This is a genomic window from Allomuricauda sp. XS_ASV26 (genome assembly GCF_041224615.1).
Classification (GTDB): Bacteria; Bacteroidota; Bacteroidia; order Flavobacteriales; family Flavobacteriaceae; genus Flagellimonas; species Flagellimonas alginolytica.
In genome coordinates this window covers 1-230686 of the sequence record NZ_JBGFGK010000026.1, presented here as the reverse complement: position 1 = coordinate 230686, position 230686 = coordinate 1, and the positions used below count along the sequence as shown (strand labels likewise).

The following is a 230686-nucleotide window of genomic DNA, read 5'->3' as shown; positions in this document are numbered from 1 at the left end:
CACTGGGCAAAAACCGATACGACTTCATTTATTGACCATAAGCGGTAACCACCAATTGCCGGCCCGAAGCTTGGTTACGATGTTCGCACAGGTAAATACCTTGCCATATACCCATATTCAATCTACCCTGGGTTATAGGAATCTGTACTGAAGTCCCCATTAGGGAGGCCTTGATGTGAGCAGGCATGTCGTCCGGTCCTTCGTAAGTATGCACGTAATACGGTGCATTTTCAGGTACCATGGTATTCATGTGGCTTTCAAAATCTGTTCGAACCGTGGGATCCGCATTCTCGTTGATCGTTAAACTGGCAGAAGTATGCTTGATGAAGACCTGCAAAAACCCAGTGTTTATCTTTCGGAGTTCAGGCAAGGCATCAAGAATTATATCCGTAATCAAATGGAATCCTCTAGAATAAGACCGTAGTTGTATTTCTTTCTGATAAAAATTCATGCCAAAAAATTCTCTAGCCCGAAATTAATATAAAGTTTACCAAAACTACCGGTGCTATCTGTGAATATAAAATACCTTTGTGGCTTAACTATTTTACATGGATTTATCACAAATTAAGATGGTGGTCACCGATATGGATGGGACTTTATTAAATTCCAATCATGAGGTAAGTCCCCGTTTTTTTGAAATATATCAAGAACTCAAAAAGAAAAATATTGCTTTTGTAGCAGCGAGTGGCAGACAGTACCATAGCATGGTCGATAAATTGGATTCCATCAAGAACGAAATTTTGATAATTGCCGAAAACGGGGCCCTGATCAAAAAACAGGAACAAACCTTGCTCTCGACCCCAATTAGCACATCCGAAGTACACCGCATCCTGGACACTGTTCTTCCTTTGGAGCATGTACATCCTGTGCTATGCTGTCAAAACAATGCCTTTGTAGGGGATACTTCCAATGAGTTTATAGACATGCTTCGTGAATACTATTCGGAGTTTGAAATAGTAGATCACCAAAAACAAGTGGATGAAGAGGTCTTAAAAATTGCCATTTACCATTTTGAGAGCTCCGAAAAGCACATTTTTCCTCATGTAAAACATCTGGAACGCGACTTAAAAGTCAAGGTCTCAGGTGCCAACTGGGTCGATATTTCCGACTTAAACGCACATAAGGGCTATGCCCTGCAAAAGGTAATGGATCAATACAATATCTCTTCCAACGAAATAATGGTATTTGGGGACTACAACAACGACTTAGAAATGCTTCAATTGTCGGATTATAGTTTTGCCATGGCCAATGCACACCCCAATGTGCTAAAAACAGCGAAATACACAACCAGTAGCAACGACGATTATGGTGTGGAGCGCATTTTGGAAAAACTCCTCTAAGATTTTCTGACCGAATTGTATTTTTTATATATCTTTATGATTAGCAGTTGATTACGCCGATTGCAACTTCCCCCGTTTTTTTAAAAAATCAATCGTATGAAAAATATAGCATACGCAGTGGTCCTTGTATTTCTTCTTGCCGGTTGTGACAACAAAATCGTCGAATCCCAAATCGATCATGCCAAAGACGCTGCCCAAATTATTAAAAGTATTGATGCTTGGGATAAAGCCTGGGAATCGAAAGATCTTCAACTTGCAATAAAATATTATGCCGATGAAATAGACTGGACCAATGCCTTTGGTGATAGGGCACGATCCAAGGAAGATTTACAAAAACTCTTGGAATCGATTTTTGGATTGAATTTTGTTATGTCCGGAGAAAACAATTATGGAGCGAACGATATCCGTTTTCCAAATGATTCCATTGCCACGGTACGAACACAAAACATCCGTACAAATCAAAAATGGCCCAATGGAACACACATGGACGACAGGATAATCAACCACTTGAGGGTGTATCAAAATATGCAGGGAAAATGGTTGATCACCCATCACATGATCAGTCAGGCATGGCCAAAAAATAAACCGGTGGATAGTCTCACCATAAAAAAGTAATCAAAACTATTTCCGGCTTGGCACTGCAGAAGCACTTTCCAATTAATTTTATGATTCAGCAATAGGATAATTTGTACCTTAAGGTCATTGTTAACCAAACACCAACACTATGGCATCACTAAAAAAAGAAGACATTAAACAAGAGGTTTTTGACCTATACGACAAATATGCCCACAATCAGTTAGATCGTAGAGAGTTTATGGAGAAGCTTTCCGTTTATGCCGTAGGTGGCATCACGCTGGCATCCCTGCTCAGTTTTGTGATGCCCAATTATAAGGACACCTTGACCGTATCTCCCAATGACCCGGAATTGGATTCCAAGTTCATTACTTATAATTCCCCAAAAGGCGGTGGAGAAATCAAAGGGTTGTTGTCCAAGCCAAAAAACAGCTCCGGTAAAATGGGCGGTATGGTTGTGGTGCACGAAAACCGAGGCCTTAATCCTTATATTGAAGATGTGGGAAGAAGAGCTGCCAAGGCAGGCTTTATTTCGTTGGCTCCGGATGCCCTCACCCCACTTGGAGGCTATCCCGGAAATGATGACGAGGGAAGGGCGATGCAACGGGAACGGGACCGTAACGAGATGTTGGAGGATTTTATCTCCGCTTACGAATATCTCAAAAACCATGAAAACTGCAACGGTAAAGTGGGGGTAGTCGGCTTTTGTTTTGGCGGATGGATTTCGAACATGATGGCCGTAAAAGTACCGGAATTGGCCGCTGCTGTTCCTTTTTATGGCAGTCAGCCCAAGGAGGAGAAGGAAGTGGCCCAAATAAAAGCCCCCCTATTAATTCATTTTGCAGGATTGGATGAACGGGTAAATGCTGGTTGGGAAGACTACGAGGCCAAATTAAAAAAATTCGACAAAGCATACGAAGCGCATTTTTACCCCGATGTCAACCACGGTTTCCATAACAATACAACACCGCGCTTTGATGAAGCATCAGCCAATTTAGCGTGGGAAAGGACCATAGATTTCTTCAAAAAGCACTTGAGCTAGGTCTTTTGCTTCTTTTTGCGGGCAGCAGGGAACAAAACGTTGTTCAAAATCAAACGATAACCGGGCGAAGTAGGATGCAGTTCCAGCTCCGTTTTCGGGTCTCCTACCCTATGCTGATAATCTTCCGGATCGTGACCACCATAAAAAGTAAAGAAACCCTTTCCTTTAATACCATGGATATACCTGGCCTCTCCATTGATTTTGTTCTCGCCCAAAACCATAACGGTCGGTTTGATCTGCGCTCTGGTGTAGGCTGTTGTTTGCCCCATAAACCCTTTTACCAAACTTGTATGGTTTTGTGTTAACATAGTGGGCACCGGATCCCATTTAGCGGAAAATTCCATCAACGAAAAGTAATCTGATTCCTTGGGGACATTGGCTCGCTTATTTGTCATATCGATGGATGAAAACTCGTAGCGGATGGGGTTTCGTTCTAAAGTAAAATTGGTGAAGGCGAACGTATTGTTGAAATTAAGTTTGGCCTGATAATTCGCATCCGAGGGATCCCCATCGAACATAGGTTCGCAAATATCCACATCTTCTGCCGCAAGGGCAATATCAAAACTATCGGTCGCGGAACACATGGCAAACATAAACCCACCTCCGATAACATAATTTCTTATTTTTAGGGCCACTGCCAATTTCTGATCGGAGACCTTGGCATAGCCGAGACTTTTGGCCAACTCTTCTGCCTTCTCCTTATCTCTGATGTACCATGGTGCTGCACGGTAATGTCCGTAAAATCGGCCGTATTGACCTGTAAAATCTTCATGGTGGAGGTGCAGCCAATCGTACAAGGCCAGTTTATCTCCTAAAACCTCGGTATCATAAATGGTTGTATAGGGAATCTCGGCATAGGTAAGCACCATGGTAACGGCATCGTCCCAAGGTTGGTTTCCCTTTGGGGAATACACGGCAATCTTTGGTGCTTTTTCTAGGATTACCGCATCTTGATTTTGGGAAGGACTGGAAATGTCATCCAAGATTTGCTCGGCCTGTGCGTCGGACAAGACCTCAAAGGAAACACCTCGAATTTGGCATTCCTTTCGAATGGCATCTCCATCGGGCAAAATAAAGGAACCGCCCCGATAATTGAGCAACCATTGCACTTTTTGTTGTTTGGAGAGTACCCAATAGGTTATTCCGTAAGCTTTTAAATGATTTTTCTGCCCTTCGGCATCCATTGGAATCAGAATAACGGAGGCTGAAGCTTTAAAGAAAAAAAACAAAACAAACATGTAGGTGAGATTTCTCGCATACGCTCGAAATGACACTTTGGAAAGTAATTTTTTAAAACGGCACGTCGTTATCATCTGGGTCATTACTGTTCATTGCGCTACCGAAAGCATCGTCCGCACTCGGAAGATTTGGTGTCGCAAAGGGATTTTCTTCGTCCGCATTCATCTTCGATTGGAATTCGAATGGGGAATCAAAGTCATCCAAGTTATCAAATTTACCCAGAGCACCCACAAATTTTAACCTAATATTTTCTAAACCACCATTACGGTGTTTGGCCACAATAAATTCTGCTTGACCTTGGGTCGGGGTGCGTTCCTCATCGTCCCACTCGTCAATTTTATAATATTCCGGTCTATAGATAAAGGATACAATATCCGCATCCTGTTCAATGGCCCCGGATTCCCTCAAATCGGAAAGAATAGGTCTTTTACTACCTCCACGGGTCTCCACCGCCCGCGATAACTGGGACAGCGCTATTACAGGAACATTAAGTTCCTTGGCCAATGCCTTTAGGTTACGGGATATGGTAGAAATCTCCTGTTCACGGTTTCCTCCTTTTTGGCTACCCCCTGCGGTCATCAACTGCAAATAATCTATTATTATAAGTCTAATTCCGTGTTGGGATGCCAATCGCCTGGCCTTGGCACGAAGGTCAAATATGGACAACGAAGGGGTGTCGTCTATAAACAAAGGCGCCTTTTCCAGGGTCTTTACCTTAACGTTCAATTGTTCCCACTCGTGTTTTTCCAATTTACCGGTCCTCAATTTTTCGGAGGACAATCCTGTTTCGGAAGATATTAAACGGGTAATCAACTGTACGGAGGACATCTCCAAGGAGAAGAACGCCACTGGAATTTCGGAATTCACGGCAATATTACGTGCCATGGAAAGCGTTAATGCCGTTTTACCCATACCAGGTCTTGCCGCAACAATGATCAAATCACTGGGTTGCCACCCGGATGTAAGCTTGTCCAATTTATCGAATCCTGATGGGATACCGCTAAGCCCTTCCTTATTGGAAATTTCCTCAATTCGTTTTTTGGCCTGTATTACCAAATTCTGTGCAGTTTCCGCAGAACGCTTTAAGTTGCCCTGCGTTACCTCGTACAATTTTGCTTCGGCACTGTCCAACAGATCAAAAACATCGGTTGCATCGCTATATGCCTCTTCAATAATGTCGTTGGATATTTTAATCAGGCTTCGTTGGATATATTTTTGAAGGATGATCCGCGCGTGAAACTCGATATGTGCGGATGAAGCGACCTTTTGGGTCAGTTTTATCAAATAAAAGTCCCCGCCTACCGCTTCTAGTTTCCCATCTTTCTTTAACTGTCCGGAGACCGTTAATAAATCCACTGGTTCAGAAGATTCGAACAACTTGAAGATGGCTTCATAAACATATTTATGGGAATCCTTGTAGAATACGTCTGGGTGCAGAATATCGATTACTTCATCAACACCTTTTTTATCGATCATCATAGCCCCCAATACAACCTCCTCTAAATCAACAGCTTGAGGCGGTATTTTACCTCTTTCAAGATTGATTAGGGCAGATTTGTCCACTCGATGTCCTACGATAGGGCTAGGTTTTTCCATGAATGCGAAAGTAGCTAATTAACCTTAAGTTAACTTTAAATTAGATGAATACGATTTCCACAGGTACTCAACAATTGGATTGTTGATAACTTAAAATACCTGTTAATAACATAAAAAAAATTGAGGATAAAACCTAAAGAAAAAGGTGAACCCCCGAAAAACAAGATTTATTCACTAAAGACACCCATATTCGCATATTTATCCATGCGAGCTTTCACCAATTCTTTTGGTGATAACTTTTTGAGCTCTTCGAAATGTGACGAAATTTTGTTCGCGACGGTTTCAAATGTTTTTTCTCTATTGGCATGTGCTCCGCCCAATGGTTCTTTCACTATCTCATCGACCAGCTTTTGTTTTTTCATATCGGTTGCGGTCAACTTCAGTGCATCGGCGGCCTGCTCTTTAAATTCCCAACTCCTCCAAAGTATGGATGAACAGGATTCTGGGGATATAACGGAGTACCATGTGTTCTCCAACATAAGTACTTTGTCTCCTACTCCAATGCCCAGTGCGCCTCCCGATGCTCCTTCACCAATAATAATAACGATGATCGGTACTTTAAGTCGGGTCATCTCGAGAATGTTGCGGGCTATGGCCTCACCTTGCCCCCTCTCCTCTGCCTCGATACCTGGGTAGGCTCCCGGAGTATCTACAAAACATACTACTGGGATTTTGAACTTTTCTGCGGATTTCATCAATCTGAGCGCCTTTCGGTACCCTTCCGGATTGGCCATTCCAAAGTTTCGGTACTGGCGCGTTTTTGTATTGTACCCTTTTTGCTGACCAATGAACATGTAACTCTGGTCCCCTATTTTTCCAAGTCCGCCTACCATCGCCTTATCGTCCTTTACATTTCTGTCTCCATGGAGCTCCAAAAAGGTATCTCCACAAATGGCTTTAATGTAATCCATTGTATAAGGTCTACTGGGGTGTCTTGACAATTGTACTTTTTGCCAAGCAGTTAGGTTTTTATAGATGTCCTTTCGGGTCTGATCAAGTTTCTGTTCGATCTGTGTGCACGTTTCGGACACGTCCACATCACTTTCCTCCCCTATGATCATACACTTTTGAAGTTGCTCTTCAAGTTCTTTGATGGGGAGTTCAAAATCTAGATATTCCATGGGAAGTCATTTATTTTCACAAAAAACAATGGGGACAAATATATAACATTATGGCTTACTCGCATGAAATATGCAAATGTTTTAACTTCAGCCCTATAGATCAAATTTGATGGTTTATCGCTTAGCTTTCATGAGCATATAAACGGCAAAAACACCAAAAAGTAAGTTGGGAATTACCACAGCGAGCAATGGTGAAAAACCAGATTGTTCCGCCAGGGTCCCAAATACTTTATCAAAGAAAATATATACGAAGGCCACTCCTATACCAAAGGCCAGATTAAGCCCCATGCCCCCTCTTCGCTTTACCGAGGAAACGGCAACGGCTATTACGGTAAGAATAAAAGCAGCAATGGGCAAAGCCCATCGTTTATATTTTACCAGGACATAGGCATTAATATTGGACGCTCCCTTTCTGCGTTGATCTTCAATAAATTTGTTCAGTTCAAAAAGGTTTTTGGTCTCGGCCACGTAAGAAACTGGCGTTAAATCGTCTATTTTGAAGGAGAAAACAGTATCGAGTCGCCTTTTGGCATCTATAAACTCCCTTTCGTTCAATATGGTTCGTTTTTCGTAATTGGTAAGTCTGTAGATACTATCGTCCTCGACCCATCTAATGTTACTTGCGAAAATTTTGTAGTCCAACTTTCCAATGGAATCAAAATGCTCGTAGGTAAAATTGTAACCGATCTGACGATTGGGATCAAAACTGCTAACGTAGATATAATCGTTCTCGTTCAACTGGTTAAAGATGTTCTCCGTTACCCGGTCTCGTTTTCCCTTTTTAAAATATTTATATTCAAATTCGTTGAACCCGATACTGGCATGGGGCACAATGAACATACCCATCATAAAAATAAGAATGGCCACCAAAGTAGCACCCACAAAATAAGGGCGCAAAAACCTCCAAAAAGATACGCCCGAACTTAAAATGGCCACAATTTCGGTGTTGCTTGCCAGTTTGGATGTAAAAAATATTATGGACAGGAAAAGGAATATGGGCAACAGAAGGTTGCCGATCACTAAAGTGAAATTACCGTAGAATACGATGACCTCGGCCAATGGTGCCTCATTATCTATGATCTTACCAATCTTTTCGGCCAAGTTGGCCATGATCCCGATAGGCACAAACAACAAGAGCATCCCCATAAAGGTGATCAAGTAGCGCTTTAAGATGTATCTATCGAGTATGGTAAACATTACAATCTTTTATCCATTTGACGGACCATTTTGGTTTTCCACTCCAAAAAATCTCCGGCTAAAATACGTTCTCTAGCGGTACGCACCAACCATAAATAAAATCCAAGGTTGTGAACCGTGGCAATTTGTTTGCCCAAATATTCGTTGGCAGCAAATAAATGGCGCAAATACGCCTTGGAATATTCGGTGTCCACATAGGTAATTCCCATTTCATCAATAGGCGAAAAATCGTTTTCCCATTTTTTGTTCTTGATGTTGATGGTACCATGCGCCGTGAACAACATTCCGTTCCTTGCATTTCGGGTGGGCATAACACAATCGAACATGTCCACTCCTAACGCAATATTCTCCAATATATTGATCGGTGTACCAACTCCCATCAAATATCTTGGTTTATCTTCTGGTAAAATATCGCAGACCAATTCAGCCATTTCGTACATTTCCTCTGCAGGCTCTCCCACGGATAAACCACCGATCGCATTTCCTTCCGCTCCTACGGAAGCAATGTATTCTGCCGATTGTTTTCTTAGGTCTTTATACGTGGAACCCTGCACAATGGGGAAAAAACTTTGGGTATAATCATAACTGTACGGCAGCTTTTCCAGATGATTGATGCATCTGTCCAACCACCGGTGCGTCATGTGCATAGATCGCTTCGCGTATTGGTAGTCGCAAGGATAGGGTGTGCATTCATCAAAAGCCATGATGATGTCGGCTCCTATTGTACGCTGTATCTCCATTACATTTTCAGGTGTAAAAAAGTGGTTGGATCCATCTATATGGGATTTAAATTTTACGCCTTCCTCTTTTATTTTTCTGTTGCCCGATAGTGAGTATACTTGGTAGCCACCACTATCCGTCAATATAGGCCTGTCCCATCCCATAAATTTATGGAGTCCCCCTGCCTCTTCCAATATTGTGGTTTTGGGTCTTAAATAAAGGTGATACGTATTCCCCAGGATAATATCAGGGTTTATCTCGTCCCTTAATTCTCGCTGGTGCACGCCCTTTACGGTGGCAACCGTTCCAACGGGCATAAAAATAGGGGTCTGTATAGTTCCATGGTCAGTTTCCAGTTTACCTGCCCTGGCCTTGGTCTTGCTATCCGTTTGTAATAGGGTAAAATCCAATTGTTTGTTTTAAAACCGCAAATATAACCAACTCAGTTTCGCCAATCCTTAACAAAAAAATAAAGTTTCCAACCGCTTATATGCCGACCATTGTGTTTTAGGCACTTGTTTTCCACAAATAATGCCAGTACATTTGATGCTTAAATTAGAGACACCATGCCGAATACGCAAGAATTACAGGACCTGGTAGTACAGGTAAGAAGGGATATTTTAAGAATGGTGCACAAGGTAAATTCCGGACACCCCGGGGGATCTTTGGGCTGTACCGAATTTCTTGTTGCCCTCTACAACGACATTATGGATTTAAATGATGGTTTTGATATGGATGGAATCGGAGAAGACCTTTTCTTCTTGTCCAATGGCCATATTTCACCGGTCTTTTATAGTATTTTAGCTCGGAGAGGATACTTCCCTGTTGAAGAATTGAACACATTTAGATTAATCGATTCAAGATTACAGGGCCACCCCACCACACACGAAGGATTGCCCGGGGTCCGTGTGGCGTCCGGATCTTTGGGTCAAGGCATGTCGGTAGCCATCGGTGCCGCACTTGCAAAAAAATTAAATGGTGATGATCATTTGGTATTCAGCCTTCATGGCGATGGAGAACTACAGGAAGGACAGAACTGGGAAGCGATCATGTATGCGGCCGGAAATAAGGTCGACAATTTGATCGCTACCGTTGACCGCAATGGCAAACAAATAGATGGTGAAACGGAAAACGTACTTCCGTTGGGCGATGTCGCAGAAAAATTCAGGGTATTTGGATGGGACGTTCTCGAACTGGAAAACGGCAACGACCTTGATGCCGTAATTGCCACCTTGAACCAAGCTAAGAGCAGAACTGGAAAAGGAAAGCCTGTTTGTATTGTGATGACAACCGAAATGGGCAACGGAGTAGACTTTATGATGCACACCCATGCATGGCACGGGAAAGCTCCGAACGATGAGCAATTGGCAAATGCATTGGAACAAAACCCAGAAACTTTAGGCGATTACTAATTTTAGAAACAGAAACAATGACTAAATATACAGATCAAGGAAAACAAGATACGAGAAGCGGATATGGCGCTGGTATGACGGAATTGGGGAGAACCAATCCAAATGTAGTAGCCCTCTGTGCCGACCTTGTAGGCTCCCTTAAAATAGAAACTTTTATTAAGGAAAACCCTGAGCGTTTCTTTCAAGTAGGTATTGCCGAAGCCAATATGATGGGAATTGCTGCAGGTCTGACCATCGGCGGTAAGATTCCTTTTGCATCCACGTTCGCAAATTTTGCAACAGGGCGGGTCTACGATCAAATTAGACAATCCATCGCATATTCGGACAAAAATGTAAAAATATGTGCCTCTCACGCCGGACTAACCCTAGGTGAAGATGGTGCAACACACCAAATTTTGGAAGACATAGGCCTTATGAAGATGCTACCGGGAATGACGGTCATCAACCCGTGCGATTTTAACCAAACAAAAGCTGCCACCATTGCCATTGCCGAGCACCATGGTCCGGTTTATCTCCGTTTTGGAAGGCCCAAAGTGGCCAATTTTACTCCAGTGGACCAAAAATTTGAAATTGGAAAAGCTCTAATGCTCAACCAAGGGTCCGATGTCACCATAATCGCAACGGGACATTTGGTTTGGGAGGCCCTAATAGCTGCCGAAGCATTGGAAAACCAAGGTATATCGGCAGAAGTGATCAATATCCATACCATAAAACCTTTGGATGAAAAGGCAATTTTGGATTCCGTTAAAAAAACCGGATGTGTGGTAACGGCCGAGGAACACAATTATTTGGGAGGGCTTGGAGAAAGTGTTTCCAGAGTTCTGGCATCGCATAATCCTGCCCCACAAGAGTTTGTGGCAACTCAAGATACTTTTGGGGAAAGTGGCACTCCAGATCAGCTTATGGAGAAATACGGATTGAACAATAAAGCCATTGAAGCAGCCGTTTTAAAAGTGTTGAAGCGAAAATAGTTTCGATACGATATTCCTTTGGAATATTTTTTCAACCTTTTAAAAAACAACACTTATGAAAAAAACTTTTTTAGTAGCAGTTTTTGCTCTAATCGGAACAACGGTAATGGCCCAAAGTGGCTCTGGTTTTGGTATCAAGGCCGGTTTATCTTACAACAAGAACGGTGATTTGATCAGTTCGGTCGGAGAAGGTGGTTCCGATATTGTGGAAGGAGCCGAAGGTAAGGCCGGTTATCATTTTGGATTTTGGGGCAAATTGGATTTTCCTAAAATCTATTTGAGACCTGAATTGGTGTATTCCAAAACCAAGAGTTCGTACGAGGTCGCAGGTGATTCTCAGGATTATGATGTCTCCAAATTGGATATGCCCGTTCTTTTAGGATATAAATTGATAGGCCCACTACATATTTTTGCCGGTCCTGCTTTCCAATATACGTTGAACAACGATTTGGGCGATCTTGAAATTGAAGATGTAAAAAATGATTTTACCGTAGGTTTAAATGCCGGTGTCGGCGTTAATTTGGGAAAATTGGGACTCGATGTTAGATATGAAAGAGGCTTCTCCGAAAACGAAGCTGAATTTATTGATGCAAATGTTGCCAATGTCGAAGGAAGGGTAGACTCCAGGCCTTCCCAAGTTATCTTTGCACTATCGCTCAAATTATAGGAATTGTTTTGACCATATAAAAAAAGCCCTGTTGGTATCAACAGGGCTTTTTTATATTCTATTTACATCTACTACCGATCAATTGATATCGGGATCTAAATAATCCGGTGTACCATCACCATTCGAATCGGGATAGGGCAGTATAATATTGCCGTTCTCATCAGAAATTTCCTTTCTGGTCGAAACTCCGTCGCCATCATCGTCCGGGTCACGGAAGTTGGCAACCGGACTAAATCTTTCTTCATCGGCATTGGTATTATCATCCAGCAAATAACCATTTCCGTTCACATCTTCCAAAATAGACGGAATGCCATCATTATCGCTGTCGGTATCTTCCACATAAAGGCCTAGTTCTATTTTAAAAAGCACCGGCGCATAGGTTCCAGCGGTTCCTACTGTACCATTGAACGCGGCCAAACCAGATGGCATAACAATAATGCCCAAACCACTATTGTTGATTTGATAGGTACCATCGGGATTATCCACCACTTGGTCGGTAGTCCCTGCTTTCATATTGGAAATGCCATTAGCGTAGCCCCTGTATGTCGAAGGCAACTCCTGCCACGTAAAATCTTGATTTTCATCGAACAGCTCACCATCCAAGGCAGAACCTTGATATCTCACCAATGTTGAATCTGCATAGGTGGGGCTCCCCCCCTCGCCTTCACGAACCTCAATATAGTAATAGGTGTGCTCTACATCCGTTTCTTCTTCGCTCAAACCAAATTGGTTGGACGACACCTTTATGGTCAACGGAACCGCATCTTCCATTAATGGTCTCTTGCCCGCATTTTCCCCAGCAATGGTATCGATAACAATTTTATAATCGAAACCTGAAGGTGGGGTATCAAAATCCTCGTAGTTGTAAAAGTGGGTGTTCAAAAACTCTTTGATGGTTTCGTGATCTTCGGTCGCTACTTCGGCCAATAACCTAGGTGGCACCTCAACTACACCGTCATCGTCATCATTGTTACAGGATACGAGAGCGATCGCAAAACATAAGAAAATTGTAATTCCGTACCTCATCAAGTCAATTATTTAGGCGCGCAAGATACAATTTTCCGTTATTTTTGCTTTGTCCATTAACAAAGATTTGCGAAGACATGCGGATAGACAAGTTCCTTTGGTGCGTTAGATACTTTAAAACCCGGAGCATTGCATCCAATGCGGTAAAAAAAGGTCATGTAAAGGTAAACGGAAATGCTGTGAAGCCTTCCCGAGAGGTTTATCCCATGGATAAAATATTGGTCCGAAAAAACCAGATAGATTACCAACTTACCGTTTTGGACCTTCCGGATAGCCGCGTTGGCGCAAAACTGGTGGATATTTACCGAAAGGACACCACTCCCAAAGATGCTTTTGAACACAGCGAACTACTTCAATATGCAAAAAAACATTACCGTAAAAAGGGATTGGGAAGACCTACAAAAAAGGACCGTCGCGATTTGGACGACTTTATGGACGAACCGGAATAAACCGTTTTTATATCTTTGAACCAAGCATAATTTACCATGATAAACCGCATTCTTACCCACGACCAAATTCAGCATATTGCCAAACGAATCGCCTACCAGATCTATGAGACCAATGTGAACGAAAAGGAAATTGTTATCGCGGGCATAAATGGAAGTGGTTTAAGTTTTGCGAAAAAAATAATCGCCGTACTCAAAAAGATTACAGATTCGGAAATTGTGTTGTGCAAAGTGGATATGAACAAAAAAAATCCGTTGGAAAGTGGCGTGAGCACTTCACTTCCCGAAGCGGATTATCTTAACAAATCCATTGTATTGGTGGACGATGTACTTAATTCTGGAACAACGTTGATATATGGAACCCATCATTTTCTTAAAACGCCCATAAAACAGCTTAAAACAGCTGTATTGGTGAACAGAAATCATAAAAAATACCCTATTAAGGCCGATTTTAAGGGCATTTCCCTATCTACCTCTTTGAACGAGCACATTAAGGTGGATTTTGAACCCAAAAACAACGCGGTCTATTTAGAGTAGCGAGCGTATTTTATTTACCGTAGTATCCGGGTCGTCCCCATTGCAATCCAAAATATGTTTGGCCTTGGCGTAATAGGGTCGGCGCTCGAACAAATGTTTTCCCACAAACTCCGGAAGTTCCGCATCTTCTATATTTTTGACCAGCGGACGCTTGTCCTTGCCCTTTACAATTCTTTCCACTAAATTGGGAATGCCCAGGTTTAGGTAGATGGAATGATCGGATTTATTTAGGATCGTTTCCATATTATTTCCATAGCAAGGTGTTCCTCCTCCGGTAGAAAGTATGATGGATTCATCTTTATCCAATACTTCGGAGAGTAGTTGATGTTCCAGTTTTCTAAAAAATATCTCTCCGTGTTCAGAAAAAATATTTTTTATCGATTTTTTTTGATGTGCCTCGATATACTCGTCCAAGTCGATAAACTTAACATCTAAATGCCTGGCCAACAATCTTCCAACGGTCGACTTTCCACTTGCCATATATCCTAGTAAAACCAATTTCATGTTTAAGAATTTTATCTGATTTTAAAAAAACACAAATTTATCATTAATTCACCTTGGAAAATAGATTATTGATGTTATATTTGCACCCGCTTAGCCAAACAGCTGGGCACTTAATGAAGACCTGATAGCTCAGTTGGTAGAGCATCTCCCTTTTAAGGAGAGGGTCCTGGGTTCGAGCCCCAGTCAGGTCACTTTAAAAACATATCGCTTTATAAAAGTCTGCTTACCATGAGCAGACTTTTTTATTTGGAATGGTTTTCAACTGAAATTTGGATTTTCTGTACCAAAACTTGCAATAGATTAAACAATCAGACAACCGACCACAAACCATTCATTGGAAAAAAAGAGTACAACTTCGCTACATCCTCGATCAAATCCTTAATTTTAAAGAACGTACACAAAACTATCTTCACCTTGGAGCATCCACATCAACTAATTATTGATAACGTATGTAGGTTCATTGATTTGACCGAGCTCGAAAAACAGAAATATACTTCTTTGCTTACAAAAATAAGGGTCAGAAAAAAAGCCTTTTTATTGCAAGCGGGGGAAATTGCCCGGTACGAATATTTTATAACCAAAGGTTGCCTAAAGGTCTATACTTTGGATAAAGAAGGTACTCCACATATTTCTATGTTCGCCGTTGAGGATCATTGGACGGGCGACATGGCCAGTTTTATGACCAAGGCCCCATCGCATTATTTTATAAAAGCTACCGAGGATTCTGAGTTATTGGGCATTTCAAGGACCAATTACGACCTTCTGTTTAAAGAGGTTCCAAAATTCGAACGTTTCTACCGAATACTCTATCAAAAATCACTCATAAGCTATATAAAACGTTCCAACCAGGGTATATCCTTGACCGCAGAGGAGCGTTATATCGAGTTCAAACGGAAATATCCCAACATTGTACATCGAATCACCCAAAAGGACCTCGCAGGCTATATTGGCATTACCCCAGAGTTTATGAGCAAGATCATCTCCAAGGTCAACCGGATGTAAAAGTCTTAAACTAGTTTATTTTTTTTCGTGCGATCCTCTCGGAATTTTGAAGCATGAAAAAAATAGTCACACTTACTTCGTTGATATTCATTGTATTTGCAGGAGTCTTGAATGCGCAATTTACCCAAGTAGAGCTGTTTTCAGGTTTGGACAAGACAGACTTCACACTCTATTCAAGTTATCCCATCAATAACAAAAATACGCTCAGTATCGCTACCCTTGCTTTCTTTCAAAAATTCAGAAAAAACGAGAACTCAGTTTTTGATGAAGTAGGCGTGCAGCCCACGTTATTTTGGAACATCAATAAGCATATAGGAGTTGGCCCTTCAATTTATTACAACAGTTTTGCCGGTTATGCGGAACGCCTTTCCGCAAGGCTCATTCTAAAAAATTCACGGACACTATTTGTACTTATTCCAACGGTTGCCCATTCCGAACAAAAGAAAGCCGGCTATGCCGAGGTGTTTGCACATTTTCAGTTCAACTCACCTATAAACGACAAAGCTTCCCTTTGGTTAAACGGACAATTTTTAACTATCTGGGACAAATTTAAAACGCACTCAAGAAGTTTTCAACAGTTGCGTGCAGGAGTATCGTTTACGGGGCACCAAATTGGTATTGGCGTTGACTATGACCAATATGGTCCCGACCCTATTGAAAAAACATCTTTCGGTCTGTATTACCGAAAAACTTTATAAATCATTTAAATCTTAAACATTATGAAAAATTTAGTGCGAGTTTCACATTGGGTAGCCTACGGATATTTGATCTATGCCTTTGGCTATGCAAGTCTTTTTAAAGTTTTCCAAAAACAAAGTATGATGGATAATATGAGCAATTTTGGTTTCGGAAAAATCTGGACATTATTTATTGGCTACGGCGAATTATTGGGTGTAATTGGTTTGGTTGTTGGACTTTCGAGACATCAAGTTAAAAACCTGTCGACCTTATGGTTGTTTCCATTTGCCATTGGTGCATTGATTACGCATTTCGCACATCATGACTACAAATACTTTTACACAGCGTTGTATTGTTGTGTTGCTAGTATGGTTCTGCTCGTCACAGATAAAAATTTCAAAGTAATACTCTAGTTATCAAACCTCCTAAATTTTAAGCCCTCCATGGTTTTTAAACGAACTGGTGACAGTCCCTGCCCTGACCATATTGGTCAATGGCCGCGGAAAATGGTCAATGGAAAAAATTAATCTCTAAAAACAATAATCATGAAAAAAATCATCACAATTGCGGGAAGCAACAGTCAAAACTCCATTAACAAAACCCTGTTGACCTACACGGTCAGCTTTCTTGAAAACGTAGAAATTATCCCAATCGACCTCAACAATTATGTTTTGCCCATTTATGGCGTTGATTTTGAAACTGAGAACGGTATTCCTCCTGCGGTCAAGAAACTGGACAGAATATTTGATACTGCGGATGGTTTTCTGATATCACTCGCCGAACATAATGGCTCATATGCAGCAGTGTTTAAAAATACCATAGACTGGCTATCCAGGTCAAATATGAAGGTATGGAGAGAAAAACCCATGCTCTTGATGGCCACCTCACCTGGCGCTCGAGGTGGAGCGACCGTATTAGAATCCGCAAGGGGCTACTTTCCGTTTATGGGTGCCAAGGTTACGGATACTTTTTCGTTGCCTTCATTTTATGAACACTTTATGGATGGAAAAATCACTGACGAAAATTTGAAAGAAGATATTCGTTCGAAACTTAACAGGTTTAAAGTAACGATTCAATCATAAAAGGAATCTCTTATTTGCGGTTACCTCAATGTATTGTGTAACAAAAGAGTCATCCGATCGTGTTCTTTATCTACAATCAAAAATCAAAAAATGAAGAAAACTATTTTAATCATTGCATTTATTTTACCTGTAATCCTTTTTTCCCAATCCAAAGACACCCACAAAAAAGTTTTGATGGTGGTCAGTAGTTATGGAAAGGATATGGGGTCGACACGACCGGGTTACGAATTTGACGAATTCTCCCAAGCCTATTTAATTTTTAAAAATAATGGGCTATCCATAGATGTCGCCAGTCCAAAGGGAGGACCGGTAGAATCGGACGAATACAACAAGGACAAGTCTTACAACAAAATATTCCTAGAGGACAAATCAGCTCTCAGTTTACTGGACGATACCAAAGCTACCTCCGATGTTAGTGCCGAAGATTATGATGCCATCTATATTGTTGGCGGTAAAGGAGCGATGTTTGATCTGCCCTACGACCCTGCCCTTCAAGATATCATTTCAAATTTGTACCTTAAGCAAGGAGCTGTAATATCATCGGTTTGTCATGGTCCAGCGGCCTTTGTTAATGTCAAAAACGGTGATGACTACATTATCAAAGATGTTGAGTTAACCAGTTTTTGTAATATAGAAGAGGTGCTTTTTGGAAAAAAATGGGTAAAGGAGTTCCCGTTTAGCTTGGAAACCAAATTAGAGTCAAGGGGCGCCATTTTTAAGCAAACTGATTTTATGTTGTCCAAAGTTGTTGTGTCGGGAAAGTTTGTTACCGGTCAAAACCCGTTCTCTACAACAGGTACGGCCGAAGCTGTTGTGGCATCTATGGGCCTTACTCCTGTTAAAAGAGCATTGTACAATGATGAGAGGAGTGCATATCTAATACAGGACCTATTGGATAACACAAAAACCATGGCATGGGTTGAAACAGAACTTACCAAAAACAAAGCCAACTACGACATACCATTGATAGCAGCCTACGGCTATTATAAAATTCTGGCCTCTACCGAGAACAATGAGGGATTATTAAAAGGAGCTGAATTGATCGAGTTGGCCTCACCATACTTTTTTAATGAGAATCTACAATTGTTATTGGCCAAAACCTATATTTCGTTGGATGAAAAAGAAAAAGCACGGGATATAGCCAACGAATTGATTTCTAAAAACCTGCTAAAAGAACAAGCTGAAAAACTGCTTAAATCCACCAGCTGAAACTGATAATGTCTATCTCTGGTGTTCGAATAGGTGTGTTTTGAGCTAAAGACCAATAATCCTAGGAAACTTAGATGCAGATGAAAAGGACGAAGCCGTTGCAATCTAACTGCTAGGGATTGTCAGTTTCAACAAAGTGCACGCAGGGACAATAGGATGATCTATCACATGAGGTGAATAGGTTGAGACAAAAAAAATTAAAAAATGAAATTATGCCACATTTTGTAATAGACTGTTCAACACCAATTCTAGAGCAGGAGTTGCCAGAAGATATCATGCAGAAAGTCTATGACACGGTAAAATCAACCGGATTATTTGTGCCGGAAGAAATAAAAGTACGTATTCGTCCTTTTCAACATTACAATACGGGAAATACGGATGATGATTTCATCCACGTTTTTGCGAACATCATGGAAGGAAGAAATACTATTCAAAAAGTGAACCTGTCAAAACAAATTGTAACAGCATTAAAAGCAATGTTTCCAAAGGTTCCCATTATTTCAATGAATGTAAGGGATTTCGAGAAAGCTACCTATTGTAACAAAGAAATGGTTTAAATTTTAATAAAGTAAAAAATGAAAAAAGTAGTCTTAGTCTTTTTGATAGTCTCATTTATCCTTGCTTGCAATAAGGATGAGAAGGGGAAAATCCTAATTGTAGTTTCAAATACAGAAGACATGGGAGACCCAGAAAAACACTTCGCAGGCAACAATCTTTGGGAGGTAGCACCTCCATACCACATTTTTGTCTCTCATGGATACGATGTAGATTTTGTTTCACCCACGGGAGAAAAGGTGCCTTTCTCCATGGATCCTATGGGCATAAGCAGTTATGCCATTAAATATGAAGATTTCAATGGTAAGGTTGAAACCTCATTAACACCAGATCAGGTAGATTATAAAAACTATAAGGCTGTTTTTATTGGAGGGGGTTATGGGCCACTATTTGATGTTGCAGATAACGAAGATATGCTTGAAATAATTGCCAATATATATGAAGCTGGCGGAGTCGTCGGGGGATGCGGACATGGTCCTGGCGCTTTTGCCAATGTCAAACTGAGTAATGGCGAATATATGGTGAAAGATAAAAAAGTGACCGGATTTCCAAATTCAACGGAGATTACCAAAAGCTGGGCTAAACAAGGAACTTTGTTGCCTATAATGCTAGAGGATCAATTACGTGCTAATGGAGCTAAGTTTCAAAACAAAAGTGACCTGAACGACAAACATGATGTGTTGGTTGACGAGCGAATTGTAACAACGATGTTTCTTCCCTCTTCCGCCATTGTTGCCAAAGAAATGATACATGAAATGAAAAAAACACATAATTAGAATTTTTGCATGAGAATTTTGGTGCTTGCCAAAATGAAAATCGGAAACGAAAACCAATTATTATTCAATACCGGGAAGAAAATCATCTTTTGTTCGACCAAAGTTCACCTGTAAAAACCAGCCCATGTCATTATCATCTTTGAATACTAATCGATTTTATGAACACTTATGAAAAATTAAGGCCAACCCCATTAAATTTCAAGTAAACGATTACTTATCATTTAAATGCCAATCATGTCCAACTGTTTTATTATATCTGAAATTAAGAAAGTAATTCGTCAATAACAGATGTGAACCTTCTCAGGATATTGATAAATACTGGGCTAATGAAGGGAGATTCGAGCCCAGTCAGGTTACTTTTACGGAAACCGACGAACACCGTTCATTGGTTTTTGTTTTAAGATCAACCCATAAAAAAAGCCGGTCGCTTTGCACAACCAAAGCGACCAGCCTATATTTCAGAATACCTACCCCTAGCATATTAAATTTCGTGGAGAAGAGGTATTCCCTAATGTTTATTTACTCAACAAAATCCTTTTTTAGTCGAATAGGCGTATCTGGAATGCGATTGATCAATTGTTTCTTCTCCCCCTTTTTGATCAAATCGAAGGCATCGTACAAAGTTCCGATCGGTGTGTAGGCCTCATAGCTCAACTTATCCCCTTTTATGGTTATGATCTGGAACAATTGGGTAAATTCCCCTCTTCTTTCTATCCAGTCCTTATTGGTGGATTCGTACATTTTAGGGCCACTAACGGATACTGCGTAGATTGTTCCTGCGTCGGACATGGTGGTTACACCAGAGTTTTCGTTACTGATCTGTCCTCTTGCATAAGTATGATCGTGCCCCTGCAAAACAAGATCTACCTTATATTTATCTATCAATGGTTTAAGGTTTTCTATCAAGGCGGCATTATCTTCTCTTCTTTGGGCAGGGGTGTACAGGGGAAAGTGCATGGTCAGAGCTGTCCATTTCTTGGTGTTGCTGGCCAAAACAGAATCCAGCCATTTAACTTGTGGCTCCCTGGATTCTTCATTCCTATCAAAAAGTACTGCGTCTATGGAAACTATTTTCAAATCTTGATAATCCAAAACATATGTGGTCTCTGAAACCGATTCCAAACCTTTAGGACCATTTTTGGGCAGATTAAATTGGGGCTTCCATAAAGTTGTGAGCTCTTCACCCCTATATTCATGGTTGCCCGGAGTCATCATGCTTGGAACAGTGGCATGGATAAAACTTCCGGCATGGAACCACTCGCCCCACTCCAAATTGGAATCTTGACTGTTGATCAAGTCCCCGGCATGTAACATAAAATCCACAGACGGGAATTTCTTATACGAATTTCGGATTACACGACTCCACATGGATTTAACATCGTTCTGTGCATCACCAAAATATATGAAACTAAATTCCTCCCCTTCTTTATCGGAAGCTGTAGTATACTGGAACCATTCACTCCAAAGTTTATCACCATCTGTTCCGAACATATCGGTTCCCACCCGGTATACATAAGTGGTATTGGGCTGTAAATCCGTTATACTGGCCGAGTGAAAATTGGCCTTCACCAAAGGTTCATTGTGCCTTTCATGCTTATTTTCAAATTTTTGGGTAGATGCGTTTATACGTTGAACATCTCCCAATTTAAATTCGGGGCCATCGGTAGCCACCGCAACCTCTAGATAAGCGGTATCTATCTGTTGATTGGTACGCCAGTTCACCGCTAGTGTTGTGGCGGCATTCTCTGGCAAATTGGCAATTACCCTATCCGGGACTTTACTTGGAAATATCAGTTTATGGGAAAGCACCGTATCCAACTCCACGTAGTGTGTGTGGTGGTGGCCATCATTTCCATGTCCTTGGTTATGATGGTCGTTTGATCTGGTATTGGTCTGTTTGCACGAAATCGCAAAAATGGACAACATGACCATCAACGAAAATCTACGTGCCGAAAATCTTTGTTTGGCTACCATACTTCTAGTTTAATTTATAAAATTGAATATTACGCACTTCTTTAAATTTATCGATATTATTCTACTTTATCTGTTTGTTAAATAATCGTCTCATTAAAAACAATAATGGAATTGTTCCATTTAGACCAAATGGAATCAACATGGAATTAACTAAAATGGAGAGCGAAACAAACCCCTAAATCATGTGGACGACCTACATTTATTGAGCAATGTCATAAAAAATAAGTAGTATTGGTTCTACATTTATGAAAACTAAAAAATGAGGGTATGCTGAATTCTGAGAAAATAGGAAACGAATTTTACCAAAACCTTGGAAAATTATTTTACGCCGTGGCCATGGCAGACAACAATGTTAGGCCCAAAGAAGTCGAACGCTTGCGAAAATATGTTAGGCAGTTCTGGTTGGATGTGGACGATATTGAGGACGAATTCCATACCGATGCGGCCTATCAAATCGAGATTGTGTTTGATTGGCTGGAAGGTGAAGAAAAGGAGGGTGATGAATATTTTAACGAGTTTAAGGATTTTTATAAAGATCACCCCGAAAAGTTTTCCGAAAGTCTTAAAAAACTGATTGTGGAAACTGCCGATTCCATTGCAAATTCGTTTGCAGGAAAAAACAGGTCGGAAATGCTGACGATCTTTAAACTTAAGCAACTCTTTAACCATTAATATGGAATTAGCCGATTTTATAGACCATACCAATTTAAAACCGACGGCCACCGTTTCGGATATCCAAAAATTATGTGATGAGGCCATAAAACATCATTTTTATGCCGTTTGTGTAAATGGCTGTAATGTTGCGGTTGCCAAGAAAGCAATAAAGGAATCACCAGTAAAACTTGCTGCGGTAATCGGATTTCCACTTGGCGCCATGTCCACCAAAGCCAAAATATTTGAAGCAATGGACTGCATAGACCATGGTGCGGACGAAATTGATATGGTGATCAATATTGGTTGGTTAAAATCGGGCATGTTCGATGCAGTCCGTGAAGAAATCAAGGTCATAAAAGAAACCATAGGGAAAACCGTATTGAAAGTGATTATAGAAACTTGCTACCTTACCAATGCCGAAAAGGAGGAAGCTTGCTCATTAGCCAAGGATGCCAGAGCCGATTTTGTAAAGACTTCCACTGGTTTTGGAACGGGAGGAGCTACCTATGATGATGTTGTACTGATGAAAGGGATAGTCGGCGACGAACTAAAAATAAAAGCATCTGGCGGAGTAAAAGATCAAGCAACCGCAAAAAAATATATTGAGCTAGGAGTTTCCAGAATTGGCACATCCTCTGGGCCCGATTTACTAAAATAAGTATTCCATGAGCACTCACATAGAAGCCAAACCTGGTGAAATTGCCGAAACCGTTTTAATGCCCGGTGATCCATTACGAGCCAAATGGATTGCAGAGACCTTTCTGGAAAATCCCGTTTGCTATAACAAGATTCGGGGCATGTTGGGCTACACCGGAACTTATAAAGGAAATCGGGTTTCGGTACAAGGCAGTGGAATGGGAATGCCCTCGGCAATGATCTATTTTCACGAACTCATCAATGATTATGGCGTAAAAAATATAATCCGTGTAGGTTCGGCAGGATCGTATCAAAAAGATGTAAAACTAAACGACGTGGTCCTCGCGATGGCCGCATCCACCACTTCTGGCATGAACAATTCTAGGTTTATAAATTCGGATTATTCGCCCACCGCCGATTTTGACCTTTTTATAAAGGCCGTGAACTACGCCAGGGAAAACAATATCAACATAAAAGCAGGAAATGTGCTATCGTCGGACGAGTTCTACGGTGATGATCCTGAGGAATACAAGCTATGGGCCCAATATGGTGTACTTTGCGTGGAAATGGAAACGGCAGGTTTGTACACCATCGCCGCCAAATACAATATTAAGGCGCTAACAGTCCTTACCATTTCCGACTCCTTGGTAACAGGTGAACGTCTTCCGGCCAAGGATCGCGAAACCACATTCGGGGACATGGTCCAAATTGCCCTTGCAGCCGCAATAACGTAAAGCTAGGCATTCAAAGTGTCATCGCTAAAATCGACCACATTTTTGGAAACGGGATATTCAAAAAGTTCCAAAGAAAAATAGGGCAATGCCGCCAATAAATGGTCAAAAATATCGGCTAGCACGTATTCATAGTTTTCCCATCTTTTATCAGAACTAAATGCATAGATTTCCAGAGGGATTCCCTGCGGGGTCGGCTGCAATTGTCTTACCATCAATGTCATTTTCTTGTTGATGGCGGAATGATTTTCCAAATAATTGGAAACATATTTTCTGAAAAGACCAAAATTGGTCATGTTCCTGCCGTTCACCAACAGATCTTTATTGATCTGATTGGCTTCGTTATAAGAATTGATCTGATCGTTCCTTGAGGTGATATATGCCTCGACCAAGTGTATTTTCTTAAGTGATTCTATTTCCGCGGGTGTTAAAAAACGGATACTTTTCTGTCGGATCAACAAAGATCTTTTTATTCTTCTTCCGCCCGAGACCTGCATGCCCCGCCAATTTTTAAATGAATCGGAGATCAATGCATATGTTGGAATGGTGGTAATGGTCATATCAAAATTCTGGACCTTTACCGTGGCCAAGCTTATCTCGATCACATCACCATCGGCACCATATTTTTCAAAAGTGATCCAATCCCCAATACGGACCATATCGTTTATGGTAACCTGAATACTGGCCACAAAGCCAAGAATTGAATCTTTGAATATGAGAAGGATAACCGCCGAAGCTGCTCCGAGGGCAGTAAAGAAAGCCCAAACGGTGGTATCTGTAATAACAGCAAAAATGGTCAATAAACCCACCGTCCATGCAAAGATCATAAAAACCTGAATGTAGCTATCTATAGGCTTGTCCTTGAAATTAGACCGTGTTTTCAGATACCCGTTGACACTCCTAAAAAATTTACGGAAAATCATCAAAATCAAAAGGACAAACAATATTTTGATAATCTTTATTGCGATACTCTCCGCATAATCAAAATCTGCAAAGACCACTGGGACAAATTCGAGCAATATGGTCAATGGGACCACATGGGCCACATAACGGGGGACTTGGTTGGCCACCAGGAAATTATCAAAATTGTTTTTGGACTTTCGGGCCAGCCTTACCGACAAGGCCCGTAACACTTTCCAAATGAACAGATCTAATATAAAAACTATAACGAGCACACCTATCAAAAGAATAAATAAATTGAGATAAGTGGCCAAACCTTCTGCCATGCCAGTTTTTAGAAGATAGTTGTACAGTAAACGACCATATTCCTTGTCCATAGTGAGTTATTAAGCCAAACAATCCACAAAATTACAGGAATTTATCCACCCTTCAATAAAAGCAAAACAATAAGATTAGGGTAAATTATAAACAAATCTATGCTCTATTCAATAAAACTCTATTAAAACCCATAAAAAGATATTTATACCCCCACCTTTTAGACAAAAAAATTATATTTGCACACTTAAAATTTCAAAGGCCCACGTGGTGGAATTGGTAGACACGCTACCTTGAGGGGGTAGTGTTCGTAAGGACGTGCTGGTTCGACTCCAGTCGTGGGCACAGAAAAAAACCGCAAGTTATTGCGGTTTTTTTGTTTATCAACCTTTCCTGAAAAATCCTCAAACTTTTTCCCAAAAGCCTGATATTACCGAAGTGGATTCTAAAATTTATGATAAAAAACTAGGACAACATTTTTTTAATCGTAAATTTGTTTAACGTTTAAACTCAAACAATGAACAATGTAAAAACATCTTTCAGCATTCGGGATATGGAAAACCTATCCGGAATCAAGGCCCACACTATAAGGATTTGGGAAAAAAGATACAATTTGTTCAGTCCGGAAAGAACAGATACAAATATTCGCACCTACAACTTGGAAAGCTTACAAAAGCTCTTGAATGTAACCTTACTGTACAATAATGGGTACAAAATTTCCAAAATCGCCAAGTTAGGGGACCAAAACATACCATCTTTGGTCAACGAAATCATAGCTAAAAATAGCGAGAAAAGCCACTCCATAAATTCTTTTAAGTTGGCTATGCTCAATTTTGATCAGTCACTCTTCCTAAAAACCTACAACGGTCTAATGGAAGAAAAGTCTTTTACCCAAATTTTCAACGAGGTTTTTATACCACTGCTCAACGAGCTCGGGTTGTTATGGCAGACCAATACGATCAGTCCGGCCCACGAACATTTTATCTCGAACCTGATCAAACAGAAAATATACATCCACACCGAGATGCTCCAGTTTGAGACACCTTCCAGAAAAGACGAAGTGTATGTCCTGTTTTTGCCAGAAAACGAAATTCATGAATTAGGTCTTTTGTACATTAATTATCAATTGGCTTTAAAAAAGTATAAAACCATATACTTGGGACAGACCATGCCCATCGAAAGCTTGGGAGATCTGTTAAAATATTATACCAACATACGCTTTGTTTCTTATTTTACCGTTGCTCCTACAAAAGATGATATGGGGGATTATTTTAATAAATTCCTAAAGGTCCTGAAAAAATCCCCAACCTCCCAATTGTTTGTCCTCGGACATCAGATCCAAGAAATAGGAGAATTAAAACCTAAGGAACCCATAAAAATTTTCAAGTCCATAGATCAACTTATTGAATCACTTTAAAGACAAATGAAAAAGGTAATAGTAATCGGTTCTGGTTTTTCCTCGCTCTCTGCCTCCTGTTATTTGGCAAACGCCGGTTATTCCGTTGAAATTTTTGAAAAAAACGACACTGTGGGCGGCAGGGCAAGGCAGCTGACCAAGGAAGGATTTACTTTTGACATAGGTCCAAGTTGGTATTGGATGCCCGATATTTTTGATAAATTCTTTGCCGATTTCGGTAAAAAAACTTCCGATTACTACCAATTGGACAAACTCAACCCCGCCTACAAGATCTTCTTCCAAGACGATACCATGACCATTGGGGACTGTATGGATGCCATTTGTGATGAATTTGAACGTATTGAGTCCGGTAGCAGTCAGCACCTAAAACAGTTTATAGGCCAAGCCCAGGAAAACTATAACATTGCCATTAACAAAGTTGTTCTCAGACCTGGTCTTTCACCGTTGGAACTGGTAACCAAAGAAACCGTTCTAAAAGTCGACCAATTTTTTAAAACCATAAGCCAGCAGGTTAGAAAGCGATTCAAAAACCCAAAATTGGTATCCACGCTAGAGTTTCCCGTTTTGTTTTTGGGCGCAAAACCCAGTAATACGCCTTCTTTCTACAATTTTATGAATTTTGCCGATTTTGGACTGGGCACTTGGCATCCAAAAGGAGGAATGTACGAAATTATAAAGGCCATGAAGAGTTTGGCCGAATCCTTGGGCGTAACCATACACACCAACAGTCCAGCCAGCCATATTTTGGTATCCGAGGGCAAAGTGCTCGGTATCCGAAGCAAGGGCACAAACCAAATAGCCGATTTTGTGGTAAGTGGAGCGGATTACCACCATTCCGAAACCCTGTTGGACAAAAAATATAGACAGTACTCCGAGGAGTATTGGGATAAAAAAACCTACGCCCCTTCATCTCTTCTTTTTTATGTAGGATTCGATAAAAAGTTGGAAAACATTGAGCATCACAATCTTTTTTTTGACACTGATTTTGAACAGCATGCCGAGGAAATTTATGATCGCCCACAATGGCCGAGCAAACCTTTGTTCTATGCTAATTTTCCGTCCGTAACGGATGCCTCCATGGCTCCCAATGGCAAAGAAAACGGATTTTTCTTGATACCGATTGCTCCAGACCTTGAAGATACGCCCGAACTGCGAGACCAATATTTTGATATAATTATGGACAGATTCGAAAATCTGACCCAACAATCTGTAAAAAATTCCGTAATTTTTAGAGATAGTTTTTGTGTAAACGATTTTGTGGAACAATACAATTCATACAAAGGAAACGCCTATGGTATGGCCAACACTCTGCGCCAGACCGCTTTTTTGCGACCTAACCTTAAAAGTAGTAAGGTCCAAAACTTGTTCTTTACTGGTCAGTTGACCGTTCCCGGACCAGGGGTCCCACCTTCCCTGATATCCGGTAAACTGGTGGCCGATTTAATCATTAAAGAAGAAAAGAGATGAAAACTATTTTTGACGACGTTTCGTATAGTTGCAGTAAGATTGTAACCCAGTCCTACAGTACTTCATTTTCCATGGCGACCAAAATGTTGGCTCCCTCCATCCGAGCGGACATTTACAACATTTATGGTTTTGTTCGATTTGCGGATGAAATTGTGGACACCTTTCATGAGTACGACAAAAAGCAGCTTTTTGATGCTTTTGAGAATGAGATGGATCGCGCTATCGAGCAAAAAATTAGCCTCAACCCAATATTGAACTCTTTTCAGCACACCTATCACAAGTACGATATACCTTACCATTTGGTTGCCTCTTTTATGAAAAGTATGCGAATGGACCTTACCAAAAAGAGGTACGAGACATTTGATGAATATCGCGAATACATTTATGGTTCTGCCGATGTTGTGGGATTGATGTGCCTATGCGTTTTTGTTCAAGGAGATAAAGATAAATACGAAAAATTAAAAGAATCTGCGATGGCACTGGGTTCTGCCTTCCAAAAAGTAAATTTTCTCCGAGACCTAAAAGCCGATTATGAAGAACTTAACAGAACTTATTTCCCAAATACAGATTTAATGGAACTCGACGAAGCATCCAAAAAACGTATCGTGGACGAAATTAAAGCTGATTTCGCATTAGGGTATTCGGGTATTGTTCAATTACCGGAACAAGCTAAATTTGGAGTCTACACTGCGTATCGCTACTACAAAAAATTGCTTCAAAAATTACAGAGCACCCCTCCGTTGGAAATCAAAAATACCCGGATTCGAGTACCCAATTATCAAAAATTTGGGCTCTTGGCCCAATCCTATGTAAACTATAAATTGCAACTGGTACAATGAAAGTAGCACTTTGGATACTAATATTTTTATCGACCTTCTGCTTTATGGAATTTATGGCGTGGTTCACCCATAAATATGTCATGCACGGCTTTTTGTGGAGTCTTCATAAGGACCACCATAAAAAGGACCACGACTCGTGGTTTGAGCGGAACGATGCTTTCTTTATTTTTTATGCCGTGGTGAGCATGGTACTATTTTATCTGGGCAGCTATACGTCCTTCTGGTACGGCTGGCCATTGGGTTTTGGAATACTTGCCTATGGCATCGCTTATTTTATGGTCCACGATATTTTTATACACCAACGCTTCAAAATATTTAGAAACGCCAATAATTGGTATGCGCGAGGTGTTCGCCGAGCGCACAAAATTCACCACAAGCATCTGGGAAAAGAAGATGGCGAGTGTTTTGGCATGTTGCTGGTTCCCTTTAAATATTTTAAGAAAAACTGATTTTATTCGGCAAGTAGATTATCCAAAAGTGCTCTGGTCTTGTCCGAGTTCCAATTGGCAGCACCTGTTTTATTGACCACAATGTTGCCTTCTTTATCTAAAATATAAGTAACAGGAATTGAGTTGCTTGCCAAAACTTTGGGCGTATAGGAAGCTTGAAAATAAACGGGAAGATTATACTCCTTTTTATCTAAAAAGGCCGAAACTTTGTCTTCGTCATCATTGGCGACAAAAGCAAAAACAACTTTATCGCCATAATCCTTGTACAAATCGGCGAAACCTGGTAATTCTGCTACACAAGGCGGGCACCATGTAGCCCAAACATTGATCAATACAACTTTGCCTTTGTGAGAGATAAGGTTCATTTTATTCCCCTCCCTATCCACAAGTTCCCAATGGTAATCTTCCAGTACCGCCTGCTCGTTTTTGTTTACCGTGCCCGGACTAACTACAACAGCAACCACTTTATTGACCCAAACCCTTACATGAAAACCAATAGGTGTAAAAAGTATGAGCAAGATGGCCAATATCCATATACCATTACTGATCTGTTCTTTGGTAATTTTCATTCCGCAATTAATTCATCCAGTAATTTGTAGACCTTTGTAGTGCTCCAGTCAGCGATTCCTTCGTTATGGATTACAATATTTCCCGCTTTATCGATTACATAAGAGGATGGCACTTTACTGGTATCCACTGCGGTTTTTTCCCCAATGATCAAATAGGTAACCGGGAATGTAAAATTGTTTTCTTCCATGAAAGCCTTAACAGGCTCTTGCTCTTCGTTGGTAATGATGTAAAAATCCACCTTCCCTTTATATTTGTCGTATAACTCTTGAATACTTGCAAGTTCAGCCTCGGAGGGCAATCGCCAGGATGCCCATAGATTGATAAGGATTACGTTTCCTTTAGATCTTTTAAAGTTAAAAAAGTTCCAATCTTCATCTTTTAGCTGCCAATCGTAATTGGTTATTTGTTGACGTTCCGACTTTTCTATTACCGATGGTGAAAATGAAAAAGCACGGTTCAACCAAATTTTCCCATAATACCCAATCGGAGTAACAAAAAAAGATAGGATGAAAAGAATCAATATAACATTGAGGATGGTCTTTCTACTGATCTTCATTAAAATGTGTTTCTCAAAAAATAAAAACTCCTGACATCAGTATAACGTCAGGAGTTTTGACAAATTATTTAGATACAATTAAGCATTCTGTTTTTTGATCAAGTTCAAGGCCGAACCTTCGTTGAACCACTTTATCTGGGCATCGTTATACGAATGGTTGGCAATTATGGTATCCTTGCTTCCATCCGCATGGACAACCTCAATGGTCAATGGCTTGTCCGGCGCAAATTCTGCAGCATCCACAATATTGAATGTATCGTCTTCTTGAATCAAATCGTAATCGTTCTCATTGGCAAAGGTCAAGGCCAACATCCCTTGTTTTTTAAGGTTTGTTTCATGGATCCTTGCAAAGGATTTTACCAAAACGACCGCAACGCCCAAATGACGTGGCTGCATGGCAGCATGCTCTCTGGAAGATCCCTCTCCATAGTTATGATCACCCACAACTATCGTCATAATTCCATTCTTTTTGTACTCACGTTGCGTATCTGGCACACCGCCGTACTCTCCAGTCAATTGATTCTTGACAAAATTGGTTTTTTGGTTAAATGCATTTACTGCACCAATTAGCGTATTGTTGGCAATATTGTCCAAATGACCTCTAAAACGCAACCAAGGTCCTGCCATGGAAATGTGGTCCGTGGTACATTTTCCGAAGGCTTTGATCAATAGCCTCATACCCTGTAGGTTATCCACGGTAATAGGTGTAAAAGGTTCCAAAAGTTGTAGACGCTCAGAATCCGGAGAAACTTTTACAACCACACCACTTCCATCTTTTTGGGGCTCTTCGTATCCGTTTTCCTTTACTTCGAATCCTTTTGGTGGCAACTCCCATCCTGTTGGCTCGTCCAACATTACTTCTTCGCCATCTTCGTTGATCAACTTGTCCGTTAACGGGTTAAAATCCAAACGGCCTGCAATGGCTATTGCAGCGGTCATTTCCGGTGAAGCTACGAAGGCGTGGGTATTTGGGTTACCGTCCGCACGTTTTGCAAAGTTTCGGTTAAAGGAGTGTACAATACTGTTCTTTGGTGCATTTTTTGGGTCCTTGTAACGTGCCCATTGACCAATACAAGGTCCACAGGCATTGGTAAATATCTTGGCATCCAATTTTTCGAATATTTCCAAGATACCGTCACGTTCCGTGGTATACCTAACTTGCTCAGAACCTGGGTTAATTCCAAATTCCGCTTTTGTTTTTAGTTTTTTGTCCAATGCTTGTTGCGCAATGGACGATGCTCTTGAAAGGTCTTCATAAGAAGAATTGGTACAAGAGCCTATTAATCCCCACTCCACTGCCAAAGGCCAATCATTGGCTTCGGCTTTTTCTTTCATAGTTCCAACTTCCGTTGCCAAGTCCGGGGTAAAAGGACCGTTCAACAAGGGCTTCAACTCGGATAGGTTAATTTCGATCACTTGATCAAAATATTGCTCTGGGTCGGCATATACTTCTGGATCTGCTGTTAAGTGCTCTTTTACCTTATTGGCCTCGTCGGCTACATCAGATCTATCGGTCGCCCTTAGGTAACGCTCCATGGATTCGTCGTATCCAAAGGTAGAAGTGGTTGCACCTATCTCGGCCCCCATATTACAAATAGTTCCTTTTCCTGTGCAGGACATTGCGGTTGCGCCAGGGCCAAAATATTCAACAATGGCTCCCGTTCCCCCTTTTACGGTCAAGATTTCGGCCACTTTTAGAATTACGTCCTTGGGTGCTGTCCAACCAGAAAGTTTACCGGTAAGTTTTACACCGATCAACTTTGGGAATTTAAGTTCCCATGCCATACCGGCCATTACATCTACAGCGTCGGCTCCACCAACTCCGATAGCTACCATACCCAGACCACCTGCATTTACGGTGTGGGAATCTGTTCCGATCATCATTCCGCCCGGGAATGCATAATTTTCCAATACTACTTGGTGGATGATACCTGCTCCCGGTTTCCAAAATCCTATTCCATACTTATTTGATACAGAACCCAAGAAATCAAATACCTCGCTACTGGTCTCGTTGGCATGCTTTAAATCTGCCGCAGCACCATCTTTGGCTTGAATCAAGTGATCACAGTGAACTGTGGTCGGCACCGCCACTTTATCTTTTCCTGCTTGCATAAACTGTAGCAAGGCCATTTGGGCTGTTGCATCCTGACAAGCTATTCTATCGGGAGCGAAATCAACGTAATCCTTTCCTCTTACATATGCCTTTTCTGGATCGCCGTCCCACAAGTGGGAGTATAAAATCTTTTCCGAAAGCGTTAGGGGCTTACCAACCAGTTCTCGGGCTTTTTCCACGCGTTCCCCCATGGAAGCGTAAACGCCCTTAATCATGTCTATATCAAATGCCATTATACAATTGAGTTTTTAGATTTTCGTAATTCGGTAAATTTACTAAATCGTAAAGTAATTTGGAATTAGAATCGTACTAAATAAGTACGAGGAAAATTATTTTATAATAATTCCCCAATAATTTTATCCTCTGTGATACCTTCTGCTTCCGCTTTGTAGTTTTTAAGTATCCTGTGGCGCAATATTCCCAGGGCCACTGCTTTTACATCTTCGATGTCCGGAGAGAATTTTCCATGGATTGCGGCATGTGCCTTAGCTGCGAGTACCAGATTTTGTGATGCCCGTGGGCCTGCGCCCCAATCGATATAATTATTTACATAATCCGATGCACCGTCTTGATTTGGCCGGGTTCTGTTAACCAGTCTTACGGCATAATCCACCACATTGTCCGGAACAGGTATTCGCCTGATCAAGTGCTGAACCTCAATGATTTCGTCGGCATTAAACAGGGTATTTATCTGGATTTCATTATCCGAAGTGGTAGATTTCACCACTTGTATTTCTTCTTCAATGGAGGGGTATTTTAGTTCTATGGCAAACATAAAACGGTCCAATTGGGCTTCGGGCAACGGATAGGTTCCCTCCTGTTCTATCGGGTTTTGTGTGGCCAAAACAAAATAAGGCCGATTTAATTTGTATTGTTTGCCCGCAATGGTAACGGCTCTTTCTTGCATTGCTTCCAGCAGAGCTGCCTGGGTCTTGGGCGGGGTACGGTTAATTTCGTCCGCCAAAATAATGTTACCGAAAACCGGCCCCATTATAAATTTAAAATTGCGGTTTTGATCAAGCACCTCGCTACCTAAGATATCGCTCGGCATTAGATCTGGTGTAAATTGTATTCTTTTAAAGTCCAGCCCCAATGTCTGGGCAATGGTGTTGACCATCAAGGTTTTTGCCAGACCGGGAACACCGATCAACAGTGAATGCCCCCCTGTGTATATGGATAGCAGTATTTGCTCGATAACCTCTTCTTGGCCAACAATGACCTTGGCGATCTCTTTTTTTAAATCTTGGTGCTTTTTTACCAGGTTTTCAACCGCTGTTACATCCGACATACAATTATTGCTTTACCCAGTTGTTCGCAAAATTGCAGCTTTTACTCTCATCGTCCACATGGATATAAGTGTCTTCGATATGCTCGTCCATCCATTCTTTTATGGCCTTAAACTGTTTTTCCCTTAGGGCGAGCTCTTGGATTTTTAGATAATCCTTGGCAAAATCCGCTTCATGTTCATCGTAACGGTTAGAGATTTTCATGATTTTGAATTTTGGAGGTCCTCCTCTTGGATCATCTTCACGGATGGGCCTTGATATTTCCCCATCCTTTAGGTCCCTAACTTGATTGTAAAGTGTTGGATCCATTTTGGTAAGCTCAAAACGAGAATCAAAATTGATAGGGTTACGCAATAATCCGCCATCAAACTTGGTTTCTTTTTCATCGGAAAAGTTCAATGCTGCTTCTGCAAAAGTGTATTTGCCATCCAATATATGCTGACGAATCGTGTCCAATTCGCTTACTGCTTTATCTATTGCGCTTTGTGGTATATCCGGAATCATGAGAATGTGACGAATATCCCGCTCTTGCCCTCTTACTTTCTCCACGAAAATGATATGGTAGCCAAAAATAGTCTCAAATGGTTCGGAAACTTCGCCTTCATTTAGACTAAAGGCCACATCCTTAAATTCCCTAACAAATTGAGTTTCTTTGGTAATGCTGTAAAAACCGCCATTTGGTCTAGAACCGGGGTCCTCTGAATGTAGAATGGCTTTTACCCTAAAATTTCCGTCGTTTTCCAGAACATCTTGCCTGATCTTGTTCAGCTCATTGATCACCTTTTGTTTTTCTTCTTCTGGTGCCTCGGGCTGTTTTACAATTTGTCCTATTTCCAGTTCCGCACCAAATACCGGGCGTTCATCTTCGGGTATCTTGTAAAAAAACTGACGTACTTCCTCGGGAGTAACTTCGATTTCCTCTACGATCTTGCTTTGCATTTTTTCGGAAAGCATTCGAAGTTTGTTTATTTCAAAAAGCTCTTCACGAAAACTTTCCATATCCGGCTTTTTATAATAGCTGAGCATTTTTTCCACACTACCGATCTGTTGGGTAAGCTGTTGTATCTGTCGGTCACTTTGTGCATTTACCATATCGTCCGATACCAACAAGCTATCCTGTACCGCTTGGTGCGCATAAAGTCTATCTTCCATTAATTTTCCCAAGAGGCTACAGCGTGTAATATCTTCGGTGGAGGCGCCTTGGTTCTTTAAATCGATAAGTGTTTTGTCTATGTCGGATTCCAAGATTACGTAATCTCCTACCACTGCGGCAATTCCATCCAGTTTTATTTTATTTCCACTAGCCGTGGAGTCTGTTCCAAGTGCTTGGTCCATTTCCTGTGCTTGCACCAATCCTACCATGGCAAAAAATGCGATGGAAAGTCCTTTAATTCTCATTGTCATAAACCTCAAATTCTTTCTTCTTAATGGCTTCATCAATAATATCGGTTTCAAGTTTTTTTACGTAGCTCAATCGTCTTCTGTTCAAGATCAGTTGTTTAATATCGGGCTCAACATAATCAAAAGGAGCTGTTTCATTGACTTCCAATACATTGGTCACCAAGCCCAAATATACTTCTAACGAATCTTGTAACTCAAAAAATTGTGATTTTTTTAAGTGCGTCTCTTCATTGGCACGGTTCAACGGCGGGATTTCTGCAATTACCCTCGAAGCGCTTACCCAAATGGAGTCGTTAAAATGTATTTTTTTAAACTGTACCGCGATAGAATCCAGATATCGCTTATCGGCCTTGTCCCATTTTTTTAATTTGTCCTCTACACCTTTCCTATCCAAAAACTGACTGGACATGCCCACAAACCTCAACTGCACCAACTTTTCGTTAAGTTTAAAGTTTTCTTTTTCCTGTTCGTAAAATTCCAACAATTGGCCTTGGGTAACAGCAGTATCCTGGGACTGGTTCACCAATGCTTCTATATAGGCCCTTGTGTAGAGATCAGCACGATAATCGGACACCAAACGATCGAATTCTGCCAACTTTTCTCCAGGCAAGTTGATTTTTGACTTGGTCAACAATAATTGTTTGGATGCCCAAGTATTAATATAGTTGGTAACGAAAATTGTACTATCCTCGGCTGTCATGTCATCATCTACCAACGATGCAACATCCTCTTTGTACAGATAGACATCCCCCACACGTGCCAAAGGTTCCTTTTCTTCATCTTTATTGAACATACCTTCGCACGAAGAAAAAAGTATGACCAACAATGCACAAAAAAGGAAAAGCGTATTTTTTTGGTGCTTAAGCATTTCGCAAAAATAACAATTACTAAATCCCTTACAAGAAGGTTCTCATATCATTAACAGATTTTTTAATCGGGATAGATGTACAGAAATTGCTACTTTAGTGCAAAACCAAACTAAAAATGAAGTACACTACCGAAATTGTTGTGGATATTCCACGGGACGAGTTCATTAAAAAAATGGACGACCCCGAAAATATGAAACATTGGCAACGAGGATTGATCAAGTATGAACAACTGTCCAAGACCCCCGGACAAGAAGGTGCCCAAATGAGCCTCAGCTATAAAATGGGGAAAAGGGAAATGGACATGGTAGAGACCATCATCAAAAGAAAACTGCCCGAAGAAATGCACATGACCTACGACACCAAGGGAGTGCACAACATCCAAAAAAACTACTTTAAGGATGAAGGAGACAAAACCCGTTGGGTTTCGGAAACCGAGTTTCAATTTTCTGGATTTGGAATGAAGTTAATGGGTTTTCTAATGCCCGGAGCGTTCAAAAAACAATCGTTCAAATATATGCAAGACTTTAAAGCCTTTGCCGAAACCGGTAAATCTGTAACCGAATCTTAAAAACAATGGAAAAACTTTTGGATAGAAAAATAAAAATTATTTGGGATTTTAGAGGACCAAGCGCAGCCCATACCGCAGAACACTATTTAAAACACCTAAAAGAGTTTGTTGAAGTCGAGGAATTAAAATACGACCTGGGCGGTATCGAACATTACAGTCCCACGCACAGTATTGCCTTTTTGGTCGTCGCAGAATTTGAGCTAAAGGAAGTGAGAAGCATCCTTAAACCACACAGGGGCCAGGTGTATAACGGTGAAATTTAAGTATATGTTACGTAAAATTTCAATTCTCTGTATGCTGGGTTTAATAACGTCCTGTGCAGAGAATGGCCCCAGCGACCCTTTGCAAAAAGCGCTTTCCTCTACCGATCCAAAGATTGCCAATGTTATGCAAAATCTGGATGCCCACGAAGTGCAGATCAGATATACTCAAATTGACCGTAGGAACGACAGCATTATTTTTACCGATTATGATTTTCAGGTAGAAAAAAACAATTATTTCTATCCAGCGAGCACAGTCAAGTTCCCAGCTGCAGTGGCTGCCTTGGAAAAGTTGAACGAAATCGATACACTGAACGCCCATTCCACCTTTTTTGTGGAAGGCGATTCTGTACAAACCACATTCGCAAAGGCCGTATCGGAGATTTTTGCGGTTTCGGACAATGCCGCCAACAACAGGTTAATTGAATTCTTGGGTCAGGACGACTTAAATAAAAGAATGTTGGACCGTGGCATTTCCCCCATTAGGATTTCCCACCGTTTATCCACTAGCAATGCCGACGAGGTCACCACAAAGTCTTTGGTTTTTTACCTAAACGACTCCACGACCACCATGAGCGCTCCTATAGTAAACGATCCGATACTCCCATTGGATTTGCAAAACATTAAAAAGGGAATCGGTTTTATGGGCGATGATAAACTCCAAAAGACCCCGTTCGATTTTAGTTTAAAGAATTACTACCCTATCCAAGCCCAGAGCAACTTATTAAAAAGGGTGATGTTTCCTGAAGCATTTCCTGCAGAAGAGCGTTTTAATTTAAATGAAAAACAATACGAGCTTCTCCACACCGCCATGCACACCTTACCCGCTAAGGTGGGTTATGACCCGGATGAGTATTACGATAGTTATGTTAAGTTTTTTATGTTTGGCGACCACACGGACCCCATGCCAAATCACATAAAAATTTACAACAAAGTAGGGTATGCCTATGGCACCTTAACGGATTGCGCCTACATTAAAGACGCAGAAAACGATGTGGATTTTATACTTACCGCAACCATTTTGGTAAACAGCAATGGCATATTTAACGATAACACTTATGAGTATGACGAAATAGGAATCCCGTTTCTGGCACAGTTAGGAAGAGAGATTTATGAAATCGAGTTGGAGCGTAAAAAATAGTCCATCCCTAAAATATACCATTATAAAAAAGCGGGACATTGCCTCGTAATCTTATCTTACTCGGCAACATCCCACTTCCGGATTAAAATCCTAAAAGTCAAGAAACCTCATCAACCATTTCTGGCTGGATATTCCAATTATCGTTGGCCAACAGTACTTGGTCAAAATCGACACCCTCAATGGGCTTTAATGTTTGACTGGCCGCATCCCACTCTATTTTTCTGCCCAATTTCCAGGACAAGCCGGCCATGTGTGCCGAAATGGCCTCATCAAAACCTTCTTTAATGCCACAGCTTACATTACCACCATTCTTAATTACACTCAGCCACTCCCGCATATGTAAGAAAGTAGAATCTACACGAACACCATCTATATAGGTCCACATAAGACCCTTATCGGCAAAATATTGCGATGTGGCCGATGAAACCGCATCGGTCGACCCTGCAGCTGGATCATATTGGTAAATGGGCACATTGGGTTTCATTTTCTCAGCCTCCAACATGTCGGCATATCGGGTGGATGCGCTATCGGGCCAAACAGTTAATCTATTGCCCAGTTCCATGGTAGCATCGTGCCCCATTAAAATTGTAGGTCGATTAAAACCGTTGCCCAATGTGGCACTGTAACAAAAGGTCATTCCCCTTTCTTTGCCCTTGGTTTGACTGCTTCCGGTACTGAACTCGGGAAATTCCATATTCACCTGGATCACATCCGGAACATTTCTACCATCGTTATGGGTGTAAATTCCGCCCGAAGCGCTGACCGCAGTCGGAATACCCATGTTCAGCACACAATTTAACCTGTCGTAATCGTGGGTCAACAAATCGCCCGAAAGACCCGAACCATAGGCCCACCACTTACGCCACCTAAAAAAATGGTTCTTATTGAACGGTACTTTTGGTGCAGTGCCTAAAAACTGTTCCCAATCAATGGTTTCGGGGCTGGCTTTCTCATGGAGATCATAATTCCAAGCGCCATTGTCATCGTTACGGTTTGTGTTGGTCTGGATCAACGACACATGTCCCAAAGTCCCTTTTTCCACAATATCGCGGGCGGTACTAAAACTTAGGGTTTGCCTGTGCTGGTGTCCCACAGCGAACACTGCTTCGGATTTTTCGGCAGCATCGCGCAAAGTGTAGGTTTCTTCAACCGTATGTGTCATAGGTTTTTCCACATAGACATGTACATTATGGTTCAAAGCCTCAATGGACATGGGGGCATGCCAATGATCTGGTGTTGCGATCACCACGGCATCCACTTCACCACTTTTGATCATATCCTTATAATTCAAATATCTTTTGATCTTATTGTCCTCCGTGGAGAAAGAGTTGATGAATTTCTCTGCCCGCACATCAAATACATCACAAATGCCCACCAATTTCACGTTGAGACGTTCTTGGGCCTCAAAATCCTCCAATCTTTTGTTATTAAGGTCTTCTTCGGCAGCCAAGCGCATTTCTTCTTTCCACTCGTCGGTAGCAAAGCCCAAGGCCCTTGTCAATTGCTCTCCACGGATACCAAATCCAATTACCCCTATGCGAACTGGGTCGCCTCCTATCCCGGGAACCGCAGGTGGCAATGATGGTTTTATATTGAGCTGCTCCAATATTTCTGAACGCTTCTTGCGCGAGTTGACCGAGGTTGCCGCTCCTGCCCACCATACAGCTCCAAGTATGGGAAGGCCGCCCAACCCTATCAATAGGTCTCTTCTAGTCCATTTCATTGTTCCTGTGTTTTAAGTTTGTTCTTTCTGAGATAATCCAAGCCAAAGTAACTTCCCGTGGGCAATTGATATATTACAATACAGGCCACCAGCTCAATCAAGTTTTTATTGATGATCCAGTAGTTTCCCTCGACGTTCATTTGGGTGAGTCCCGGGAATGGCGGATGTGCCAAGAAATAAAGTGCCAATAGCCCTACCCCGACAAAGGCACCGATTCGTTCAAAAACCCCCAAGGTAAAGGTTACACCTACCACCATAAGGGCAATAATATTCATGGTATCTACCCAACCTATGGTTGCATCACCAATCAACATGGTAAAAAACCATTCAAATGGTCCTTGTGCGGTGGCCAAATACCCAAAAGATGTCCATTCCGGATTATACATCTTCACCACACCTTCAAACAAAAAGTGCCACCCGATAAAGATGCGAAGCAAGGCAACACTGGCTTTCAGTTTATTTTGATTTTGGTTCATAGTTGTTGGTATTAATTCTACAAAAAAGGTATTCCGTACATGCTATGGAAGCTAGTAGCCCAACTTCTATAGTCCCGGATTTTGAAGTATTAAAATTACCCAACAACCACGCTAATTAACATGATCATTGTCAGTTTTATGTATGGTGGACAAGAAAAATGTAAAGCAACCCATTCCATTCGGCAAAGGTTGGATGTTATAATTACCGGTCGGTAATATTTATCGGAGATTCATGATCTAAGACAAAAACAGGGGCACTTTCAAGATTACACCGGAGCCCCTTTTTTAAGCTGGCTCCCCAAACAAATCGTAATCCGATGCATCTGTAATCTTGATATTTACAAAGTCACCGATTTTCACATAATGTTTGGTGGCATCGATCAGCACTTCGTTATCCACATCGGGCGAATCGAACTCGGTGCGGCCCACAAAATGGTTGCCTTCTTTCCTGTCGATGATACAGCGGAAAGTCTCCCCTATTTTCTCTTGGTTCAATTCCCAGGAAATCTGTGATTGGATCTCCATAATAATGTTTGCGCGTTCTTGCTTTACTTCTTCGGGAACATCGTCCTCCAAATTAAAGGCATGTGTATTTTCCTCGTGGCTGTAAGTAAAACAGCCCAAACGTTCAAAGCGCATTTCTTGTACCCATTGTTTCAAGGTCTCAAAATCTTGTTCGGTTTCTCCAGGGTAGCCAACGATCAAAGTGGTTCGAATGGCCATATTAGGTACGGTTTCCCTAAAATCGTTCAACAGTTTTGTAGTTTTCGCCTGTGTAGTCCCACGCCGCATACTTTTAAGTATGGAATCGGATATATGTTGAAGGGGAATATCTATATAATTGCACACTTTTGGCTCGTTGCGCATTACTTCCAGAACATCCATTGGGAAGCCTGTTGGGAAGGCATAATGCAAACGGATCCATTCTATCCCCTCAACTTTCACCAACGCTTGGAGCAATTCTGCCAAATTTCTTTTCTTGTACAGATCAAGGCCATAATAGGTTAGGTCTTGCGCAATCAAAATAAGCTCTTTTACCCCGTTCGCAGCCAGTTTAGCTGCTTCGGAGACCAAATCCTCAATGGGGGTGCTTCGGTGCTTTCCTCGCATCAAAGGTATGGCACAGAAAGAACATGGACGATCACATCCTTCCGCAATTTTTAGATAGGCATAATTCTTAGGGGTTGTGGTAAGTCGTTCCCCGATGAGCTCATGCTTGTAATCGGCTCCAAGAGCTTTTAATAAATTGGGAAGATCACTAGTTCCAAAATATTCATCAACATTGGGAATTTCTTTTTCCAAATCCGGTTTGTACCGCTCGCTCAAACATCCCGTTACGAACACTTTGTCCACTTTCCCTGCTTCTTTTCGCTGTACGTAGTCCAAAATAGTATTGACACTTTCTTCCTTTGCATTGGCAATAAATCCGCAGGTATTGATTACCACGACATTGCCCTCTTCCTCGTGGGCCACTTCTTTGTTATTGGCGCGCAATTGTCCCATTAACACTTCCGAGTCGTAGACATTTTTGCTACAACCTAAGGTCACCACGTTGATTTTATTCTTTTTGAGCGATTTTGTGCGCATATTTTCTTTAAATGGAGTGCAAAAATACAACAACAAGGAGCATTACGATCAATTTGGGATATATTTTTGGAAATGAAGGTTTCTACCGATACAATATCCCAAAAACGATTACACTAATCTTGATAGCCTTCTGGTATTTTTCGAGCGTTGGTAATATCCTCAAATGCTTTTCCAATTCGTAATAGCAGGGCCTCGGAAAACGGTTGACCTATAAAGGTTAAATTTTCGGGCTCACCATCTGCTTTATAGCCCATGGGAACGGTAAGGGCAGGATATTCAGCAGCAGCTGCGTAACCTGCATGGTAATTGTTGATGCTTAACAAAACATCCAAATCATTCTGGATCATTGGCTCAAAATAGCCTCTTCCCGTAAGCAATACATCCTCTTTTATTCTTTTTAATCTTTCTTCTGATGTTGAATCACGCAGAATGGATTCAAAACGTAATTGTCCGTATGGAATCCTAACCAACGAATCTTTACCATTAAAACTTACCACGTCTAACACCGAACTTATTTTAACAGCATCTTTATTTTTAACCTGAGTCTCTAAATAAGTCTTCAAGTCGTTCTTCATATCTGCCTCCAATAAGGTGAGAAATGTAGAGGGCAGGTGATAATTTTGGTTTTCAAATGTTACAATCTCTGCTCCAACTTCTTTTAATCTGGCTACTGCGGCAGCATACAGGGAATCATCTTCCATTAAACTTTGTATCGCCCCAAAACGGATTGACTTTAAAGGCTCCGGATTATTCCACGCAGATAAAATGCCCGGTTCCGCTTTTACCGATTTGTAATCTGTTTCATCCTTACCCAACATGGCATCCAATAAAATGGCATTGTCGGTCACATTTTTTGTCATGGGCCCAGGCGTGTCCAAAGTGCTGGATATAGGAACAATCCCGGTTCGGCTCAAGAGGCCTATAGTTGGTTTTAGTCCGACCACTGAGTTTTGACCGGACGGGGACAAAATGGAACCCGAAGTCTCCGTGCCCACTGTTGCTACGGCATAATTTGCAGCAGCAGATGTGCCACTGCCAGCACTGGAACCTCCTGTATCAAAAATTCTTCTTCCGTAGGGGTTCAAGGTCTGTCCGCCGACCGCACTCTGCCCGTTCGGACATCCGTCACAAATAAAATTGGCCCACTCGCTAAGGTTCACTTTGCCCAATATTAAGGCTCCATTTGCCTTCAAACGTTCCACAATAAATGCATCATCGGTTTCATTTTCCATTAAAGCAATGGCGCCTGCAGTCGTTTTCATTCCCGTGGCCCCGATATTGTCCTTTAATAGAATGGGCATACCATAAATAGGATGATGGATTTCCAGTGATTCGTCTAACTGGCGTGCCTCATGCAACACATTCGGATTTAAGGCGATTATGGAATTTAATGTGGTACTGTTGGGCAATTCGTATTTGTAGATTCTATGCAGATAAAAAAGCACCAACTCTTCATAAGTGAATTTTCCTAGGTCGATATGGCTTTGGATAGTTGGTATGTCCTGCTCCAAAACCAATGGTCTCATGGCTTCATAACGTTCTTCATAAAATTTTGAGACTTCATCATACAAAGGAAGAAACACCTCATTTTTATCCAAGACCTTACTTTGGATAAATTTGTAGCGCATTCTCTTATTTTCGTGCTCTGCATTGGCAGCCACTTCGGTGGAATCGTTGTAGGGAGTCCAGAGTACAATGTTTTCGTTGGTCTTGGCCTTGTGATCTTTACAAGAAATGAATCCGATCAACAGTAAAACAAACCAAAGGTACCGGCACATAGCTATATTTTAAAGAATGAATCCACAAACTCATATTTATTGAACACCTGAAGATCCTCAATGCCCTCGCCCACACCGATGTATTTCACTGGAATCTGGAATTGGTCGGAAATACCGATGACGACCCCACCTTTTGCAGTACCATCCAATTTGGTCACGGCCAAACTGGTGACTTCGGTGGCTTTGGTAAATTGCTTTGCCTGTTCAAATGCATTTTGCCCGGTAGAGCCATCCAATACCAAAAGTACCTCGTGCGGGGCATCTGGAACCACTTTTTGCATGACGCGCTTTACCTTGGAAAGTTCGTTCATTAAATTGACTTTGTTATGCAATCGGCCTGCTGTGTCCACCAGAACAACATCTGCCTGTTCCGCGACTGCGGAATTTAGGGTATCGAAGGCAACGGATGCGGGGTCGCTACCCATTTTTTGTTTCACAATAGGGACATCCACACGTTTGGCCCAGACCTCCAATTGGTCAATGGCCGCTGCACGGAAGGTATCGGCCGCTCCCAGCACCACTTTAAGGCCCATATTCTTAAATTTATGGGAGAGTTTTCCTATCGTGGTCGTTTTGCCCACACCGTTTACGCCCACAACCATGATCACGTAAGGCTTTTTATCTTTTGGAACCGTGACTTCACTATCTTCACCGGTTTCCGTTTCCGAGAGCAGCCCGGCTATTTCTTCCCGTAAAATTGTATTGAGTTCTTCTGTTCCCAAATATTTATCTCGGGATACCCGCTCTTCGATTCGGTCGATAATTTTAAGTGTGGTGTTCACACCTACATCAGAAGTGACCAAAATCTCCTCGAGACTATCGAGTACCTCATCATCAACTTTGGACTTACCGGCCACAGCCTTGCCCAACTTGCCAAAAAAACTGGTCTTTGATTTTTCGAGGCCTTTGTCCAAGGTCTCCTTTTTGTCTTTTGAAAATATATTTTTGAATAAGCTCATCCTGTATTCTTTGAGAATGGTCAAAGATAGGAAAGTAAGGGGAGTTTTATCAACTCAATATCCAAGTAAAACCCAAAGAAATTTCAATATGAGCTAAAACACAAACCTCAATTAATCAAAGTTTTACAATTGCTTATCATCTCTTTGCAACATTTTTTCGAATGCTTGGCGGACCCTTGCTATCTTTAGGCCGGAGATTAACCGATTATATATGAAAAATCCGTTGCAAGGGATATTGTTCATAATGGTTACGTTCTTTTCTTTAACCATTTTTGCTCAGGATACATTTTCCGATACTTTTAGCAATGTGTCCTATGCCAACAATGATGGTACCCAAAGTTGGACTACGGATTGGCTGGAGTTTAACGATAACAACAATCCTGCAAACGGATATATCAGCATAAACAACAACGAGTTAAGGTTTAGATACATTTGGACAGAAAACTTGAGGCGTACTGCCGACCTAAGTGCTTATTCTACTGCCAATCTTACTTTTGATTGGAGAACATCGAGCCTTGAACCTGGCGAGACACTGGCCGTTGAGATATCTTCCGATGGTATTAGTTTTACAACCTTGGATATCTTTTCCGGGACCCAGAGCGGAACATTTGATCAAGACATTACTGCCTTTATATCCAATCTTACAACTATACGGTTCAGCAAGGGAGGAATTGATTGGTCCAACAACAACGATAGAGCTTATATAGATAACATAACCATTTCAACCACCTCTGTTCCTCAAACGGATACTGACGGGGACGGCATAATTGATGCGGTTGACCTGGACGATGACAACGACGGAATAACAGATGAGGAAGAGTATTGTTCTACCATAAACACGTCATTCTTGACCTCGTCCAATGTAGGTGAACGTTCTGTTGTTATCAATCATACCGATACAGAATATTTACGGCTTGATTTTTCTTCCATGGACAATTCCTTTCAATTGGACATTAATGGCAGTGTAATCCACCCTTCTGTTTTGGAGTTTGAAAATGGTGCGTTGGATGCCGGGGACGAATATTTTGTATTCCAATCCGATGGTAGTTTTATCAGTCAGCCTTGGGTAGCCAACTCAAATGGAATACCCCGACTGCGTTTAATTGTAAATGAATTGGGGGAAATCCAATTATATGGCACCAGAAATACCGGCTCTACGACATTGGAACCCATGGAGGCCCAAGGGGGCACTCCGTTCAACACCATTCCATGGATTCCCGCAAACAACAATACCTTTACAATCACTAATCAAGCAGGCCCCGGACCTGAAGGGTTTACAGGCAATCTATTCGCCAGTGCAATTTGTGATACCGATGGAGATGGCATTAGCAATGAGCTAGACCTGGATTCCGACAACGACGGTATTTTTGATATTGTAGAATCTGGTGTTTTGAGTGAAATAGGTGTTACAGATCTAAACAACGACGGCAGAATTGATGGAGCCGTAGCTGGATCTGGAACTAATGGGCTTTATAACACTATTGAGGATACAGACACCGAATACGCCCTCTTGTCCTACTCAATTTTTGATTCTGATTCCGATGGCAGCTACGACGCCTATGTTTTGGATGCAGATGGTGATGGATGCAACGATGTTCGCGAAGCTGGGTTTACCGACAATAACGATGATGGCTACTTAGGCCCTAACCCGGTTACGGTAAATATCGAGGGATTGGTTACCAGTGGATCGGACGGATATACAACTCCGGCCGACAACAATGCGAACACCACATACGATTACAGGGAAATAGGTTCTGCCCCAAACATAACTGCACAGCCTACAAATACAGTTACATGCCCTGGGTGTACCACTGCTTTATCCGCAACCGTAACAGCCGACCAGTTACAATGGCAATACTATAATGGCACTATTTGGACAAATCTTACGGACGGAGGCATTTACTCTGGGACTACCACTACAACGCTGACCATTACTGGACCAACTACCACCGAAAACAACACCCAGTATCGTTTGGTTACGAGCAATAACGGATACATATGTGGCATCACAACCTCCGATGTTGCTACACTTACACTCCAAGTGGGCTCGGTAATTACCAACAGACGGATTACATATAGGGTAAATAAAAATTAACCCGTTAATTTTATGCCATAAAAAAAGCCGCTAATCAGCGGCTTCTATAATTTGAATAAGGAAACGTTCCTTATTTATTGCTTGTTCAACCAGTCGTTAACCAATTCTGGTGCCATTACAGACTCTACAAATGTGTAAGCACCGGTTTTGGGTGACTTAACCATTTTAATGGCCTTTGTCAATCTTTTGGATGATGACTGAAGTGTTGCTACTGTTTTCTTTGCCATGGCTTATCTTTTTCTGCTCTTTACTTTGTAAAAAAGCGATTACTTAATTTCTTTATGAACGGTCATACGCTTAAGAATAGGATTGTATTTTTTGATTTCCATCCTATCTGGCGTGTTCTTCTTGTTCTTTGTGGTAATATACCTAGAAGTACCTGGCATACCAGATTCCTTGTGCTCTGTACACTCTAAAATTACCTGAACCCTATTTCCTTTCTTTGCCATTGTATTGTACTTAAAATGCTTTTACAACTTACTTTTTGGAATTGATTTCCTTTAAGACAGCAGAGATTCCTTTTTTGTTGATGATTTTCAACCCACGGGCAGAAACGTTCAAGGTTACCCAACGATCTTCTTCTGGGATATAAAATCTCTTCTTGGAGATATTTGCATCGAATCTCCTTTTGGTCTTATTGATAGAAAAGGAAACGTTGTTTCCAAACATCACCTTTTTTCCTGTTACTTCACAAACTTTAGACATCTCCCTAACTATTTGAGTGATTTTATTGAGGCTGCAAATTTATACCATTTTAATGGGACGTACAAAATTCTTTTTCAGAAATTTAAAATTTCTTTGTACAACAACTCAAAAGCCTTGTTTACAGACTTTTTTACCACCCGTTCCCTATGCTGTCCCATCACGAATTTATGGGCAAACGTACCGGACGGTGTTCCAATTGCTATATAAACGGTACCAACATCGGCATTGGAGTCGCCTTTTGTAGGACCGGCATTACCTGTTGTGGCTATAGAAAAGTCTGTTGCCATTTTGCTTTTCACATTCTCGGCCATGGCAATGGCCACTTCTTCACTCACTACGGAATGCTTATCTATAAGTTCTTGTGGAACGCCCAATAACCGAACCTTCATTTCTGTGGCATAGCATACCAAACTACCCTTAAAATAACTGGAAGCACCAGGAATTGCGGTTATCCGTTCGGCAATACTACCTCCCGTAAAACTTTCTGCAGTTGACAAGGTCATCCTTTTATCGTTCAAAAATGCACCTATCTGCTTTTCTACATTCCCGATCTCTTCTTCTTCCCCATAAATTATATCGCCGATCAGGGGGTATAATTTTTGTATTTGTTCATCTATAGCCGATATCAACGCTTCTTTATCGTATCCTTTTGCGGATAAGCGCAATCTAACCCTGCCCAGATTGGGTAGGTAGGCAAATTTGATAAAGGAGGGCAAATTATTCTCCCAGTCCTCGATCTTCTCTGCAATCGCACTCTCTCCCAGACCATAGGTCATAAGGGTTTTATGTACAATATGGGGTCGGTTGTATTCTTCGATTATTTTGGGAAGAACGGCTTTGACCAACAGGTTTTTCATTTCGTATGGGACACCGGGCAACGAAATATAGGCCGTCTCTCCCTTTTTCATCCAAATACCGGGTGCTGTTCCAAACTCGTTGTGGAGCACCGTCGCTTTTGATGGCACCAAGGCCTGTTCCCTGTTCAAATCGGAAATGGGCGTAGTGATGTATTTTTTGAAAAGTTCTTCGATATGCTTGAGTACAGCATCGTTACGAACCAGCTCATCCCCAAAAAAGTCACAAAGGGTCCGCTTGGTAACGTCGTCCTTTGTTGGCCCAAGTCCTCCTGTAAGTATAACTACAGAGGAACGTTCTCCAGCCTCTTTAAGGGATGTTAGTATATGCTCCTTATCATCTTGAATCGAAGTAATCTGATAGACAGAAACTCCTATTTTGTTCAATTCTTTGGAAATAAAGGCAGAATTGGAATCTACTATTTGGCCAATGAGAATCTCATCTCCAATGGTGATGATTTCGGCTTGCATCTATAAATTAAAGTCGTTTTTTAATTCCGTGACCACTTGGAGCACATCTTTTTTTAGAATAGGGAAGGTTGCCTCTATTTCTTGCATGCTCCCGGTCGTTTTTCCCAAGGTTTCTATTTCCAGCGCCTTGGCTCTGGTCTGCTCCATGCCCAAAATATCCACATTGGGCTTGATTTTGTGTGCGAGCTTATATATGTTTTCGTAGTCCTTGGAATGAATAGCTTTTTCCAGACTGTCCAAATCCTCCGGCACTTCTTCCAAAAACACAGAAATTACAGAGGTGATAAATTCCTCATCACCTTCCGCCATTTCATTTATCTTATCGAGGTTGTAAATCATTATCTTACATTAATATCAAACATTTTTTCTCCTTCCAATAAACCTACAAGGTAATCATTTGGGCTTACTTTACCAACACCGGCCGGCGTACCTGTAAAGATGATATCTCCTTTTTTCAACATAAAATACTGGGATACATGGGCTATGATCTCATCTATCTTCCACAACATTAAAGAGGTATTTCCTGCTTGTACCGTTTGGTCGTTCTTTTGTAATGAAAAATTAAGGTTGTCCATATCCTTGAACCTTTCCTTGGACAGCCACTTTCCAACTATGGCGGCACCATCAAAACCTTTGGCTTTTTCCCAAGGGAGGCCTTTGGCCTTTAACTTGCCCTGTAGATCTCGCGCTGTAAAATCGATGCCCAGCCCTACTTCGTCAAAATATTTATGGGCAAACTCGCGCGAAATATGTTTTCCCACTTTTTTGATCTTGATCAAAACTTCTACTTCGTAATGGACATCGTTGGAAAATTCCGGGATATAAAAATCCTGCTCTTTGGGCAAAATTGCAGAATCCGGCTTTATGAACACCACGGGCTCTTCCGGACGTTCGTTGCTCAACTCTTTGATGTGGTCCACATAATTACGTCCAATACAAATCAGCTTCATAATTTGTTCTTCGGGGTTACGAGTATGTATCCTAAAATTTATTGTTGAGCTTGCTCAACTTTATTTGGGTAAGCACTTTCTTAGTGTACAAGGGGAAATCCGCGTTTAGGAGCCATCCAAAGTAACCGGGTTCTTTTTCCATTACCTCGTCCACGGTTTTTCCTTTGTGTTTTCCAAACGAAAATATAGGGTTATCGTTTTCATCAAGCCCTATAAAACCTGCAAAATCCAGATTCTGTCTTCTTGTGGTGAACTCCGATAGTTTTTTTATGTCGTTTTCGAGTTCCGGATAACGCTCCAATTGCGCCAATAACACCTCGTATGTTGCCAGGGTATCCGCTTCCGCACTGTGGGCATCGTCCAGGTTTTTATCGCAATAGAACTTATAGGCGGCTTCCAAGGTTCTTTTTTCCATTTTATGGAAAATGGTCTGTACATCTACGGAAACCATGCTCTTCATATCAAAATCCACCCCAGCACGCAACATTTCCTCCGCCAATAACGGTATATCGAACCTATCGGAATTAAACCCCGCTAAATCACTATCGCGGATCATTGCGTAAATTTCTTTGGACAATTGTTTAAAAGTAGGCTCATTGGCCACCTTCTCGTCGGATATTCCGTGAATGGCCTCCGATTCTGCCGGTATTGGCATTTCCGGGTTCACCAACCAGGTTTTACTTTCTTTATTTCCATTGGGATATACTTTTAAAATCGAAATTTCTACTATTCTATCTTTTGCGACGTTGGTACCGGTGGTCTCCAAATCGAAAAAACAGATAGGTTTGGTCAATTGTAATTGCATGTGAGGATTATTAAATAAAATTCACGTGACTTCTAAATTAAGCATAGTGACAGGAATATGATCGGTTTTCCGTTATATTTCCCTGTTTATGTCCCAAGCTTCCAAATAATCTGCCACCGATTTTACGAACATTCCTCCCAGAGCACCATTTACCACTCTGTGGTCGTAGCTATGGGAAAGATACATTTTACTGCGTATTCCAATATACTCACCTTGGTCCGTCTCTATAACCGCTGGTATTTTTCTAATTGCCCCCAATGCAAGGATTCCAACTTGTGGCTGATTTATGATCGGCGTTCCAAAAACACTACCAAAAGAACCTACGTTGGTTACCGTGTAGGTCCCATCCTTGATCTCATCCGGTTTTAACTGATTATTCCTTGCCCTGTTGGCCAAATCGTTGACTGTTTTGGCCATACCCACCAAGTTTAGTTGATCGGCATTTTTAATTACGGGAACGATCAAATTTCCATCGGGCAGGGCAGCTGCCATACCTAGGTTGATATTTTTCTTTTTGATAACATTGTCCCCATCCAAGGAAATGTTCATCATCGGAAACTTTTTAAGGGCCATGGCCACAGCTTCCATAAATATTGGAGTAAAGGTCAATTTCTCTCCTTCGCGCTGTTGGAAGGCATTTTTCACCTTGTTTCTCCAGTTGACCACATTGGTTACGTCCACCTCGACAAAACTTTGAACGTGAGCCGATGTGGAGATACTTTCCACCATATGATGGGCGATCAATTTACCCATTCGGGAAAGAGGGATTACCTCATCACCTGCTTTAACAGGTACTTTGGCGGCCATCGGCTTATCCACCGACTTAGTTTGTACTGGTTGTTGAGCGGAAACCCTTTCCTCTTTAGCCTCTGTTTGCTGTGTTGTGGGCTGGTTCACCTTATTGCCATTGGATCGGTTTTCCAAATAGGCCATTATATCATTCTTGGTTACCCGGCCTTCTTTTCCTGTGCCCACAATAGCTTCCAATTCATCCATGGAAACTTTTTCTTCTTTAGCTATGTTTTTTACCAAGGGCGAATAAAACCTTTCGGAGCTGGAAAAATCGGGAGCGGATGCAGATACGGATTCCTTTACCCCTGCCATTTGTGCTTCCAGTTCCATTGCTGGGGTCTCGGCAGATTCTTCCGCCTGGGCTTCTTGGACACCGGCATCGTCTGCAACGTTGTCCACCTCTCCCTCCACTTGGATCACAGCAACAACTTCTCCTACTTTAATTACATCGTCTACATCGAACCGCTTTTCCAACAACACCCCCTCTACTTCACTGGGAACTTCGGAGTCCACTTTGTCCGTAGCAATTTCAAAGACGGCTTCGTCCATCTCTATGGTATCGCCCACTTCCTTAAGCCAAGTAGTCAGTGTAGCTTCTGCAACACTCTCACCCATTTGCGGTAATTTCAATTCAAATTTTGACATATTCGTATTTATCGAAGAGATTTTGATTTATATTTTTCAAAAATACTAAAGAAATCGACTTATTTTTGGTTTATGTTCATTAATTTGCTTTAATAGAGGTTTCAAAAGGCACCCTGTTAATGATACTTCTTCCCAAAGTAACCTCATCTGCATATTCCAATTCATCACCTACCGAAATACCCCGTGCAATTGTGGAGGTGGCAACTTCCAGTCCTTCCAATTGCTTATATATGTAGAAATTGGTGGTATCACCTTCCATGGTGGAGCTCAGGGCCAAAATTAATTCTTTCACGGTTCCGTCCTTCACTTTTTTTATTAGGGACGGTATATTCAAATCTTGGGGACCTACGCCCTCCATTGGCGAAATCTTCCCTCCGAGAACATGGTACAATCCATTGTACTGCGAGGTATTTTCTATGGCCATAACATCCCTGATATCCTCTACAACACATACCATGGTTTCGTCTCGTTTGGGGTTGGCACAGATTTCGCACACTTCGGTATCGGAAATATTATGGCAGTTCCTGCAAAAGTTTACTTCGGTTCTCAACTTAAGTAAGGCATGGGCCATAAGCTCGGTTCTTTCTTCGGGCTGTTTTAGAAGGTGCAGCACCAATCGCAATGCCGTCCGCTTCCCGATTCCGGGCAATTGGGACATCTCGTAAACCGCATTTTCCAATAGCTTAGATGAAAATTCCATACTAGTATTTCTTTTGCAAAATTACGATTTTACTATTATCAATTTACTTTCTTACTTTGCAAATCAAATTTCAACTATGTCAGCCACCCAAATTCTATTGTTGATAGGCGCGTATTTTTTGGTGCTTATCCTTATCTCTTACTTTACTGGTAAAAACGACTCCAACGCCGATTTTTTTAAGGCGGGCAAACAATCTCCTTGGTACGTGGTCGCCTTTGGAATGGTGGGCGCATCACTGTCCGGGGTTACGTTTATATCGGTTCCCGGTTGGGTCGGTGACAGCCAATTGACCTACATGCAAGTAGTTTTGGGATATCTGGTCGGCTATTTTGTGGTCGCTTATGTGCTTTTGCCACTGTACTACAAGCTGAACCTCACCTCTATTTATGAGTATTTATTGGAGCGATTTGGCAAAGTAAGCCACAAGACCGGCGCATTTTTCTTTTTTATCTCGAGGGTTTTGGGCGCAGCTTTCAGATTGTACCTTGTAGCCATTGTTCTGCAACAATTCGTTTTTGATGACCTTGGGGTACGTTTTGAATTTACGGTGGTAATTTCCATTTTACTGATTTGGATCTATACCAATAAAGGCGGCATAAAGACCATAGTTTGGACAGACACTCTGCAAACGCTTTTTATGATCTTGGCCGTAATCCTATCCATAATTATGATCAACCAAGAATTGGGATGGAGCTTTGGTGAGTTTTTAGCCTCTGAAGAATTAAAAAATTATAATGATTTTTGGGTGACCGATAGTTTTCTCGATAGAAGTTATTTTATCAAATCTTTTGTTGGAGGTATGTTCGTTACCATTTGCATGACAGGCCTTGACCAAGATATGATGCAAAAGAACCTTACCTGCAAATCACTGAAAGATGCACAAAAAAACATGGTATCCTTTAGTTTTGTTCTGGTCGGGGTAACATTTTTGTTTATGCTTTTGGGTGCATTGCTCTATATTTTTGCACAGCGAGAAGGTATTGGCATTCCATTGATGGATGGTTCGCCCAAAACAGATTTACTCTTCCCGGAAATTGCTTTGAACGGGGGGCTCGGCCTGGCCTTGTCCGTTACTTTTATGTTGGGACTTATAGCAGCGGCATACAGTAGCGCGGACAGCGCCCTTACTTCCTTGACCACATCTTTCTGTGTGGACTTCTTAAATGTTCAGCAAATGGGGGATCAAGAGCAAAAAAAGATCAGAAAACGAACCCACATTGTAATGAGCCTGATGCTTATTTTGGTGATCATAGCCTTTAAATATATATTGAGCAGCAACGTAATAGATAGCCTGTTGACCGTTGCAGGGTATACTTACGGCCCTCTATTGGGACTTTTTGCATTCGGCATCTTCACCAAGCACAAGATCAAGGACAATTATGTATGGATCGTGGCCCTCGTGTCCGTTGTATCCATAGTTTGTATCGCCAATATTCCCGCCTCTTACCTAGGAGGATACCAAGTTGGCTACGAACTTTTGCCGCTAAATGGCTTGTTGACCTTTATTGGTTTATGGTTAATACGAAAAAAAGAACCGTTGCCCAACACTAGTACTGCCCAGTAGCAAGCAGCACCAAAGTACAGGCGACCTCCACCTCAACACCCTTATTTTGAAGGATTTGATAAAACTCAGGGTTCTCGGTCCCGGGATTAAAAATGACCCTTTTGGGGTTAAGGTCCAGTATATTTTTATAATATTCCTTTTGGTTTTTTGGGTTAAGATATAAAGTTACCGTCTCAATATTTTGAAAATCACTCCAGTTATCCTTAACTTGCACCCCTGATACAGTTCCCCCACGTATCCCAAATGCGGTTGTTTCAATTTTGTTATCGACCAGCCTACGAATTGCTGTGTTACTGTATCTTCTCGGGTTTGTAGAAGCCCCTACAACAAGTGTTTTTTGCATTTGTTAATTTTTGTGTTAAACTTTAATGTAGACTGTAACTTTTAATAAAGATACTCGTCTATTTTTTATATCTTAAACTTCATTGGTAAGACTGTATTTTTATAGTTAATGGTTAGTGTTTAGTATAGCTTATCAATGTACAACCCCGGTAAATTTACCGGGGTTTCTTCTTTTAAGGACCTACCTAATGGTCTTGCGAAGACCCAACTCCTTACAAGACCCAAGTTACCTCCATACTTGTTAAAGATTGTTAAAAATGATTTAACGTGTAACAAACCTCGGGCCTCGGCGTCTTAAGTATATCATCAATCAATCTAATCATCAATCAAAAAACGAACTACTCATGAAAAATGTGAGCTTTCTTTTTGCACTTTTTCTGTGCATGGCACTCCCTAAAACTTTATCTGCAAACGACCCTGGCAGCGCCTTGGGTTCCATTAATGGAACCGTTGTCGATGAACTATCCAAACAACCTGTCGCTTATGCGGCCGTGGTAATCAAATCCGAAGATGGCAGCCAGACCATAACCGGTAGCATCACCACCGAAAACGGAACTTTTGAAATAGATAAACTCCCCGATGGCACTTTCCTTTTCGAAGTTCAATTTATTGGATATAAAACCTATTCCCAAAAACTGGTAATTGCGAAAGGAAAACGAAACCTCAATATAGGCACTGTAATCCTTATTGAAGAAACCAAAGAGCTGGAAGGCGTGGAACTGGTGGCCGAACGGACCACCATAGAACAGCGCGTAGACCGAAAAGTTATTAATGTTGGTAAAGATCTGACAACTGCAGGTGCAACCGCTTCCGATATTATGAACAACATACCCTCTGTGAACGTGGATTCCCAAACTGGTGACATTAGCCTAAGGGGAAATTCCAATGTACGGGTAATGGTAGATGGTAAATTGTCCAACATACCAGTGGCGCAATTGCTAAGACAGATTCCCTCCACTGCCATTAAATCCATAGAATTGATCACCAATCCGTCCGCCAAATACAATCCTGAGGGCATGAGCGGTATCATTAATATTGTACTGCACAAAAATGCAAATATCGGTTTTAACGGTAATGTAAATTTAGGTCTTACCAAGGGTATCGAAGCCAAGTTCAATAGCTCCATAGATATGAACTATCGCAACGGAAAATTCAATTTGTACGGAAACTACGGAAATAACATTGGCAAATGGGTAAACGATGGAAGCATTCTTCGTACCGAGGAAAACTCACTACAAGAGTTTGATTTTTTCAACAACAACAAATCACACCTTTACAAATTGGGAGTGGATTTTTACCTGAATGATAAAAACACCATCTCCTTTTTCACCAACCAAAATATTTTTGAGGGCGAAGGAACCGGAAGTACGGAGGTATCCTATTTTAACGACCCATCTCGCAACGTGAACCAATTGTTCCTGGACGATTCCAATAACCGAAGTGAACAGTACAATTTTGATTACAAACTTGATTTTAACAAAGAGGGGCACAACATTGAACTGGAAATAGACCACAACCAGTTCGAAAGCGAACAAGATGCGGATTTTAGCTCAACCGGCGCATCTACCTATCCAAATTATATGGATTTTGTGGATACGGAGAGAACGCAGACTACGGCAAACTTGGATTACGTTAATCCTTTGGACAGCATTTCCAAGCTCGAACTTGGCCTCGAATCCAGAAACTTTGAGACCGAAGTGGACTACTCCTCTACCGGGCAATCGTTCAATAGCAATGGTAATTTGGTACCCACCCCCTCCACAAAGTTTATTTACGACATGGATATTTATTCCGCATATGCCACTTTTGGCCAATCTTACGAGCGTTGGTCCTATCAAGTGGGTGTTCGCCTAGAAGATGTTCAGGTAAAAGCGGATACCAATACGGTACGAGCCTTTACCGATAAGTACACGGAAATCTATCCCTCGGCATTTGTTACGTACAAGACCAACGAAAAAGACCAGCTCCAAGTAAGCTATAGCAGAAGGGTAGATCGTCCAGGCCTACAACAAGTTAATCCGATCAGGGAATTTGCCACGCCCCTGATATCTTCCTTCGGAAATCCAAATTTGGAACCGCAGTTCACCAGTTCCTACGAAGCCAATTATACCAAAAGAATAAAGAACGGTAGTGTTACAGGCGGAGTCTTTTATCGAAGTATTACCGACGAAATCAACAGAGCCGTGTACATAGATCGCTTGGATTTGAACAAAACCATTCTGACTTTCGATAATTTTGATAAAACCTCGGCCTACGGAATTGAACTTTCCACCAATTATCGCCCCACTAAATGGTGGAATATAAATGGTAGTTTCGACCTTTTTTCGCAAACGCAAAGAGGAATAACAGAAACCTTGAACGCTACCGGGCCAACACCTAGCGAGCAGGACATCGTGGAACAACGGGTGGAGGTTGACAATACGGCATGGAACCTACGGATGAACAATAGCTTTACGGTAACAAAAAAGCTAACGCTACAAGCCTTTGGTTTCTACCGTGGAAGAAACAAAAGTATACAGTTCGATGCAGAACCCATGTACTTTGTGAACTTGGGAGCTCGCTACAGCTTTGCCGAGGGCAAAGGCACCCTTAGCTTTAATTACAACGACATTTTCAATACCATGCGGTTTGCTTTTGATGGAGATTTTCCATATGCCCAAGAAGGCGGTTTTAACTGGGAAAGCAATAATGTTTACGTTGGACTCTCCTATCGTTTTGGAAGTGGAAAGTATCGTGCCAAGCAACGTAAAAGAAGAGACGACAACACTAAGCAAGGTAGCGGTGGAATCCTATAAACATATTGATGCTCCATATTCGAGTGTTGGTTGGTTATCTATCTTGTGAGAGCATCAATAAAAAACCCCGATCCTGGTGATCGGGGTTTTAACTTTTAGTTTAAAAAGGGGTTACCACCGAATTATGGCACTCCCCCACGTAAAACCACTGCCAAAAGCGGCCAACACCACTACATCTCCTTCTTTGATTTTTCCTTCCTCCCAAGCCTCTGTCAAGGCAATGGGAATGGATGCTGCGGTAGTATTTCCATATTTCATGATGTTGTTGAACACCTGATCATCTTTTAGACCAAATTTCTTTTGTATGAATTGTGAGATGCGCAAATTGGCCTGATGCGGAATCAGCATATCGATATCCTCTGGTTTTAAATCATTCGTTTGTAATCCTTCCATGATCACTTCACTGAATCGAACCACGGCATTTTTAAACACAAACTGGCCGTTCATATAAGGAAAATATGAAGTATCCTCGGAATCGGCATCTTCGATAATATCGGTAACCCAACGTTTGCCCATGCCAGGGGCGATCAAGGAAAGCTCTTCGGCATGTTGACCTTCGGAATGTAAGTGGGTGGATAAGATACCTTTGGAGGTATCCTCTTCCCGGGTAAGCACGGCAGCACCGGCACCATCTCCAAAAATTACGGACACTCCCCTGCCCCTTGTGGTCATATCCAACCCATGCGAATGCAGTTCGGAACCAATTACAAGTACATTTTTGTACATGCCACTTTTAATATATTGGTCTGCCACGGAGATTCCGTAAACAAAACCCGAACATTGGTTGCGTACATCCAAAGCGCCCACTGTTTTTAGCCCCAGGTCTCGCTGAACCAACACTCCAGGTCCGGGAAAATAATAATCAGGACTCAATGTGGCAAATACAATAAAATCAATATCGTTCTTGTCTATACCGGCACGCTCAATCGCCTTTTCGGCTGCTTTGACCCCCATAGAAGTAGTGGTATCGGTACCTTTGATCACGTGGCGTCTTTCCTTTATCCCGGTACGCTCTTGGATCCATTCATCATTCGTGTCCATTACTTTGGACAGATCATCGTTGGTGACCACATTTTCAGGGACGTAAAAACCTAGTCCAGCAATCTTGGAATTGTACATGTATACTGTTTTGAATAAAAAGATAGTTAGAATTTGAAAATTAGCAAATATACATGCCAAATTTTCAAGAAGTCGGCAAAATAAAACTTTTTAAAAGTTGTACTTTTAAAAATCGCTAAAAATTCACTCATAAAACTTAAAACAAGATAATGAAAAATTACGTTTGGTTATTCTTGGCTGCTTTCGCCATAAGTTTGGCCCAAGCTCAGGAAAAACTCACTTATCAGAAACCGTCAGAAGAAATTTTAGAACTTGTAAACGCCCCATTGGCTCCCAGTGTACTCATCTCGGACAATGGCAAGTATATGGTATTGCTCTACAGGGATTATTACAAAACAATTGCAGAATTATCGGAAACCGAACTAAGACTTGCGGGTCTACGGATCAATCCTAAGACCAATATCGGAAGCCGCACCAATTATTATAATAATATCTTGGTAAAAGAAATTGGTGATAAAGATGGCGTGCAAGTAACCGGTCTGTCGGAAAATCCGCGATTGGCCAATTTTAATTGGTCTCCAGATCAATCTAAAATAGCATTTACAAACACTACCCCAGAAGGAGTGGAGGTTATGGTACTGGATTTAAAATCAGCCTCTGCCAAATCGATAACGGATACCAACGTGAATGCCAATATGCGGGATATCATCAATTGGTTCAAGGATGGAGAGTCCATTTTGGTAAAAATGTTGCCCTCCGACAGAAAACCATTGATCAATGTGGACGAAGCCGTTCCGGAAGGACCAACCATTTCCACCAATGATGGAAAAAAGGCACAGAACAGAACCTATCAAGACCTTTTAAAAAACCCGAACGACGAGTTCAATTTTGAACAATTGGCCCGTTCAGAACTTTATAAGGTGAACATGGACGGCAGTAAGACCAAGTGGAAAGATGCCAATCTATATACAAGTATCAGTTTTTCGCCCGATGGGGAATATGTGATGACGGTAACCTTGGACAAGCCCTTCTCCTATTTAGTGCCCTATTATAGATTTCCGAACACGACCACTGTTTATACGAACGATGGCGGTATGGTTAAAACTTTGTTGCAAGTTCCACTTATAGAAGATCTTCCCAAAGGTTTTATGGCAACCAGAACCGGCATGCGAAACATAAGATGGAGAAACGACAAACCGGCAACCATTACCTATGTAGAGGCCTTGGATGGCGGTGATCCTGAAAACGAAGTACCCTTCCGCGATGAAGTCTTTGAACTCGAAGCACCATTTAATGGTGAGGGCAGGTCCATTTTAAAAACCAAAAACAGGTTTAGCTACATACAATGGGGCAACGACAATTTGGCAATCGCTCACGACCGTTGGTGGAACAACAGAAACACAAAAACCTATGTTTTTGACCCCTCCAACCCAGAAAAAGGAGCTCAAATTATTGAAGATAGAAACTATCAAGATGTATATAGCGACCCCGGAAGTTTTGTTACCAAAAGAAACGAAAACGGCAGTTGGGTACTGTCCTTGGACAAAAACAACAATGCCTTTCTGATCGGAGATGGGTATACCGAAGAGGGCCAGTTCCCCTTTGTAGAAAAAATGGATTTAAAAACCCTTAAAAAAACCAGACTGTACACCTCAAAGCTAGAAGGCAAACTTGAGAACTTGATTGAGTATGACCCTAAAAAAGACCAACTTTTAGTGCGTATTGAATCTGCCAGCGAGTACCCGAATTACTATTACAAAAGTTTGATAAAAAGAAAAGGACCCGTGCAGTTGACAGATTTTGATAATCCGTACAAAAGCATTCAAAACGTACACAAAGAGGTAATAACCTATAAGAGAGATGACGGATTGGAACTTTCCGGAACCCTATACCTTCCTGTTGGATACGACATGGAGAAAAAAGAAAAAATGCCAATGATCTTATGGGCATATCCAAGGGAATACAAGGACAAGAACAGTGCTTCACAAAATACCTCGAACCCCAACGAGTTTACATACCCATTTTGGGGATCACCCATTTATTGGGTAACCAAAGGTTACGTTGTATTGGATGGAGCGGCCTTTCCCATTATCGGTGAGGGTGACGAACAGCCCAACGACAGCTTTAGAAGCCAACTAGTGGCCAACGCCAAAGCGGCCATTGATGCGGTAGATAATTTGGGGTACATTGATCGCGAACGTATTGCAGTGGGCGGGCACAGTTATGGAGCCTTTATGGTGGCCAACTTACTATCCCATTCGGACCTATTTGCTGCAGGTATCGCCCGAAGCGGCGCCTACAATAGAACTTTGACACCGTTTGGTTTTCAAAGTGAGGAAAGAAATTATTGGGAAGCACCGGAGGTCTATTACACCATGTCTCCATTTATGCATGCAGAAAAAATGAAAACCCCTTTACTTTTGATCCACGGGCAGGCGGACAATAATTCCGGTACATACCCTATGCAAAGTGAGCGCTATTTCAACGCTCTTAAAGGTTTGGGCGCCACCGTTAGATTGGTGATGTTGCCAAAAGAGAGTCATGGATACCGGGGCAAGGAAAGTATTTTGCACATGCTTTGGGAACAAGACCAATGGTTGGAAAAATATGTGAAGCAAAAAAAGTAATCTATTACGTATTTAGGCATAAAAAAAATCCCGTTCCAAAAAAATTGGAACGGGATTTTTCTTTCCTAACCAAGAAATCAACCCAAGAACTCTCTGTAAGCATTTACCTCAACCTTGGCTTTTAGGTCGTGCAAGAGGTTATAAAGGCCAAAAAATGTACGGTTGATGTACAAAAAGTGTTTGGAACCTCTGTTTCCGTTCATTTTGCGAATCTGTTCGTCTTTGGAATAACGCTCGCTCAAATTTGCAATTTTGGTCCAGAAATCTTCATCACCAAAATCAAAGGTTTCCTTATGGAAAGGTGATGTAAAAATCGTCAACATTTCTTTGAACAAGGCCGTAAAAAACCGGAGCTCCTCTTCCGAATCGGTAGGTGTCAGGATTTCGAGCTCATAGAGTTTCTCCATAAAAACCTCATCGTTATTTATATTTTCGGGTTTGGCCAATTCGAAATAAGGCACATAAAATTCATCCGGGATTTGTTTAATGCAACCAAAGTCGATTGCGATCAATTTACCTTCATCACTCACCAAAAAATTTCCCGGATGGGGATCAGCGTGTACCCGCTTTAATTTGTGAATCTGGAACATATAAAAATCCCATAGTGCCTGACCCAAAGTATTGCCCAGTTCGGCATTGAAATCCTTTTGGGTAAACTCTCCCAAATGCACGCCCTCCATCCAATCCATGGTCAAGATACGTTCACTGGAAAGATTTCGGTAGTACTTTGGAAACTGCATATTCGGGATCACGGCACATTCGGAAGTAATTTCACGACTTTGCTCGAGTTCCAATATATAATCGGTTTCTTCCTTTAGTTTATGCTCTACTTCTTTAAAATATTTTTCAGAATCCTTTCCTTTTAAGTTGAACATTTTAATGGCCACCGGTTTTACCAATGCCAAATCGCTGCTGATACTTTCGGCCACGCCCGGGTATTGGATCTTAACGGCCAATTGTTTTCCATCTTTTTTGGCACGGTGCACCTGACCAATACTTGCTGCGTTTACGGAATCCTTTTCAAATTCGTCAAAAATCTGTTCCGGATATTTATCCAAATATTTTTTGAATGTCTTTCGCACCAAAGGAGCGGACAAAGGTGGTACGGAAAATTGTGACAGGGAAAACTTTTCCACATAGGCCCTTGGCAATAGGTTTTTTTCCATGCTCAACATTTGCGCCACTTTTAGGGCACTCCCCTTTAAGCTTTTTAGGCCATCGTAAATATCTTCGGCATTATCTTGGTTCAAAGTATCCCGTGAGGTTTGGGGATCCACCAGTTTTTTGCCGTAATACTTTACGTAGTTGCCCCCTATTTTTACGCCCGTTTTTACGAGTTTCCCGGCACGTTCTATTTTCCCGGTCGGGATGGTATCGAGTGTTTTCATAGGCGTTACACGAATTTTTCTTTATAAAGAAATTTTCCTAGATCTACGATTTTTTCCAGTGATGTGTTCTCGAAAATCTGAAAAATAGTGGTCACCGACTTTTCAATGGCAATATCTGTTTTCTCCAGTCCGGGAGAACCATCTTCCGCCCAAAATTTTAAAATGAACAAAAATTGCAGCCAAGCACCCTCCGAAAACAATGGCGCATTAAATTTTAAGATTTTTAGATTTTTCTCCTCATTTCTTTCTTCGATCAAAGTAGATGCAAAATCCTTAAAACGTTTACGAAGCCCCTTTAACTGACTTAATCCCTCCATGGAATGCTTGTGCTCCTTCATCATAAAGAGAACATAACTTCTATTAAGTGTCAAATTCTCGAAAAAGGTGTAGAAGAAAGTAAGCATCTTTTCCTCGTTCGTCATTCCCGGATATTCCTTATTTTTTTGGATCAATTCAAAACTATTGTCGAAAAACTTGTTCCATATGGTTTTTTGCAGGGTATCCAAAGAACCAAAAAAGCCATAGAACTCATCCTCCTTAATTTTGTTCTCCTTACAGAATTTATAAACCGAGCCAGGTATTTTTTCCTGCTCCAATACGGACTCCATGAACAAGCCGATTATCTTATCCTCGGTTATTTTGGATTTTGATGTATTTGCCATTTTGGTATGTTTTTAAAAGGTTCTGTATAAAATGTTATTGGCAGGTGATAAAATTGAATTTTTAAAGAAAATGCACTTTCGAGCGAAAGTGCATTTTCACAACCTAACCAATAAATAAACAAACTTGTTATAGTAGTGCTTTTTCATAGCAATTTTCCCATAACAATGTAAAGATACATTTTTTGTTTAATGATTTTTATAATTAAATAAACAAAATTTTGTTAAAAATGATATCAGGTCATTTTTTTCGTCCAAATGTCAGTTTGTCATATTTATGATTCTGGTATTTTTTTTGACCAGTCAGCAATAAAAAGACTAAAACAACAAAACGATGGCAACAGGTAAAATCAATGTTTCAGTAGAGAACATTTTTCCCTTGATCAAAAAATTCCTATACAGTGATCACGAGATTTTCTTAAGGGAACTTATTTCCAACGCTACAGATGCGACCTTAAAACTAAAGCACCTCACATCCATTGGAGAGGCCAAGGTGGAATACGGCAACCCTATGATCGAGGTAAAAGTCGACAAGGACAATAAACGAATCCATATTATAGACCAAGGTATCGGGATGACGGAGGATGAAGTGAAAAAGTACATTAACGAAGTAGCTTTTTCCGGTGCAGAAGAGTTTTTGGACAAGTATAAAGATGCGAGCAAGGATGCCGGGATCATTGGGCACTTTGGCCTTGGATTTTACTCCGCTTTTATGGTTGCGGAAAAAGTGGAAATCCTTACCAAGAGCCATAAGGATGAGCCAGCGGTGCATTGGAGCTGCGACGGCTCTCCCGAATTCTCCCTTGAACCTAGCGACAAAACAGAGCGAGGAACAGAGATCATACTGCATATCGCCGAAGATTCCACCGAATTTTTGGAGGATACCAGAATAAGGGAGCTTTTGGTAAAGTATAATAAGTTTATGCCCATTCCGATCAAATTCGGAACAAAAACCGAGACGCTTCCCAAACCTGAAGATGCAAAAGAAGAAGATCCAGCTCCAACCCAAGAGGTGGACAACATCATCAACAACCCAAATCCGGCCTGGACCAAGCAACCTTCGGATTTAAAGGACGAGGATTACAAAAACTTTTACAGGGAGCTATACCCGATGCAGTTCGAGGAACCTTTGTTCCACATCCACCTCAACGTGGATTATCCGTTCAACTTAACAGGTATTTTATGTTTCCCAAAGTTGACCAACGACCTCAGTATCCAAAAGGATAAAATCCAACTGTACCAGAACCAAGTGTTCGTAACGGATAACGTAGAAGGTATTGTTCCTGAGTTTCTGACCATGTTGAAAGGTGTCATCGACTCCCCGGATATTCCATTGAACGTGTCTAGGTCCTACTTACAGGCGGATGGTGCGGTTAAAAAGATATCCTCTTACATCACCAGAAAAGTTGCGGATAAATTAAGCTCGCTCTTTAAGAATAATCGAGAGGACTTCGAGCAAAAATGGAACGACATTAAAGTAGTGATAGAATACGGTATGCTTTCGGAAGACAAGTTTTTTGAGAAAGCGGACAAATTTGCGCTCTATCCAACCATTGATGGGGATTACCATACTTTTGAAGAGCTGGAAGCCAAAATCAAGGACAACCAGACCGACAAGGACGATAAATTGGTGGTACTCTACACTTCCGATAAAGAAGCGCAGCACAGTTATATAGAAGCCGCCAAGGCAAAAGGTTACGAAGTGCTCCTACTGGATTCGCCCATTGTCCCCCATTTGATGCAGAAATTGGAGACCTCCAAAGAGAATCTATCCTTTGTGCGAGTGGATTCGGATCATATAGACAACCTCATCAAAAAAGAAGATACGACCATATCCAAATTGTCCGATGAGGAAAAAGACAGCCTAAAGGCTGATTTGGAAAAAGTAATTTCCGATAAGGGCTATACAATTCAATTGGAGGCCATGGAAAGCAGTGCTTCACCTTTTATTATTACCGAGCCAGAATTTATGCGCCGAATGAAGGAGATGCAGCAAACCGGGGGCGGAGGAATGTTCGGTATGGGCAACATGCCGGATATGTACAACCTGATCGTAAACACCAACCACGAATTGGTGGGCGAAATACTGAATACCAAAACAGCAAAAAAGCGGGAAAGATTGATCAATCAGTCCCTGGACTTGGCAAAATTGTCCAAAGGACTCTTAAAGGGAGAGGAACTTACCAAGTTTATTTCCCGTAGCTACGATATGATCAAATAGACATAAAAATCCTATTGATCGTGAAAACCGCTCTAAATGAGCGGTTTTTGTATTTTATGACTATCTTGAGAGGGCAAACCAATTACACCGTGGGCAACAACGATTACAACAGTCCAACTTTTAGAAAATTATTGGATTCCCTTCAACAACAGAGTTGGGAATTGGAACTCATCATTTCCGGTTTTGCCATTTTTGGGCTCTTTACCGCCTACGAACCGCTTCGTATAGAAATGATTAATGCACAAAACGAAGACCAGATCTACCGTTTCGTGGTTTACTTTATCCTTAACATTGCCTGTTCCATTCTGCTGTTCAACCTATTGCTCCACGTTGTTTTAAGAGGTTTATGGATCGGTGCGCTCGGTCTTCGTTATGTTTCTGGAGATATTGAGTTCGAGCGGCTCCGCTATTCCGAACGCTTTACCAAATATTTAAAAAAGCGCATAATTTCTTTTGATCGCTACATCGCCAATCTGGAAAATTACTGTAGTGTATTGTTCGCCATTTCGTTTCTGTTGATTTTTTATGTGCTCGCCATGACCATGATCATCCTGTCGATCATATTGGTGGCCAACTATATTCTCGAGAGCGATGTTTTGCCCGAAGCCGCCGCCAGTATAATAGGGGGTATATTGATTTTGTTCATCATTTTTGGAATGTTCCTGACCTTTATCGACTTTATTACACAAGGTTGGTTAAAAAAAAGGAAATGGGTCTCTCGTATATATTTCCCTATATATTGGGTTTTTAGTTTTCTCACCCTTTCGTTTCTTTATCGGCCATTGGTCTATAATTTTTTGGATAACCGCTTTGGAAAAAAACTGACCTTGCTCCTGACCCCGATCTATATTGCCATTTTGATGCTGACCAGTTTGGAATACCGTCAATCCAACTATCTGGACAAAGAACAGCGATCATCCAGCATGTTTGCCAAAAAAGATAATTATTGGGACATGATGACAGAGGAAGGAGATTTCCCCGGACGCATGGTGATTCCTTCAAAAGTAATTTCCCAACCCTATCTCCAAGTTTTTGTTCCTTTTTCGGAAAATTTGGAAAATCGTGTATTTGCCTTCAACGATTCTTTGACTCCCAAAGAAGACCGCAGAGGACTTTCCAGTAGTATAAAAGTCAATTCAAACTGGAGCGACGAGATCACGAGCCTCCGTCAAAAGGACAGTATTCGAAAAAAATATTTAAAAACCTTTAACGAGATGTATTCCTTCCGAATCGACACCCTTGATATGGACGAGGATTTTATAATAACTACTGCAATGAACGATATCCTGGGTTTTGAAACCTACCTCAAAATCTCTCAACTGAAAGAAGGGAAACATCTTATTCGTTTGAGGCGAAAACGGAAGGAAAAAGATTCTATTGTAACGGTATCGGATGCTATCTTACCGTTTTGGTACTTTAAAAACTAAATGTTATGATTCCTTGGCACCTCTATGCAATGGCCGGAATGTATGTTTTTGCAGGCGCAATGCATTTTATAAAACCCAAAATCTATATGCGGATAATGCCCATGTATTTGCCAAAACATAAGCTTTTGGTGTACTTGAGCGGGTTGGTGGAAATTTTATTGGGCATTGGCGTTTGTTTTGATGCCACCCGAAAACTGAGTTCCTTTGGTATTATTTTAATGTTGGGCGTTTTTCTATCCGTACACTTTTATATGCTCTCGGGCGAAAAAGCATCGGCGGGCATTCCAAAATGGATATTGATCCTTAGAATACCGCTACAGTTCTTTTTAATGTACTGGGCGTATTTTTATGCGTATCTCTAATAACTATTACCGCCCAAGTGTTTTTTTAGCCAAGGTACCTGAGCAAAGAACAATAATCCTAGGAACAAAAATGCATACACCATGGTTTTGGGAAAAGAATAACCGCTCATCCATTGCCAGTCCATATGGAACCAAGCATCCATATTGATGTTTTTGAACCAGCCTTGGCCACCGCTCGGTCCTAACTGTGTGCCTAAATAAGCCAAAAGTGCAACAAATGCAATAAACCCGAAGGATAAAACTCTTCCGGATAAAATCGGTTGGTACTTAAAAACCTCTTTTGGGGATTCCGCCTCTATTTGCCGCAGTACATTTTTGGTAAAATCCGCAGAAGGCGATTCGATTGGTGCCTCTGCCATGAATTTATCCATTAAAGCTTCCAGTTTTTTATTTTCTTCCTTATCCATTGCTCTGCAAAATTTCTTTGTTCATACTTTTTTCCATGATCGCAGCCAGTCTTTTCCGGGCCCTGAACAACCTTACTTTTAGTGTATTTGAGGGAAGATTTGTAGTTTTTTCCATTTCTTGTAGATTCTTCTCCTCAAGATAGAACAAAGTAAGGACTCCAGCATCTTCCGAGGATAGCTGTAACAGGCATTGATCTATAAATCTCTTTTTTTCCTCCCTTATCATACTATCTAGGGCCGTATCGATTTCTGCATAGGCAATTTGATCCAATTGTTCTAAATCGTCGTGCAGTCTTGCCTTTTTATTTTGTTTCATCTTATCCAGGCATGAGTTATATGCAATCCTATACACCCATGTGGAAAGTTTAGACCCCCCTTTAAAATTGGGCAAAGATCGGTACACCTTGATAAATACGTCTTGCGAAACCTCTTCGGCCTCCTCCCTATTGGTCAACATTCTTATGCACAATGTAAACACCAAATCCTTATAACTATCCACAAAATCCGAGAATGCACGGGAATTTCCCATGCAAATTTTCGAGATCAGTTCTTTTTCCTTGTTGGTCAGCATTGCTCATTGGACGATTAAACCATTGTTAAGGTTACACAGAAAATAAAATTTATAAAAAAATGTAACCTTACTCAGAAAACCGTCGTCATAGGTTATGAACAAACAAATTATGAATAATCATTAAAACGAATAGTTATGGGATCTGAAGTAATCATTTTACCAATCATTTTTGGAGTAATTTTTGCCATTGCCTACCTCTTTTTTTCAACAAGGAACAAAGAACGCTTGGCCTTAATCGAAAAAGGTGCCGACGCCAGTATTTTTATGAAAGGAAGACGGGAAGGCGCCGCTCCGTTCTGGAAAATCATCATTCTAAACCTTTCTTTATTATTAATGGGTATCGGGGTTGCCATTTTTGTTGCTTCCATTCTTCACTATAATTTAGGGGTGGAAGATGAGGTCGCTTATCCGGGAACCATATTCCTTTTGGCGGGCGTTGGCCTTATGGTAGGTTTTAACATGACCAAAAAATTGGAAAAGAAGGACTAAAACCATCTCTTTTAAAAAGAGGTAAAAGACCACCGCCACAAGCGGTGGTTTTTTATAACTTGCCCTTATGAAAATAATATCCACCAATCTCGGAAACCCTACCAAAATAGTTTGGAACGGTAAAGAAACCACCACTGGCATTTACAAATTTCCCGTGGACCAACCCATTTTATTGGAGAGCACAGATGTAAAGGGCGATTCGGTGATAGACCGAAAGCACCATGGCGGCATCTACAAGGCTGCCTACCTTTTTTCTGCTGACCATTACGCATACTGGAAGGAGAAATATCCCGATTTAGAATGGAATTGGGGTATGTTCGGAGAAAATTTGACCATTCAAGGTTTGAATGAATCCCAAATTAGAATCGGAAGCATATACCGGCTCGGTACTGCATTGGTTCAAATTACACAACCTAGGGAGCCCTGTTATAAACTAGGCATACGTTTTAAGGACCAGAACATGATCAAACAATTTATAGATCACGGATTTCCTGGGACCTATGTGCGTGTTCTGGAGAATGGAACTGTAAAAACAGGTGATTCCATGGAGTTGTCAAATGCATCCGAAACTCCATTGACCGTGCAGGAATTTTATAAACTTCTATATGCCAAAACCAAGGATAGCCATGTATTGCGATTAGCCTTGCAGAATGAAGCTATCCCAAAGAGCAAGAGGGAAAAACTAAAAAAGTGGGCATAAAAAAAGGGGGTCTCCCGACCCCCCATGCACATAAAAATTAACTAAACAAACTATCTTACTTCCATAGTTTCCTTGTAGGTTCCAAATTTGTCCACTACAACTATGGTATATTCACCTTCGAATGCCTGCTCGAAGTTGAAAGCTTTTTCCACTACTACTTTTCCGTCGATAGCCTCGTCAAAGACCAATCTATTCTTGCTATCGTATACTTTAAGAAGTACTTTACCCTGAGATATGTTCAAAAGGTTCATCATTACCTTTTGACCTTTTTTGATGAATACTGGGTCCAAGTTGACTTTTACCAAGTTTTTCTCTACCTCGTATCTTTTTACTACTTTTTTACCGAAATCGGCTGTTGCTGTGTTGGCCATCCCGATTGCACTGATCAACAAGGCCGTTGCTACTATTAGGTTCTTTACTGTTTTCATAACACATCGCTTTTTTAAGATTACAGTACAAATGTATGTCGGATTGGAACAGTGGAATACCACCATTTTTTCCACTTTCTATGCTATATTAACATGGCAACACACTTAACATAGCATTAATGATAAAATAGCATAACTTTGCGTTAACATTGTAGATATTTGCACTTTACACACAAGTTATTGTTTGTAGAAAAAAGAAAATAGTTGAGTATGATTCAGAAACCGGCATTTGAAGCTATAGCACCAAGTTTTGGCCATTCGTTTACCTTTCAAAAGTTTAACGAAAACCACGAGAACAAGAACTTAGGTTGGCACTACCATCCAGAATTGGAGTTGGTATATGTAAACGGAGGCTCGGGCAAAAGACAAATTGGAAGCCATGTATCCTATTATAGGAACGGGGACTTAATTTTAATAGGGTCCAATTTACCACATTGTGGCTTTACGGACAGACTTACGGGCAATAAAAGTGAGACTTTGGTCCAAATGAAAGCCGACTTTTTGGGAAGTGATTTCTTTAATATTCCCGAGATGAAGAATATCCAAAAGTTGTTCGAAGTTGCCAAAGGCGGAATTGCCTTTTCCGGTAAAACCAAAATGAAGGTTGGCGAAAAAATGGAAATCTTGGAGTATCAGACAGATTTTCAGCGATTATTGTCCATACTTAATATATTGAACATCTTGGCCACGTCCAGCGAAATGAACGTGCTGAACGCAGAAGGTTTCTCACTGGAAACCGAAGTAAAGGACAACGATCGTATCAATGTTGTTTTTAATTATGTGAAGACCAATTTCAAAGAGGACGTAAAACTTGAGCAAATTGCAGATATGGTAAGCATGACGGTCCCTTCTTTTTGCAGGTACTTTAAAAAAATAACCAATAAAACATTTACTCAGTTCGTGAACGAATATAGATTGGTACATGCATCCAAGCTATTGGCAGAACAACCCATGAGCATAACCCAAGTTTGTTACGAAAGTGGTTTCAACAACTTTTCACATTTCAATAAATCGTTCAAAGCATTTACCGGACAGAATCCTTCGGAATACCGAAACCAGTTAAAAACGGTCCTGCACTAGTAAAAAACTACCCAAAAATATCGTTCAGTACCTTGGCGAGCCTAAGCCCCCCCTTCTGTAGCTGTGCGAATAAAAGATCGTTATGGTCGTAGGAATAACGATAGCCCAGTTTTTCACCAATTTCAACGGAATCATATAAATCCGCACATAGTTCGTGCGATTCGTCCACCCAATCGTACACAGTTCCCAACTGGATCTCCTTTCGCTTTTTTCTACTGACGTTTTGTAGTTCCATGGCAAGCTCGGTATACGTCATACCATAAGATTCTATCAAGTTTTTGTCCCAAACCCGATGTAGATTACTGCCTTGTCCAAACCATTGGACCTGTATGGTATTTCCCCCTTTGTCCTCGGCCCTGCTCACATGCATGGGCTGATGCAGGTCGCCGATTAAATGAATCAGCATTTTTAAATGAAAAATACGATCTTTCCTTGAGCCATTTTTATCCTTTATAGCGGATTTACATGTCTCTATTGCTGTAATAATATCGCCATACTCGCTTTTATCGGAATCCGCATAGGACATCCCCAATGGGTAGTTGACATAGTGCCATGCCGAGTATTTGGAATAGGCCCGGTCAGCCTTTATATCATCAGCAAATGTAGATACAAAGGCCAAGCTATGTCCATCCAACAGATCGTTTATGGCCCGCTTGGCTTTTCCGGACAAATGGTTTTCTGCAATTTCACCGGTTACCCTGTGCCCCGTTTTGCCCCAAAAAGCGTTACCAAAAACAATTACAGGAAAAAATAAGAATAGGAATAAGGTTTTTTTCATTTTTTAACGTCCCTTAATTAGAAAAAGGCTTAGAAAATTCTTGCCACTAATTTTCGCAATGATTTACCAAACAGCAACATATTTTAAAATTTTAGTAAATTTTTAACTATGTATCTGTTAAATTTGAACCACCAACTAAACTCGACCAATGTTAAAAAAATGTATTGTACTTGCTGCAATTCTTCTGCCTTTCGCCTTACTTTCTCAAACAGACCATAAAAGTTTTACCGTAAAATATGTCGACGACATAGTCAAAGTAGATGGTATCTTAGATGAAAGTGTATGGGAGATTGCAGAAAATGCAGACGATTTCCATCAATATTTTCCATCCGACACCACCCTCGCCTTCCAGCAGACCCAGATCAAAATGGTCTACAACAACACTACACTATTTATTGGTATTAAATTATATACAGAGGGCGACAATTATGTGATACCCTCACTACAAAGAGATTACAGGGCAGGGGGGAATGACAACATTAGTTTAATGTTCGATACTTTTAACGACGGTACCAATGCATTCCTGTTTGGAATGAATCCTTATGGAGTCCGAAGGGAAGCTTTGATATCCAACGGCGGGTCTGGTCCAAATGGGTTCACCACCTCTTGGGACGTAAAATGGCAAGGCGAAGCCAAATTGTACGATGGCTACTACATCTGCGAACTTGCCATTCCATTAACTTCCTTCAAATTTAAACAGGGTGAGACCAAATGGCGGTTCAACAGCTACCGCTTTGATATGCAGACCAACGAAACCAGTACCTGGATGAAAATTCCACAAAACCAACTTGTGTACAGTTTGGCATTTATGGGAGATATGGTGTTTGAAAAACCATTGGGAAAATCCAGGACTCCAATGGCATTGATACCTTATGCAAATGGGATAATTGCCAAAGACTACGAAAACAATGAAGATCTAAACAGAATGGGCTTTGGTGGAGATGCAAAAATCTCCATAGGAAACGGCATGAATCTCGATGTAACCCTAAACCCGGATTTCTCCAATGTGGAAGTCGATAATTTTGTTACCAACTTAACCCGATTTGAGGTTTCTTTACCAGAGAGAAGACAATTTTTTATAGATAACAGTGACCTTTTTGGTTCCTTCGGGAACGAAAGGGATTCCAATCCATTTTTCTCCAGAAGAATTGGAATTGCAGAGGACAAAGATGGTGAAACCATAGAAAATGGGATTATAGGCGGGGTTAGATTAAGTGGGAAGTTGAACAACAACTGGAGGTTGGGCCTACTCAATATCCAAACGGAAGAAGACGAGATCAACGAGATACCCAGTAACAACAACACCGTACTCGCGTTGCAAAAGAAAATGTTTTCAAGATCCAATTTAAGCTTCCTTTTTGTTAACCGACAAACTTTTGGGGATTACGACTTTGTGGACCCCATGGACCGGTACAACCGTGTGGTGGGACTGGACTACAACCTTGCATCAAAAAACAATATTTGGACAGGCAAGTTTTTTTACCATAAGGCCTTTGCCCACGATATTGGGGACCGTAACGACTCAGGCGGCATGGACCTCCAATACAACTCCAGATACTTCAACTTTGGGTTACGCGGAAATTTTGTCGGGAATGATTTTAGGTCGGACCTCGGCTTTATCCGAAGAGAGGACATTGTTGCTGCAAGGCCTTTTGTGGAATTTAATTTTTGGCCCAGCAAAGGAAAGGTGAATACCCATGGTTTCCGGTTTAGCCCCAACTTTATATGGAGACCTACCTTGGACTACCAAAATACAGATTATACTATTTTTACCCAGTGGCAAGCAGAGTTTACCTCACAAGAAAAATTGGCCTTTCGTTTGTTCAATCGGTACACTTACCTCACCGACACCTTTGATCCAACCGGCACCGATGGCGGAGTAGAACTTTTAGGGGACAATGGATACCATTATACCAGTTTTGAAGCATCTTTTGAAAGTGACCGTAGAAAAGTCTTTTCGTACAATCTTGAACCCGGATACGGCGAATTTTACAATGGAACGCGATATGTCTTCGAAGGGGACATGAGCCTGAGACTTCAACCGACGGTATTCCTTTCTTTAGGGGTTATATATAACAGTATAAAATTGCCAGAACCTTATGAGAGCGAGGACATCTTATTGTTAAGTCCAAGAATAAACATTACGTTCAACAAATCCATTTTTTGGTCCACTTTGATCCAATATGGAAACCAATTGGATAATCTTGGATTCAATTCGAGGCTACAATGGAGATTTGCACCGCTTTCCGACCTGTTTCTGGTCTATAACGACAATTACTTTGTAAACTCGTTTATGCCCCGAAGCCGGTCCATTAATCTTAAGTTGACCTATTGGCTCAACATTTAATCAGTTTAAATAATTATTTATTTCTGGCTCCAATGTTTAAATTGCATCGTACAGTTTTTAAATTGTGAATTTGGATAAAAAATGTCGAAGCAAAAGATCGTAGTACTTACCGGAGCGGGAATGAGCGCCGAAAGCGGCCTAAAAACCTTTCGTGATGAAAACGGACTATGGGAAGGACACGATGTAATGCAGGTTGCATCTCCGGAGGGTTTTGCCAAAAATCCGGATTTAGTGTTGGAATTTTACAACCAACGTAGGCGACAATTGTTGGATGTGGCACCGAACCAAGGTCATTTGGCATTGGCACGGTTGGAGCAAACTTTCGATGTTAGTATTGTTACGCAAAATATTGATAATTTACACGAGCAGGCCGGCAGCTCACACGTGGTCCATTTGCACGGAGAATTGTTCAAAGCAAGAAGTACAAGGAACGAAAATTATATTTTGGATTGGACAGGAGACTTGGTACTAGGGGATTCCGATGAAAACGGACATCAACTACGACCACATATTGTTTGGTTCGGCGAAATGGTCCCAATGCTGGAAACTGCGGCTCAAATTACGCAACAGGCCGAAATTTTAATCATCGTAGGCACCTCCATGCAAGTGTATCCTGCGGCAAGTTTAATACACTACGCCCCCAGCAATACCCCAATTTATTTTATAGACCCAAGGCCCAATATCCGTGCATCGGATTTTGAGAACCTCACTATAATCCCAAAAACCGCTGCCGAAGGAGTTCCCACTTTAGTGGAACATCTTTTTAATAGGTAGCCCTGGTCTTTTCTGCCCAACTTACCAATGCACTGATCTGCTCCTCGGACAATTTGGCATCGGCATGTGTCCAAGTGTACTCGTTCAACGGCATACTGCCCCCTTTTACTTCCTCTATAAGCTCTTCCAATTTGTGGTCTTTTTTCTTCTCGTCATAATTCTGCCAATCGGAAAAATCCAAATGTTTTTTACCATCTTCAATATGGTCGGCCAGCCAATACGAGACCGGAGCAATAGTATTGTACCAAGGGTACTCGGTATTCGCACTGTGACAATCGTAGCAAGCTGTTTTCAGAATTTGCTTCACCTCCCGGGAGGGCTTTGTTTCAGCTTCAAAGGCGGCAACATAGTCCCCTTCGGAGATATTTTTTTCAGGACGATAAAATTGCATTCCTATCAAAACCACCAATAGGGCAATTGCTATTTTTTTTACTATTTTCATCATACAGGATTTTAGTAAATATATCGATTTTTTTGTGACCGAAACCGAGCTCCATATCGCACTTAATTCCGGTAGGATATCAAAATCACAAATAGATGATTTGGTATTGCAATTACAGCAAGCGCCCCAATTGGCCAAAACGCTTTATAAAGAAATAATAGCGGAAGACAAGGAAGGTACCTTTAATGCCAGCTGGACCTTTGATCATTTAATGCGCAAAAAACTGACCTATCTCCTCCCTTTTTTTGATGATTTTGTAAACGGCCTTGCCCAATTAAAGACCGAATCGTGCATTAGGCCCGTTGCCCATGTTTGCGAAATGGTCTGTGAAGCTTATTTTAAGAAAAAAGACCCTGTTTTTATTGAAAATATTACCCATGATCAACTGGAAAAAATATTGACCGCTTGTTTTGATTGGTTAATAGGCCCAATGAACATGGCACCCAAGGTATTTTCCATGACCAGTCTGTATTATTTGGGGCTACGCTTTGATTGGGTACACCCCGAGCTCAAACTAGTTCTGGAAGATAGTTACGCGACCGGAACCACTGGGTACAAAAACAGAGCAAAAAAAACTCTGGATAAGTTGGCCAAATTAGGTGTCTAAACCGCAGCGTTTAAGTATCTTTGATGCTTTCAAAATTTTCCTGACCATGTCATTGACACCACTAAACGCCATTTCGCCGATCGACGGTAGATATAGAAATAAAACCGAAAGTTTAAAAGATTACTTTTCCGAAGAAGCCTTGATCAAATATCGCGTCCAGGTAGAAATCGAATACTTTATTGCGCTTTGTGAAATTCCATTGCCACAACTGGCTGATTTCAACACCGCTTTGTTTCCCCAACTACAGAAGATCTATCAAGAGTTTTCTTCGGACGATGCCCAATCGATCAAGGATATTGAAAAGACCACCAACCACGACGTAAAGGCCGTGGAATACTTCATCAAACAAAAATTTGATGGATTAGATCTCCAAAAATACAAGGAGTTTATCCACTTTGGGTTGACCTCGCAAGACATTAACAATACGGCTGTTCCCCTCTCCATAAAAGAAGCCATGAACAATGTGTACGTGCCATCATATTTAGAGGTTTTTGATAAATTGAAGGAGCTGGCCAAGGAATGGGAAAACATCCCTATGTTGGCACGCACGCACGGACAACCTGCCTCCCCTACGCGTTTAGGCAAGGAAATCGATGTTTTTGTAGAGCGTTTTAAAGAGCAGTTCAATTTATTGAACGATATTCCAAGTGCAGCCAAGTTTGGTGGTGCTACAGGAAACTATAACGCTCACAAAGTTGCTTATCCAAACAACGATTGGAGGGCATTCGGAAAACAGTTCGTGCAGGAAAAACTGGGGTTGCACCACTCCTTTCCCACCACCCAAATTGAACATTACGACCATATGGCCGCCCTGTTCGACTGTCTTAAACGAATCAACACTATCTTGATTGATCTAGACAGAGATATCTGGACCTATATTTCCATGGATTACTTTAAACAGAAAATCAAAAAAGGAGAGGTTGGCTCATCGGCCATGCCGCACAAGGTAAACCCTATTGATTTTGAGAATTCCGAAGGTAACTTGGGCTTGGCCAATGCCATTTTTGAGCATTTATCTGCTAAATTGCCAATTTCACGCCTACAACGCGACCTTACGGATAGTACGGTTTTAAGAAATGTGGGAGTCCCTTTCGCACATACCATTGTTGGTTTTCAATCCACTTTAAAAGGATTGAACAAATTGGTGCTAAATCAAGCTAAGTTTGAGCAGGATTTAGAGGATAACTGGGCCGTGGTCGCAGAGGCCATTCAGACTATTTTACGAAGGGAGGGCTACCCGAACCCCTACGAAGCTTTAAAAGGTCTGACCCGTACCAACGAGAAAATCAACCAGAAATCCATTGCCGATTTTATAGAAACCTTAGAGGTATCGGATACCATTAAAACTGAACTGAAACAAATAACCCCAGCAAATTATACCGGGGTTTAGGTTGGTTCCTTAAAGGGAATTTTATTCAACTCGTTGTCAAGCTTATCTACCATAACCTAGGTTCCTTGAAAATGTAAGGAAAATTGCTGTTTATGTTTGGTACAATAAAAAATATATAGCGTCCAGCAATCTCCCCAATTATATTTTACAATTTGGGAAGGTGAAATTTGTAACAACAGATCCATTGGGGATTCGCATATGGGACAATTGGGTGTTTCATCAGGTCCATTACACCAATTAGGGTACCCTCCGAGCATTACGCCTTTATTTCTCAAATATGGTTTTTGCTCAATACCAACTAGCTTGCCAGCAGCTTTTTCAATTTGCTCTACCTTGTCCCAATAATCCTTTGAAACCCTATTTGTCTCAGGGTCAATCAATTTGTCTATATTATTCCAAATAAGGGGTATATACAATTTTAATCCTACAAAATCAGGAAAACTGTCTTCCAAAATCGACTCTACCTGTTGCTCTTTGATCATCAACTCTTTAGGGTCACCATAATCCGGTAATGGAATTAAACAAGCATCTTCCGTCCTTAATTCTTCATATGCAAAGATTTTCCAGCCTAACGCCCCATCTGCTGCGTCATTGTCCGATGCCGATATTCGAGAATTCGCAGTATTACAAGAATGACAATAAAAAAAAGAAAAAAAATGGAACGGAGAAGTGTGTAAATATGAGGATGAATATACTTGTCCAATAAATGTCATAGGCTTGTCGCATACTTCACAAATTGGCCATTGCACACCTATTTTCCCTGTTGGTTGCCCTCCAAAATGAGTGGCCAATATATTCTTGGACCAACCTACTTGGTCCTTAGGTATTAATTTCGTTCGTTTTTTAATTAAATAATAATATTTATTTAAAAGCTCCGGCCCATCCATACTATAGGTTTATTTCTAAGCGGCAACTAACACAAGATCTTCCAGCCATATTAATTTTAGAAATTAATTTACTTTATGAAGAGATAATGATATGCAACTATAGAACTTGATTTATTTGCGCTACTATTATAATAAAATAGGTACCTCTATGCTGGCAGGTATTAGTAAAGTTAGAATTTTACTTTATATAATCCAACCAAAGCCTATAGATCAACCCATGATCATTGCTTAAGTAAAAAAAAAACATTGTCGGTATTATAGAAACCTTGGAGGTACCAATACGATCAAAACCAAATTGAAACAAATAACCCCAGCGAATTACACTGGGGTTTAAGTTTGTGTCCGCTCGAGCGCAGTCGAGAACCAACTAAGACAGCTCGACTGTGCTCGATGTGACAAAAATTCTTATGCTTCTTTGTGGATTTCCACCTGGTGTGGATAAGGAATTTCGATTCCGGCTTCATCCAAGGCAATTTTGCAATTTTCATAGGTTCCAAAGTACACATCCCAATAATCTTCGGGCTTACAAAAGGGCCGTACTGCAAAGTTCACTGAACTATCGGCCAGTTCCATCACATTAACCGACGGTGCAGGTTCTTTAAGTACTTTTGGGTTGGAAGTGAGCACGTTCAACAGCACTTCTTTGGTTTTTTTGATGTCTTCGCCATAACCTACGCCAATAACGGTATCCACCCGCATTTTACCTTCGGCCGTGTAATTGATTATGTTGCCGTTGGCCATAGCTCCGTTCGGGACAATAGCCAGTTTGTTTTGTGGTGTTACCATTTTTGTTGTAAAAATTTCTATCTCCTTTACAACTCCAAGAACGCCTTGGGCCTCGATAAGGTCTCCAATACGGTAAGGTTTAAATATCATGAGAAGTACACCGCCGGCAAAATTGGACAGCGAGCCTTGCAGCGCCAAACCTACGGCAAGACCAGCAGCTGCGATTACTGCAGCAAATGTGGTAACATCTACCCCTAGTCGAGAGATAACGATAATGATCAAAAATATTTTGAGCGACCAAGACAGTAGGTTCAACAAAAATTTTTGCAGGGATTCATCATATTTACTCTTTGACATTACCTTTCGGGTTCCACCGATGATTTTCTTTACCACCCACATCCCCACAATGTAGATAAGAAGTGCTGTAATTAGTTTAGGTCCGAATTCTTTGGCCAGTTCAATACCATAGTCGAACCATTCTTGTGCTTTTTCCATGATGCTATAGTTTTGTTAGTGTTCTTGTTGTTAGACACTAAGATACTAAACTAGGTCACTTTTTTATGCATCGAATCTTTATCGTAAAAAGAAAAAGGGCGACAATTGTCGCCCTCCTTGGATTATATAATGATTGGTCTTAGCCTTTCAGAAAATCACCAATTTCACCCAGCCCTTCGCCTTTGTAATCGGATTTTTGAATGGCCTGCATTAATTGTATGATATGTGCCGGGTTCATATCCTTGCCGAGCACACGGACCAGGGCAAAGCCTTTGTCCTTACTATCTCCGTAAATAATCACTTCATCAATGGCATCCTCATCTCCCAAATATTTGATAACCCCCTTGCCATACTTGGAGTTTATCTTCATGAGTTCAACAAAGTCGTCCCCTTTTAAGATTTGGCTCACTTTCTTTTTTTCGATCTCGTATTCGGCAACATTGTCCTCATTCTTTTTAAAGGCCAATAAATTGAACTTTCGCAATGATTCTATGGCCTCTTTTTGGGTCGGAGTCAGCTCCACCTCATCCATTTTGAGAATGCTTGCCGGTACATCGATGGACAAAAAATTCGGATTTTCCGAATTGTCCACATAATACTCCTGCAAAGTGGGCTGCGACGCGCACGAAGCCAAGAACAATACTCCGATTGCCATTATGGATTTAATTAAATGTTTCATTTTTCTATTCTTTTTTTGATTGATAGTGTCAACTGATTACCGGTTGACAATAATTAGTTGGAGGGTTTTGTATTTTGTTACAATTTCCAACCGATTATTGCCAACCGATATTCTTATCTAGTTTTTCTTTCCTGCTTCGTTAAGCTCTTCTGGCAAGTTCATTTTTTTGGTCAAAGAACTTATGTTGTTCAAATCTATATCGCCAGTTAAGGATAGGATTACCGTTTCAAACTTTTGACCATTGGCCTCCACATTTTTCATTCCGGTAATGAACATCAGCAGCTCGCTTACATGATCGGCATCTTTACCTTCTTTAATGTAGAATTTTACATTGGCATCCTTGTCTTTGATTCGCATCAACTCCTCCATTTTTGAAGACCTTAGGTAGCTATCGACAGAAGATTTCATATCGTCGCCAATTTTCTTGTTCTCGGTGGTAAACACCTTTAAACTTTTAAGACTGCTGGCAATTTCCATAAAATCGCGTGCCTCTGGATCATCCACTTCAACATCTATTTTTGCCAATAAATTGAACATACTCTTGTTCACGATCACTGTGGTCACATCGTCCAGATCTTCAAACTTGTCAAAAACGGACTGAGAGAATCCTGCCAAAGGCAACAATGCCATTACTGTTATTAAAATATACTTTTTCATTTTTGTTACGTTTTTTAATTGTTATTGTAAATTTTTTGTTTTGCATCTTCAAACTCTTTTAAGTAGGCCACTTTTTCCGTACCTCGGTTAAAGTTCACTGCTAAGAGTTCGAGTGCTTTTTTGGTTTCCTCGTAGGCAAACTCTGCCTTTTCTTGCTCCAAACGCTTTGTTTCTTGGTACTGATTACCAAAATAGATGCCAAAGGTCAAAACTACTGCCGCTGCAACGGATAGCCACTTGTAATAGTTTACTCTAGGTTTTAATGGTACCTGCTTGGTGTACTTTTCTTCCTTGGCCATGGAAAAGTAGTTGAACATGGGCTTGTACTGCTCCAAGTGAGGTGCGACCTCCTCTTGTGAAAAATAGGCCCTAAGTGTTCTTTCTTCGTTCACTGTAGCAGTGGCCTCGAAATACTTTTCCAATATTTTTTCTATGTTACCCAATTCCATAGTTATGTTTTTTTATCAATTCTTCTCTTACTGTTTTTCTTGCCCTCGACAATGCTACGCGCACTGCTGTCGGTTTCATGTCCATGAGCTCGCATATTTCGTCGAACTCGTATTGCTCCACATCGCGTAGTTGCAATATCATTTTTTGTTGTTCTGGCAGGTCTTTTATAATTCGTTCCATCCAGTTTACACTGTCTTCGGCCTCCAATTGTTTTTGTAAGGAGGTGTTTTCATCACTGTAATTACTGTGAACCAATTTTAGGTTCCCTGCTTGCTTGGACTTTAAGCGGTCCAAACAAAAGTTTTTGGTCATGGTCATGGCAAAAGCCTCTACATTTTTGTACTTCCCCATCGACTCGTTCTTAGACCAAAGCTTCAACAAAATTTCTTGAGTGGCGTCTTCCGCTTCTTCTCGGGAGACCAATAGGCGCTTGGCGAGCCTAAAAAGTTTATCCTGAAAAGGCAAAACCACGTTTAAAAATTCTGCTTGTTTCATTTGGTTGTCTTAGTTATTTTAAGGCCTTTCTTATCGACCTACACTATCACGACGATACATATCGAATATTGTTACAAAAAATTTGCGATTTCCTCAGATAAGCCTATTTTGCAAGGTAAATTTATTTGATATAACGTTTGGTTTTACTCTTACCCACCCCAGTTTCTTAGAGTTTGGAACAAAATTTGAGTAAATTCAAAAAAAATTAAACTATGAAAAAGTACCTCTATCTATTTTTTGGAGCAACACTCCTCTTCACCTCTTGTAGTAGTGACGACAATGAAATTAATAATGGCCCTACCCCCGACCCAGAACCCGGTGCGGATGTTACAGCACAAAATTTTATGTGGCAGGCCATGAACCTTTGGTATTTTTGGCAAGGGGATGTAGAGGATTTGGCTGATGACCGATTTTCCACAAATGCCGAGTACACTGCTTTTTTAGAGGCCAATGCAAATGCCGAAAACTTTTTTTATAGCATTTGTAACAGACATGAGGAGATTTTTGGGGATGACAACGCCATAGATCGATTTAGTTTTGCCAATGATGACTATTCGGAACTGGTAAGTGGCCTATCTGGAATATCCCAAAGTAATGGGGTCGAATTTAGATTGAGCCTGATTAGCGGCACGGAAAATGTTTTTGGCTATGTACTTTACATATGGCCGGATTCCGATGCCTCGACCAAAGATATACAACGTGGCGAGTTTTTCACCAGGGTCGATGGCACCCAACTTACCATTAACAACTACAGGAATCTTTTGTTCGGTGATAACAGCACTTACACGCTTGGAATGGCGACCGTTACCGACAATACCATCTCTGATAGCGCCAAAGAAGTAGAACTTACCAAAATAGAAAACCAAGTCGAGGACCCCATCTTGATTGCCGAAACACTGGATGTAAACGGGACCAAAGTTGCCTATTTAATGTACAACCGTTTTTTAAGCAGTTTCGATGAAGATTTGAACGCTGCCTTTGCCAAATTTGTAGCCGACGGAGCAACAGAACTTGTTTTGGACATGCGCTACAATCCGGGAGGTTCCGTAAACACATCCCGTTTACTGGCCAGTATGGTCTATGGGACCAACACAGGTGAGGTATACATAAAACAAAGGTGGAACGATAAAATACAAGTACAGTTCAGCGAAGAATTTTTAACCGATTATTTTGCAAATTCCACAGGCACCAGCGCCATTAACTCCTTAAATTTAGACCGTGTTTTTGTTATTGCCACAGGTGATTCTGCCTCGGCAAGCGAATTGGTAATGAACGGACTTGACCCTTATATCGATGTAATCCATATTGGAGAAACAACTCGTGGTAAAAATGAATTTTCAATTACCTTGGTAGATGACCCAGAAAACTCTTTTATTTATAATAGTGACCGTGAGGGCAATATCAATGCTGAAAATTCTTGGGGATTACAACCTTTGGTTGGAAGGAACGAGAATGCCGATGGGTTTTATGATTACACCAATGGTTTGGCGCCAGACATTGCCCTAGAAGAAGATTTAACCAATTTTGGAGTCTTAGGCGATGTAAACGAGCCTCTCCTGGCCCGTGCTCTACAAGAAATTACAGGTAGCTCTGCCAAAATAGACTTTACCGTGGAAATGCCCGCAGAATCTTTTACGTCATCTAGATTGGAAACTCCTATAAAGGACAATATGTATTTGGAAAAACCACTACAGTTAAACAACTAATATAAAAGCGGCCGATCGGCCGCTTTTCTTTTTTTAAAGGTTCAGGCTGAGGCCGACCCTAAAGTTTCGTCCTCTGGTGGTGAACCCAAGCAGCTCCCTATAATCCTCGTTCAACAAATTATCCGCGTTCACAAAAACATTTAATTTGTTTTTGATCAACTCATGCTGAACAGAAAGATTCAATATTGAAAACGGGTCAAGGGCTACATCGGTAAAAGTAGAAAAATCAGTATCAAAACGCTCACCGGTATAAGCATAGCTCAAAGATGCATTGGTACTTTCACAAAACTGATACCATACAGAAACATTGGCCTTGTGCTTGGGAATACGTATGGCATTGTCGCCTTTCCGTTCCGTAAAGGTATAATTGGCATTTACGCTAAAATTGCTCAAAGGCAACCAAGTTGCTTCCACTTCCACCCCGTTGGCATCAATCTCATCGGCAACATTTATCGTTGTAAAGTTAGCATCGTAACCAATGGCATTTGTTTCGTTTCTATCAAAATAAACCGTACTGATTCTTAATGTATTGTTCAATTTAAACTCCACGCCCGCCTCAATAGTGGTATTTTCTTCTGGCTCCAAGTCTGGGTTTCCACCAAAAGCACCGAACAACTGGGTCAAGTTCGGTGTAATATAAGAGGTTGCATACGATCCCATCAATTTTATATACCCTTTATTCGTATCAAATACATAAGATGGGTTCAGGTTGTACACAAAATGGTTTCCATATTCGGAGTGATTGTTCAAGCGGGCACCTGCATTCAAATTCAATCCAAAATCCGAAACATAGACCACATTGACATAAGGATCTACAATGGTAAAATCAACCTCCTCCGCAAAAATAGCCTCGTCCTTAATATAGTTTACTCCAAGTATCGTATGGAACTGCTCTCCAAAAACATATTTATGGTACACATCCAATACCCAATTGTTGCCTTCGGTAGTGCTTTCACCAAAAGTATCGTTGGCCATGGACTCGTAATCTGTATAGGCCGCATTTAAGTGAACCGATCCTTTGCCATACTCAAATTCAGAGGAAACCCCAACCCTTTGCTGCTCGTTCTCCCCTACATTTGGAGCTTCGGCCAAAGAAGCATCATATTCATTCCTAAATTTGGTTTGATTGCCATATAGCTGAACGCCGAACCTTTCCGTAAATTGATGGCCAAACCTTACATTGGTGCTGTAATTTGAAAAAACATCCTCTTCATTTTCAGGTGTCACAGCAGCAGACAATCCACTTTTGTACCGATTGGAAAAATCCACCCCATAATTGAACTTGCCCAATGTGCCATTTACATTTGCGGAATTTTGAATGCTACCTATATTATAATTCTGGTCCTCCGCAGTTTGATTGGTCCCGACACTGGTTTCAAAATTACCGGCCATCTTCTTTTTGGAACTCTTTTTTGTTGTAATGTTGATCACCGCAGTAACTGCATTGGTTCCGTAAAGTGTGCTGGCCGCTCCTTTAATGATCTCAATGGACTGAATTGTACTGGGAGACAGCAGACGTAGATCATATTCGGCAGAAAATGTGGATGGGTCGGCCACACGAACGCCATCGATAATGATCAAGACCTGTCTGCCACGGCCACCCCGGGCGTAAACCCCTAGCACATCGCCATCCCTGCCCCGGCTACCGGCAATTTCGATACCACTTTTTGTGTTGATGATCTCGGCAACCGTTCTGCCTTGGTTTCGCTGCATTTCCTCAGCTGTGATCTTGATTACCGTTTTTCCTGAGTTTTCACGCTTCAATTCAAATTTTGAGTCGCTAACAACAACCTCGTCCAGTTGTTGAACTTTAAGTGAATCTTGCTGTATCTGTTGTGCAAAGATCCCCTGTCCCGCCAATAAAGCGGTAATTAACCATAAATGATTTTTTTTCATTTCGTTTAATTGAATAAACGGGAGAATAGTATGTGTTGCATACGTAAACCTTTATCCCGAAAGTTTAACAATGTTTGTTTGAATGTGGCAGGTCTCCTGGCTTGTGTTTTGCCTCCTACCTTCCCGCCCATTGGGCAGTGGTTTTAGAAGATGAGACAAACGCCCAATACTTACTTTTAAAAAAACAGTAATTCTTGGGCACAACTTACAGTTGCGGGAACAGCTCCGGATTTGCACCGGATTCCCTTTTAATCCCACGGAAAACCGTGAGAACCAAAATTCGAGGCCAAAGCTAATCAATCTGTTTAATCTTTTTCCTCAAAAATTAAATAATCTTACTTTTGGACCATGGCAAAACAACAATGGTCAATTCTAGTTTTAGGATTTCTTTTGATGACTTTGGTAGGTTGCAAACTGGAAAAAAAACAGCAACCTTCCCAAAATCAAGAATTAGATTCCAAAGTAAAATATGCAACCGGATTTAAAGTAACCAAAGAGACCGATCTTACAATAATAGAGGTCACCGGGGCTTGGCCCGGGGCAAAAAGCTTTAAATATGCGTTGGTTCCCAAGGAAAAATTACCGTCCATTACTCTACCAAAAGATGCATACGATGCCATTATCGCCACCCCAATAGAAAAGGTGGTGCTTACTTCCACTACCCACATAGAACCCTTACAAAAACTTGGGGCGTTAAATACCGTAATCGGCTTTCCAAATACGGACTACATTTCAACACCCGAGGCCAGAGAGCGAATTTCGGCAGGGCACATAAAGGATTTGGGAATGAATGATGTTCTCAACACAGAAATGGTACTGGCCCTAGACCCCGAACTTATTTTTGGATTTAGCATTAATGAGGAGAACAAGGCCTACGATATTTTAAAACAGGCAGGAATTCCAGTAGCCTACAATGGTGATTGGGTGGAGCATACCCCGCTCGGTAAAGCCGAATGGATCAAGTTTTTTGCTCCATTTTTCAATAAGGAAGCCCTGGGCGATAGTATTTTCACAGAAGTAGAATCATCTTACAAACAAGCAAAAGAGATTGCAAAAAAAGCAAAATCCAAACCTACCGTGCTAACCGGGGGACTTTACAAGGATGTGTGGTATGTGGCTGGGGGCCAAAGTTGGATGGCCCGCTTTATAAAAGATGCAAATGCCGATTATGCGTGGGCTTCCACACCCGAGACCGGAAGCATTGGGCTAAGTCTCGAATCGGTTTTGGAAAAAGCCCAAGATGCCGAATTTTGGTTTAACCCATCAGCACAAACCACTTACGAACAAATAAAAGCCGCAAATACACATTACGGCCGGTTTTCTGCTTTTACGAACCAAAAAGTATATTCCAATGCCATTGAAAAAGGCGAAACCGGTGGACTTATTTTTTACGAATCGGCACCTCACCGACCCGATGTGGTCTTAAAGGATTTTATTAAGATATTGCATCCGGAACTATTACCGGAACACCAGCTGCAATTTATCAAACCCATAAAATAAATGCCATTCACAAGAACATATCGCATTTCCTTTTTGCTATTGTTGGTTGCATTATTATGTTCTTCGTTGTTGAATATTAGTTCAGGATCGGTTTCCATCCCCTTTGCCGACGTGCTATCTATTTTGCTTGGAAAATTGCCAAAGACAGACTCTTGGGAATATATTATATGGAACTATCGGATTCCAAAAGCATTTACCTCCATATTGGTTGGCGCAGGATTATCCTTGAGCGGTCTTTTAATGCAAACATTGTTTAGAAATCCATTGGCCGGACCTTTTGTTTTGGGAATAAGTTCCGGGGCTAGTTTGGGTGCCGCACTACTGTTAATGGGGTCAACATTTTTGACCGGTTATGCTTCCTTTTCTTTTTTGAGCGATGTTTCCCTTGCCATCGCGGCCAGCATTGGAAGCTTTTTGGTTCTCTTTGTTGTCATGCTTGTCGCACAACGGGTAAAGGACACCATGGCTTTACTGATCATTGGTTTGATGTTCGGTAGTATTACTTCGGCCATAGTCAGTGTGCTCGCTTATTTTTCGAGCGCAGAAAATTTACAACGCTTCATTTTTTGGTCCTTTGGAAGTGTGGGCAATCTCTCCACTAACCAACTGCTTTTATTGGGAAGCATTGTAGCTTTGGGCGTTTTACTGAGTATTATCTCCATAAAATCCTTGAATGCTTTTCTTTTGGGAGAAAACTATGCGCAAAGCTTAGGGGTTTCCTTGAAAAAATCACGATTGACCATCATTATCTCCACTGGATTATTGGCTGGGGGCATCACAGCTTTTGCCGGCCCAATAGCCTTTGTTGGCCTGGCCGTTCCGCACCTTACCCGTCAAATTTTTGATACCATGGAGCACAAAGTATTGATCCCGGCCGTAATGCTGTACGGGGCCATTTTAATGTTGTTGTGCGATACCTTGGCCCAATTGCCCAACTCCGCTAGTGTATTGCCCATAAACGCCATCACCTCTTTGGTCGGTGCACCGGTTGTTATTTGGATTTTGGTCCGTAAACGCAAAATGATGTTCTAATGGCTAAAGTTGACGAAAACATACTATCCATAAAGGATTTGGCCATTGGATACGATTCAAGAGTCGTAGCTGAACATATCAATTTTGACTTAAAAGCTGGAATGCTCTGCGGAATTGTGGGCATAAACGGTATTGGAAAATCTACTCTACTTCGCACTTTGGGCGGGTTTCAACCCAAAATATCCGGTGATATAATTTTGAACCATAAAAACTTGAAAGATTACACCGCTTCCAATTTATCCAAAGAACTTAGTGTGGTATTGACGGAGCAACCTGCTTCTAAAAATCTGACCGTTCAAGAATTGATTGCATTGGGCCGCCAACCGTACACCAATTGGTTGGGCTCACTTACCGAACTGGACAAGGAGCAGATACGATCAAGTGTGGCCGCTTTTTTGCTGGAAGACCTTAAACACCGAAAATGCCACGAGCTCAGCGATGGCCAAATGCAGAGGGTACTGGTGGCCCGCGCCATGGCACAGGACACCTCCATAATTTTGCTGGACGAACCTACCACCCACTTAGACCTGTACCACAAAGTACAGATTCTTAAAATGCTCCAGGAATTGGCCCACAACAAACATAAAACCATCCTTTTTACAACCCATGAAATAGAATTGGCCATCCAACTGTGCGATCGAATATTAATTTTGGACGGTAAGGACCAACCCTTTGGCGACCCCTGCAAATTGATAGAAAAGCAGCACTTTGACCGTCTTTTTCCATCGGAAATGGTAAAGTTTGATGCTAAAACCGGTACGTATAAGGTTTCAAAATAGGAACAACATTCCTGATGCACAAAACTGCTTTTTTAAATCAAAAACAGTCAATATTTATATTGTGGATTTCCTACAAAGCCCGAATGACATTTTATCTTTGTAATCCATTATCTTTATCTTCAATAAACAATTTAATGAGCACAGTATTTATCTATTTGATTATTGGCTTAATAGCAATGGCCCTAGGCCTTTTTGTCGGTATTTATATCCAAAAACTGAAAACCAAATCGAACGAAAGTGTTTGGGTGGAGCGGGAACAACAACTAAACGCCACTATCACATCCCTAAAAGATAGAATACAGCTAAACGAGGAGGACCAAAAACAGTTGCAACGGGAAAAAGAACAGCAAAGCAATCAAATTGTTCGGTACCAAGCAGATTTGGAGAACCTTCAAATAAAGAACAAAGAGCAGAAAGAAGAAGTTGAAAAGCTACAGGAAAAATTCACAAAGGAATTCGAAAATTTGGCCAACAAAATTTTGGACGAAAAAAGTGAAAAATTCACCAAGAGCAATAAGGAGAACATAGAAAACATCCTCAGCCCTCTCAATAAAAAGATTAAAGAGTTCGAGGAAAAAGTTGAAAAATCCCAAAAGGAAAACATTAGCATTAACTCTTCCCTAAAACAACAGTTGGAAAGTCTTCAACAACAAAACTTAAAAATTACCCAAGAAGCCGAAAACTTGACCAAGGCCCTAAAAGGCGACAGCAAAATGCAAGGTAACTGGGGCGAATTGGTATTGGAGCGCGTTTTAGAAAAATCCGGCTTGGAAAAAGATCGGGAATACAGTGTGCAACAAAGTTTTAAGCGTGAAGATGGCAGCAGGGTTATGCCCGATGTGATCATCCACTTACCTGACGGCAAAAAAATGGTGGTAGATTCCAAGGTATCGCTTACCGATTACGAACGTTTTACCAATGCGGAAGAAGAGGATAAAGCTAAATTTTTAAAAGACCACATTAATTCACTGCGCAGGCATGTGGAACAACTCTCCTCCAAAAAATACGAGGATCTCTACGAAATGGAAAGCCCTGATTTTGTTTTAATGTTCGTTCCGATAGAACCTGCATTTGCCATCGCCATTAATGAGGACAATTCTCTCTACAATAAAGCCTTTGAACAAAATATTGTTATTGTTACCCCATCTACCCTATTGGCTACCCTTAGAACCATAGATTCGATGTGGAGCAATGAGAAACAACAACGAAACGCTATTGAAATTGCACGCCAAGCAGGTGCACTTTATGATAAATTCGAAGGTTTTGTATCGGATTTGACCAAGGTGGGAAAAAAAATGGACGAGGCGAAGACCGAATACCGTGGTGCAATGAATAAACTGGTAGAAGGCCGTGGGAATATTGTCACAACTATTGAAAAATTGAAAAAGATGGGCGCGAAGGCAAAAAAATCACTTCCCGAACCCATACTAAAACGCGCCCACGAAGACGATTTTGAAGAACTAAACTAGAGAACGAACCATGAAAAAATTCCTTACCATTTTTATTGCTGTCATTGTAATTGGCATATTGGGATATTTTGCATTTGTATATTACGTTCCCTATAGCGAGGGATACCGTTCCGGGGAACTGATCAAGTTCAGTAGAAAAGGTGTATTGGTAAAAACATGGGAAGGACAGATAAGCCAAGGATTATCCGGGACCAATGTATTCTCCTTTTCGGTGGAAGATGGAGAAAAAGAAATCATTGAAAAAATGAAGGAATACCAAGGACAGTATATTAAAATGACCTACAAGGAGCGCTACGCCACCTTTTTCTGGTTGGGCGACACCAAATACTTTATCACCGAGGTAAAATCCGAAAAATCACCCATTTTTAGAAATTAAAGCTATCTTTTTACGACCGCAATACAAAGGAAACCAACTTTTCTCTTTGAAAAAACGAGATAATTATAAACTATGAAAAAGTTCAAATCATCCAGAGAAAGTAGAGTGTCCATAACCGAACTTATGTTGCCCTCCCACTCCAACTTTGGTGGAAAAGTTCACGGTGGGCACATCCTAAACCTTATGGATCAAATTGCATTTGCCTGTGCGTCCAAGCATTCACAAAGCTATTGCGTTACAGCATCGGTAAACCGGGTGGATTTTCTTAACCCGATCGAAGTTGGCGAACTGGCCACGCTAAAAGCGTCCATCAACTATACCGGTAAAACTTCTATGGTGGTGGGAGTACGTGTTGAGTCCGAAAATGTAACTACGGGAGAAGTAAAACATTGCAATTCCTCTTATTTTACCATGGTCGCCAAAGGAAAAGATGGCAAAAACAAGGCAGTGCCCGGACTTATCCTAAAAACAAAGCAGGATATACGCCGCTTTGCCCGCAGCAAGGAACGTAAACAATCAGCGTACAAACGCGATAGCAAATACGAATCCAACAACTTTAAAGTAAACGAATATTTAGAGTTTTTGGAAGGTGAAAATGTTAAGATGGATCTTGATTGAGCTTGGCCGCTGCTTCCTCGTCCAAAAACCAAACTAAATTTCCTGATGCAGGATTCACCAAAGAGGCAGGGTAAACTTCGGAGCCTTCGGTTTTTTCCACTACCACTTTCACTTTTTCGGCTTTTGATGCCCCTGTGACCAAAAAGGCCACCTCTTTGGCCGCATTGATCACCTTGCCATTTATGGATACCCGTTTTTGACCGGACTCTGGATGATTGGCAACTACACAATGGTCATCGGAATCCCAAAGTTCTATCTCGTGCGGAAATATTGATGCTGTATGCCCATCATCGCCCATGCCCAATATTACCAAATCAAATTGGGGAACCCCTTGCACCCTATCGAGATCAATTTCCAATAGATTGGCATATCGCATTGCTTCGTTTACGGGATCCTTTTCGCCCAAAATACGATTGATGTTCTCCTTGGGCACCTCTATTTTAGAGAAAAGATGCTCAACCGTCATTTTATAATTGCTCTGATCATCGGTCGGCGGCACACAACGCTCATCGCCCCAATAAAAATTTACTTTGTTCCAATCCACTGTACCTGCATATTTCCGGGCCAATAGATCAAAAACTATTTTTGGCGTACTACCGCCGGACAAGGCCACATGAAAAGCACCTGCCTCTTTCACTTTATTTACAAAATAGTCCGAAAAATTTTCGGCTACTTCCTGCTTGTCCCTATATATTTTTAACTCCATCTTAATATAGTTTTCGTTTCTCGACTTTTAGTTCGGCTACGCCCAGTATTACAATTATAACAGAGAAGTATTGACCATTGCCGATTGCTTTCTGCTTATTGCTTACTGTATTTAACAAATCACACAATATCCCGGGTCGTCGGCTAAATTCTCGCTAGGATTGCGCCAGTATCCTTCTTCTTCAATTAGGTCATCGGCATTTTCAGGTCCCCAGGCCCCTGCACCATATCCGTACATACGAACATCCTTGCCATTTTTCCAATAATTTAGAATCGGATCTACAAACTCCCATGCTGCTTCCACCTCATCCGCTCTGGCATACAAGGTTGCATCACCTTGCATACAATCCAGCAATAGGCGCTCATAGGCTTCCATTACATAGGTTTCGACCAAGCTGGAATAGTAAAAATCGAGATTGGCCCTTTCCACCTTGAAGCCTTGACCCGGTACCTTGACCCCGAACTTGATCAGTATTCCCTCATCTGGTTGTATCCTAACAATGAGTTTATTGTCCATTTCCTGCATTTCGGAACCTTTAAATATTTGGTGGTGCGGTTTTTTGAAATGAATAACGATTTCGGTCACCTTTGTGGGCATACGTTTGGCCGTACGCACATAAAATGGAACACCGTGCCAACGCCAGTTATCCACGTAGAATTTTACTGCGGCATAGGTTTCTGTGGTCGAATTTGGGTCCACCCCATCCTCATCACGGTACCCTTTCACGGTTTCGCCTTTAATGGTAGACCCGACATACTGGGCGCGAATGGTGTTTTCTGCCAATTCTTTTTCGTCGGTCATTATGCGCAAAGACTTTAAGGCCTTTACCTTTTCGTTTCTGATCTCTTCGGCCTCAGATCCAATTGGAGGTTCCATAACCACCAAGGATACAATTTGTAGAAGATGGTTCTGGAACATATCGCGGAGCGCACCGGACTTGTCATAATATCCACCGCGTTTTTCAACGCCAACGCTTTCCGCATTGGTTATTTCGACATGTTGTATGTAGTTACGGTTCCATAAAGGTTCAAAAATACTATTGGAAAACCGTGTCACAAGTAAGTTTTGTACCGTCTCCTTGCCCAGATAATGATCTATTCTATAGATCTGATTTTCCTTAAAGTACTGGTGCAACCCTTTGTTCAGTTTTTTTGCGGTTTCCAGACTGTAGCCAAATGGTTTTTCCACGATCAATCGTTTCCAACCATTGTTTTGGGTATTCATCCTTACTTCCGAAAGTCTATTTGCAATAGTCTCGTACAAGGTTGGCGGGGTCGAGAGGTAATATATGATGTTTCCCGAGGTATTGTGTTTTTCTTTAAGTGATTCGACACGTTTTCGCAGGTTGGAGTAGTCCGTGTCATAATCATCCCCTATATCCTCATAGTAGAGTTTATCGGCAAAGCCCTTGAGTTTAGCCTCATCGATATTCTTGGTCTTTTCGGTCAAAAAAGAACTGTTGTAAACAACCCGTTCACGATAGGCTCCGTCCGAAAGATTGCTCCGGCTTACACCAAGTACCACATAGTTTTTTGGCAACTGGTCGGCCATGTATAGATTAAATAGCGATGGAATAAGTTTTCTAGCGGTCAAATCACCTGATGCCCCAAAAATCACGAGCATTTGATTCTCTGTCTTTTTCATATATTTTTTTGTTTTCTGGCGAGTATTGCATCAAAGGTTCTTACCCTTTTTCAAGTTGGTATCATTATCTTTGAGCATCACGAAGATAAGGTTTATTTTAGGTTCATAATTCAATAAACATCAACCTTAGTGTTGTCTTAACAATAAAAAAGAGCAGAAAAATACATCATGGCAAATACATATGATTTTGGTCTTGTTGGCCTGGGAGTAATGGGACGTAATTTTATTCTTAATGTGGCGGATAACGGATTTACCGCATTCGGAAACGATTTAGATGAAGAAAAGGTGAACGCCCTGATAGATGAAGGTGGAGATGCGGCCAAGGTCAATGCTACCTCCGATATTAAAACTTTTGTACAATCCCTGACCATGCCTCGCAAAATTATGTTGTTGGTACCGGCAGGTAAAATTGTGGACAGTGTAATCGATGGGCTTTTGCCCCACTTGGACAAAGGTGATATTATCATTGATGGTGGAAACTCGTTCTACACCGATACGGATCGCCGAGAAGCTTATTTAAAAGAAAAAGGCATCAACTTTTTTGGAGCTGGTGTTTCGGGAGGTGCCAAAGGTGCTCGTAAAGGTCCAAGTATTATGCCAGGCGGTTCCAAGGAAGCTTATCAGCACGTAAAACCCATTTTCGAAGCTGTTTCCGCCAAATACCAAGGTGAACCCTGCGTAACTTATTTAGGTCCAAAATCTGCCGGCAACTATGTAAAAATGGTGCACAATGGCATTGAATATGGATTGATGCAGCTTACCTCGGAAATATACGATCTGCTTAAAAAGGCAGGGGGACTTTCCAACAGCGAACTGCACAACACATTTTCTCAGTGGAACAACGGAAGGTTACAATCGTTTTTGGTCGAGATCACTTCCGAAATATTTGCCCAAAAAGATGACTTGACCAACAATGATCTGGTAGACATGATTTTGGATAAGGCCAAACAAAAAGGAACGGGCAAATGGACCTCTCAAAACGCAATGGATTTGGGAATTCCCGTACCCACCATAGATATTGCCGTGAGTATGCGAGAGATTTCCGCATTAAAACCCGAACGTATCAAAGCGGACAATTTGTATGACCGTCCCACCCCAAAAGCGGTGGACAAGGATAATTTTGCGATAAAAGCGGAACAAGCTTTATATTTTGCCTTTATTATTACTTATGCTCAGGGGATGCACCAGTTATCCGATGCCTCCAAGGAATATGGTTACGAATTGGAACTGGGGGAGATCGCCAAAATATGGCGCGCCGGGTGTATTATCCGTGCCGCACTATTGGCCGATATCACTGAGGCCTACCAAACCGATAAGGATTTACAGAACCTATTACTTTCCCCTTCTTTTGTGGAAAAAGTGAAAAGCACTGTAGATGCCGCAAGAGAACTGGTAAGTTATGGTGCCGAGAATGGTATTCCGTTACCTGGATTATCCAACGCACTCACCTATTTCGATGCATATACCAGTAGCCGTTTGCCATTAAACTTGATTCAGGCACAGCGCGATTATTTTGGCTCGCATACCTATGAGCGTCTGGACCGTGAGGGTATTTTCCATACAGAATGGGAAAAATAAAATGTGGGTTATGAAAAAGGTATTCCTGTTAGTTGTATGCTCCTTTTGCTTTTCCACCATAAATGCTCAAAAGAAACCATACGTTATTTATAACGCCAAAGGCAAAAAGGTCTCTTACAAAAAAATGTTGAAGACCATGGAAAAAAAGAATATGGTATTGTTCGGTGAACTCCACAACAATCCCATTGCGCATTGGTTACAATACGAGCTCACTACCGACCTCCATACCAAACGGCCACTTATTCTTGGAGCAGAAATGGTCGAAGCCGATAACCAAAAGGAGCTTAACGATTATTTGTCCGGAACAATAGATTACAAAGGTTTGGATTCCACCGCAAGACTTTGGAACAACCATAAGACCGACTATGCTCCGTTGGTCGATATTGCCAAGGATAATGATCTTGTTTTTGTAGCCTCCAATATACCTAGACGCTATGCCAGCATGGTTTACAAAGGTGGTTTTGAAGCATTGGACACATTGCCCTCCAGAGAAAAGGAATGGATTGCCCCCTTGCCCGTTCCATACGACCCCGAATTGCCAGGATACCAGAATATTCTAACCATGATGGGCGATCACGGTAGCCCCACATTGGTAATGGCACAAGCGATCAAAGATGCTACCATGGCACATTTTATTCTTAAGAACTATAAAGAGGGCTCTCTTTTTATACATTACAATGGAGCCTACCATTCCAACGATTATGAAGGTATTCTTTGGTATTTACAATTGAACAGACCCGACTTGATCTACGGAACCATCTCGACCGTTATGCAGGAGAATGTGCATCAACTGGATGAAGAAAACACAGGAATAGCAGACTTTATTATTTGTGTGGACAGTAACATGACGACCACCTATTAATCATTACCGAGCAGCAGAGAACAGTCAACATTTCTCTAATTGGCCCCATACATTTCCGATAAGGCACGGTCCATTTTAAGTACCATCTACAACTATTGCCACATACCAGCCCCAACCCGGGATAAAATCCTTATTTTTAAGACACTAATCAACCCGTAATCATGAAAAAAATCATCGCTACCTTATTATTGTTTGTGGCCATAAACTCATTAGGATTTGGTCAAGTACAATCGAACCTTGAATTGTTGGATATCTTTAATATGGAATATGTATCCGACCCTCAAATTTCTCCCGATGGCTCCAAGATCATCTATGTCAGAAACTTTAAGGATATTATGACAGACCGGAACCTCTCCAATCTTTGGATCATTGATTTTGACGGTTCCAATAACCGCCCGCTTACCACGGGCAACCATAACGATTTTGCCCCAAAATGGTCGCATGATGGCAAAAAGATCGTTTTCAAATCCAATATGGCAGATGACAAAATGAAACTATATCTGATGTGGTTGGATACCAAAGAAACCATGGCTTTGACCAATACTCCCCAGTCGCCTGGACAGGTATCGTGGTCCTATGATGATTCGTATGTGGCATTTAACATGTTTGTTCCCGAAGCCAACCAATCCATTATTAAAATGCCGGCAAAACCAGAGGGAGCCAAATGGAACGCTCCCCCTAAGTATATTGATAAAATGAACTATCGCGGAGATGGTGCGGGCTATTACAAAGGAGGCAACTCCCAACTATTTACTTTGCCCATTTCCGGTGGAACGCCAAAACAACTTACGTTTTCCGAGTTCAACCATGGCGGCCCTATTTGGTCCAAAGACAACTCCAAGTTATATTTTAGTGCCAACTTCCATAAAGATGAAGAAATGGAACCTGCGGATAGCGAGATCTATTCGATAAAAATCGATAATGGTGAGATAACCCCATTAACCGATCGTTACGGACCAGATGGCAATCCAGTGTTATCTCCCGATGGTACAAAAATCGCCTATCTCGGATACGATGATCGTTTACAGGGATACCATGTAACCCGACTATATGTGATGAACTCGGACGGTTCAGATGCTAGAGTAATCTCTCAAAATTTTGATAGAGATATCGAAGATATGGCGTGGAACAGCAAAGGCAACGGCTTCTATTTTACATACACTGACCAAGGTATGGGAAAATTGGCATCCATTGATCTTTCTGGCAAAGTGGGAGATATCACCGATGGCTTGGGCGGTCTTTCCTTGGGCAGACCCTACAATGCTGCCAGTTTCTCCGCTTCGGCCAACAATAAGTTTGCCTACACTTTAGGAAATACCAGTCATCCGTCCGACCTTGGAGTGGCCGACACCCGAAGCAACAAAAGATTAACCGCTTTGAACAACGACTTGTTCTCCTTTAAAAAGTTGAGCAAAGTAGAAGAGATGTGGTGGGAGTCCTCCTATGATCAGCGCAAGATACAAGGTTGGGTGGTTACACCTCCCGATTTTGACCCCAACAAAAAATATCCTATGATCTTGGAAATCCATGGCGGGCCCTTTACGAGTTACGGCGCCGTGTATTCCGCAGAAATTCAGGCATACGCTGCAGCTGGCTATGTAGTTTTATATACGAACCCAAGAGGCAGCACCAGCTATGGAGAAGAGTTTGGCAACCTAATTCATCATGACTATCCCAATCACGATTACGACGATTTAATGTCCGGCGTGGATGCCCTTTTGAAAAAAGGCTATGTGGACGACAATAATTTATTTGTGACCGGGGGATCCGGTGGAGGAGTGCTTACCGCTTGGATCGTGGGCAAAACAGACCGGTTTAAAGCTGCAGTTGTTGCAAAGCCCGTTATCAATTGGGCCAGCTTTGTCCTATATGCCGATGGGGTACAGTTTTTCTCCAAATACTGGTTTGGAAAAAAACCATGGGAGGATCCAGAAAACTATTTTAGACGTTCTCCGTTAAATTATGTGGCCAATGTAAGTACTCCGACCATGTTATTGACCGGCGAAGAAGATTATCGGACGCCAATTGCCGAATCGGAACAGTTTTATGCCGCTCTAAAATTGGAAAATGTGGAGACCGCGATGGTCCGAATTCCGGGTGCATCTCATGGTATAGCCAACAAACCCAGTAACTTAATTGCCAAAATAGCAAGTGTTTTGGCATGGTTTGATAAACATAAGGCAGAAAACTAATTCAAGTACCTCGTCCTTTTTTCCAACTGTAAACAGCACGAAAACATAGTCGGCCATAACCTAAGGCCTGAACGATTTTCCTATATTTGGGATTTTTAGCTATAAAGATCTATGGACCAATTACCGTTTACCAACGACACCGTGATATTTGGCTTGCTTTGCCTTTGTTTAGGTTTTGTTTTTTATACATCATCCATAAAAACTGGATTTTGGGCAAAGTTTTATCGCTTGGTCCCTACCCTGTTAATGTGCTATTTGTTACCAGCCATTTTGGCCAGTTTTGGCATCATTGACGAAGCATCGTCCAACACCTATTATGTGGCAAGCAGATATCTTTTGCCTGCTGCTCTAATTTTAATGACGCTGAGCATAGACCTTAAAGCTATCCTAAATTTAGGCTCCAAAGCTTTGGTCATGTTCTTGACCGGCACCGTGGGCATTGTTATCGGAGGCCCCATCGCTATATTGATCGTATCCATTTTTTCACCGGAAACTGTTGGAGGTATCGGCCCCGACGCAGTTTGGAGAGGCCTTGCCACAATAGCCGGAAGTTGGATCGGCGGTGGTGCCAATCAAGCTGCCATGCTCGAGGTTTTCCAGTACAATCAGGAAAGTTATGGTGGTATGGTCCTCATTGATATTGTGGTGGCCAATCTTTGGATGGCCATAATCCTGTTGGGCGTTGGCAAAACAGAAAAAATAGACCGTTGGCTCAAAGCGGACACTTCCTCCATTGAAAAACTCAAGGAAAAAGTTTCCACCTATACCGAAAAAATAACAAGGGTAACGACCTTGAACGATTATATAATGCTGTCCTTCTTTGCCTTTGCCGGTGTTGGTATTGCACATTTTGCAGGACATCACTTTTCGGCTTTTTTACAGAACAATTTTGAAATTGTAAGAAATCCGGAGAAAATTTTATCCTCTCTGGGTTCACAGTTTCTTTGGATGGTAGTTTTTGCCACGGCCATTGGAATTGGTCTTTCTTTTACCAAAGCAAAAAATTATGAAGGCGCAGGGGCCAGCAAAATTGGAGGTCTCTTTATATACATTTTGGTAGCAACCATTGGTATGAAAATGGATTTGGGCAAAGTAATGGAAAACCCGGGCCTTATCGCTATCGGATTGGTATGGATCAGTATCCATGCGGGTTTACTTATCCTAATGGCAAAAATTATAAAAGCCCCTTTCTTTTTTCTCGCCGTGGGCAGCCAGGCCAATGTCGGAGGTGCGGCTTCTGCCCCGATTGTTGCTGCAGAATTTCATCCATCGTTGACCTCTGTGGGCATTCTTTTGGCTGTTTTTGGATACGTAGTGGGTACAGCCGGAGCATATTTATGCGCTTTGTTGATGGAAGTCGCGTCGAATGTTTAAATATTTTCAGAAGATTATGCATATTTGCCCATCTAAAATTATATGATGAAGCGGATATTGTTTGTATTGCTATTTGGAATTACCCTGGTTGCCTGCGAAAAAAGCACGGAGAACACCATGATCGTTAATGGGAACATTAAAGGATTAAAAAAAGGAACCCTTTATTTACAAAAACTTCAAGATTCCACCATTGCCAATGTAGATTCGTTGGAGATCAAGGGTGACGGAAAATTTAGTTTTAGCACAGAGGTCGGCGACCCGGAAGTGTTTTATCTCTACCTAAAAAAGGAAGACAACAACGACATTAACGATCGCATCAACTTTTTTGGCGAATCTGGTACTATTGTGATCAATACAGCTTGGAACACATTTGATACGGATGTAAAAATTTCGGGTTCCAAATCTCACGAAAAGTTATTGGAATTTTACGATATGGTATCCAAATTCAATATTCGGGAACTTGCCCTGGCACAACAAGCCGTTCTACCCGAGTATCAGGAAGATAGCGTGGCCTTGGATTCCATTCAAAGCTTGATCAATAAAAACACGGTTAGCAGATATCGATATGCCCTTAATTTTGGGCTCAACAATGGAGATTCTTATGCCACACCATATATTATGTTGACCGAGGCGCGCGAAGCCAATCCTAAATACTTGGATTCTATCTACAAAGGGCTGAGCCCCGAGGTAGCGGCATCCAAATACGGTAAAAAATTCAAAGATTTTTTGGACAATAACTAAGACTCCAGGCTATTGAGCTTTTCTATAAGTTTGGTAGCCTTTTCTTCCAGTTCCTTTCTTATGGAATTAAAGTGGGATTTAGCGTCCTCTACGTTTTTTTGATGAATTTTATCCATAAGGTCGTCATATACCTCAATGGCTTCGTCAATAATCACCGTACCTTCTTCAGATTCCTTGTTGCCAGAACCTGCTTCCCAAATGTAGACAGCTTCAATTATATCTCCGAGTACAAAATTGACATCCTTCTTTAAATCGCGAATACTTGGCATAACATAATGTTTTGATTAAAGATACCATTAAATGGTAACTTCTAAAAGTTTAGCTTTTTGGGCACTGATGTCCACATAAGTGCTCGATGCAGGCACTAGAACCGTTTCTCCTTTTCTTATCTCCGTGCTTCCCCAATCGTTGGTGATAGTGGCTCCTCCGCCCACACACATATAAATGGTAAACGAGTCACGTTCGGATAGATTCTGCTTTAAAGGCTGTATCAATTCCAAAAAATTTGTTTTAAAATAGGGGCAATCTACCATTGGGTTCGTTTCGCCCTTGTTCTTAGGGTAATCCACTTTAAAGTCATCCTTCTTTTTGTAATCGATGGCGTCTACAGCCAAACCTGTGTGCAGCTCTCGCAGGTTTCCGTCCTTATCCTTTCGGTTAAAATCGAAAACACGATAAGTTATGTCGGATGTCTGTTGAATTTCTGCCAAAAGTACGCCTGCCCCAATGGCATGGATTTTTCCAGTATTTATAAAAAATGTATCACCTTCGCTTACTTCTTCATAGTTCATTAAATCCGTTAAGGTACCATCCTCTATACTTTTTACATATTCCTGCTTTTCCACATCTTTATTGAACCCTACAATGAGTTTTGCTCCCGGGTCGGCATCCATAATGTACCACATTTCGGTTTTTCCAAAGGAATTATGGCGTTTTTTGGCCAATTCATCATTTGGATGAAGCTGTATGGATAGGTCTTGTTTAGCATCTATAAATTTGATGAGTATAGGAAACTCCTTGCCGAATCGCTCTACCACACTTTTGCCCAAAAGTGCTTCTCCTTGGGAATCCATCAATTCCTGAAGCGATGTACCCTCCAAGTTTCCGTTGGAAATCTCGGATATATCACCGACCACTCCCGAAAGTTCCCAACTTTCGCCGGTAATATCGCTATCTATAGGTTTGTTCAAGACTTCTTTTAGTTTGGTACCGCCCCAAAGTCGTTCTTTGAGTATCGGTTTGAATTTTAATGGGTAAAGATTCATTTTTATCCTGTATAGGTTACAAAGTTCCTTGGTGTTTCGTAGAGTACGATCTCCAACTCTTTAGATTTATTTATATGGGGTCTTAGCTTGTTCCAGATTACTACGGCAATATTCTCGGCCGTAGGGTTCAACTCCTTAAACTCTGGAACATCGAGATTTAGGTTTTTGTGGTCCAGTTGGTCCTCCACATGCTTTTTGATCAGATCCTTAAGCACCTTAAGGTCCATTACAAATCCAGTTTCCCGGTCTATTTCGCCAGTTACGCTAACAATAAGGTCGTAATTGTGACCATGGTATCTTGGATTATTGCATTTGCCAAAAACCTCGTTGTTCTTTTGGTTGTCCCAATCTGGTCTATATAATCTGTGTGCGGCATTAAAACTTGCCTTTCTGCTTACTTTTACTTTCATCTTACGGCTGGATTTTCCATGAGATGATCGTAAAAGCGTTCAAATATTATCTTGAACCATGCGGTGTAATCATCTGGATTAAGCGATATATCTTTTTTGATATCCTCTGGATACATCCATTTCCAATCGGCCACTTCTTCAGGATTGATCTTGGGTTCATCTTCAAAATAACCCACCATTACGTGATCAAACTCATGTTCGGTAAGTCCATTATCGAAAGGGGCTTTGTATACAAAGCTAAAAAGCTCTTTCAGTTCGGTGGTAAAGCCCATCTCTTCCACGAGTCTTCGTTTACCCGCATCGATATTGCTTTCGCCCTCCCTTTGGTGGCTACAGCACGTATTGGTCCATAACAATGGGGAGTGGTATTTGTCCTTGGCCCGTTGTTGGAGCATGGTTTGCCCTTTATTATTCATCACAAAAACAGAGAATGCCCTGTGCAAAAGGGCTTTTTCGTGGGCTTCCATTTTTGGCATTAGTCCAATTGGTTCGTCCTTTTCGTTTACCAGTATCACATTTTCCTCTCTCATATGGTAAAAATATGACCTTTGGTGTAATTTATGGGAATATCAATGTTTAATTTCTTGCTAAAAGAAACGTGGGGATTTTAAGTTTCCAATATTTCTGATGAAGTCATACCTCAGAATTATCTCAAAGGAACCATCGTTAAAAGTGGCGGCACCGAGTTCTGTAGTTTCGCGATCATAGGCCAATCCCAACATTAACTGATCGGACAGCATAAAACCGAACAGTCCACTAAAGGCAGCATCCCAACGGTAAGCTACTCCTCCAATAAACTTTTCGTTGAACATAAAGTTGGCAGAGAGGTCCACTTGTAAAGGTGCTCCTTGAACTGCTTTTGTCAACAGCGTGGGTTTAAATTTTAAAAAAGGGTTAAGGTCCCAGACATATCCCGTAATCAGGTACAGGTTGATCTGTTCTTTTGCGGTTGATATGGAAGAGGTATCAAAATGTGTGGTCTCCAGGATCCTTGGTGCAGAAAGACCTGCGTAAAATCTATCCGTATGGTAGTACACTCCGGCACCTATGTTTGGCGAAAACTTATTCTGGATATCCTGCTGTGATTGTAATTGGGGGTCTATCTCGAATTCGTCCAATTCGGAATAACGTATGTCCAACATATGGGCACTTGCCTTTAATCCAAAACTTAGACGACCCTCCCAAGAGGTTTGTATGGTATAGGAGAAATCAACATCAAAATAGGTTTCGGATGTTGGCCCGATCTTGTCATTGACAATGGACAGCCCAAGACCCACACCACGATAGCCTACCGGTGTGTGCACATTGAGGGTCTGTGTTTCGGGTGCTCCATCGAGCCCCAACCACTGGTTCCTATAAAGTGCGGCTATACTTAAATGACCTCTAGATCCTGCGTATGCCGGGTTTACACTGACCGTATTGTACATATACTGGGTATACTGTGCATCTTGTTGTGCATGTATGTTTGCCAACCCCATTACAAAGAGGGCCAGTATCCATTGGATTTTCACCTTATACATCTTATTCTCCACAGTTACCATTTTATCTATTTATATATATATAACCTGTCAGCTGTTTCATGTTACCGCCATTATCTTGGTAGTCTATCACATAGAAATACGTACCTACCGGTAATTTATTGTCCTGATCTACGGTTACCCTACCTTGAGAAGTACCATCGAATACATTTCCACTGGTGTCGTATGCTTTGGTCTGGTAGACCATTACTCCCCACCTATTGTATATTCTAACGGTATTGTTGGGATAATTTTCCAGTCCTCGGATTTCCAGCGTATCGTGTACGCCATCTCCGTTAGGTGTAATTACGTTCACCACATCTACTTCCTCTTCACCAACGGTCGATTCACCTAAATCTGGATCCAAATAATTCGGAATCCCGTTTTCATTGGAATCATCGTTGGCGTAATTCCCGTCTCCATTAAAGTCTTCGTCTATGGTTTCGATACCGTCATCGTCATCATCAGAGTCCCTAAAGTCCGGTATTCCATCACCATCGGTATCAGGTAGATCTGAACTTGGGCTGTTTATTTCATCATTTACATCGGTATCTATGACGGTCTCACCTTCGAAAGCATCATCCAGACCATCGTTGTCCTTATCGGAACCAATAAGTACTACATCGGCAATTCCGTCTTGATCATGATCATGGCCTTCTATGGCATCGGGCACATTGTCGTCGTCGCTGTCTTCATCTACATAATCAGGTATACCGTCATTATCAGAATCAACAGGTATTAAGCCTAGATTTCCGTCATTTTCGTAGGCATCATCGATTCCATTGCCATTATTATCCACCATGCTCGGTGCAATGTAATCCAAGGCAAATTGCGCCTCAACATTGTCAGGAATACCGTCATTATCGCTATCTATATCCAAATAATCCGGGATACCATCACCATCTGTATCAGTTGGGTTCGTAGATGGGTCATTGTCATTGTCGGCATTTAGATCTTCAAAACTATCGGCAATACCATCATTGTCGCTATCCAAATCAATTCCTGAAGGACTTACGATTACCGTTATCGTTGCTGTATCGCAATTGCCATTGGTATCACAAACGGTGTAATCGAAAGTATCCGTTCCAGAGAATCCTGAATCTGGGATATAGGTAATATCATCATCAGATGGATTGTTTGCGGTTCCATTATCGTTCAATACAACTGTTCCATTTGATGGATCGGTTGCTGAAATAGAGCCTATAGTGGGAATATCATTATCGTTGGCCCTCCACGAAACTATGGCATCGACACCTATATCGGTAGATACCGAATCATCGTTAGTGTCCACAATTGGCAGCACATCTACCGTAACGGTTGCCGTACTGCAATCCCCAAAGTTGTTACATAGGGTATAATCAAAACTATCGTTTCCGTTGTAATCTGGATTGGGCGTAAAGGTAACTATATCGTCCGTTGGATCGTTAGCTGTTCCATTGTCGTTAACATTAACCACCCCGTTTGCAGGGTCTGTAAACGTTACTACTCCAGCTGATGGCAAATCGGAATCGTTGTCAAATATTGGCACCGCTATCGATGTATCTTCATCTAGGGCAATCAAATCATCCATTAAATTGGCCGCTTGACTCATACAAACCACAGTAAATCGTGGTAATTCGGTGCTGTTGCCCACTTTGGTAATCGTTGCCACATACCGCATTACGGTTTGTGTACTGGTTACCATGGGTCTGGATTGATCTCCCGGAAGAGCTGGATTCCAACTGACCGTTGCTCCCGATGGAACACTGGCCGAAATATCAAGAACCACCTCATTGTTCGGTGCTTCACAATCGGTCAAAATAAAATATCCCGTTGCGTTGGAACCACATAAGGTGCCATCATAAGTGGCAAAATAAACACCTGGCTGGGTCGCCTCATAAAATGAATTGGTTCCCAAAACAGTTGATGTATCTGATGCTTCGTACCACCGATAATTGTTTTCATCTCCGGTATTTGGTGCTTGTAGTAAGAACTGTGCATTTGTAAAGTTCACTCCTACAAAGAGAAGGATTAGCCCTATGAATAAAGACTTATATGAGGTGTTTGATTTCAAAATCTATCCGTCTTTATACATTATTATTTTACCACAAATACCACATTGATCAATGCATTATAATCTGCCGGCTGTCCTATGATATCATAAGTTAGAACACCGTTGGCATCTATTGTCATATTAGCAAACACTGTTGGGTCTGCATAGGTCACATAGTAATATAATTCGGTTGCACCATAGGTTGGAATTGCTGCTGGAGCACCCGCACTTCTCACAGTCGGAGACCCATATTGTGCCAAATATTGAGAATATAAATTGATTGTTCTCCCCGTACCATTGGTCGATGCATCTATTGCGATGGACGGTGGGTAAAATATTCTCGCTGCTTTGGATGTGATTCGCGCAATATCCTGTATAACATCTTCAACAGTTGATTCGGTATTCCCATCACCATCTACATCTACTGGAGAATCAGAGTTCACTTCTGATGCATCTTGATTATTTATATCTGCTAGAGGAACTTGTAATGTACCGTTACTATCCTCAATTTCAAGGTTAGCACCGTTAACCTCAAAACGAGTGTTTATTTCGTTCGTATCCGATAGATCTCCATCGGCCGAGATATGGTTGGCCAGGTTCGTGGCATTGGTGGCTATATCGGTAGCGTTCGTTGCTATCGCACCCGCATTGTTCGAAATGTTAGTAGTGTTCGTTGTGATGTTCGAAGCATTGTTCGATATATCCGTGGCATTGTTACCGATCGCCGTAGTGTTGTTGGCAATGTCCGCGGCATTGGCAGCTACTCCGGCGCTATCGTCCAAAGAGGACAGGTCCGCGGAAAAGCTCGTGCCGCCCTCGCTTACCGTTACCTCGTTGGTCCCGCCATCGAAGCTCACTCCCGTAATATCGTCATCGGCCACGCTGTCCACATAGGCCTTTGTGGCGGCATCTTGCGGATTAACTGGAACAGCCAAGTTGGTTATTGTAGCTCCGCCAGCGTCGTTACCTTGCGATAAAACCTCGGTAAGCGTTTGATTATCCGTATTGATCAACGCTGCCAAGTCCACCAACGCCACAGCAAAGGTATTTGCTTCGGAATCAGTGATTACAAGGTTTGTGTTTGTACCATCTATACCAAATGATGCTATGGTTGTATTTGTATCCGTAAAAACATCGCTCAAACTGCTCAAATCAACGTTTACGGTGCCCCCATTTTCCAATGTTAATGATAACGTATTTGTTACACCATCAAAATTGAATCCGGTCAATTGTTGGTCATCTGTAGCGGTAAGTTCCCATGAATCCCCATCCCAAAAATAAATGGTCCCTGTATTGGTGTTCACATAAATATCTCCCAAATCCGCTCCTGTCGGAGTAACCGCTCCCGATGTGGAAACATCAGTACCCTTGAGAACCTCACAATTACATTGGTCCTGAAGGGTAACGGTAGTTTGAGAAAAGGCAATTCCTGTAAAAAGGAGGAACGTTAGGGCTAGAATGCTCTTTTTCATGAGGCTACTATTAGTTGAGAATTTAATATGCTGTGTTTTTGTTGTTCGAAAACATTAAAAAAAGGATGATTTACCTATAAATGGAACACACCTAATTTTAATCACCCAACAAAATTACCCAGACATATAGGGGTAGAAAATAATTGTTGTGAACGCATTAAATCCTACGGTCTAAGCCCTAATAATTGAGGTTAACCTTTTTTCTTTTTTATCATTTTTTTAAGACAGTTCGCCGATAAGCCCAATTATATCGACCAATGCCAAAAGTGAATTTCAATGAGATTCTGTTACGAATGTGCTTTGGCGGGAAAAACGGGACATTTATAGAAACCGAGCATAATACCCTATAAAAAAACGGCCCTTTTTAGTTGTAAAGGGCCGTTTTAATTTGTTTTGAATCAACGTCTACTCATAAATTATGAATTCCGACCTTCTATTGAGCTGATGTTGTTCCTCTGAACATTGTACTCCGTTGGCACAATTGTTCACCAATCGGGTTTCCCCGAATCCTTCTCCTTTCAATCTTTCTGAAGATATTCCTTTGGACATCATATAATCAACTGTTGATTGTGCTCTTTTTTGCGACAACCAAAGGTTATATGCGTCCACTCCTCTACTATCGGTGTGCGAGTTGACCTTTATTTTTAAGCTCGGGTATTTTTCCATAGCCACGATTACCTTTTGTATTTCTATTTCTGCGTCCGGCCTAATGTTATATTTGTTAAGATCAAAGTAAATCGTGCTCAATTGAAGTAGCTTTGCCAAATCATCCCCAAAACCTCCGGTAACCAAATCGCGTTCCAGATAAAAATCAACAATTTTCGGTTTTCCATCGGATATGGGTAAATACTCTTCGGCCGGAACATATCCGTCCCGAGAAGCCCGCACAAAATTGCCTTTGGAACAATCCAATTCCAAAATATAATTTCCGTTGGAATCCGTTATGGTAGAGGAAACCTCATTATTTTCCTCATCAATTATTTTTACCGTTGCCCCTGCCAACACTTCGTTGGAAATTCTATCTCGTACGGTCCCGGTAATTTCCTGAATACAATCCAACATTAGAGGTTCGTTCTCCACAAACTCATAAATATCATCGTCTCCCATTCCCCCATCACGGTTGGAAGAGAAATAACCAGTTTGGTCGCCCGGGTCGTATATGTATGAAAAATCGTCCTTGGGGGTGTTAATGGGTCTTCCCACATTGACCACCGGTTGTGTGTAATCGTTGTATGCGATCTTGGTCGCGAACACATCCAACCCACCTAATCCCTGATGTCCATCCGAAGAAAAATAGAGCACGCCATCAGTAGAAATAAAAGGAAATGTTTCCCTTGCCATGGTATTGATGTTACTCCCCAGGTTCTTGATCGGGCCATAGGTGCCATCACCGATAATCTCGGTAACGAAAATATCCGATTCTCCCAGACTTCCCGGCATGTCGGAAACAAAATAAAGTTTCTTGCCGTCGGGGCTTAACATCGGATGGGCCACGGAATATGAATCACTATTAAATGGAAGTTCTACAATATTCGTCCATATACCATCAATATTCTCGGCACTATAGATCTTTAGCCTTATAATTCCTTCTTCATCCTTTTTCTTTCTTCCATCGAAAAAATTATTTCGTGTAAAATACATCGTAGATCCATCTTTGGAAACTACCGAAGTGGATTCGTGCAGTCTGGTATTTACGTCTCCCCCCAACTTTACCACTTTATTGTTGGATATACTGTCGGCATTCACTTTGTAGAGATCCAAAAAGTCCCTGGCGTTCCAAGTATGGCGGTATCGCGCAAAATTACCTGTGTCGCGGTCAGAGGCAAATATGAGTCCTTCTTCGTAATACGCCGCTGCGAAATCGGAATACTTACTGTTATAAGGAAACTGTTTGACAGAATACCTTCCTGAATTCTTTTCAATTTTGGCCATGTAATCTTCGTCATAGTCTACCATGGACGATGTCATTTCCTTGAAACTGGCCATAATTTTTGCTGCATCGTCATATTCGCCTACGGACTTTAAGCTTTGTGCATATCGGAATACATCTTCCACCGACATCTGATCAGGGTATGTTGCCTTCAATTTTTTGTAGATTTCGGCCGCTTCTTGGTATTTAGCGTTGAAGTAATAAGAATTCCCCAGTTTCTTTAACAAATCTGCAGAGGTATAGCCTTTATCCAGCACTTTTTTATAGATATCTATGGCGGGACTAAAGGAATATTGATTGTAGCGTTCGTCCGCCTTTTCCATTATCCGAACCAGTTGTTTGTCGGGGATACTATCTTGCTGGGCCGACACTTTAACAATACCTCCGCAAACGATAATCAATAATGTGAGTAATCTTTTCAGCATTCCGGTCTAAATTAAAAGAATCTTGGTGATATGGTCCTTTGGAACGATTTTAACAATTCCAACCTTAAGAAAACTTCAAATGAACCATCGTTAAACTGCGTTCCGCCCAATTCCGTGGTCTCGCGATCATAGGCCAACCCTAGCATAATCTGGTCGGTAACCTGAAATCCTACCAGGCCACTTACTGCAGCATCCCAGCGATAAGCCGCTCCAAAACTGAACTTGTTGGCAAATAGGAAACTGGCGGAAAGATCTACTTGCAAAGGCGCACCTCCCACAGCTTTGGTAAGCAAAGCAGGCTTAAACTGCAGGTCGGCACCCAAATCGAACACATATCCGGTTATCAAATAAATATTCATTCGTTCTGCTGAGAGAAAGTTGATACCATCATCCGAATTATCGTTATCAAAATATTCGGATTCCAACACGTTAGGGGCAGAGACACCAGCATAAAACTTATCGGTATGATAGTAGATTCCCAATCCAAAGTTTGGAGTAAACCTATTATCTATATTGTTCTGGTTGACCACTTCTTGGTCAAAATTCCGCAACCCATTAAAGTCGAGGCTCAACATGTTTCCCCCTGCCTTTAACCCAAAGGATAATTTTGCATCCATGGAGACATCGATCGTATAGGAGACCACAGCATCCAAATAGGTTTCTTGGACCACCCCGTCGCCAATATTGTCGTTCACAATGGAAATCCCATATCCCAACCTACTGTTTCGTATGGGAGAATGCAAGTTCAAGGTAAAGGTTTCCGGTGCTCCATCCAGACCAACCCATTGCGAACGGTACAAACCGGCAAAACTTAATTGTCCTCTGGAACCGGCGTAGGCAGGGTTAACACTCAAAGTATTGTACATGTATTGGGTGTACTGTGCATCTTGTTGGGCCTTTGCGCCTGTAATGATCGCGCCAACAAACAACAATGCTATAAAAAAATGCTTCTTTATCATTCTATCAAAATAGTTACCTGCTTATATAAATGTATTCGGAATCCGTGAAACTTCCTTGGGCCGTTTCATAGTTAAAAATATAAAAATAAACCCCGGCCGGTAGGTAATCATTAACGCTAATAGCCGATTTACCTCGAACCCGTCCATCAAAAACATTGTTCACGTTATCGTAATTGGCACTTTCGAAAACTTGGGTTCCCCAACGGTTGAATATTTTCAATGTACTCGACTTTATGTACTCGACCCCTCGAATAAATAGGAAATCGTTCTTAAGGTCTCCATTTGGGGTCAACATTTGATTTACTTCGATTTCTTCTACAATCACCGTAACTATAGCAGTGTCGCAATTATTTCCGTTTGCAGCTTCGCAAATGGTATATTCTATGGTATATATTCCTACCGGTGTACCAGGGAACACCCTTATACTGCCATCTTCTTCGACAGACAATTCGTTTGTAGGTGTCGATGTGAGTATAACATCAGTAATTGAAACGGGATTGTCATTGAGGGTATCGTTGTCCAGAACATTACTATTTTCTATTGGTTCCCCGCCGATTCCAGCATTATAGGTATCGTCCACTGCATCAATTACATTTTCCATCCCTTCTATAATCTCAACGGTCACTGTTGCTGTATCACAATTATTGACATCCATCACATCGCAAATCGTGTATTCAATGGTATAGGTTCCCGCCTCGGTTCCGGGGACTACGCTGATGGTCCCGTCCGCATTGATGGTCAACTGGTCCGTTGGTGTGGAGGTCAACACCACATCTGCCAAGGAAACAGGTTCTCCATTATATGTATCGTTGGATAGCACATTGCTGTTCGGAATGGTCCCCCCATCTCCCGTTTCCGCCGTAAAGGTATCATCTACGGCATCAATAGTGTTACCCATACCTTCTGAAACTTCAACGGTCACCGTTGCTGTATCACAATTATTGACATCCATCACATCGCAAATCGTGTATTCAATGGTATAGGTTCCCGCTTCGGTTCCGGGGACTACGTTGATGGTCCCGTCCGCATTGATGGTCAACTGATCCGTTGGGGTGGAGGTCAACACAACATCTGCCAAGGAAACAGGTTCTCCATTGTATGTATCGTTGGATAGCACATTGCTGTTCGGAATGGCTCCCCCATCTCCCGTTTCTGCCGTAAAGGCATCATCTACGGCATCAATAGTGTTACCCATACCTTCTGAAACTTCAACGGTTACCGTTGCTGTATCACAATTGCCGGAATCGGCTACATCGCATATCGTGTATTCAATGGTATAGGTTCCCGCTTCGGTTCCGGGGACTACGTTGATCGTACCGTCCGCATTGATGGTCAGCTGGTCCGTTGGCGTGGAGGTCAGCACCACATCTTCCAAGGAAACAGGTTCTCCATTGTACGTATCGTTGGTTAGCACATTGCTGTTCGGAATGGTTCCCCCATCTCCCGTTTCCGCCGTAAATGTATCATCTACGGCATCCAGTACATTGCCCGGTCCTTGGAGCACCTCAACGGTAACCGTAGCGGTATCGCAATTGCCGGAATCGGCTACATCGCATATCGTGTATTCAATGGTATAGGTTCCCGCTTCGGTTCCGGGGACTACGCTGATGGTCCCGTCCGCATTGATGGTCAACTGGTCCGTTGGCGTGGAGGTCAGCACCACATCTTCCAAGGAAACAGGTTCTCCATTATATGTATCGTTGGATATCACATTGCTGTTCGGAATGGTTCCCCCATCTCCCGTTTCCGCCGTAAATGTATCATCTACGGCATCCAGAGCATTCGCTCCGATTTCTATATAAATCGTGGCAGTTGCGCACACACTTGGGTCGGGCAGTATGTTGCACACCTGATACACTATGGAAACGGTAGAATTTGATTCAGATGTTTCCGGTATATAGTTTACAAAACCAGTATCATTATTAAAAACAACTACTCCAACAGCGCTGCCTCCAATTCTTTCAATATTGGTAACACCGACATTGTTAGGTGCATTGTTGGGAAGAAAATCATCATTCTCCAAAATGTTTATTGCAACCTCAATAGTTGCGGGTGTCGAACCAAAATCGTCATTGGCATTTACCGTCAAAGGGTCAGGGTCCGTATCATTCGGGTTTCCGTCGCCATCACAATCAAGGGATTCCCAATTTGCAGATTGCGGCAGGGTAACGCTTTCTGGATTATAATCGCACGGATCTAAAGGATCCGTACCATCTTCCTTCTCATCGCCGTTGGTCACCCCATCACCATCACAATCGGCGTCTATCCAAGTAGAATCGGGGGTGACGGTTTGACTTTCCAGTTTAAAATCACAGGAATCCAAAGGATCAGTTCCATCTTCTATCTCGTCGCCGTTGGTAACCCCGTCGCCATCACAATCAGCATCCAGATAGTCCCCACTTTGTGGTAGGGTTACACTATCTGGGTTATATTCGCATGAATCCAATGGGTCTGTGCCATCTTCCTTCTCATCGCCGTTAGTGACCCCATCTCCATCACAATCCAAGTTCTTCCATTCTTGGGACGGTGCGCAATCCTGGTGCTCCAAAACAAAATCGCAAGAATCTAGTGGATCCGTACCGTCTTCTTTTTCCTGGCCATTACTTACCCCATCTCCATCACAATCCAACTTCTTCCATTCCTGGGACGGTGCGCAATCCTGGTGCTCCAAAACAAAATCGCAAGGATCTAGTGGATCTGTACCGTCTTCTTTTTCCCTACCATTGGTAACCCCATCGCCATCACAATCCAACTTCTTCCATTTGTAAGACGGCGAACAGTTCTGGTGTGCCAAAACAAAATCACAAGGATCTAAGGGATCGGTACCGTCATGCTTTTCCCTACCATTGGTAACCCCATCCCCATCGCAATCCATTTTTTTCCATTTGTCGGACGGTGCACAGTTCTGGTGAGCCAAAACAAAATCGCATGGGTCATTTGGGTCTGTACCATCTATGTTTTCTTGATCTGTGGTAACCCCATCGCCATCACAATCGCCGCTTCCGTAACAAAACGACAAAGGATTCCATAACGAAGTTCTCCGAAAATCAAATGTAAGGGATTGAGAGTTATAGCTATTTTCTAGATCGAGACCTAAGGGAGTTGTAAAATCATAAGTATTGGCTGCACTAAAATGTGATGCAAAGCCAAATACCACAAAGAACATCGTAAACACGAACTGTTTGTGTAGCGGGTTATTTAGTCTCACAAAAGTAATTTTGTCCATAAATGATAAGTTTTGGTCAACTATCACCATGGCAAAAAGTGGTTCTCGTAATTGTAAGAAAATTGGGGTTTTCTTGTTTGTTTTAATGTCACTGGTCCATTTGACACATCTCGACACAATTACGTCACATAGTTAAACTATTTGACTATCACCTCCTATTTTAATCGATAAAAGGCATGTTCATCAACATTATTGACTGGATTGTCGATTCACCAATGGTATATAACCCACACTTTAATGGTCAGTGCTATTAAAACGGCCGAAAAATACTTCACTTTTTCGTTTTGACCGGTTTAATTCGGTAATTTTTTTCCAATAATATTAACAATCGTGATTCGTTGCCAAAATTCGGGGCATAACAGATAAATCCACTATTTTTGCCGAAATTTTTGTTGATGGAATTTCAAAAGGAAATAGCGAAACGAAGAACCTTTGGTATCATTTCCCACCCGGATGCCGGTAAAACTACTTTGACCGAAAAATTACTTTTGTTCGGTGGTGCGATCCAAGAAGCGGGAGCCGTAAAAAGCAACAAAATAAAAAAGTCCGCTACGAGTGACTTTATGGAAATCGAAAGACAAAGGGGTATTTCGGTCGCTACTTCGGTTTTAGCGTTTATTTATAAGGACAAAAAGATAAATATCCTGGATACCCCAGGGCACAAAGATTTCGCCGAGGACACATTCCGGACCCTCACCGCGGTGGACAGCGTTATTGTTGTTATTGATGTGGCAAAAGGTGTGGAGGAGCAGACGGAAAAACTCGTCGAGGTCTGTCGTATGCGAAATATTCCAATGATCGTTTTCATCAACAAATTGGATCGTGAGGGAAAAGACGCTTTTGATCTCTTGGACGAAGTAGAACAAAAATTAGGTTTGTCCGTTACCCCTTTAAGCTTTCCGATAGGCATGGGATACGATTTCAAGGGAATCTACAACATCTACGAAAAAAACATTAATCTGTTTAGCGGCAATAGTAAAAAAAACATCGAGGAGACCATTGCTTTTGATAACCTCGACAATCCAGAGCTTGAAGAAATTATCGGGGCCAACGCAGCCGAAGAGTTACGCGGCAACTTGGAACTGGTAGATGGTGTTTACCCGGATTTTGACAAAGAAGCCTATCTTAAAGGTGAGTTGCAACCTGTTTTTTTTGGTTCTGCACTGAATAATTTTGGTGTACGTGAACTGTTGGATTGTTTTGTGGATATCGCTCCCTCTCCCAGACCAAAAAAGGCCGAGGAACGTTTGGTCAAGGCAGACGAAAAGGATTTCTCCGGATTTGTATTTAAAATACATGCCAACATGGACCCCAAGCACCGGGACAGATTGGCTTTTGTTAAGATTGTTTCAGGTACTTTTGAACGCAACACTCCCTATCTACACGTAAGACAAGGAAAAAAGCTAAAGTTCTCCAGCCCAAACGCATTCTTTGCAGAGAAAAAAGAGATTGTGGACATCTCTTATCCAGGGGATATTGTGGGGCTTCATGATACGGGCAACTTTAAGATAGGGGACACTTTGACCAGCGGTGAAGAACTGCACTACAAAGGCATTCCGAGCTTTTCTCCCGAGCATTTTAGATATATCAACAATGCAGACCCAATGAAGGCCAAGCAACTGTACAAGGGAATTGATCAATTAATGGATGAAGGTGTCGCCCAATTGTTCACCCTGGAAATGAACGGAAGGAAAGTTATTGGAACCGTTGGTGCTCTGCAATATGAAGTTATCCAATATCGATTGGAGCACGAGTACGGGGCCAAGTGTACCTATGAAAATTTTCCGGTCCATAAAGCATGCTGGGTAGAGGCAGAAGATGAAAACAATGAGGAGTTCCAAGAGTTCAAAAGGGTAAAGCAAAAGTTTTTGGCTACCGACAAAAGAGGGCAATTGGTGTTTTTGGCAGATTCCCCATTTTCGTTACAGATGACCCAACAAAAGTACCCTTCCGTAAAACTGCACTACACTTCAGAGTTTGAATAATCCTTTTTTTAACCAACGCATACAAGGTTGAAAACGAATTGATTATATAAGTTCATATTTCTTTTTTTTGTACATTGATTGGTATAACCAATTAATTAAGCAAACTATGACAACTACAGTAAAACCGCCTACTTGGTTCTGGGTGGTAAGCATTATCGCACTTTTATGGAATTTAATGGGTGTTTTCAACTATCTCAATCAAGCTTTTAACCAACAGGCTATCTTAGAAACTTTAGACCAAGCACAACGTGAAGCTTTCGAAGGCATACCGGCATGGGCCACGGCAGCATTTGCCCTTGCTGTATTCTCCGGAACTTCGGCCTGTATTGGACTACTGTTGCGTAAAAAATGGGCCCGGCCACTATTTATTCTTTCGCTATTGGCCGCAGTGGTTCAATTCATCCATTGGTTGTTTATCTCCAATGCCGTGGAAGCTTTTGGACCTTCTACATATGCCATGCCCGTAATTGTGATAATAATTGGGATTTACCTGATTTTATTCTCTAAAAAGGGAATTGAGAAAGGTTGGTTAACATAAAATCAATAAAAAAAGCCCCTTTTAAAAAAGGGGCTTTTTTTATGCTTCTCCAGTAGGGCCAAAATTCAATGGAATCGGAGGTTGCTCATAGTCCTGAATTGTTCCATGGGCACTTTCGAACCTATTTACATTTTCATTTAATGCCTTGAGCAGTTTTTTGGCATGTTGTGGCGTTAGGATTATTCTGCTTTTCACCTTTGCCTTGGGAGCGCCCGGCATCAAACTAATAAAGTCCACCACAAACTCTGATACTGAGTGGTTGATTATAGCCAGATTGGAATATGTTCCTTCCGCTGTTTTCTCATCCAACTCTATATTGATCTGTTTCTGATTCTTCTTTTCTTCAGCCATATCTGTTCTTATCTTAAAAAGAAAACCCCGACCTAAAGGCCAGGGTTTATTTTTATTTAGAATTTAAATTCCTCTTTTCGGGCCATGATCTCATCGTACTCCTCTTTGGAACCTACAATGATACTGTCATAATCCCTCATACCGGTACCGGCAGGAATCTTATGTCCTACAATTACATTTTCCTTCAATCCTTCCAAGGTATCCACTTTACCGCTAACCGCAGCTTCGTTCAATACTTTTGTAGTTTCTTGGAACGATGCCGCAGATATAAAGGATTTGGTCTGCAACGATGCTCTTGTGATACCTTGCAGGATCGGCGTTGCTGTTGCAGCAACTGCATCTCTTGCAACCACTAAGTTCTTGTCCTCTCTTCTAAGAATAGAGTTCTCGTCCCTTAGCTCACGTATGGTTAAGATCTGCCCTGGCTTCAATCTTTCGGAATCCCCGGCATCTTCCACAACCTTCTTACCGAAAATCTCATCATTTTCGTTGATAAAGTCGTCTTTGTGCACCAATTGATTCTCCAAGAAGATAGTATCACCTGGATCTTGGATCTTAACTTTACGCATCATTTGTCTTACAACAACCTCAAAGTGTTTGTCGTTGATTTTCACACCCTGTAAACGATATACCTCTTGTACCTCGTTCACCAAGTATTGCTGTACTGCGGATGGTCCTTTAATGGCCAAGATATCTTCCGGTGTAATGGAACCGTCGGACAATGGCATACCGGCACGTACGTAGTCGTTCTCCTGAACCAAAATCTGGTTGGACAATTTAACCAAGTACTTTTTGATATCACCTGTTTTGGATTCTATAATGATTTCGCGGTTACCTCGCTTGATCTTACCAAAGGATACTACACCATCAATTTCCGAAACAACTGCTGGATTGGATGGGTTACGGGCCTCGAAAAGCTCGGTCACCCTCGGAAGACCTCCGGTAATATCCCCTGCCTTAGCAGATTTACGTGGGATTTTCACCAAAATCTTACCTTCCTTCACCTTTTCGCCATCATCGATCATAAGGTGTGAACCAACCGGCAAGTTGTACGAACGCAATGTTTCTCCTTTACCATCCTTGATCAACAAGGTTGGAATAAGTTTTTTGTTCCTACTTTCGGAGATTACTTTTTCTTGGAAACCGGTCTGTTCATCGATTTCTACTTGGTAAGTAACCCCTTGCTCAATGTTTTCGTAGGCTATCTCTCCAGAGAATTCGGAAACAATAACACCGTTATATGGATCCCACTCGCAAATAACAGTTCCCTTTGCTATTTTCTCGCCATTTTTAATGTACAGCTGAGAACCATAAGGGATGTTGTTTGTACTTAAGGTAATTCCTGTTTTTGGATCAACAATCTTAACTTCGGATGTTCTGGAGATAACAATATTGGTTTTTCCACCTTCACTATTTTCTCCTTCTACCAACCTTAGGTCCTCGATTTCGGCAACACCATCAAATTTAGACTCCAATTTGTTGTCCTCGGAGATGTTACCTGCAATACCACCCACGTGGAAGGTACGCAACGTTAACTGTGTACCAGGCTCACCGATGGACTGAGCGGCAACAACACCTACGGCCTCACCCCTTTGTACCATTTTATTGGTAGCAAGGTTACGTCCATAACATTTGGCACATATACCTTGTGGCGCCTCGCACGTTAATGGTGATCTTACTTCTATCTTCTCGATCGGAGCTGCTTCTACCCTTTTAACATCGGCTTCATTGATCTCTTGACCTGCTCTTAGGACAAGCTCTTCGGTCAATGGGTTGTATACATCGTGTAAGGATACCCTACCTAGGATTCTCTCACCCAAAGTTTCAACAACTTCCTCATTTTTCTTCAAAGCTTCCACTTCGATACCTCTCAAGGTTCCACAATCTTCGCTATTAACGATAACATCCTGTGAAACATCCACCAAACGACGGGTCAAGTATCCAGCATCCGCAGTTTTCAAAGCGGTATCCGCAAGACCTTTACGTGCACCGTGGGTAGAGATAAAGTATTCCAAAATCGATAATCCTTCCTTAAAGTTGGAAAGAATCGGGTTTTCGATAATCTCTCCACCTCCTGCTGTAGATTTTTTAGGCTTGGCCATCAATCCACGCATACCGGTCAGCTGACGAATCTGCTCTTTGGAACCCCTCGCACCAGAATCCAACATCATATACACAGAGTTGAATCCTTGTTTGTCCTCACGAATTCGCTTCATGGCCAACTCGGTCAACATGGCGTTGGTAGAAGTCCAAACATCAATTACCTGGTTGTAACGTTCGTTGTTGGTAATAAGACCCATGTTATAGTTCATCATAATACCATCAACTTGTCCATTGGCCTCTTCGATCATATCCAATTTCTCGGCCGGGATGATAATATCTCCCAAACTGAAGGATAGACCACCTTTAAAGGCGAAATCGTATCCCATGGCCTTAATTTTATCCAAGAAATCCGCAGTAGTAGGCACATCGGTCACTGCAAGAATGTCCCCGATAATGTTTCTAAGGGCTTTCTTGTTCAATACCTGGTTGATGAATCCTGCTTGTTCCGGCACTTCTGTGTTGAACAATACACGACCTACCGTGGTTTCTATAATTTGATAGACCAACTCACCTTCTTTGTTAAAGTCCTTTGCCCTAACCTTGATTCCGGCGTTAAGCGATACTTTTTTCTCGTTGAAGGCAATCTCCACTTCTTCAGAAGAATAGAAGGTCAAACCTTCACCCAACACAGGCTCTTCCGGTGTGGATTTTTTATGCTTGGTCATATAATACAATCCCAAGACCATATCCTGAGATGGTACGGTAATCGGGGAACCGTTTGCTGGGTTAAGGATATTCTGTGAAGCCAACATCAATAATTGAGCTTCCAAAATGGCCTCTGGCCCCAATGGCAAGTGAACTGCCATTTGATCCCCATCAAAATCCGCGTTGAATGCGGTACATGCCAATGGGTGCAAACGAATAGCCTTACCTTCGATAAGTTTAGGCTGGAACGCTTGGATACCCAAACGGTGCAATGTGGGGGCACGGTTCAACAATACGGGGTGCCCTTTAAGGACGTTTTCAAGAATGTCCCAAACTACGGGCTCTTTCTTGTCTATAATCTTTTTAGCTGATTTAACCGTCTTTACGATACCTCTTTCTATCAACTTACGGATGATGAACGGCTTGTAAAGTTCGGCAGCCATATCTTTAGGAAGACCACATTCGTACAATTTCAATTCCGGTCCAACAACGATTACGGAACGAGCAGAGTAATCCACACGTTTACCCAAAAGGTTTTGACGGAAACGACCTTGCTTACCTTTCAATGAATCGGAAAGGGATTTCAATGGTCTATTTGATTCCGTTTTTACCGCAGATGCTTTCCTTGTGTTATCGAAAAGGGAATCCACTGCTTCTTGAAGCATTCGCTTTTCGTTCCTCAAGATTACTTCTGGCGCCTTGATCTCCATCAAACGCTTCAATCGGTTGTTTCGGATAATTACCCTACGGTACAAATCGTTCAAATCTGATGTGGCAAAACGACCACCATCCAACGGTACCAACGGACGCAATTCCGGCGGAATCACAGGAATCACTTTCATGATCATCCATTCAGGGTTGTTCTCCCTGTTGTTTTGTGATTCACGTAATGCCTCGACTACCTGAAGACGTTTCAATGCTTCGGTCTTACGTTGTTTTGATGTTTCGGTGTTCGCCTTGTGACGTAGTTCGTACGACAATTGTTCCAAATCTATTCTGGACAAAATGTCAATCAAACATTCGGCACCCATTTTGGCAATGAACTTATTGGGATCGGTATCCTCCAAGTATTGGTTCTCGGTAGGAATGGATTCCAAAATGTTCAAGTATTCCTCTTCGGTCAAGAAATCCATTTTGTGGATTTCCTCACCTTCTGGACCTTTGGCAATACCAGGCTGGATAACCACATACCTTTCGTAGTATATGATCATATCCAACTTTTTGGAAGGCAATCCCAAAAGATATCCTATTTTGTTTGGCAGTGAACGGAAGTACCAGATATGCGCTACGGGAACCACAAGATTAATGTGCCCCACGCGATCTCTACGTACTTTTTTCTCCGTTACTTCAACACCACAACGGTCACAAACGATTCCACGGTAACGGATTCTTTTGTACTTACCACAGGCACATTCATAATCCTTAACGGGACCGAAAATACGCTCGCAGAACAATCCATCACGCTCTGGTTTGTGCGTTCTATAGTTAATGGTTTCGGGCTTCAACACCTCTCCACGGGACTCTGCCAAGATTGACTCTGGAGAGGCCAATCCGATGGAAATTTTGTTGAACCTTTTTTGTGCGTTATTATCTTTTATTCTAGCCATAACAATATGGTGATGATATAGTTAATGTAATATAGTGTTCTATTCCTCCAATCTAATATCCAAGCCCAAACCTTTAAGTTCGTGCATCAATACATTGAAAGATTCTGGCAACCCAGGCTCTGGCATGGTCTCACCCTTTACAATGGTCTCATAGGTCTTGGCCCTTCCGATAACATCATCCGACTTAACGGTCAATATTTCCCTAAGGGTAGATGATGCTCCGTAGGCTTCCAATGCCCACACTTCCATCTCACCAAAACGCTGACCACCAAACTGAGCTTTACCACCCAATGGTTGCTGTGTGATCAATGAGTACGGTCCAATAGATCTTGCGTGCATTTTGTCGTCTACCATGTGACCAAGTTTCAACATGTAGATAACTCCAACGGTAGCTCGTTGATCGAAACGCTGACCGGTTCCACCATCGTATAGATAAGTGTGTCCAAATCTTGGCACTCCTGCTTCATCGGTAATCTTATTGATCTCATCCAACGAGGCACCATCAAAAATTGGAGTGGCATATTTTTGACCTAATTTTAATCCGGCCCAACCTAATACGGTTTCGTAGATCTGACCAATGTTCATCCTCGATGGTACACCAAGTGGGTTCAATACAATGTCCACTGGGGTTCCGTCTTCCAAGAACGGCATATCCTCTTGACGAACGATACGTGCCACAATACCTTTGTTACCGTGACGACCCGCCATTTTATCACCAACTTTAAGCTTACGCTTTTTGGCGATGTAGACTTTGGCCAATTTCATGATACCTGCAGGAAGCTCATCCCCTACGGAGATGGTAAACTTGTCCCTTCTAAGGTTACCTTGAATATCGTTCAATTTTATTTTGTAGTTGTGCAACAAGTCTGCCACCAAAGCATTGGTCGCGTCATCTGTTGTCCAGCTTCCTCCAACCAAGTGAGCGAAATCGTCAACGGCGTTCAACATTTTAATGGTGTATTTCTTTCCTTTTGGAAGTACTTCTTCACCCAAATCGTTGATTACACCTTGCGATGTTTTTCCACTGATCAAACTGAACAATTTCTCTATCAATTCATCTTTCAGCTGTTGGAACTTCACCTCATAATCCAATTCCAATCTAGCGATGGCTTCTTTATCTTCGGAACGTTTTCTCTTGTCCTTGATGGAACGGGAGAACAATTTCTTATCGATTACTACACCTCTTAATGATGGAGAAGCTTTTAATGAAGCATCCTTTACATCACCTGCTTTGTCACCAAAGATGGCACGCAACAGTTTTTCTTCCGGAGTTGGGTCCGATTCTCCCTTTGGAGTAATCTTACCGATCAATATATCTCCTGGCTTCACTTCGGCACCGATACGGATCATACCATACTCGTCCAAGTCTTTTGTTGCTTCTTCGGATACGTTTGGAATATCGTTAGTCAATTCCTCCGCACCCAATTTGGTATCTCTTACCTCCAAGGAATACTCATCAACATGGATAGAGGTAAATATATCCTCACGAACCACTTTTTCGGAAATCACGATCGCATCCTCAAAGTTGTATCCTTTCCAAGGCATAAAGGCAACCTTCATGTTTCTACCCAAGGCCAATTCCCCTTTTTCGGTAGCGTAGCCTTCACAAAGTACCTGACCTTTTTTTACCTTGTCGCCTTTTCTTACGATTGGCTTCAAGTTAATACTGGTTCCTTGGTTTGTTTTTCTAAACTTCACCAATTGGTACGTTTTAGAATCTTCGTCAAAGCTTACCAATCGCTCTTCATCGGTCCTATCGTACTTAATGGTAATTTTCTGTGCATCCACATACTCAACAACCCCATCTCCTTCTGCATTGATCAATACCCGGGAATCGGTAGCTACTTGTCTTTCCAAACCTGTACCTACGATCGGAGAATCCGGTCTCAACAATGGAACTGCCTGGCGCATCATGTTAGATCCCATCAAGGCACGGTTCGCATCATCGTGCTCCAAGAAAGGAATCAAGGATGCGGAAATGGATGCGATCTGGTTCGGTGCTACGTCGGTATATTTTACCTCTGTTGGGTCCACTACCGGGAAATCACCTTCTTCACGGGCAATTACCTTTTCTCTTTCAATAGTACCATCTTCTGCCAATGGAATGTTGGCTTGGGCAATCTTCATTCCTTCCTCTTCCTCTGCACTGAGGTAAATGTGGTTTTCAGTATCCACTTTACCATCCTCTACTTTACGGTAAGGAGTTTCCAAGAAGCCCATATTGTTCACCTTGGCAAATACGGACAATGAAGAGATCAAACCAATGTTCGGTCCTTCAGGTGTCTCGATCGGACACAATCTTCCGTAGTGTGTATAGTGAACGTCTCGCACCTCGAAACCTGCTCTTTCTCTGGAAAGACCACCTGGCCCTAATGCGGATAATCTTCTTTTGTGCGTAATCTCTGCCAACGGGTTGGTCTGGTCCATGAACTGGGACAACTGGTTGGTTCCAAAGAATGAGTTGATTACGGATGACAATGTCTTCGCGTTGATCAAATCAATCGGGGTAAACACCTCATTGTCACGAACGTTCATACGCTCACGGATGGTACGCGCCATTCGTGCCAAACCTACGCCGAACTGCTGGGACAATTGTTCCCCAACGGTTCTTACACGACGGTTGGACAAGTGATCGATATCATCGATCTCCGCTTTGGAGTTGATCAACTCGATCAAATATTTGATGATGGTGATGATATCTTCCTTGGTCAACACTTGTTTATCCATTCCGATATCCAAGCCTAACTTCTTGTTCATTCTGTAACGACCTACTTCTCCAAGATTGTAACGTTGGTCGGAGAAGAACAATTTATCGATAATACCACGAGCCGTTTCTTCATCTGGCGGTTCGGCATTACGCAATTGTCTATAAATATGCTCTACCGCTTCTTTTTCAGAGTTGGTAGGGTCTTTTTGCAAAGTGTTGTGGATAATGGCATAATCAGACTGTGCATTGTTCTCCTTGTGAAGCAAAATGGTCTTCACGTCGGCATCAATGATCTCATCGATATGCTCTTTTTCCAAAATGGTATCACGATCGAGTACGATTTCGTTTCTTTCGATAGATACCACTTCTCCAGTATCCTCGTCCACGAAATCCTCATGCCATGTGTTCAACACTCTAGCGGCCAATTTACGGCCCAATACTTTTTTAAGCCCGGATTTGGAAACCTTTACTTCTTCCGAAAGGTCGAAGATTTCCAAAATGTCCTTGTCCCTTTCAAAGCCGATGGCACGGAACAGAGTGGTTACCGGTAATTTTTTCTTCCTATCGATGTAGGCATACATCACCGAGTTGATATCGGTGGCGAATTCAATCCAAGATCCTTTGAAAGGAATTACCCTGGCGGAATACAATTTTGTACCATTTGCGTGGAAAGATTGTCCAAAGAAAACCCCTGGAGATCTGTGCAACTGGGAAACTACAACTCTTTCTGCGCCGTTGATCACAAAGGTTCCACTAGGAGTCATGTAAGGGATAGTACCCAAATACACATCCTGAACGATAGTTTCGAAATCTTCGTGCTCTGGATCGGTACAGTACAATTTTAAACGCGCCTTTAGGGGTACGCTATAGGTAAGTCCACGCTCGATACATTCTTGGATGGAATATCTTGGTGGATCTATGAAGTAATCCAAAAACTCAAGTACGAACTGGTTTCTGGTATCTGTGATTGGAAAATTCTCCATGAAGGTGTTGTAGAGACCTTCGTTTCCTCTTTCGTCAGATTTAGTCTCAAGCTGGAAAAAGTCTTGGAACGATTTTATCTGAATGTCCAAGAAATCCGGGTATTCCGGTATGTTCTTAGCGGATGCGAAATTAACTCTTTCAATAGTGTTTGTGAACATCTATGGACAAATTTTGATCGTGATTACTAAGTGGGTTGGTGTACGGCTTTATACACTCCTTATATAAATAGGCTAAGGTCTAACCAAAAATGGAAAGACCTTAACCAAGTTCTAATGGGAAAAGCGATTATTTAAGCTCAACTTCTGCTCCTGCTTCTTCCAATGATTTTTTGATACCTTCTGCCTCATCTTTGGCAACACCTTCCTTAACAGCTTTTGGTGCGCTGTCAACGATTTCTTTAGCATCTTTTAGTCCAAGACCGGTCAATTCCTTAACCAATTTTACGACCGCCAATTTAGAACCACCAGCAGCTGTAAGGATTACATCAAATTCTGATTTTTCCTCAGCAGCTTCAGCTTCACCGCCACCGGCAGCACCACCAGCAACAGCTACTGCAGCAGCAGCAGGCTCAATACCATATTCTTCTTTTAAAATGTCGGCCAACTCATTTACCTCTTTTACTGTAAGGTTTACCAACTGTTCTGCAAAATCTTTTAAATCTGCCATTTTTCTATCGTTTAATAAAAATTTTTAAAATATACTTAGTTTATTGTGCGCGAATTATTCTTTCTCAGAAAGGGTTTTAAGGATACCTGCCAATTTACCGCCTCCGGACTTAAGTCCAGAAATAACATTCTTGGCCGGTGATTGCAACAATCCGATGATATCCCCGATAACTTCCTCTTTGGACTTGATGTTCACAAGTGCATCAAGATTGTTATCCCCAATATATACCGCCTCTTCGATAAAGGCTCCTTTTAATACGGGCTTTTCTGATTTTTTTCTAAAGTTCTTGATAAGTTTCGCAGGTGCGTTCCCGGTTTCGGAAAACATCAAAGATGTGTTACCTTTCAATACCTCGGGAAGTTCACCAAATTCCTTATCAGAAGCTTCCATTGCTTTTGCAAGCAAGGTGTTCTTTACGACCGCAAGCTTAATGTTTGCCTTAAAACACGCTCTTCTCAAGTTAGAGGTGTCCACTGCGTTCAATCCCGAAATATCGGCCAAGTAAATATTGGCATTATCGGCCAACTGTGCAGTCAAGTCTTTTATTACTGTTGCTTTTTCTTCTCTTGTCATAGTTATAAAAATTGAACTACCAGTTATTGAACTGCTTTTGGATCTAGTTGAACACTAGGGCTCATTGTACTGGACATGTATATACTCTTCATGTACACACCTTTAGCTGCCGAAGGCTTCAATTTTACCAAGGTATCTATCAATTCCTTAGCGTTTCCTGCGATTTTGTCCGCGGAGAATGAAGCTTTTCCGATTGCTGCGTGCACAATACCGGTTTTGTCCACTTTAAAGTCTATTTTACCGGCCTTAACATCGGATACGGCTTTCGCTACATCCATGGTAACTGTTCCGGTTTTTGGATTGGGCATTAAACCTCTAGGCCCTAAAATTCTACCTAATGGTCCCAATTTACCCATAACGCTCGGCATGGTGATGATAACATCAACATCTGTCCAACCGCCTTTTATTTTATCCAAATATTCGTCCAACCCAACAAAATCAGCTCCTGCTTCTGTTGCTTCTGCTTCTTTGTCTGGTGTCACCAATGCCAAAACTTTCACATCCTTACCAGTTCCATGAGGAAGGGTAACAACGCCACGTACCATTTGATTGGCTTTTCTTGGGTCAACGCCCAAACGAACCGCCAAATCTATGGAAGCATCAAATTTTACATTGGTTATTTCTTTTACTAAAGCGGATGCCTCTTCCAAAGAATACAATTTATTCTTGTCAATTTTGGATTGGGCTTCTTTTTGCTTTTTAGTCAACTTTGCCATTTAATAATGCTTTTAAGATTTTAAAAAGGTCTTTGTCCGGCTATTTTCAGACCCATAGATCTAGCAGTACCCGCAACCATACTCATTGCAGATTCCACGGTAAAAGCGTTAAGATCGACCATTTTATCTTCGGCGATCGCCTTTACTTGATCCCAAGTAACTGAACCGTTTTTAACCCTGTTAGGTTCACCTGATCCTTTTTTAATCTTCGCTGCTTCCATCAATTGAACTGCCGCAGGTGGTGTTTTTACAACAAACTCGAAAGATTTGTCTTTGTAAACGGTGATAACAACAGGTAAAACCTTACCTTGTTTGTCCTGTGTACGAGCATTAAACTGCTTACAGAACTCCATGATGTTAACACCAGCAGCACCTAAGGCGGGTCCAACCGGTGGCGATGGGTTCGCAGCACCTCCCCTAACTTGTAATTTAACTACCTTATCTACTTCTTTTGCCATTGTTTCTAATTAAATTTAAAGTGTGTCAATTGGAAGCAACACAGCTTTATATATGTAACAGCTCTTTATTATAGCGTTTGAATTTTAGAGGTTAATTTCGAGCAACACATTTAAGCAACCCAAAATCCAACATCTACCATTCTTCTTCTATCCAACTTTTTCAACTTGCATATAGCTGAGCTCCAATGGCGTTTTTCTTCCGAAAATCTTTACCATTACCTCTAGCTTACGCTTTTCTTCATTGATTTTTTCAACAGTTCCGTTAAAACCATTAAAAGGTCCATCAATCACCTTAACCGTTTCACCCAACACAAATGGAATCGAAACGTTGTCCGTATTTACGGCCAACTCATCCACTTTACCAAGCATACGGTTTACTTCGGATTTTCTCAAAGGAACAGGATCCCCACCTTTTACTTCGCCCAAGAAACCGATTACATTGGTTATGGAGCGAATGATGTGAACCATTTCTCCGCCAAGATTGGCCTTGATCATGATATACCCAGGAAAGTAAACTCTTTCTTTGTTGATTTTCTTTCCGTTTCTTATCTGAACTACTTTCTCGGTAGGCACAAGAACTTCCTCGAGGTAATCACCAAAACCGGCTCTTTCAACCTCGCTTTCAATATAGCCTTTGATCTTGTTTTCTTGACCACTGACCGCTCTTACCACATACCATTTTTTCTCCAGAACCTCAGACATATCAATCGACCTTTATCCTATTAATTTTTCAAAATACAATGTGATCAAGTTACTGAACAAAGAATCCACACCCCAAGTCGCCAAAGCGAACAATATGGAGAAAACAGCCACAACAACCATTAAATTAGACGCCTTACTACGCTCCAACCAAGTAACATTGTTTTTAAGTTCTTCTAATGATTCCTTTATGTAAGTGATCATAATTTTTGAGTATTTTGCTTGCACGGGAGGAGAGACTTCCCTCGACTACGCTCGGGATAAACCTCTCGTCTCACTATGCTTTTGTCTTTTCCTTTGCACGGGAGGAGAGACTCGAACTCCCGACACCTGGTTTTGGAGACCAGTGCTCTACCAACTGAGCTACACCCGTTTAATTACACTGAAAGGTATCCCGAGAAAACCGGGACACCCTTTAGTGCACTATTTATTGTAAAATGATTAATCTAAAATCTCAGTAACCTGACCAGCACCTACTGTTCTACCTCCTTCACGGATTGCAAAACGTAGACCAACGCTCAATGCGATCGGCTGAATCAAATCAACAGTAATCGTCAAGTTATCACCAGGCATTACCATTTCAACTCCATCAGGAAGGTTGATGTTACCGGTCACGTCAGTTGTACGAACGTAGAACTGTGGACGGTAGTTGTTGTGGAATGGTGTGTGACGACCACCTTCTTCTTTTTTAAGGATATAAACCTCAGCTTTGAATTTGGCGTGTGGCTTAACAGAACCTGGCTTACAGATCACCATACCTCTTTTGATATCTGATTTTTCGATACCTCTCAAAAGAAGACCTACGTTATCACCGGCCTCACCTCTATCCAAAATCTTACGGAACATCTCAACACCAGTAATTGTAGAAGACAATTTCTCAGCACCCATACCGATAATATCTACAGGGTCCCCTGTGTTGGCCACACCAGTTTCGATACGACCAGTAGCAACAGTACCACGACCTGTAATTGTAAATACATCTTCGATAGGCATCAAGAAGTCTTTGTCAACCTCACGCTCTGGCTCTTCGATCCAGCTATCAACAGCTTCCATCAACTCCATTACGGTATCAACCCATTTTTGCTCACCGTTCAAAGCACCAAGTGCCGAACCAGCAACAACAGGCCCATTATCTCCATCGTACTCATAGAAAGAAAGCAATTCTCTTACTTCCATCTCAACAAGCTCCAAAAGCTCCTCATCATCCACCATATCAACTTTGTTCAAGAAAACAACGATACGAGGAATACCAACCTGACGACCTAGAAGGATGTGCTCACGAGTTTGCGGCATAGGACCATCGGTAGCAGCCACAACCAAAATAGCACCGTCCATTTGGGCAGCACCAGTAACCATGTTCTTTACGTAATCCGCGTGACCAGGACAGTCAACGTGAGCGTAGTGACGGTTAGCTGTTTGGTACTCAACGTGCGAAGTGTTGATAGTAATACCTCTTTCTTTTTCTTCTGGCGCGTTATCGATGGAGTCAAAGCTTCTTAGCTCAGACAAACCAGCGTTCGCCAATACAGTGGTAATAGCAGCAGTCAATGTTGTTTTACCGTGATCCACGTGTCCAATGGTACCAATATTTAAGTGTGGTTTGGAACGATCAAAAGTTTCCTTTGCCATTTTAAAATAATTTTAATCTTAGTTTATATTAGTGTACAAATCGTTTTGAGCCAATGACGGGATTTGAACCCGTGACCTCTTCCTTACCAAGGAAACGCTCTACCCCTGAGCTACACCGGCCTATGGGTTATCAGGTTTAGAGTTTAAAGTTACAAGTCAAGCTCGCCAAAACTTCAACCTTTTACTCGAAATCCAATATTTCAAGTTTAGAGCGGGAGACCGGGTTCGAACCGGCGACATTCAGCTTGGAAGGCTGACGCTCTACCAACTGAGCTACTCCCGCATTTTTCTTGGACAACCGTCCAAGCAATCCAAAATTTCAATAAAACCTTTTTCCCGGTTGTTCCGACGAACAACTTTTGTGGGGGGAGCAGGATTCGAACCTGCGAAGGTAAAAACCAACAGATTTACAGTCTGTCCTCGTTGGCCGCTTGAGTATCCCCCCGCCTTAATTTTCAATAACTTACGAGCCGATAGAGGGACTCGAACCCACGACCTGCTGATTACAAATCAGCTGCTCTAGCCAGCTGAGCTATATCGGCATTTCACCGCTTTTTCATCATTAAAAAAGCCCGCTATTTCTAACGGACTGCAAATGTATATATTTATTTTTTTAATCAAAACAAATTTTGAAAAATTTTCATCAAGCTTTCGCCCTCTGCTTTTCTTTCTTTTTCACCAACTGTCTTTCCAAGGAACTACAGGCCGAATCAACTGCTTCCTCAAAAGACTTACATTGTTTTTTTACCATAAATTTATCCCCGGGCACGAACACCATGATTTCCACTATCTTATTCTCTTTTGCACTGGTGTTTTCCACTTTCAAATATACATCCGATTCTATGACCTTGTCATAAAATAATTCCAATTTGTCCATTCGCTTTTGGATAAAGTCTATCAATTTACCATCAGCCGAAAAATTTACCGATTGTGCATTTACTTTCATAAGATGTAGTTTTAGTACTGTCCTAGACAGTGAAGTTAAACATTACAAGAATTCACTATTTCTTGTTCCTTGGGTGGGCCTTCCGATGTACTTTTTTAAGTTCGGCTATACTATTATGTGTATAAACTTGTGTAGATGCCAAACTTGAATGCCCCAACAATTCCTTCACGGAATTTAGATCAGCCCCCCTATTGAGCAAGTGTGTTGCAAAAGTGTGCCTAAGTATATGAGGACTCTTTTTTACCTTGGGGGACACCAAACTAAAATACTTATTTATGGTTCGATAAACAAGTGTTTCGTAAATTTTAAGACCATCTTTTGTTAATAACAGATAGGATGTATTCGACCTGGATTGCAGCTCAGAACGTTTGTCCAAATATGTATTGATCTGTCGTACCGTGGAGTGAAGCAAAGGTATAATACGCTCTTTGTTTCTTTTGCCCAATACTTTTAATTGGTGTCCGGCCAAATCCAAATCCTGTATTTTTAAGTTCACCAACTCCGTTCTTCGCATACCCGTGGCATACAATAGCTCAATGATCAACTTATCCCTTTCTCCTTCAAAATCATCCTCAAAAGGAATTTCGGACAAAACAGATTCCATTTCCTTTTCAGAAAATGGGACCTCTATCTTCTTTTCGGTTTTGAGCGCCCTATGTTTCACCATAGGCGAGACGGTTATCTCCCCTATTTTCAACAAAAACTTATAGTAAGCCTGCAAAGAAGATATTTTCCGGTTAATGGTCCTGTTGGACACACCTTGATCGGAGAGATCAACGATCCAGCTCCTGATCAACGGATAGGATACATTCTCCAAATTCACCGCATCATGATGCTCTTTACAAAAACCAGCAAAGGACTCAATATCCTTTTGATACGCCAAAATGGTATTTTTGGAGTAATTCTTCTCCAACTCCAAATAAGAAATAAAAGCTGACAAGGACATATTCCAAAGGTAGCAATAGAATCCCGAAACCTATAAAAAGAAAATCCCGCTCCAATTAAGGAACGGGATCACTATATTTTATAAGAACTTTTAAAGACTATACTTCTTCTTGATCTCTAAGACCCTGAATGTATTGTGCTTTTTGTATCTGCGCTCTACGTTTTACAGAAGGTTTAGTAAACTGCTGTCTTGTTCTTAACTGACGCATGGCACCTGTTCTGTCGAACTTACGTTTGAAACGTTTTAAAGCTCTATCGATGTTTTCTCCTTCTTTTACTGGTATAATTAACATGGGCTACAACCTCCTTTCTTTTAGATTTTTGGAGTGCAAATATACGAATGATATTTAACGGTTAAAGAAATATTTTACTTTTTTGATATTTTCTACACCTTTGGTTTCTTGTACTCTTTTTTATCCACGATAATTTTGGCCAAAATTTCGCGTAAAATTTCGGAGGTACCCCCGCCAATTGGCCCAAGCCTACTGTCCCGGCTCAACCTTGCCATTGGATAGTCTTCAATATAACCGTACCCACCTAAGAACTGAAGACAATGATAAATAACCTCATCGGCCATTTTGGTAGATTTAAGTTTGGAAATTGTAGCTTCTTTTACCACGTAGGTTCCTTTTTCCATTTGCGCGATCGTCGCATAATTGAATTGCTTGCACAGCAACATATCGGAATATAGATCAACCAACCTATGTCTTAACGCCTGAAATTGATTTATGCTTTTACCAAAAGCCTCACGCTCGGACATATACTGCAACGCATAATCGAGAGCATACTCCGCCCTTGCATGGGCATTCACCCCCATTACCAAACGTTCCAATGCAAAGGCCTCCATAATATACGAAAAACCTTCATTTAAATTTCCGAGCAAATTGGAAGCCGGCACTTCAACATTATCAAAGGCCAGTTCTGCAGTATCCGAAGCCCTCCATCCTAATTTATTCAACTTATTTGCGGACACCCCTTTGGCATTCCTGTCCACAACAAACATGCTTATGCCCTTGTGGGCCGCATGTATATCGGTCTTTGCAGCAAGAATAATGTAGTCGCCATAAACACCGTTGGTTATAAAAGTTTTGGAACCGTTCACTATGTACACATCACCTTTTTTCTCGGCAGTGGTGCGCATAGCGGCAACATCACTGCCCCCAAAAGGCTCGGATACTCCCAAACAGCCAATTTTATTCCCAAGTACACTGGGTTCTAAATACACTTTTTTCTGCTCATGCGTGGCCAACTTGTTCAAGTATGTCATTGCCAAATATTGGTGCGCCCACATAGCAGCGGCAAAACCACCTGAATTTATCTTTTGCAGCTCTTCAAGAAAGATAACCGTGTAGAAAAGGTCCAAGTTGAGACCGGAGTAATCTTCTGGGGTCATCAAACCAAAATATCCCATTTCCCCGAACTTGTTCCAGATATCCCCATCTATTCTCCCCGATTCCTCCCATTTTTCTATATGGGGAACAACCTCTTTTTGCAAAAAATCCTTTAGACTCTCCCGGAATAAATTATGTTCTTCCGTGAAGTACATATCAATCATACCACCTAATTTATAAAGACAAATATAAGGCTATTCTATCTAGTTTTTCTGTTGGAAATCCATCAACATAAGTCAATTCTTCAAATGTTTTGAACAAGCCGTTTTTCTCCCTATACGCAACAATTAGTGCTGCCAGTCCACTCCTTATATATATAAGTTGGGACAATTCTTTTGCCGAAGCAGTATTTAGATTGATTTTTTTGACCTCAGGAACCTCTAGCACTTGAAAAGCCCGCAATGTTTCTTCTACAACTTCTGGTTTTAATCCATAAACATCGTACAATTGTTCATTCGCCAAAAAACCACCAAGCCTATCCCTGAACTTTATAATTCGATTGGACAATGTTTCCCCGATTCCGTAAACCGACATCAAGTCCATTGCCGAAGCAGCATTCAAATCTTTCACTTGAACCCTGCTTTTAGGTTTGGACAAGACTTTCTTTTGAATTTGATTATGTTTCTTCCAATCGGGGAATTGAAAATATGGCGACAAAATCCCCAATAAAGAATCCGAAACTTGGGTAACGACCTGAAATTCTTCTGAAGAATTCACAAACTTTCCTTTCTTCCTAAAAGCTGACAACCTATCCAACTCTTCAATTGACAGGCCCAAAATGTAGCCTTTATGGTCCGAAATGTAATTGGGGTTAAAAGGATACATTTTAGTGGCGCCTCTACGCTGTTTTTCTACAATAAGACTATCCATGGTTTTTTGTTCCTCAAGATTGAGGGCCAAACTACTTTTTGGACGAGAGGGATTTGCTCTTAACAAGAAAGAAACCAGTTGCAGTACAAGAACCACCAACAAAAAAAAGAAAATCCCACTCCGTTCTTGCTTATTGAACCTGAAGTGGGATTGCTTTCTCATATTTTAAGGTATATTATTGACTCTTCAATTTTTTGAAAAGCTGTCCAGCTTTTAATTTCTGTAAATAACCATCCAGATCCTTGCGCACTTCGCCGGACATTATGTAGAGTCCAATGATATTCGGGAAGGACATGGCAAGTATCATCATATCCGAAAAATCCAATACAGCCCCTAAACTTACCGAAGCACCTACCACAACAAACACCAAGAACAACATCTTGTAGATCATCTCGGAACGCTTGCTCTTCCCGAAAAGATAGGTCCAGGCCCTCATTCCGTAGTAAGACCAAGAAATCATGGTTGAGAATGCAAAAAGGAATACCGCCAATGCCAATACATAAGGGAACCAAGAAATTTGGCTACCAAAAGCATCGGATGTCAACTGTGCACCTGCCATTCCTTCTACTTCGTGCATTCCTGTAAAAATCAACACCAAAGCTGTTAGAGTACAAACCACAACGGTATCGATAAATGGCTCTAGTAATGCAACAAAACCTTCGGACGGTGGATGGTTGGTCTTTGCCGCACTGTGGGCAATGGCCGCAGAACCTACACCTGCCTCATTGGAGAAGGCCGCTCTTTGAAACCCAATGACCAATACTCCCAAAATTCCTCCTTTTAGGGCCGAAGGGTTAAACGCTCCATCCACAATTGCAGAGAATGCCGGTCCAATATTTTGGATATTCATTATAATTACCGCCAATGCCGCAACTATATATATGGTTGCCATGATCGGCACTACTTTACCTGTTACTTTGGCAATACTGCTAATTCCACCAATGATAACTACACCTACCAGAATAGCCGTGACCACTCCGAACCAAAAGCCATTACCGGCCAAGGCAGGAAACTGCCCGGCCAATTGCTCAAAAGATTGGTTTGCCTGGAACATATTGCCCCCACCAAAGGAAGCTCCCACTGCAAGCATGGCGAACACTCCCGCCAATACTTTACCAAAACCTTTCATATTGCGCTTTTCCAAACCATAGCGCAAGTAGTTCATTGGACCGCCGAATACACGGCCATCAGGTAATATATCCCTGTATTTGACACCAAGGGTACACTCCACAAATTTGGAGGACATACCCAAGAGTCCACAAACAATCATCCAGAAAGTAGCTCCTGCACCACCCAAGGATACCGCTACGGCAACACCAGCTATATTACCAAGACCAACGGTACCGGAAACTGCTGTGGCCAATGCCTGGAAGTGGGTTACTTGCCCTGGAGCATCCGGGTCATCGTATTTTCCTTTGGCAAGATCAATGGAATGTCTAAACCCACGAATGTTAATGAAGCCCATTCGAATTGTAAAGAACAACGCTCCGAGGACCAACCAAATTACGATAAAGGGAATACCTTTTATGATCGAATCTCCGTTAGGATGGGTCATGGCAATGGGCTCATCGTACTTGATTTCGGCAAAGTAATGTGCTCCTTGTTCAATAACATGTTCTTGGTTGTCCGAATTGTAGATTACGTTGCCCTGCTTTACTCTCTGCAAAAGCTTTCCTTTAGCTTCGGATTTTATAACGATATCTCCTCTTTTATCACTGGTGATCACGGCAATATCTTCGCCTTTGGCCACACTGGCCTTATCATCCTTCAGCCACTGTTTTAAAACGAATTTATCCTGGGTCTCGTTGCTCCAATCGGGAATACCGATCAATTTTACGTCAGCATAGGCCACTGGATCGTATATTCCGATCGCTGCGAAGGGGTCCCAGAAAAGAACAGACCCCAATGCACTTACTGCCGGGGTCATGGTTCCATTGAATACTTCTGTGATCGATTCTGTCTCTACTTTAAATTCTTTGGTAATCGAACTACCTGCCGCGTCGGTCACTGTAACACTATACGGTATACCTTCTACCAGACGTTGTGCCGATTTGGACTTGAGCGGCGTTTCCTGATTGCTCCATTTGTAGGTGTAGGGCTCCACTCCCCCATCCACTGTTAGCTCTATAACACCATCATTAATGTTGTCGGAGACATTGTAGGTTTTGCCAACTACGGTCAATTCCTGTGAAAAACCAGTGGTTAGCGCAAAAAAAGACAATAGAAAAAGAAAATACTTCATATATTGAGATTAGTTAGTTTTTGGTATGGTAAAGTCAGCAATATCCAAAAAAAAATCAACGCTATCAAATTTTATGTTTTTTTAACTATCCGATCTGAAACATTTGATTTAATTTCCTTATCTGTTCAGGTCTGCCCAAAACAATTACCTTGCTCTTGGGCTGCAAAACCATATCGGCTTCCGGGTTTATAACGTACTTTCCTTGTGGGTCCACGTACCCGATTATGGTACATCCTGTTTTTCTGCGAAGATCAAGATCGCGCAAGGAGTTACATTCCATTTGGTCGGTAAAATCTTCTATACTGACTTCTTCTAAATTTGTGGTATGCTCACCCTCAATGGATAGTTGATCTAAAAAAGTGATCAAGTTGGGCATTACCACCAAGGAGGCCATGTGATCCCCTCCGATTTTGTCGGGCATTATTACTTTATTTGCTCCACCAAACTCCAATTTTTTAACCGAAGTTATCTGTGACGCCCTACTTATTATGAATAAATCTGAGTTTAATTGCCTGGCCGAAAGCACAATGAACAGGTTTGCCGAATCATCCGGCACGGCGGTTATAAGATATTGGGCCCGATCTATTCCGGCTTCGAGCAAAACTTCGTCCTCATTGGCATCGCCTTCCACAAACAAAATATCTTCTTCATGCCGTTCTATGATCTCCCTATCCCTTTCGATCACCACAAATGGTTTTCTATAAGCGGTCAATTTTTCTGCGGCCTGCATACCATTCCTACCAAATCCACAGATCACAACATGACCGGAAAGACTATCTATTTGCTTTTTCACTCTCTTCTTTTTTAGTAGTTCCAACGAATTTCTGCCCAAAATATATTCGGACACCACTGAAATGGCAAATCCAAATATAAAAACACTGGTTACAATTAAAAATACGGTAAAAATCTTAGCATTGGCATCCAAAGGCCTTACTTCCGAAAAACCTACCGTGGTCACGGTAATAATCGTCATATAAATGGCCTCTATCCACGTAAAATCGGACAGCATTTTATACCCTATCACCCCAAAAACAAGCACCACCACCATTAAGGTGAGGGCCACAAGTATTTTAGAGCGGAGCAGTCTAATCATTCTTAAAGGTCAAATACAGAAGTTCTTTTTGTATAAATAAGGTCTTTGATCCTTAACCAAAAAGCAATAAAAAGATAAAGGGCGAACCCAAAGCCCAAGGTAACAAATGTTAGATAGATAAAACTGGTACGCACCACTCGGGCACGGATACCAAGTCTTTCCGCAATTCGCCTACAGACCTCGAAGCCTCGCTTTTGAAAGTAGTAAAGGGTATTATAAAACAAAGACATGGTTAAAATTAGAGATTTCTATTCAATAATTGTGCGCCAATGGCGCATTGCATACATTTATTTTTGGTACAATAATTATTGTACAACTCCAATTGTGCTTGCGTTTCCATGGCATTGGTCGCCTTTGACCCAATTTTGCCAAAGTTTTGAATAACGGAATTTTTCTCGGCAGCTACATGGGACATCAATCCGATCAGCTCCTCGTCCCATTGTCTTCCCACATATTTTGAATAGCAAAATTTAAGCGGCATCAATGCATTTATGATGATCAAATCTATGAAATTCCTAGATAGCTTTTTATCTCTTTTTTTGGATGGTTTTCCAAAGGTGTAGTGCTCTTCCCAATAGCGTCCTGTAGAAACCTCCAAAGTTTGATAAATATCCTCTAGGGTTGTGAAATTTATCAGGTTTGAAAAAAGGTTATGGTTTCCACTGTACAAACTGGTCAACTGCGAAACACGTATTGTGGGAAAATTTAATGGTCGTAATCCATAAAACTCCGGCTTTGTAAACGTATTTTCCAAATCAAATTTTTGCTTAAGATACCCATACTCTTTGTTGAGTTCTCTATAGTACGAATCCGTGCAATCATCCGCATGTAAAAGTCCAAAATGGCCAAAAAGCAAAGCTTCCAACTGCAATGGTTCATTGGTGGTTTTTCGAACGACAGAAAAATCCAATTGCTTTGCCCGATCCAGGAAATATGTTCCATTTACCTTGGAGCCAAAACTTTTGGCCAATACCATAAAAAGAACAGCCTCCCAATCGTTTTTGGATGTTTCCAACAACTGCAAGATCAATTTGGACTTATTCTCCAGTCGTTCAATAAACAATCGTTGCAGCCAATTTTCCAGAATAAAGGCATCTACATCCTTAAGGTCCTTTTCACAATTAACAAAGGTGGAACGGGAATTCTCGATCAAGTTCCGATATCGGCCCAATAGCTCGGTGGGCACATACCGCATTACTTCTAACGTTGGGATTCTGGAACCGTCCTTTCTAAAAACAGCAATGTCATCCTCCCATACTACATGAAGGATGACATTGTTGTAATTTTCATCTGTTTCGTGATGGTGCACGTACCAATCCGATGATTTGGGGTGCATCTCCACATTACCGGCCCATAACTGTCCGTCAATTTCCACTTGAGCATTGAAAAAATCGGGCCCTGCCAACATATTCTGGAACCCTGTGGACTTGATCGAAACCGTTTCGTTGTTGCCGGTATACAATGGTTTTGCCGAAAGCTTGTTGTGCTTCCAAATAAAATACAGTAGGTCTTCTCGCATAGATTTGGGACTAGGGAAGGTCTACTCTGCTACATCGCCATCCCACTCCATAAAGCCACCTTCCAGGTTATATGCATTTTCAATTCCAACACTGTTCATAATAGCACAGGCTTGCGCACTTCGGTTACCGGATCGGCAATAAACGTAAAAGTTTTTGGACTTGTCCAATTCCTCCACTTTGTCCAAAAATTCCTGCCCAAGATATATATCGATATTGGTCGCGCCCGGAATATACCCCTCTTCGAACTCTTCGGGGGTTCGTACATCCAAAACAAAGGCGTTGTCATCGTTTTGTAGTTGCTCCGCCCATTCTTCTTGTGATAAATCTGCCATTTTTAATAATTTAGGTTCTGCAAAAATAAAAATCCGGAGCATTACTCCGGATTTCCAATCGTTTTATTTTCAAATAGCTTACTTTATTCCGCACCCAATGGCCTTGGTTGTTTTCGGATTTATTTCATTGCCGGAAAGCATGGCGTCGATTGCATTTTCCACAAATCGTTCTTCTACCTGGGTCGCATCTTGATAATTATCGTCTATGGCTCCGATATACACGACCTCATTCCCCGAAGGTTTTTTCTCGAGCAGAAAAACATGAGGTGTTCTTGTTGCTCCGTAGGCTGGATAAACTTTTTGCCCTTCATCCAATAAATAAGGAAACGTAAATCCTTTTTCCTCAGCACGCTCTTTCATTTTTGCAAAGCTATCCCCTGGCTTGGCATTTGGATCATTGGGCATAATGGCCACTACCGGAACGCCTTGTGTTTTGTATTTGGCATCCAACGCAATAATCCTATCTTCATAAGCTTGAGCATAAGGGCAGGTATTACAGGTAAATATCACCAAAAAGCCTTTGGCATTTTCATAGTCCGACAAGGACACCATTTGCCCGTTTATATTTTTAAGGGAAAAATCCGTGGCCATGTCGCCAATTTGATACCCATTATCCAAATTATGTTCCGTTGCCGCTTTAAACCCAACTGCAAAAGCTGCGACAAACAACAGCAAGGGCAGAGCCCAACGTAAAATCCTTAAATTTTTCATGATTGCTTAATTTATAAATTTGTTCAATTCCTCGTTCAGTTCTTCGTAAGTAAAACCGCGTTCGTAAAATGCTCGCTTATCCTTATTATATATTAAGGTTGCCGGAATTCCCCCGCCCCAATCCTGGGAAACTTTTGGTATCCAGTCGTTCTGTTTAGGGTCGTCCAAGATAACAACCCGGGATTGTATCTTCTTTTTTTCCACGAAGGGCTCCAATCTGGTCTTCCACATATTTGGCATGTCCAGATTTACCAAAATTACCTCCACATTGTTGTCCGAACGTTCTAAGTTTACTTTTTCGAAATGAGGCATTTCTTCGATGCAGGGCTGACACCAGGTTGCCCAAAAGTTTACAACGTACGTTTTACCATCATCTTTATTGAGCAAAGGTTCAAAAGCTGCAAAGTCGTATACAGGAAACTTGACCTCCTTGTTTTTTTCAGCTTCCAATTCAACCATTTCGTTCTCAGTGGATTCAACATCCTCATTATTTTGGTCTTTCTTTTCCGCACATCCCCATAAAACAACAAACATGGAGCCTAAAAACAATAACCTCTTCATTATCTGATTTTTACACCATTAAAAATACGTAAGGTACAGTCCAAAACATAAGCTTTAACAAAAATTTATCTATCCAATATTTGGATTAACCTACATGATCAACATACATTTGTATATACAAATATTGTTTGTACATGAATGTTGAGGACACCATAAAAACATCAAAAAAAATTCCTTTGGAACCAAGGACGTTGATTCATTTGCAATTGGTACACAACAAAATCAATGAATCCATGAACGCCGCTTTAAAACCATTTGAGGTCTCCCTTCAACAATTTAATGTATTGCGCATTTTAAGAGGTCAGAAAGGCAAGCCGGCCAACCTATCTACTTTGAACGAACGCATGGTAACCAAAATGAGCAATACCACACGTTTGGTGGACAAACTTTTAGCCAAAGGGTTTGTACATAGGAGCGTATGTCCGTCCAACCGGCGAAAGATAGAGATATTAATTACGGATTCCGGACTTGATACTTTGGAAAAAATCGATATCTCCCTCGGAAAAGCACACAAAACAATCTTTGAAAACTTTACCAAAAAAGACCTGGAACATTTAAACGATCTATTGGATAAATTTTAGAATTAATGAACACCGTTATTGAACATAGAACATGGCGCTACGCCACTAAAAAATTTGATGCTGCAAAAAAAGTATCGGACAAGGATTTGGAAACCCTTTTGGAAGCGACTCGTTTGAGCGCTTCCTCCTACGGTTTGCAACCCTATCACATTTTTGTGATCACCGATTCCAAACTAAAAGAACAACTAAAACCTGTTTCTTGGGGCCAAACACAAATTACCGATGCCTCGCACATATTCGTCTTTGCGAATGCTACGGATTTTGGCGATGAGTTGGTGGACGACTATTTGGAAAACGTTAGCAAAACAAGAGATATTCCTGCCGAAGGCTTAAAGGGGTATTCCGATTTTATGAAATCGAAACTGATCGGTTTACCGAAAGAAATAAAAAACCATTGGACCGCCAGACAAGCTTATATCGCTTTTGGCAATTTGATGCAGGCCGCGGCCGAATTAAAAATAGACACTTGCCCCCATCGAAGGTTTTGAATCCGACAAGTACAATGAAATCCTTGGTCTTTCGGAAAAAAACTTGAATGCAGCCGTTGTTCTAGCAGTGGGCTACCGTTCAGAAGAAGACGAAACCCAGCACTTGGCCAAAGTTAGAAAATCGAACAAAGAATTATTTACACATATATAACACCTTAACAATTAACAACAGAAATTAAACAATCATGAAAAAGACAATTTTAAGTTTAGCATTGATTACCCTTTTTGGAGCTTCGGCCATCGCCAACCCCATTAAAAAAGAAACCAAAAAAGTAAATACTTCCGAAAGTAGCGTAGTTTGGAAAGGCTACAAAGTAGGTGGATCGCACACAGGAACCATCGATCTAAAATCCGGGGTATTGGAATTTGACGGAGAAAAATTGGTAGGTGGGGAATTTGTAGTGGACATGGGCACCATAAACGCCACTGATCTAGAAGGTGATTATAAAAACAAATTGGACGGTCACTTAAAGTCCGACGACTTTTTTGGAACTGCCAATCACCCAACGGCCAAATTGGTTTTCACCAAAGTAAAATCTACTGGAAAAAACTCTTATGATGTAACCGGAGACCTTACCATAAAAGGCAATACAGAACCTGTATCTTTTGTAGTCTCTGTGTATGGCGATAAAGCTACTGCTACATTGAAAGTTGACAGGACAAAATACGACGTAAAATACGGTTCTGGCATTATTGGCACTGCCAAGGACAAATTGATATACGACGAATTTGATTTGGTAGTTGACCTACAGATGTAAGCAACTACAGTTTAGTGTGTGAAAATCCCGTTCAAGAATTCCTTGAGCGGGATTTTTTAATTTAAACACAACTTTGTTGTACCATAAAAAATTCCTTCCTATCTTTGACTCAATGATTAACAGAATAGCAAATAACTGGTGGTGGATAAACTTACGTCGAACGTCGTGAGCTAAGTCCCCATTATAACCATACAAGAGGCTTGTCATCACGACAAGCCTTTTTTAATTTATATAAGTACCCAATGAGTTACACGCTTAAAACCCATTACAAAAAAATCCTCGCGGACACCATTACCCCCGTGAGCGTTTACCTAAAGATCAGGGACAAATTCCCCAACAGCATACTTTTGGAAAGTAGTGACTACCATGCCAACGACAACAGTTTTTCGTACATCTGCTGTAACCCGATAGCATATATCAAGGTAGAGGACGAAACCATTGTACAAAGCTTTCCCGATGGCAAAAAGGAGGTAACCGAGATTACTCCTGAAACCGACGTTACTAAAGTAATCCACAATTTTAGCAAGCAATTTAAGACCACAGAGAACGGATTTAAATTCATTTACAACGGCCTGTTCGGTTACATGGCCTATGATGCCGTACGATATTTTGAAGATGTTGAGATTAACAAAAAAAATGATTCGGTAAATATTCCCGACATATATTATGCCGTTTACCAGAACATAATCGCTATCAATCATTTTAAAAACGAAGCCTACCTTTTTGCCCACTGCTATCAGACCGAAAGCAATGTTGAAGAAATAGAACAACTCTTTAACGTACGTACTTTTTCATCGTATAATTTTAACAAGGAAGGTGACCCAAAATCCAATCTAAAGGATGAAGATTATAAAGAGCAGGTCGAATTGGCAAAAAAACATTGTCAACGTGGCGATGTGTTCCAATTGGTGCTCTCCCGAAGGTTCCAACAAAAATTTAAGGGAGATGAGTTCAATGTATATCGAGCCCTAAGATCTATTAACCCCTCCCCCTACCTTTTTTATTTTGATTATGGCAACTTTAAAATATTCGGAAGCTCGCCAGAGGCCCAACTGATCGTAAAAGATGGCAAGGCAGAGATTCATCCCATTGCCGGAACCTATAAACGTACCGGAAACGATGAAAAAGATGCCGAACTGGCAAAAAAATTGGCCCAAGACGAAAAAGAAAACAGCGAACACGTAATGCTGGTAGATCTTGCCCGAAACGATTTGAGCCGTAACGGAAATACCGTAAACGTGGAAACCTATCGAGAAGTACAGTACTTCTCCCATGTCATTCATTTGGTATCCAAAGTAACTGGCCTTAAGAAAAAAGACAGTACAACCATGAAAGTGGTGGCCGATACTTTCCCGGCAGGAACGTTGAGCGGAGCCCCCAAGCACATGGCCATGCAACTTATCGAGAAATATGAAAAAACAAGCCGTTCCTATTATGGAGGTGCCATAGGTTTTATGGATTTTGAAGGCAACTTTAACCACGCCATCATGATCCGCACATTTTTGAGCAAAAACCACGAACTGTATTACCAAGCGGGAGCAGGTCTGGTAGCAGCCTCCAATCCTGATGACGAACTCCAAGAGACCTATAATAAATTAGGTGCATTGACCAAAGCACTGGAAATCGCCGAAACAATCTAAGCATGGGAAGAAATATTTTAATGATAGACAACTACGATAGCTTTACCTACAACTTGGTACACTATCTGGAAGATTTGGATTGTGAGGTCACCGTAAAACGGAACGACCAACTCACTTTGGAGGAAGTGGAGCCATTTGACCATATTGTTCTCTCCCCTGGACCAGGAATACCGGATGAGGCGGGACTCTTAAAAGAAATCATCAAAACGTACGCACCCACCAAGCACATTTTTGGAGTGTGTTTGGGGCTACAGGCCATTGGTGAAGTGTTCGGGGGCCACTTGATCAATTTAGACCAGGTATATCACGGAGTGGACACTACCATAACTGTGACCAAGGACGACCCCATATACCATAATATGCCGAAAACGCTTCAGGTAGGTCGATACCATTCTTGGGTGGTGGACCCAAATGTACCAGATGATCTGGAAATCACCGCAGTGGACGAAAATGGGCAGATAATGTCCCTACGGCATAAAAAATATGACGTGACCGCGGTACAGTTTCATCCCGAATCGGTGCTGACACCCCAAGGCAAACAAATGTTGAAAAATTGGCTGGAAAGCAAATAATATGTAATTCCTGAAGTACCCTGAGCGAAGTCGAAGGGAAAGCAGGAATCCAAATAAACCCAATTGAATAAATTTTCCGCATCATGCTTCGACTCCGCTCAGCATCCGTTCGGAATCACAAATAAAGAAAATGAAAGAGACCTTAAATAAACTTATCAACCACGAAATACTGCCCAAAGAGGAAGCCAAACAGATTTTGGTAAATATTGCCAAAGGCGATTACAACACCTCCCAAATTGCGGCCTTCTTAACCGTTTACATGATGAGGAGCATCACCATAGAAGAACTTGAAGGATTCCGCGATGCACTTTTAGAGCTATGTTTGGCCGTTGACCTATCGGAATACAACCCCATCGACCTATGTGGAACGGGAGGCGATGGCAAGGACACCTTTAACATTTCCACCTTGGCATCATTTGTTACCGCTGGAGCGGGAATCCATGTAACCAAACATGGTAATTATGGCGTTTCCTCTAAATGTGGGAGTAGTAACGTAATGGAATTTTTGGGAATCAAATTTAGCAATGATGCCGATTTTCTAAAGAGAACTATTGAAGAGGCAGGAATTTGTGTACTTCACGCCCCCTTGTTTCACCCAGCCATGAAAAATGTAGCCCCAATCCGCAGGGAACTTGCCGTGAAGACCTTTTTCAATATGTTGGGACCGATGGTGAATCCTGCATTCCCAAAAAATCAGATGGTCGGAGTATTTAATTTGGAATTGGCCAGGATGTATGGGTATCTGTATCAGAACACCGATAAAAAATTTACGGTCTTGAATGCCTTGGACGGTTATGATGAAATATCGTTGACCGGAGACACAAAAACCATTTCCAACCATTCCGAGGGTATGCTGAGTCCTGCAGATTTTGGGGTTAACAAAGTTTCTCAAAAAGAAATAGTTGGCGGTGAAGACGTTGCGGATTCCACCCGAATATTCATGGATATTTTACAAGGCAAGGGCACAGATGCTCAGAACAATGTTGTTTGTGCCAATGCCGGCGTCGCCATAGCCACCGTAAAGGGCATTGCACCAAAAGAAGGTTTTGAAGAAGCCAAAGAATCCTTATTGAGCGGCCATGGATTGGTTGCCTTAAAAAAATTACAAGAATTGAGTAAAAACTAAATATAGATTACTAGTCATTCCTGCGAAAGCAAGAATCCAAACAAAACCAATTTTAAAAAAAATACCGTCCCATTTGCGGATTGACAAAAATATAGGATGAACATACTAGACAAAATAGTAGCCGACAAGCGTAAAGAAGTCGATTTAAAAAAATCACTGATTACCATATCCCAATTGGAAACTTCGATATTGATGGAACGAACCTCTATTTCGTTGGCTGAAGCATTACGTCAAAGCAATTCTGGCATTATTGCGGAACATAAACGTCGTTCCCCTTCAAAATCGGTCATTAACCAAGGGCTAAGTGTACAGGATGTCGCCAAGGGCTATGCCGATGCTGGTGCCTGCGGTATGTCTGTGCTCACCGATGGCAAATATTTTGGCGGCTCCTTGGATGACTTGATCCTTGCACGAGCAGCTACGAACATTCCCCTTTTACGAAAAGAATTCATCATAGATGAATACCAGGTTGTGGAAGCCAAAGCCTATGGTGCCGATGTAATATTATTAATTGCCGCCATTTTGTCCAGGGAAGAGATAAAAACCTTATCGGAATTGGCCAAAAAACTTGGATTGGATGTACTATTGGAGGTCCATAATGAAGCAGAGCTGGAAAAATCCCTAATGCCCAGTTTGGATATGCTGGGAGTGAACAACCGAAATCTAAAAACTTTCGAGGTGAGCCTGGAAACCAGTAAGACACTATCCGCCAATATTCCGGATGACTTTGTAAAGGTATCGGAAAGTGGAATCAGTTCCGTGGAGGCCATCAGAGAATTAAAAGAATTTGATTTTCAAGGCTTTTTGATCGGCGAAAATTTTATGAAAACGGACAATCCGGGAATAAGTGCTTCCGGATTCATTAAAAAATTAGAAGCGTGAAACTAAAGGTCTGCGGCATGAACCATAATCCCGAAGCGGTAGCGACTTTGCAACCCGACTATCTGGGATTTATTTTCTGGGAACCCTCCTCCCGTTATTTTTCGGGAGAAATGCCAGACTTGCCACATTCCATCAAAAGAACAGGGGTTTTTGTTAATGCGCCACTGGAGGAAATTCTGGAAAAAGTAGAAAAATATCAATTGGATGCGGTACAACTGCACGGAAAGGAAGCCCCAGATTACTGCCAGGAACTAAAAGAAAGAATTCTGTCAATTCGACCGCAGTCGAGAAATTTAGAAGTCATCAAAGTATTTTCCATTAAAGATGATTTTGATTTTGGCATCCTTAAAGATTACGAAGACGTCTGTGACTATTTCCTTTTTGACACTAAAGGAAAATTGCCCGGGGGCAACGGTTACACCTTCGATTGGTCGGTCTTGGAAAAATATCCATCTCAAAAACCTTACTTTTTAAGCGGTGGCATAGGTCTGGATTCTTTAGATAAATTAAAAGGATTTTTAAAAAGTCCTGCATCTACCATGTGTTATGCCATCGATGTGAACAGTAAATTTGAGTTAGCCCCGGGACAAAAAAATATTGAAGAACTAAAAACTTTCAGAGCATCACTGGAAAGTGATATGAACTAAAAAAAATGTCTATGAAAAGTTATCATGCAGATGAAAAGGGATACTACGGTGAGTTTGGGGGAGCATTTATTCCCGAAATGCTATACCCCAACTGTGAGGAGCTTCGGCAAAACTACCTCCGCATAATGGAGGAGCCTTCTTTTAAAGAAGAGTTCCAACAATTGTTACGGGATTATGTGGGTCGGCCCACACCACTGTATTTTGCCAAACGTCTATCCCAAAAATACAATACCAAAATCTATCTAAAACGCGAAGACCTTTGCCATACCGGTGCCCATAAGGTAAACAATACCATTGGCCAGATATTAATGGCAAAAAAATTGGGCAAAAACCGGATCATTGCAGAAACAGGTGCGGGTCAACATGGAGTGGCCACAGCTACGGTTTGTGCATTAATGGGGATCAAATGTGTGGTGTATATGGGGGAAATCGATATTGCCCGCCAAGCACCCAATGTAGCTAGAATGAAAATGTTGGGAGCCGAGGTAAGACCTGCCACATCGGGCAGTAAAACATTAAAGGACGCCACCAACGAAGCCATTCGCGATTGGATAAACAACCCCGTGGACACCCATTACATTATTGGATCGGTCGTAGGTCCCCATCCCTACCCCGACATGGTGGCGCGTTTCCAATCGGTAATTTCGGAAGAGATTAAAAAACAGTTACAAGAAAAAGAAAGTCGGGAAAATCCTGACTACGTTGTGGCCTGTGTCGGTGGGGGAAGTAATGCAGCCGGTGCTTTTTATCATTACTTGGACACCCCAGAGGTGGGCATTATTGCAGTTGAGGCCGCTGGTAAGGGAATTGATTCCGGTGAGAGTGCCGCTACTTCCGCTTTGGGAAAAGTGGGCATTATACACGGCAGTAAAACCTTATTGATGCAAACGCAAGATGGACAGATTACCGAACCCTACTCCATTTCCGCAGGATTGGATTACCCTGGTGTAGGCCCTATGCACGCCCATTTGTACGCATCGGGCCGTGGAGAGTTCATTTCCATTACCGATGATGATGCCATGAAGGCCGGATTGGAACTTTGTAAACTGGAAGGTATAATCCCAGCCATAGAAACTTCACATGCCTTGGCCATTTTCGAAGAAAGGAAATTCAATCCAGATGACGTGGTGGTGGTCAACCTATCCGGGCGAGGAGATAAGGATTTACAGAATTATATTGATTATTTCAGACTCTAGAGATCAGAAATAAGAAATTAGAAATATTTCGTGCATCTTATGTCTGACATCTAACACCTAAATACTATGAACAGAATCAAACAAAAACTACAGGAGGACAAAAAAATCCTTTCCATATATTTTTCAGCTGGTTACCCCAATTTGAACGATACCGTAAAGATTATCCAAGATTTGGAAAAGAACGGTGTCGACCTCATTGAAATCGGGCTTCCCTTTAGCGACCCTTTGGCCGATGGACCTACCATACAAGAAAGTTCCACGGCTGCCCTAAAAAATGGAATGAACACTGACCTGCTTTTTGAGCAATTGAAAGACATCCGCAAATCGGTGTCCATACCGTTGATTTTAATGGGATATTTTAATCCAGTCCTCCAATATGGAGTGGAAGCGTTTTGTGCAAAATGTGAGGAAATTGGGGTCGATGGGCTTATTCTTCCCGATCTACCGTTGGATGTGTACAAAGAAGAATATGAAATCATCTTTAAAAAACATGGATTGATCAACGTTTTTCTTATTACACCACAAACCAGCAACGAGCGCATAAAAGCGATCGACGATGCATCCGAAGGTTTTATTTATATGGTGAGCTCGGCAAGTACCACAGGAACAAAGCAAGGTTTTGGTCCCGATCAGACCAACTATTTTAATCGCATAGCACAAATGGACCTTAAAAATCCGCAGATCGTTGGCTTTGGTATCAGCAATGCCGAGACATTTGGGCAAGCTACCCAACACGCAAAAGGTGCGATCATTGGTTCGGCCTTTATAAAACACCTAACAAAAAATGGAGTGGACAAGATTGATCACTTTGTAAAGCAAATTCGTTAATTTTCCACTTTAAAGATCAACATTGATTTGTCATGAAAAAAATACTGCCCATAGTAACCTTATGCCTTACTTATTCTGTTTTTGCCCAAGATGAAGTGGCCATTAAATCCCAGGTCGCCGATGCCATTAACGAAATACGAGAATTTATAGCTATCCCCAACGATGCTCTGGACGCAGCCGACATAGACCGTAACATAATGTGGTTAAAGCGCAAGTTTGGCGATAGAGGGTTTAACTCGGCAGTATTGGAAACCGATGGTCTTCCTTTGTTTTTTGCCGCCACGCCCATGAGCGGGGACAAGCCAACGGTTCTTATTTATATGCATTTTGATGGTCAATCCGTGGACCCGTCCAAATGGAACCAACCCAACCCGTACAATGTGGTATTAAAGGCCCCGAAGGATGATGGTTTTGAAACCATGTCTTTTGATGAACTTGGAGACGACATCAATTATGATTGGCGTTTGTTCGGAAGATCTACTTCGGATGATAAATCGCCGATCGTGATGCTATTGAACGCCATGGACCTACTTAAAAAGGATGGTAAGGACATACCTTTTAATATAAAGGTGATTTTGGACAGTGAAGAAGAAAAAGGCAGTAAACCTTTGCCGGCAGCTGTGAAACAATACCGTGAACTCCTTGAGTCGGATTTTTTAATGATCGTGGACGGACCTGTACACGCGTCCGAAAACCCTACTGTAGTTTATGGTTGCCGTGGTATTACCACTTTGACCCTCACTACTTACGGCCCCATTAAACCGCAACATAGCGGACATTATGGCAACTATGCTCCAAACCCAGGTTTTCAGTTAGCACAATTATTGGCAACCATGAAAGATGCCGAAGGAAGGGTAACGATCTCCGGCTATTATGACGGTATAACTATTGACAAAACCACCGATTCCATATTAAAAAGTGTACCCGATAACGATGCGGCCATTGCCGAAAACCTCCAATTTAAAACTTCGGAAAAAGTAGGAAGTTTTTACCAAGAAGCCCTGCAATATCCCTCTTTGAACATTCGCGGATTAAGTTCTGGATGGGTTGGAGAAAAAGCGCGCACCATTGTTCCCGAAAGTGCAACTGCGGAACTGGATTTAAGATTGGTGGTAGAAAGCGATGGAAATCGGCTAAAACAATTGGTGAAAGATCATATAGCCCAGCAAGGCTATAAAGTTTTAGATCACGAGCCTTCCAAAGAAGAGCGTTTGCAATTCGATAAAATTGTTACCGTAAAAGAGAGGAGTGTTACGGATGCGTTCCGTACGGATCTAAATGACCCATATGGTATTTTTATAGTAAATACCTTAAACAACAGTTTTGACAAGGAAGTCATTCAAATACGCACCATGGGCGGTACGGTCCCCATATCCCCCTTTGTGAACGAATTAAAGATTCCTGCCTTTATTGTTCCCGTGGTAAACCCCGACAACAACCAACATAGTCCCAACGAAAATATAAAGATTGGCCAGTTGGCTTATGGAATAAAGACATTTTATAGTATTCTATCCAATAAAATCGATTAAAAGAACTCCCGATATTGTAGTACCCTAAAATCCAGTGTATTGAATGCTGGATTTTTTTGTTTCATTTGCTTGTAGGCCTGTAAACTTCCCACAGCTCGGTTGGCAGCTCCCGAAGGTGCAGTCAGCGAAACGGTTTTAATGGTTCTCGACTGCCCTCGCACTGACGTTGTACTCGGAGTGATCGGCAACTCCAAATGATGAATTCGGGGCACGTCGTCGGAGACCACATCGAGTTTTAAGTTATACTCCTTTAGTTGCCTGCGAAAGAAATATTCGGGACCATTTTTACTATTCCCGCCTGTAAACAAAAGGGTATCGATATTCGGGTACTTTTGTAAATATCCGACTAAATCACGTAGCACAACATTTTGCATTCCGATGTCGGATGCATCTATTTTTTCCCTATCGGCACTTTCCACAATATCACAAACCCCTATTTTGTTCTTGATCAAGAACTGTTTTCGCTGTTGTACCGCCTCATCTGTAGTTTCATAAGTTAATCCCAGTTGGAATATTCTATCCAAAATGGGCCATAACTGTCCGTTACAGCTGCCATAGCAAAAATCCACATCTTGTGGTTTTAGGTCACCTGTGGTAAACCGTGGGGGAGGCAGGGTACCTACAATCAATTTAGTGGCCTGCGATAACAAAAACGGTTTATAGGGATGTGTATGTTTAAAAGGTAGTGTAGTCAAAATCCAATTTTAATAACCTTCATTTTGAACCACATCCGGGTTCAGGCTCATTTCTCCCTGAGGTATGGGCCAGATGTATTCGTGATTTTGAAAGTCCCTTGCCAACTCTGGGTAATTTTGATTGTATTCCAATATCTCGGACTCAAGAGCATTCATTCGAATAAGGTCATCCTTAAATTGTCCTTCCAAACAAAACTCCAAACGTCTTTCCTTTAAAATTAGGCTAGAAAACTCTTCTTGAGTCAACCCACTTTGAGCATCATGCTCCAAATCGCCAAAAGCTCTTCTTCTCACCAAATTCAAAGCATTATATGCTTTAGCTGTAGGGCCATTCAGCTTATTTTCGGCCTCTGCTATCATTAGATACACGTCAGCTGCTCTTAAATAGGGGTAATCAAATGACTCTGAATTCAATACACTGATTTCCTCGACTTCCTTTATAAATTTATATGGTCGCCAATTTTCCATTAAAGTTTCATCTATTAAATTCCCATCATCAAACGAAAATGTGGCTATATTTTGATGAAATCTCGAATCGCTATTTTCAATCGGAAAACTAACCGGTTCGGAGGGTTCCATTTCTTTCTCAAAATAGGAATTTATAAAATTAGGAACCAACAATAAACGATCGCTTAATGAAATACCCATAGGCCCCCAAGAGACACTATAATTGCCCGAGTTATCAAAACCAATACCGAAAATAACCTCTGTATTCGAACTTTCATTTTGGATTGAAAAAACATCCGAATAGTTTTCTTCCAAAGTATAACTCCCTACAACTTTCTCCAATTCCAATAACGCAAGACTATATTTATCAGTTTGATTCATAGGAAAACCTGCCATCGTAAGGTAAACTTTTCCAAGTAGAGCAGTGGCAGCTTCCTTTGATGCTTTTTCTTTGCCCAATCCAGAGGACAAATTCTGCTGCGCAAATGTTAAATCCTCTACAATTTGTTCAAATACAACTTCCCTACCTTGTTCAAATGTTGGCGGATTATCAGGGTCTACACCAGCTGTAGTGACCAAAACAGGATTTCCGTAAAGTTTAACCAAATTGAAGTACAATAGTGCTCGCAGGAAACGAAACTCGGATTCTAAGTGAACTGTATTCACTTCCCCATTCAATGCTGAATCTAAGTCCGTTAGCTCTTCCAAACCTATATTCGTAAGATTAATAACTCTATAATGCTCTGACCATACTTCGTTGATTACATAGTTACTCGAATGAAAATAGTAATTATCCAAATCGCCAAATCTACCCATCGAATTAGGGTTTATCCTGGTCACACCTGTTCCAATATCACCCCAATAATGGGAATAACCATTGGCATCGAACAAAAATTCTGTTTTCAACTGGTCATATATATTCTTCAAAAAAACATCAAAGTCAATTGGAATTTCTGAAATAGGGTCAGGCGCCATAACAGCTTCGATGACCACTACTTGATTTTCTTGCACATTTACATCAACTGAGACGCTGACATCAGAAAACGAAGGGGTGAGAATAACCTCATATTTTCCAATGGGTATATTGTTGTATACAACCTTTCCCATTGCATCGGTTATTTTCTCTTTAGTTTTAGGTACAGTGGTAACAGTAACATCTGGCATAGCGGTTCCGCTTTCGTAAACCGCCATTACTTCCAAAGTGCCCAATTGTTCTAATTCCATTCCTTTATCCTGGTCATTGGAACAGGAAAATAAAAACATTGTAAATACAATTGACAGATTATGAAATAATCTTCTCAAATGAGGTAGTTTTGTCATTTGATAAACTTGAAGCTAGGATTATATTGTTTATTCATAAAAATACACAAAAAATTTCCCCTAAGCCGAATTTCTGCTGGCATTGATATTTCCATATAAGGAACGAGTAACGATTTTCTCGTACAATTCTTTGTATTCAGAATTTTGTGTGATATGGTACAGGGCATTTTGCTGTATCACCAACAAGGGCAATACAATTTGCTCCCTTATTTTAACGGATTCCCGCGATACGGCTTCATCCTCCATCAAAATCTTATCCCCCGAAATCTGCAACAGCATTTTTTTGGACAACTGGAACTCGTCGTTCAAAATGTTCCAGAAAGCTCCGAACTCTGGATCTTCCTTCATGTAACTCGTCAGGTTAAAATTGGACTTGGCCAAGGACATCATACTGTTGTGCATCAAAGCTCTAAAAAATGGGACATCTTTGTACAACTTTTTCACTTCGTTCAGTCGCCCTTCTTCTTTTAACTTGTTAATGGCCGTACCCAATCCAAAATAACCGGGAACATTTTGTTTTAACTGGCTCCACGACCCCACAAAAGATATGGCGCGTAAATCCGAAAGCGTTAGCTGTTTTTTGTTTCCGCGCTTTCCTGGTCTACTGCCAATATTGGCCTTGGTATAATATTTTAATGTACTTCTGTGCTCCAGGTAGGGCATAAATTTCTCGTGCTGTTTTAAAGCATCGTATTTGTCGAAACTGAGTTCCGAGAGCTCCTCTATCAATTTACGTTGTGCCGCGGAGATAGTGAGTTCCTTGCCAAATAAGTTATTGCTCAATCCAGCGGTGAGCAACTGCTCGGAGTTGTGGATAAACTGCTCTTTGGTCCCATAGGTACTGGTAATGGTCTGCCCTTGAATGGTAAGCTGAATCTCATGATTGGCCACATCCTTGGTCTGTGCGGCGTAGAATCTGTGTGTTTTACCACCACCACGTGCTGGCGGTCCTCCCCTACCATCAAAGAAAATAGCGGCGATACCGTTCTTTTTACAGACTTTGCTCAAGGTTTCCTTGGTCTTTAAAATAGACCAGTTGGCTTTTAGGTACCCCCCATCTTTGGTACCATCCGAAAATCCGAGCATTATGGTGTGTACGTCCCTTCTTCTTTCCAGATGTTGCCTATATTGTGGAATATCGAACAAGGTTTGCATCACTTTTTCTGAAGCGTCCATACCTTTCATGGTCTCGAACAGTGGAACAATGTCAAATGTGATCTTTTTCTCGTCCCATCCACTCCACCTAAACAAACCGAACACGAACAAGACCGAAAAAATATCTTCCGAATTACTGATGATGTATCGGTTGCAGCCTTCTTCACCGTTTTTTTCTTGTATCGCTTTTAGGTTTTGGATATTCGTAATGGTGTCCTTTACAATCTCATCTTCAAAGTCCTTTGGGTCGAGATTAAAATTTTCTTTGAGCAAGAGCCTTACCAGTTCCCCTTCACTCAACTCGTGTACGTTTTCCTTGATAACTCCATGCTTTTTTAGCACAGTTTCCACGGCCAACAAATGCTTACTGTGATCTTGACGGATATCCAAGGTGGCAAAATGTGTCTTAAAAATATGTACCTTATCCATAAACTGATCCAACTCGTCCAAATACAATTCGTGATAATTGTCAATCAGTTTTTCGCGGACACCATTTAAACAGGCGATGATTTCCTCGTAAGAAACAAGCACATCTGGGTTGAACATGGCTTTGTACAGCTTATCGCTCAACGCATTGATGTCTACCTGCATATCCTTGAATGTAAGTTTTTTGCGAAGGCCCTTCAATTCGTTATAATAGCATTTCATTAAAGTAAGCCTTAATTCATCCGCCACCTGTTTGGTGATATCGGCCGTTACGTAGGGGTTCCCATCACGATCGCCACCAGGCCAAAATCCGAGTTTCATCAGGTTGTAATTATTAAACTTATCGTCCCGAATATTACTTTTTACATATTGGTACAATTCGCCAACGGCATCATAATACGTATTACGAAGTATGTAGATAATGTTTTTTGCCTCGTCCAAAGGCGTTGGTTTTTTTGCATTGATCAGTGAGGTAAGCCCCAATTGCTGCAAGGTTACGTCAATATCATGAATCCTGTCCTCATCGATCAAAGTGCGCAATTCTGCAATAATATCCAATATGGCGGGGGTATAGAACTGCGTTGGATGCGCGGTCAGAACGATTCGCGCACTAAAGGTGGAGAGTTTTTTGGAGACCTTGTCCCAGTTTTTGGTGCGGTTCACCAATTCAAAATAATCCTTAATGGTCAAAGAGCTACTGTATTTTTGAAGTTTGGAGAAGGCCGAATCCTCCACACTATCGTAAAGTACCACTTGGCGTTCCACATACTGCACGATCTTGAACATAAAGTCCAACCGCTCCCGTTCGTCTTTGATATCCACAAAATTGGTAAAAAACACCTCTAAAATCTCTTGGGGATCTTTACCTTCTTTTAAGCCTTTCTCGCACTGATCTAGCAATAATGGGATAAGAACCCCTACATTTTCTATATTGTTGTAGGGCAAGCTCAAAAAAAGACTGTTGTAAATGTTGAACTTATTGGTTACCGTTTTTTTAAATTCCTCTAACCGTTTAGTCTGCTGCATGTATTTATTTTAAGTTGATGTTATCATGGACGAACACCCAAAGTTCGCGAATTATACGTAACCTTTGGGTTAAATTTAAACGTATCACAATTTGAAGTACGTCGTGCCTTATTGTAACAACGTGATTGGTTGTGACAACTTAAAAATTACTTTGATCTTACCAAAGTTTTATCGAATAAAAACTGGCTGGTCTTTCTTTACGGTGTGTTCCTCGCTGTACAAATAGCCATCATAATCAAAATTCTTGATGTCATCCAATGTTTGGGCACCGGAATCAATAATGTACCGTACCATAGATCCACGTGCTTTTTTGGCAAAGAAACTGATGATTTTGAGTTTGTCGTTCTTCCAATCCTTAAAAACCGGTGCTATTACCGGCACTTTAAGTTTTTTGACATCTACTGCACTAAAGTATTCGTTGCTTGCAAGGTTTACAAATAGTTCATCTTCCTCAAGTTCGTTGTTCAAGGCATTGGTAATTTGATCTTTCCAAAACTCGTACAGATTTTTTTTACGGCCTACCTTTAACTGCGTCCCCATTTCCAATCGGTATGGCTGCATTAGGTCCAATGGTTTTAAAACACCGTACAGGCCGGATAATATCCGCAGCGTACTTTGCAAACGGTCCAACTTATCTTCGGGAATGGTATAGGCATCCAGACCTTGGTACACATCTCCGTTAAAAGCATACACTGCCGGCCTTGCATTGTCAACGGTAAAGGGCAATTCAAAATTTTGATTGCGGTCCCAGTTCAAATCCGCAAGTTTATCGGAAATGGACATAAGTTCCGACAGGGCTTTGGGCTTCTTCTTCTTTAATACAGCATTTAGCTTTTGGGCTTGTTCCAAAAATTGGGGCTGACTATATTTTGATGTAGGCAAAGTGGTTTCGTAATCAAGTGACTTTGCCGGTGATATCACAATTTTCATATGGTTCCATTTTTTGTAAAAATAACGAGGATTTTACTTATTTGGACAGATGGGCCAATGGTGTTTTCAATCTTAGGATCGAAGAAACCTATGATTCGTGATGCTTGGCATAACCGCGCCATTTTTCGATACACTGGACCATATCTTCGGGCAGATCGGAATCAAAACGCATAAACTTGCCTGTTACCGGATGCTCAAAGCCCAATGTTTTGGCATGCAAAGCTTGCCTTGGCAATACCTTAAAGGCATTCTCCACAAATTGCTTGTATTTGGTAAAGGTGGTCCCTTTTAAAATTCTGTCGCCTCCATAGCGCTCATCATTGAACAAGGTATGGCCTATATATTTCATGTGGACCCGAATTTGGTGGGTTCTACCGGTTTCCAGCCTGCAGGACACCAAGGTAACGTATCCAAAGCGCTCCAATACCTTGTAATGTGTCACAGCTTCCTTTCCTTCATCTCCCTCCGGAAAAACCATCATCTGTAGGCGGTTTTTGGGGTTTCGTGCAATATGCCCTTCAATGGTACCTTCGTCTTCGGTTACATTGCCCCAGACCAAGGCCACATATTCCCGTTCACTGCTTTTTTCGAAAAATTGTTGCGCCAAGTGGGTCATTGCTGCTTCCGTTTTGGCAATTACCAATAATCCGGAGGTGTCTTTATCGATCCGGTGGACCAGACCAGGTCTATCCGAACTATTATTGGGCAAATTTTCAAAATGGTACACCAAGGCATTAATCAAGGTACCCGAGTAATTTCCATGCCCCGGGTGCACCACCATGCCTGCCGGTTTGTTCACCACCAAAAGTATGTCGTCCTCGTAAACAATGTCCAATGGTATATCTTCCGGGGTCAACAAAAACTCATAGGGCGGATGCTCGAACATAACCTTCACCTCATCCCCTGCTTTTACCTTGTAATTTTGTTTTACAATGGAGTCGTTTACCCAAATATGGCCTTTTTTGGCCGCTTGTTGAATCTTGTTACGAGTGGCGTTCTCAATAAAATTCATCAAAAATTTATCCACTCGCAAAGGGTCTTGGCCCTTAGATGCCACAAAGGCATAATGCTCATAAAGATCATCCTGAGAAAGTTCGTCCTGGTTTTCCGAAATATCCATAGTTAGTTGGAGTCTGCCTTTACCCTTGCACTGCCGGGAATGGTCCCGTTTCCACAAATTAATTCCACCTTGGAGGTTTTGGGCAATCTGTCGCCCGGCTTTATATATTTCCCCTTAAACTTCATGTTGTACACCATGTCCTTGCCCAACTCATCAATATAGGTAACACGCTCCACATCCAGCCCTACGGCCTTTAGCATAGATGCAGCATTACGTTGGGTAACCTGAATGATATCCGGTACACTTACCTTTTTATATCCTGATGGATTTACCGTAAAATAAATTTTACGGTTGGCCTTTACCTTGTTGCCAGCAGGAGGGTTTTGTTCCAAAATTGAAAATCTTGGATACTCGGGATTGTAGTTGGATGAATCCAAAACCTGATATCTGAGACCAGCTTCCTCCACTGCTTTTCGCATTTCCATAACCGACATTTTGGAGAAATCCGGCACCTCCACAAATTCCCCGTGATTGGTAGTTCCCTTGAGCCATTGCAATGCGACGAACACCAAAACAACTATAGCTATTGCCGCCAATCCAAGTTGGATAAAAAAAGTCTTGCTCTTTAAAAAGTTGAAAAAATTCTTCATGTATTTCACCTTAACGGAACAAATATAGGAAAGCCCACCCTTTTTTCTTTATTTTGGCTTTGTGATAATTTACCGATAAATGAAAAAAAACATTGCCATTATAATGGGCGGCTATTCCAGCGAACACCATATTTCCATAAAGAGCGGAAACGTGGTCCACAAATATCTGGATACAAATAAGTACAATGCCTACAGAATTATAATCACCAAAGAAAACTGGTATTATCTGGACAACACCGATGAAAGGCATACATTGGATAAATCCGATTTCAGTATAACCATTGATGGCAAAAAAATTCTTTTTGATTGTGTTTTCAACGCAATACACGGCACTCCTGGCGAAGATGGACTAATGCAGGCCTATTTTGAACTTTTGGGCATTCCGCAGACATCCTGCAACCATTATGAGGCTGCACTCACCTTTAACAAACGAGATCTTTTGAGCGCTTTGAAACCCTATGGAATCCCTAGTGCCACTTCCTTTTTTGTGAACAAAGGCCAGACCATCGACGAAAATGCCATTGTAGAAAAAGTTGGGCTACCTTGTTTTGTTAAAGCCAATAGGGCCGGGAGTAGCTATGGCGTATCCAAGGTCCACAAAAAAGAGGATCTAAACCAAGCCATTGCCAATGCCTTCAAGGAAGATCACCAGATCATTATAGAATCCTTTTTGGATGGCACAGAAGTTTCCGTCGGGGTAATCACCTATAATAAAAAGGTTACCGTATTGCCGGCCACAGAAATTATTTCTGAAAACGATTTCTTCGATTTCGAAGCTAAATATATGGGCAAATCACAAGAAATAACCCCAGCCCGTATTTCCGAAAAACAAGAGAAGAACGTTAGACAGTTGGCCGAATTTATTTATACGACATTGGGACTAAAAGGGTATACCCGAAGTGAATTTATCTTTATCGGTGATGTACCCCATTTATTGGAGATAAACACAACCCCCGGACTAACGGAGGAAAGTTTATTGCCGCAACAGGCGAAAACTGCAGGCATCTCCCTTGAATCGCTTTTTGATAGCGCCATTGTTGAAGCTTTGCGATAGAAACCGTATTTTTAAAAACCTTATACCACACCATGAAACGCGCATTGTTCCCTGGGTCTTTTGACCCACTCACATTAGGCCATTATGATATTATAAAAAGAGGAGTCACCCTTTTTGACGAATTGGTAATTGCCATAGGTATAAATGCCGACAAAAAATATATGTTCTCCTTGGAGGAACGAGTTCGGTTTATCGAGGAAGCGTTCAAGGATGAACCAAAAATTAAAGTGACCACCTACCAAGGTATGACGGTCGACTTTTGCAAGAAAATAGATGCCACATTTATATTGCGGGGATTACGGAACCCGGCGGATTTTGAGTTTGAAAAAGCAATTGCACATACCAACCGCAAGTTATCGGAAATAGAAACTGTTTTTCTATTGACCTCCTCCGGAAAGTCCTTCATAAGCTCTTCCATTGTGCGGGATGTTATCAGGAATGGTGGGGATTACTCAGGATTGGTACCCGAAACGGTCATGGTAAAACCATAAATTTCACGATTTCAGGGGGAACAAACCTATTTAAGTCTTTTCTTACAATTTATTTTTAGATGAAACATTGTCCATTCAGGATAACACAACACTTTGGGACAGTTTCACAACAATAAATCAATTAGATAAGCCAATAATTTTACATTGGCATCAATTAATAATAGCATAACGTTTTAAACCTTCCCCCGAGTTTGAAAACAGTTAAAAGAATCGACCAGTTTTACTTATTGAAGCAATTGCCCTCGGCAACCGCGCTTCTTGATCAAAAAGGCATTTTGCTGGATGCATCCAGTGCTTGGCTCGATATTTTTGGATTGCCCCCACAGGACAACACCTCCAATACCAATGTTTTTTCCCTCTACAAAGAGATTCTGGATCTAGAGCTACGACTGGCAGAACAAAAATCGTTCACATTAGAGCACCAATTGGAAAACCCAGCGGGCATCCGGTACCTAAAAAGCAGTTTTGCCCCCTGGTTCGATGATAAGGAGAATGTGATCGGTGCCATCATCCAGACCGACGATATTACATCAGAAGTAAAAAAAGAAGAGGAAATCAAATGGCTGAACACCATTTTGGACACCAAAATGGAAGTATCGCACACTGGTTGGTGGGAGTTTGATGTGATAAAGGAAGAACTTACTTGGTGCAAAGAGACCAAGCGTATTCACCAAGTTCCCGACTGTTTTCAGCCCACCACGATAGAAGCCATCGATTTTTACAAAACAGGATACAGCCAGAACAAGATTTCTATGCTTTTCCATAACTCCATAGTCAACCATCAACCATTTGATGCCAAAGTAGTATTGGTAACTTTTGAAGGCGAAGAAAGATGGGTTCGGGTGACCGGCAAACCAGTTCTTAAGAATGGAGAAGCCATTAAGATATATGGAACCCTTAAAGATATTCACGAAAAAGTGTTGGCCGAAACCAAGGTCCAGGAGCACCAACAACTTTTAACTACCTTGGTGGACAGTCTTCCGCTGAACGTTTATGTGAAAGACTTGAACACCAGAAAAATATTGGTCAACAAAAGCGAATGTAACTATCTGGGCAAAACAGCAGAGGAAATTATCGGAACCACCGATTTTGAACAATACGATGAGGAAACTGCCAAAATTTCGAGGGAAGAGGATCTTAATGTTATGAAGAACCTCACCCCTATCATCGGAAAAGAGACAGTAAGCATATTACATGGTAAAACCACCAATTATTTAACCTCAAAAATCCCTTATTTTGACCTAGAAGGCAAGGTCTGTGGACTTATAGGGGTCAGTTTGGACATTACCCCCATGAAAAGAAAGGAGGAGCAATTGCGGGATTTGATCAAGGTTACTTCCCTGCAAAACCAGAAACTTATCAGTTTTGCACATATTGTTTCCCATAATTTAAGGTCCCACTCCGCTAATTTTTCCATGCTCTTGGAGTTTTTAAACGCTGAGAACGATCCAGAGGAACGGCAAGGCATTATAAAAATGTTATCGCAGGCCTCGGACAATTTATTGGAAACTTTGGGCAACCTAAACGAGGTCGTGGACATTAACACAAAAACCTCTGAGACCAAAAAACCATTGAACCTAAGGCGTAATATCATCAATGTTTTACAAAACCTATCCGCCTTACTGCAAAAGAACAGCTCCCATGTAATCAATAATGTCGCGGAGAACATTCAAGTAAATTGTGTTCCGGCCTATCTGGACAGCATTATTTTAAATCTTGTTTCCAATGCCGTCAAATACAAAAGTGAGAACAGGGAATCCTTGATCACAATAGACGCGGTCCAGTCCAAAGAGGGCGTGCTGTTGAGCATATCGGATAACGGGATCGGGATAAATCTGGAAAAATACGGGGACAAAGTTTTCGGCATGTACAAAACCTTTCACAATAGAAAAGATGCCAAAGGTTTTGGGCTATACCTTGTAAAAAATCAAATAGAAGCCATGGGCGGAAGTATAACAGTGCAAAGTGAGGTAGATAAAGGCACTACATTTAATGTGTATTTTAATGAAGAAAGTTAGTTGTATTTTTATAGTGGACGACGATCCAATTACCGTATTTGGCATAAAAAGAATGTTGAAATCCGCGGTGGAATGTAACGATATCCAGATTTTCCAAAATGGATTGGAGGCCCAAGAAGCTTACAAAGAACGGATGGAAAAAGGATTGGCCGCGCCCAATGTAATCTTTTTGGATATCAACATGCCCATAATGGATGGATGGGAGTTCCTTGAAGCTTTGATAAATGCCGATCCAAAAGAACATATTACAGTAAATATGATCACTTCTTCCATAGACCCCTTGGACTATAAAAAATGGAACGGCTTTAAAAACAGGTGCCCGTTCAACCTCAATTTTAAGAACAAACCGATCTTTAAAATTGAAAGCAACGAACTTGGCTTCATCGAGATAGCCTCATAAACTATAATATTCTGTATTTTTGGTACAAACCAGCACTTAATGGTGCCTTAACGTTCCCGAAATATTTTGAAGCACTTAGTACTCTTTTTGGCCCTAGTTCTTTTTATCTCCTGCGAATCGGAAACACAGGACGAAAAATCTTCTTACCCTACCCACTTTGAACTGTCGGACGGGAAGGAAACGGCAACCTATCAACAAACTATCGATTATTACATTCGACTCGCGAAGGAATTTCCCGAAATCAACTTGCACACCATAGGCACAACGGACAGTGGTTACCCTTTGCACATGGTCACCTATAATCCTGATGGAGATTTTAATTACGAGAATATTCGGAAGGAAAAAACTATCATACTTATAAATAATGGAATCCATCCCGGAGAGAGCGATGGAATCGATGCCACCATGATGCTTTACAGAGATTTTGCCACCGGAGAATTAAACCTGCCCAAAAAAACGGTCTTGGTAACCATTCCCATATACAATATCGGTGGCTCACTCAATAGAAATTCAACCACAAGGGCCAACCAAAACGGACCTGAAGAATACGGCTTTCGAGGTAATGCACAGAACTACGATCTTAATAGGGACTTTGTAAAAATGGATACTCAGAACGCTAAAACGTTCGCGCAAATTTTCCACATGGTAAAACCCGACGTTTTTATAGACAACCATGTAAGTAACGGTGCAGATTACCAATATACCCTAACGCACCTTTTTACCCAGCACAACAAGCTTGGTGGAAAAATGGGCCAGTACCTGCACAAAACCTTAATGCCAAACCTAGAAGATTCGTTATCGGATAAAGAATGGGACATAACCCCTTACGTGAACGTTTTTAACACACCGCCAGAGATGGGGTTCAGTCAATTTATGGACCACCCAAGGTATTCCACCGGCTACACCACACTTTGGAGCACATTGGGGCTCATGGTAGAAACCCATATGCTAAAACCATACAAACAACGTGTAGAAGGCACCTATGATCTAATGCACAGCCTTATAGAAATCGTGGAGGCTGAGCACGGGAACATAAGAACAGTTCGCAAAGAAACTTTGGAGAATAATCTGGAACTCTCCGAATATTACTTTAATTGGGCAGTGGATACGACCCAGACCTCTATTCTAAATTTTAAGGGATACGAGGCGGAAACCCTTGTTAGCGAAGTCACCGGCCTACCAAGGTTAAAATACAATCGGGAAAAACCCTTTACCAAAGAGACCGTATACATGGACCACTATTATCCCGTGGATACTGTTATCGTTCCTGCCGCATACATTGTAAAGAAAAGTTGGAAAAAGGTAATAGAGCGATTGGATGCCAATAAAATACAATACACCCCATTAAAAAAGGACACCACATTGTCCGTTGAAGCCTATAAAATCACCGGTTACGATACCCGTAGAGCACCATACGAAGGGCACTACCTCCACTCCAACACCACAGTAGAGGCCAAAACAAAGCAAGTTCATTTTAGGGAAGGAGACATATTGGTTCCAACCCAACAGCCGGGCATTCGTTATTTACTGGAAACTTTGGAACCACAAGGTGCGGATTCTTTTTTTAATTGGAACTTTTTTGATACGGTTCTTCAACGCAAAGAAGGGTTTTCCCCTTATGTTTTTGAAGACGTTGCCTTGGAAATGCTCCAAAAAGATTCTATTCTATTACAGGAGTTTGAGACCAAAAAAGAAGGAGACCTCAATTTTGCTAATAACTGGTATGCCCAACTTAATTGGATTTTTGAACGTTCGGAACATTTTGAAGAAGCCTACCTTGCCTATCCCATTTATCGTATAGAAAAGAATAGCGATGCGTCAAGATTGCTTCCTAAATAAACGGCCAATCCTCAAACAGAATCTTAATGTTATGGTAAGAATTTTTTAAAGCCTTTTTGGTCTTTCGGGGGCCCTTCCATTTCACTTTTTTGATTCCTTCGGACTTTTCCGCCACTAATTTGCCGGCATAATCGGTGGACATAATAAACCAGTGCGTCTGCTTTAAACGATACTCTCCGTTTCTTTTAAAAACATGAAAAGTTGTACGTAAAAACCGTTCAATCTTTAGATTTTGCACGCCGGTCTCTTCCTCTACTTCACGTATTGCGGCATTTTCTATGGACTCTCCTTTATCCACTTTTCCTTTGGGCAAATCCCACTTTCCGTTTCTAAAAATAAATAGGACCTTACCTTTCTTATTGATCACAAAACCACCACCAGCGACCACTACAGGGATTTTATGCATAAAAAGCTTTAGGATCTCCGTTTCATCCGGATGGTACAGATAGGCCTTCCTTATCTTCTTTTTGGACAAAAGTCTGATGGCCTCAACGATCGAATCACCATCCAAAGAAAACAAATTACCATTGGAATCCTCGGGGCGCTCGTTTGTTAAAATCAGTGGAGCCTCATTAACAAAAACTTCATACATTTGCGCAATGGTTTTAGATAAGCAAATCGCAAAAAAAACAGCTGAGCTGTTGCTGCAAATTAATGCAATTAAGTTGGAACCTGAAAATCCATTCACTTGGGCTTCGGGCTGGAAGTCTCCCATTTATTGCGACAATAGAATTATGTTGTCCTACCCTATGATCAGAAACTTTGTTCGGGAAGAAATGGCTAAACAGGTAGAAAAGCTCTACGGAAAACCGGACGTAATCGCCGGAGTTGCCACTGGGGCCATTGGCATTGGCATTCTTGTTGCCGAAGCCCTCGGACTCCCGTTTGTATATGTTAGGCCAAAACCAAAGGAACATGGTAGACAAAACCAGATCGAAGGACACTTTGAGCCAGGGCAGAGCGTTGTGGTGATAGAAGACCTGATCAGTACTGGCAATAGCAGCCTCAATGCGGTCAAGGCCTTAAAAGAGCAAAATGCAGACATTAAGGGCATGATCGCCATCTTTACCTACGGCTTTCCCGTGTCCGCCGAGAACTTTAAAAAAGAAAACGTGGAACTGCATACGCTATCGGACTACGAAAACCTGGTAGAGCAAGCATCAGAAACCAACTATATCAAAGAAACCCAGTTACAAACCTTATTGGAGTGGAAGTCCAACCCACAAGAATGGAAATAATTTTTTACCATGCACATTGAATCACCAAAAAAGAAAGTAGCCAAAAGCAACAAAGAAGTATTCGAATTTTTGACCGACATCAAAAACTTTGAAACTTTAATGCCGGACAATATTGACAAGTTTGAAGTATTGGACGAAAACACCTTTAAATTTGCCCTAAAAGGTATGCCCGAGATTGTACTCCGGTTAAAGGAACAAAACCCGCACGACAAAGTTGTTCTGGGAGCGGCAAGCGACAAACTTCCCTTTACCCTTACCGCTGATATTACCGCATTGGAAGAAAACGAAAGCGAAGTGGGACTTAGTTTTCAAGGAGAGTTCAATGCCATGATGGCCATGATGATCAAAGCACCCATAACCAATTTTATTGGCACTTTATCCAATAATATGGATAAAATAGGTCAGTAAAGCAGCGTTACTTCCTTTAGGTCGAATTCCTTAAAAATTTCATCTTCAAGTTCGAGCACCAACTTTCCCGATGGTGACACCCCTCGCACGTACCCAACGAACATATCCCCAATTGGGGAGCTAAAAGTGGATGGTTTATCCTTTCTAAAAAGGATTTCTTCGTATGCAGGTAACAATTGGCCCACAGTCTTTGCCTCGATCCCATTAAGGTGATATTGTATCTGCTCCAGTATTTTTTGGAGTAACTCATCCAGATCATAATCTTTACCCGTGATCACTTTTAGGGAAGAAGCCTTTTCCAGACCTTCAAAAATAGTTTGGTTAACATTTAACCCAATACCAATAATGGATTGGGCAATAATGGAACCTTTGAGTACATTTTCAATTAAAATTCCACAAATTTTTACAGAACCTGACATAATGTCGTTCGGCCATTTTACCTTCACATTGGGCACTCCCAAAGCTTTTAGCACATCGCTCACGGCCATGCAAATTGCTATATTCAACACAAATTGATGCTCTACACCAAAGGTGTCAAACCTTCGCAACACGCTGAAAGTAAGGTTTTTCCCCCCTTCGGACATCCAAACAGTCCCCATTTGCCCCCTGCCTTTCAATTGTTTATCGACCACTACTACGGTGTAATCCGGCGGATCTTCCGAACGCAGCAAATTCCGTAAAAACAAATTTGTGGAGTCCGTGGCATCAAGTTTGAGTATTTGAAATTGTTTTCCCAATATGGCAAGCCTTTATGATTTGTTAAAAACTAAGGCTAAGAAAACAAAAAAAACATAACTTTGTAAAATCTAAATTTTTTGAATGCAGAAAACGAAAGCTAGCGCAGATGAGTTGATTGCCTTGATTCTGGAGGGAATAGAAGATGTTAAAGGAGTTGATATAAATCTACTGGACCTAAGGGAAATCGAAAACACGGTCTGCGACTATTTCATAATCTGTAACGGTACTTCCAACACGCATGTAAATGCGATTGTCTCATCCATACAGAAAAAGGTCAGCAAGACTTTACATGATAAACCATGGCACATTGAAGGGTCCGAAAACGCCGAATGGGTGCTAATGGACTATGTAAATGTTGTTGTGCATGTATTCCAAAAACATATTAGAGAATTCTATGATATTGAAGGACTCTGGGGAGACGCCAAAGTCACAATGGTAGAAAGCAGTTACAATTCTTAAGAAAAAAATGGCAAAAGAAAACAACCCAAATAATGCTCCAAAAAAACCACGTTTTAGTTCGTGGTGGATATACGGTGTGGTAATCGCATTGATTATTGGTTTCCAATTTTTTGGAGGCAACAGTTTTTCGAGCACGGAAAAGACCACAACCTCCGAATTACAGGAATTTTTACGGAACGGTGACATTTCAAAAATAGTCATCATCACCAACACCCGTCAGGCCAAAGTTTTTCTTACAGAGGAAGCTTTGAACAAAGATGTGCACAAGGGAGTGGCAGAAAAACCACTTTTACCATCTGCCGGATTGGTTCCCCAATATGTTTTGGATTATGGCGATCTGCAGATTTTCCAAAACGAAATAACGGAGATAAAAAAAGAAAACAACCTCGATACCATCGTCGAGTTCGATACAGAATCCAATGTTATTGGAGAAATATTCCTGACATTGCTTCCTTTCGCACTGATCATCGGCATCTGGATTTACCTAATGCGTAGAATGTCCGGTGGTGCAGGCGGTGGCGCGGGCGGTCAAATTTTCAATATCGGAAAATCAAAGGCTAAATTATTCGACGAAAAAACGGATACACGCACATCTTTTAAAGATGTAGCTGGTCTCGAAGGAGCCAAAGAGGAAGTACAGGAAATTGTGGAATTCCTAAAAAACCCTGACAAATATACCTCCTTGGGAGGTAAAATACCTAAAGGCGCACTATTGGTTGGACCTCCCGGAACAGGTAAAACCTTATTGGCAAAAGCTGTTGCTGGTGAAGCCAAGGTCCCCTTCTTCTCTTTATCCGGTTCCGATTTTGTGGAGATGTTCGTGGGCGTGGGTGCATCCAGGGTCCGTGACCTCTTTAAACAGGCCAAGGATAAGTCACCCGCAATTATCTTTATTGATGAAATCGACGCCATTGGACGTGCAAGGGGCAAAAACAATTTTACAGGTTCCAACGATGAACGCGAGAACACCTTGAACCAGTTGTTGACCGAAATGGATGGTTTTGGCACCAATACCAACGTAATTGTACTTGCCGCGACCAACCGTGCCGATGTACTGGACAAAGCATTGATGCGTGCAGGACGATTTGATCGTCAGATTTATGTAGACCTGCCAGATCTTAACGAACGAAAAGAAATCTTTGAAGTTCACCTTAGACCCATTAAAACGGCAGAAACCTTGGATTTGGACTTTTTGGCCAAACAAACACCAGGTTTCTCAGGAGCGGACATTGCAAATGTTTGTAACGAAGCTGCCCTTATTGCGGCCCGTAAAGAGAAAAAGGCGGTAACCAAGCAAGACTTTTTGGATGCAGTGGATAGAATTGTAGGCGGTCTTGAGAAGAAAAACAAAATCATTACCCCAGAGGAAAAGAAAACCATCGCGTTCCACGAAGCTGGTCACGCAACCGTAAGTTGGATGTTGGAACACGCTGCACCCTTGGTTAAAGTAACCATAGTACCCCGAGGACAATCGTTGGGGGCCGCTTGGTACCTTCCGGAAGAACGTTTAATTGTGCGTCCAGAACAAATGTTGGACGAAATGTGTGCCACCATGGGAGGTAGAGCCGCTGAAAAGGTAATGTTCAATAAGATTTCCACCGGAGCTTTAAGCGATTTGGAAAAAGTGACCAAACAGGCCAGGGCCATGGTTACCATATATGGATTAAACGATGAATTGGGGAACATCACCTATTACGATTCATCCGGTCAGAACGAATATGGCTTCACCAAACCTTATAGCGAGGAAACAGCACAAAAAATCGATCAGGAGATTTCCAAGATCATCGAGAAGCAATATCAACGTGCCATAAAATTGCTCGAGGACAATAAGGACAAGTTGACCGAATTGGCCGAAAGACTTTTGGACAAGGAAGTTATTTTTAAGGATGATCTGGAAAAAATATTTGGCCAACGTCCATTCGAAAAGCAAGAAGAAGAACTAGAGCCAGCTAAATAAAAAATATATCAGGAATCATCCAATCAAAACACAATTATTGATTAGATAGACAAGCACAAGTGCCATAAATGGGAGTTTTTAAAAAACTATTCGGAGGAGGAAAAAAGGTTTCCAAGGAGACTACGGAAACCCGTGGTGACCATATGCCGGATTTAAAAATTCCCGTTGATGAAAAATTTACCATCTATTTTAAAAAGAACGGTGGTAAATTTATCTATTGCGAAGATTTTGCAGAGGTATCGGAAGCCTTGGAGAACATTGTTTCCGAGAACGATTGGCAAGACCATCTGTTTTTTACTATGGACCCAAGATTGGAAACTCGTTTTGCCACGGAAAAAATAGACTTTACCAACAATCGAAACGAAAGCGAGATTTTCTTTACCACTTGTGAACATCTAGTGGCTCACAATGGCTCAATTTTGGTATGTTCCAACCAGATAAAAGAAAAAAAATTGGATGAACTTCCATCCAATTTAGTGGTATTTGCGACTACCAGCCAACTAGTGGATTCCATAAGCGAAGCCTTAAAAATTATCAAGGAACGCTATCAAAAAAATATCCCGAACAACATCACCACTTTAAAGCACTTTCAGCCTACAGCGGAAAACAAAGACGATTTCCTTTCCTACGGAAGTGCCTCAAAAAATGTATATCTTTTACTCCTAGAAGATTTTTAAATACATGAGAGAGGTATTAAGACGCTCCATTACAGGGGTAATTTATGTTGTACTCCTACTGGGCGCGGTTTTTTTAAGTTCGGACGCATTCGATTTTTTGTTTATGACCTTTGGTTTGGGGTGCCTGTACGAATACAAGCGGATCGTACGCCTTAAAGGTTATTATGTATTCGTGGCTTATTTGGCACTCTGGTGGGTTTTTATTTATCTGACCCAGAACAGTGCAGCGATCAACCTGCTCATGTTTTTTACCATAACAGTGGATCTGGCCCTATTGGTATTTCTCTTTACCAATGCTCCCAGAAACTTTACTCCTGTTCAGAAATTCTTGATCGGTCTGCTTTACATTGGTGGAGGTTGTATTTTTTTGACCATGATACCCTATAAAATTGATGAATTTGCTCAATTCTTGATCATGGGCATCTTTATTTTGATATGGGTAAACGATACTTTTGCCTACCTGGTAGGAAGAACTGTGGGAAAAACTAAACTTTTTCCTGCCGTTTCACCAAAAAAAACCATTGAAGGTTCTGTAGGAGGTCTTATTTTTGCACTGGCCGCGGCCTATTTTTTATCGTGGTACGAAACACGGCTTTCGTTAATCGAATGGATGGCAATGGCATGTTTAATTGTGGTAGCAGGAAGTCTAGGGGATTTGTTGGAATCTAAATTTAAACGCATGGCCGGAGTTAAGGATAGCGGAGCTATTTTACCCGGACATGGCGGAATTTGGGACCGATTGGACAGCTTGGTCTTTGCTGCACCTTTTGCGTATTTGATCTTAAATATATTCACCTATGTTTCATAAAGAGGGGCAAAAAATTATTATCACCACTTTTTTTCTAGTGGTAGCCGGCGTTTTGGCCGCACAATATTTTATCGATATTGAATGGATCAGATATGCCGTTCAGATTGTCGCGCTGGTCATATTGATCGCCATCTTACAGTTCTTTAGAAACCCAAAAAGATTGGTGACCCCGACTTTTGATGAAATATTGGCACCCGTGGACGGTAAGGTAGTGGTAATCGAAGAAGTTGAGGAACCGGAATATTTTAAAGGAAAAAGAAAGCAGGTTTCCATTTTTATGTCGCCTGTTAATGTGCACGTCACAAGATATCCCGCAAGTGGTACCGTTACCTATTCCAAGTACCATCCCGGAAAATATTTGGTGGCATGGCATCCCAAATCCAGTACCGAGAACGAACGGACCACCATAGTGCTCCATACACCAAAGTTTGGGGAAATAGGATACAGGCAAATTGCAGGAGCATTGGCCAGAAGAATAGTGAATTATGCCGAGGAAGGCGAACAAGTTACACAGGGTGAAGATGCAGGTTTTATAAAATTTGGCTCTAGAGTAGACCTATTGTTGCCTCTAGATTGTGATATTACCGTTAAATTGAACCAAAAAGTAGTTGGCGCACGTACCTGTATTGCATCCTTAAGACCAAAAAATGATTGATGAAGAGCTACAAAAGAGATTCAACGATGCTGTTGACTTTGTAAACGACTACACTGATCCTTTGCCAGCGGATCTTTTGTTGAAGCTCTATGCGTACTTTAAAATTGCCAACAAGAATTTCGAAAACCCCGGTAGCAGAACGCCACTAATTAACGCGTTTAAAGCCAATGCACTGTTCCAAGCTAAGCGAATAAGTGTTAAGGAAGCCATGGAAAAATATGTGGAACTGGTAGAAAAAGAGTTAAAATCGCTCTAGGCCGCCAAATCTGGGCGCACCAACGATTTTTCAAAATAAGTAAAATAGACAGCCCCAAAAATAGTTATCAAAAAATAGAGTGCAATTAGGTAACTCCCGATTGAAAAGTAACTATTCACCCCAAACCAATCATTGGTAATATAAATAAAGACCAATCCTCCAAGTCCACGAACTACTTCGATCCAAATCGCATATTTTTTTCGGTCCATTAAGGTTGTATATCCATAAATCCCAACAAAAATAAAGGCACCGAACAGCAATAATCCATCAAAACCAATTTCGGAATAACTGTAGAACATGAACAGCATTAAAAAGGTGGTCACGATCAGTTGAAACAAGGCGTATGTTTTTAAAGTTGATGTTACCTCTGGTTGATATTTGCTAAAGTTGTGCACATTTTGGATTATGGAAATGGGGTACTTTTCCTTTACGTCCTCTGGGCGCCACCCCGTTGGCATAAACCAAATCCGAATTTTATCCCAATAACTTTTGGTGCGCCAAGCATCTTGCATCAATCGCCATAAATGTTGAAAATTTATAATAATAGGATTCCATGTGTTAGCCGGTTTTAACACCCCATATTGCGGAGGAACTTCATCCAACTCCTCTTGAAAAGTTCCGAATATTCTATCCCAAATACAAAATATCTGTCCGAGGTTTTTATCGATATATTCTGGATTTATGGCATGGTGTACCCGGTGCTGGGAAGGGGTAACTATCAGGTATTCCAAAATACCCATTTTGCCAATATGTTGTGTATGATACCAAAATTGAGCAAACAAGTGAATGGGCGCCAATATGGCAATTACGGTGTTGGGCACACCCAAAAGTGCAGCTGGAATCAATAAAAGTGCATAATACCCCAAAAGGTTCGATATAGGTTGACGAAGGGCACATGCCAGATTAAACTCTTCGCTACTGTGATGGATTACATGCTGGTTCCAAAAAAAATTTATCCTATGGCTTAATCGGTGATTCCAGTACCCTGCAAAATCCAAGGCAATAAAAGCCACGACCCAAACCAACCATGTTGCCTTGATCTCTATCAAGGCCAAATGATCCAATAAAAATGGATAACTGACAAGGATAACCACAAGTCCAAGTGAATCCTTTACCACATTGGTAAGACCGGAACTCAAACTGCTCACGGTATCCATGAGATTGTGCTTCTGATCCTTTACATAACGGCCATAAAGTATTTCGATAAGAACAAGGCCTATAAAAAAAGGTGTTGCATATAACAAGGCAGTCGCATACGATTCCATTTCAAAAATTTAAATTTTGCTCGATGCAAGAATGGGATTAACTGCCCTTAAGTTAATCTAAATTTTTAAATAATTGAATATCATTGGCATCGGTAAGATCTGGAATATGTTCGGAACGTGGAATACAAAGGACGCTTTGTGTTTGCTCACTGACCAATGTGGCCACAGCCCTTGGCAATTCTTTTTCATTACGTACAGGATCAATGGGACAATTTTTTACGAACGGATATATTTCTTCCCCGGAAAAACTAAAAATGTTCATGCTCACCCTTAACTCACCGGAAGTGTCTCGATATTTGGGAACATCTTCTACTTTTGGCTTTTCAACAATTCGCCGAAGAAACCCATCGGAGGAAATATCCATTACGGCAAACTTGGCAATGCGTTCTTCGGTATAATCAAATCCAGAGCTTGCATAACTGATCAAGGCATGGGGAACTTTTCTTTCTTCCCTTAGAGCTTTTAGGGCTTCCACCGAATAGAGATTATCCCCATTACAAACCGTAAAGGCGGTCTGCTTCAATTCTGGGTACTGATCCATACATTGCTGAAGGGCATCGGCAGTTCCCAAGGGCTTTTCCCTACCTTCGGGAACCGATTGTACCGCCAAAAATACTTCCAGATTTTTGGGAAGGTCCCCAAAATCTTTAAATTCCTGAAAAGCTTTGTTATCACTGCTCGTAATCAAATACAATTTCCGGTATCCTGCATTAATGGCATTTTTAACCAAATAATACAAAAATGGCCTACCTTTTTGTCCGACAGGAATTAAACTCTTATGGGGAATATTCGTCATGATTCCCTCCCCTTCTTTTGTCTGCAAACTTCTTTTCATTCGGGAGGATGCCCCACCCACCATTATAACCAAACTCGTGTTCTCCATTCCTATCAACTAGTTAATTCTACGACATAAACATCTTTGGCACCATGCTCTAAAAATGCCTGTTTCACCTTACCCTCAACATCTTCTGTAACCATGGCCACCATACATCCTCCTCCACCGGAACCTATAATTTTTGTTCCCACGGCACCTGCCCTTCGGGCGGCATCCATCATTTCCACCATTTTCTTCGGCGTGTTCTTTATCTGGTCCTGAAGAATTGCTTGGTGTTGATTCATTAAATCTCCTAAAACCTGAATATTTGGATTTGGATTTGATAGTTCTCTTTTTGCCTGTATAGTAATGTGATAGTTGTACAAAGTGGAATACCAATAATCTTGAAGCTCAACAGGAACCAACGCCTTATATTTTTCGTAGTCGTCCAAGGTCGATGTTTCCACCTCAAATTCAGGATATTCCTTTTGAACCGCTTGAACAGCCTTATCCGCGTATACTTGAGCGTTTTTCAAAACTTCCAAGGTTTTTTTGGGCACTCCAGACTCGGCCACCAACAGTTTGCCCAAATTGGCATTTAAACGTGTGCTTTCCCCACTTTTTGTATCGATATAAATAAGCCCTTTTTGCGCAATGGTGTATTGATCCATCAAACCACCGGGCTGATCAAAAAACAGCACTTCTGCTTCGTAGGCCCACCTTCCGATTTGATAATCACTGATTTCACCGGATTTACCTTGTGTTGCCACCAAAAATCGAACCCAGGCCACCACTATGGCCGAGGAACTGGACAATCCGGCATTTACGGGAATATTCCCCGATATTTCGATATCGTATCCTTGTTCAAAGGAAAATCCTTGATTTTTTAAAATGGACATCACGGACCGATAGTAATCACCAGGTTGAATATCTTTCAGGTCATCATCAACCGAAATAATAACCTCTTCGTTCAGGTCCAATAATTTTAACCGATACTTTTTATCCTGGTTTGCAACAGCTTTAACATTGATATATCGATCTATTGATCCGGCAATAACGGGAAGCCCCAAATAATCTTGATGATCCCCATAAAAACAGATTCGGGCAGGTACTTTTAATTCAATCATTAATTATGGTATATTTAACTTATAATTTCCAATGGCGCGGTATCCTTCCAATTGCCTCTTGTAAAATCCGGGAATGGCTGCGGTGCTCCACCACTGGCCACAGAGCGCTCGCTCAATGGCGAAACGGCACTCCACAAACATCCTTCGTAAACGTTTTGGTCCAAGGGCAATCCTTTTTGCAGACATTCCACAATCCGGTACACCATAATACCGTCCATTCCCCCGTGCCCGCTTCCTTTGGCCGCCACGTTCAATCTTTTGTATAGTGGATGATCATATTTTTCATACAATTTTTCGAGCTGTTCACCCTGCACCCATGAATGATGATCTTTTGTAATTCCGTCCACACCACCTTCCAAAGCTACACGGGTAGGGAATCCTGCCAATATACCTTTGGTGCCTTGCACCAGGTTCAATCGGGAATATGGCCTTGGGCTGGTTTCGTCCCACTGGACCAGAATAGTTTTCCCAAGGGTCGTTTTAATTATGGAAGTATTTAAATCACCTCCTTTAAAGTCAAGCTGGTTCCATTTATGGTCTTCTGGATACTTCTTTTCCGCATAGAGTTCCCTTCCTCTTGATGGTGTCGAGAAGGAGACAAGACTTCCAAAGGTATCATCTTGTCTGGCCAAGTTCATGTATTGGGACACAGGTCCTAACCCATGGGTAGGGTACAGATTTCCATTTCGGTTGGCATAGTGATGGGTTCTCCAAGATCCCGTACCTCGCTCCTGTTCTTCCATTTGCCATCTCAGTTCGTGAATATAGGCAGCCTCACCATGTAATATTTCTCCAATCAAGCCTTTTCGGCACATATTCAGGAACATCAGCTCGTCGCGGCTGTAATTAACGTTCTCCAACATCATACAATGCTTTTGGGTCCGCTCACTGGTATCCACAATATCCCACATATCTTGGATTGTAGTTGCCATGGGCACTTCTACAAAGGCGTGAGCACCATTCTCCATTGCACCAATCGCCATAGGAGCATGGTTTGCCCAGTTGGTCGCGATGAACACAACATCGGGTTTTACTTCCTTGAGCATAGTTCGCCACTCATCCTCACTTCCCCAATATTGGGCTATATTCTTATGCCTATTTGCACCGGCCGCTTCTTTTACCCAACGGGTTTTTTCATTTACCAGATCTTCGTACAAATCACAAATGGCAACAACTTCCGTCCCTGCCAAAGCAGCAAAAAATTTAGCATGGGTTCCTCCCCTGGCTCCAACTCCAATAAATGCAGCTCGTACGGTTTCTAATTTAGGTGCCGAAAACCCACCCATGTAGGTTGATGATAACGGTCGCTCGTAATTTGCCCTTAGATATCCCGGTGCCAAGGACACAGCGGCCGCAGTCAACGAAGTTTTTTGGATAAAACTTCTTCTATTGAGGTTTTTCATATTCATTTTCGGAGTTGGTTATCGGGCTCCAAAGTATAAAAAAAAAGAAAAGGGAAGCAAGCTTCCCTTTTATTAATCTTTTTGATGTTTATCCAAAACTATTGCAAACTGGCCAAACTTTTTTCCAAGGTCTCTATTTTGGCTTCGGCATCAGCGGCTTTTTTGCGCTCCATGGCAACGACTTGCTCCGGTGCATTGTTCACAAAACGCTCGTTGCCCAATTTTTTTTCTACGGATTTTAAAAATCCTTTGGTATAATTGAGCTCTTCGGTAATCTTTGCAATCTCCGCCTCAACATCTATGGCCCCGCTGATCGGAATAAAATATTCGTTGCTTTTTACCCTAAACGTCAAGGCACCGTCCAAACTGGCATCCACCGACTCCATTTTGGTAAGGTTTCCGAGTTTTAGAACTATGGCATCCATTCCCCCTCCTATTCCTTCGGCATTTATCATAAATAGCTCCAATGCATCCTTTTGGGGAATGTTTTTTTCTTTTCTGATGGTCCTGACACCTGATATTACTTCGGAAGCAAATTCAAATTCGGCTATCAACACAGCATCCACTTGTTTGGCCTTTGGCCATTTTGCCACGATCAAAGCTTCTTCCGGTGAACGCTCCGCAATGTGTTGCCATACTTCCTCCGTCAAAAATGGCATGAATGGATGAAGTAATTTCAAGTTTTCCTCGAAAAGACTTAATACCTCATCATACGTTTTTTGATCGATAGGTTTTTGATATTCCGGTTTTACAATTTCCAACAACCACGAGCAGAAATCGTCCCAAACCAATTTGTAGATGGCCATCAAGGCATCGGAAATACGATATTTGGAGAAATGGTCCTCTATCTCGACCAATGTTTGATTAAACTTGGCCTTGTACCATTGAATTCCTTTCTGTGCTGCTTCGGGCTGTGGAATATCCGCTACTTCCCATCCTTTTACCAATCGGAATGCGTTCCAAATTTTATTGGCAAAGTTTGCTCCTTGTTGGCAAAGTGCCTCATCGAACAGCAGATCGTTACCGGCCGCAGAACTCAACAAAAGTCCAACACGGACTCCATCGGCACCAAAATTCTCGATCAATTTTAGGGCGTCGGGCGAATTTCCAAGTGATTTGGACATTTTTCGTCGCTGTTTGTCCCGAACCAATCCAGTAAGGTATACATTTTCAAACGGTCGTTTTCCTCTGTATTCGTAACCGGCCATGATCATTCTTGCGACCCAAAAGAATAAAATATCGGGACCGGTCACCAAATCGCTGGTGGGGTAGTAATAATTCACCTCTTCATTGTCGGGTTCCAATATACCTCCAAAAACACTAATGGGCCACAACCAAGATGAGAACCACGTATCCAACACATCGGCATCTTGGCGCAAATCGGATTGCTGGATTCCCGGCTTTTTGGCCTTTGCCAGTTCCAATGCTTCTTCTGGGGATTCGGCCACCACAAAATCTTCTTTTCCGTCACCATAATAATAGGCCGGGATTTGTTGTCCCCACCATAATTGACGGGATATGTTCCAATCACGGATATTCTCCATCCAATGGCGATAGGTGTTATCGAACTTGGATGGGTACAATTTTACATCTTTAGTCTGCAAAACGCCCTCTATAGCGGGTTTGGCCAGGTTTTCCATTTTAAGGAACCATTGGTCGGACAGCCTAGGCTCAATTACGGCCTTGGTCCTTTCCGACGTGCCTACTTTATTGATGTGCTGCTCTGTTTTTACCAAATAACCTTTGGCTTCTAGCTCTTTTGAGATTTCTTTTCGAACCACAAACCTGTCCTTGCCTTCGTAGTGCAGTCCAAAGGAATTAAGGGTAGCATCCTCATTAAAAATATCGATTACCTCTAGATCGTGCTTATCTCCAAGGTTTTTATCGTTCTCGTCGTGAGCAGGGGTAACTTTTAGGCACCCGGTACCAAACTCTACATCTACATATTCGTCTTCAATAATGGGAATTACCCGATCGCAGATTGGCACAATCGCCTTTTTCCCTTTTAGATGACGGTATCTTTCATCGTTGGGATTAATACAGATCGCGGTATCTCCCAATATGGTCTCCGGACGCGTTGTGGCAATGGTCACTTTCTCGTCGGAACCTTCTATGGCATAGGACAAATAGTACAGGTTTCCTTGTCTTTCCTCATATATCACCTCTTCATCGGAGAGCGTGGTCTTGGCCTCAGGGTCCCAATTTACCATTCTGTACCCTCTGTAAATCAAACCCTTATTGTACAAATCAACAAAAACCTTGATTACCGAGGCTGACATATCGTCATCCATGGTAAATTTTGTTCGATCCCAATCGCAGGAGCAACCCAGTTTTTTTAACTGTTGAAGAATTACACCACCATACTCGTTCGTCCAATCCCAAGCATGTTTTAGAAATTCCTCTCGTGATAATTTGGATTTATCGATACCTTCTGCCTTTAATTTGGCAACCACCTTGGCTTCGGTGGCAATGGATGCATGGTCCATACCGGGCACCCAACAGGCATTTTTACCCAAAAGTCTTGCACGTCGGATCAATACATCCTGTATGGTATTATTGAGCATATGGCCCATGTGAAGGATTCCGGTTACGTTCGGCGGAGGAATTACTATGGTGTAAGGCTCCCTTTCGTCCGGTTTTGAACTAAAATAATCGTGCTCGGACCAGTAGGCATACCAGTGTTCTTCGACCCGTTTTGGGTCATATTTTGATGGAATCTCCATTTTTCGGTACAGTTTTTGTTTAATTGGACTGTGATTGGGTTTTTTGAAGGGGAAGCCAAATGTTAATTTTACGCTATTCTTCGGATGAGAGCCAATCCAGAAATACGAAACAAAAATAAGTAACGTTATTCTATAACAAAAGAATTTTGGATGCAGGTATCAAAACATCTACATTTGAAGTTCACCCAAAAACCAAAAATGATGAAAAAAACTGTACTCATGCTGTTTGTAGGGCTTTTATCCTTAGGGATTTACGCTCAAGAAACCGCTAAAATCGAATTTAAGAGCGAGACTATTGATTACGGGGAAATTGAAAGAGGCAGTGATGGTATCCGTGTATTTGAGTTTACCAACACTGGAAATGTTCCTTTGGTGATCAGCAATGTTAGATCTAGCTGTGGCTGTACAATTCCAAAAAAACCGGAAGAGCCTATCATGCCAGGAAAAACAGGCAAAATTGAGGTGAAATATGACACCAATAGGGTTGGTCCGATCAGAAAGGCCATAACGGTTACCTCGAATGCGGACACACCTACAAAGGTTCTAAAAATAAAAGGGACGGTAAAATCCCCAGGAGCCAAATAGATCAAGAAAAGAACAATAAATAAACCCCAAAGACCTATGGTTTTTGGGGTTTTGTTTTTACTGTTCGTCAAATACTTTTTTGAGGACAAAGGAGAACAATAGATCTTGATTGTATCTTTCTATCAACAGTTTAATACGTTTGCCCTCCTTGTCGTTTATCATTTTAAGAATTTCCTGAAGCTTATATTTATGTACATTTCTGCCATTCACCGCCAAAATAACATCGCCTTCCCTTAAACCAGCCTCAGCCGCAGGACTACCGGCCCGAATACCGGATACCACTATTTCCGGTACCAAACTCAGTCTTGTTTTGTTTTCCAGCAAAATTTGCACATTCCCAAAAGTACTGCCGTTCTCGTTCTTGACCACCCCGTTTACCCCGGCAATACTTTCCGCAATGTAGCGCAGACCATTATGTTTAAGGTCTATACCTGCCAAGTTATATTGAAACGGCTCCTTGAAATTTCCATTCTTTTTCAGGGTTACCAATCCACGGCCATAATCAAAAATCATATTAAAACGCTTAAGAACCTCTCCCCCCAGGCTTCCGTTTCGGTTGCCCAAAGTATCCAAACCTTGAAAAGATTCCCTGTCCGGGAATGCCACTTTTGCTTCTTCTAGTTCAAAATCCCCTATACGAACCCCATTGATTTTACTTCTTTTGCCGAAAATATCACCACTTAACCCTCGCCCTAAATGGTCATCATAGCTTTTTTCGGGGATTTCCAGTCCTTTTTCCGGTTCAGGGAACAACCAAAGTGCATCACTACTTCCAGTATCGACCAATAGTTTTACCGGAATATTGGCTGTATCCTTCATAAGGACCATACCCTCAATATAGGCTTTTCGTTTGTCCACCACTAAAGGAATGGTCTGTGCCCTTTTGCTCTCTCTATACGTGTACGTTTCGGGATTATGCAATTTTAATCTGTTTGCTCCGTAATTAACCTCAACGATAAAATCGCGGAATAGGTCGTAACCCATAATTCCATGTACGGGAATTCCAAGGGATGTGGAAAAATTGATATTTCTATCCATGACCACATACAGGTCTTGCGAAAAGTTATTTGCTTTTCCGAACTTGAAAATATTGCCTTTGGAGCTCAATGCTTTCATGGGCTCCCCATCGCCCAGTCCCCTTATGGTAACTTCGGAAACATTGTTGATCGATACGGAATCCGATTCGGAAAGGTTAAAGAGTATTGGCTTACTTACCCCGGAATCCAGAATAAATGTAAGTTCCGTTCCATTAATCTCGACCGGAACTATGATCAGATTATTGATAAGCTCAAATCTGATTTTTTCAAATCTTTCACCTTTGGGCAATCTAAATCCTTGTGCAACCATCCATAGGGGCACAAATAGTAAAAGTGTAAAAAATATAGATTTTTTCCTCAACATACTTACAATCAACTTACCATATGTATTAAATATACAAATAAGAGGGTAAAGTATTGCGGATTTTAACATTTCGATAATCAAGGAATTAAATGTAAAAGTTGTTGTTTGCAATAACAGGTTTTCTCATTTTTGTCAAAAATTTAACCCATGCCAAGTATCTCCAATAAAGGAAGACAAATGCCTGCGTCACCAATTCGTAAATTGGTTCCCTTTGCGGAAGCAGCAAAAAAAAGAGGTGTACATGTTATCCACCTGAATATTGGTCAACCCGACATAAAAACTCCAAAAGTTGCGCTGGACGCGGTAAGAAACCACAACATTGAGGTTTTGGAGTACAGCATGACACAAGGTTCCGAAGCCTATCGAAAAAAGATCGCCGATTATTATGCCAAACAGGATATTAGGGTAAGTGCCGACGAAATTATTGTGACGACAGGAGGCTCGGAAGCACTCTCTTTTGCCATGGGGACCATAATGGACAACGATGACGAAATTATTATTCCAGAGCCGTTCTATGCCAATTACAACGGTTTTGCCACTGCCTCGGGGGTAAAGGTAAAACCTATTGTATCTTCTATCAATGATAACTTTGCACTTCCTCCCATCTCTAAGTTTGAAGAGCTCATCACGCCAAGAACAAAAGCAATCCTTATTTGCAATCCGGGCAATCCAACAGGCTACCTATATAGCAAAGCAGAGATTGAGCAATTGGCAGAATTGGTAAAAAAGCACAATCTGTTTTTGATCGCCGATGAAGTTTACAGGGAATTTGCTTATGATGGCCGTGAACATTATTCCATTTTACAGTTGGAAGGCTTGGAAGAAAATGCGATCGTCGTGGACTCGGTATCCAAACGTTACAGTATGTGCGGCGCACGAATCGGCTGTCTGATTTCCAAAAATACCGAGGTTATACAAACAGCAATGAAATTTGCACAGGCCCGTTTATCCCCTCCTACCTTTGCTCAAATTGCCAGCGAGGCGGCTCTGGAGACACCACAGGAATATTTTGATAATGTTATCACCGAGTATGTTGCCAGAAGGGATACCCTTATTTCAGAACTAAAAAAAATAGACGGCGTAAAAGTAGCTGTCCCCCAAGGCGCTTTTTATTGCGTGGTAGAATTGCCCATAGCAGATGCCGATGATTTTGCTCAATGGCTCCTGGAAAATTATGAACTCAACGGGAGTACGGTTATGGTGGCCCCAGCAGCAGGATTTTATGCTTCGCCCGGATTGGGAAAAAATCAGATCAGAATTGCCTATGTGCTAGAAAAAGAGCAACTTGTAAAAGCAGTCCAAATCTTGCGAAGCGCCCTAAATAAGTATAAAGATTAGTGGAAATCCAAGAAAACATATCCTTAAAAAACTATAACACCTTTGGTATAGATGTTAACGCTAGGTTTTTTGTTGAGATTACCGGACTGGTTCAATTACAAAAGGTACTTGAGTTAAAGGCATACCCTAAAAAGTTTATTATAAGCGGTGGGAGCAATATGCTGCTCACCAAGGATATCGATTGTCTGGTAATCCACATTAAACTCAAGGGCATAACCGTTGTTGAGGAAGATGAAAACAGTGTAGAGGTAAAAGTTATGGCCGGCGAAAACTGGCATAGCCTTGTAATGTGGAGCTTGGAACAGGGTTATGGCGGTCTGGAAAACCTATCCTTAATACCGGGCAATGTAGGCACGGCGCCCATACAGAATATAGGTGCATATGGTGTTGAACTAAAAGATGTGTTTGTTTCCTGTGCCGCCATGAATATAGAAACCGGCGAGCTTGAAGGGTTCAACAATGAGGCCTGCGAATTTGGTTATAGGGACTCTATTTTTAAGAACCACGCCAAGGATAAATATATTATTACTTCCGTGACTCTAAGGCTCACCAAAAAAAATCATGCCCTACATACGGGGTACGGCTCCATAGAAAACGAGCTAAAAAATAGGGAAATTGTGCATCCTACCGTTAAAGATGTATCGGACGCCGTTATTGCCATCAGGGAAAGTAAGTTGCCCGACCCAAAGAAAATTGGAAATAGTGGGAGTTTTTTTAAGAACCCGGTGATATCGAAAAAAGCATTTGACAAATTTATAAAACTCCACCCCAATGCCCCTTATTATGAGCTGGAGGAGAATAAATATAAAATTCCTGCTGGCTGGCTGGTTGAACAATGTGGATTTAAGGGAAAACGTTTCGGCGATGCCGGGGTGCACGAAAAACAAGCCCTTGTCCTGGTAAATTATGGCAATGCCACCGGGCAAGAAATTCTAGATCTATCAAAAAAAATTCAGGAGAAAGTAAAAAACACCTATAAAATTAAGTTGCAACCAGAAGTAAACATCATAAAATAACCCTCGCATTGCTAACAATAACGAGGGTTATACCAAACCAAACTAACCAAATTTATCTATGTTGTAAGGGCATAGCGCCCATAAATTCATTGTAATACACCAAAGTCGAAAAGCATTTTCTACTTTAGCTTTGTTTTATATACGAGATAAATCCTATTTTAGACTTTTGCCCCTTGAAAAAATTACCAAAACATCTTAAATGAGCACACTGATAGAGAGACATATTGTTTCATTGTTAGCGGAAAAAGACGACAAGGCCATTTCCCTATTGTATGAAAACTACGGCGATACGCTCTTTGGTGTGGCATATAAAGTGGTAAAAGATGAAGAACTTGCACAAGATGTGCTGCAAGAAAGTTTCATCAAAATCTGGAAAAAAGCAGATACCTACGACGCCTCAAAAGCCAAATTGTTCACATGGTTGTTCCGCATAGTGCGCAATACGGCCATAGACAAGCTTCGCAGCGTTGCAAATAAATCCGATAAGGAAATCCAAATAGATGTTTCCGACGTATATAATGTAGGAGTCAAAGGAATAAATCCCGAACATCTCGATATCCAAGAAAACTTGGATAAAATTGAAGACAAATACAGAATTGTTCTAGAAGCTCTATTTTTTGAAGGAATGACGCAGCAGGAGGCAAGTGAAGAACTGGACATTCCATTGGGTACGATTAAATCCAGATTAAAAATAGGACTTCGCGAACTTGGAAAAATTTACGGAACCACTATGTCCTTGCTCCTTATTCTAAACCTATTGTCATGAAGGAAAAAGTAAAACTATTTTTAGAATCCGACATTTTAGAAAAATACCTATTGGGCGACACCACCAAGGATGAGACCCAAAAGGCGGAAAGGTATATTGCCATGTACCCCGAAGTAAGGGAAACCTACGATGAGTTGCAAAAGAACTTGGAAACCTTCGCTAATTTATATGCTAAAAAGACCCCAGAAGGCCTTAAGGAAATTATAATTGCCAGCGCCAAGAAAGAATCCATGGTAAGCAAAAGATTCTTCCGTTACGCCATTGCTGCGAGTGTTGCCATCATGATTTTTGCCGGGTCATCCATTTTCTTCTGGAACCAGAACAAAACCCTTCAAGAAGAAAATACCATGGTGACCAACCAGATCAAGTATTTGGAAAACAACATGAAAGACCAATTGGCGGACATGCGAAACCAATTTATTGTCTTGAACAATCCGGCGACCAAAAAATATCAGGTCAAAGGACAAAAAGAAGGCAAAGAGCTTAAGGCCATTGCCTATATAAATCCGGTAAAAAAGCTGTCATACATCAATGTGAGCAATGTTCCTGAACTTCCCGAGGACAAATGTTTCCAAATGTGGGCGGAGGTGAATGGTGAGCTCGTAAACCTGGGGGTCATCAAAAATTTTGATGAAAAAGACAAACTCCTTGCCCTACCCTATGCCGATAACGCCGTAGGTTATATCACCATAGAGCCAAAAGGGGGCAATAGCGCTCCATCCGTGGACAACATTGTGGCAAACATTAAATATTAAACCCCGGTTTAAAGAAACCTTAAACTTACCGACCTATAAAAGGTATTTTGTACCTTTGTAAAAAGTTGGAACATGAAGTTAGCATTAGTTACCATTGGATTGTTAGCCATAGGATTTGCAGGAATCGCGATCAAGATTTGGGCAAAAAAGAACGGTGAATTTGCCGGTACTTGCGCAAGTCAGAACCCTTTTTTGAACAAAGACGGACAGGCCTGCGGGTTTTGCGGAAAACTTCCCGAAGAACAAGATTGTAAAAAAGACACGGTCACCGATACCCCTTAACGCCTCGAACCAACAATAAGGCAATTCATTTTTTTTGGAAAAACCCGACGAATCCATCAAGGAAATCATACAAAAGGCAAAACAAGGCAACCAAATTGCCTTTAGTACCCTTTTGGATACTTTTTGGAACGATGTTTATGGTTTTCAGATGCTCCGCACCAAAAATGAGAACGATGCGGAGGACATTACCATACGAACATTTTCGCGGGCTTTTGACAGAATCGACACTTACGACGAGTCCTATGAGTTTAAAACTTGGCTCATTACCATTTCCAAAAATCTTCATGTAGATCTTCTGCGTAAACGAAAAAGAAGTCTAATGAACGAAATGGAATCACGGGGAGACGAAGTTAAAAAAGTGTTGGACGAAACCCCTACCGCCGAAGACCGACTGATCACAGAACAAAACCTGGCCCACCTTCTTCAGCATATCAAAAAACTTAAGCCCCATTACCAAAAAGTAATCAATTTGAGGTACTTTCAGGAGTTGAGCTATGCCGATATTGCCAAAGAATTGGACGAACCGGTAAACAATGTGAAGGTAAAGTTGCTCCGGGCAAAAAAACTTTTGGCGGAAATCATCAAAAAAAAGTGACCCCAATCAAGGACTAAAGTTTACTTGCCAGTTTCGTATCTTTGTAAATCTAAAATTGTTGTATGAGCACTAGTGTTGCAGAAAACGTTCATCCGCCCAAGGGAAAGCCAAAATGGCTAAGAGTTAAACTCCCTACTGGAAAAAAATACACCCAGCTCAGAGGCTTGGTGGACAAGTACGACCTCCACACCATTTGTACCTCTGGTAGCTGCCCGAACATGGGAGAATGCTGGGGAGAGGGCACTGCCACTTTTATGATCTTAGGAAATATTTGCACGCGCTCCTGTGGTTTTTGCGGCGTTAAAACCGGAAGACCGGAATCCGTGGACTGGGCAGAGCCGGAAAAAGTGGCACGCTCCATTAAAATAATGAATATCAAACATGCGGTCCTAACATCGGTAGATAGGGACGACCTTAAGGATATGGGCTCCATAATCTGGGCAGAAACGGTAAAAGCCGTTAGACGAATGAACCCAGAAACAACCATGGAAACCTTAATTCCAGATTTTCAAGGTATTGCTACTCATTTGAACAGAATCCTTAATGTTGCCCCAGAGGTAATATCGCACAACATGGAAACCGTAAAACGATTAACCCGCGAAGTTAGAATTCAGGCCAAATACGAACGTAGCCTCGAAGTACTTGATTACTTAAAAAAGAACGGGGCCAACCGAACCAAATCAGGAATAATGTTAGGGCTTGGTGAAGAGGAACACGAAGTCATCACAACCATGGAAGACCTAAGGAAAGTCGATGTGGACGTAGTTACTATTGGCCAATATCTACAACCTTCCAAAAAACACCTTCCCGTAAAACAGTTTATCTTACCGGAACAGTTCAAAAAATATGAGGAAATAGGGTTAAAAATGGGCTTTAGACATGTAGAGAGCGGAGCGTTGGTCCGGTCATCCTACAAAGCCCATAAACACATTCAATAGCATCGTGCACTCTAAATCATGAAAAATATAACGGTTGGCATCAATGGTTTTGGCCGTATCGGCAGAACACTGTTCAGACTCTTGCTAAAACATCCGAACATCCAAGTAGTGGCGATCAACGATTTGGCCAATACCAAAACCCTCGCCCATTTGCTCAAGTACGACAGTATCCATGGCCCAATAAACGCCAACGTGGGCCAAAAGGGAAATCATATTGTGGTGAACGAAAGGGAAATACCGGTGCTAAACCACAAACACCCCAAGGAAATTGATTGGAAATCCTATGGGGTCGATGTTGTTGTCGAATCCACGGGTAAGTTCAAAGCACGCGAAGATCTGGAGTTCCATGTAAAAAATGGCGCTAAAAAAGTAATACTATCGGTCCCGCCCGTAGATGAAACCATTAAAATGGTGGTTTTGGGGGTAAACGAGGAAATCATCCAAGCGGATGACACCATTATCTCCAATGCCTCGTGCACAACCAACAATGCTGCTCCAATGATCAAGGTAATCAACGAATTGTGCGGAATTGAACAAGCCTACATAACAACGGTACACTCCTATACCTCCGATCAAAGTTTACACGATAGCCCACATCGAGACCTAAGAAGGTCCCGTGCCGCAGGCCAGTCCATAATCCCAACAACCACAGGGGCCGCCAAAGCCTTAACAAGTATTTTTCCGGAATTGTCCAATGTTATTGGGGGATGTGGAATTCGGGTTCCGGTACCCAATGGTTCTTTGACCGACATCACTTTCAATGTAAAAAACGAAACCAGCATTGAAAAAATAAACACTACCTTTAAGGAAAAGGCCGAAACCGATCTTAAGGGCATCCTCAATTATACCGAAGACCCTATCGTTTCTATCGATATAAACAATAGTTGTTATTCTTGTACGTTTGATTCTTTGATGACCTCAGTGATCGGTAAAATGGTAAAAATCATTGGATGGTACGATAACGAAACTGGGTATTGCTCCAGAATTATCGATTTAATAGCTTTGCTCATTAAGAAAAACTACGTTTGAATATTGACCTAGGTAACATTAAAGTAGCCAAACAACCGCTATTGCTCTTGTGCATTTTATTATGCACACAACTCTTTTTTGGTCAAAACGAAAGTAATTCCACATCCGACGTAAAGTCTATTTTTGATACATTCATGACCTATCGTCACCAGAATAAAATAGACAAGGCGCTGGAAACATTGGACCAAGCCGCGAATATTGCAGAAAGTAACGAGGACACAAAGCTCTTAGTGGACACCTACCACCAATATGCCCGTTTATTCTTAGAACAAGGAGATGTGGACACTGCTATATTCTATCTGGAAAGAGCAGGGGATTTTTTAAAGGACACCTCCTATTCCTACGGTCAAGCCTTCCATCTATTCTTGGATGGTGCACTTAGATTTGATGAGGGCAACAACTTCCAGGCGCTAAAACAATTGGAAGAATCCAGGAAACTGAGCAACAACAGAAACCTTACCAACAACATTCTATTGCTCGAGGCCTATATCTATTCCAACATAGAAAAGTTTGACGATGCCATAACCAACCTACACGCACTTATTGTTAATTCCGATGATAAGGAAAGAACGTTCTTGGCAACAAAAGCAAATCTTGAACTGGCCAAAATAAGTGTTATCCTCAACGACCTGGAAGAAGCCACAATCCATGCAAAGGCAGCACTGGAATTGGCCGAAAAACATGGTTACGCACAAGAAATAAAAAATGCATACGAGCAATTGTCCCTTATCTACGAATCCAACGGAAACTATAACGAGTCGTTGATGTATGCCAAAGGTCTGGCCCAAATAAAGGACTCCATATTTAATATGGAAAAAGCAAAATTGGATGCTTCCACTGCGGACAAAATCCGTTTCGATCATCAAATGAACGAACTCAATAAGCTGCAGGCCAAGAACGAAGAGTTGAGCGAATCAAAAAACCGTTCCGAAATCACGGCAATTTTAACCTCCGCATTTTTAACCATCATCTCGCTTTTGGCAGTTTCGCTTTTCCGGAACAATCAGATCAAATTAAAAACCAACGACCTTCTTTACACCAAAAACAAAGAATTGGAGCTGGCCAGGGACGCAGCGGTCTCGGCCATGGAAGCAAAAACCAACTTTTTGTCCACGGTGACCCATGAGCTAAGAACCCCTTTATATGCGGTAACCGGGCTCACCCATCTTTTACTTGAAGAAAATCCTTCGGAACATCAAAAAGAACATTTAAAATCCTTAAAATTTTCTGGGGAATACTTGCTCAATTTTATTAACGATATCCTTCAGATCAATAAAATTGACGCAGACAAACTTGAGCCGCTGAGCATAGAATTTAAACTCGACAAAGTACTGAGCGACGTTATGGAATCGCTCCAACAAAATGCCCATGAACAGCGTACCGAGCTTGTTTTGGATTATGACCCGACCATTCCCAAAAAACTATTGGGCGACCCCATAAAACTTTCCCAAATTTTTATGAACCTTGTGGGCAACGCCCTCAAATTCACCAAAAATGGCAAAGTAGAAGTAATTGCTAAACTCCTTAAAAAAGAAGAAGACCAAGCAAAACTCTATTTTGAGGTGAGGGACAATGGAATCGGCATTTCGGAAGACCAACAACAGAATATTTTTGATAGCTTCGAGCAAGGATCTATCCAAATTAACAGGGAATACGGGGGAACCGGTCTCGGACTAACCATTGTTAAAAGCTTATTGGGCCTTTTTGGCAGTACCATACAGTTGGAAAGTGAACTGGGCCAAGGAAGTTCTTTCTTTTTTGAAATGGATGTGGATTTCGAGAGCAAGGTCGGCGAAGAGGTCGCGTTTGAGCTCAACCCAGAGGAATTTCAGTTCAAAGGTTTACACGTATTGGTGGTCGAGGACAATAAGATCAACCAGGTAATCACCAAAAAAATGCTTACCAAAAAAGAGATTACCTGCGATATTGCCAACAATGGAAACGAGGCTATAGATTTGGCCAAAAACAACACCTACGACGCTATTTTGATGGATATTCACATGCCGGGGATTAGCGGCGAGGAAGCAACACGACAAATACGCAAGTTCGACCAACGCATCCCCATAATCGCACTAACGGCAATATCTTTGGACGACAGCCTTGACAGTTTTTACGAAGCAGGCTGTAACGATGTGGTCACAAAACCGTTTAAACCTGAAGTGTTTTACCAAAAAATCGGGGAAAATATCTTTAGAAGAAAGATGGAAGAAGGTTCCGTTTAAAGCAATCCTTCGATCGATTTCTTTAAAACCTCATCATCACCAGCAAAAAAGCTATGGGCAACTTCCAAATAATAAAGGTGCTCTACCCTACCCTCTAATCGAACAAAATCCTTTTCCGTGGTCAAGATCAGTTCAAAATCTTTAAATTGATCAATGTCGTTGTCCAAAAAATGATGATGGTCCCCAAACTCAAAATGCTTGAAACCAACACCTTGGGACTCTAGGTATTTTTCTAGCGGCCTTGGTGATGCAATACCCGTTACCAAAGCAATATTCTTTTCACCCAATTTAGCTAGCGGAAGCTTGTTTTCACCGCCATCGGTTACAAAATCTTGGTATTTTAGCGATGCAAACAGCACTTTTTGATGTTCCATGGGTCGCAACTTGGCCGTAATGATCTTTCTTTCATGCTCCTTTAGCAACTCGGGGCACTTGGTAACAATTATCAAATCAGCTCGTTTTGCTTCTTTTTTGCTATCCCGAAGCCTGCCCGTCGGCAAATACCAATCGTTCACATATAAGTTTTGATAAGTAGTGAGCAAAATAGAAAATGTCGGCTTTACCTTTCGGTGTTGGAAAGCATCGTCCAGCACAATGATTTCCGGATTTACCGAGCTTTCCAACTGCTCAATACCATTGCGCCTATCAGCATCTACCGCAACGGCAACTTCAGGAAATTTTTGATGTATTTGATACGGTTCGTCACCCAATTCCAAAACCGTTGCCCCTGTACCGGCCATATAAAACCCCTCGGACTTACGCTTATAACCACGACTTAAAACGGCAGCTTCCCGCCCCTGCAACAAACGCAGCAAATATTCTGTCATCGGAGTTTTGCCGGTGCCGCCTACGCTTAAGTTTCCAACACAAATAGTCGGGGTAGAATAGGATTTTGAAGAAAAAATACCCGTATCGAACAAGAGGTTTCGAACACAAACCACCAGACCGTAGACCAAGGAAACCGGAAACGCTAAAATGCGGAGTACTTTAAGCATTGAACGAAAATATAATATTTTATCTTTAGCACACTTAACAATTTTAAAATGACCGTTAACGAAATAGCAAAAACGCTAGAGGAATTGGCCCCTTTGGCCCATGCAGAGGATTTTGACAATGTAGGTTTACTGGTGGGCAACCCCAAAATGAAGGTCAAGGGTATTTTGGTCACCTTGGACACTTTGGAGAATGTGGTGGACGAAGCCATTGCCAAAAATTGTAATTTGATCGTAAGCTTTCATCCCATTATATTTAAAGGTTTAAAAAAACTTACCGGAAGCAATTATGTTGAACGAGTGGTGCTCAAGGCCATTGCCAACAACATTGCCATTTACAGCATGCATACGGCACTGGACAATAACATAATGGGGGTCAATGCCAAAATCTGTGAGGTCCTAGGCATTAAAAATCCAAAAATCCTGATTCCAAAAGCCAAGAGTATTAAAAAACTGACCACATACGCTCCCTTGGCAGACGCAGAAAAAATAAAAACATCCCTTTTTGAGGCAGGGGCCGGCGAAATAGGCAAATACAGCAATTGCAGTTATAGCCTGGAAGGTATCGGGAGTTTTAAAGCAGAGAGCGGGGCCGACCCATCTGTAGGAAAAGTTGGGGAAGTCCATTTTGAAAAAGAGACGCAAATCAATGTGGTCTATTCCTTTGAAAAAGAAAGTGCTATTTTAAAAGCGCTCTTTTCATCCCATCCATACGAGGAAGTGGCCTATGAGATTATCACCCTCGAAAACACCAATCAAGATCTTGGAATGGGCATGATCGGCACATTGGAGACAGAACTAACGGAAAAAGCGTTTCTGCTAATGGTCAAGGAGCGGATGAACGCATCGGTCGTCCGCCATTCCGAACTCTTGGGCAAAAAGGTAAACAAAGTCGCTGTTTTGGGCGGTAGTGGTGCATTTGCCATAGAAGCTGCCAGTAAATCCGGTGCAGATATCTATGTAACTGCCGATCTAAAATACCACGATTTTTACCGTGCAGAAAACCAAATGGTGGTCGCCGATATTGGGCACTTTGAAACTGAGCAGTTTACAAAAGATTTATTGGTTGATTATCTTACGAAAAAAATTCCTAATTTTGCAGTCTCTTTATCGGAGAGTATAACGAATCCCATCAAGTATTTATAAAATATATGGCGAACAAGAAAGAAAACACTGTGGAGGAAAAGTTGAGAGCACTATACGATCTACAGCTTATTGATTCCAGAGTGGATGAAATCCGCAACGTTAGAGGCGAATTGCCTTTGGAAGTACAAGACTTGGAAGACGAAGTTCTTGGTCTAAAAACCAGAATGGACAAATTAAAAACGGATGTTGAGACCATCAACTTTGAGATTACTGCCAAAAAGAATCTTATTGAAGAGTCCAAGTCGCTGATCAAAAAATATAGCGAGCAACAAAAGAACGTGAGGAACAGCCGTGAATTTAATTCCCTGAGCAAGGAAGTGGAGTTCCAAGAATTGGAGATTCAATTGGCCGAAAAGAACATTAAAGAGTTCAAAGCGCAAATTGAACAGAAAAAGGAAGTAATTTCCCAGACCAAAGAAAAATTGTCCGAGCGCGAAAGCCATTTAAAACACAAAAAAGGCGAATTGGATGCTATTCTTGCAGAAACCGAAAAAGAGGAAAAAGCGCTTTTGAAAAAATCTGAAGAGTACGAAGAGCAGATTGAAGAGCGTTTGGTGAAGGCCTACAAAAGAATCCGTCACAATGTAAAAAACGGTTTGGCCGTGGTTCCTGTAGAGCGAGGTGCTTCAGGTGGTTCCTTTTTCACGATTCCTCCACAGGTTCAGGTAGAGATAGCTTCGCGCAAAAAAATTATTACAGACGAGCACAGTGGTAGGATTTTGGTAGATCCGCTATTGGCCGAAGAAGAACAAGAAAGAATGGAAAAGCTTTTCGCAAAGCTTTAATCCTAAAACTTGAACTAAAATATAGAAGCCACCTTAAAAGGTGGTTTTTTTTATGTAGTTAATCAAAATAAAAAAGCGATGAGCAAATCCCGACCCAGTAGATGGTTGAGTATTGCTTCTACCCTTTTCAGAAACCAAATTGGTTTTTCGGAAGAGTTCAAGGTATTCGCGAAATTAATATCCGACTAAACAATAGGCTTCTTGATTTCGGGGAAAAAGACCATTGACCTGACTTGCCTACAACAACTCCAGAATCATTTCTTCAACTTCCTTGGAATCCCACTTTTCTTCAATATTCGGTATTTGCATCACTTGTTTCATAATGGCTTCCTGCATATCCCCAATAGCAAGAGCTTCGGCGTAGGGCCTGTCCGAAAATGTGACCCGACTGTAAACAGGAATCCATTTCTCCGGATGTAGGGCCGCAAAATGCTTTTCAATTTTTTTCTGTAGCAAAAACTTAGGGTCTGCCGTTTTACGGCTCATCTCCACAAAATTTCGATAGCTCAACTCGGCAATGGCATCTGCATTGGGCTTACGTTCCTTTTGGTACTCGGAAAAAATAGTGTCCCAATCGTCCCCATATTTCTCCATAAGTTTGTTAAGGATAAATATATCCTCAAAACCGGCATTCATGCCCTGACCATAAAAAGGCACAATGGCGTGTGCCGAATCACCGACCAGAGCAACTTTGTTCCAATAGGTCCAAGGATAACATTTCATGGTCACCATGGCGCTGGTTGGGTTTTGAAAAAAATCTTTGGTCAAATTCTCGATTTCCTTGCGCACGTTGGGAAAATACTCCTTAAAAAATGCCTTCGCCGCATCCACAGTGGTTAAACTTTCAAAAGACACCTTCCCTTCAAACGGTAAAAACAGGGTACAGGTAAAACTACCATCAATATTGGGCATGGCAATGAGCATAAACTCACCTCGCGGCCATATATGAAAAGAGTTTTTATCCAGCTTATGGGTTCCATCCTCGTTGGCTGGTATGGTAAGTTCCTTATACCCTACATCGATAAAATCTTGTGAATAATCAAACCTACTCCTACGTTGCATTTTGTGGCGCACTCTGGAAAACGCACCATCGCAACCAAAAATGATATCGAACTGATATTCCGTCCACTTTCCTTTTTCGGTTTCCCCCGTATAAATTTTAGCTTCGGGCAGGTTAACGTCCCACACTTTTTCGTCGAACCTGAACACCGTTCCTGCTTCTTCGGCCAAATCGATCATCCGTTTGTTCAAAATACCGCGAGAAATGGACCAGATGGCCTCCCCTTCCTTCCCATATTTTTGAAAATATACGGGCTTATCGTTAACGTGCATGGCCCTTTTATCCAACGGAATGGCTATATCCTTGATCTTTTCACCAATACCTACTGCATTGAGGGAGCGCCAACCCCTATTGCTCATGGCCAAATTAATGGACCTGCCAGAAAACTTGATTGTCCTAATATCCGGCCTTCTATCAAAAACTGTGACCTTGTGTCCAATTTTTCGGAGATAAATCGCTAACAAAGAGCCCACCAATCCGGAACCGATGATGGCTATATTTTTTGGAGTCTGTACCATAAATGCCCACTGGGCCAAATTCTAATTAAATAGTAAAAATAAGCATTTTGGCCTTGAACAGTTCCAAATAATGGTTTCCCTTCCATTTTCAATTATTTTTGTTTAATAATTTTGTATTTTTATTAAACATTATTGATTGGGTTGGCACATCTTAAAACATATTTACCTCTAAAACATTGCCCGGTTTGCCAAAGACCTTTTGCTTGGCGAAAAAAATGGGCGAAAGATTGGGAAAACGTAATTTATTGCAGCGCACACTGCAGAAAAAACAAGAACAAACATGACAACTAGCCTAATTTGGTTTGGAAATAATTTACGGGTACACGACAACGAAGCTTTGCATCTGGCCGCCAAGGCCAATAGGTTAATAGCCCTGTATTGTTTTGACCCTAGGCAATTCGAAACGGATAAATTTGGATTCAAGAAAACGGAACGCTTCAGGGCAAAATTTCTATTGGAAACGGTTCAACAGCTTCATGAAAATTTAAAAGCACTCAATATCACTCTTTATGTTTACCAAGAAAAGCCAGAGGATGTTATACCTGATTTGGTGAGGCAATTTATTATAGATGCCGTTTTTGTACAGAACGAATGGACCTCTGAAGAGAAACAAACCGTACAAAATGTTCAAAATCTATTACCCAAAGGGACTGTTTTGCATAAGACCTTCGACCAATTCCTATTTCATCCCGATGACATTCCCTTTGCCTCCCCTGCACAAATCCCTTCAATATTCACACTTTTTCGAAAAAAATGCGAAAAATATTCCTCGGTGAGACAATGTTTTACTTTGCCCAAAGTATTTCCCATAGAAAATCAAGTAGACCCCAACACTAAAGTCCCAACATTGGAAAGTCTTGGGTTCTTAGATTTTAAAACAGATTACAGGTCCGCCTTTCCGTACAAAGGTGGCGAGGAAAATGCCCGAATGCGCATACAACATTACTTTTGGGACACCAAAAAACTGGCCTACTATAAAAAAACGAGAAACGGACTTACCGGCACCGATTACAGCTCCAAACTCTCACCCTGGTTGGCCAATGGAAGTATTTCCGCTCGAACCATCTATTGGGAAATAAGACGATTTGAAAAGGAAATAAAAAAGAATCAGGATACGTATTGGTTGGTTTTTGAGCTGATTTGGCGTGATTACTTCAAATACATTTCGTTAAAACACGGAAATGATATTTTTAAATTGGAAGGCATTCTTCACAAAAAATATGACTGGCACACAATACAAGATGTCAAAATGGCATGGATCAACGGGGAAACCAATGATGATTTTGTAAACGCCAATATGATCGAACTAAAACAAACCGGATGGATGAGCAACCGTGGCAGACAGAACGTGGCCAGTTTTTGGTCCAAACACCTACAACAAGATTGGCGAATAGGGGCCGCCTATTTTGAATCGATGCTCATAGACTACGACGTACACAGCAATTGGGGCAACTGGATGTACAACAGTGGTGTGGGCAACGACCCGCGAAACAGAACTTTTAACACAAAACGGCAGGCGGATATGTACGATCCCAATAAAAAATTCCGATCGCTTTGGCTACAACCCACTCTTTTTTAACCGATGAAAACACTTCGACTAATCCTTGGTGACCAATTGAACCTATCACACAGCTGGTTCGATAAAGTGACCGACGACCATACATACCTAATGGCCGAAATGCGCCAAGAAACCGATTATGTAAAGCACCATATTCAAAAAGTGGTCGGCTTTTTTCGTTCCATGAGGAATTTTTCAAACACTTTAAAAGAGGAGGGGCACCATGTCATCTATTATAGGATAGGTGATGAGAAAAATCCTCAAAACTTGCCCGAGCTCATCAAAAAAGCCATTTCGGAACACCAAATTGAAAAGTTCGAATACCAATTGCCCGATGAATACCGATTGGACCAGCAGCTCAAGGAAATCGTAAAATCCATTACCATTAGTTCGGAGGTTTTTGACACCGAACATTTTTACACCAAAAGAAATGATCTGGAAAATCACTTTAAAGGAAAAAAACAATTGTTGATGGAGAGTTTCTACCGCATGATGCGAAGGAAACATAACATTTTGATGATCAATGATCAGCCCGAAGGCGGTAAATGGAACTTTGACCAAAGTAACCGCAAAAAATGGGACGGATCTCCAAAAATTCCCAAGGAACTATCTTTTGATACCGACGCTACCGAACTGTTGGAAGAAATTAAAAAAGCGGATATAAAAACCTTCGGCAACATTGACGCCAAAAATTTTCCCTGGCCAACATCGCACGAGGAATGTAAAAAGTTATTGACGTTTTTCTGTTCCAATCTGTTGAAATATTTTGGTGATTATCAAGATGCATTGCATACTCAGGAAAAATACCTGTTCCATTCGCGCCTTTCCTTTGGCATGAACAGCAAAATGCTGTCACCCCAAGAAGTAATCCATACCGTATTGGACCATTACCATGCGCATAAAGATGACATCCATATCTCGCAAGTGGAAGGTTTTATCCGTCAGATATTAGGTTGGCGGGAATACATGCGGGGGGTATATTGGAAGGAAATGCCGGGATATGCCAAAGTGAACAAATTGGAGAACCGCAACCCGCTCCCGGATTTCTTTTGGACGGGCAAAACCAAAATGAACTGTTTGCACAAGGCCATTACCCAAAGTTTAGACGATGCGTATGCCCATCATATTCAACGGCTCATGATCATTGGAAACTACGCCCTTCTCACTCAAATTGACCCCGATAAAGTGGATGCTTGGTACCTTGGCGTATATATAGATGCGATCGAGTGGGTTGAAATTACCAATACCCGGGGCATGAGCCAATATGCCGATGGTGGCATTGTGGCGACCAAGCCTTATGTAAGCAGTGCCAATTATATTAATAAAATGGGCAACTATTGTAAGGAATGTAGTTATAGCCATACTAAAAAGTCGGGAGAAAAATCCTGTCCCTTCAATTCGCTTTACTGGAATTTTTTAGAAGATAAAAAAGCGTTTTTTAAGGACAATCAACGCATGAACATGATGTTGAGCTTATTGAAAAAGAAGAATAAGGAAGAACTCAAGGATTTGCAGGATAGGGCCAGGAAAATTATTGCAAATCCGGAGCTATTCTGATTTTAACAAGTCTTTATGATCTATTGGCATTCTTGTTGCCGTATATATTTAAAATATTCCGCTTCGGCGCCTATATATAAAAAGTCCTTCACAATACGTTGCGAAGGACTTTTCACTTTATAGAAATCTTGGGTTTATTTCAATATATCATCTACGATGCCATACGCCACAGATTCTTCTGCGCCCATCCAATAATCACGATCAAAATCCTTCATTACCTTGTCAAAAGACTGCCCACAGTTTTCCGCCAATATTTTGGCACCCAACTCCTTGGTCTTTATAATCTCTCTGGCCTGAATCTCGATATTCGATGCCTGCCCTCTTGCACCACCGCTAGGCTGATGGATCATTACGCGGGCATGGGGCTGAATAAATCTTCTGCCCTTTTCGCCTACGGATAATAGAATGGAGCCCATAGAGGCCGCCAATCCGGAACAAACGGTAGATACAGGGCTTTTGATCTGTTTAATGGTATCGTAAATGGCAAACCCGGAAGTTACGTAGCCTCCGGGGCTATTGATAATCAATTGAATCTCATCATTGTTCAACATATCCAAATACAGTAGCCTATCGATTACATGCTTGGCAGAATCATCATCTACTTGCCCCCACAAAAACACTTTGCGGTCATCTAATAACTTTTCTTGGATCAATTCCTGAACTTTTCCTTTTTTTGAACTCATTTTTTTACGTGTTGTAAGACTTCAAAAATAATCAAATTCCAAGGAAGTTACCGCACTTGTTTTATCCAATGGACGGATTAAGATTTTATCTGTACTTTTTGTGATACCACATCTTTGATGGGAATCACAAATTCTCCGGCTCGGGTCTCTAAAATAAGGCTATTGTTTTCGATGGCCTTGATGGTTCCTTCGTCGTCCCCGATCACAATTCTGTCTCCAACGGCATAGGTCTTTCTTGTATAGAAGGACCTCATGATATCTGCAATAATTTCTCGTGTTCCCAAACCTACGCCCAATGCAAATGCCAACAGAAACGCCCCCAATATCATGGTTATATTGTTGGTTATGATGGTGGTATCGACCCCTGCTTGGTTCAACGCCGTGATGGACATAAAAATGACGATAATGTAAAACAGCAGGTTACTTACCAAGTTGGAACCTCCCAACTCAAAGGATTCGAATAGTTTTTTTACCGTTTTTTTTACCAAACTGCCTATATAGAACCCTACCATTAAAAGGGCCAATGCACTAAAAAACCTGGGCAGATAATTGAGGAGGTTGCCGATTTCCTGGGATATGATCTGAAAATTTAAAATATCGGCGGTCAATATTAGGAAGACCAGGATCAGAAACCATTTGGCAAAACCCAGTACAATTTTGGAAAGATCAATCTTAAAATCGCTCTTACCAGTTATCTCCATGTCGTTTATTTTCTCGTTGAGTGCATCAATTTTGGTAATCTTGAGTACCTTTTTTAATAGAAATATCACAATTTTAATAGTCAACCATCCAATAATCAAAATTATGATCGCCCCAAATATTTTGGGAAAAGCAGTCGCTATTTCTCTTCCTATCGTAGAAAGAGACTCCGATGCTATTGCCTTCCAATTGTTTATTGTTTCCATATTTATAATTTTTATTGTGTCTGTTTATTTATCGATTATCTCCCAAGGTTCTAAATAGTTTGCGCAAAGCATTTCCCAAGTTTATTGAAAACAATGAGGCCAAGTCCATGATCAATTTTGCCGCAGCAATATCGTTCATTACTTTTTTCTTCATTTCCGGAGGGGTCTCCTTTAAAGTTGCCTCCAGTTCTTTGAATGGATTTTTATGCTGCTTTGCCATCTATTCCAAAGTTTTATATATTTCCAACAATCTTTCCTTTGCCCGTTTTAACCGCATTTTTACTGCACTTTCCCCAATCTCCATTAAATCTACAAGTTCTTTTATGCTCGCCCCGTCCTGGTATTTCAGCAACAAAATGGACTTATCTTCCACTGCAATGAGTTCCATGGCTTTCTTGAGCTTGTCCGTTTTCATTTCGAACAAACTCTCATCGGAAACTTCTTGGGTCAGCTTATATTCGGAGTTTTCGACCTGTACGGAATTATACTGTATTTTTCGTTGCTTATTACGGTTAACATAGTTCACACAAAAGTTATAGGTAAAGGAATAGAGCCAAGTAGAAAACTTCGATTTTCCTTTAAACGTTCGAAGTTTGATAAAAAGCTGGAGGAACACATCTTGCGTTAAATCCTCCGCCTCGTCCTCAGATTTTGCAAAACCGTAACATTTATTGTACACCATTTGCGCATAGCGGTCGTACAACTTACCGAAAAGCATGGTATCGTTGTCCGCTACGATCTGTTTCACTAATTTCTCATCGGAATAACGAGAATAAGGGTCTTTTGAATCCAAAAAAGCTTTATCGTGGTTATTTATAAGAATTAGAAACAGCTTTTTTAAAAAAGTCACTCTGGAAACAGTTTTTTGGTTGATGTTCGGACAATGGTCAAAAATAAGAGATTTTCCTAGTATATTTGGCTAAAAACCAGATATGAAGACCAATTCCCTCTTAGCTCTATTTGCCTTTTTAATGTTCGCTGCCTGCAAAACCGAACCAAAAAAGACCGAGGCCGCCGAAAAAGAGACCGAAGTTGAAAAAACCGTGCCCGAACGCATTGCAGAGGCCCATGGTTTTGAACAATGGGCCATGGTAAAAGGCATCACCTTTACCTTTAATGTTGATAGGGATTCCATGCATTTTGAGCGCAGTTGGGATTGGAAACCCAAGAGCAATGTGGTATCCGCCATTTCTGGACCGGACACGCTTACCTACAACCGTAATGCCATGGATAGTATCGCCATAAAAACCAATAGTGGTTTTATTAACGATCGGTACTGGTTGTTGGCCCCCTTTAATTTAATGTGGGATTCCAATAATTATACCTACGAGCACACCACAGATGCCGTTGCTCCCATTAGCGAAGAGCCTATGCAAAAACTTACCATTGTATACGCGAACGAAGGTGGTTACACCCCTGGTGATGCATATGATTTTTATTTTAAGGACGATTACATTTTACGTGAATGGGCCTATCGAAAATCCAACCAGGAAGAACCTAACTTGGTTTCCACATGGGAGGATTATGTGGAGATGGAGGGGCTTAGATTGGCCAAACAGCACAATCGTCCAGAAGGTGGCACAAGTTTATATTTTACGGGCATTTCTGTTAAAAAAGACTAATGCTTAGTTTATAAACACATGGCAGCAACTCGAATTATTTAGATGGCAACTGTTTACCAAATACCCGTTGTCTATTCTTTAAAGTTTTTATAAAATTACTCGAACCCCAAATTTCAGCCTAGGTGCAGAACGGGTCAGCACGTGAATTTTTCTCAGCCAACTGAACGGTTAAATAAAATATTTGTTTAAAATAACCTCCTTACATTAAGAATGTTACACACATTCGGTAAAATTTACGTGTATGAATTTAAGTGATTCATTGTAGTATTAAGCTTGTTTTGATAAATTTAAGTGCTAAAACACTACAATGACCCCCGTTAAATCCGTATTTCAGTACGCTTCAATTCCCTTTACCATAATAAACCAAGAACAGTCCATTATAGATTATTCCACACAGTGGTTAAACTCGTTCAATTTGGATTCGGACATTATGGGCAAGAATTTTTTCGAAGCCATGCCCCAATTGCCCGAAGAACTAAAGATCGATATCAACTATTGTTTGGAAGGCATTAAAACCCGTTCCGATTCCAAAAGGATCGTACAAAAAAACGGGGACTCCATTTGGTACGATTGGAAAGTTAGCTTGCTGAGCGATCAGGATGGAAACGATGGCCCAAAAATCTTGGTTATCCTAGAAAACATAACACATAAACGGCTTGAAGAGGAGCTTTTGATCAAGTCGCAACAAGTGGCAAGAATTGGAGGATGGGAGGTTGATCTGGTAAAAAACACCTTGTATTGGTCCAAGATTACCAAAGAAATCCATGAGGTACCCGAAGATTATCTTCCAGATTTGGCCAAAGGAATCTCCTTTTACAAAGAGGGGTACAGCAGGGATACCATATCCAAATTGGTAAAGGAGGGAATAGAGCAAGGCAAAAAATGGGATGTTGAACTACAGATTGTCACCTCCAAAGGAAATGTTGTGTGGGTACGTGCCATTGGCGAACCGGAAATGCTCAACGATAAATGTGTGCGCATTGTTGGTACTTTTCAGGATATAGACGGAAGAAAAAGGGCTCAACTCCTATTGGAAAACAGTAGAGCATCTTTAAAAGGTACTTTCGATAATTCGTCCATTGGAATGGCTCTGGTGGCCAAAAATGGCAAATTTATAGACGTCAACTCCAGTTTGTGCGAGAGCCTTGGGTATACAAAGGAAAACCTGCTAAACCTCAATTTTCAAGATATAACACATCCAGACGATCTAGAGATAGATCTTAAATTGCTCAACGAACTTGTAAAGGGCAAAAGGAATTCGTACCAAATCGAGAAAAGATATTTTAATAACAATAGACAGCTGGTTTATGTAATTCTCACAGTTACCGCAGAACGTAATATCGATGGTGAAATCTCTCATTTTATTTCTCAAATCGTTGATATCTCCACCAGAATAAAGGCAGAAAAAAAATTGAAGGGGCTACTTGAACTGACCACGAACCAGAACAACAGCCTTATGAACTTTGCCCATATTGTTTCCCACAACCTAAGGTCGCATGCGGCAAACCTAACGATGATAAGTGATTTTGTCACCGATGAATCCTTGGCCGATGATATTCGCAAAGACAGTTTAAAACTATTGACCCAAGCATCTCAAGGGTTGAATGAGACCATTTCCCACCTAAATGAAGTGGTTCAGGTAAAACTGGAAACTGATAAAAAATTAAAATCCATACCCCTCAAACCTCTGGTTGAAAAAGTATTGAACGATATTCGAGCGGTAATAGATGAAAACAATGCGGATATATTCATCGATATTCCCGACAGCATAGAAGTAAAAGGTGTTTTAGCCTACATGGAGAGTATTGTTCTCAACTTGGTCACCAATGCCATTAAATACAAAGACCAAAGCAAAAACACCACCAAAGTGACCATTACGGCAACAGATAACAACGAAACGGCGGTTCTACAAATAGAGGACAATGGCCTAGGAATAGATCTGGACAAATACGGGGAAAAACTCTTTGGCATGTACAAAACATTCCATGGCAACGAAGATGCAAGGGGAATCGGTCCGTTTATAACAAAAAATCAAATAGAATCCATGGGCGGTAAAATTGTGGTGGAAAGCCAACCGACCATTGGAACCATCTTTAAAGTTACCTTATTAAAACAATGAGCATGAATTTATTGGACGTAGCATTTATTGTCGATGATGACCCTATTCACCAATTTGGAATGAAGGTGTTATTGCAGAGAATTAAATTTTCCAATGAAGTACTTATCTACCAAAATGGGCAGGAGGCCATAGATGCTTTAACACAACGAATGGAAAAGGGCTTAAAATTACCCTCCATTATTTTTTTGGACCTCAACATGCCTATAAAAGACGGTTGGGGGTTTTTAGATGATTTTGTTGAGATCCCTCATCAAAACAGAGAAAAAATAGTGATCTATGTGGTGAGTTCTTCCATTAACCCATCCGACCAAGAAAAAGCAAAGAAATATGCTGTGGTGAGCAATTATATCGTTAAACCCATCAGTAAAGATCAATTGACCAATGTTCTCGATGATTTGGGTTTGATCGACAAAGTGTAAAAAATTCCAACAGACTCTATTTGCCAATTCCGATATTTATCGTTTTCGCCTTCGATGAAGAAAGAATGTGATTACCAACACCAATAAAGCGAGACAGAGCAGCAATAAAAAACTATAGTTCAACGATGCACTTTCCGCAATAAACCCAAGAACTACGGGACCCAACAAAAACCCCATGTAGCCTGCCCCTGCAATAAAGGCCACTCCTTGAGAGGAATCTACACCTTTTACATTCCCACCGATTCGGAACAGTTCCGGCACAATAACCGAAAACCCAAGTCCGTTTAAGGCAAAGCCGATAATGGACCACGTGGTGTGCTGTGTTAAAACCAGAACAAAACCTATGGCAGCAATCATGGCGCCTAGGCCAACAATTTTTATGGGACCTATTCTCTTACTGATCCCATCTCCCAAAAATCGACCAAGGGTCATCGTGGTGGAAAATGCCAAAAAACCGGCCCCAAACAATACTTCCGGTGCCATGGTCATTTCCTTAAGATATAGTGCGCTCCAATCCACAATGGCACCTTCAGCCCCAAAACACACAAAACCAATTATTCCCAGAAGCAACAAGGGCTTAAAAAGTTTAAAACTAAAAGGCTCTTTTTCCACCGGGGCAGCTACGATTTTAATATAGTGTTTTCTAAACACTAGATTAACCATAAGCACCAACGCTACGGTAATGGCCATGTGCCAAACTGGGCTTCCGATCACTGGGATCAAAAAACTGCCCAGACCCACTAGAATACCTCCCAAACTAAAAAATCCGTGGGCTGCCGACATTATATTTTGTTTATCCTCCTTTTCAATCTCGGTCACCAAGGTGTTCACGGCAATATCGATAAACCCATTACTGGCCCCAAATAAGTACAAGGCTGCCATCAACAAATAATAATTGGGTGCCATAAGGGGCAACATGGCCATTATGGAAACAAATATGACCCCATACCAAGTAGCTTTGCCAACACCTAGTTTATTAATTATTTTGGAGGCCATTGGAAAAATGGTAAATACCCCGAGTGACAAACAGAATAGGGCAATCCCAAGGTCCGCCTTATTTATATCCAATTTTTCTTTTACGGTCGGAATATATATGGCCCAGGTACCAAACCAGACATTTAAACTGGTGAATACCCATGCAGCTCCAAAGTACCTGGAGTTTGTAAGAATGAGCCATAGGGATTTCATATAGGGGTCAAGTTGAAAAAGTTATCAAGGATGATTATTTGTCCTGTATGCCTTTTTTTAAGATCTGTCCAAATCGGTACATATCTTCGAACGAGCAATATAAAGGTACAGGCGCCAAACGAATCACATTTGGTTCCCTCCAATCGGTTATTACACCGTTCTTCATCAAATAATCAAAAATGGCCCTACCCTCTCCATGTAAAAAAACAGAAAGTTGGCATCCTCTGTCCTTTGGGGTTATAATTTCGAATGTGCTGTCCACTTCCTTATCTATTTCGTGCAACACAAACTCCAGAAAGGCCACTATGGTGCGCTGTTTTTCTATTAGGGCATCCATACCCACTTCCTCAAACATCTCCAACGAAGCCAAATATGGTGCCACCGAAAGTATGGGCGGGTTGCTCAATTGCCAGGCGTCGGCACTCTGAATGGGGTCGAATTCGGGCTGCATTAAAAAGCGTGTCTCTTTTTTGGTTCCCCACCACCCTTCAAAACGAGGAATATCCTTTTTGCCCAAGTGTTTTTCATGTACAAAAATTCCAGATGCGTTGCCCGGTCCACTGTTCATGTATTTATAGCTGCACCATGCCGCGAAATCAGCTTCCCAATCGTGTAGGTGCAGTTTAATATTGCCCACGGCATGTGCCAAATCCCATCCAACAAAGGCACCAACATCCTTACCCGCCTTGGTAATGGCCTCCATATCCAAGACTTGGCCATTGTAATAATTTACTCCTCCCATTAGTACCAAGGCCAACTCATCCCCTACCTCGTTGATCTTTTGGATTATATCCTCGGTACGCCAAGCATGTTCGCCTTCCCGTTTTTTTACCTCTACAATGGCCCCTTTTGGGTCCAAACCATGAAAACGTACTTGACTTTGCAGCATATACTGATCGGACGGAAAAGCCTTTTCCTCACAAATGATCTTAAAACGTGATGTGGTAGGCCGATAAAAGGATACCATCAACAAATGAAGGTTTACCGTCAACGTATTCATTACAGAAACCTCTTGGGGCCTTGCTCCCACAACGTTGCCCAGGCCATTGGCCAGTCGTTCATGGTAATCCCACCAAGGTTTATCGGCATAAAAATGTCCTTCTACGGCCAACTCCTTCCAGTCTTTCATTACCTCGTCCACAAACGTTTGGGTGCGTTTGGGTTGCAGCCCAAGGGAATTCCCTGTAAAATAGATTACATCCTTTCCGTTTACCTGGGGATAGTGGAATTCATTTCTGTAGTGGGCCAATGTATCGGAAGCATCAAGCTGTTTGGCAAATTCGAGCGTGTTTTGGAACGTCATGCTGTAATGGTTTGCATCAAAAATACGATTTGTGGAGGTAATGTACACTAATGGAATTTACGCCAAGCGCATTTCTATAATGTGCTTTTTAAAACCCACTTTTTCATACGCTTTTATGGCCGAAAGGTTGTCGTTGTATACTGTTAACCTGATTTCCTTAAAACCTGCACTCTCCGACCATTTTTTAAGTTCGTCCACGATCATTGCATTGACCCCCTTACCTCGATACTGTTGATCGGTGTACATAAAACCGAGGTAGGCATAATATTCGTGGTCCAGATAGTGCCTCGCCTTTTTCGGAATGGCATACCCCGATGCCACCACCTTCTTCTCTATTTCGGCCACCACAATGCATGCTTGCGGATCTTGGATCATCGCCTCGATATCGTAGTAACTTACCGCACCTTTCCTTATGGTAACATCAAAAGGGCGTTCCGCATTGATTATTTCTTGTTCAAATTTTAGCAACAACGGGAGGTCGTGCATTGTAGCCGGTCTAATATTTACCTTATGTAACGGCATAGTCTGTTTTATTTAAAGAGCTGTTCCAATGTAGTTCTTTTCCATATTTTTGCGAAAAATTTATCATGCATTTCCTATCACCGGTCTTGGAGAATTATATTGCCAACAATACCGAAGACGAACCTATCCTGTTGCAAGAACTTACCCGCGAAACACACCTAAAGGTGATACAGCCCAGAATGATCACAGGACATTTTCAAGGCAGAGTGTTGAGCATGCTTTCTAAAATCATCAATCCAAAATACATTCTTGAGATAGGCACATATACCGGATATTCCGCATTGTGTTTGGCCGAAGGGCTTCAAAGAGAAGGAGAACTGCATACCATTGAGGTAAACGAGGAACTCCACCGCATGCAGAGCAAGTACTTTGATAAAAGTGGATATGGCCCCCAAATAAAGCAGCATACGGGAGATGCCCTGGATATTGTTCCCAACTTGGAACAAACTTTTGATTTAGTTTTTATTGATGCCCAAAAGGTGAACTACGATAGTTATTTTGAAGCTGTACTCCCGAAAACAAAGCCGGGCAGTATTATCCTATCAGACAATGTTCTATGGTCGGGCAAAGTGGTAGAACCCTTAGAAAAATCGGACAAGGCCACTGCGGCTCTTTTACAATACAACCAAAAACTCAAGGAAGACCCAAGGGTAGAAACTGTTTTATTGCCGATCAGGGATGGACTGACTTTGAGCCGGGTGCGATAAATCGTTGATAAATCCAAAAGAAGAGTGTTCCGCTCAACACGCCTACTATGGTACCCACCAAAATATCAAAAGGATAGTGCACCCCAACATAAATACGGCTCATCGTAAAAAGTATGGGCCAAACAAAAAAGAACATCGCCCATTTCATTTTTTTTCTCAAGAACAAAAATACCAAGGTCGTTATCGCAAACGAGCTGGATGCATGGCCCGAAAAGAAACTAAAATCTGTCGGTGTTTTTAATATTCGGATCAGGGAATTGATTTCTTCTGTATTGTTCGGCCTTAATCTCGCTACAGATATTTTGGTAAAATGTGTAACAAGGGCAATAAACAGTGCCAATCCCAACACGGTCAAAAATTTATGTAGTGCCTCTTTTTTTGGAAAATTGAGGTAAAACAATATCACAAATAGAATAAATAGGGGTATCCAGGTGGTAAATTGGGTAGCCGTGGACCAAAACAAGTCGTACTTTTCTATGCCCAGACCATTGAGATAAACAAAAGTGTCCCTATCCCATTTGAGCAGTTTTTCCAGCATGGGACTTACTTATTTATGTCGCGTTTAATAGAACCGGAAACTTCCTCCACATTTTTCTTTACATCATCGATCTCCTTTCGGATATTCTTGGTAAAGTCCGTATCCACATCGGCACTTTTTTGGATTTCACGCTTAATATCATCCGTGGCATCCTTAAGTTGGCGCATTCCTTTGCCGAGCCCCCTGGCTATTCCAGGTATTTTATCCGCACCAAACACCATCACCACTATAAATAGGATGAAAAATATCTCGGCTCCACTAATGAATAGAAATTGCATGGCACAAATATAATCAGAACTTCATTTCAAAATAAAAAAAGCCCTGTGAAATCACAGGGCTTTTTGGTATGGCTTAAATCTTATTTGTCTCCTTTGATATTTTCCTTGAATTTATCAAAATCGGACTTTTCATCTTTCTTGGGCCAAGAGTTGTTTGTGGTATCGATATCTGCAGTTTCCAATTTTGGATCTACTACAATTCCTACCAATTCCTTTTCTGTTGCCATTACTCTTTTCACCTCTGCGTCGTTCTTTCTCCAAATTTCAGGAGGATAAGTAACGCTTTCAGTGGTGCCGTCGGCGTACGTGTACTCAACGATCAACGGCATAGGGATTCCCCCTGGTTTATCAAAAGTGATTTCGTAGAAGAACTTAGGTTCTTTTACCTGAGCTCTTTCGGCTGCCGTCATGTTATCCATCATAAACTCCTTAAGGTTCTGAGAAGTCTCTGTTGGTGATTTTCCTTTAAGTTCTGGTGCAAAGTCCTCGCTATCCTCTTCTGCCAAATAAACCAATGGAGGAAGATCGGCTTCGGTAAGGTTTCTGTCCGCCATATACTTTTCCATTTCTTTGGTCGGTTTGTTGGTAACGTAGTATTTTTTTACTCCTTTCACCCCTATATCCACATAATCGGTAGTGTAGAACCAAGATCTCCAGAACCAATCCAAATCCACAGCGGAAGCATCTTCCATGGTACGGAAGAAATCCTCTGGGGTCGGGTGCTTGAACATCCAACGCTGTGCGTAGGTTTTAAAGGCGTGATCGAACAATTCCTTGCCCATTACGGTTTCCCTTAAAATATTTAGTGCAGTAGCTGGCTTTGCATAAGCGTTAGGACCAAGCTGATATACATTCTCTGGATTGGACATGATCGGCGATATAAAACTTTGATCGCCGGCCATATAAGGCACTATTTTGGCCGCCTCTCCTCTTCTTGATGGATATTTTTCGTTGGGGGCAATGGCTTCTGGGAAAGTTTGTCCAAATTCCTGTTCTGCCAAGTATTGCATAAAGGTATCCAAACCTTCGTCCATCCATCCCCACTGACGCTCATCGGAATTAACGATCATTGGAAAGAAGTTGTGGCCCACCTCGTGGATGATCACACTGATCATTCCGTATTTGGTTCTATCGGAATAGGTTCCATCTTCGTTAGGACGACCATAGTTCCAGCAGATCATGGGGTACTCCATACCTTGGTTTTTCGCGTGTACGGAAATAGCCTTGTGGTACGGGTAATCAAAAGTGTGCTTGGAATAGGTCTGCAGGGTTTGAACCACTGCTTTTGTGGAGTATTCTTCCCAAAGTGGATTTCCTTCTTTTGGGTAAAGTGATACTGCCATTACATCTTTGTTCCCGATTTTTACGGCTTGCATGTCCCAAATAAACTTTCTGGAAGTTGCAAAACCGTAATCCCTAACGTTGGTCGCCTTGAACTTCCAAGTCTTGGTATCGTTGGAAAAGCCTTTTTCTGCAGCTTCTGCTTCTTCTTGGGTTACAATGATTACAGGCTTATCGTAAGATTTTTTGGCCTGCTTGTAACGCTTCATCATTTCTTTGGAGAAAACCTCTTCGCGGTTTTGAAGCTCACCTGTCGCATCCAGAATATGGTCTGCGGGAACAGTAATACTTACATCATAGTTTCCGAATGGCAGAGCAAACTCTCCGCTGCCCCAGAACTGATGGTTTTGCCAGCCTTCCACATCGCTGTACACAGCCATACGAGGAAAGAACTGTGCAATTACGTATGCACGGTTTCCATCTTTTTCGAAATACTCATAACCTGAACGTGCCCTATTTACGGTATGATCGGGAATATTGTACCACCATTTGATGGAGAACGAAATCTTTTCACCACTCTTTAGCGCTTGCGGAATGTTAATGCGCATCATGGTTTGGTTAATGGTATAGGACAATGGCTTGCCATTGGCATCCTTTACCGATTCAATGTTAAAACCACCGTCAAAAGGCTCACTTATGTAAGTTTGGGCAAAATTACCTGCTGTATAGGCAATGTTTACACCATTTCCATTGCGCAAGGGCGACTTGGAATCCTTGGCACGTACGTTTTGATCTAACTGTACCCAAAGAAACTCCAAATCATCTGGTGAGTTGTTGTGGTACGTGATAGTTTCCTCGCCATTGATCTTGGCGTTTTTATCGTCCAGGTAGATATCCATTACATAATCTGCCTGTTGTTGGTAATAATCGGGACCCGGGGCACCTGAAGCCGAGCGGTAAGTGTTTGGAGAGGAAAATTCCTCGTACAATTGTTTAAACCTACTTTGGTTGTAGTGACCTGGTTCCCTTTCTTCTTTAACGTTCCCTTCTTCCTGGGCCATGACCACGGCCCCGAACAGGAACAATACGGAAGCAAAGCAATACTTAATTTTGTTCATCTTCTAATTTGATTTTATAACAGCGAAAAATAACATATTTTAACCGAACGTTAAGAATATGTCATAAGTTTAACATTCCTTTATTGTTCTCTTTGATCAATACAAAACTTTTCTTTTTCCCGTTCCACTTAATGTGCACCACGTTTTTCTGCTCTTCGAACAAATCGGTGAGGACTTCGTTTTGGATGGACATGGTCTTGACTTCTGTTAAATTTACATTAGGAATCTCCAAATAACAGATGGCCACATCGGTATCGTATCTTTTACCCAAAAAGGTATATTTTACCGGTTTCCCATCGAGGGTTACCACGAATTTAGACCTAAAGTATTTCTCAATGTACCCATCGGCCAAGTTGGATTCATTAGGGGTTGCCAATTTGGCTTGGATACCGTAGCGCTCGGAAAGAAGCTTATCCATGTCATCGATAAAAATACGGCTGGTAATCTGAAAGGCCTTATCGTCTTCCGAATATTCGATATTGGTAACGCTAACGTAAAATTTATGTGCGGTAGAGAAAGACAAAAACAACAGTATGGCGACGGGCAATATCAGGATTTTTGTGTTTTTCAAATGTTTCATGTAGTGCTAGACTTTATATGGTACAACAATGTTACTGTTTTAAACGACTATCTGCAATTTACCTGCCAAACTTATCCAAAAACAACCCTAGCGTTCCCAAAGTGACAAGTTCAAACAACTAATCCAAAAAATCAATCCAAATCATTGTTTTTACGATAGGCCCTGCTCTTGTTCATGATCACATCCCAAATCCTTAATTTATCCTGAGATTTTACCGCTTCTTGAAAATTCTCGTCCACTTCGCAGAAGTACATAAAATCATCAATTTTTTCCATCGGGATTTTTAAAGTAGTCACAAAAAGTGAATCCGCATAAAATCCTTGAACTTCTTGGGTCTGGGCGTAGTTTTTTTCCAGCTTTACCCTGTTCTTGAGCATTTTTGTTCTGCCCGTAATGGCGTTTATGATCGGGTTGAGGCTCACTGCCCCTCCTGCTCCTCCGAACCCACCGCCGCCCATTACCCGCATTGCAGAAGCCTCTTGGAGCCTTCTTTCACTTTGTGTGGGTATGGACCTGTGCGCATTGGGCAATTGCAATGCTTCGGCAGTTACATCTTTTTCCAAAACAACCCGGTCTACATCGCGGCTCAAATCACCTGTTAGATCGTAAGGGCTCACCACCACTTCCTGTAATTGGTTCACAAACTCTTGTAACGGTACTTCGATAAAGTTGGATCCAAGCAAATCTGGGGTAATCGGCAAAGTTTTTCTTAGAAAATGTACAGCTGAGAACACCAAGGTATCCTTCTCATGGACCATTATGGCGAACCTACCTTCCAAATCGGTAATTACGGCATCTTTAGTGGTGATGTTCTGTACAACCACACCTACGACATCCTTATCCGTACTGGTCACCTTTCCTTGCAGTAATTTGCTATCCTGCTCTTGGGTGAAACCTGTTAGAGCAATCAAAAAAAGCAGTAATGCGAGAAGGCATTTTTTCATTCCTCGTTCAAGGTTGCCAAGTATTCTTTGCTCTGTGTAACCAGAAAATCGATCAATTGAAACTCATTTTCTTTTCTGAGCAGGGTCTGCGAAGGAATCCTATCGTCACAGTACAACAAAAAGGCATCTATTTTATCTTGGGGCAACCTTAGATCCACAACAAAGAACTCATCATCATAAACATGGCGCAGCACCTCGCTTACCTTTAAAGGTGCTCGTTGTTGTCCGTTTACTTCTTGGGATTTAAAAAGGGCCTTGAAGATGTTCACAAAATTGATTCCGTCCTTCATTCCGCGTGTGGTTCTCGAATTGGCGATATTTTCGACCTCGGTACCCCGATCTATCTCATAATCGAATTGCTTAAAATCTTCATTTTTTACCTGCAGAAAACGTTCTTGCTGATCTGGCGTAACCACCACCTCGTCCAACTCCCGCACTTTTTCGGTAACCTCTACGACCAAACGATTGTTCTGCAATATCTCCGGGGTAACGGTTATCACTTCCAACTGGTAGTTCACCGCGGTAAACACCAACTGATCCCCATCTTTTACTGCAATAACAAACTCCCCGTTCTCATCGGTTATGGTTGCCTGGCCGCTGGTTGAATTGATCACGTTCTCGTTGGGAACATTGGAACTTCGGTACAAGACCTTGCCCCTTAACATTTGACGGGAATCCTGCGCAAAGGTCCAGCCACTCACGAGCAAAGCGAACAAAATCAAGAATGTATTTTTCATTTCTGGGCGTTTAATGTGTTAAAGAAAACCCTTGACAAGGATATAAAAAATTAAGCGGTTCTAAACTTTTGTTAATTCTATTCCTACAAATATACCAAAGGGAATTCCATTCACCCCCGAATTACGTGTTTCGACGGTAATTATTAAAATAATTGCCACATAAAGTTAGCTTTGTTTTTTACGTTTGGAAAATCCTCAAATAACAAACACTGTGAAAACTTCAATTGTCTACACGATCATAGCCCTACTTATGATCAACACCCTAAGCGGTCAGGTAAAAATCGGCAATAACCCGGAAAGTTTAGATCCCGCTTCTGTTTTGGAACTGGAGAGCAACACCAGGGTTTTGGTGATTACCCGTGTAACCGATGCGCAAATGAGCGTGATCAACCCATTACCGGGGGCGTTGGCGTACAATACAGACCAGGATTGCCTGCATTATTACGATGGTACACAATGGGTCAATATTTGCGAGGAGTTGGACAATTCCTTTACAGTGAGTACACGTGCAGACTATTTGAGCCAATTAAATCCGCAGGCAAGGGACAGTACGGTGATCATTACAACAACGGTAAATCCGGACGACAGCGTTAACTACAATTTTGAAGTGGCACAGATTACCGGGGCCAATATTGTGAACACCTCCATAAATGGAGCTTCCAAATTGCAGGACGATTCCGTGACCAGTGCTAAATTGGCAGACGGTTCGGTAACCCTCGAAAAATTGGCGGATGCCACAACAGGCCAACCCGGAGATTTGTTTCAGTGGAACGGCATCAACTGGACCTTGATCAACGAATCTGCATTGGGGATTACCGAAAAAGATAGTATTGTAGGGAATGAAGTGGTAGGACCAACCGATGCCACCCTTCTATTAAGTGGTGCTGGAAGTCAAGCCAATCCACTAACTCTAGATGTTGCCCCATTGGGAATCGACACTGCTGAATTGGCGGATGATGCGGTGACGACCACCAAAATAGCCGATGGAAATGTTACCGATGCCAAACTCGACAAAACAAATATTCCACTTAGTGGGTTTGGAGCTGCCGGAGCAGCTATAGACTTGGGCAACCAAATTATATTCAATTTAGGAGACCCTACGAATCCATTGGATGCCGTAAACTTACAAACGTTGAATGCAGCTATTTTGGCTTCTAACCAGACTATAGTTAGCACGGACACTCCAAACTCAATCACAACTGGTTCAGACGGAGGTGCCATTTACGACGATACCGCATTGCAGACATCCGTGACCAATAACACAAACAACATCACGACCAATCAAACCAATATCGCACAGAACGCTACCGATATCGCAGCGATTACGATAGTAAGCTCGGACGCTCCAAACTCAATCACAACTGGTTCAGACGGAGGTGCTTACTTGAATGCAACTGTAAAACCAATCACCGTTATTGGTGATAATATAACCTTAACAGATGCACACTATACAATCATTTTAGATAATTCAGGTAATTTATCATCAGGGTTTTCAATACCAGCACCAACAGATGTTACAACCGGTAAAATATTTGTAATACGAAATAATAGTGGAGGCTCAGTAGACGTGTGGGTGGAACCGACTTCATTACCCCCATTTAATATATTAAATGACGGTGAAGCACTATGGGTGCAAACAGATGGTAGTAACTGGTATCAAATCAACTAATGAAACCCCTCCTCCACATAGCATTTTTGTTGTCGGTCTGTTCTGTTGTGGCCCAGAGCGCGTTGTACCATAATGGAAATATGCAGGTGCACAATAATGCCAATATAGGTCTGCACACCGATTTTATCAATAATGCCAATTTTAATCCTGCTACCGGATTGGTTGGGTTTTACGGCAATGAAGTGATCCAAGTGTCCGGAAATGTTTCTCCCACTCTGTGGGATACCGAGATCATGAGCCGCAGCAACGTTTTTTTTCAAATCCCTGTTTCGGTGCGGAACAACGTTAATTTTATAGACGGTAACTTTTTGAGCCCGGCCAACAACCAGGCCGTGTACCTCAATTTTATGGACCAAGGTTTCTTTACCGGGGAAAGCAACGAATCCAAAGTAACCGGTTTCGCGGCTGTGAACAACCGCGATATCTTTTCATTTCCTGTTGGCGATCAAGCACAATTACGACCACTAACATTGCTCTCCGAAACCACGACCCCTTTGGCCATTTGCGCCTATTTTTTTGAAAATCCCTCCAACCCCTCTTCCATACTGGAAAGTTTTGACACGGACCAAAAGGTTCAGGAAATCGGAAAAGTAAGCGAGCGTGAATTTTGGATCTTACAAAGCGATGTTCCTGCGCAGGTTTCGATTGCTTGGAACGTTAGGAGCGGTTTGGGCACGATTCCAAATGCCACCATGGAGTCCATAATTATTGTAGGTTGGAGCAAAGCTGAACAAGAATGGGTCATTATCGGGAATTCCGCTACAAGTGGCGATATTAATAGAGGTTTTATTACATCGGAAACCTTTGTTCCCAGCGAGTATGCCGCCATCACTTTTGGCACCATACCCTTGCCCACCGATACCTTTGCCGTGAACAATCCCACTTTGGGCAATTATTTTTTAAGCCCCAATGGCGATGGCATCAACGACTCCTGGATTATCGATAATCTGGAAGAATCTCCCAACAACAGCGTTCGCATCTTTAACCGCTACGGACAAAAAGTATTCGAACAAATCAACTATACCAACGAGTTCCATGGCATTGCCAATACCGGCACGATGATTTCCAACCAAGGAATAGGATTGCCGGAAGGGGTATATTTTTATTTGGTAACCCTGGAAGATGTAGAGCTGGAATACACAGGTTTCCTTTTTTTGGACCGTTAAGAACCTAGCTGGCTTTTGCTCAATTTTCAAAATAAGGAATTAAAAATACTTCTTAACTTGGGGGCAAAATTCATTTCATGAAAAGAAGGACTTTTATTAAAACCGCTTCAGCATCGGGCTTGGCCTGTGCCATTCCTCCCATTTTCCCAACTTTTAACCACTTGGATTATTCCACCGAGGAACTTATGGGCAAGGCGAATATTGAGCTTTTTGGAGAGGGAATCAACTTGCGCGAAGAGGCGTACGAGTCTTTTTTGGAAATGAAAAAAGCAGCCTATTCGGACGGCTTCGACATTAAAATTGTTTCCAGCTACAGGGACTATTACCGACAGCGCAGTATCTGGGAACGTAAATATCTTCGATTTACCGAAGAGCAGGGCATGGCTCCATTGGATGCCATTGACAAGATCATAGAATATTCCACCATTCCCGGAACCAGCAGACACCATTGGGGCACCGATATCGATATTATTGATGGTCATCCCAAAATCAACGGAGATGTCTTGGTCCCCGAAAAGTTTGGAGCGGACGGCCCATATGAAGGCCTAAAATTATGGATGGACGAACATTCGGAAAAATATGGTTTTTATCTAACCTACACCAACAATCCGCGCAGGCGTGGCTTTAAGTACGAGCCATGGCATTATAGCTACGCCCCGATATCGATTTCCATGCTCACGGCTTATAGAAAACTGAACATTTTAAAACTTTTGCAAAAGGAAGAGTTTATTGGTAGCGAACATTTTACCACGGGCTTTATAAAAGCCTACGTCCAGGATAATATATTGGACATCAACCCTGTACTCCTATAACGCTTTTTTCGTATCTTGAAACATCAAGAACACTAACCCATGAGAAGAGGAAGTTGGCGCATTCGCATCCTAATTGGTCTGGCCATTGTTGCCTTTGCCTTTATACGAAGGTGCAGCAACCAAGAGGAAAACCCATACACCGGTAGAACCCAGAACATAGACATGACGGCGGAGCAAGAAATTGCCATTGGCCTGCAAAGTGCACCAGAAATGGCACAACAGCACGGAGGCCTGTATCCAGACGAACGTCTGCAGAATCTGGTAGATGCCGTGGGACAAAAGTTGATCAAGAGCAGTATTGCCAACCAAACCCCTTATGAGTACGATTTTCATTTATTGGCAGATGATCGCACCGTAAACGCCTTTGCCCTTCCTGGCGGACAAATATTTATTACCTATGCTCTCTTTTCACAACTTAACGAAGCGCAATTGGCCGGTGTACTAGGTCACGAAATTGGACATGTACTCGGACGGCACTCCGCAGAGCGCATTGCCGAAAGCACATTTTGGCAAACCTTGGCCACGGGAGCATCGGTCGGTGGCGATATGGGCAATCTGGTTGCCGGTATCGGGCAAAACACCCTGCTAACCAATGGAAGGAACGATGAATTGGAAAGCGATGAACTTGGCGTGTTGTTCATGATCGAAGCTGGGTACGATCCTTATCAAATGATCGAAGTAATGAAAATCCTAAAAGCGGCGGCAGGGCCCAATAGGGTCCCAGAATTCCAAAGCACCCATCCGGACCCCGAAAACAGAATAGAAAAAATACAAGAGGCTATCCAAAAATATTCAGGTCGATAGAATTGGCGTTTTATCGATAAAACAAGGCGGTTGACAATAATTCTGTACCTTTGAACGAACCCCGAATCCTACTATAATGTTCTCTTGATCTACCATGCTGTAAAAAGAGAGAACACATGGGAACACTATTACATTTTAAAGATCTCTATTTAGAGGCATTCGACGATTGCAGACCAAGCTTTGTGGTATTCTTTTTAAAAGGATATTCTATATTTTGCGCAGCCATGTTCGTATTGGCCGTATATGCATTTTTGTACAGAGCTTTTACTGGCTTTGAATTCTAAGCCGCGAGAAACACTCTTTTGCAAGGACACTAAATATGTAAATGAGCAAAAAAGCCCATCCAAATTGGACGGGCTTTTTTCGTTAGACGAATAAACTCCATTCTATTTTTTCTTCATAGCAGCTTCCAGTACGGCTTGGGCTTCTGTAGCATTGGATAGTTTGGCATATTTGATTGCTGTCATTCCCCCGTCGCAGCGTTTTTTAACATCCGCACCGTTATCAATAAGAACTTGCAGTACATCGGCCTTATTGTAGCGTGCGGCATAATGGATAGGTGCCTTGCCCAATGATTTTTGGTTGACATCCTCTCCAAGTTCAATAAACTTTTTTACAGTTTCCACATCGCCTTGCATAACCGCTTTGCAAAAAGCACTAAGATCATCCGGCGATTCCATTTCGATTTCCACATCTGTTTTGATGGTTTTCAGCTCGTTGGCAGAAATACCGCTTAGGGCCAACATGCAAAATGCAGCCACTGTAAAGATTGTTTTTTTCATGATGAATTGTTTTTGATTAATGAATTTACTAGTTATAAAAGTAGACTGCCTTAAAGGCAAGATGTTACAGGATTAACAGTTATATAACTAAACTTTAACAATGCCTCAAAAAAATCATAAAACTATTAACAAATTAGCAATCAGAAATTTAACGAAAAGCTAGGGGGTCCAAGCAGATCATTTTATTTTTGCAGAACAATTTTTAATTATGAGCAAAAAGGTAATTCTTATGATTTTGGATGGATGGGGAAAATCCCCGAATCCAGAAGTTTCGGCCATTGCAAAGGCCAATACACCATTTATAGATTCACTGTACACCAAATATCCCAATGCCGACCTCCACACCGATGGAATGAACGTAGGACTTCCCGAAGGGCAAATGGGAAACAGCGAGGTAGGACATATGAACCTTGGCGCGGGCAGGATTGTGTATCAAGATCTGGCCAAGATCAATAAGGCCGTAAAAGAAGATACCTTAAAAAACGAGAAAGTGCTCAAAGAAGCATTTGAATATGCAAAAGCAAAACATAAACCTGTCCATTTTTTAGGATTGGTCAGCGATGGTGGTGTACACAGCCACATCGACCATGTAAAAGCATTGATTAAGGCCGCGGACGAAAACGGCGTAAAACAATCGTTTGTACATGCCTTTACAGATGGCAGGGATGTGGACCCTAAAAGCGGAAAAGGATTTTTGGTCGACCTTAACCAATATTGCTCGGACAAAAATACCCGATTGGCCACCGTTATCGGTCGTTATTATGCCATGGACCGCGATAAGCGTTGGGAACGGGTAAAACAAGCTTATGATGTTGTTGTAAATGCCAATGGGGAAAAAGTTCAGGATATTGGCGAGGCCATGCAAAAAAGTTATGACAATGGTATTACGGACGAATTTATAAAGCCCTTGGTCCTTACCGATTCCAACAACGAGCCCATTGCAAAAATCAAAGATGGTGACGTGATCATTTTCTTCAATTTTAGGACGGACCGCGGTCGTGAGTTGACCCAAGTCCTGAGCCAGCAAGATTTCCACGAGCAAAATATGCATAAGCTGGACTTGTACTATGTGACCATGACAAATTATGATGAATCCTTTAAAGGAATCAAGATTATTTTCAACAAGGAAAACATAAAGGACACCCTTGGTGAAACCTTGGCCAAAAATGGTAAAAAACAAATTCGGATAGCTGAGACCGAAAAATATCCCCACGTTACTTTTTTCTTTAATGGTGGACGCGAGGAACCTTTTGATGGAGAAAAGCGCATTCTTTGTCCATCGCCCAAAGTTGCCACCTACGACCTCCAGCCAGAAATGAGTGCATACGAAATTCGGGACGCTATTGTTCCGGAACTACAAAAAGGCGAAGCCGATTTTGTTTGCCTCAATTTTGCAAATCCCGATATGGTTGGTCATACTGGTGTAATGGAAGCTGCCATTAAAGCCTGCGAAACTGTGGACGAATGTGCAAAAGACGTTATCAATGCAGGTTTGGAAAACGGTTACTCCACAATTGTGATAGCAGACCACGGAAACTGCGACACCATGGTAAACCCGGATGGGAGCCCAAACACGGCACACACAACAAACCCGGTGCCCCTTATTCTTGTGGACAACGAGATAAAAGTGGTTAAAAATGGTGTTCTGGGTGATATAGCTCCAACGATTCTAAAAATGTTGGAGGTACCACAACCCGAGCTCATGACCCAAAAACCTTTGGTTTAATACAAATGGCTTTAAATCCATAGAATCAATTTATCTTTGCAGCTATGATCAAAGTAAAGACAGCAGAGGAAATTGAATTAATGCGCGAAAGTGCTTTAGTGGTTTCCAGAACATTGGGCATGTTGGCCAAAGAAATTAAACCCGGGGCCAATCCGTTAAAACTGGATAAAATGGCCGAGGAGTATATTCGTGAACAAGGTGCGATTCCTGGATTTTTAGGAATGTACGACTTCCCGAACACCCTTAATTGGAGCCCCAATGCACAAGTAGTCCACGGTATTCCCAACAACGAATCGTTGAAGGACGGTGATATTATCTCTGTAGATTGCGGCGCTGTAAAAAATGGCTTTTATGGAGATCATGCGTATACTTTTGAAGTAGGTGAAGTGGCCGAAGAAACCAAAAAGTTGCTCAAGGTGACCAAAGAATCACTCTACATTGGAATTCGCGAATTTAAGTTAGGCAACCGAGTGGGGGATGTAGGATATGCCATTCAAAAATATACCGAGGACCACGGCTATGGAGTTGTCCGCGAATTGGTCGGCCATGGCTTGGGAAGGGAACTACATGAAGATCCCCAAATGCCCAATTATGGCAAAAGAGGACGTGGCAAAAAGTTTGTAAATGGAATGGTGGTTGCCATTGAGCCCATGATCAATATGGGTACCAAGCGCATAAAACAACTCAAGGATGGCTGGACCATACTGACCGCCGATGGCAAACCGAGCGCACACTTTGAACACGATGTGGCATTAGTTGACGGCAAACCGGAACTATTGTCCACTTACCAATATATTTACGAGGCTCTAGGAATTGCCAGCGATGAAGAGGATGAATTCCGTAGCAAGAAGTTGGTGCTTTAAGTGAGTTTCTGATAATAATTTGTCCATTCGAGTGATTTTTGGGAGTGTAACGGAGAAAAATTGTATCGAGAATTAAAGTATAAGAACAAAACTCCAGTTCTCGATACTTTTGCCTGAGGGGAAAAACTCGAACTGACATTTTACATTCAAACTTTACCATCGGTAATAATCATTTAATCAGTGTCAAGCATATTTAAATATTTCCTTAATCTAATTCCTCGTCCTTTACTCATCCGATTGAGCTATTGGGTGCGACCGTTGATCGCGTTTTCCCTAAAGGGAAAAACATACACCGACCCTATCGATGGAAAAAGTTTCAGGAAGTTTTTGCCTTACGGATACGAGAATCCTCGCGAAAATGTACTTTCCCCCTCCACCCTCTCCCTGGAACGGCACCGATTGTTGTGGCTATATTTAAAAAACGAGACCAAATTCTTCAACCAACCGTTAAAACTCTTGCATTTTGCACCGGAACAGGCCTTTTACAAGCGCTTTAAAGAGTTGGAAAATTTGGAATACACGACCACTGACCTTAATTCCCCTTTAGCAGATGTGAAAGCGGATATATGCGACCTCCCTTTTAAAGATGACACTTTTGATGTAATCCTTTGCAACCATGTCCTGGAACACATACCCAACGACACTAAAGCCATGCAAGAACTATTTAGGGTAATGAAACCTCGCGGATGGGGCATATTCCAGATTCCACAAGATATAAATCGCGCAAAAACATTTGAGGACAACACCATTACCGACAAAAAAGAACGCGCCCGTGTTTTTGGCCAATACGATCATGTCCGCATTTACGGAAGGGACTACTTTGACAAGCTTCGCAGTGTGGGATTCAGGGTTGAAGAAGTGGATTACACCAACACACTTTCAAAGGAAGATGTAAAAAAATATCGTTTGGCCAAAGGGGAAATCATTCCGCTCGTAAAAAAGTGATCATTTCTTGACCAAAGCTTCAAAACCTGGTGTAAAAAACTCTTGGGTCTCACCATTCCTATCCAAATAGATGATATAGGCCTCAAGTTCATCATGATTCTCAAGTACAGCCTTGGAATCCTCCAAATCCATTGCCATAAAAGATGTGGCAAAAGCGTCGGCAACTGCACAGGTCTTTGCCACGACACTTGTGGCCAAAACATTCGAGTTTTTGGTAAATCCTGTTTTCGGGTTTATGGTATGCACATATTTCTCACCTGTTTCGGGATCCACCCTAAACTTTCTATAATTTCCGGACGACGCCATCGCAACGTCTTTTAAAGCAACTATTTGTTTTAACTGACGGCCATTTTCCACTTGGGGATCATCGATGCCAACCGACCATTGCTTCCCCGAGTCAAGATTTTTTCCTCTGGCAAGGACTTCCCCTCCTACTTCGACCAAATAATTTTTGACACCTTTTTCATCGAGCATAGCTCCCAGTCGGTCTATGGCGTATCCTTTCGCCACTGCATTAAAATCGAACCGGATGGATGGGTGTGATTTGGTTATGGTATTATCCCCGTTCAACTGCACCTTGCCCCATCCAACATAACTCAATAAACTATCCACGCGCAAACTATCGAGTTCCATTTGATCTCCTGGACCAAAACCCCATGCATTGGCCAAAACACCTACAGTAGGGTCAAAATAACCGTTTGAAGCATTGTGAACCTTACTGGATATCTCGAATACCTCTTTAAACATTTTATCCACCTGTATAGTGGAATCCCCTTGGTTGATCTTTGAAATATCAGAATCAGGAATATATGTGGACATGGATTGGTTCAAAACCCGGAACACAGAATCGATTTCTTGTTGATAATCCAACTCCTTATCCGCAATAAAAATTATGGAGTAGGTTGTTCCCAGTGCGTTGCCCTGTGTTTGGTTTTTTACGGTTTCGTTGGTCCTACAACTAAAAAGGAAGACCATTAACCCAAAAAGATAGACTGTATTCTTCATGCTATATTTCAATTAATCCTTGGTAATCCACTACGTATTCTTGATCCAAATAAAGTGGCTCTGTCCTGTCCGATGCATTCCATAGCCCAACACCGGCAAAATAGGTCTTGGCCTCAAATTTTTCGGCATGATCTTTTACAGTTTGCATCAACTCGGGGTCATATTCTCGTGGATTTAAGGGAAACTCCACATTTCTTACCACAATAAAATGCAAAACCTTTTCCTTTAGGCACACATACTGTGGATTCTTTTTGAGCTTGCTATTAATGGCCATAAATTCAAAACCATCTGCTTCCAACTCCCGACCCACTATATTCATGGCCAGATTATGCAACTCCTGTTCCGTTAATTCTCTTCCCATAACAAAAAAACCGATGCTTGGAGCATCGGTTTGGTTTTATTTATACCTCTCGACAATGCTCGAGGTGATTAATAAACATTGGTACTATCCTCCAAAGTCATCAAATCTGATATTCTCATCTGGGATACCAAAATCTTCTCCCATTTTTTGAACGGCCTTGTTCATTAAAGGAGGCCCACAGAAATACAGTTCAATATCTTCGGGAGTTTCGTGATGGTTTAAATAGTTATCGATTACACAGTTGTGAATGAAACCTACAAAACCATCTCCCTCTTCATCATTAATATCCTTTTTTACTTTCCAGTTATCTTCTTCCAAAGGTTCGGAAAGTGCCATATAAAACTTGAAATTAGGGAACTCCTTTTCCAATTGTTTAAAATGGTCGATATAGAATAGCTCTCTCTTGGAACGTCCTCCGTACCAATAGGTCACTTTTCTGTTCGTCTTTAAGGTTTTGAACAAGTGGTACAAGTGCGAACGCATCGGTGCCATACCAGCACCACCACCTACATATAGCATTTCAGCATCGGATTCGTTGATAAAGAATTCACCGAATGGCCCGGAAATGGTAACTGGGTCTCCCTCTTTCAAACTAAAAATATAAGAAGAAGCAATACCGGGGTTTACATCCATCCATCCATTTTTCCCACGATCCCATGGCGGAGTGGCAATACGAACATTTAACATAATTTCCCTTCCTTCGGCCGGGTAGGAAGCCATCGAGTAGGCCCTTTCCACCGTTTCTGGGTTCTTCATGACCAACGGCCATAGGTTGAACTTATCCCACTCAGCTTGGAACTTATCCGGAGTTTCATGCTCTTCTGGGTGGGCAGTAATATCAATATCTGAATATTTTACTTCGCAAGGCGGTATTTCAATTTGGATATACCCTCCCGCCTTATAGTTCATTTCTTCTGGAATCTCTACCACAAATTCCTTGATAAATGAGGCCACGTTATAATTACGAACCACTTTGGCATCCCATTTTTTGATACCGAACACTTCTTCTGGAATGGTGATTTCCATGTCCTGCTTCACCTTGACCTGACAGGCCAAACGCGCACCTTCCTGTAACTCCTTTTTGGAAAAGTGGGGGGTTTCTGTTGGCAATGCCTCGCCTCCACCCGAAAGCACATGGCATTCGCATTGGATACAAGTTCCACCACCACCACAAGCTGATGGCAAGAATATTTTTTGGTTACCCAAGGTAGTCAGCAAAGATCCTCCAGACCCTACTTCCAGTTCCTTTTCACCATTGATCTTAATGGTAACTGGCCCTGATGGTGACAGTTTTTCCTTAGTGAACAACAAAAGTGCCACTAACAATAACAACAAAACAAGAAATGCTACTACGGTAATAAGTATTGTACCTCCGGTACTGGCGGCTAATATCATCTTTATTTGTTTATGGCTTCGTTATATGAGATTGCTTTTTCGTTATCCTCAATCTCTTCTTTAATTTCTTTTTCCTCCTTGGTGGTTTCCACGGTTGTGCTCTGGGTTTCCTCTGGCGGCTCATTGTCACCGGTAAGCATTCCTCCAAAACTCTGAAACCCTATCCCCATTAATCCTGTAATGATGAATGTGATTCCCAAACCACGCAATGGTGCCGGCACATTGGAATATCGGATTTTTTCCCTAATGGCGGCAATGGCCAAAATAGCCAAAAACCACCCTATACCAGAACTGATTCCGTAATTAAGAGCCAATCCTATATTTGGAATATCTCTTGTCTGCATAAAAAGTGATCCACCCAATATAGCACAGTTCACTGCGATCAACGGCAAGAAAATACCTAGTGAGTTGTATAAAGAGGGAGAAAATTTTTCCACCACGATCTCTACCAACTGTACCATTGTTGCAATAGTGGCAATAAATAGAATAAATGATAGGAAACTAAGGTCGTAATCCGCATACTCTGGTCCCAACCATACCAAAGCTCCGTCTTGAAGCAGGTATTTATCCAACAACCAGTTCAAGGGTACCGTAACACCCAATACGAATATTACAGCAGCTCCCAATCCTACCGCGGTAGAAACTTTTTTGGATACGGCCAAATAGGAACACATTCCCAAAAAGACCGCAAACACCATGTTGTCTATAAAAATCGACTTAAAAAATAGTTCTAAATGCTCTAACATGCTCCCTAAGTTTATGCTTCTTCAATTAATGCCCTGTTTCTAGAACGTTGCACCCATATTATAATTCCCACAACAATCAGTGCTGCCGGTGGAATGATCATAAATCCATTGTTCTCGTAACCGATGGCGTACAGTCCAGTTTTCGCAATGGGATCTCCCAGTACCTTGATTCCAAAAAGTGTCCCAGAACCCAAAAGCTCCCTAAAAAACCCTACGATTACCAAAATTACACCGTACCCCAACGCGTTTCCTATACCATCAAGGAAAGCTCTACGAGGGCCGTTTCCAAGAGCAAATGCCTCAAAACGTCCCATAATGATACAGTTGGTAATAATAAGTCCAATAAATACCGATAGGGTTTTACTCAAATCGTAAGCGAAAGCTTTCAACACCTGATCCACCACAATTACCAAGGTCGCTACAACCACCAATTGCACAATGATCCTAATTTTCGAAGGAATAATATTTCGTATCAACGAAATGACCACGTTACCTACTCCCATTACAAACAATACGGATATGGCCATTACAACCGAAGCTTTAAGTTCTGCCGTAATCGCCAACGCAGAACAAATACCCAAAACCTGAATGGTAATAGGATTGTTATCCGTTAACGGATCTTTTATAAGATTTGCATCTTTTTTTGATAATAGCGCCATATTAATTGGTTCTTATGGTTTCTAAATAAGGTTTGTAAAGCTTAAGGCTTTCTTTTATCATTGCCGCTATCCCATTACCGGTAATGGTTGCTCCTGCCAGGGCATCCACGGCATTATCTTCTTTATCGTTGTTCAATGGATCATTGTTTCCTTTTGCCACGGCAATACCTTCGTAAGCTCCGTTGTTCAGGACAGATTCTCCTTTAAAATCATCCATAAAAAAGCGCTGGTTAATGTTGGATCCAAGACCTGGTGTTTCTCCTTTGTGATCAAAAAAGACACCTTTAACTTCCATATTTTCATCCAAAGAAATGTATCCCCATATTGCATCCCAAAGTCCTTTGCCGTACATGGGTATGATATAGTATTTCTCTCCGTCTTTCTCACCGATCAACAAAGGAAGTTCCGCATCTTTACCGGATTTGGCGTCCGCCAATGCCTTTTGAACATCGATCAGATATGCATTTTCTTTTTGAACCGCCTCTGTGCCATCCCAAACCAATTGCTGGGTAATGTACTTTGAAAATGCTCCCTCCACATCGGTCGTGGGAACAAAGGCAACATCGCCATCGCCTTCATTTTGATTGACACCCATGGCATAAAGGATATTCTGTTGCTTTTCAAAGCGCTCGTTCTCATCAATCCTAGGCTTGAGGCCGGTTGCCAAAAAGGCCAGTATAGAACCTACAACAACCACCATGATCGCTGCAAAAATTACTGTATAGCTATTCTTTTCCGTATTCATTGCCATTTCACTTAAGCTGTTTCCGTTTTTAATGAATCTACCTCATCCGAAGCTTTAGGGTATATGGTAGCCGACTTCAATCGCTTTAATCTCTTTTTAACATTGCCCTTAACCACATAATGGTCAATTGTCGGAGCAAATACGTTCATCAGTAAGATGGCCAAGAATACGCCCTCTGGGTAGCCAGGATTGAAAACCCTTATCATTACCGACAGGAATCCTATAAAGAAGCCATAATACCATTTGCCCTTGTTGGTCTGGGAACCTGTTACCGGATCGGTAGCCATAAATACGATACCGAAAGCCAATCCACCCACCAATAAATGCTGCCAGTATGGGAAACTCATCAACGTATAGAACTTACTATATTCCGGAAGCCAACCAGCCTCAACAACTCCATTGAAAATCAAGCCCATTGCCAATGAACCGATAACGGCACTCACCATAATTCTCCAAGAGGCGATCTTGGTGAATATCAAAAAGAGACCTCCCAACAAAATCAACAAGGTGGACGTTTCACCGACCGAACCAGGAATAAAGCCGTAGAACATATCGGACAACGAGTAACTGTAATCGGCACCTTGTGCCAATGAACCAAGGACGGTTTCTCCAGAAATGGCATCTGCAGTTCCGGCTCTTTCAACTGCCTCGTGCACCCATACCTTATCCCCACTCATCCATGTTGGATAGGCGAAGAACAGAAATGCACGAATCGTTAATGCCGGGTTAAGGATGTTCATCCCGGTGCCTCCGAACACTTCCTTACCTATCACAACCCCAAAAGCAACTGCAATCGTAAGCATCCAAAGTGGGGTATCCACAGGAATGATCAACGGTACAAGCATACCGGTTACCAAATAACCTTCCTCTACTTCGTGTCCTTTTATTACAGCGAACAAAAATTCGATCGCAAGACCTACACCGTAGGATACGATCACCAACGGCAATACGGTGGTGATTCCGACCAAAAAGTTGTCCCAGGTCAAGAAATGTTCCATAAGGGAGAAGCTTTCCGGAAATCCATTGATCGCTGAATAGTGCTGATATCCTGCATTGAACATACCAAATAGCAAGCATGGCACCAACGATAAAATTACCGTGTTCATGGTACGCTTTAGATCGTCCGCAGCTCGAACGTGCCCTCCCGAATGGGTAGTTTCGTTCGGCATATAAAGAAATGTATGCAGAGCATTAAAGGCAGGAGCCATTTTTTTGCCCTGGTACTTAAGTTTTAACTGATGTAGTTTTTCTTTCATTCCCATATTATCCAAGTTCTTTTTGCAATAAATCCAATCCTTCCCTGATTATTTGCTGGTGCGGTTGTTTTGATATGCATATGAATTCTGTCAAAGAAAAATCCTCTGGAGCGACTTCGTATAGACCCAACTGCTCCATCTCGTCCAAATCTTTAATCATACAGGCCTTTAAGAGTTGAAGAGGGTAAATATCCAATGGAAAGACCTCTTCATATTTTCCTGTTACAACAAAAGCTCTGTGCTCCCCGTTGGTATTGGTATCCAAATCGTATTTCTTTTTGGGTTGCAACCAAGAAAAAGTCAAAGCCCTAGTAGACGATATTTTATTGAAAATAGGCTTGTTCCATCCAAAGAACTCATAATCGTCCCCTTCCGGAATTGCCGTTACGGTATTGTTATAAAATCCAAGATAACCTTCCGTACTGGTTTTTGTACCTGTAAGCACATCCCCGTTGATCAATCGAAATCTATCCTGTTTTACACCACTGGCATACAAAAAGGTAGATATTTCCGCACCGATCTTGGTTTTGTAATACTTAGGCTCTTTAATCACAGAGCCAGCCAGCGCTACAATTCTTTCCGCATTGAACTTGCCCGTTAACAACAACTCGCCCAACATTACCAAATCTTGCGGAGAAATGGTCCAAACGGTCTCACCTTTATTGATCGGATCTATTTTGTTGATCTGCGTTCCAACCAATCCGGCAGGATGTGGCCCGGAAATCTTATGAAGCTCAACCCCTTCGATATCATTAAATGGTGATCTGTTGGATTTCCCAACGGTTACATGAATTTTTCCGGGAGTAAGTTTGCCAAGCCCCAATATGGCCGCCTGAATTTCTTGCTCCTTATCCTTAAGGATAAAGTCTGGATTGGCCGCCAATGGCGCTGTACCGTAAGCCGAAATAAAAATAGCCTTCGGCGTAACGCTCGGGTCGGCGATCACATCGTAGGGCCTTTGCTTTATAAAAGGCCAACCACCACATTGCAATAGATAAGACTTGATCGTCTCCCCATTTGCAGTGTCCAAATCCGGCACCTTGTTTATTACATAATCCTGTTCTTTGTCGGCAAGGATCTTTAAGGTTAAGATTCTTCTCCTTGCTCCCCTGACAATTTCCACAAGTTCACCGCTCACTGGGGAAACAAAGTGCATTTCTTCGTTGTTCTTGTTATAAAAGAGGGGCTCCCCCGCCTTTATATCCTCCCCTTGTTTTATCAACATTTTTGGAGTGATACCATGGAAATCATCTAGGTTCAGGGCATAAACGTTACTAGTAACGGCTTTGGAAATAGTCTGCTCTGCTGCCCCAACGAGGTTGATATTCAACCCCTTTCTAATCCGGATGTCTTTAGACATATTGTTGTAGACCTTTTGTTATCAAAATCGGACGCAAAAATAGTACTAAAAGGATTGTTTTCATAATTATTAACTATAAAATTGGGATTATACCGAGCTTAGTTCGCTGGGCATACTTTTTGTTTAACTTTACCAAAAATTGTTACGTTTGATGCGTTTTACCTACTTTGTGCTGTTGTTTATATGGATGGGCCACTATGCTTTTGCCCAAGTAATGAAGGAAGTCAACCCTCCTGAAAACATAAAAACCATTGTATTTAAAGGACCTACGGACGATCAATTCCCGGTGGTGAAACTAGGGGAACCCATTACTTTGGAATTTGATGATCTATTGGCCAACGAACAGGACTACTATTATAAGATAATCCATTGCGATTACGACTGGACCCCTTCGCAACTTTTAAAATCGCAATATCTTTCCGGAGCGGACAACCAACGCATTATAGATTACGAAAACAGCTACACCACTCTGCAGCCTTATTCCAATTATAGGCTCACAATACCGAACGAGAATGTAAATCTCCGGGTTTCTGGAAATTATTTATTGGAAATCTACAACAGTTACGGGGAACTTCAATTTTCTAGAAGATTCGTGGTCTTTCGGGATGCGGTCACTGTTGCCGGCACAGTAAAAAGATCTAGAGATTTCAATTACATCAACACGAAGCAGGTAGTGCAATTCAACATTAATACTGTCGGCTTTCGGGTAGTGAACCCCAAAAAAGAAGTAAAAGTTGCAATTTTACAAAACCATCATTGGCCCACTGCATTGTACCATATTGCACCCCAATTCACCATTGGTAGCGAATTAGTGTACAAATACGATCAAGAAACCAGTTTTTTCGGAGGCAATGAATTTTTGAATTTTGACACCAAAGACCTTCGCTCCCCTACTTTCGCTATCTCCAAAATTGAAATGAGGGAGGTATACCACCATTATTTATTTACCAATCAATATCGATATGATCGCGAATACACTTACTTTCCAGACATTAACGGTGACTTTGCCGTTCGCACGCTCCAAGGTGACGACGTTTCAAGGGAGGCAGAATATTCAAAAGTCCATTTTAGCCTACCTTACTCGGATAAGATTGGACTGGATCAAGTGTTTGTAATCGGAAAATTCAATAATTACGCCTTGGAAGAGGAGAACAAAATGACCTTTAACGAGGCTACTGGAAAATTTGAGACTTCTTTAATGATCAAACAGGGCTTTTACAATTATAAGTATGTCGTTCAACGTGAAGACGGCTCCCTGGACCCCCATTTGGTAAGCGGCAATTTCCATTTTACCGAGAACAACTACTTAATTCTGGTATATTACCGCGATTTTGGCGAAATGTACGATAGCATCATCGGAATTGGCTCTGTAAACTCCAGAAATATTAGCAATTAATTATATTTAAGATCAAATTATAGGGCAACATGGGCAAAAAAGGCGGTTTGATCACAAAAGGTCGATACGAGCTTCAGTTTAGAGGTGTAGAATGCCTTAATTGCGGACACCCCCTGGATGTAAGCGATAGATATTGCCCCAACTGCTCCCAAGCAAATAGCACCAAAAAACTCACGCTCAAAGATTTTTTTGACGAGTTTTTTTCCAACCTCATCAATTACGACTCTAGATTATTCAAAACATTATCGGCACTGTTACTAAAGCCAGGCCGAATGACCAGGGATTATGTAAATGGCAAACGAGTCACCTATACCAATCCATTCCGTTTTTTATTGAGTGTGGCCTTTGTTTACTTTTTGATGGTGACCTACAACAACCAGTTCGCCAATTTGGATGAAGCCGCAAAAGATTTTGATGGCACTATATATAATGGCGCTTTTGGCGTTGACCTAAACTCAGGAGATTTAAAAATTGATAGTGTGGCATTGAAAAAACAGTCCGATCAAGCCATAACACGATTGGACTCCATACAAAAAGCAAACCCCGAATTCCTTTCTGGACTCTCAATATTGGACTCCTCACAAATACATGGACAAAACCCGGTCGAACAGCAACAATTCATGGACACTTTGGGCACATTTGTGAACACCATGAACCAGATAAAAAAACGAAAGGATTCTTTTATGCATGCCAATCCAAAAGCCTATTTTAAAACACTCGAGGAAAAGTCGGGAATAGAGGCTTTCTCGAAAAAAGCAGAGTTTTTTGGATTGTACATTAAAAAAGACACCCTTTATAACTTTGAGCAGGCCCAAACGCGGTATAATATTAAGGAGAGCACCACCAATAAAATGGCCTTTAATTTTTCCAACAGCATATGGAAGGTAATGAGCAGACCCGGAACCTGGATAAACGACACCATTTCCAAGCTCCCATTTGTTATATTTTTCTTTATGCCCGTGTTCACCCTCTTTATATCTTTGGTTTACATCAGAAATAAATATACGTACACCGATCATCTCATATTTAGCTTTCACAATCAATCACTCTTGTTTATCTTGCTCATCCTTAGTCTTATATTGGATTCAATTTTCAATATAGACAGTGCAGGGATCTTCTTGATCATATTCGGTATCTACCTATATAAGGCAATGCGAAATTTTTATGACCAAGGCCGATTTAAAACTATTATTAAGTACATCTTTCTGAACACTATATTTATGATTTTGGCCTTTCTGACCATCATAGTTACGTTTACAGGAAGTGTTTTTACCTATAACTGATATGTTCACACAAGTTACCAAAGGAATTAAAGTCTCGGTCAGCACTACTTTTGAAGGCACTTTCTTTAAAAACTACAAAGTACACTATGCATTTGGCTACACCGTAACCATTGAAAATCTTGGCAAGGACACCGTTCAGCTTACAGCCAGACATTGGGATGTATTCGATGCCCTCAAAGAAATGGAAACCGTCGATGGTGAAGGCGTTATAGGAAGAAAGCCGGTTATAAAACCCGGAAAATCCCACACCTATAGTTCAGGATGCCTCTTGGCCTCACCTGTGGGCGCCATGCGCGGACACTACCACATGGTAAACTTTTCTACCGCTGAAGAATTTGAGGTAGAAATCCCCACTTTTAAGTTTGCAGCTCCCTTCGCTATAAACTAATCCACATCATTTTATAATCGTAACAGGTTTCATTACCTTTGGTCGCATTGTAAAACATAAAAATATAACTATGGGAAAAGGATTTTTTCAAGTTCCGACCGCTGTGAACGAGCCGGTATTAAGCTATGCTCCAGGTTCTCCAGAACGAGAAGAAGTACTCGAACAATATAAGGCGTACTACAATGGCAAGGTGGAAGTACCACTATACATTGGGAACGAAGAGATAAAAACAGGCAACACAAGACCCATGTCCCCGCCGCACGACCACAGGCACATTGTGGGACACTATCATTTGGCGGAAAAAGAACATGTGGAAAAGGCCATCGCCAATTGCCTTGAATCCAGA

224 protein-coding genes, 7 tRNA genes, 2 pseudogenes and 1 riboswitch are annotated in these 230686 nt (G+C 41.5%); of the genes and pseudogenes, 110 read left to right on the top strand and 123 right to left on the bottom strand.

Annotated features, from left to right (window positions below; genetic code table 11):
- Positions 1 to 28 precede the first annotated feature (28 nt).
- The gene (locus AB9K32_RS01575; RefSeq protein ID WP_293296039.1) at positions 29 to 451 is read right to left on the bottom strand and encodes a secondary thiamine-phosphate synthase enzyme YjbQ; all 423 of its coding nucleotides are present in this window, start codon (positions 449 to 451) and stop codon (positions 29 to 31) included.
- A gap of 97 nt (positions 452 to 548) precedes the next feature.
- Between AB9K32_RS01575 and AB9K32_RS01570 the strand changes: the two genes are divergently transcribed.
- The 3 genes from AB9K32_RS01570 (at position 549) to AB9K32_RS01560 (ending at position 2955) form a co-directional block, all read left to right on the top strand.
- The gene (locus tag AB9K32_RS01570; RefSeq protein WP_369884150.1) at positions 549 to 1340 is read left to right on the top strand and encodes an HAD family hydrolase; all 792 of its coding nucleotides are present in this window, start codon (positions 549 to 551) and stop codon (positions 1338 to 1340) included.
- Between the two features lie 96 nt (positions 1341 to 1436).
- The gene (locus AB9K32_RS01565; protein ID WP_369884149.1) at positions 1437 to 1955 is read left to right on the top strand and encodes a hypothetical protein; all 519 of its coding nucleotides are present in this window, start codon (positions 1437 to 1439) and stop codon (positions 1953 to 1955) included.
- A gap of 109 nt (positions 1956 to 2064) precedes the next feature.
- Positions 2065 to 2955, top strand: coding sequence for a dienelactone hydrolase family protein (locus AB9K32_RS01560; RefSeq protein ID WP_369884148.1), 891 nt, complete (start codon positions 2065 to 2067; stop codon positions 2953 to 2955).
- Here the strand turns inward: AB9K32_RS01560 and AB9K32_RS01555 are convergent.
- The 5 genes from AB9K32_RS01555 to tgt all read right to left on the bottom strand — a co-directional run bounded on the left by AB9K32_RS01555 (position 2952) and on the right by tgt (position 9238).
- On the bottom strand, positions 2952 to 4193 hold the full coding sequence (locus AB9K32_RS01555; protein WP_224837710.1) for an asparagine synthetase B: 1242 nt from the start codon (positions 4191 to 4193) through the stop codon (positions 2952 to 2954). The genes AB9K32_RS01560 and AB9K32_RS01555 overlap by 4 nt on opposite strands.
- 52 nt (positions 4194 to 4245) lie before the next feature.
- Complete coding sequence (dnaB, locus tag AB9K32_RS01550; protein ID WP_224837711.1) at positions 4246 to 5790, bottom strand: replicative DNA helicase; 1545 nt, start codon at positions 5788 to 5790, stop codon at positions 4246 to 4248.
- A gap of 167 nt (positions 5791 to 5957) precedes the next feature.
- Positions 5958 to 6911: an acetyl-CoA carboxylase carboxyltransferase subunit alpha gene (locus tag AB9K32_RS01545; RefSeq protein ID WP_224837712.1), complete on the bottom strand. Its 954-nt coding sequence runs from the start codon at positions 6909 to 6911 to the stop codon at positions 5958 to 5960.
- Between the two features lie 114 nt (positions 6912 to 7025).
- Complete coding sequence (locus tag AB9K32_RS01540; RefSeq protein ID WP_252080133.1) at positions 7026 to 8108, bottom strand: LptF/LptG family permease; 1083 nt, start codon at positions 8106 to 8108, stop codon at positions 7026 to 7028.
- Positions 8108 to 9238 carry a tRNA guanosine(34) transglycosylase Tgt gene (tgt, locus tag AB9K32_RS01535; protein WP_338195944.1) on the bottom strand — a complete coding sequence of 377 codons (1131 nt, stop codon included), beginning with the start codon at positions 9236 to 9238 and terminating at the stop codon, positions 8108 to 8110. Before tgt ends, AB9K32_RS01540 begins: the two co-directional genes overlap by 1 nt.
- A gap of 156 nt (positions 9239 to 9394) precedes the next feature.
- Between tgt and AB9K32_RS01530 the strand changes: the two genes are divergently transcribed.
- The 3 genes from AB9K32_RS01530 to AB9K32_RS01520 are packed head-to-tail and all read left to right on the top strand — an operon-like array spanning position 9395 to position 11878.
- Positions 9395 to 10240: a transketolase gene (locus AB9K32_RS01530; protein WP_369884147.1), complete on the top strand. Its 846-nt coding sequence runs from the start codon at positions 9395 to 9397 to the stop codon at positions 10238 to 10240.
- Between the two features lie 17 nt (positions 10241 to 10257).
- Complete coding sequence (locus tag AB9K32_RS01525) at positions 10258 to 11211, top strand: transketolase family protein (RefSeq protein ID WP_224837716.1); 954 nt, start codon at positions 10258 to 10260, stop codon at positions 11209 to 11211.
- A gap of 55 nt (positions 11212 to 11266) precedes the next feature.
- On the top strand, positions 11267 to 11878 hold the full coding sequence (locus AB9K32_RS01520; RefSeq protein ID WP_224837717.1) for an outer membrane beta-barrel protein: 612 nt from the start codon (positions 11267 to 11269) through the stop codon (positions 11876 to 11878).
- Positions 11879 to 11956: 78 nt separating this feature from the next.
- Here the strand turns inward: AB9K32_RS01520 and AB9K32_RS01515 are convergent, their stop codons facing one another.
- Complete coding sequence (locus AB9K32_RS01515; protein ID WP_369884146.1) at positions 11957 to 12904, bottom strand: FKBP-type peptidyl-prolyl cis-trans isomerase; 948 nt, start codon at positions 12902 to 12904, stop codon at positions 11957 to 11959.
- A 77-nt stretch (positions 12905 to 12981) separates the two neighbouring features.
- Between AB9K32_RS01515 and AB9K32_RS01510 the strand changes: the two genes are divergently transcribed.
- Together AB9K32_RS01510 and AB9K32_RS01505 are read left to right on the top strand one after the other, a co-directional pair.
- Positions 12982 to 13353 (top strand): RNA-binding S4 domain-containing protein, encoded by a 372-nt coding sequence (locus AB9K32_RS01510; RefSeq protein WP_252080139.1) that lies wholly within the window; start codon positions 12982 to 12984, stop codon positions 13351 to 13353.
- Positions 13354 to 13389: 36 nt separating this feature from the next.
- On the top strand, positions 13390 to 13887 hold the full coding sequence (locus AB9K32_RS01505) for a phosphoribosyltransferase family protein (RefSeq protein ID WP_224837720.1): 498 nt from the start codon (positions 13390 to 13392) through the stop codon (positions 13885 to 13887).
- On the opposite strand, the gene AB9K32_RS01500 is transcribed toward AB9K32_RS01505, so the two are convergent.
- Positions 13879 to 14391, bottom strand: a complete 513-nt coding sequence (locus tag AB9K32_RS01500) for a shikimate kinase (RefSeq protein ID WP_224837721.1) — start codon at positions 14389 to 14391, stop codon at positions 13879 to 13881. The genes AB9K32_RS01505 and AB9K32_RS01500 overlap by 9 nt on opposite strands.
- A 118-nt stretch (positions 14392 to 14509) precedes the next feature.
- Here AB9K32_RS01500 and AB9K32_RS01495 point away from each other — a divergent pair.
- The 8 genes from AB9K32_RS01495 to AB9K32_RS01460 all read left to right on the top strand — a co-directional run bounded on the left by AB9K32_RS01495 (position 14510) and on the right by AB9K32_RS01460 (position 19693).
- Positions 14510 to 14582 (top strand) — tRNA-Lys (locus AB9K32_RS01495).
- 37 nt (positions 14583 to 14619) lie between these two features.
- Entirely contained in the window at positions 14620 to 15393 is a 774-nt protein-coding gene (locus tag AB9K32_RS01490; RefSeq protein WP_369884145.1) for a Crp/Fnr family transcriptional regulator, read from the top strand.
- Positions 15394 to 15446: 53 nt separating this feature from the next.
- On the top strand, positions 15447 to 16091 hold the full coding sequence (locus AB9K32_RS01485; protein ID WP_369884144.1) for a hypothetical protein: 645 nt from the start codon (positions 15447 to 15449) through the stop codon (positions 16089 to 16091).
- A gap of 21 nt (positions 16092 to 16112) precedes the next feature.
- Positions 16113 to 16484 carry a DoxX family protein gene (locus AB9K32_RS01480; protein WP_369884143.1) on the top strand — a complete coding sequence of 124 codons (372 nt, stop codon included), beginning with the start codon at positions 16113 to 16115 and terminating at the stop codon, positions 16482 to 16484.
- A gap of 132 nt (positions 16485 to 16616) precedes the next feature.
- Complete coding sequence (locus tag AB9K32_RS01475; protein WP_369884142.1) at positions 16617 to 17153, top strand: NADPH-dependent FMN reductase; 537 nt, start codon at positions 16617 to 16619, stop codon at positions 17151 to 17153.
- Between the two features lie 90 nt (positions 17154 to 17243).
- Positions 17244 to 18362, top strand: a complete 1119-nt coding sequence (locus AB9K32_RS01470; RefSeq protein WP_369884141.1) for a DJ-1/PfpI family protein — start codon at positions 17244 to 17246, stop codon at positions 18360 to 18362.
- Positions 18363 to 18574: 212 nt separating this feature from the next.
- Positions 18575 to 18919 carry a 5-carboxymethyl-2-hydroxymuconate Delta-isomerase gene (locus AB9K32_RS01465; protein WP_369884140.1) on the top strand — a complete coding sequence of 115 codons (345 nt, stop codon included), beginning with the start codon at positions 18575 to 18577 and terminating at the stop codon, positions 18917 to 18919.
- An 18-nt stretch (positions 18920 to 18937) separates the two neighbouring features.
- Positions 18938 to 19693 carry a type 1 glutamine amidotransferase domain-containing protein gene (locus AB9K32_RS01460; protein WP_369884139.1) on the top strand — a complete coding sequence of 252 codons (756 nt, stop codon included), beginning with the start codon at positions 18938 to 18940 and terminating at the stop codon, positions 19691 to 19693.
- Positions 19694 to 20212: 519 nt separating this feature from the next.
- Here AB9K32_RS01460 and AB9K32_RS01455 read toward each other — a convergent pair.
- Positions 20213 to 21667, bottom strand: coding sequence for a fibronectin type III domain-containing protein (locus AB9K32_RS01455; RefSeq protein ID WP_369884138.1), 1455 nt, complete (start codon positions 21665 to 21667; stop codon positions 20213 to 20215).
- A 267-nt stretch (positions 21668 to 21934) separates the two neighbouring features.
- Here AB9K32_RS01455 and AB9K32_RS01450 point away from each other — a divergent pair, with 267 nt between their 5' ends.
- The 3 genes from AB9K32_RS01450 to deoD are packed head-to-tail and all read left to right on the top strand — an operon-like array spanning position 21935 to position 23691.
- Positions 21935 to 22339, top strand: a complete 405-nt coding sequence (locus tag AB9K32_RS01450) for a hypothetical protein (protein ID WP_369884137.1) — start codon at positions 21935 to 21937, stop codon at positions 22337 to 22339.
- A 1-nt stretch (position 22340) separates the two neighbouring features.
- Positions 22341 to 22979: a deoxyribose-phosphate aldolase gene (gene deoC, locus AB9K32_RS01445; protein WP_369884136.1), complete on the top strand. Its 639-nt coding sequence runs from the start codon at positions 22341 to 22343 to the stop codon at positions 22977 to 22979.
- A gap of 7 nt (positions 22980 to 22986) precedes the next feature.
- Positions 22987 to 23691, top strand: coding sequence for a purine-nucleoside phosphorylase (gene deoD, locus AB9K32_RS01440; protein ID WP_224837728.1), 705 nt, complete (start codon positions 22987 to 22989; stop codon positions 23689 to 23691).
- 2 nt (positions 23692 to 23693) lie between these two features.
- Here the strand turns inward: deoD and AB9K32_RS01435 are convergent, their stop codons facing one another.
- Positions 23694 to 24965 carry a mechanosensitive ion channel family protein gene (locus tag AB9K32_RS01435; RefSeq protein ID WP_369884135.1) on the bottom strand — a complete coding sequence of 424 codons (1272 nt, stop codon included), beginning with the start codon at positions 24963 to 24965 and terminating at the stop codon, positions 23694 to 23696.
- 199 nt (positions 24966 to 25164) lie between these two features.
- Between AB9K32_RS01435 and AB9K32_RS01430 the strand changes: the two genes are divergently transcribed.
- The 5 genes from AB9K32_RS01430 to AB9K32_RS01410 all read left to right on the top strand — a co-directional run bounded on the left by AB9K32_RS01430 (position 25165) and on the right by AB9K32_RS01410 (position 29075).
- Positions 25165 to 25248: transfer RNA gene (locus tag AB9K32_RS01430), tRNA-Leu, on the top strand.
- 172 nt (positions 25249 to 25420) lie between these two features.
- Positions 25421 to 26320: a B12-binding domain-containing protein gene (locus tag AB9K32_RS01425; protein ID WP_369884134.1), complete on the top strand. Its 900-nt coding sequence runs from the start codon at positions 25421 to 25423 to the stop codon at positions 26318 to 26320.
- Between the two features lie 6 nt (positions 26321 to 26326).
- The gene (locus AB9K32_RS01420) at positions 26327 to 27787 is read left to right on the top strand and encodes a phytoene desaturase family protein (protein WP_369884133.1); all 1461 of its coding nucleotides are present in this window, start codon (positions 26327 to 26329) and stop codon (positions 27785 to 27787) included.
- Positions 27784 to 28626 (top strand): phytoene/squalene synthase family protein, encoded by an 843-nt coding sequence (locus AB9K32_RS01415; protein ID WP_369884132.1) that lies wholly within the window; start codon positions 27784 to 27786, stop codon positions 28624 to 28626. Before AB9K32_RS01420 ends, AB9K32_RS01415 begins: the two co-directional genes overlap by 4 nt.
- A complete protein-coding gene (locus AB9K32_RS01410; protein ID WP_252080172.1) occupies positions 28623 to 29075 on the top strand; it encodes a sterol desaturase family protein in 453 nt (150 codons plus the stop codon). Before AB9K32_RS01415 ends, AB9K32_RS01410 begins: the two co-directional genes overlap by 4 nt.
- Before the next feature lie 2 nt (positions 29076 to 29077).
- Here the strand turns inward: AB9K32_RS01410 and AB9K32_RS01405 are convergent, their stop codons facing one another.
- From AB9K32_RS01405 to AB9K32_RS01380, 6 genes are all read right to left on the bottom strand, one after another.
- Entirely contained in the window at positions 29078 to 29644 is a 567-nt protein-coding gene (locus tag AB9K32_RS01405; RefSeq protein ID WP_369884131.1) for a TlpA family protein disulfide reductase, read from the bottom strand.
- A complete protein-coding gene (locus AB9K32_RS01400) occupies positions 29641 to 30201 on the bottom strand; it encodes a TlpA family protein disulfide reductase (RefSeq protein WP_369884130.1) in 561 nt (186 codons plus the stop codon). Before AB9K32_RS01400 ends, AB9K32_RS01405 begins: the two co-directional genes overlap by 4 nt.
- Positions 30202 to 30279: 78 nt before the next feature.
- Positions 30280 to 32547: an aconitate hydratase gene (locus tag AB9K32_RS01395; protein ID WP_369884129.1), complete on the bottom strand. Its 2268-nt coding sequence runs from the start codon at positions 32545 to 32547 to the stop codon at positions 30280 to 30282.
- A 101-nt stretch (positions 32548 to 32648) separates the two neighbouring features.
- Positions 32649 to 33602, bottom strand: a complete 954-nt coding sequence (locus tag AB9K32_RS01390) for a MoxR family ATPase (protein WP_293296165.1) — start codon at positions 33600 to 33602, stop codon at positions 32649 to 32651.
- A 4-nt stretch (positions 33603 to 33606) separates the two neighbouring features.
- Entirely contained in the window at positions 33607 to 35004 is a 1398-nt protein-coding gene (locus AB9K32_RS01385) for a peptidylprolyl isomerase (protein ID WP_224837738.1), read from the bottom strand.
- The gene (locus AB9K32_RS01380; protein WP_252080180.1) at positions 34988 to 35869 is read right to left on the bottom strand and encodes a peptidyl-prolyl cis-trans isomerase; all 882 of its coding nucleotides are present in this window, start codon (positions 35867 to 35869) and stop codon (positions 34988 to 34990) included. Before AB9K32_RS01380 ends, AB9K32_RS01385 begins: the two co-directional genes overlap by 17 nt.
- A gap of 116 nt (positions 35870 to 35985) precedes the next feature.
- On the opposite strand from AB9K32_RS01380, the gene AB9K32_RS01375 reads away from it, so the two are divergent.
- From AB9K32_RS01375 to AB9K32_RS01365, 3 genes are read left to right on the top strand one after another with little or no spacing between them, the layout of a single operon-like run.
- On the top strand, positions 35986 to 36438 hold the full coding sequence (locus tag AB9K32_RS01375) for an SRPBCC family protein (RefSeq protein WP_224837740.1): 453 nt from the start codon (positions 35986 to 35988) through the stop codon (positions 36436 to 36438).
- A gap of 5 nt (positions 36439 to 36443) precedes the next feature.
- Positions 36444 to 36701: a hypothetical protein gene (locus tag AB9K32_RS01370; RefSeq protein ID WP_224837741.1), complete on the top strand. Its 258-nt coding sequence runs from the start codon at positions 36444 to 36446 to the stop codon at positions 36699 to 36701.
- A gap of 31 nt (positions 36702 to 36732) precedes the next feature.
- On the top strand, positions 36733 to 37839 hold the full coding sequence (locus AB9K32_RS01365; RefSeq protein ID WP_369884128.1) for a serine hydrolase: 1107 nt from the start codon (positions 36733 to 36735) through the stop codon (positions 37837 to 37839).
- A 97-nt stretch (positions 37840 to 37936) separates the two neighbouring features.
- Here AB9K32_RS01365 and AB9K32_RS01360 read toward each other — a convergent pair whose 3' ends face one another.
- The 5 genes from AB9K32_RS01360 to ftsY form a co-directional block, all read right to left on the bottom strand.
- Positions 37937 to 39562, bottom strand: a complete 1626-nt coding sequence (locus tag AB9K32_RS01360) for a Gfo/Idh/MocA family protein (RefSeq protein WP_369884127.1) — start codon at positions 39560 to 39562, stop codon at positions 37937 to 37939.
- A complete protein-coding gene (locus tag AB9K32_RS01355; protein WP_252080183.1) occupies positions 39559 to 40038 on the bottom strand; it encodes a DoxX family membrane protein in 480 nt (159 codons plus the stop codon). The genes AB9K32_RS01360 and AB9K32_RS01355 overlap by 4 nt, the downstream gene beginning before the upstream one ends.
- Positions 40039 to 40323: 285 nt before the next feature.
- Positions 40324 to 41625, bottom strand: a complete 1302-nt coding sequence (rimO, locus tag AB9K32_RS01350) for a 30S ribosomal protein S12 methylthiotransferase RimO (protein ID WP_369884126.1) — start codon at positions 41623 to 41625, stop codon at positions 40324 to 40326.
- A 113-nt stretch (positions 41626 to 41738) separates the two neighbouring features.
- On the bottom strand, positions 41739 to 43403 hold the full coding sequence (locus tag AB9K32_RS01345) for an amidase family protein (protein WP_369884125.1): 1665 nt from the start codon (positions 43401 to 43403) through the stop codon (positions 41739 to 41741).
- 2 nt (positions 43404 to 43405) lie between these two features.
- Positions 43406 to 44362 carry a signal recognition particle-docking protein FtsY gene (gene ftsY / locus AB9K32_RS01340; protein ID WP_224837747.1) on the bottom strand — a complete coding sequence of 319 codons (957 nt, stop codon included), beginning with the start codon at positions 44360 to 44362 and terminating at the stop codon, positions 43406 to 43408.
- Positions 44363 to 44573: 211 nt separating this feature from the next.
- Between ftsY and AB9K32_RS01335 the strand changes: the two genes are divergently transcribed.
- Positions 44574 to 46457, top strand: a complete 1884-nt coding sequence (locus tag AB9K32_RS01335) for a hypothetical protein (RefSeq protein ID WP_369884124.1) — start codon at positions 44574 to 44576, stop codon at positions 46455 to 46457.
- A 74-nt stretch (positions 46458 to 46531) separates the two neighbouring features.
- On the opposite strand, the gene AB9K32_RS01330 is transcribed toward AB9K32_RS01335, so the two are convergent.
- From AB9K32_RS01330 to recR, 9 genes are all read right to left on the bottom strand, one after another.
- The gene (locus tag AB9K32_RS01330) at positions 46532 to 46684 is read right to left on the bottom strand and encodes a DUF4295 domain-containing protein (protein ID WP_224837749.1); all 153 of its coding nucleotides are present in this window, start codon (positions 46682 to 46684) and stop codon (positions 46532 to 46534) included.
- A gap of 39 nt (positions 46685 to 46723) precedes the next feature.
- Complete coding sequence (rpmG, locus tag AB9K32_RS01325) at positions 46724 to 46906, bottom strand: 50S ribosomal protein L33 (protein WP_100817574.1); 183 nt, start codon at positions 46904 to 46906, stop codon at positions 46724 to 46726.
- Positions 46907 to 46934: 28 nt separating this feature from the next.
- Positions 46935 to 47162, bottom strand: coding sequence for a 50S ribosomal protein L28 (rpmB, locus tag AB9K32_RS01320; protein WP_100817573.1), 228 nt, complete (start codon positions 47160 to 47162; stop codon positions 46935 to 46937).
- 74 nt (positions 47163 to 47236) lie between these two features.
- Positions 47237 to 48487 carry a competence/damage-inducible protein A gene (locus AB9K32_RS01315; protein ID WP_338196014.1) on the bottom strand — a complete coding sequence of 417 codons (1251 nt, stop codon included), beginning with the start codon at positions 48485 to 48487 and terminating at the stop codon, positions 47237 to 47239.
- Complete coding sequence (locus AB9K32_RS01310; RefSeq protein WP_224837751.1) at positions 48488 to 48826, bottom strand: Hpt domain-containing protein; 339 nt, start codon at positions 48824 to 48826, stop codon at positions 48488 to 48490. It lies immediately after the preceding gene.
- Positions 48826 to 49437, bottom strand: coding sequence for a fumarylacetoacetate hydrolase family protein (locus AB9K32_RS01305; RefSeq protein WP_224837752.1), 612 nt, complete (start codon positions 49435 to 49437; stop codon positions 48826 to 48828). Before AB9K32_RS01305 ends, AB9K32_RS01310 begins: the two co-directional genes overlap by 1 nt.
- A 31-nt stretch (positions 49438 to 49468) precedes the next feature.
- On the bottom strand, positions 49469 to 50242 hold the full coding sequence (locus AB9K32_RS01300) for a 3'-5' exonuclease (protein WP_224837753.1): 774 nt from the start codon (positions 50240 to 50242) through the stop codon (positions 49469 to 49471).
- A gap of 72 nt (positions 50243 to 50314) precedes the next feature.
- Positions 50315 to 51679: a dihydrolipoamide acetyltransferase family protein gene (locus tag AB9K32_RS01295; protein ID WP_369884123.1), complete on the bottom strand. Its 1365-nt coding sequence runs from the start codon at positions 51677 to 51679 to the stop codon at positions 50315 to 50317.
- Between the two features lie 79 nt (positions 51680 to 51758).
- Positions 51759 to 52379: a recombination mediator RecR gene (gene recR / locus AB9K32_RS01290; RefSeq protein ID WP_224837755.1), complete on the bottom strand. Its 621-nt coding sequence runs from the start codon at positions 52377 to 52379 to the stop codon at positions 51759 to 51761.
- 76 nt (positions 52380 to 52455) lie between these two features.
- Here recR and AB9K32_RS01285 point away from each other — a divergent pair, with 76 nt between their 5' ends.
- Complete coding sequence (locus AB9K32_RS01285; protein WP_224837756.1) at positions 52456 to 53943, top strand: sodium:solute symporter; 1488 nt, start codon at positions 52456 to 52458, stop codon at positions 53941 to 53943.
- Here the strand turns inward: AB9K32_RS01285 and AB9K32_RS01280 are convergent.
- On the bottom strand, positions 53927 to 54286 hold the full coding sequence (locus AB9K32_RS01280; protein WP_224837757.1) for a CoA-binding protein: 360 nt from the start codon (positions 54284 to 54286) through the stop codon (positions 53927 to 53929). The genes AB9K32_RS01285 and AB9K32_RS01280 overlap by 17 nt on opposite strands.
- Positions 54287 to 54629: 343 nt before the next feature.
- Between AB9K32_RS01280 and AB9K32_RS01275 the strand changes: the two genes are divergently transcribed.
- Positions 54630 to 57080 (top strand): TonB-dependent receptor domain-containing protein, encoded by a 2451-nt coding sequence (locus tag AB9K32_RS01275; protein WP_224837758.1) that lies wholly within the window; start codon positions 54630 to 54632, stop codon positions 57078 to 57080.
- A gap of 111 nt (positions 57081 to 57191) precedes the next feature.
- Here the strand turns inward: AB9K32_RS01275 and AB9K32_RS01270 are convergent, their stop codons facing one another.
- Positions 57192 to 58199, bottom strand: a complete 1008-nt coding sequence (locus AB9K32_RS01270) for a 3-oxoacyl-ACP synthase III family protein (protein WP_224837759.1) — start codon at positions 58197 to 58199, stop codon at positions 57192 to 57194.
- Between the two features lie 149 nt (positions 58200 to 58348).
- On the opposite strand from AB9K32_RS01270, the gene AB9K32_RS01265 reads away from it, so the two are divergent.
- Positions 58349 to 60766 carry a prolyl oligopeptidase family serine peptidase gene (locus AB9K32_RS01265; RefSeq protein WP_252080199.1) on the top strand — a complete coding sequence of 806 codons (2418 nt, stop codon included), beginning with the start codon at positions 58349 to 58351 and terminating at the stop codon, positions 60764 to 60766.
- Between the two features lie 77 nt (positions 60767 to 60843).
- On the opposite strand, the gene AB9K32_RS01260 is transcribed toward AB9K32_RS01265, so the two are convergent.
- Positions 60844 to 62154, bottom strand: a complete 1311-nt coding sequence (locus AB9K32_RS01260; protein ID WP_224837761.1) for an AarF/ABC1/UbiB kinase family protein — start codon at positions 62152 to 62154, stop codon at positions 60844 to 60846.
- A gap of 5 nt (positions 62155 to 62159) precedes the next feature.
- Positions 62160 to 62816, bottom strand: a complete 657-nt coding sequence (locus AB9K32_RS01255; protein ID WP_224837762.1) for a TetR family transcriptional regulator C-terminal domain-containing protein — start codon at positions 62814 to 62816, stop codon at positions 62160 to 62162.
- A gap of 331 nt (positions 62817 to 63147) precedes the next feature.
- On the opposite strand from AB9K32_RS01255, the gene htpG reads away from it, so the two are divergent.
- From htpG to AB9K32_RS01240, 3 genes are read left to right on the top strand one after another with little or no spacing between them, the layout of a single operon-like run.
- Positions 63148 to 65034, top strand: coding sequence for a molecular chaperone HtpG (gene htpG, locus AB9K32_RS01250; RefSeq protein ID WP_369884122.1), 1887 nt, complete (start codon positions 63148 to 63150; stop codon positions 65032 to 65034).
- Positions 65035 to 65054: 20 nt separating this feature from the next.
- Positions 65055 to 66461: a hypothetical protein gene (locus AB9K32_RS01245; RefSeq protein WP_369884121.1), complete on the top strand. Its 1407-nt coding sequence runs from the start codon at positions 65055 to 65057 to the stop codon at positions 66459 to 66461.
- A gap of 5 nt (positions 66462 to 66466) precedes the next feature.
- The gene (locus AB9K32_RS01240; RefSeq protein ID WP_252080209.1) at positions 66467 to 66823 is read left to right on the top strand and encodes a hypothetical protein; all 357 of its coding nucleotides are present in this window, start codon (positions 66467 to 66469) and stop codon (positions 66821 to 66823) included.
- On the opposite strand, the gene AB9K32_RS01235 is transcribed toward AB9K32_RS01240, so the two are convergent.
- Together AB9K32_RS01235 and AB9K32_RS01230 are read right to left on the bottom strand one after the other, a co-directional pair.
- Complete coding sequence (locus AB9K32_RS01235) at positions 66820 to 67230, bottom strand: hypothetical protein (protein WP_224837766.1); 411 nt, start codon at positions 67228 to 67230, stop codon at positions 66820 to 66822. The genes AB9K32_RS01240 and AB9K32_RS01235 overlap by 4 nt on opposite strands.
- A complete protein-coding gene (locus tag AB9K32_RS01230) occupies positions 67223 to 67801 on the bottom strand; it encodes an RNA polymerase sigma factor (RefSeq protein ID WP_369884120.1) in 579 nt (192 codons plus the stop codon). Before AB9K32_RS01230 ends, AB9K32_RS01235 begins: the two co-directional genes overlap by 8 nt.
- A gap of 135 nt (positions 67802 to 67936) precedes the next feature.
- On the opposite strand from AB9K32_RS01230, the gene AB9K32_RS01225 reads away from it, so the two are divergent.
- Together AB9K32_RS01225 and AB9K32_RS01220 are read left to right on the top strand one after the other, a co-directional pair.
- Positions 67937 to 68290, top strand: a complete 354-nt coding sequence (locus AB9K32_RS01225) for a DUF6249 domain-containing protein (RefSeq protein WP_224837768.1) — start codon at positions 67937 to 67939, stop codon at positions 68288 to 68290.
- 67 nt (positions 68291 to 68357) lie between these two features.
- Positions 68358 to 68990 carry an MOSC domain-containing protein gene (locus tag AB9K32_RS01220; protein ID WP_369884119.1) on the top strand — a complete coding sequence of 211 codons (633 nt, stop codon included), beginning with the start codon at positions 68358 to 68360 and terminating at the stop codon, positions 68988 to 68990.
- Between the two features lie 50 nt (positions 68991 to 69040).
- On the opposite strand, the gene AB9K32_RS01215 is transcribed toward AB9K32_RS01220, so the two are convergent.
- Entirely contained in the window at positions 69041 to 69418 is a 378-nt protein-coding gene (locus tag AB9K32_RS01215) for a hypothetical protein (RefSeq protein WP_224837770.1), read from the bottom strand.
- A gap of 210 nt (positions 69419 to 69628) precedes the next feature.
- Between AB9K32_RS01215 and AB9K32_RS01210 the strand changes: the two genes are divergently transcribed.
- A complete protein-coding gene (locus tag AB9K32_RS01210; RefSeq protein WP_224837771.1) occupies positions 69629 to 70498 on the top strand; it encodes an AraC family transcriptional regulator in 870 nt (289 codons plus the stop codon).
- Between the two features lie 7 nt (positions 70499 to 70505).
- Here AB9K32_RS01210 and AB9K32_RS01205 read toward each other — a convergent pair whose 3' ends face one another.
- A complete protein-coding gene (locus AB9K32_RS01205; protein WP_338196047.1) occupies positions 70506 to 71276 on the bottom strand; it encodes a S1/P1 nuclease in 771 nt (256 codons plus the stop codon).
- A 148-nt stretch (positions 71277 to 71424) separates the two neighbouring features.
- On the opposite strand from AB9K32_RS01205, the gene AB9K32_RS01200 reads away from it, so the two are divergent.
- Positions 71425 to 73623: a DUF5916 domain-containing protein gene (locus AB9K32_RS01200; protein WP_369884118.1), complete on the top strand. Its 2199-nt coding sequence runs from the start codon at positions 71425 to 71427 to the stop codon at positions 73621 to 73623.
- Between the two features lie 81 nt (positions 73624 to 73704).
- On the top strand, positions 73705 to 74397 hold the full coding sequence (locus tag AB9K32_RS01195) for an NAD-dependent deacetylase (protein WP_369884117.1): 693 nt from the start codon (positions 73705 to 73707) through the stop codon (positions 74395 to 74397).
- On the opposite strand, the gene AB9K32_RS01190 is transcribed toward AB9K32_RS01195, so the two are convergent.
- Positions 74387 to 74839 carry a heme-binding domain-containing protein gene (locus AB9K32_RS01190; protein WP_252081210.1) on the bottom strand — a complete coding sequence of 151 codons (453 nt, stop codon included), beginning with the start codon at positions 74837 to 74839 and terminating at the stop codon, positions 74387 to 74389. The genes AB9K32_RS01195 and AB9K32_RS01190 overlap by 11 nt on opposite strands.
- Before the next feature lie 34 nt (positions 74840 to 74873).
- Here AB9K32_RS01190 and AB9K32_RS01185 point away from each other — a divergent pair, with 34 nt between their 5' ends.
- Together AB9K32_RS01185 and purB are read left to right on the top strand one after the other, a co-directional pair.
- Positions 74874 to 75446 carry a hypothetical protein gene (locus tag AB9K32_RS01185; RefSeq protein WP_293296221.1) on the top strand — a complete coding sequence of 191 codons (573 nt, stop codon included), beginning with the start codon at positions 74874 to 74876 and terminating at the stop codon, positions 75444 to 75446.
- A gap of 46 nt (positions 75447 to 75492) precedes the next feature.
- Positions 75493 to 76836: an adenylosuccinate lyase gene (gene purB / locus AB9K32_RS01180; RefSeq protein WP_369884116.1), complete on the top strand. Its 1344-nt coding sequence runs from the start codon at positions 75493 to 75495 to the stop codon at positions 76834 to 76836.
- 56 nt (positions 76837 to 76892) lie between these two features.
- Here the strand turns inward: purB and AB9K32_RS01175 are convergent, their stop codons facing one another.
- The 6 genes from AB9K32_RS01175 to AB9K32_RS01150 form a co-directional block, all read right to left on the bottom strand.
- Positions 76893 to 77723: a DUF1963 domain-containing protein gene (locus tag AB9K32_RS01175; protein ID WP_369884115.1), complete on the bottom strand. Its 831-nt coding sequence runs from the start codon at positions 77721 to 77723 to the stop codon at positions 76893 to 76895.
- A gap of 405 nt (positions 77724 to 78128) precedes the next feature.
- Positions 78129 to 78944, bottom strand: a complete 816-nt coding sequence (locus AB9K32_RS01170; protein WP_224837779.1) for a mechanosensitive ion channel family protein — start codon at positions 78942 to 78944, stop codon at positions 78129 to 78131.
- A 139-nt stretch (positions 78945 to 79083) separates the two neighbouring features.
- On the bottom strand, positions 79084 to 79623 hold the full coding sequence (locus AB9K32_RS01165; protein ID WP_369884114.1) for a DUF4252 domain-containing protein: 540 nt from the start codon (positions 79621 to 79623) through the stop codon (positions 79084 to 79086).
- Between the two features lie 117 nt (positions 79624 to 79740).
- Entirely contained in the window at positions 79741 to 80280 is a 540-nt protein-coding gene (locus AB9K32_RS01160) for a DUF4252 domain-containing protein (RefSeq protein WP_224837781.1), read from the bottom strand.
- Positions 80281 to 80294: 14 nt separating this feature from the next.
- Entirely contained in the window at positions 80295 to 80729 is a 435-nt protein-coding gene (locus AB9K32_RS01155; RefSeq protein ID WP_369884113.1) for a hypothetical protein, read from the bottom strand.
- Positions 80716 to 81225, bottom strand: coding sequence for an RNA polymerase sigma factor (locus AB9K32_RS01150; RefSeq protein WP_224837783.1), 510 nt, complete (start codon positions 81223 to 81225; stop codon positions 80716 to 80718). The genes AB9K32_RS01155 and AB9K32_RS01150 overlap by 14 nt, the downstream gene beginning before the upstream one ends.
- 212 nt (positions 81226 to 81437) lie before the next feature.
- Here AB9K32_RS01150 and AB9K32_RS01145 point away from each other — a divergent pair, with 212 nt between their 5' ends.
- Positions 81438 to 82931, top strand: a complete 1494-nt coding sequence (locus tag AB9K32_RS01145; RefSeq protein ID WP_224837784.1) for a S41 family peptidase — start codon at positions 81438 to 81440, stop codon at positions 82929 to 82931.
- Positions 82932 to 82964: 33 nt separating this feature from the next.
- On the opposite strand, the gene AB9K32_RS01140 is transcribed toward AB9K32_RS01145, so the two are convergent.
- Complete coding sequence (locus AB9K32_RS01140) at positions 82965 to 84827, bottom strand: TonB-dependent receptor plug domain-containing protein (RefSeq protein WP_369884112.1); 1863 nt, start codon at positions 84825 to 84827, stop codon at positions 82965 to 82967.
- 68 nt (positions 84828 to 84895) lie between these two features.
- Positions 84896 to 85120, bottom strand: a riboswitch (cobalamin riboswitch).
- A 55-nt stretch (positions 85121 to 85175) separates the two neighbouring features.
- Between AB9K32_RS01140 and AB9K32_RS01135 the strand changes: the two genes are divergently transcribed.
- From AB9K32_RS01135 to AB9K32_RS01110, 6 genes are all read left to right on the top strand, one after another.
- A complete protein-coding gene (locus AB9K32_RS01135) occupies positions 85176 to 86327 on the top strand; it encodes an ABC transporter substrate-binding protein (protein ID WP_369884111.1) in 1152 nt (383 codons plus the stop codon).
- Positions 86328 to 87359: a FecCD family ABC transporter permease gene (locus tag AB9K32_RS01130; protein WP_369884110.1), complete on the top strand. Its 1032-nt coding sequence runs from the start codon at positions 86328 to 86330 to the stop codon at positions 87357 to 87359.
- Positions 87359 to 88138: an ABC transporter ATP-binding protein gene (locus AB9K32_RS01125; protein ID WP_338196075.1), complete on the top strand. Its 780-nt coding sequence runs from the start codon at positions 87359 to 87361 to the stop codon at positions 88136 to 88138. Before AB9K32_RS01130 ends, AB9K32_RS01125 begins: the two co-directional genes overlap by 1 nt.
- 134 nt (positions 88139 to 88272) lie before the next feature.
- Positions 88273 to 89607, top strand: coding sequence for a DNA recombination protein RmuC (gene rmuC, locus AB9K32_RS01120; RefSeq protein WP_369884109.1), 1335 nt, complete (start codon positions 88273 to 88275; stop codon positions 89605 to 89607).
- Between the two features lie 10 nt (positions 89608 to 89617).
- A complete protein-coding gene (locus tag AB9K32_RS01115; protein WP_252080233.1) occupies positions 89618 to 89983 on the top strand; it encodes a 6-phosphogluconate dehydrogenase in 366 nt (121 codons plus the stop codon).
- A 72-nt stretch (positions 89984 to 90055) separates the two neighbouring features.
- Complete coding sequence (locus AB9K32_RS01110; protein ID WP_224837791.1) at positions 90056 to 90601, top strand: acyl-CoA thioesterase; 546 nt, start codon at positions 90056 to 90058, stop codon at positions 90599 to 90601.
- Here the strand turns inward: AB9K32_RS01110 and pgl are convergent.
- On the bottom strand, positions 90582 to 91307 hold the full coding sequence (gene pgl, locus AB9K32_RS01105; protein WP_338196084.1) for a 6-phosphogluconolactonase: 726 nt from the start codon (positions 91305 to 91307) through the stop codon (positions 90582 to 90584). The two genes, AB9K32_RS01110 and pgl, sit on opposite strands and share 20 nt — an antisense overlap.
- Positions 91308 to 91418: 111 nt before the next feature.
- Complete coding sequence (gene zwf / locus AB9K32_RS01100) at positions 91419 to 92951, bottom strand: glucose-6-phosphate dehydrogenase (protein WP_224837793.1); 1533 nt, start codon at positions 92949 to 92951, stop codon at positions 91419 to 91421.
- Positions 92952 to 93119: 168 nt separating this feature from the next.
- Between zwf and gndA the strand changes: the two genes are divergently transcribed.
- The 5 genes from gndA to AB9K32_RS01075 all read left to right on the top strand — a co-directional run bounded on the left by gndA (position 93120) and on the right by AB9K32_RS01075 (position 99698).
- Positions 93120 to 94529 (top strand): NADP-dependent phosphogluconate dehydrogenase, encoded by a 1410-nt coding sequence (gene gndA / locus AB9K32_RS01095; protein WP_369884108.1) that lies wholly within the window; start codon positions 93120 to 93122, stop codon positions 94527 to 94529.
- A 10-nt stretch (positions 94530 to 94539) separates the two neighbouring features.
- Complete coding sequence (locus AB9K32_RS01090; protein ID WP_369884107.1) at positions 94540 to 95391, top strand: ChaN family lipoprotein; 852 nt, start codon at positions 94540 to 94542, stop codon at positions 95389 to 95391.
- A 161-nt stretch (positions 95392 to 95552) separates the two neighbouring features.
- The gene (locus AB9K32_RS01085) at positions 95553 to 97583 is read left to right on the top strand and encodes a prolyl oligopeptidase family serine peptidase (protein ID WP_369884106.1); all 2031 of its coding nucleotides are present in this window, start codon (positions 95553 to 95555) and stop codon (positions 97581 to 97583) included.
- 111 nt (positions 97584 to 97694) lie between these two features.
- Positions 97695 to 98957: a DUF819 domain-containing protein gene (locus AB9K32_RS01080; RefSeq protein ID WP_224837797.1), complete on the top strand. Its 1263-nt coding sequence runs from the start codon at positions 97695 to 97697 to the stop codon at positions 98955 to 98957.
- 45 nt (positions 98958 to 99002) lie between these two features.
- A complete protein-coding gene (locus AB9K32_RS01075; protein WP_369884105.1) occupies positions 99003 to 99698 on the top strand; it encodes a DUF4369 domain-containing protein in 696 nt (231 codons plus the stop codon).
- Here AB9K32_RS01075 and AB9K32_RS01070 read toward each other — a convergent pair.
- From AB9K32_RS01070 to AB9K32_RS01025, 10 genes are all read right to left on the bottom strand, one after another.
- Positions 99695 to 99967 (bottom strand): hypothetical protein, encoded by a 273-nt coding sequence (locus tag AB9K32_RS01070; RefSeq protein WP_224837799.1) that lies wholly within the window; start codon positions 99965 to 99967, stop codon positions 99695 to 99697. The two genes, AB9K32_RS01075 and AB9K32_RS01070, sit on opposite strands and share 4 nt — an antisense overlap.
- 27 nt (positions 99968 to 99994) lie before the next feature.
- Positions 99995 to 100963, bottom strand: a complete 969-nt coding sequence (locus tag AB9K32_RS01065) for a type I phosphomannose isomerase catalytic subunit (protein WP_369884104.1) — start codon at positions 100961 to 100963, stop codon at positions 99995 to 99997.
- Positions 100964 to 100965: 2 nt separating this feature from the next.
- Positions 100966 to 101373, bottom strand: coding sequence for a 6-carboxytetrahydropterin synthase (locus AB9K32_RS01060; protein WP_252080252.1), 408 nt, complete (start codon positions 101371 to 101373; stop codon positions 100966 to 100968).
- Positions 101370 to 101903, bottom strand: coding sequence for an isopentenyl-diphosphate Delta-isomerase (gene idi, locus AB9K32_RS01055; protein ID WP_369884103.1), 534 nt, complete (start codon positions 101901 to 101903; stop codon positions 101370 to 101372). The genes AB9K32_RS01060 and idi overlap by 4 nt, the downstream gene beginning before the upstream one ends.
- Before the next feature lie 57 nt (positions 101904 to 101960).
- Entirely contained in the window at positions 101961 to 102914 is a 954-nt protein-coding gene (locus AB9K32_RS01050; RefSeq protein ID WP_224837803.1) for a type IX secretion system membrane protein PorP/SprF, read from the bottom strand.
- A 1-nt stretch (position 102915) separates the two neighbouring features.
- Complete coding sequence (locus AB9K32_RS01045; RefSeq protein ID WP_369884102.1) at positions 102916 to 104883, bottom strand: gliding motility-associated C-terminal domain-containing protein; 1968 nt, start codon at positions 104881 to 104883, stop codon at positions 102916 to 102918.
- Between the two features lie 83 nt (positions 104884 to 104966).
- Positions 104967 to 106394: a hypothetical protein gene (locus tag AB9K32_RS01040; RefSeq protein ID WP_369884101.1), complete on the bottom strand. Its 1428-nt coding sequence runs from the start codon at positions 106392 to 106394 to the stop codon at positions 104967 to 104969.
- 405 nt (positions 106395 to 106799) lie between these two features.
- On the bottom strand, positions 106800 to 108749 hold the full coding sequence (locus AB9K32_RS01035; protein ID WP_369884100.1) for an OmpA family protein: 1950 nt from the start codon (positions 108747 to 108749) through the stop codon (positions 106800 to 106802).
- Positions 108750 to 108760: 11 nt separating this feature from the next.
- Entirely contained in the window at positions 108761 to 109708 is a 948-nt protein-coding gene (locus tag AB9K32_RS01030) for a type IX secretion system membrane protein PorP/SprF (protein WP_224837701.1), read from the bottom strand.
- Positions 109709 to 109721: 13 nt separating this feature from the next.
- Positions 109722 to 112934 (bottom strand): gliding motility-associated C-terminal domain-containing protein, encoded by a 3213-nt coding sequence (locus AB9K32_RS01025; RefSeq protein WP_369884099.1) that lies wholly within the window; start codon positions 112932 to 112934, stop codon positions 109722 to 109724.
- 395 nt (positions 112935 to 113329) lie between these two features.
- Between AB9K32_RS01025 and AB9K32_RS01020 the strand changes: the two genes are divergently transcribed.
- Both AB9K32_RS01020 and AB9K32_RS01015 read left to right on the top strand, forming a co-directional pair.
- On the top strand, positions 113330 to 114919 hold the full coding sequence (locus AB9K32_RS01020; RefSeq protein ID WP_224837699.1) for a peptide chain release factor 3: 1590 nt from the start codon (positions 113330 to 113332) through the stop codon (positions 114917 to 114919).
- A gap of 106 nt (positions 114920 to 115025) precedes the next feature.
- Entirely contained in the window at positions 115026 to 115457 is a 432-nt protein-coding gene (locus AB9K32_RS01015) for a hypothetical protein (RefSeq protein ID WP_369884098.1), read from the top strand.
- A 39-nt stretch (positions 115458 to 115496) separates the two neighbouring features.
- Here AB9K32_RS01015 and AB9K32_RS01010 read toward each other — a convergent pair whose 3' ends face one another.
- The 27 genes from AB9K32_RS01010 to AB9K32_RS00880 form a co-directional block, all read right to left on the bottom strand.
- The gene (locus AB9K32_RS01010; RefSeq protein WP_224837697.1) at positions 115497 to 115808 is read right to left on the bottom strand and encodes a DUF3467 domain-containing protein; all 312 of its coding nucleotides are present in this window, start codon (positions 115806 to 115808) and stop codon (positions 115497 to 115499) included.
- A gap of 56 nt (positions 115809 to 115864) precedes the next feature.
- On the bottom strand, positions 115865 to 120163 hold the full coding sequence (gene rpoC / locus AB9K32_RS01005) for a DNA-directed RNA polymerase subunit beta' (RefSeq protein WP_338196119.1): 4299 nt from the start codon (positions 120161 to 120163) through the stop codon (positions 115865 to 115867).
- Between the two features lie 39 nt (positions 120164 to 120202).
- Complete coding sequence (gene rpoB / locus AB9K32_RS01000) at positions 120203 to 124012, bottom strand: DNA-directed RNA polymerase subunit beta (RefSeq protein WP_224837695.1); 3810 nt, start codon at positions 124010 to 124012, stop codon at positions 120203 to 120205.
- A 127-nt stretch (positions 124013 to 124139) separates the two neighbouring features.
- Complete coding sequence (gene rplL, locus AB9K32_RS00995; RefSeq protein WP_119606415.1) at positions 124140 to 124520, bottom strand: 50S ribosomal protein L7/L12; 381 nt, start codon at positions 124518 to 124520, stop codon at positions 124140 to 124142.
- Positions 124521 to 124574: 54 nt separating this feature from the next.
- The gene (gene rplJ / locus AB9K32_RS00990) at positions 124575 to 125093 is read right to left on the bottom strand and encodes a 50S ribosomal protein L10 (protein ID WP_252080265.1); all 519 of its coding nucleotides are present in this window, start codon (positions 125091 to 125093) and stop codon (positions 124575 to 124577) included.
- A gap of 23 nt (positions 125094 to 125116) precedes the next feature.
- Positions 125117 to 125809, bottom strand: a complete 693-nt coding sequence (rplA, locus tag AB9K32_RS00985) for a 50S ribosomal protein L1 (protein ID WP_224837693.1) — start codon at positions 125807 to 125809, stop codon at positions 125117 to 125119.
- A 20-nt stretch (positions 125810 to 125829) separates the two neighbouring features.
- Positions 125830 to 126267 carry a 50S ribosomal protein L11 gene (gene rplK, locus AB9K32_RS00980; protein ID WP_224837692.1) on the bottom strand — a complete coding sequence of 146 codons (438 nt, stop codon included), beginning with the start codon at positions 126265 to 126267 and terminating at the stop codon, positions 125830 to 125832.
- 147 nt (positions 126268 to 126414) lie between these two features.
- Positions 126415 to 126969, bottom strand: coding sequence for a transcription termination/antitermination protein NusG (gene nusG, locus AB9K32_RS00975; RefSeq protein ID WP_224837691.1), 555 nt, complete (start codon positions 126967 to 126969; stop codon positions 126415 to 126417).
- A 12-nt stretch (positions 126970 to 126981) separates the two neighbouring features.
- Entirely contained in the window at positions 126982 to 127170 is a 189-nt protein-coding gene (gene secE, locus AB9K32_RS00970) for a preprotein translocase subunit SecE (RefSeq protein ID WP_224837690.1), read from the bottom strand.
- 96 nt (positions 127171 to 127266) lie between these two features.
- Positions 127267 to 127339, bottom strand: a tRNA-Trp gene (locus tag AB9K32_RS00965).
- Between the two features lie 68 nt (positions 127340 to 127407).
- On the bottom strand, positions 127408 to 128595 hold the full coding sequence (tuf, locus tag AB9K32_RS00960) for an elongation factor Tu (RefSeq protein WP_224837689.1): 1188 nt from the start codon (positions 128593 to 128595) through the stop codon (positions 127408 to 127410).
- Positions 128596 to 128643: 48 nt separating this feature from the next.
- Positions 128644 to 128715, bottom strand: a tRNA-Thr gene (locus AB9K32_RS00955).
- A gap of 90 nt (positions 128716 to 128805) precedes the next feature.
- Positions 128806 to 128878: transfer RNA gene (locus tag AB9K32_RS00950), tRNA-Gly, on the bottom strand.
- Between the two features lie 79 nt (positions 128879 to 128957).
- Positions 128958 to 129040 (bottom strand) — tRNA-Tyr (locus AB9K32_RS00945).
- Positions 129041 to 129063: 23 nt separating this feature from the next.
- Positions 129064 to 129137 (bottom strand) — tRNA-Thr (locus tag AB9K32_RS00940).
- Between the two features lie 101 nt (positions 129138 to 129238).
- Positions 129239 to 129541, bottom strand: coding sequence for a ribosome hibernation-promoting factor, HPF/YfiA family (gene hpf / locus AB9K32_RS00935; protein WP_224837688.1), 303 nt, complete (start codon positions 129539 to 129541; stop codon positions 129239 to 129241).
- 55 nt (positions 129542 to 129596) lie between these two features.
- Positions 129597 to 130487 (bottom strand): tyrosine-type recombinase/integrase, encoded by an 891-nt coding sequence (locus AB9K32_RS00930; protein ID WP_369884097.1) that lies wholly within the window; start codon positions 130485 to 130487, stop codon positions 129597 to 129599.
- 97 nt (positions 130488 to 130584) lie between these two features.
- A complete protein-coding gene (gene rpsU / locus AB9K32_RS00925) occupies positions 130585 to 130779 on the bottom strand; it encodes a 30S ribosomal protein S21 (RefSeq protein ID WP_369884096.1) in 195 nt (64 codons plus the stop codon).
- Positions 130780 to 130871: 92 nt separating this feature from the next.
- Positions 130872 to 132041, bottom strand: a complete 1170-nt coding sequence (locus tag AB9K32_RS00920; protein WP_369884095.1) for an acyl-CoA dehydrogenase family protein — start codon at positions 132039 to 132041, stop codon at positions 130872 to 130874.
- A 10-nt stretch (positions 132042 to 132051) separates the two neighbouring features.
- Positions 132052 to 132909: a ComEA family DNA-binding protein gene (locus AB9K32_RS00915; protein WP_369884094.1), complete on the bottom strand. Its 858-nt coding sequence runs from the start codon at positions 132907 to 132909 to the stop codon at positions 132052 to 132054.
- A gap of 13 nt (positions 132910 to 132922) precedes the next feature.
- A complete protein-coding gene (locus AB9K32_RS00910; RefSeq protein ID WP_369884093.1) occupies positions 132923 to 134989 on the bottom strand; it encodes an amino acid carrier protein in 2067 nt (688 codons plus the stop codon).
- Positions 134990 to 135074: 85 nt separating this feature from the next.
- The gene (locus AB9K32_RS00905) at positions 135075 to 136082 is read right to left on the bottom strand and encodes a TrkA family potassium uptake protein (RefSeq protein WP_224837682.1); all 1008 of its coding nucleotides are present in this window, start codon (positions 136080 to 136082) and stop codon (positions 135075 to 135077) included.
- Positions 136083 to 136084: 2 nt separating this feature from the next.
- Positions 136085 to 136312, bottom strand: coding sequence for a PspC domain-containing protein (locus AB9K32_RS00900; protein ID WP_014033469.1), 228 nt, complete (start codon positions 136310 to 136312; stop codon positions 136085 to 136087).
- A gap of 8 nt (positions 136313 to 136320) precedes the next feature.
- Positions 136321 to 137601, bottom strand: coding sequence for a DUF2851 family protein (locus tag AB9K32_RS00895; RefSeq protein ID WP_369884092.1), 1281 nt, complete (start codon positions 137599 to 137601; stop codon positions 136321 to 136323).
- A 21-nt stretch (positions 137602 to 137622) separates the two neighbouring features.
- The gene (locus tag AB9K32_RS00890) at positions 137623 to 137934 is read right to left on the bottom strand and encodes a rhodanese-like domain-containing protein (RefSeq protein WP_224837680.1); all 312 of its coding nucleotides are present in this window, start codon (positions 137932 to 137934) and stop codon (positions 137623 to 137625) included.
- Between the two features lie 78 nt (positions 137935 to 138012).
- Entirely contained in the window at positions 138013 to 138645 is a 633-nt protein-coding gene (locus tag AB9K32_RS00885) for a thioredoxin family protein (protein WP_369884091.1), read from the bottom strand.
- Positions 138646 to 138651: 6 nt separating this feature from the next.
- The gene (locus AB9K32_RS00880) at positions 138652 to 139206 is read right to left on the bottom strand and encodes a TlpA family protein disulfide reductase (protein ID WP_369884090.1); all 555 of its coding nucleotides are present in this window, start codon (positions 139204 to 139206) and stop codon (positions 138652 to 138654) included.
- 134 nt (positions 139207 to 139340) lie between these two features.
- Between AB9K32_RS00880 and AB9K32_RS00875 the strand changes: the two genes are divergently transcribed.
- The 11 genes and pseudogenes from AB9K32_RS00875 to AB9K32_RS00825 all read left to right on the top strand — a co-directional run bounded on the left by AB9K32_RS00875 (position 139341) and on the right by AB9K32_RS00825 (position 149453).
- A complete protein-coding gene (locus AB9K32_RS00875; RefSeq protein WP_369884089.1) occupies positions 139341 to 139787 on the top strand; it encodes a MarR family winged helix-turn-helix transcriptional regulator in 447 nt (148 codons plus the stop codon).
- 5 nt (positions 139788 to 139792) lie between these two features.
- A pseudogene (locus AB9K32_RS00870) lies at positions 139793 to 140426 on the top strand (NAD(P)H-dependent oxidoreductase).
- A gap of 34 nt (positions 140427 to 140460) precedes the next feature.
- Positions 140461 to 141033 carry a YceI family protein gene (locus AB9K32_RS00865; protein WP_224837675.1) on the top strand — a complete coding sequence of 191 codons (573 nt, stop codon included), beginning with the start codon at positions 140461 to 140463 and terminating at the stop codon, positions 141031 to 141033.
- Positions 141034 to 141275: 242 nt separating this feature from the next.
- Entirely contained in the window at positions 141276 to 142673 is a 1398-nt protein-coding gene (locus tag AB9K32_RS00860; RefSeq protein ID WP_369884088.1) for an anthranilate synthase component I family protein, read from the top strand.
- Positions 142674 to 142675: 2 nt separating this feature from the next.
- Positions 142676 to 143245, top strand: coding sequence for an aminodeoxychorismate/anthranilate synthase component II (locus tag AB9K32_RS00855; protein WP_293296292.1), 570 nt, complete (start codon positions 142676 to 142678; stop codon positions 143243 to 143245).
- A 130-nt stretch (positions 143246 to 143375) separates the two neighbouring features.
- A complete protein-coding gene (gene trpD / locus AB9K32_RS00850; protein WP_369884087.1) occupies positions 143376 to 144371 on the top strand; it encodes an anthranilate phosphoribosyltransferase in 996 nt (331 codons plus the stop codon).
- A gap of 96 nt (positions 144372 to 144467) precedes the next feature.
- Positions 144468 to 145253: an indole-3-glycerol phosphate synthase TrpC gene (gene trpC, locus AB9K32_RS00845; RefSeq protein WP_369884086.1), complete on the top strand. Its 786-nt coding sequence runs from the start codon at positions 144468 to 144470 to the stop codon at positions 145251 to 145253.
- The gene (locus AB9K32_RS00840) at positions 145250 to 145900 is read left to right on the top strand and encodes a phosphoribosylanthranilate isomerase (protein ID WP_369884085.1); all 651 of its coding nucleotides are present in this window, start codon (positions 145250 to 145252) and stop codon (positions 145898 to 145900) included. The genes trpC and AB9K32_RS00840 overlap by 4 nt, the downstream gene beginning before the upstream one ends.
- An 11-nt stretch (positions 145901 to 145911) precedes the next feature.
- Positions 145912 to 147096, top strand: coding sequence for a tryptophan synthase subunit beta (gene trpB, locus AB9K32_RS00835; protein WP_369884084.1), 1185 nt, complete (start codon positions 145912 to 145914; stop codon positions 147094 to 147096).
- Between the two features lie 66 nt (positions 147097 to 147162).
- Positions 147163 to 147924 carry a tryptophan synthase subunit alpha gene (gene trpA / locus AB9K32_RS00830; RefSeq protein WP_252080283.1) on the top strand — a complete coding sequence of 254 codons (762 nt, stop codon included), beginning with the start codon at positions 147163 to 147165 and terminating at the stop codon, positions 147922 to 147924.
- A 32-nt stretch (positions 147925 to 147956) separates the two neighbouring features.
- Positions 147957 to 149453 (top strand): M20/M25/M40 family metallo-hydrolase, encoded by a 1497-nt coding sequence (locus tag AB9K32_RS00825; RefSeq protein ID WP_369884083.1) that lies wholly within the window; start codon positions 147957 to 147959, stop codon positions 149451 to 149453.
- On the opposite strand, the gene AB9K32_RS00820 is transcribed toward AB9K32_RS00825, so the two are convergent.
- The 6 genes from AB9K32_RS00820 to AB9K32_RS00795 all read right to left on the bottom strand — a co-directional run bounded on the left by AB9K32_RS00820 (position 149450) and on the right by AB9K32_RS00795 (position 157162).
- Positions 149450 to 150148 carry a uracil-DNA glycosylase family protein gene (locus AB9K32_RS00820; RefSeq protein ID WP_338196162.1) on the bottom strand — a complete coding sequence of 233 codons (699 nt, stop codon included), beginning with the start codon at positions 150146 to 150148 and terminating at the stop codon, positions 149450 to 149452. The genes AB9K32_RS00825 and AB9K32_RS00820 overlap by 4 nt on opposite strands.
- Before the next feature lie 9 nt (positions 150149 to 150157).
- Entirely contained in the window at positions 150158 to 151819 is a 1662-nt protein-coding gene (locus AB9K32_RS00815; RefSeq protein WP_369884082.1) for a RagB/SusD family nutrient uptake outer membrane protein, read from the bottom strand.
- Positions 151820 to 151975: 156 nt separating this feature from the next.
- Positions 151976 to 154522: a phosphoenolpyruvate carboxylase gene (locus AB9K32_RS00810; protein WP_252080289.1), complete on the bottom strand. Its 2547-nt coding sequence runs from the start codon at positions 154520 to 154522 to the stop codon at positions 151976 to 151978.
- A gap of 168 nt (positions 154523 to 154690) precedes the next feature.
- The gene (yaaA, locus tag AB9K32_RS00805; protein WP_224837663.1) at positions 154691 to 155452 is read right to left on the bottom strand and encodes a peroxide stress protein YaaA; all 762 of its coding nucleotides are present in this window, start codon (positions 155450 to 155452) and stop codon (positions 154691 to 154693) included.
- Between the two features lie 88 nt (positions 155453 to 155540).
- A complete protein-coding gene (locus AB9K32_RS00800; protein ID WP_224837662.1) occupies positions 155541 to 156572 on the bottom strand; it encodes an RluA family pseudouridine synthase in 1032 nt (343 codons plus the stop codon).
- 2 nt (positions 156573 to 156574) lie between these two features.
- Entirely contained in the window at positions 156575 to 157162 is a 588-nt protein-coding gene (locus AB9K32_RS00795; protein ID WP_224837661.1) for a PASTA domain-containing protein, read from the bottom strand.
- 79 nt (positions 157163 to 157241) lie between these two features.
- Here AB9K32_RS00795 and AB9K32_RS00790 point away from each other — a divergent pair, with 79 nt between their 5' ends.
- The 5 genes from AB9K32_RS00790 to AB9K32_RS00770 all read left to right on the top strand — a co-directional run bounded on the left by AB9K32_RS00790 (position 157242) and on the right by AB9K32_RS00770 (position 162964).
- On the top strand, positions 157242 to 158216 hold the full coding sequence (locus tag AB9K32_RS00790) for a D-alanine--D-alanine ligase (RefSeq protein WP_252080292.1): 975 nt from the start codon (positions 157242 to 157244) through the stop codon (positions 158214 to 158216).
- Positions 158217 to 158248: 32 nt separating this feature from the next.
- Positions 158249 to 158707 carry a pantetheine-phosphate adenylyltransferase gene (gene coaD / locus AB9K32_RS00785; protein WP_224837659.1) on the top strand — a complete coding sequence of 153 codons (459 nt, stop codon included), beginning with the start codon at positions 158249 to 158251 and terminating at the stop codon, positions 158705 to 158707.
- A 191-nt stretch (positions 158708 to 158898) separates the two neighbouring features.
- Positions 158899 to 160725 (top strand): PAS domain-containing protein, encoded by a 1827-nt coding sequence (locus AB9K32_RS00780; RefSeq protein WP_369884081.1) that lies wholly within the window; start codon positions 158899 to 158901, stop codon positions 160723 to 160725.
- Complete coding sequence (locus AB9K32_RS00775; protein WP_224837657.1) at positions 160712 to 161125, top strand: response regulator transcription factor; 414 nt, start codon at positions 160712 to 160714, stop codon at positions 161123 to 161125. Before AB9K32_RS00780 ends, AB9K32_RS00775 begins: the two co-directional genes overlap by 14 nt.
- A 66-nt stretch (positions 161126 to 161191) precedes the next feature.
- On the top strand, positions 161192 to 162964 hold the full coding sequence (locus AB9K32_RS00770; RefSeq protein ID WP_369884080.1) for a M14 family metallopeptidase: 1773 nt from the start codon (positions 161192 to 161194) through the stop codon (positions 162962 to 162964).
- Here AB9K32_RS00770 and AB9K32_RS00765 read toward each other — a convergent pair.
- Entirely contained in the window at positions 162957 to 163556 is a 600-nt protein-coding gene (locus AB9K32_RS00765; RefSeq protein WP_224837655.1) for an NUDIX hydrolase, read from the bottom strand. The genes AB9K32_RS00770 and AB9K32_RS00765 overlap by 8 nt on opposite strands.
- A gap of 7 nt (positions 163557 to 163563) precedes the next feature.
- On the opposite strand from AB9K32_RS00765, the gene pyrE reads away from it, so the two are divergent.
- Both pyrE and AB9K32_RS00755 read left to right on the top strand, forming a co-directional pair.
- Positions 163564 to 164202 carry an orotate phosphoribosyltransferase gene (gene pyrE / locus AB9K32_RS00760; protein WP_224837654.1) on the top strand — a complete coding sequence of 213 codons (639 nt, stop codon included), beginning with the start codon at positions 163564 to 163566 and terminating at the stop codon, positions 164200 to 164202.
- A 9-nt stretch (positions 164203 to 164211) separates the two neighbouring features.
- Positions 164212 to 164610, top strand: a complete 399-nt coding sequence (locus AB9K32_RS00755) for an SRPBCC family protein (protein ID WP_369884079.1) — start codon at positions 164212 to 164214, stop codon at positions 164608 to 164610.
- On the opposite strand, the gene AB9K32_RS00750 is transcribed toward AB9K32_RS00755, so the two are convergent.
- A complete protein-coding gene (locus AB9K32_RS00750; protein ID WP_369884078.1) occupies positions 164604 to 165347 on the bottom strand; it encodes a biotin--[acetyl-CoA-carboxylase] ligase in 744 nt (247 codons plus the stop codon). The genes AB9K32_RS00755 and AB9K32_RS00750 overlap by 7 nt on opposite strands.
- Before the next feature lie 82 nt (positions 165348 to 165429).
- Between AB9K32_RS00750 and rsfS the strand changes: the two genes are divergently transcribed.
- From rsfS to AB9K32_RS00720, 6 genes are all read left to right on the top strand, one after another.
- Positions 165430 to 165807 (top strand): ribosome silencing factor, encoded by a 378-nt coding sequence (gene rsfS, locus AB9K32_RS00745; RefSeq protein WP_224837651.1) that lies wholly within the window; start codon positions 165430 to 165432, stop codon positions 165805 to 165807.
- A 7-nt stretch (positions 165808 to 165814) separates the two neighbouring features.
- Positions 165815 to 167764: an ATP-dependent zinc metalloprotease FtsH gene (ftsH, locus tag AB9K32_RS00740; protein ID WP_224837650.1), complete on the top strand. Its 1950-nt coding sequence runs from the start codon at positions 165815 to 165817 to the stop codon at positions 167762 to 167764.
- Positions 167765 to 167832: 68 nt separating this feature from the next.
- Complete coding sequence (locus AB9K32_RS00735; RefSeq protein ID WP_224837649.1) at positions 167833 to 168441, top strand: LUD domain-containing protein; 609 nt, start codon at positions 167833 to 167835, stop codon at positions 168439 to 168441.
- A gap of 4 nt (positions 168442 to 168445) precedes the next feature.
- On the top strand, positions 168446 to 169249 hold the full coding sequence (locus tag AB9K32_RS00730; protein ID WP_338196187.1) for a phosphatidate cytidylyltransferase: 804 nt from the start codon (positions 168446 to 168448) through the stop codon (positions 169247 to 169249).
- Positions 169239 to 169904, top strand: coding sequence for a phosphatidylserine decarboxylase family protein (locus tag AB9K32_RS00725; RefSeq protein WP_224837647.1), 666 nt, complete (start codon positions 169239 to 169241; stop codon positions 169902 to 169904). The genes AB9K32_RS00730 and AB9K32_RS00725 overlap by 11 nt, the downstream gene beginning before the upstream one ends.
- Positions 169897 to 170160: an acyl-CoA-binding protein gene (locus AB9K32_RS00720; protein ID WP_224837646.1), complete on the top strand. Its 264-nt coding sequence runs from the start codon at positions 169897 to 169899 to the stop codon at positions 170158 to 170160. The genes AB9K32_RS00725 and AB9K32_RS00720 overlap by 8 nt, the downstream gene beginning before the upstream one ends.
- Here the strand turns inward: AB9K32_RS00720 and AB9K32_RS00715 are convergent.
- The 5 genes from AB9K32_RS00715 to AB9K32_RS00695 all read right to left on the bottom strand — a co-directional run bounded on the left by AB9K32_RS00715 (position 170157) and on the right by AB9K32_RS00695 (position 177492).
- Complete coding sequence (locus AB9K32_RS00715) at positions 170157 to 171425, bottom strand: sterol desaturase family protein (RefSeq protein ID WP_369884077.1); 1269 nt, start codon at positions 171423 to 171425, stop codon at positions 170157 to 170159. The genes AB9K32_RS00720 and AB9K32_RS00715 overlap by 4 nt on opposite strands.
- A 52-nt stretch (positions 171426 to 171477) precedes the next feature.
- Complete coding sequence (locus AB9K32_RS00710) at positions 171478 to 172308, bottom strand: sugar phosphate nucleotidyltransferase (RefSeq protein ID WP_338196194.1); 831 nt, start codon at positions 172306 to 172308, stop codon at positions 171478 to 171480.
- Between the two features lie 5 nt (positions 172309 to 172313).
- A complete protein-coding gene (locus AB9K32_RS00705) occupies positions 172314 to 173366 on the bottom strand; it encodes a GHMP kinase (protein WP_369884076.1) in 1053 nt (350 codons plus the stop codon).
- A gap of 14 nt (positions 173367 to 173380) precedes the next feature.
- Positions 173381 to 174769 carry a Gfo/Idh/MocA family protein gene (locus AB9K32_RS00700; RefSeq protein ID WP_252080302.1) on the bottom strand — a complete coding sequence of 463 codons (1389 nt, stop codon included), beginning with the start codon at positions 174767 to 174769 and terminating at the stop codon, positions 173381 to 173383.
- 98 nt (positions 174770 to 174867) lie between these two features.
- Entirely contained in the window at positions 174868 to 177492 is a 2625-nt protein-coding gene (locus AB9K32_RS00695) for a valine--tRNA ligase (protein WP_369884075.1), read from the bottom strand.
- Between the two features lie 198 nt (positions 177493 to 177690).
- Between AB9K32_RS00695 and AB9K32_RS00690 the strand changes: the two genes are divergently transcribed.
- Positions 177691 to 178077 carry a DUF1573 domain-containing protein gene (locus AB9K32_RS00690; protein ID WP_252080304.1) on the top strand — a complete coding sequence of 129 codons (387 nt, stop codon included), beginning with the start codon at positions 177691 to 177693 and terminating at the stop codon, positions 178075 to 178077.
- A gap of 57 nt (positions 178078 to 178134) precedes the next feature.
- Here the strand turns inward: AB9K32_RS00690 and AB9K32_RS00685 are convergent, their stop codons facing one another.
- Positions 178135 to 179424: an aspartyl protease family protein gene (locus AB9K32_RS00685; protein WP_224837639.1), complete on the bottom strand. Its 1290-nt coding sequence runs from the start codon at positions 179422 to 179424 to the stop codon at positions 178135 to 178137.
- A 201-nt stretch (positions 179425 to 179625) separates the two neighbouring features.
- Between AB9K32_RS00685 and AB9K32_RS00680 the strand changes: the two genes are divergently transcribed.
- From AB9K32_RS00680 to AB9K32_RS00640, 9 genes are all read left to right on the top strand, one after another.
- On the top strand, positions 179626 to 180816 hold the full coding sequence (locus tag AB9K32_RS00680) for a pyridoxal phosphate-dependent aminotransferase (protein ID WP_369884074.1): 1191 nt from the start codon (positions 179626 to 179628) through the stop codon (positions 180814 to 180816).
- The gene (murB, locus tag AB9K32_RS00675) at positions 180816 to 181832 is read left to right on the top strand and encodes a UDP-N-acetylmuramate dehydrogenase (protein WP_252080307.1); all 1017 of its coding nucleotides are present in this window, start codon (positions 180816 to 180818) and stop codon (positions 181830 to 181832) included. Before AB9K32_RS00680 ends, murB begins: the two co-directional genes overlap by 1 nt.
- 199 nt (positions 181833 to 182031) lie before the next feature.
- On the top strand, positions 182032 to 182598 hold the full coding sequence (locus tag AB9K32_RS00670) for an RNA polymerase sigma factor (RefSeq protein WP_224837636.1): 567 nt from the start codon (positions 182032 to 182034) through the stop codon (positions 182596 to 182598).
- On the top strand, positions 182595 to 183353 hold the full coding sequence (locus tag AB9K32_RS00665; protein WP_252080308.1) for an anti-sigma factor: 759 nt from the start codon (positions 182595 to 182597) through the stop codon (positions 183351 to 183353). The genes AB9K32_RS00670 and AB9K32_RS00665 overlap by 4 nt, the downstream gene beginning before the upstream one ends.
- 72 nt (positions 183354 to 183425) lie before the next feature.
- Positions 183426 to 183635 (top strand): membrane or secreted protein, encoded by a 210-nt coding sequence (locus AB9K32_RS00660; protein WP_224837634.1) that lies wholly within the window; start codon positions 183426 to 183428, stop codon positions 183633 to 183635.
- 34 nt (positions 183636 to 183669) lie between these two features.
- Positions 183670 to 184230, top strand: coding sequence for an RNA polymerase sigma factor (locus AB9K32_RS00655; RefSeq protein ID WP_224837633.1), 561 nt, complete (start codon positions 183670 to 183672; stop codon positions 184228 to 184230).
- Between the two features lie 62 nt (positions 184231 to 184292).
- A complete protein-coding gene (gene lipA, locus AB9K32_RS00650; protein ID WP_369884073.1) occupies positions 184293 to 185168 on the top strand; it encodes a lipoyl synthase in 876 nt (291 codons plus the stop codon).
- Positions 185169 to 185186: 18 nt separating this feature from the next.
- Positions 185187 to 186197 (top strand): type I glyceraldehyde-3-phosphate dehydrogenase, encoded by a 1011-nt coding sequence (gene gap, locus AB9K32_RS00645; RefSeq protein WP_369884072.1) that lies wholly within the window; start codon positions 185187 to 185189, stop codon positions 186195 to 186197.
- The gene (locus tag AB9K32_RS00640; RefSeq protein WP_224837630.1) at positions 186194 to 188419 is read left to right on the top strand and encodes an ATP-binding protein; all 2226 of its coding nucleotides are present in this window, start codon (positions 186194 to 186196) and stop codon (positions 188417 to 188419) included. The genes gap and AB9K32_RS00640 overlap by 4 nt, the downstream gene beginning before the upstream one ends.
- Here the strand turns inward: AB9K32_RS00640 and lpxK are convergent.
- Positions 188416 to 189414 (bottom strand): tetraacyldisaccharide 4'-kinase, encoded by a 999-nt coding sequence (gene lpxK, locus AB9K32_RS00635; RefSeq protein ID WP_369884071.1) that lies wholly within the window; start codon positions 189412 to 189414, stop codon positions 188416 to 188418. The genes AB9K32_RS00640 and lpxK overlap by 4 nt on opposite strands.
- 48 nt (positions 189415 to 189462) lie before the next feature.
- Here lpxK and AB9K32_RS00630 point away from each other — a divergent pair, with 48 nt between their 5' ends.
- Together AB9K32_RS00630 and AB9K32_RS00625 are read left to right on the top strand one after the other, a co-directional pair.
- Entirely contained in the window at positions 189463 to 190557 is a 1095-nt protein-coding gene (locus tag AB9K32_RS00630) for a Nif3-like dinuclear metal center hexameric protein (RefSeq protein WP_369884070.1), read from the top strand.
- Between the two features lie 5 nt (positions 190558 to 190562).
- On the top strand, positions 190563 to 191342 hold the full coding sequence (locus tag AB9K32_RS00625; RefSeq protein ID WP_224837627.1) for a zinc ribbon domain-containing protein: 780 nt from the start codon (positions 190563 to 190565) through the stop codon (positions 191340 to 191342).
- Positions 191343 to 191579: 237 nt separating this feature from the next.
- On the opposite strand, the gene AB9K32_RS00620 is transcribed toward AB9K32_RS00625, so the two are convergent.
- On the bottom strand, positions 191580 to 192920 hold the full coding sequence (locus tag AB9K32_RS00620; protein WP_369884152.1) for an FAD-dependent oxidoreductase: 1341 nt from the start codon (positions 192918 to 192920) through the stop codon (positions 191580 to 191582).
- A gap of 132 nt (positions 192921 to 193052) precedes the next feature.
- On the opposite strand from AB9K32_RS00620, the gene AB9K32_RS00615 reads away from it, so the two are divergent.
- From AB9K32_RS00615 to AB9K32_RS00605, 3 genes are read left to right on the top strand one after another with little or no spacing between them, the layout of a single operon-like run.
- Positions 193053 to 193211, top strand: coding sequence for a DUF2256 domain-containing protein (locus tag AB9K32_RS00615; RefSeq protein ID WP_369884069.1), 159 nt, complete (start codon positions 193053 to 193055; stop codon positions 193209 to 193211).
- On the top strand, positions 193201 to 194499 hold the full coding sequence (locus AB9K32_RS00610) for a DASH family cryptochrome (RefSeq protein ID WP_224837624.1): 1299 nt from the start codon (positions 193201 to 193203) through the stop codon (positions 194497 to 194499). The genes AB9K32_RS00615 and AB9K32_RS00610 overlap by 11 nt, the downstream gene beginning before the upstream one ends.
- Before the next feature lie 3 nt (positions 194500 to 194502).
- Positions 194503 to 196035, top strand: a complete 1533-nt coding sequence (locus tag AB9K32_RS00605) for a cryptochrome/photolyase family protein (RefSeq protein WP_369884068.1) — start codon at positions 194503 to 194505, stop codon at positions 196033 to 196035.
- A gap of 134 nt (positions 196036 to 196169) precedes the next feature.
- Here the strand turns inward: AB9K32_RS00605 and AB9K32_RS00600 are convergent, their stop codons facing one another.
- From AB9K32_RS00600 to AB9K32_RS00585, 4 genes are all read right to left on the bottom strand, one after another.
- A complete protein-coding gene (locus AB9K32_RS00600; RefSeq protein WP_224837622.1) occupies positions 196170 to 196718 on the bottom strand; it encodes a ClpP family protease in 549 nt (182 codons plus the stop codon).
- A gap of 77 nt (positions 196719 to 196795) precedes the next feature.
- Positions 196796 to 197623, bottom strand: a complete 828-nt coding sequence (locus AB9K32_RS00595; protein ID WP_224837621.1) for a mechanosensitive ion channel domain-containing protein — start codon at positions 197621 to 197623, stop codon at positions 196796 to 196798.
- Positions 197624 to 197651: 28 nt separating this feature from the next.
- Complete coding sequence (locus tag AB9K32_RS00590; RefSeq protein WP_338196228.1) at positions 197652 to 197843, bottom strand: hypothetical protein; 192 nt, start codon at positions 197841 to 197843, stop codon at positions 197652 to 197654.
- Positions 197844 to 198416, bottom strand: a complete 573-nt coding sequence (locus AB9K32_RS00585) for an RNA polymerase sigma factor (protein WP_369884067.1) — start codon at positions 198414 to 198416, stop codon at positions 197844 to 197846.
- Between the two features lie 139 nt (positions 198417 to 198555).
- On the opposite strand from AB9K32_RS00585, the gene AB9K32_RS00580 reads away from it, so the two are divergent.
- The 3 genes from AB9K32_RS00580 (at position 198556) to AB9K32_RS00570 (ending at position 201783) form a co-directional block, all read left to right on the top strand.
- Positions 198556 to 199245, top strand: a complete 690-nt coding sequence (locus AB9K32_RS00580; RefSeq protein ID WP_224837618.1) for a hypothetical protein — start codon at positions 198556 to 198558, stop codon at positions 199243 to 199245.
- Positions 199246 to 199552: 307 nt separating this feature from the next.
- On the top strand, positions 199553 to 201364 hold the full coding sequence (locus AB9K32_RS00575; RefSeq protein WP_369884066.1) for a PAS domain S-box protein: 1812 nt from the start codon (positions 199553 to 199555) through the stop codon (positions 201362 to 201364).
- A 2-nt stretch (positions 201365 to 201366) separates the two neighbouring features.
- Positions 201367 to 201783 (top strand): response regulator, encoded by a 417-nt coding sequence (locus tag AB9K32_RS00570; RefSeq protein ID WP_224837616.1) that lies wholly within the window; start codon positions 201367 to 201369, stop codon positions 201781 to 201783.
- 36 nt (positions 201784 to 201819) lie between these two features.
- On the opposite strand, the gene AB9K32_RS00565 is transcribed toward AB9K32_RS00570, so the two are convergent.
- The 3 genes from AB9K32_RS00565 to AB9K32_RS00555 are packed head-to-tail and all read right to left on the bottom strand — an operon-like array spanning position 201820 to position 204796.
- The gene (locus tag AB9K32_RS00565; protein WP_369884065.1) at positions 201820 to 202971 is read right to left on the bottom strand and encodes an MFS transporter; all 1152 of its coding nucleotides are present in this window, start codon (positions 202969 to 202971) and stop codon (positions 201820 to 201822) included.
- 34 nt (positions 202972 to 203005) lie between these two features.
- On the bottom strand, positions 203006 to 204274 hold the full coding sequence (kynU, locus tag AB9K32_RS00560) for a kynureninase (RefSeq protein ID WP_369884064.1): 1269 nt from the start codon (positions 204272 to 204274) through the stop codon (positions 203006 to 203008).
- Positions 204275 to 204331: 57 nt separating this feature from the next.
- Positions 204332 to 204796, bottom strand: a complete 465-nt coding sequence (locus tag AB9K32_RS00555) for an N-acetyltransferase family protein (RefSeq protein ID WP_369884063.1) — start codon at positions 204794 to 204796, stop codon at positions 204332 to 204334.
- A 65-nt stretch (positions 204797 to 204861) separates the two neighbouring features.
- Between AB9K32_RS00555 and AB9K32_RS00550 the strand changes: the two genes are divergently transcribed.
- Positions 204862 to 205503, top strand: a complete 642-nt coding sequence (locus AB9K32_RS00550; protein ID WP_224837612.1) for an O-methyltransferase — start codon at positions 204862 to 204864, stop codon at positions 205501 to 205503.
- Here the strand turns inward: AB9K32_RS00550 and AB9K32_RS00545 are convergent.
- The 6 genes from AB9K32_RS00545 to AB9K32_RS00520 form a co-directional block, all read right to left on the bottom strand.
- Positions 205469 to 206041: a phosphatase PAP2 family protein gene (locus AB9K32_RS00545; protein ID WP_252080323.1), complete on the bottom strand. Its 573-nt coding sequence runs from the start codon at positions 206039 to 206041 to the stop codon at positions 205469 to 205471. The two genes, AB9K32_RS00550 and AB9K32_RS00545, sit on opposite strands and share 35 nt — an antisense overlap.
- A gap of 5 nt (positions 206042 to 206046) precedes the next feature.
- Positions 206047 to 206319 carry a twin-arginine translocase TatA/TatE family subunit gene (locus AB9K32_RS00540; protein ID WP_224837610.1) on the bottom strand — a complete coding sequence of 91 codons (273 nt, stop codon included), beginning with the start codon at positions 206317 to 206319 and terminating at the stop codon, positions 206047 to 206049.
- Positions 206320 to 206399: 80 nt separating this feature from the next.
- A complete protein-coding gene (locus tag AB9K32_RS00535) occupies positions 206400 to 208718 on the bottom strand; it encodes a M1 family metallopeptidase (RefSeq protein WP_224837609.1) in 2319 nt (772 codons plus the stop codon).
- A 61-nt stretch (positions 208719 to 208779) separates the two neighbouring features.
- On the bottom strand, positions 208780 to 209298 hold the full coding sequence (locus AB9K32_RS00530; protein WP_369884062.1) for a DUF6702 family protein: 519 nt from the start codon (positions 209296 to 209298) through the stop codon (positions 208780 to 208782).
- 131 nt (positions 209299 to 209429) lie between these two features.
- Positions 209430 to 210242: a hypothetical protein gene (locus tag AB9K32_RS00525; protein ID WP_369884061.1), complete on the bottom strand. Its 813-nt coding sequence runs from the start codon at positions 210240 to 210242 to the stop codon at positions 209430 to 209432.
- The gene (locus AB9K32_RS00520; RefSeq protein WP_369884060.1) at positions 210239 to 210979 is read right to left on the bottom strand and encodes a carboxypeptidase-like regulatory domain-containing protein; all 741 of its coding nucleotides are present in this window, start codon (positions 210977 to 210979) and stop codon (positions 210239 to 210241) included. The genes AB9K32_RS00525 and AB9K32_RS00520 overlap by 4 nt, the downstream gene beginning before the upstream one ends.
- Positions 210980 to 211190: 211 nt before the next feature.
- Here AB9K32_RS00520 and AB9K32_RS00515 point away from each other — a divergent pair, with 211 nt between their 5' ends.
- The 5 genes from AB9K32_RS00515 to AB9K32_RS00495 all read left to right on the top strand — a co-directional run bounded on the left by AB9K32_RS00515 (position 211191) and on the right by AB9K32_RS00495 (position 215714).
- A complete protein-coding gene (locus tag AB9K32_RS00515; RefSeq protein WP_369884059.1) occupies positions 211191 to 212648 on the top strand; it encodes a hypothetical protein in 1458 nt (485 codons plus the stop codon).
- Positions 212648 to 213814 (top strand): gliding motility-associated C-terminal domain-containing protein, encoded by a 1167-nt coding sequence (locus AB9K32_RS00510; protein WP_369884058.1) that lies wholly within the window; start codon positions 212648 to 212650, stop codon positions 213812 to 213814. Before AB9K32_RS00515 ends, AB9K32_RS00510 begins: the two co-directional genes overlap by 1 nt.
- Before the next feature lie 77 nt (positions 213815 to 213891).
- Complete coding sequence (locus tag AB9K32_RS00505) at positions 213892 to 214626, top strand: M15 family metallopeptidase (RefSeq protein WP_369884057.1); 735 nt, start codon at positions 213892 to 213894, stop codon at positions 214624 to 214626.
- Between the two features lie 39 nt (positions 214627 to 214665).
- Positions 214666 to 215430, top strand: coding sequence for a M48 family metalloprotease (locus AB9K32_RS00500; protein ID WP_369884056.1), 765 nt, complete (start codon positions 214666 to 214668; stop codon positions 215428 to 215430).
- A gap of 116 nt (positions 215431 to 215546) precedes the next feature.
- On the top strand, positions 215547 to 215714 hold the full coding sequence (locus AB9K32_RS00495; protein WP_224837602.1) for a DUF6747 family protein: 168 nt from the start codon (positions 215547 to 215549) through the stop codon (positions 215712 to 215714).
- A 102-nt stretch (positions 215715 to 215816) separates the two neighbouring features.
- On the opposite strand, the gene AB9K32_RS00490 is transcribed toward AB9K32_RS00495, so the two are convergent.
- Positions 215817 to 216212 (bottom strand): ankyrin repeat domain-containing protein, encoded by a 396-nt coding sequence (locus tag AB9K32_RS00490; protein WP_224837601.1) that lies wholly within the window; start codon positions 216210 to 216212, stop codon positions 215817 to 215819.
- Between the two features lie 208 nt (positions 216213 to 216420).
- Here AB9K32_RS00490 and gpmI point away from each other — a divergent pair, with 208 nt between their 5' ends.
- The 3 genes from gpmI to AB9K32_RS00475 all read left to right on the top strand — a co-directional run bounded on the left by gpmI (position 216421) and on the right by AB9K32_RS00475 (position 219746).
- Positions 216421 to 217938: a 2,3-bisphosphoglycerate-independent phosphoglycerate mutase gene (gene gpmI, locus AB9K32_RS00485; RefSeq protein ID WP_369884055.1), complete on the top strand. Its 1518-nt coding sequence runs from the start codon at positions 216421 to 216423 to the stop codon at positions 217936 to 217938.
- 44 nt (positions 217939 to 217982) lie between these two features.
- Positions 217983 to 218801 carry a type I methionyl aminopeptidase gene (map, locus tag AB9K32_RS00480; RefSeq protein ID WP_369884054.1) on the top strand — a complete coding sequence of 273 codons (819 nt, stop codon included), beginning with the start codon at positions 217983 to 217985 and terminating at the stop codon, positions 218799 to 218801.
- A 180-nt stretch (positions 218802 to 218981) separates the two neighbouring features.
- Entirely contained in the window at positions 218982 to 219746 is a 765-nt protein-coding gene (locus AB9K32_RS00475; RefSeq protein ID WP_369884053.1) for a class I SAM-dependent methyltransferase, read from the top strand.
- Here AB9K32_RS00475 and AB9K32_RS00470 read toward each other — a convergent pair whose 3' ends face one another.
- The 8 genes from AB9K32_RS00470 to AB9K32_RS00435 all read right to left on the bottom strand — a co-directional run bounded on the left by AB9K32_RS00470 (position 219747) and on the right by AB9K32_RS00435 (position 227273).
- Positions 219747 to 220751 carry an FAD:protein FMN transferase gene (locus tag AB9K32_RS00470; RefSeq protein ID WP_369884052.1) on the bottom strand — a complete coding sequence of 335 codons (1005 nt, stop codon included), beginning with the start codon at positions 220749 to 220751 and terminating at the stop codon, positions 219747 to 219749.
- 1 nt (position 220752) lies between these two features.
- Complete coding sequence (locus AB9K32_RS00465; RefSeq protein WP_224837596.1) at positions 220753 to 221112, bottom strand: Na(+)-translocating NADH-quinone reductase subunit F; 360 nt, start codon at positions 221110 to 221112, stop codon at positions 220753 to 220755.
- Between the two features lie 84 nt (positions 221113 to 221196).
- Positions 221197 to 222507, bottom strand: coding sequence for an NADH:ubiquinone reductase (Na(+)-transporting) subunit F (gene nqrF, locus AB9K32_RS00460; RefSeq protein WP_293296391.1), 1311 nt, complete (start codon positions 222505 to 222507; stop codon positions 221197 to 221199).
- A 2-nt stretch (positions 222508 to 222509) separates the two neighbouring features.
- On the bottom strand, positions 222510 to 223253 hold the full coding sequence (gene nqrE, locus AB9K32_RS00455) for an NADH:ubiquinone reductase (Na(+)-transporting) subunit E (protein WP_224837594.1): 744 nt from the start codon (positions 223251 to 223253) through the stop codon (positions 222510 to 222512).
- A gap of 11 nt (positions 223254 to 223264) precedes the next feature.
- Positions 223265 to 223912, bottom strand: coding sequence for an NADH:ubiquinone reductase (Na(+)-transporting) subunit D (locus AB9K32_RS00450; RefSeq protein ID WP_224837593.1), 648 nt, complete (start codon positions 223910 to 223912; stop codon positions 223265 to 223267).
- A 1-nt stretch (position 223913) separates the two neighbouring features.
- Positions 223914 to 224663, bottom strand: a complete 750-nt coding sequence (locus tag AB9K32_RS00445; protein WP_224837592.1) for a Na(+)-translocating NADH-quinone reductase subunit C — start codon at positions 224661 to 224663, stop codon at positions 223914 to 223916.
- 5 nt (positions 224664 to 224668) lie between these two features.
- Entirely contained in the window at positions 224669 to 225919 is a 1251-nt protein-coding gene (locus AB9K32_RS00440; protein WP_252080338.1) for an NADH:ubiquinone reductase (Na(+)-transporting) subunit B, read from the bottom strand.
- A gap of 1 nt (position 225920) precedes the next feature.
- Entirely contained in the window at positions 225921 to 227273 is a 1353-nt protein-coding gene (locus AB9K32_RS00435; RefSeq protein WP_293296396.1) for a Na(+)-translocating NADH-quinone reductase subunit A, read from the bottom strand.
- Positions 227274 to 227424: 151 nt separating this feature from the next.
- Between AB9K32_RS00435 and AB9K32_RS00430 the strand changes: the two genes are divergently transcribed.
- From AB9K32_RS00430 to AB9K32_RS00415, 4 genes and pseudogenes are all read left to right on the top strand, one after another.
- Positions 227425 to 228669, top strand: coding sequence for a type IX secretion system plug protein domain-containing protein (locus tag AB9K32_RS00430; RefSeq protein ID WP_369884051.1), 1245 nt, complete (start codon positions 227425 to 227427; stop codon positions 228667 to 228669).
- A gap of 29 nt (positions 228670 to 228698) precedes the next feature.
- Positions 228699 to 229952, top strand: coding sequence for a DUF3667 domain-containing protein (locus tag AB9K32_RS00425; RefSeq protein ID WP_369884050.1), 1254 nt, complete (start codon positions 228699 to 228701; stop codon positions 229950 to 229952).
- 1 nt (position 229953) lies between these two features.
- The gene (gene apaG / locus AB9K32_RS00420; RefSeq protein WP_252080342.1) at positions 229954 to 230340 is read left to right on the top strand and encodes a Co2+/Mg2+ efflux protein ApaG; all 387 of its coding nucleotides are present in this window, start codon (positions 229954 to 229956) and stop codon (positions 230338 to 230340) included.
- 70 nt (positions 230341 to 230410) lie between these two features.
- Positions 230411 to 230686: pseudogene (locus AB9K32_RS00415) on the top strand (1-pyrroline-5-carboxylate dehydrogenase); the annotation flags it as partial.

Coding starts and splice junctions, on each gene's coding strand:
- AB9K32_RS01575 (WP_293296039.1), bottom strand. CDS start 451: ATGAATTTTTATCAGAAAGAAATACAACTACGGTCTTATTCTAGAGGA.
- AB9K32_RS01570 (WP_369884150.1), top strand. CDS start 549: ATGGATTTATCACAAATTAAGATGGTGGTCACCGATATGGATGGGACT.
- AB9K32_RS01565 (WP_369884149.1), top strand. CDS start 1,437: ATGAAAAATATAGCATACGCAGTGGTCCTTGTATTTCTTCTTGCCGGT.
- AB9K32_RS01560 (WP_369884148.1), top strand. CDS start 2,065: ATGGCATCACTAAAAAAAGAAGACATTAAACAAGAGGTTTTTGACCTA.
- AB9K32_RS01555 (WP_224837710.1), bottom strand. CDS start 4,193: ATGTTTGTTTTGTTTTTTTTCTTTAAAGCTTCAGCCTCCGTTATTCTG.
- dnaB (WP_224837711.1), bottom strand. CDS start 5,790: ATGGAAAAACCTAGCCCTATCGTAGGACATCGAGTGGACAAATCTGCC.
- AB9K32_RS01545 (WP_224837712.1), bottom strand. CDS start 6,911: ATGGAATATCTAGATTTTGAACTCCCCATCAAAGAACTTGAAGAGCAA.
- AB9K32_RS01540 (WP_252080133.1), bottom strand. CDS start 8,108: ATGTTTACCATACTCGATAGATACATCTTAAAGCGCTACTTGATCACC.
- AB9K32_RS01530 (WP_369884147.1), top strand. CDS start 9,395: ATGCCGAATACGCAAGAATTACAGGACCTGGTAGTACAGGTAAGAAGG.
- AB9K32_RS01525 (WP_224837716.1), top strand. CDS start 10,258: ATGACTAAATATACAGATCAAGGAAAACAAGATACGAGAAGCGGATAT.
- AB9K32_RS01520 (WP_224837717.1), top strand. CDS start 11,267: ATGAAAAAAACTTTTTTAGTAGCAGTTTTTGCTCTAATCGGAACAACG.
- AB9K32_RS01515 (WP_369884146.1), bottom strand. CDS start 12,904: ATGAGGTACGGAATTACAATTTTCTTATGTTTTGCGATCGCTCTCGTA.
- AB9K32_RS01510 (WP_252080139.1), top strand. CDS start 12,982: ATGCGGATAGACAAGTTCCTTTGGTGCGTTAGATACTTTAAAACCCGG.
- AB9K32_RS01505 (WP_224837720.1), top strand. CDS start 13,390: ATGATAAACCGCATTCTTACCCACGACCAAATTCAGCATATTGCCAAA.
- AB9K32_RS01500 (WP_224837721.1), bottom strand. CDS start 14,391: ATGAAATTGGTTTTACTAGGATATATGGCAAGTGGAAAGTCGACCGTT.
- AB9K32_RS01490 (WP_369884145.1), top strand. CDS start 14,620: ATGAGCAGACTTTTTTATTTGGAATGGTTTTCAACTGAAATTTGGATT.
- AB9K32_RS01485 (WP_369884144.1), top strand. CDS start 15,447: ATGAAAAAAATAGTCACACTTACTTCGTTGATATTCATTGTATTTGCA.
- AB9K32_RS01480 (WP_369884143.1), top strand. CDS start 16,113: ATGAAAAATTTAGTGCGAGTTTCACATTGGGTAGCCTACGGATATTTG.
- AB9K32_RS01475 (WP_369884142.1), top strand. CDS start 16,617: ATGAAAAAAATCATCACAATTGCGGGAAGCAACAGTCAAAACTCCATT.
- AB9K32_RS01470 (WP_369884141.1), top strand. CDS start 17,244: ATGAAGAAAACTATTTTAATCATTGCATTTATTTTACCTGTAATCCTT.
- AB9K32_RS01465 (WP_369884140.1), top strand. CDS start 18,575: ATGCCACATTTTGTAATAGACTGTTCAACACCAATTCTAGAGCAGGAG.
- AB9K32_RS01460 (WP_369884139.1), top strand. CDS start 18,938: ATGAAAAAAGTAGTCTTAGTCTTTTTGATAGTCTCATTTATCCTTGCT.
- AB9K32_RS01455 (WP_369884138.1), bottom strand. CDS start 21,667: ATGGTAGCCAAACAAAGATTTTCGGCACGTAGATTTTCGTTGATGGTC.
- AB9K32_RS01450 (WP_369884137.1), top strand. CDS start 21,935: ATGCTGAATTCTGAGAAAATAGGAAACGAATTTTACCAAAACCTTGGA.
- deoC (WP_369884136.1), top strand. CDS start 22,341: ATGGAATTAGCCGATTTTATAGACCATACCAATTTAAAACCGACGGCC.
- deoD (WP_224837728.1), top strand. CDS start 22,987: ATGAGCACTCACATAGAAGCCAAACCTGGTGAAATTGCCGAAACCGTT.
- AB9K32_RS01435 (WP_369884135.1), bottom strand. CDS start 24,965: ATGGACAAGGAATATGGTCGTTTACTGTACAACTATCTTCTAAAAACT.
- AB9K32_RS01425 (WP_369884134.1), top strand. CDS start 25,421: ATGAACAATGTAAAAACATCTTTCAGCATTCGGGATATGGAAAACCTA.
- AB9K32_RS01420 (WP_369884133.1), top strand. CDS start 26,327: ATGAAAAAGGTAATAGTAATCGGTTCTGGTTTTTCCTCGCTCTCTGCC.
- AB9K32_RS01415 (WP_369884132.1), top strand. CDS start 27,784: ATGAAAACTATTTTTGACGACGTTTCGTATAGTTGCAGTAAGATTGTA.
- AB9K32_RS01410 (WP_252080172.1), top strand. CDS start 28,623: ATGAAAGTAGCACTTTGGATACTAATATTTTTATCGACCTTCTGCTTT.
- AB9K32_RS01405 (WP_369884131.1), bottom strand. CDS start 29,644: ATGAAAATTACCAAAGAACAGATCAGTAATGGTATATGGATATTGGCC.
- AB9K32_RS01400 (WP_369884130.1), bottom strand. CDS start 30,201: ATGAAGATCAGTAGAAAGACCATCCTCAATGTTATATTGATTCTTTTC.
- AB9K32_RS01395 (WP_369884129.1), bottom strand. CDS start 32,547: ATGGCATTTGATATAGACATGATTAAGGGCGTTTACGCTTCCATGGGG.
- AB9K32_RS01390 (WP_293296165.1), bottom strand. CDS start 33,602: ATGTCGGATGTAACAGCGGTTGAAAACCTGGTAAAAAAGCACCAAGAT.
- AB9K32_RS01385 (WP_224837738.1), bottom strand. CDS start 35,004: ATGACAATGAGAATTAAAGGACTTTCCATCGCATTTTTTGCCATGGTA.
- AB9K32_RS01380 (WP_252080180.1), bottom strand. CDS start 35,869: ATGCTTAAGCACCAAAAAAATACGCTTTTCCTTTTTTGTGCATTGTTG.
- AB9K32_RS01375 (WP_224837740.1), top strand. CDS start 35,986: ATGAAGTACACTACCGAAATTGTTGTGGATATTCCACGGGACGAGTTC.
- AB9K32_RS01370 (WP_224837741.1), top strand. CDS start 36,444: ATGGAAAAACTTTTGGATAGAAAAATAAAAATTATTTGGGATTTTAGA.
- AB9K32_RS01365 (WP_369884128.1), top strand. CDS start 36,733: ATGCTGGGTTTAATAACGTCCTGTGCAGAGAATGGCCCCAGCGACCCT.
- AB9K32_RS01360 (WP_369884127.1), bottom strand. CDS start 39,562: ATGAAATGGACTAGAAGAGACCTATTGATAGGGTTGGGCGGCCTTCCC.
- AB9K32_RS01355 (WP_252080183.1), bottom strand. CDS start 40,038: ATGAACCAAAATCAAAATAAACTGAAAGCCAGTGTTGCCTTGCTTCGC.
- rimO (WP_369884126.1), bottom strand. CDS start 41,625: ATGCGCACAAAATCGCTCAAAAAGAATAAAATCAACGTGGTGACCTTA.
- AB9K32_RS01345 (WP_369884125.1), bottom strand. CDS start 43,403: ATGTGCCGGTACCTTTGGTTTGTTTTACTGTTGATCGGATTCATTTCT.
- ftsY (WP_224837747.1), bottom strand. CDS start 44,362: ATGAGCTTATTCAAAAATATATTTTCAAAAGACAAAAAGGAGACCTTG.
- AB9K32_RS01335 (WP_369884124.1), top strand. CDS start 44,574: ATGAAAAATCCGTTGCAAGGGATATTGTTCATAATGGTTACGTTCTTT.
- AB9K32_RS01330 (WP_224837749.1), bottom strand. CDS start 46,684: ATGGCAAAGAAAACAGTAGCAACACTTCAGTCATCATCCAAAAGATTG.
- rpmG (WP_100817574.1), bottom strand. CDS start 46,906: ATGGCAAAGAAAGGAAATAGGGTTCAGGTAATTTTAGAGTGTACAGAG.
- rpmB (WP_100817573.1), bottom strand. CDS start 47,162: ATGTCTAAAGTTTGTGAAGTAACAGGAAAAAAGGTGATGTTTGGAAAC.
- AB9K32_RS01315 (WP_338196014.1), bottom strand. CDS start 48,487: ATGCAAGCCGAAATCATCACCATTGGAGATGAGATTCTCATTGGCCAA.
- AB9K32_RS01310 (WP_224837751.1), bottom strand. CDS start 48,826: ATGATTTACAACCTCGATAAGATAAATGAAATGGCGGAAGGTGATGAG.
- AB9K32_RS01305 (WP_224837752.1), bottom strand. CDS start 49,437: ATGAAGCTGATTTGTATTGGACGTAATTATGTGGACCACATCAAAGAG.
- AB9K32_RS01300 (WP_224837753.1), bottom strand. CDS start 50,242: ATGCAATTACAATTGACCAAACCTATCTGTTTTTTCGATTTGGAGACC.
- AB9K32_RS01295 (WP_369884123.1), bottom strand. CDS start 51,679: ATGTCAAAATTTGAATTGAAATTACCGCAAATGGGTGAGAGTGTTGCA.
- recR (WP_224837755.1), bottom strand. CDS start 52,379: ATGGAATTTTCATCTAAGCTATTGGAAAATGCGGTTTACGAGATGTCC.
- AB9K32_RS01285 (WP_224837756.1), top strand. CDS start 52,456: ATGTCAGCCACCCAAATTCTATTGTTGATAGGCGCGTATTTTTTGGTG.
- AB9K32_RS01280 (WP_224837757.1), bottom strand. CDS start 54,286: ATGCAAAAAACACTTGTTGTAGGGGCTTCTACAAACCCGAGAAGATAC.
- AB9K32_RS01275 (WP_224837758.1), top strand. CDS start 54,630: ATGAAAAATGTGAGCTTTCTTTTTGCACTTTTTCTGTGCATGGCACTC.
- AB9K32_RS01270 (WP_224837759.1), bottom strand. CDS start 58,199: ATGTACAATTCCAAGATTGCTGGACTAGGTTTTTACGTCCCTGAAAAT.
- AB9K32_RS01265 (WP_252080199.1), top strand. CDS start 58,349: ATGAAAAATTACGTTTGGTTATTCTTGGCTGCTTTCGCCATAAGTTTG.
- AB9K32_RS01260 (WP_224837761.1), bottom strand. CDS start 62,154: ATGAAAACACTCGATACCATCCCGACCGGGAAAATAGAACGTGCCGGG.
- AB9K32_RS01255 (WP_224837762.1), bottom strand. CDS start 62,816: ATGGCAAATACATCAAAATCCAAAATAACCGAGGATAAGATAATCGGC.
- htpG (WP_369884122.1), top strand. CDS start 63,148: ATGGCAACAGGTAAAATCAATGTTTCAGTAGAGAACATTTTTCCCTTG.
- AB9K32_RS01240 (WP_252080209.1), top strand. CDS start 66,467: ATGATTCCTTGGCACCTCTATGCAATGGCCGGAATGTATGTTTTTGCA.
- AB9K32_RS01235 (WP_224837766.1), bottom strand. CDS start 67,230: ATGGATAAGGAAGAAAATAAAAAACTGGAAGCTTTAATGGATAAATTC.
- AB9K32_RS01230 (WP_369884120.1), bottom strand. CDS start 67,801: ATGCTGACCAACAAGGAAAAAGAACTGATCTCGAAAATTTGCATGGGA.
- AB9K32_RS01225 (WP_224837768.1), top strand. CDS start 67,937: ATGGGATCTGAAGTAATCATTTTACCAATCATTTTTGGAGTAATTTTT.
- AB9K32_RS01220 (WP_369884119.1), top strand. CDS start 68,358: ATGAAAATAATATCCACCAATCTCGGAAACCCTACCAAAATAGTTTGG.
- AB9K32_RS01215 (WP_224837770.1), bottom strand. CDS start 69,418: ATGAAAACAGTAAAGAACCTAATAGTAGCAACGGCCTTGTTGATCAGT.
- AB9K32_RS01210 (WP_224837771.1), top strand. CDS start 69,629: ATGATTCAGAAACCGGCATTTGAAGCTATAGCACCAAGTTTTGGCCAT.
- AB9K32_RS01205 (WP_338196047.1), bottom strand. CDS start 71,276: ATGAAAAAAACCTTATTCCTATTCTTATTTTTTCCTGTAATTGTTTTT.
- AB9K32_RS01200 (WP_369884118.1), top strand. CDS start 71,425: ATGTTAAAAAAATGTATTGTACTTGCTGCAATTCTTCTGCCTTTCGCC.
- AB9K32_RS01195 (WP_369884117.1), top strand. CDS start 73,705: ATGTCGAAGCAAAAGATCGTAGTACTTACCGGAGCGGGAATGAGCGCC.
- AB9K32_RS01190 (WP_252081210.1), bottom strand. CDS start 74,839: ATGAAAATAGTAAAAAAAATAGCAATTGCCCTATTGGTGGTTTTGATA.
- purB (WP_369884116.1), top strand. CDS start 75,493: ATGTCATTGACACCACTAAACGCCATTTCGCCGATCGACGGTAGATAT.
- AB9K32_RS01175 (WP_369884115.1), bottom strand. CDS start 77,723: ATGGATGGGCCGGAGCTTTTAAATAAATATTATTATTTAATTAAAAAA.
- AB9K32_RS01170 (WP_224837779.1), bottom strand. CDS start 78,944: ATGGAAAAAGCACAAGAATGGTTCGACTATGGTATTGAACTGGCCAAA.
- AB9K32_RS01165 (WP_369884114.1), bottom strand. CDS start 79,623: ATGAAACATTTAATTAAATCCATAATGGCAATCGGAGTATTGTTCTTG.
- AB9K32_RS01160 (WP_224837781.1), bottom strand. CDS start 80,280: ATGAAAAAGTATATTTTAATAACAGTAATGGCATTGTTGCCTTTGGCA.
- AB9K32_RS01155 (WP_369884113.1), bottom strand. CDS start 80,729: ATGGAATTGGGTAACATAGAAAAAATATTGGAAAAGTATTTCGAGGCC.
- AB9K32_RS01150 (WP_224837783.1), bottom strand. CDS start 81,225: ATGAAACAAGCAGAATTTTTAAACGTGGTTTTGCCTTTTCAGGATAAA.
- AB9K32_RS01145 (WP_224837784.1), top strand. CDS start 81,438: ATGAAAAAGTACCTCTATCTATTTTTTGGAGCAACACTCCTCTTCACC.
- AB9K32_RS01140 (WP_369884112.1), bottom strand. CDS start 84,827: ATGAAAAAAAATCATTTATGGTTAATTACCGCTTTATTGGCGGGACAG.
- AB9K32_RS01135 (WP_369884111.1), top strand. CDS start 85,176: ATGGCAAAACAACAATGGTCAATTCTAGTTTTAGGATTTCTTTTGATG.
- AB9K32_RS01130 (WP_369884110.1), top strand. CDS start 86,328: ATGCCATTCACAAGAACATATCGCATTTCCTTTTTGCTATTGTTGGTT.
- AB9K32_RS01125 (WP_338196075.1), top strand. CDS start 87,359: ATGGCTAAAGTTGACGAAAACATACTATCCATAAAGGATTTGGCCATT.
- rmuC (WP_369884109.1), top strand. CDS start 88,273: ATGAGCACAGTATTTATCTATTTGATTATTGGCTTAATAGCAATGGCC.
- AB9K32_RS01115 (WP_252080233.1), top strand. CDS start 89,618: ATGAAAAAATTCCTTACCATTTTTATTGCTGTCATTGTAATTGGCATA.
- AB9K32_RS01110 (WP_224837791.1), top strand. CDS start 90,056: ATGAAAAAGTTCAAATCATCCAGAGAAAGTAGAGTGTCCATAACCGAA.
- pgl (WP_338196084.1), bottom strand. CDS start 91,307: ATGGAGTTAAAAATATATAGGGACAAGCAGGAAGTAGCCGAAAATTTT.
- zwf (WP_224837793.1), bottom strand. CDS start 92,951: ATGAAAAAGACAGAGAATCAAATGCTCGTGATTTTTGGGGCATCAGGT.
- gndA (WP_369884108.1), top strand. CDS start 93,120: ATGGCAAATACATATGATTTTGGTCTTGTTGGCCTGGGAGTAATGGGA.
- AB9K32_RS01090 (WP_369884107.1), top strand. CDS start 94,540: ATGAAAAAGGTATTCCTGTTAGTTGTATGCTCCTTTTGCTTTTCCACC.
- AB9K32_RS01085 (WP_369884106.1), top strand. CDS start 95,553: ATGAAAAAAATCATCGCTACCTTATTATTGTTTGTGGCCATAAACTCA.
- AB9K32_RS01080 (WP_224837797.1), top strand. CDS start 97,695: ATGGACCAATTACCGTTTACCAACGACACCGTGATATTTGGCTTGCTT.
- AB9K32_RS01075 (WP_369884105.1), top strand. CDS start 99,003: ATGAAGCGGATATTGTTTGTATTGCTATTTGGAATTACCCTGGTTGCC.
- AB9K32_RS01070 (WP_224837799.1), bottom strand. CDS start 99,967: ATGCCAAGTATTCGCGATTTAAAGAAGGATGTCAATTTTGTACTCGGA.
- AB9K32_RS01065 (WP_369884104.1), bottom strand. CDS start 100,963: ATGAATCTTTACCCATTAAAATTCAAACCGATACTCAAAGAACGACTT.
- AB9K32_RS01060 (WP_252080252.1), bottom strand. CDS start 101,373: ATGAAAGTAAAAGTAAGCAGAAAGGCAAGTTTTAATGCCGCACACAGA.
- idi (WP_369884103.1), bottom strand. CDS start 101,903: ATGAGAGAGGAAAATGTGATACTGGTAAACGAAAAGGACGAACCAATT.
- AB9K32_RS01050 (WP_224837803.1), bottom strand. CDS start 102,914: ATGGTAACTGTGGAGAATAAGATGTATAAGGTGAAAATCCAATGGATA.
- AB9K32_RS01040 (WP_369884101.1), bottom strand. CDS start 106,394: ATGAAAAAGAGCATTCTAGCCCTAACGTTCCTCCTTTTTACAGGAATT.
- AB9K32_RS01035 (WP_369884100.1), bottom strand. CDS start 108,749: ATGCTGAAAAGATTACTCACATTATTGATTATCGTTTGCGGAGGTATT.
- AB9K32_RS01030 (WP_224837701.1), bottom strand. CDS start 109,708: ATGATAAAGAAGCATTTTTTTATAGCATTGTTGTTTGTTGGCGCGATC.
- AB9K32_RS01025 (WP_369884099.1), bottom strand. CDS start 112,934: ATGGACAAAATTACTTTTGTGAGACTAAATAACCCGCTACACAAACAG.
- AB9K32_RS01020 (WP_224837699.1), top strand. CDS start 113,330: ATGGAATTTCAAAAGGAAATAGCGAAACGAAGAACCTTTGGTATCATT.
- AB9K32_RS01015 (WP_369884098.1), top strand. CDS start 115,026: ATGACAACTACAGTAAAACCGCCTACTTGGTTCTGGGTGGTAAGCATT.
- AB9K32_RS01010 (WP_224837697.1), bottom strand. CDS start 115,808: ATGGCTGAAGAAAAGAAGAATCAGAAACAGATCAATATAGAGTTGGAT.
- rpoC (WP_338196119.1), bottom strand. CDS start 120,163: ATGGCTAGAATAAAAGATAATAACGCACAAAAAAGGTTCAACAAAATT.
- rpoB (WP_224837695.1), bottom strand. CDS start 124,012: ATGTTCACAAACACTATTGAAAGAGTTAATTTCGCATCCGCTAAGAAC.
- rplL (WP_119606415.1), bottom strand. CDS start 124,520: ATGGCAGATTTAAAAGATTTTGCAGAACAGTTGGTAAACCTTACAGTA.
- rplJ (WP_252080265.1), bottom strand. CDS start 125,093: ATGACAAGAGAAGAAAAAGCAACAGTAATAAAAGACTTGACTGCACAG.
- rplA (WP_224837693.1), bottom strand. CDS start 125,809: ATGGCAAAGTTGACTAAAAAGCAAAAAGAAGCCCAATCCAAAATTGAC.
- rplK (WP_224837692.1), bottom strand. CDS start 126,267: ATGGCAAAAGAAGTAGATAAGGTAGTTAAATTACAAGTTAGGGGAGGT.
- nusG (WP_224837691.1), bottom strand. CDS start 126,969: ATGTCTGAGGTTCTGGAGAAAAAATGGTATGTGGTAAGAGCGGTCAGT.
- secE (WP_224837690.1), bottom strand. CDS start 127,170: ATGATCACTTACATAAAGGAATCATTAGAAGAACTTAAAAACAATGTT.
- tuf (WP_224837689.1), bottom strand. CDS start 128,595: ATGGCAAAGGAAACTTTTGATCGTTCCAAACCACACTTAAATATTGGT.
- hpf (WP_224837688.1), bottom strand. CDS start 129,541: ATGAAAGTAAATGCACAATCGGTAAATTTTTCGGCTGATGGTAAATTG.
- AB9K32_RS00930 (WP_369884097.1), bottom strand. CDS start 130,487: ATGTCCTTGTCAGCTTTTATTTCTTATTTGGAGTTGGAGAAGAATTAC.
- rpsU (WP_369884096.1), bottom strand. CDS start 130,779: ATGTTAATTATACCAGTAAAAGAAGGAGAAAACATCGATAGAGCTTTA.
- AB9K32_RS00920 (WP_369884095.1), bottom strand. CDS start 132,041: ATGATTGATATGTACTTCACGGAAGAACATAATTTATTCCGGGAGAGT.
- AB9K32_RS00915 (WP_369884094.1), bottom strand. CDS start 132,909: ATGAGAAAGCAATCCCACTTCAGGTTCAATAAGCAAGAACGGAGTGGG.
- AB9K32_RS00910 (WP_369884093.1), bottom strand. CDS start 134,989: ATGAAGTATTTTCTTTTTCTATTGTCTTTTTTTGCGCTAACCACTGGT.
- AB9K32_RS00905 (WP_224837682.1), bottom strand. CDS start 136,082: ATGATTAGACTGCTCCGCTCTAAAATACTTGTGGCCCTCACCTTAATG.
- AB9K32_RS00900 (WP_014033469.1), bottom strand. CDS start 136,312: ATGTCTTTGTTTTATAATACCCTTTACTACTTTCAAAAGCGAGGCTTC.
- AB9K32_RS00895 (WP_369884092.1), bottom strand. CDS start 137,601: ATGCGAGAAGACCTACTGTATTTTATTTGGAAGCACAACAAGCTTTCG.
- AB9K32_RS00890 (WP_224837680.1), bottom strand. CDS start 137,934: ATGGCAGATTTATCACAAGAAGAATGGGCGGAGCAACTACAAAACGAT.
- AB9K32_RS00885 (WP_369884091.1), bottom strand. CDS start 138,645: ATGAAAAATTTAAGGATTTTACGTTGGGCTCTGCCCTTGCTGTTGTTT.
- AB9K32_RS00880 (WP_369884090.1), bottom strand. CDS start 139,206: ATGAAGAGGTTATTGTTTTTAGGCTCCATGTTTGTTGTTTTATGGGGA.
- AB9K32_RS00875 (WP_369884089.1), top strand. CDS start 139,341: ATGAATGTTGAGGACACCATAAAAACATCAAAAAAAATTCCTTTGGAA.
- AB9K32_RS00865 (WP_224837675.1), top strand. CDS start 140,461: ATGAAAAAGACAATTTTAAGTTTAGCATTGATTACCCTTTTTGGAGCT.
- AB9K32_RS00860 (WP_369884088.1), top strand. CDS start 141,276: ATGAGTTACACGCTTAAAACCCATTACAAAAAAATCCTCGCGGACACC.
- AB9K32_RS00855 (WP_293296292.1), top strand. CDS start 142,676: ATGGGAAGAAATATTTTAATGATAGACAACTACGATAGCTTTACCTAC.
- trpD (WP_369884087.1), top strand. CDS start 143,376: ATGAAAGAGACCTTAAATAAACTTATCAACCACGAAATACTGCCCAAA.
- trpC (WP_369884086.1), top strand. CDS start 144,468: ATGAACATACTAGACAAAATAGTAGCCGACAAGCGTAAAGAAGTCGAT.
- trpB (WP_369884084.1), top strand. CDS start 145,912: ATGAAAAGTTATCATGCAGATGAAAAGGGATACTACGGTGAGTTTGGG.
- trpA (WP_252080283.1), top strand. CDS start 147,163: ATGAACAGAATCAAACAAAAACTACAGGAGGACAAAAAAATCCTTTCC.
- AB9K32_RS00825 (WP_369884083.1), top strand. CDS start 147,957: ATGAAAAAAATACTGCCCATAGTAACCTTATGCCTTACTTATTCTGTT.
- AB9K32_RS00815 (WP_369884082.1), bottom strand. CDS start 151,819: ATGGAATTAGAACAATTGGGCACTTTGGAAGTAATGGCGGTTTACGAA.
- AB9K32_RS00810 (WP_252080289.1), bottom strand. CDS start 154,522: ATGCAGCAGACTAAACGGTTAGAGGAATTTAAAAAAACGGTAACCAAT.
- yaaA (WP_224837663.1), bottom strand. CDS start 155,452: ATGAAAATTGTGATATCACCGGCAAAGTCACTTGATTACGAAACCACT.
- AB9K32_RS00800 (WP_224837662.1), bottom strand. CDS start 156,572: ATGGATATTTCGGAAAACCAGGACGAACTTTCTCAGGATGATCTTTAT.
- AB9K32_RS00795 (WP_224837661.1), bottom strand. CDS start 157,162: ATGAAGAATTTTTTCAACTTTTTAAAGAGCAAGACTTTTTTTATCCAA.
- AB9K32_RS00790 (WP_252080292.1), top strand. CDS start 157,242: ATGAAAAAAAACATTGCCATTATAATGGGCGGCTATTCCAGCGAACAC.
- coaD (WP_224837659.1), top strand. CDS start 158,249: ATGAAACGCGCATTGTTCCCTGGGTCTTTTGACCCACTCACATTAGGC.
- AB9K32_RS00775 (WP_224837657.1), top strand. CDS start 160,712: ATGAAGAAAGTTAGTTGTATTTTTATAGTGGACGACGATCCAATTACC.
- AB9K32_RS00765 (WP_224837655.1), bottom strand. CDS start 163,556: ATGTATGAAGTTTTTGTTAATGAGGCTCCACTGATTTTAACAAACGAG.
- pyrE (WP_224837654.1), top strand. CDS start 163,564: ATGGTTTTAGATAAGCAAATCGCAAAAAAAACAGCTGAGCTGTTGCTG.
- AB9K32_RS00755 (WP_369884079.1), top strand. CDS start 164,212: ATGCACATTGAATCACCAAAAAAGAAAGTAGCCAAAAGCAACAAAGAA.
- rsfS (WP_224837651.1), top strand. CDS start 165,430: ATGCAGAAAACGAAAGCTAGCGCAGATGAGTTGATTGCCTTGATTCTG.
- ftsH (WP_224837650.1), top strand. CDS start 165,815: ATGGCAAAAGAAAACAACCCAAATAATGCTCCAAAAAAACCACGTTTT.
- AB9K32_RS00735 (WP_224837649.1), top strand. CDS start 167,833: ATGGGAGTTTTTAAAAAACTATTCGGAGGAGGAAAAAAGGTTTCCAAG.
- AB9K32_RS00730 (WP_338196187.1), top strand. CDS start 168,446: ATGAGAGAGGTATTAAGACGCTCCATTACAGGGGTAATTTATGTTGTA.
- AB9K32_RS00725 (WP_224837647.1), top strand. CDS start 169,239: ATGTTTCATAAAGAGGGGCAAAAAATTATTATCACCACTTTTTTTCTA.
- AB9K32_RS00720 (WP_224837646.1), top strand. CDS start 169,897: ATGATTGATGAAGAGCTACAAAAGAGATTCAACGATGCTGTTGACTTT.
- AB9K32_RS00715 (WP_369884077.1), bottom strand. CDS start 171,425: ATGGAATCGTATGCGACTGCCTTGTTATATGCAACACCTTTTTTTATA.
- AB9K32_RS00710 (WP_338196194.1), bottom strand. CDS start 172,308: ATGGAGAACACGAGTTTGGTTATAATGGTGGGTGGGGCATCCTCCCGA.
- AB9K32_RS00705 (WP_369884076.1), bottom strand. CDS start 173,366: ATGATTGAATTAAAAGTACCTGCCCGAATCTGTTTTTATGGGGATCAT.
- AB9K32_RS00700 (WP_252080302.1), bottom strand. CDS start 174,769: ATGAAAAACCTCAATAGAAGAAGTTTTATCCAAAAAACTTCGTTGACT.
- AB9K32_RS00695 (WP_369884075.1), bottom strand. CDS start 177,492: ATGGAGATTCCATCAAAATATGACCCAAAACGGGTCGAAGAACACTGG.
- AB9K32_RS00690 (WP_252080304.1), top strand. CDS start 177,691: ATGATGAAAAAAACTGTACTCATGCTGTTTGTAGGGCTTTTATCCTTA.
- AB9K32_RS00685 (WP_224837639.1), bottom strand. CDS start 179,424: ATGGTTGCACAAGGATTTAGATTGCCCAAAGGTGAAAGATTTGAAAAA.
- AB9K32_RS00680 (WP_369884074.1), top strand. CDS start 179,626: ATGCCAAGTATCTCCAATAAAGGAAGACAAATGCCTGCGTCACCAATT.
- AB9K32_RS00670 (WP_224837636.1), top strand. CDS start 182,032: ATGAGCACACTGATAGAGAGACATATTGTTTCATTGTTAGCGGAAAAA.
- AB9K32_RS00665 (WP_252080308.1), top strand. CDS start 182,595: ATGAAGGAAAAAGTAAAACTATTTTTAGAATCCGACATTTTAGAAAAA.
- AB9K32_RS00660 (WP_224837634.1), top strand. CDS start 183,426: ATGAAGTTAGCATTAGTTACCATTGGATTGTTAGCCATAGGATTTGCA.
- lipA (WP_369884073.1), top strand. CDS start 184,293: ATGAGCACTAGTGTTGCAGAAAACGTTCATCCGCCCAAGGGAAAGCCA.
- gap (WP_369884072.1), top strand. CDS start 185,187: ATGAAAAATATAACGGTTGGCATCAATGGTTTTGGCCGTATCGGCAGA.
- lpxK (WP_369884071.1), bottom strand. CDS start 189,414: ATGCTTAAAGTACTCCGCATTTTAGCGTTTCCGGTTTCCTTGGTCTAC.
- AB9K32_RS00630 (WP_369884070.1), top strand. CDS start 189,463: ATGACCGTTAACGAAATAGCAAAAACGCTAGAGGAATTGGCCCCTTTG.
- AB9K32_RS00625 (WP_224837627.1), top strand. CDS start 190,563: ATGGCGAACAAGAAAGAAAACACTGTGGAGGAAAAGTTGAGAGCACTA.
- AB9K32_RS00620 (WP_369884152.1), bottom strand. CDS start 192,920: ATGGTACAGACTCCAAAAAATATAGCCATCATCGGTTCCGGATTGGTG.
- AB9K32_RS00610 (WP_224837624.1), top strand. CDS start 193,201: ATGACAACTAGCCTAATTTGGTTTGGAAATAATTTACGGGTACACGAC.
- AB9K32_RS00605 (WP_369884068.1), top strand. CDS start 194,503: ATGAAAACACTTCGACTAATCCTTGGTGACCAATTGAACCTATCACAC.
- AB9K32_RS00600 (WP_224837622.1), bottom strand. CDS start 196,718: ATGAGTTCAAAAAAAGGAAAAGTTCAGGAATTGATCCAAGAAAAGTTA.
- AB9K32_RS00595 (WP_224837621.1), bottom strand. CDS start 197,623: ATGGAAACAATAAACAATTGGAAGGCAATAGCATCGGAGTCTCTTTCT.
- AB9K32_RS00590 (WP_338196228.1), bottom strand. CDS start 197,843: ATGGCAAAGCAGCATAAAAATCCATTCAAAGAACTGGAGGCAACTTTA.
- AB9K32_RS00580 (WP_224837618.1), top strand. CDS start 198,556: ATGAAGACCAATTCCCTCTTAGCTCTATTTGCCTTTTTAATGTTCGCT.
- AB9K32_RS00575 (WP_369884066.1), top strand. CDS start 199,553: ATGACCCCCGTTAAATCCGTATTTCAGTACGCTTCAATTCCCTTTACC.
- AB9K32_RS00570 (WP_224837616.1), top strand. CDS start 201,367: ATGAATTTATTGGACGTAGCATTTATTGTCGATGATGACCCTATTCAC.
- AB9K32_RS00565 (WP_369884065.1), bottom strand. CDS start 202,971: ATGAAATCCCTATGGCTCATTCTTACAAACTCCAGGTACTTTGGAGCT.
- kynU (WP_369884064.1), bottom strand. CDS start 204,274: ATGACGTTCCAAAACACGCTCGAATTTGCCAAACAGCTTGATGCTTCC.
- AB9K32_RS00555 (WP_369884063.1), bottom strand. CDS start 204,796: ATGCCGTTACATAAGGTAAATATTAGACCGGCTACAATGCACGACCTC.
- AB9K32_RS00550 (WP_224837612.1), top strand. CDS start 204,862: ATGCATTTCCTATCACCGGTCTTGGAGAATTATATTGCCAACAATACC.
- AB9K32_RS00545 (WP_252080323.1), bottom strand. CDS start 206,041: ATGCTGGAAAAACTGCTCAAATGGGATAGGGACACTTTTGTTTATCTC.
- AB9K32_RS00540 (WP_224837610.1), bottom strand. CDS start 206,319: ATGCAATTTCTATTCATTAGTGGAGCCGAGATATTTTTCATCCTATTT.
- AB9K32_RS00535 (WP_224837609.1), bottom strand. CDS start 208,718: ATGAACAAAATTAAGTATTGCTTTGCTTCCGTATTGTTCCTGTTCGGG.
- AB9K32_RS00530 (WP_369884062.1), bottom strand. CDS start 209,298: ATGAAACATTTGAAAAACACAAAAATCCTGATATTGCCCGTCGCCATA.
- AB9K32_RS00525 (WP_369884061.1), bottom strand. CDS start 210,242: ATGAAAAAATGCCTTCTCGCATTACTGCTTTTTTTGATTGCTCTAACA.
- AB9K32_RS00520 (WP_369884060.1), bottom strand. CDS start 210,979: ATGAAAAATACATTCTTGATTTTGTTCGCTTTGCTCGTGAGTGGCTGG.
- AB9K32_RS00510 (WP_369884058.1), top strand. CDS start 212,648: ATGAAACCCCTCCTCCACATAGCATTTTTGTTGTCGGTCTGTTCTGTT.
- AB9K32_RS00505 (WP_369884057.1), top strand. CDS start 213,892: ATGAAAAGAAGGACTTTTATTAAAACCGCTTCAGCATCGGGCTTGGCC.
- AB9K32_RS00500 (WP_369884056.1), top strand. CDS start 214,666: ATGAGAAGAGGAAGTTGGCGCATTCGCATCCTAATTGGTCTGGCCATT.
- AB9K32_RS00495 (WP_224837602.1), top strand. CDS start 215,547: ATGGGAACACTATTACATTTTAAAGATCTCTATTTAGAGGCATTCGAC.
- AB9K32_RS00490 (WP_224837601.1), bottom strand. CDS start 216,212: ATGAAAAAAACAATCTTTACAGTGGCTGCATTTTGCATGTTGGCCCTA.
- gpmI (WP_369884055.1), top strand. CDS start 216,421: ATGAGCAAAAAGGTAATTCTTATGATTTTGGATGGATGGGGAAAATCC.
- map (WP_369884054.1), top strand. CDS start 217,983: ATGATCAAAGTAAAGACAGCAGAGGAAATTGAATTAATGCGCGAAAGT.
- AB9K32_RS00470 (WP_369884052.1), bottom strand. CDS start 220,751: ATGAAGAATACAGTCTATCTTTTTGGGTTAATGGTCTTCCTTTTTAGT.
- AB9K32_RS00465 (WP_224837596.1), bottom strand. CDS start 221,112: ATGGGAAGAGAATTAACGGAACAGGAGTTGCATAATCTGGCCATGAAT.
- nqrF (WP_293296391.1), bottom strand. CDS start 222,507: ATGATATTAGCCGCCAGTACCGGAGGTACAATACTTATTACCGTAGTA.
- nqrE (WP_224837594.1), bottom strand. CDS start 223,253: ATGTTAGAGCATTTAGAACTATTTTTTAAGTCGATTTTTATAGACAAC.
- AB9K32_RS00450 (WP_224837593.1), bottom strand. CDS start 223,912: ATGGCGCTATTATCAAAAAAAGATGCAAATCTTATAAAAGATCCGTTA.
- AB9K32_RS00445 (WP_224837592.1), bottom strand. CDS start 224,663: ATGGCAATGAATACGGAAAAGAATAGCTATACAGTAATTTTTGCAGCG.
- AB9K32_RS00440 (WP_252080338.1), bottom strand. CDS start 225,919: ATGGGAATGAAAGAAAAACTACATCAGTTAAAACTTAAGTACCAGGGC.
- AB9K32_RS00435 (WP_293296396.1), bottom strand. CDS start 227,273: ATGTCTAAAGACATCCGGATTAGAAAGGGGTTGAATATCAACCTCGTT.
- AB9K32_RS00430 (WP_369884051.1), top strand. CDS start 227,425: ATGCGTTTTACCTACTTTGTGCTGTTGTTTATATGGATGGGCCACTAT.
- AB9K32_RS00425 (WP_369884050.1), top strand. CDS start 228,699: ATGGGCAAAAAAGGCGGTTTGATCACAAAAGGTCGATACGAGCTTCAG.
- apaG (WP_252080342.1), top strand. CDS start 229,954: ATGTTCACACAAGTTACCAAAGGAATTAAAGTCTCGGTCAGCACTACT.